Below are 224863 nucleotides of genomic sequence, written 5' to 3'. Positions count from 1 at the left end.
TTGGGCATCGGCAATGCGCATGGCTGTCTCCTTTATAGAAACGCTATATGTGCATTCTGTGCCCAAAAGGCGTGTTTGGCTATCTTCGGCGAAGGCGTCACGCCCGGCGACGCCGGGGCGCGGCCCGTCAGTGATCCGGCTGGCAGCCCGGCCTCAACCGCTGAGCCTGTCGCCCGCTAGCAGCGAAATCCAGTGCCGGGTGGACTGGTCATGCGAAGGCGCCTGCGGCTCGCCATGCAACTCGCGCAGGATGCCGCTGGCCATCTTCTTGCCGGCTTCGACGCCCCATTGGTCGAAAGGGTTGATGCCCCAGATCAGGCCCTGGACAAAGACCTTATGTTCGTAAAGCGCCAGCAGGGCGCCCAGAGCCTTGGGTGTCAGGCGAGGCAGCACGATCAGCGTTGACGGCCGGCCGCCTTGGTGATGGCGGTGCTGGGCGAGCCATTGCGCTTCGGTGTCCTGCATGCCCTGAGCCTTTAGCGCAGCCTCGTCCTCGTCGAGGGAAGTGCCGCGCAGCAGCGTCTGGCGTTGGGCCAGGCAGTTGGCGAGCAGCATCGCGTGCTCCTCGACCCACTGATGATCGGCTTCGCGGCACATGATGAAATCCACCGCCGCGCCATCCGTGCCTTGATGCAGCCATTGAAAAAACGTGTGTTGCCCGTCCGTGCCCGGCATGCCCCAGACGGAGGGGCCAGTGGGAACGCCGACGGGACGACCGGCGATATCCACGGACTTGCCGAGCGATTCCATGTCGAGCTGCTGTAGATAGGGCGCGAGGTATTGCAGGCGGGCGTCATAGGCGGCAATGCTCAGCGAGCCATAACCGAGCACACTGCGATTGGCCACGCCCGCCAGGGCGAGTTGCGCGGGGGCGTTATCGGCGATCTCGGCCCGTGCGAAGTGATCGTCCATGGCGGCGGCGCCTGCGCGTATGCCCTCGATCACGTCCAGTCCCACCGCAAGCGCGACGGGCAGTCCCACGGCCGACCACAACGAATAGCGGCCACCCACCCAGTCCCAGAACTGGAAAATCTGGCTCTCGGGAATTCCGAACGACAGGGCCGCGGCGGGCCGGGCCGTGATGGCGACGACCTGCTCGTAGGGCTTTTCGATACCGGCATCGGCCAGCCATTGGACCGCGCGACGCAGGTTCGCCAGCGTCTCTGCCGTGGTGAACGACTTCGAGGTCACGATGACCAGCGTTTCCCGCGGATCCATCCCAAGAACGGCGTCCTCAATGGCGTGTCCATCAATATTGGCGACGAACTTCAGCATCCGGCGCGTGCCATAGCCGCCGCAAGCATCGGTGGCCAGCCGGACTCCCCAATCGCTGCCGCCGATCCCGATATGGACGATGGACTTCCATTTGCCCTGCGCGTCGGCATCCTGAACAAATTCACGTACCCGCTGGTGTTCGCGGGCGACGGTCTCGACGGGGTCGTTCGCGCGCAGCATGGTGTGCCAGGCGGCGCGATCCTCGGTCATGTTGACGTGTTCGCCCGCCAGCAAGGCCTTGCGGGCGGCATCGAAACCGCGCGCTTTCAGCAAGGCGGCGCCCGCCTGACGGGCCGCATCGGAATCGACGTGCGCGCTGAGATCGATGGTCAGGTCGGCGGCGTGCAAGAGGCGCAGCGCGTCCGTGCAAAACGATGCTTCCAGGACAGCTTCGGAATATGCCTTCCATTCGGGAAGGTGCAGCAGGCTTGCGTGGTCGGCGGGTTTGAAAGGATGCATATTTTCGAGAATACGTCTTGATACTGGAATTTGACTTGCACTAGGCCGGAATTCCGGCCGACGGCCGTTCGCGGTCGTGCAGAGCCGGGAGTTTAGCTGCTTGCCGATGGGAGACGCAGACCCTTTTTATTTTGAAAGCTATTTTGCGAGTCTCGTTGCCATTTTTTTCGAAAGCGGTCGGATTTTACTTTCGGGGCTTGTCTGCGTCTGACGCTACAATCGCGCCTATCCCAAACAGGCGCGTCTTTCCATGCTGTACGTTCTCGTAGCGTTTCTGGTTTCGCTCATCTCGACCTTGCTGATCGTTCGCTACCGCTCCTGGCACGATGGCCTGACCGCCGATCACGATTTGGAGGGTGTGCAGAAATATCACTCGGCCCCCGTCCCCCGCATTGGTGGTCTGTCCCTTCTTATTGCCAGCGGCGTTACCTGCGCCTTGGTCGCGGTACGCGAGCCCGATGTCCTGCCCAGTATGGTGTTGCTGCTGGCCGCTGGCATGCCCGCCTTCCTGGGAGGATTTGCGGAGGATCTCACCAAACAGGTTAGGGTATTGGTCCGATTGGGTCTGGCGATTCTTTCCGGCGCGGCGGCTTATTATCTGCTGGATGCCGCCGTGACGCGTGTCGACATTATCGGAGTGGATTGGCTGCTGCAGTTCGGCGTGGTTTCACTGGTATTTACCTCGGTGGCCATCGGCGGCGCCGCAAACGCAATCAACATTATCGACGGGTATAACGGGCTCGCCGCCGTGGTTTCCGCCATGATATTGGCGGGATTTGCCTACGTGTCGTTTTATCTTGGCGACCGCTTTCTCCTGATCGTGGCGCTGAGCACGCTGGGTGCTGTTATCGGATTCCTGGTTTGGAATTATCCCCATGGTCATATATTCCTTGGCGATGGCGGCGCGTATTTCCTGGGCTTCATTATTGGTGAACTGTCCGTCTTGATGCTGGCAAGGCACCCCGAAGTTTCGGCCTGGTTTCCCCTGCTTCTTTGCATCTACCCGGTTTTTGAAACGCTCTTCTCGATTTACCGGAAGAAATGGCTGCGGGGCCGCTCTCCCGGCGCCCCGGACGGCGTACACCTGCACATGCTGATCTATAAGCGGCTGGTCCGGTGGGCCATCGGCTCGCGTGAAGTACGGCACCAGACGCAGCGTAATTCCATGACGTCGCCGTATCTGTGGTTGTTATCGTCCCTGGCGGTCATTCCGGCGGTGCTGTTCTGGCAGCAGCCCTGGTTGCTGATGCTGTTCACTGCGGTATTTTCCACCACCTATATCGTGCTTTATCGGCGCCTGGTTTTGTTTCGCATGCCGAAGTGGATGATCGTCAAGAAAAAGAAGCGGCGATAATCCATCCATGCTCCCGTCCCGCTGCTGCATAGCTGCAGCTAGGGGCGGATCGCGCAGCAAGGACCATTGTTGATGTACAGTTCGGGCTGCGTTGAACGGGGCACGCCAACATTGGCTGAAAGGCGGCTCCAAGCACGAATCCCTGCTCATGCCCACACGAATCCTCATCGTCCGCACGTCCTCCCTGGGCGATCTTGTCCACATGCTGCCCGCGATCACGGATATCGCACGGCATGTTCCGGACGCGCAGATCGACTGGGTTGTCGAGGAGGCATTTGCCGAGATCCCGTCGTGGCATCCTGCCGTCAACGAGATCATCAAAGTGGCGCATCGCCGCTGGCGCAAGTCCTGGTGGTCCGCGCAAGTGCGGGCCGAGCGGCGTGCGCTGCGTGAACGCCTGCGCTCCGTGCAGTACGACGTGGTCCTGGACATGCAGGCGCTGCTCAAATCGGCCTGGCTCGTACGTCAGACGCATGGCGTGAAGCATGGCCTGGACTGGCGCTCGGCGCGCGAGCCCCTGGCTTCGCTTTTCTACAACGTGCGCCACCGCGTGGAATTCTGGCAGCCGGCGGTCATCCGCCAGCGCAAGCTGGCGGGCCTGACTTTCGGCTACCAGCATGCCGGGCTGCCGGACTTTGGCCTGCAGGGTTTCGCCCGCCAGGCGACGCAGGCGCCTGAGCCCGTCCTGGAGGTGGGCAGCGCCGGCCTGAACACGACCGAGCTTCCGCGTTTGCACCATCTGGACACCGATCGCGGCTACGCGGTGATCATGCCGTCGGCCAGCCGCGACGACAAGTTGTGGCCCGAGGATGACTGGCGGGTGGTCTTCCGCCGCCTGCGCGAGGCGGGCTGCACGCTGAAGCTGCTGGCCGGAAACGACCAGGAGGCCGAGCGCGCCGGGCTGCTGGTGGCTGGCATGGACGGCGCCGAGGTCATGCCTCGGATGGACCTGACCTCGGTGGCACGGCTTTTAGCCGGTTCGCGCCTGATGGTCGGGCTGGACAGCGGGCTGACCCACCTCTCCGCGGCCCTGGGCCGCCCCACCATTGGTATTTACCGCGCGTCCACGCCGGTTCGTACGCCACTGGTGGGCTCCAATTACACCGCCAGCCTCGGCGACCGCGGCGCTTCGCCGTCACGCGAAGCCGTAATGGCCTCGGTCGAGCAGGCGCTGGCCGCGCAGTGACATGAACCGCGGCGTCTACACGCTCGCGCTACGGGCCCTGGCGCCGCTGATCTGGCTGTGGATGGGGCGCCGGGCCAAACGTGCGGGGGGGCGCTGGGAGATCTTTTCGCCCGAGCGCTTTGGCCGCCCGGCGTCACCTTCCTCTTTGCTGGCGAACCCGGTCTGGGTGCATGCCGTGAGCCTGGGCGAGACGCGCGCCGCGCTGCCGCTTTTGCAGGCGCTGCTGGCCAAGGGGCTACCGGTGCTGCTGACGCACATGACGGCGACCGGTCGCGCCGAAGGGCAACGCCTTTTCGCGGACGCCATCGAACGCGGTCAGCTACGCCAAGCCTGGCTTCCCTACGATTTTCCGGGCGCAACCCGCCGCTTCATGGCGGCCCACCGCCCGCGCTGCGGATTGTTGATAGAACGCGAAATCTGGCCCAATCTGCTGGCCGCCGCGCGCGGGGCGAAGGTGCCCATGGCGCTTGTAAGCGCGCGCTATTCCGCGTCGTCCCTGCGCCAGGCGCGCAGGATGGGCAGCGTGATGCGCCAGGCCCTGGCTGGGCTGGACCTTGTGCTAGCTCAGACCGCCGAGGACGCAGCCCGTCTGGCGCAGGCGGGTGCTCCGGCGGCTGTTGTGACGGGCAGTCTGAAGTTCGATCTGGTCCTGCCGCCGGCGCAGGTGGAAGCGGGAAGGGCGTGGCGCATGCAGTTGGGACGTCGGGTCGTTGCTGTCGCCAGTACGCGCGAGGGCGAGGACGATCCGTTCATCAACGCGATCAAGCGCCGCACCGCGATGCCCGGCGGGCCGCTGTTTCTGCTGATCCCGCGTCATCCGCAGCGTTTCGAGGAAGCCGCCCGGATGCTGCAGGGCGCGCAGCTCAGCTACGCCCGTCGTTCGGATGGCACGGTCCCCGGGCCGGAAACTTCCGTGCTGTTGGGCGATTCCCTGGGCGAAATGGCGTTCTACTATGCGGCGTCGGACGTGGCGATCGTGGCGGGCAGCTTCGCGCCATTGGGCGGGCAGAATCTGATCGAAGCTTGCGCAGCCGGTGTTCCGGTCATCGTCGGGCCTCACACCTTCAATTTCAAGCAGGCGGCAGAGGATGCCATCGAGGCGGGCGCTGTGCAGCGAGCCGCCGATGCCGCCCAGGCGGTGGACGCCGCGATGGCCCTGCTGGACGATGACGAGCGTCGGCGGCGGGCCAGTCAGGCCGCGCGTAAGTGGTTCGACCTGCACGCGGGCGCAACCGCCCGCACCGTGGCGGAGCTGGCGCCCTTGCTGAACCGGCCGGCTGTCGATCGCTAAGGCGCCTTGCGGGGGGCCAGCGTGACCGCGCCAGGGTTCAATTCCTGGCTGAAGCGCCGCCCATCCCGTCCTTCGTCTTCCGGGCGCGCGCCCAGCCAGCCCTGTCCCAGGGCATAAACCCCCAGGTTGGCCAGCAGGATCAGTATGAAGAGCACTCGCATGCCGGGCCTTTTGTCAGGGCGTGGTGTTGAGCGTGGCGCGCGCCACGGCGGCCAGGCCGTCCAGGACAGGATGCTTCAGGTACACCGGCACCGGCGAGGCGCCGAAGGCGCCGCCCGCGTCGGCCAGCAATCGTTCGATTTCCTGATGCACCTCTGGCCAGCCGCCGCCCGCCGCGTAGATCTGCGGCGTCTGGCCGTAGCGCTGGCGCCCCGCCAGCCATTGGCGCACGACGGCGCCGGCCTGGGCCGCGGCGATGCCGGAAGCGATGGCTTCATGCGTATCGGTGGGATAGGGCACGACCTGTCCATTCGCGATGGGCAAGTTTGCAGTGCCGTGGGCCAGCGAGGTGCGCATCATGGCCGGACCCGGCAGGATCAGGCCGCCAGCAAAAACGTTGTCCGGGCCTACGGTGTCGATGGTGGTCGCGGTGCCGAAGCTGGCCAGCACGAAGGGCGGGTGGGTGCCCGGCAGGCGCGAGAGCACGCCCAGCAGGGACGCCCAGCGGTCGGCGCCCAGCTGGGTGGGCGTGCGATAGCTGTTGACCAGGCCCAGCGTCGTGGCCTGCGACAGCGACCACGTCACGCCGCAACCGTGCTTTTGCAGGATGGCCTCGATAGCTTCGCCGCGCGCCGCGCCTGCCACGTTTACGCCCAGTGCGCGCAGCGGCGGCTGAGGCAACGCGGCCAGCCAGCTGTCCAGCGCATCGAGGTCCAGGCCGTCGAAGGCGATGGCCGCCGGCTCGCGCGGCATGTCCGGGTTGCTGGCGTCCAGCCAACCCACCTTGAGACGGCTGTTGCCGGAGTCGATGAGAATGATCATGCTTGGCGTCGAATCGAAATTTCACCGACCGAGATCGGTGTGGCGCCCTCGGGCGTTTGCACCAGCAGGCGGCCTTGCTCGTCCACGCCGCACGCCGTGCCGCTTAGAAGAATAGCGCCCTTGTCCAGCACGTTCACCCTGCGGCCGGCCAGCGCGTCCACCTGGTCGAAACGCTGCCTGAAGGCGTCAAAGCCCTCGCGCTCCAGCGTGCTTACCGCTACCTGCCAAGCCGTAGCGCTGGCGCAAATCAAGTCGGCGGCCGTGGCGGCGTGCGCGGTCCCGGCTTGAACCTGCGTCCAGTCGGCCACTTCGCGACCGAGGGCCTGCGACAGTTCCGCGGCGTCGGCCAGGTTCACGCCCATGCCGATCACGACGGTATAGCCGGTGTCTCGGCCGGGGTTGCGCGTGGTTTCCACCAAGATGCCCGCCAATTTGGCGTCGTGCCACTGGACGTCATTGGGCCACTTCATGCACAGTGCGCGCGCGTCGGCGCCTGCGACGGCGCGCAGGGCTTCGCAGGCGGCCACGCCAGCAAGCGGCGACAGGGCCGCCAGCTGCGTGGCGGGCAGGTGCACGTCGAACGCGCAGGAAAACATCAGCGTCGAGCCCGAGCGGTTCTGCCATGGGCGGCCAGCACGGCCGCGTCCGGACTCCTGCTGGTGGGTCCCCAGCAGCCACGGTTTGCCCGCACCAGCGCCCGATCGGGCGCGGGCGAGCAGGTCCGCATTGGTCGATCCGGTGTTGGCGGTCCAGGCAATGTCCTGGAAGGCGGGCAGGCGCGAACTCAGCGTCCGGGCAAGGATTTCCGGGGCAGGCAGGTCGATGGGGCAGACTTGGTCGGGCATGGCGGCGATTGTAGGGCACGCAGGCCGCGCTCGCGGCCGCTGGGGCCCTGCGTATATGATTGGCGATACATTTTTGCATCGGTACCCCGACGACATGCCGCATTCTGCTTTGCTTGCGACCGCCGCCGCGCCTTTCCGCCACGAAGGCGGGATCTGCCACGTGGGCGGGGACTGGAGCGTCCTGGCGCTGGCGGAGGCGGGCGAGGTCGAACGCCGGCGTTCGGCGCTGGCGCGGGCAGCCCAGGACGGCGCACGCTGGGACATGCATGCCATCAGCCGGCTCGACACGATCGGTGCGCTGCTGATCTGGCAGGCCTGGGGCGAAAGGCTGCCCGAACGCGTTCGCTGGGGGGCGGGGCAGCAGGATGTGTTCAATGCGCTGGCGATGAACAAGGGCGAAACCCCGGTCGCGCCGCCAAAAGCCGAAACCTGGGCGGGTGTGCGCGCGGTGGGCAGCGCGGTCCTGCGGGGCGCCGAAAACGGCAAGGCGCTCCTCGTCATGCTGGGCCAGCTGGTTCTGGATGTAGGCGTGATGCTGCGCCGGCCGCGTCTGGGCCCCTGGCGCGAAATCTCCGCGCAGGTGTACCGCACGGGCGCGCAGGCGCTGGGCATCACGGCCCTGGTGGGCTTCCTGATCGGCGTGGTGCTGTCTTATCTATCGGCGCAGCAACTCCAGATGTTCGGCGCGGACCGCTTCATCGTGCGCCTGTTGGGCGTGTCCATCGTGCGTGAACTGGGCCCGGTGCTGGCCGCCATCCTGGTCGCCGGCCGATCCGGTTCCGCCATCACGGCCCAGATCGGCGTCATGCGCGTGACGCAGGAACTGGACGCCATGCTGGTCATGGGCATCTCGCACGGACAGCGGCTGATCCTGCCGCGGGTGGTGGCGCTGGCGGTGACCATGCCGCTTCTGGTGCTTTGGACCAGCGCGATGGCGCTGCTGGGCGGCATGCTGGCCGCGCAGGCGCAGCTTGGCGTGTCCGCGCAGTGGTTCCTGCAATCGCTGCCCGACGCGATCACGCTGACCACCTACTGGATCGGCATGCTCAAGGGCGTCACGTTCGGCATCCTGATCGCGCTCATCGCCTGCCACTTCGGACTGCGCATCCAGCCCAACACCGAAAGCCTGGGCCGCGGCACCACCACGTCCGTCGTCACGTCCATCACGGGCGTGATTCTGCTGGATGCGGTCTATGCGGTCATTTTCAGCACGGTGGGCATCTGATGAACAGCGCTACTCAGCACCGGCTGTTCGCCGAAGAGGGCGTCACCGTCGAGCCCGTCATCACCGTACGGGGTCTGCGCACGGCCTTTGGCGACCACGTCGTGCACGACAACCTGGATCTGACCGTGTTTCCCGGCGAAATCCTGGTGCTGGTCGGCGGGTCGGGCACCGGAAAGACGGTGCTGCTGCGGCAGATCATCGGCCTGGACGTCCCGGCGGCGGGCACCGTAAAGGTGCTGGGTCACCCGTTGTTGGACCTGTCCGCGGGCGAACGACGCCGCCTGTCATACCGTTGGGGCATGCTGTTCCAGGCGGGGGCGCTTTTCTCGGCGCTTTCGGTGTTCGACAATGTGGCGTTGCCCCTGCGGGAACTGCGCACGGTTCCAGAGGACCTGGTGCGCGATGTCGTCATGTGCCGGCTGGCCATGGTGGGCCTGTCGTCGCGGGACGCTGACAAGCGTCCGTCGGACCTGTCAGGGGGCATGGTCAAGCGTGTGGCCTTGGCGCGCGCGCTGTCGCTGGACCCGGAATTGCTGTTCCTGGACGAGCCCACGGCCGGCCTGGACCCGCTGCGGTCCGACGAGTTCGTGGACCTGGTGCGCAGCCTGCACCGGCAGTTGGGCTTTACCGTCATCATGGTGACGCACGACCTGGACACGCTGCTGGCCCTGGCCACGCGTGTCGCCGTGCTGGCGGACAAGCGGGTGATCATTTGCGATACGGTGCCTGAAGTCCTGAAGGTGGATCACCCGTTCATACATACATTCTTCCTGGGCGAGCGCGGCTTGCGCGCGCTGGGAGACCTGGCACCGAAGGGAATGCATCATGGAAAACCGTAGTCATGCGCTGATGGCCGGTATCTTCACGCTGGTCTTGCTGGCCGCCGCGACGTTGACGGCCATCCTGATCGGTCGCGACCGGACCCAGCTCCAGCCCTATGAAATCATTTCGGCCACGGCCGTCACCGGCTTGAATCCGCAATCGGCGGTGCGCTACCAGGGCGTGCCCGTTGGCCGGGTGCAATCGCTGGCGCTCAATCCCAACAAGCCCGGCCAGGTGCGCATCCGAATCGGCGTGGCGCCCAATACGCCGATTACCGAATCGACCTGGGCCGAGCTGGGCGTGCAAGGCGTCACCGGGATGGCCAACGTCGACCTGCGCGACGACGGCACATCGCTCAAGCGCCTGACCTCCACGCCGGAAAGCCCCGCCGCCATTCCGCTGCGCCCGGGTTTCCTGGACCGTATCGAACAGCGCGGCGACAAGCTGATCTCCAACGTCGAAGTTGCCACCGAGCAATTGAAGCGCGTGCTGAGCGAACAGAACGTGCAGGCGCTCACGGCCAGCCTGCAGAACGCCACCGACATTTCGCAGTCCCTGAAAGAAGCCAGTCGCGACCTCGCGCCTGCCCTGGCCAAGCTCGGTCCGCTGATGGATTCCCTGAACAACACGTCGCGCCACGCTGACCGCGCCGCGCGCGAAATCGCCGATCTGGCGCAGCAGGCCCGCCAGTCGCTGGCGCGCCTGAATGCGCCGGACGGTCCGCTGGCCGTTGCTACGCGCAGCCTCAACGACATCGCCCTTGCCGCCGCGCGGCTGGATGGCGAAACCCTGCCGGCGTTCACCACGATGGCCAATGACGTCAGCACGGCCGCGCGCGGCGCCGCCGTTACCCTGCGCCGTGTGGACAGCACGCCGCAATCCTTCTTGTTCGGTCCCGCGCCCATCGCGCCCGGACCTGGCGAGCCCGGCTTTGCCGGGTTCCGGAGATAGACCCAATGAAGATGCGCAGCGCCATACTCGTTTTGACCCTGGCCCTGGCCGGCTGCGGCATCGGCCGCGTCGACGCGCCGCCCGCGTTGTTCGACCTGGGGCTGGACGCCAGGCCCGTGCCCGCGCTGCCCGCGCGCGGCCCCATTGCGCTGACGTTCCAGGCGGCGCCCGGCCTGACCGACACCGGCATGATCTGGCGCGTGGGCGACAGCGCGGCGCCCCGGTCTTATGCGACATATCGCTGGGCGGCATCGCCGGCGGATCTGGTGCGCCAGCGCCTGACCGACCGACTGTCGCGCCAGGGCGTGGTCCTGAACGATCGAATCAGCCTGCAGACGCCACAGTTGCAGGTGACGCTGGGGCAGTTCGAACAGGTCTTCTCCGAAGACGGCCAGTCCAGCCAGGGCCGCATCCTGCTGCAGGCGGTGCTGCTGGATGGACGGTCGGTAGTGGACCAGAAGCGCCTGCTGGTGCAGGTGCCCGCGCCCACGCAAGATGCCGAGGGCGGCGTCGCGGCGTTGCGCCAGGCTACCGACGAGGCTAGCGACCAGATGTCGCAGTGGCTGGCCGCCACCCTGAAGCCTCCCGTCGCGGCGGTGCGCGGAAAGTGAGCTTCGGCTCGCGCCCGCGCGTCGGCATTGCGGTCGGCCGGCGTTCCACGGCCCGGGCCGGGCGGTTAACATCGTTCCTTTTTCCGCACGCTGAGTCACGCCATGTCCGCACGCACTGAAACCCACGCTTTCGTCGGCGCCGCCGGCCGCATCGATTGCGCCATCGACTGGCCCGCCGGCACGCCGCGCGGCTGGGCGCTGGTGTTGCATCCGCACCCGCTGCAGGGCGGTGCGCGCGAAAACAAGGTGGTCACCACGCTGTCGCGCGCCTGCGTGCAGCATGGCCTGGTGGCGGTGCGTCCCAACTTCCGCGGCGTGGGTCAGTCGGAAGGCGCGTTCGACAAATCCGTCGGCGAAACCCAGGACATGCTTGCCGTCGTGGCGCAAATGCGCGAACTGCATCCCGAACTGGCGCAGGCGCCGTGGGTGCTGGCCGGCTTTTCGTTCGGTACGGCCGTTGCGGCGCAGACCTACGCCGCGCTTGCCGACCAGGGCGAAACGACCTTGCCCTCGGCCTTGATGCTGATGGGGCCGGCCGTGAACCGCTTCCAATCGCACGAAGTGCAGGTGCCCGACGATACGCTCCTGGTCCACGGCGAAGAGGACGAAGTCGTGCCGCTGTCCGAGGCCATGGACTGGGCGCGTCCGCGTTCGATCCCGGTCGTGGTGGTGCCGGGCGCCTCGCATTTCTTCCACGGCAAGCTCCTGGTGCTGCGCCAGCTGGTGCAGGCGCGCCTGAAGGTCGCGCTGGACTGAGCTTGCCTCACTGCAATCCGCAGGTTGCATCAGGTTGCATGTTTTAGGCGCGCGGGGAACCCCGCGTGGCCAGGACGGGTCTGATCGACTGCCTATAATTGTCAGCCACTTGCCCCGCGCCGGCGGGCGTCATTCCTGGACCCACGTTGCCGATGAAGAATTTGCCTTACTCCGCTCAATCTCCCGTTGTCTTTACCCGCCGCCTGTTGTCCGGCGCGGTGTTATCGGCGATGCTGGCGGCCTCCATGCCGACCTGGGCGCAGCAGGCGCCTGCCGCTCCCGCCGCTGCGCCGGCCGCGGCGGCCACGGCGCCGGCCCCCACGGGGGCGGTTCCTGTCGGCGACGTATCCGCCGTGCCGGCGCCCACGATCGCCGCCAAGGCCTGGATCGTCATCGACGTGAACAGCGGCCAGACGCTGGCCGCCTCCAACCCGGACATGAAGGTCGAGCCCGCCTCGCTGACCAAGATCATGACGGCTTACGTCGTGTTCAATGCGCTCGAGGAAAAGCGCCTGACGCTGGAACAGACGGTGCCGGTGTCCGAGCACGCCTGGCGCACCGGCGGTTCGCGCATGTTCATCGAACCGCGCAAGCCGGTCACGGTGGACGAACTGAACCAGGGCATGATCGTGCAGTCGGGCAACGACGCCTCCGTCGCGCTGGCCGAAGCCGTGGGCGGCAGCGAGTCGGCCTTCGCCGCCCTGATGAACCAGGAAGCCGAACGCCTTGGCCTGAAGAACTCGCACTTCATGAACGCCACGGGCCTGCCCGACCCTCAACACACGACCTCCACGCGCGACTTGGCCACCCTGTCCGCGCATCTGATCACCGATCACCCCGACTTCTTCCACTACTACAAACAGAAGAGCTACACCTACAACAAGATCACCCAGCCCAACCGCAACCGCCTGCTGTGGGCTGACCCTTCGGTTGACGGCATGAAGACCGGCCACACCGACTCGGCCGGCTACTGCCTGGTGTCGACCGCCGTGCGCGGCGACCGCCGCATCCTGGTGGTCGTGGTGGGCACGGACAGCGAAGCCACTCGCGCCGAAGAAAGCCTGAAACTCCTGAACTGGAGCTTCCAGAACTTCGACACCGTCAAGCTGTTCGACAAGAGCCAGCCCGGCATCGACGCCCGCGTCTGGGAAGGCACGGCCGAAAACGTCAAGCTGGGCCCGCCCAACCCGGTCTCGATCGCCGTGCCGCGCGGCAAGGCCGGCGACCTCAAGCCGGTCGCGCAACGCACCGATCCGCTGATCGCGCCGCTGGCCAAGGGCCAGCAGGTCGGCACGCTGCAGTTCACGCTGGACGGCAAGGTGCTGCGCACCGAGCCGCTGGTGGTGCAGGACGCCGTGGAGCGCGCCGGTTTCTTCGGCCGCATGGTCGACACCGTGAAGCGCTGGTTCCAGTAATTGGTGCGCCGCGGCTGTGGCCGCGGGTGTAAGCTAGCAGCGGGCGTTTCGTGCGCGAAACGCCCGTTTTGCATTCATCGGGGGCGAGTCGGGTGGCTCGTCCCTGTGTCTTTCCAATTTCAGGAGTGCCTCATGATTCCGGGCGTGCCGGGCGAAAGCCAGGTGTATCTCAACGGTGAATTCCTGCGCATGGACGAGGCCAAAGTCTCCGTCCTGGACCGCGGCTTCATTTTCGGCGACGGCATCTACGAAGTCGTCCCCGTGTATCAGGGCAATGCGTTTCGCATGGCCGAACACCTCGACCGCCTGGACCGCAGCCTGGCCGCCTTGCGGATAGCGCAGCCGTTCGACCGGGCCGGCTGGACCGACCTGATCCAGCAGCTGCTGGACCGCACCAACCTGGACACCTGCATCGTCTACCTGCAGGTGACCCGTGGCGTGGCCAAGCGCGATCATTCGTTCCCGTCCCCCGCCGTCACGCCCACGGTGTTCGGCATGATCTCGGCCTGGGCGCCGCCGTCGGCCGAGCATCGCTCGCAAGGCCTGGCCGCCATCAGCATTCCCGACGAACGTTGGCTGCACTGCGAAATCAAGTCCGTGTCCCTCTTGGGCAACGTGCTGGCCAAGCAGCAGGCGGTCGACGCCGGCGTCGACGAGGTCCTGCAGTTCCGCGACGGCTACCTGACCGAAGGCGCTTCCACCAACATCTGGGTGGTCTCGGGCGGCAAGCTGCTGGCTCCGCCCAAGAACAATCTGATCCTTGAAGGCATCCGTTATGGCCTGATGGGCGAGCTCGCGGCCGAAGCCGGCATTCCGTTCGAATCCCGGCGCATTTCGCAAGCCGAGGTCGAGCAGGCCGACGAACTGATGCTGTCGTCCGCCACCAAAGAGGTGCTGGCCATCGTGTCGCTGGACGGAAAACCCGTCGGCGAGGGCAAGCCCGGCCCCGTTTTTGAACGACTACGCGCGGGTTATGATGCCCGCATCGCCGCGCTGTAATCCAGGCGCCGGGCGGCTCTGGCGGCCGCCCGCCCAGCGCCCGCCGGCTCTTGCCGGCGCGCCGCTTGCCTCCATATAAGAACATTCAGGGGCAACTCTTTTTAGGCACATCATGCATATTCCGCCCGAAGATTCTTTGATCGAATATCCCAGCGACTTTCCCATCAAGGTCATGGGCAAGCATCACCCCGACTTCGCGCAGACGCTGACCGAAGTCGTCCTCCAGTTCGACCCCGGGTTCGACGCTGCCACGGTGGAAATGCGCCCCAGCAAGGGCGGCAACTACCTGGGACTGACCTTCACCGTGCGCGCAACCTCGCGCGAGCAGCTCGACGCCCTGTACCGGGCGCTGCATGGCCACCCGATGGTGTCCATCGTCCTGTAAAGGCAAGACCGCTGTGATCAAGTGGCTCGCGCGGCCGGCGGAGTACCTGCCGGTCTGGCAAGAAATGCAGGCCTACACCAGCCTGCGCGACGCCGATACGCCGGACGAAATCTGGCTGTGCGAGCACAGTCCCGTCTACACGCTGGGCCAGGCCGGCCTGCCCCAGCACGTGCTCAACCCCGGCAATATCCCCATCGTCCACTGCGATCGCGGCGGGCAAGTCACGTACCACGGCCCTGGCCAGGTGATGGCCTACGCCCTGTTCGACCTGCGCCGCGCCGGCATGTACGTGAAAGAGTACGTGGCGCTGCTGGAATCGGCCGTCATCGACACACTGGCCGAAATGGGCGTGGATGGCGCCTGTCGCAAGCCCGGCGCACCGGGCGTCTACGTGCCGGACCCGGCGGGCGGTGAGCTCGCCAAGATCGCCGCGCTGGGCATCAAGATCCGCAACGGAAGGGCATACCATGGCGTATCGCTGAACGTCGAGATGGATCTGGCGCCCTTCCTGGGCATCAATCCCTGTGGCTACGAAGGGCTGCGCACCGTCGACATGACGGCCTGTGGCGTGCGGCGCACGCCTACCGAAACGGGCGATGCGCTGGCGCACAACCTGGCGCAAGCCTGGGACCGCCGAAGGAATACGAATTGAAGACCTACACCGCGGCCGAGGTCGCTGCCACCACCCCCGAACAACTGGCGCGCTTGCGCGAGTCCGGCCCGCCCGAGGAATACGCCGCCTGGATTCGTACCGCGGCGGAACTGGGGCTGACCGAGGCGCAAACCATCTACGGCCAGATGCTGCTCGACGGCGTAGGGGTGGATCGCCAGCCGGAAGAGGGGTTGGCGTGGTTCAAGCGCGCCGCGCACGCGGATCACCTCATGGCCATCAACATGGTGGGCCGTTGCTACGAGAACGGATGGGGCGTGGCGCCTGACGATACGGTCGCGGCGTACTGGTTCCGGCGGGCCGCCGATGGCGGCCTGGACTGGGGCATGTACAACTACGCCCACATGCTGCGCAGCGGTCGGGGCGGCGTGACACAGAACCAGGCCGCCGCGCTGGCCCTGTACCAGCAGGCCGCGCAAGCCGGCCACGTAAAGTCCATCGGCGTCGTGGGTCGTTACTACGAAGCGGGCGACGTGGTCCCCCAAGACATCGCGCGCGCGTTCGACTGCTACCAGCGCTGCGCGGAAGGCGGCGACTTCCGGGGCATGTTCCACCTGGGCCGGTTGATGCTGCTGCAGGGCAAGAAAGAGGACGCCGTGCAGTGGCTGGTCCAAGTCCCTGAAACCGCCACGCCGGCTTTCCTGAAGGAAGCCAACGGCATGTTGCAGGACTGCGGCTTCCCGGCCCTTTACGAAGTGCAGCCCTGACGCCGAAGTGCAGCCCTGACGCACCTCAGGTGCTCAGGCGGGTCTCCAACACCGTTTCCATCACATCATGCTGGCCGGCGCCGCGTTCGCCGTCCAGCCGATCCAGCAGCATCTGGCCGGCACGCCGGCCCAGGTCGGCGGCATCCACGCCCAGCGTAGTCAGCCCCTGCACCCATTGGGCCGCGCTGCCATCGTCCGTGAACCCAAGCACCGCCAGATCCTGCGGCACCTGCAGGTCCCGGTTGTGCGCCTCCGACACGGCCGCGGCGGCCAGCAGGTCGGACGTGCAGAACACGGCATCGAAGATCGTATTGGTGGTCAGGAGGCGCAGGAAGGCCATGCGGCCGTCATTCATGTGCTGGACCTCGGGTTGCACGATGTCGGCAACCTGCTCCAGCCCCAGCGCCGCGACGCTGCTGATAAAACCCTCGCGCCGGGCACGTTCCCACGGATTGTCGGCGCTCACGCAGGCCACCCGCGCATAGCGCTTTTCGGCCAGGTGCCGGGCCGCCATGCGGCCGGCTTCGACATTGTCGATCGCCACCACGCTGTCCATCGCCTGCGCCGACGCGCTCCAGGTCTCGACAACCGGAATCTCCAGCGCGATCAGGGCGGCCCGCAGCGCGGGATCCTCCAGCGTGCCGATGACCAAAGCGGCGACGGGGCGCAGGGCCTCCAGCCGGGGCAGCGTCGCGGCGCTGTGCCAGGGGGCAGCCGCCAGATAGTAGCCAGCCGGGCCAAGCAGCTCGCCGCAGGCCTGGATAGCCTGGGCGGCGGGGCCGGCGTCCAAACGGGGAGCGATCAAGGCAATGGGGGCGGGCGAGGGCAGGGAAGACATGGCAAAGGCGGGAAATACGTCAGGCCAGACGATAACCCAGCCCGGCCGGTCGCCGGGCCCGCCCAGCGCTCACGAGTTGGATCGGGCCGCGAAGGGTAAAATGCCATTTTTCCAGCCGACCCGGCCGTTCCGCGCGCCGGTCATGAAGGTGTCCCATGTCTACGCTTGCCGAGTCTCCTGTGCCCTCGAACGAATCCGCCGCCGCGCCTGCGGACGCGGTCTACGATCCGACGCAAAAGCAGAAATCGCAGGCCAAGACGGCGCGCATCCCCATCAAGATCATTCCCGCCGAACGCCTCAAGAAGCCCGAGTGGATCCGCGTCAAGGCCGCCGCGCCCGGCTCGCGCTTCTACGACATCAAGCGCATCCTGCGCGAGCACAACCTGCACACCGTCTGCGAGGAAGCGTCCTGCCCGAACATCGGCGAATGCTTCGGCAAGGGCACGGCCACCTTCATGATCATGGGCGACAAGTGCACGCGCCGCTGCCCCTTCTGTGATGTGGGTCACGGCCGCCCTGACCCCCTGGACACCAAAGAACCCGAAAACCTCGCGCGCACCATCGCGGCGATGAAGCTGTCCTACGTCGTCATCACCTCGGTCGACCGCGACGACCTGCGCGACGGCGGCGCCGGCCACTTCGTGGACTGCATCACCCACATCCGCGAACTCTCGCCCACCACCCGCATCGAGGTGCTGGTGCCCGACTTCCGCGGCCGCCTGGACCGTGCATTGACCATCCTGAACGCCGGCCCCCCGGACGTCATGAACCACAACCTCGAAACCGTGCCGCGCCTGTACAAGCAGGCGCGCCCGGGTTCGGACTACATGCACTCGCTAAAGCTGCTGGCCGAATTCAAGAAGCTGCACCCCGAAGTGCCCACCAAATCCGGCCTGATGCTGGGCCTGGGCGAGACCGACGAAGAAATCCTGCAGGTGATGCGCGACATGCGCGAGCACAACGTCGACATGCTGACGATCGGCCAGTACCTGCAGCCGTCGGAGCATCATCTGCCGGTGCTGCGGTACGTGCATCCGGACACGTTCGCGATGTTTGAGCGCGAAGCGTATGCGATGGGGTTCTCGCATGCAGCGGTGGGGGCGATGGTGCGGTCTTCGTACCATGCGGATGAACAGGCGCATGCGGCGGGGGTGAATTAACCTGCCGGGCGTTCATTATCGTTGGTAGGGACTTCTGGCCGCTGGCCTGGCGTTTGGCCTTAATCTTAATCTTTTGCACCTCGGGCGAGTTCGGTCCGGGTGTGCTCTCGCTAGTACTTAGGCCATCATGTCGCGCCTCACGGTTGCAGCCGGCCACAGCGAATTTTTCCGCCGCCCCGGTTCAGCTGGGGGCGTCCCGCCGCGGTCTCGGTTCAGCGCCAGGCCACAAGACTCTTATACAGGTGGTGCGCTAGCCGCGCCGAATCATTACATTGAGGGCAACAGTCTGGATTGGCCTCGAAATTTCACGGCAATTCATACGGTCAGTTAAGCGTATGCGGGTTCGCCGTGATGGGCATCGCCGCCCGTTTCCGGTAGGGTAAAATTCTCGTCATTTTCGATTAAAAGAGCGCGCCAATCTGGGTAAGCGTTCAGTGGGGTTTTGAATGGCTTTTTTTCCGATTTTCTTGTCGATTGTTTTTGTTGTGCGCAACCAATCAAGACATATTGAAAAAATACTAACTGATGCCGCGTTTTGTGTCGCCCCGCTTGTCAGTGACTATGAAATCATCGTCGTCGATAACGCGTCCGACGACGATAGTGTTTCCGTTCTCAAAACACTCACCGGTGAACGTGGTCTTCCCAATCTGCAAATATATGCATTGACCAAAGAAGTCGACGCTGACACTGCGTCATGGGCTGGGTTGGAGAATGCATTGGGCGATTTCGTCGCTGTCATTGATCCCATGGCTGACAGCGTGGAATTTCTACCGGAAATGCTCGAAAAGGCCGTCAGTGGCGCAGATGTGGTTTTCGCAAACAATCGGCAAAAAGCTCCCCAGTCGGGGGCCTATCGATTGTCATACGCCGTGTTCAACGGGCTCTATAAGCATTTTAATGGCATTCACCTCGCCAAAGAGGCTCCCCAGTATCGCGTACTGAGTAAAAGAGTCGTCAACTTTATTCTTCAACATTCACAGCCTGCAATGACATATCGACATCTCCCCGCAACCGGGGGATTCGCGCGCGTCAACCTGAATTACAGCGCAGAACCGAAGCTCGCGCACATCAAGCGATTAGGTGAAAGCGTCGACCGAGGTATGCGGTTGATGGTGTCCAGCACCCGTGCGCCGATGCGCATCGTCACGTCATTGTCATTGTTTGGCGCTGTGGCCAACCTTGTTTACTCCGTCTACGTTGTCATCGTGGGAATGCTCAAGGCTGATGTCGCGCCTGGCTGGGTCAGCCTTTCCCTCCAGCAATCGGGAATGTTTTTCTTGATTTCACTTGTACTTCTTGTGCTTGGTGAATACATCCTGCATATGGTCAGCCTGTCGAACGAAGGGCCTCTCTATCATGTTGGGCAAGAGTTCACCAGCGCTCGCATGACTCGGCGTGAAAGACTGAATATTGAAGAAGTGGAAGCGGCGGTGTCGGAAAGCCTTTTGGACGAAGAATCCAAACGGATTGCAAAATGCCAGCCATAGGTAATCACCACGATGCGGTCGTTGTCGGAGGCGGATTCTACGGCGCTGCAATAGCTATCTACCTCGCCAAGCAACGGGGATTCAAGCGTATCGTGCTTGTGGAGCAGGAATCAGCGCTCCTGCAACGTGCTTCATACAATAATCAGGCGCGCGTCCACAATGGTTATCATTACCCCCGCAGCTTTACGACCGCATATCGAAGTCGCGTCAATTTGCCAAAATTCGTGCGTGACTGGCCGGAGGCGGTGACGCAAGATTTCACCAAGCTCTATGCCATTGCGCGCCGCAATTCCAAGGTCACCGCCAGACAGTTTGAGCGGTTTTGCCGCGAGATTGGCGCAAGAATTCAGCCGGCGGAGCCCTCGCTCCGTGCCCTGTTCGAGCCGAACTTGATCGAGGACGTGTTTCTGGTCAATGAATATGCATTTGATTCAACCAGGTTAGCCAATTGGGCAGCAAGGGAACTGCGGGACTGCAGAGTACACGTCCATCTTCAAACGCGTGTGACCGCGATTTCCAAAGGATCAATGCACCCACTGAAGGTGGCCTTAGCACACGCGGATGGATCTGAACAGCTACTCGACTGTCACTACGTTTTTAACTGCACCTACAGTGGTTTAAATCAGTTCGGGGGTGATTTCCCTGGCACCAGGACACGTCTCAAACAAGAAATTACCGAAATGGCGCTGGTGAAGGCCCCCGCCGCTCTCTCCGGCTTAGGCATCACAGTTATGGATGGCCCGTTCTTCTCGATGATGCCATTCCCTGCACGCGGTTTACACACGCTTTCGCATGTGCGTTATACCCCTCACATGCACTGGAGCGATGACCGCGAGGTCAATCCGTATCAGAAATTGGGTGAGTATGAACGCGCAACGCGGGTCGACCGTATGGTCCGGGATGTGGGCCGGTACTTACCGGCTGTGCTTAATGCCACGTATGTTGAGTCGTTGTTCGAGATAAAGACCGTATTGATGAAGAATGAGGGTGACGACGGCCGACCAATTCTTTTTGAGAAACACTCGGAACTGCCAGGCTGCTTTTCTGTGCTCGGCGGAAAAATTGACAACATTTACGACGTTCTTGAAAAATTGGATGCGGAAGATCTCGCGTTCACAACAGGAGCGCAGTCCGCTGCATCCGGAGCAATGAAATGAACAACGCATTAATTGGATATTCAGGCTTCGTAGGGTCTACGCTGCTCAAGCAGACGTCTTTTGAATCGCTTTATCGTTCTACAAACATCGGCGACATCGCGATGCAATCGTTCGATATCGTTGCATGCGCCGGCGCTCCTGCGCAGAAGTGGATTGCAAACCGTGAGCCGGAAAGTGATCTTAAAAAGATCGAGGGCCTCATGGCGCACCTCAAAACTGTGCATTGCAAGACCTTTGTGTTAATAAGTACTGTCGATGTATTTAAAGATCCGATGGCTGTGAACGAAGAATCCCCGGTGGATGAATCAGGGCTTCACGCATATGGACGGCATCGTCGGTTGCTCGAAAAATTTGTCGAGGCTCACTTTCCAAGCCATCTGATAGTGCGGCTACCAGGGCTTGTTGGCCCAGGGCTAAGAAAAAACGTTATCTACGACTTTCTAAATTCGAACAATCTGCACGCCATTGAGAGTCGCGGTGTGTTCCAGTTCTACCCTATGGTGAACCTATGGTACGACATTCAAACCGCGCTCCAGGCCGGTTTGAAGTTGGTTCATCTCACTGCTGAACCGATCAGCGTAGCCGACGTATCCAAGAAGGGATTCGGGACGGTGTTCGACCACGAGTTGCTCGGTGTGCCTCCGAGCTACGATATGCGAACCATACACGCCCAAACGTTTGGCGGGGCGGGTTTTTATCAGTATGGTGCTCGCGAAACTATCCAGGCCATCAGAGCATATGCGCAGTCCGAGCCTGTCACGATAAAGACCGATTCAGAGGTGAAATCTTGAGGCTTGCCATCTCGAACATTGCCTGGGATGCCGCCGAAGATGACGTGATCGCCGCGTTGCTTCAGCGCTACGGTGTTGATGCAATCGATGTCGCTCCGGGTAAATATTTCGCGGATCCATCCAAGGCATCCGACGAGGACATCGCTCGTGTGAAAACGTGGTGGGCTGATCGCGGCATCGAACTCACAGGCATGCAGGCATTGCTATTTGGCACCTCGGGCTTGAATGTATTTGGCACACCAGATTCGCAGGACGCAATGCTGCGTCACCTGGCAGCGGTATGCCGAATAGGAGCAGGTCTCGGATCTAAGCGAATTGTCTTTGGTTCCCCGAAGAATAGAGATCGTTCCGGCCTGAACGATCAAGAAACCATGGCCATCGCGGTTTCTTTTTTCAGACGCCTTGGGGATATCGCTCATTCCCATGGCGTTGTGATCTGTTTGGAGCCTAATCCGACATGCTATGGCGCCAACTTCATGACCTCGAGCCGTGAAACGTTAGAGGTTGTGCGCCAGGTCGGCCATAGATCCATTGGAATGCAACTGGACACAGGAGCGCTCGCCATTAACGGCGAGGATCCATGGATTGTTCTTGAACACTGTGCATCTCATGTGTGCCACGTCCATGCAAGCGAGCCAGACTTGTTGCCCCTGGGTGATGGGGGGGGGAATCATGCAAAGGCTGCTGCTGCAATGAAGAAATATCTACCCGACCACTTGGTGTCCATTGAGATGCTGGCCACCAAGAATGAAGCGCACGTTGCGTCGATTGAGCGAGCTTTACACGTGGCGATACGATACTACCGAAACGAGAGTGTTGAGGTTCACGAATGAAGTGGCTTGTTTTGATTCTTGGCATCGCATCGAACGCTTCGGCCAGCGTTCTGGTCAAGATAGCCATGACGCCGCCCCGTAAATTTCCGTCCTTCAGTGCACCCATGGCCGCATTGCAAAATTGGCCTTTTTGGCTGGGCCTCGGTCTTTACGGCGTGGCATTTCTGCTCTACGCGGCTGCATTGGCCCGCCTGCCCCTAAATGTGGCGCATCCCGTCCTCACAGCGGGAGCGATCGCCACAGTAGCCCTGTGTTCGGCAGCCATATTTCGAGAGCCGTTCCCATGGACGACTGCAGTCGGTATTGCACTGGTAATCGCCGGTGTTGCACTTATAACGGCCCGGGTGGGCTAAAGGCGGCGGAAGCAAGATGAACGCTAGTATTTCACCTGAGCTCCGAGCGGGCTGGCAGGTTCCAAGTTTTGAAACGCCGTTATGGTTAGGACGCAGGCACTCCTGGTGTGTCGTAATCCCCGTAATTAACGAGGGAGAGCGAATCAAGAGCCTGCTCTCCAGAATGGCTGCGCTCGCAATTGACGACATTGCAGACATCATTATCATCGACGGCGGCAGCACTGATGGCTCGTTGCAGATGGACTCTTTGCAAAAATACGGTGTGCGGGGGCTTTTGGTCAAAACCGGTCCAGGAAAGCTGAGCGCGCAGCTTCGCTGTGTATATTCCTTCGCGCTTGACCAGGGTTACGACGGCATCGTTAGCATCGACGGGAACGACAAAGACGATCCGGAAGCCATTCCTCGGTTCATTGACGCGCTCAAGCATGGAGTTGACTTCGTCCAAGCGTCGCGATTTATCTCGGGTGGCACAGCGGAAAATACGCCGAAATCACGGGACTTCGCCATCCGTTATATCCACGCGCCAATGCTGAGCCTTTCCTCTGGCTTCAGATGGACCGACACCACCCAGGGCTTCCGTGCCTACAGTCGGAGAATGCTGCTGGATCCTAGGGTCGCGCCGTTCCGCGACATCTTTAACTCCTACGAGCTGCTCGCGTATCTCTCACACTGCGCCCCAAAAGCAGGGTATCGTTGCCTGGAACTTCCGACCATTCGTCGTTATCCCAAGGGCGAGGTGCCGACAAAGATCACGAGCGTTAGAGGGAATATTGCTTTGCTCGTCACGTTGATACGAGCGTGTCTAAATATTTACTCTCCAAAAAAATAAAAATATATGAGCTACGTCAACGGCGCGCTTTCGTCTGATCAGAAAAAAAAACCGATTGGCCGAAAGGGTTTTATTTTTAACATAGTCCTTTTGGCCGGACTCTTCGGCATTTTTGCGCACCTGTTGATGAGCCAAGGGTTTCTCAGGCCGGGGTCCGGAGCTTCGCCGGCCTCTGACATCGAAATACAGGCCACAGGGGACAAAAACCAATTTTCCAAGGGCACCGAAGTTTGGCTTCATGGTGCGTTTGGAGTTAACGACGGAAAGAAGATACCGTGGGAGAGCGGTGCCATCGATTCTGCATGGGAAAAGCGCGACGATTTTTACGTGTCGTATCGGGCGCAGCCAAATGCCATCACTCTAAAATATGAAAAACCTGTTGTCCTGGAGCTTTTAGCTCACCCATTTGCCGGCATGGTTAGATTGAAATGGGAAGGAAACATGCGTGACGTGGATCTTCACTCCACTAGCACTCATATGCTGCGGATAGTGGTCGATCCAAGGCCAACATACATGGGCACTATCCAATACTTAGCCGTTTTGGCTGCCTTTGCTTCGATTGGCGCTTTTTTTGGGTTGGCAACATCCTTTCTCGGACGTAAGGTTTATAGATTTTTGTTCTTGCTGTTGTTGCTGATTGCGATTTATCTGAACCTTGCGATTTTCTACCCGGGAGTTTACTCTAACGATTCCGCTGACCAATTAAGGCAAGCCCTTGGACAAAATTACCGCGACTGGCATCCACCCCTTATGGCTTGGTTCTGGTCCGTCCTGATAAGTGTAACTGGACGCGCGGAATCCATGTGGCTCTTTCATTTATTACTGCTCGCAGCAGGGGCGATGTGCTGGGCAATTATTATGGAGCGCTCGAGAGTCGGCTGGCTGAGCTTCATGTTGCCGTTATTTTTGATCAGCCCAGTTGTGCTAAATTTTTCTAGCGTGGTTTGGAAAGATGTCGGATTTGCATTTGCTCTATTTTTGAGTAGTGGAATTGCGGGGCTTTGCGTGCTGGAGAGACGAGTCTCCCTCCTTCGCGCTGCTGTTGCTGGTAGTCTGCTGGTTTATGCTTTCGGTGTGAGATCAAACGGCATATTTGCCTTGATTCCGATAGCGGCCATTCTCATCTACATAATTTTGGAAGAACGATGGCCTCTGCGCTCTGCTCTTGCTAAGGGAGCTCGGACCGTGGCCCTTTGCGGCATCGCGACCGTCGCTTTGGTCGCGGGCGTCCACACATTTACCTATGATTACTTGAAGGCGACCAAAACGTTCCCCATCCAATATTTGGAGATTTACGACATCGCTGGCATTTCGACGATTTCTGGCAAGGATTATTTTCCGAAATATTTAAAGGATCGGCCGGAGCATGATTTTTCCCGGATATCCGAAAGTTATATCAAAGCGGTAGGGTGGGGTAATGCAAACAGCCTCGTATTTCGACGGACGGACGGCACGATCCTGATACCCTTGAGCCGCAATCCGGAATTTCAGGAGCAACTTCGGTCCAGTTGGTTAGAGGCGATCTTCAGTGAACCTGTTGCGTACATGAGCCATAGATTGGCGGTGATACAGTCGTTGATGAGTAACGGAAACTATTTTTATGAAATGCCCCAAAGTGAAATGCTTCGGCACACGATTCTGGGCGCAGATAATATAGGAAATACCACTTTGGGCGGAGGAACTTACAAGGTTCCCGGCGCGGAGGCAGCCACGGAGGTGTACACGAAACTCATCGACTGCGCTAAAGGAACTTATCTTTATGTGGGTTGGCTGTGGTTGGCGGTATTGTTTGTTCCCCTCGTCGTCGGATTGACAAGCGCACGCCGGACTCCTTTCGGGATACTGATCGTGATGATCTCCGCGTCGGGGCTTTTATACGTGTTGCCGTACCTGATCATTGCGCCAGCATCGGATTTTCGATATCTGTTTTGGTCAATCATTTCGGGAGGCGTATCAGCGATGCTTCTCGCTGGACTAGCACTTATCTCGATTCGCGGCGTGTCGTTGAGGCGTAAACCCCCGAATTTGCAGCTCCCGAGCGCCAAATTTTGAGCAGGGCGGCTTTCGGGATGGAAACGCGTAGGGGCTCATGATCCGTTTAAAGAACGGCCCCGACGGAACGTTGCTGTTTGGAATCGCATTTGGAACAGTTCTACGTGGCGCATTATGACAGCGCATATAGAAGAACGCCAAATGCGGAAGGCGTCGGTCCACCATGTTTACGCGTCAGCGCGCGATTCTGTCGTCTGCAGAGGTGAGGGATTGCGGCGCTAGTGCGTTGGGGCCGGGGCAAATCTAATTGGGCGGAACGTAGCAATGCATTCAGAGCGTAGGTGAGCCTACGCCATTCCTAATCATTGAATGAAGGCAGCCGCAAGTCATATGGCAAAAATGGCCTTTCTTCTGCGCAGAGCCGCTGTACTTTGCCCTCCGGGTAAGGCTTGCGCAGGCCTCCTGATTTGGGCCGTACTAATCCTATCGTTCGTGTGTTTTTGGCCCGGTATAGTCATGACCGACACAATGGCACGATGGGCCGGTGCGTACACAATAGTGGGCAAACTCGATATCAAGTGGGCTCTAGAGCTGTGGCTCGCGCCAACAATGACATGGTTCATGGTTCCATTCGCGGCGACTGAATTTGGTTCGCCATTCTTTCTCGGAACGCAAATCGCCTACCTCATGTTCGGGTGCGCAGCGTGGATAGGGTTTTCGTCGAGTGAGCGCCCCTGGTGGATCGCTATAGTTTTTATGATCCCTTTGGTGTTTGCATACTCAAGCTTCGTCGTCCCGGACGTATGGACTCTGGCGGCGATGCTGGTCTTGGTGGGGTGTTTTTTCGCTTTGGAGAGGTCTCTCGTCGGCCTTCCGGTAATTTGCTTCTTCTTCTCTTGCCTAGTCCTTTTTGGATTTCGACAAAATTCGCTAGTTCTTGTACCGATTGTGTGGTTTTTTGTCGCGAAACTTCGCGGACCCTCAAGGCGACTAAAAGCTGGACTGTTGGCGTTAACCGTGGCGGCGCTGTCAACGTTACACTTCGTGCCCGCTCTGCTGGGTTTTGAGGGACCTGACAGCTCTGCAGCGGCACCCGCGTGGGAGCTAGTGGGTGCGATTAAGGTAGCGCGAGAAGGCGGTGTGATCTTGGATCCCTCTATTGGTCTTCACGGCATCGCGGACACGGAGAAAGCGGTGAGTCAGCATTCTTTTGTTACCATAGATTCACTTCTATGGGGGGCAAAGGCGCCGATTCCTCCTGCCGTAATAATGAGGGAGTCCGCTGAAATCCAGCGTCGTTGGCTAAGCATGATCGTTAATCATCCTACTGTTTATGCTAAAACCAAGCTTAGAATTTATAAGTGCATGTTAGGACTATGCGAGGGCTACCTTCAGACTGCAATCGGATGCGAAGCCCCTTGGCCGCAACTTCAGGGGCGCCTGACAACCTGCCTTACAGACGGTGGAGGTGCACCTAAGCTGGAGATTCTCAACAGAATCCAAGCCTCGCTTCTTATACTTCTCCTGCCCGTACTTTGGGTTCCCGTATCTGTACTCGTGCTCACCCTATCCTGGAAAGAATACAGTCGCTACGATCGAATCTTGATTGTCTTGGCAACTGCATACCTAGGCAGCTTTTTTGTGCTTAACCAGGCGGCGTCCTTTAGATATCTATTTCCTTCTTATGTTGTGTTTACAGCGTATCAGATACGATTTTTCCTTTCCCTGGCTTCGATGCGTAAGATACTCAAGCGGCGGCAAGGTCTGACTGGATCGCGGGAGCGCGAGTAGTCGTCCCCAGGCGCCTAAGCGGCACCATAGGCGTATGCTGTCAGGACGTGGGGCTGTCGACTCTACACGCGTTATGCAGAAGGGTCGCTCGGACGACTTGCCAGAGTTGATTGAAAAATCGCTCGAACGACTGAGGCTCGCGAAGTGAAAGCGTCCCGCTTGAATTCCTACTATATTTTGTTGCCAAGGCTTATAACGCCTGAGGGTTGTCCTTTAACCAGCTGGAAAACCGTGCAATCCCATCGGTGAAGCTGACGAGCGGCGTCCATTCAAGCGAGCGACGAGCCGCCGAAATGTCTAGGACGTTTGAAGGAACGTCGAACGCCCGAGCTGCCAAGTACTTGCGCTCTGCCGTCCGGCCGGTCACGGCCTCAATTGAGTCCAGTAATTCATTTACCGTGACGCCAACTCCCGAGCCGATATTGAGGACTCTTTCTACGGGGCGTCCCGGTTCGATGCATCGGATTAGCGCGCGAGTGACATCGGATATATGGAGGTAATCACGAATCGACGACCCGTCACCCCAGATCTCGACGCTCTCTCCGCGGATGATCTTCCCCAGGAAGATTGCCACCACGCCTTGACTTCCGCGTGTCAGCTGCCTTTCTCCGTATGGATTCGCCAGACGTAGAACCTGATACTCCAAACCGTGCAGAGTTCGGAACATCTCCAGGTACTTTTCAACAGCTAGTTTGGTAATGCCATACGAGCAAATAGGATCAGTCGGATGGCTCTCCGGGATCGGCGTGTATCTGGGATTCCCATACACCGTGCCACCAGACGAGGTAAAGATAATTTTCTTTACGCCTTGACTGACCGCGCAGTCTAGCAGGCGAACGGTGCCTATCAGATTGCTCTCGATGTCATAACAAGGGTCACCATTTGATGACTTCGGCAGCGTCGTGGAAATCAGGTGGTAGCAAATATCGCAGCCCTTCAGCGCTGACCTTACGTCATCCAGATTCTCGAAGTTGCCATCGAAATACTCGAGACCCGGTCGAGGCTCGTGATGGCCGGTATGCAGACGCCCAAAACTACGAACGCGGTAGCCTGCGGCAAGCAGGCCGTCGACAAGATGTGAGCCCACAAAGCCGCGTCCGCCAAGCACGAGGCACCGGGGGGGCACCGTGTTCCCGATCATCGCTTCAACCATTTGTCCGCCCTTAGGGAAAGAACCAACCGTATGATCTTTGCCATAAACGGCCTGGATGCCAACGCCTTCAGTCGCATCAAGTCGCCGGCGCTGAACTCGGTCGCGACCGCCGTGCTTTCCGCTGCAGTAATGGCCCCATCTCCGATGTACCCGACGGTCGGGTAGGTCATTGTGGGATTGTTCCAGAGATAGCCCGGTCCATTGGCATTCATCAGCATGAAAAGTTCGTCCCCGAAGCGCTGATAAATTCCTGGATTCTTCTTGGCCATCTGCTCGTACATATAAAGGACAGTACTCCGCCGGAACTGCCGGGCCATGGAGTTGTGTCGAACTCGATAGTTTACGAGGGCGTCCGGAATTGATACGCCCTTGTACCCGAGGCTCGCCATTCGAAGCCAAGCTTCATAGTCCTCCATGCCAAACATCATGTCCTGATCATTGATGCCCGCCTCAAGGAAGTCACGTTTGCGCACGACCTGGAATGCGGCGAGCATGTTGGCCGCCAGAAAATAAGGAAACTCAGTGTCGAAATTGAGCCAGTGGCCTTGACTCTCGCCAAAGTAGTTGATCCATGAATAGACAAAGGAAACATTGTCAAACTTGTCTAAAATCTGCGCACACTGTGAATAATACGTGGGCATGACGCAATCATCCGCGTCCAGGAAAGCAATGTATTCGCCCGTGGCCGCCCGCGCACCCACATTGCGAGCATTCGCTAATCCCCCATTGGGTATGTCCAGAATGCGAATTTCTGGACTCGTCTGACGGATTTTAGCCAGCAGCTCTATAGAGTCAGGATCGGTACTTCCATCATTCACAATGACTACTTCAATATCATCGTAGTCGCTCGCCGCCACGCTAGCCAAGGTCTCCGGAAGGTAGGCTGCGAGATTATAAAACGGCACGACAACCGAAATTCGACGCGAAACATTAATCGAATCGCCTGTTACCGCAGCAACAGGTCGATCGACCTTGACGTCTTCGTGCGCAAATGGATACTTCGCGGGGTCGGATTCGGTCATCTCGATCGTCCGGGCGAGATGCTGGGTACGCTTCTGTATGAAGTTTGGTACCGAGCACAGATCTCGAATCCTCAGCCGGCCATTGCTCCCAATTTTCTCCAGCTCGGCTGGAGAGCACTGCAATGCTTGCAGAATGGTTTCCTGAAAGCTGTTGGACTGGTCCCAATCAAAGACCCACCCGCAAGACGATCCGGGCCCAACCATTTCGGCCTGCCCGCCGGACTTTGAAACTACGACGGGCATCCCAAGTTCCATGGCTTGCATGCAGACATACGGATAGTTTTCGTATATCGACGGCACTACTACGACACGTGCAGACGCAAACACTCCGGGCAGTTGGTCCGTGGGCACGGGCTCCGACAAAGTGAGTAAGCCTTGATCAATGAATGATGAGTACCTATTCTGAATAAAGGTCTTCATACTGATCTGCTTGGGCGACCAATGCGTGTCGCCGCCCACCATGCGCAAGCGGATTTTGTGGCCGGCATCCCAGAGCGTTTTAAATGCACTAAGAAGTTGGACTACGCCTTTGCGGTATTCAAGTCTACCCAAGTAGACGCAGTCGAACTCGGCAGTGTCGGTGGTGCCACTGCGCGTTTCCGTCGTCGTCTCAAAATGCGGATAAGGGATGACCTCGATGGGCCTTTTGGTATGCGGCTGTATCTTTCCCTTCAAGAACTCCGAAGGGCTAAGCACGGCATCGGCCGCCCTGAGGCAGAACTTTTCGCATTGTCCCAACCAGTAGTTGGGGAACAAATAAGAGGGTTCTTGGTTGACCTGAGCAAGTTCGAAGACAGGGGTATGAGAATAGATGACGATCTTGGTGGAAGCCAATTCAAGCGCGCCGGCCAGCTTTCGCTTAAGCAGGAAATACGCCATGGCGCCGTAATCCTGGACCTCGATCATGTCCGGGACTACTCCCGAAGACTTGATGCGGCTGATAATTTCGTCAGCTATGCAATAGGACATCAAGTGCCAGTAGCCGAGCGCGGCTTGCAGATTAGGAGTTGCCGCGACAGGGACGCGAACAAGTTCGAATCGGTCTTCGAGCGATTCTGTACTAACTCCCGCTTGGCCCGGATTTGCCCGCGTAAACACGGTAACCGAATGTCCGGACTGCGCCCAGGCCAAGCCGGCCTCGCGGCAGTAAGTGCTAATGCCGCCGCCGTACATGGGCGGAAATTCGGACGTTACGATCCAGACGTTGAGACTCTTCATTTATGATCAATCCGATTATTTTGAATGTTCGGTACGCGAGCGGCCAAAATCTCATAGGCGCTTGAGCTACTTCGTACGTCCGATGTTCCGGCGGTGATGCGACTTCGTCGCTTCACCGACATCAAACGTAGTGCGGGAGAAGGCCTGCAAGTAGTCTTGGCTGAGGCTCCAAATGCATATTCTTGCCCGGCGTCACGCGGCGAATGGAATGCAACTGCTTTCCTTCGCTACTCACATCCTTCCCATTCGCGATAACTTCCAGGCTCACCGCCTTTTCAACTGCTGCATGAGATTCGAGCGATTTTCCTCGAGATCGGCAATATATTGACGTAGCTCTTCCATCTGGATCTTCTGTTCATTACGACTTTGCTCAAGAGCAAGCACATATTTTCGAAGCTCGGTCAACTGCGCAGCCTGTGAGCTAATGGTTTGCGCCGACCCATAAGAATGAGGGTTGCCTGTAGGACCTGCGAGTAGCTGATTCTCGAACTTGAGCGCCAGGGAAGTCAGGCGCTCAATTTCGGAGAGGTAGTCGTTCACCGCATTTGAGAAAAAGGCCGCAGGTTCTTTGGCCAAGCGCGCGGAATACTTATCGGCCGCCAGTATTCGTCCACAGAATAACATCGCGGTCGAAGTTTCGCGTAAAACGAACGGTGCTGGTGTGAGGTTGGGTGCGGAAAAGTACTGCGCCATGGCGCTCTGGACATCCACGGCAGCTTGTCGCCAAGTTTGTCGGGCGGCCGTTAGGTCTCCGTCTGCCGCTTCCAACAACCCGAGCAAATATCCCGCCTGTGCAGGCTTTGTCAGCAATGTGACGCTGAAGCTCTCTACATTGGCGTCGAGCACCCATCGTAGCTGCTTCTTCGCTTCGTCTCGGTCTCCAAAGCTGAGCGAAAGCAGGCCTTGAACGTACGCAAGAGAGACTTTCCAACGAAGTACGCTCGGATTCGCGGAATCACCAGCGGCGATATAACGGCCGATCGCCTCGTTCATGTCGGCGTCAATGACCACCTCTCTATTGAGAGCGAGATATGCGAGTACGCAAAGGGCGGCCCCAGCATCGGGGCTGTCAGGCAACGATTCGTTCAGCGTTTGCCTGGCCCACTTTTCACGAAGTCGTCCGTTGGAAGTCCGAGACCCCATGGCCACCATGCTACGGACAAGCCATGGATTCTTGTAGTCGCGAGCAAAAGCCAATGCATTTCCGGTGGAGACGCACTCCTCCTCGGTGTAGCCTTTGTCGCTATACGGGACGTCGGCGCTGCCAATCGGAGACTTGGCAGCAACCGCCAAAAGCCATTCAGATTCAACGCCTTCGGTGCGATCTAATGGAATTTCTCGAAGCTGGCGGGGACGCCGCTCCCACTCACATTTTCCATTGGCAAGTTTCACCCTATCGGCTGTCTGGCCGAAGAGGTGTTCCACGTCAAAATACCCTTCCATTTGAGAGGTAAATTTCGGAATGTCGTAGACGTGAAAGTGATAGGGATTGGGATCCTCTCCGGTCTCGTCGCTCCAGTCATTGGGAACGCTCGAGATTATCCTGCCACCGGGGGTCAGGATTCGGTGGAACTCTTTCAGAACGTCGACCGGACGTTCGACATGTTCCAGCGTTTCAAAACAGACGACCACGTCGACACTATTGTCCGGAATGCTGTTCAGGCAGTCGGGTAGAAACCCTTCCGAAAAGGAAATGGACTGGTCTTGACCATAACAAGTGTTGGCGTAAGCGATAGCGGAGGCATTACCGTCGATGCCCCGAAACGACGACGCGGCTGTTAGACCCTTTAGAGTGTAGGTACCGTATCCGAGGCCGCATGCCGCATCGAGGACCACGTCGCCGGGCCTGACGTAATTGGCGGCGAAGTGATAGCGCCCGATATGGGCGTCCGATCGAGTTCCGGTATCTCGGAACATATCCATATGTAGGCTGCGTTCTTCGTCCAGCGATGAAAGCGGATATGCCGCCTCCGCTGCATCCGGCATGCGTTCCAGCAATATGCAGACAACAGAGCCGTCATTGTTCAGCCCTTCATAGTCGTTTACCAGGTAATAAGCCGGATGCTTGCGGAAACCGGCCTGGAAACATAGGCGCTCCCACCATGCGCGATCTTCAACCGTCAAGCGTTCCGGACCCTGTTCGGCATGCGTTGTTGCGACCTGGAGCCATACATAACGGTTCGCCACTCGGCGAATTTCTGCAAGGGCTTTCTCCATGTCACCGACTGGGAGGTACTCCAGACAATCGACGACGAGAACAGTACCGAACTCGCGGTCTTTAAATGGCAACTGAACTACCGAGCCGAATAGCGAACCATCACCGACATGCTCGTTGTCGATCGGCTTGTTCGCCGGTGACTCTGGCAGGCCAACAGCTTCCACGCCTTGCTTCAGCAATGCCGCCACGTGAGCCGAGCTTGCCCTGCCTAGGCTCAATACGTTTGACAATCCACATGTGCGAATAACGCGCTCAATTCCGCCGCGTACGGTGGGCTTGCCAATGGAAACTTCCGAGTGGGGTGACATTTTCTTTACCATGTTGCATTCATCCTCAGATCCGCCACGCCACCAAAGAAGTTTTCGTCGCGATTCATCAGAATCTGGAAGAAGGCGGCTTCATCGATCCAGTGCAGCATACGTTGTCCCATATAGTCGGGGGTTTCTTCAAACGTGACCGTTGCCTGAATCTCATACAGATTCATACCTAACGGCGAATCACACGATAGCTCTACTGAAAATGTCTCGCCGGCGGAAAACTTTTGCTCCCAAAATAGCGGCGTACTTGAGGCGGCGGTTCTTGATCTCATGTCTTGATTAAGTGTGCCCCAAGAGTAAATCTTGATGCCTTCCTTATTCCGGATTCTTACGCCGACATTCAGGTTGCTAATGGCGCTTAAAACCTCGCAGGATATCCGTATGCGAAGCGCGTCGCCCGGGAAAAATACGGTCGACTCCTCACCCTCGCCATTTAAAGTCTCCACCTTTACGATCTTGACTTCACCATCGCCAAAAGTGAGTTTGTCGGAGCGCATCGCAGGAGGCGGTGAGACGGCAGGTTGGGCTCCGGATTGAGCCGAACTTTCGCCCGGTTCGGCGGGCGTTGTGGCGGTTTGAGCCTTGGCCGCGAGTTGCTTTGTAGCGGCCGTAAAATAGGACGATTCCTCGTCGTGAAGCTGACGCCGGTATTCCAGAACCACGTCTGACGACTTGCCCCAAGTGACCGTTCGACCCTGCTTGAGGAGGAGGGCGCGGCTGGTAAGGGTCCGCACGCTTTCTTGATCATGAGACACGAAAAGCAAAGTCGTGCCATCGGCTACCAGCTTCTCGATACGCCGGAAACAACGCTTCTGGAAAAGCGCATCGCCGACCGCCAGCGCTTCGTCCACGACCAGGATATCGGGCTCAACTTGTACCTGGACAGCAAAGGCGAGGCGAATCAGCATGCCGCTTGAATAGGTCTTCACCGGCTGGTCGATAAAGTCGCCGATATCCGCAAACGAGGCGATGGCGTCGAATCGCTCGTCGATCTGATGGCTGTTTAATCCAAGAAGGGCACCGTTCATATAGACGTTTTCTCGCCCGGTAAACTCAGGATTGAAACCCGAGCCCAATTCGAGCAACGCGGCAATGCGACCGGTGGTTTGAACGCTACCCGTGGTGGGAGACAGCGTGCCGCAGATCATCTGCAGCAGCGTGGACTTGCCGGAACCGTTGCGACCCAGAATGCCGACGCTTTCTCCTTTCTTGACTTCAAAGGATACGTCCCGAAGCGCCCAAAACTCCTTGAAGTAGTGGCTAGATGGCTTTCCCACCGCGCGTTGCAGGTGAGGAATAAAAAACTGTTTGAGTCTATCCCGGGGCGAGGAATAAATTTGGTAGCACTTGCTAAGATTCTCTACCGTGATTGCAGTATCAGAGGACATCAGCAAATCCCTTCCGCATTTTTTGAAACCAAGCGAAGCCCACCCATGCGATCACAGCTGCTATCAGGGTGTACGCCCCATATAGCATCCAGTCGGGCGCCTGCCCCCAGATCAAGGCGTTCCGTACTGCTTCAACCACCGGAGTCATCGGGTTCATTACCATGAATTCCTGATACTGCGCCGGGAGGGCGGAGATCGGGTAAAAAATGGGCGACAAGAACATCAGCGCCATGGTCAGGATGCTGATTACCTGTCCAACGTCCCGGAGGAAAACGCCCAGCGATGCCAAAATCCAGGTTATTCCCAGCGTCAAGAGCAGCAACGGGAATACTATGATGGGCAGGAGCAGGGCGGTGGCCGGAGGGATGCCCAGGAAAATTAGATAGAACAGCAACCAGACGCTCATACTGATGAGAAAATGAAAAAGTGCGGCGCCAAGGGCGACTACGGGCAGTATTTCCAGCGGAAATATTACCTTTTTGACGTAGTTCGCATTTGCCAGGATCAGGCTCGGCGCCCTGTTGATCACTTCGGCGAAAAGGTTGAACACCATCAGGCCAGCAAACAGAATTATTGCAAACTGAGTTTTCGATTCACTTCCGCCGGGCCACCGCGACTTGAATACCACGCTGAACATGAACGTGTAGACAAGCAACATGAACACTGGATTGAAAAATGACCAAACGATTCCAAGAAAGGAACCTTTGTATCGGCCAAGGACGTCCCGTTTGACCAGTGCCTTGATCAAGCCGCGGTTGTGCCAGAAACTTTTGGCCAGCGAAACTGGGGAGCCGCTGTTACGTTGCATGTTTGCTCGCGAAATCGTTGTTTAATGCGTACCCCGCAGGGTTGAGATGTTGCCATCGCCAATGGTCGGCGCACATAGTCTCCAAATTCCGCTCCGCCCGCCATTGCAGAATTGACTCTGCGTACTTGGTACTGGCGTAGCAAGCGGCAACGTCACCAGGTCTACGAGGTAGAAATTCATGCGCAATAGTCTTGCCACTGGCCAGTTCGAATGCGCGCAACACTTCAAGCACGCTATATCCGCTACCGGTCCCGAGATTGAGTTCGATGCATTGCGGTGGCTGCACCTTTTCTATCGCTTTTACATGCCCGATTGCCAAATCGACGACGTGTATGTAGTCACGCACCCCTGTGCCGTCCGGAGTCGGATAATCGTTGCCCCAAATATTCAGTTTTTCACGGAGCCCGATCGCGACCTGCGCAATATATGGCATCAAATTATTTGGCGTATCTTTTGGGTCTTCGCCGATCAGCCCGCTTTCGTGGGCTCCGACAGGATTGAAATAGCGCAGAATGGTGATATTCCAATCCGGATAAGCTCGGAAGTGATCGCGAAGCATGTCTTCAGCGATCAGTTTGGTACGACCATACGGATTCGTTGCCGACAACGGATGCGCCTCGTCTATGGGCAACGATTGCGGCTCGCCATAGACCGTGGCGGACGAGCTGAAAACCAGCTTCTTCACGCCGATGGTCTGCATCGCATTCAACAATGTGAAAGTGCCCACTACATTGGTATGGTAATACGCCAACGGGTTAGCGACGGATTCGCCGACAGCTTTCAGTCCTGCAAAATGAATCACTGAATCGCATTGGCTGTTTTGCAAGGCGCGCGTCAGCGTCTCCGCGTTGCGGATGTCGCCTTCTATAAATTCGATATTCGCGTTCGCAATACGCTCTACTCGCTCGAGCCCCAAGCGGCTACTGTTCGAGAGGTTGTCGTAAACGAACACTTTATGGCCCGCCTGCAACAATTCCAGGCACGTATGAGTGCCGATGTAGCCTGCGCCGCCGGTCACGAAAATCGAACTCATTTAAATAATTCCGCAGATATGAATGGCTTCCCGTTTTCATCGGATTTCGACAATATCGGCGGAGCGCCAACCGGCCAGTGAATATTCAGCTTTTCGTCATTCCACGCGATACAGCGTTCATGCTGAGGGGCGTAATAGTCAGTGGTTTTATATAAAACTTCCGCTGTGTCAGACAGGACCAGAAATCCATGGGCGAAACCTTGAGGGATCCACAACTGCCTCTTGTTATCAGCAGACAGAATTTCTCCAACCCATTTTCCAAAAGTCGGCGAAGATCTGCGAATGTCCACCGCAACATCAAAAACTTCACCCGACAATACCCTCAGAAGTTTTCCCTGGGCATTTTCGATTTGATAGTGAAGTCCCCGCAAGACGTTCTTTCTGGATAATGATTGATTGTCCTGAACAAACTCTATTCTTTGGCCGATAATAGTTTCGAATTCACGATGATTGAAACTCTCAAAGAAATATCCCCGCGCGTCTTGGAAGAGCCTGGGTTCAATGACCTTAACTTCGGGAATTTCTAGAGAGAACGCTCTCATCAATATATCCTTTCAAGAAGGAGACGCTTGAGGTACTGGCCATAGCCAGTCTTCTGAAGAGGTGTCGCCAAATCGTCCAGTTTCTGAGCGGTAATCCATCCCTGTCGATAGGCGATTTCTTCGGGACACGCCACTTTCAAACCTTGGCGGTTCTCCAAGGTCGAGATGAACTGGCTCGCTTCCAACAAGGATTCGTGCGTCCCGGTATCCAGCCAGGCATATCCTCGCCCCATGATCTCCACAGATAGATCGCCTTGCTCGAGGTAGGCGCGATTTACGTCCGTAATTTCCAGTTCGCCGCGCGGTGAAGGCTTGATCTGCTTGGCGATGTCCACGACCTGTCGGTCGTAGAAATACAGCCCAGTTACAGCGTAATTGGATTTGGGTACCTTCGGTTTTTCCTCAATGGAAAGCACTTTACCGTCGGAGTCGAATTCCGCCACTCCGTATCGTTCGGGATCGTGGACATGATACGCAAACACGCTGGCGCCGGTGGTGCGCTTGTCGGCGTTGCTGAGCAGACTTGCGAAGTCGTGGCCATAATAGATATTGTCGCCAAGCACAAGTGCAGAAGGTGAATCGTTCAAGAACGATTCACCAATGATGAACGCCTGCGCCAGTCCATCCGGAGAGGGTTGGACCGCGTACTGCAAATTGAGTCCCCACTGTTCCCCGGAGCCCAAGAGTTGTTGGAAGCGGGGAATGTCTTGCGGTGTCGAGATGATCAGAATGTCCTGAATTCCGGTCAGCATCAAGGTGCTGAGGGGATAATAGATCATTGGTTTGTCGTAAACAGGCAGTAGCTGCTTGCTAATTGCCAGCGTAGCCGGATGCAGGCGGGTGCCCGAGCCTCCGGCCAGAATGATGCCCTTGCGGTTCATACGGAATACTCCATCGATGTGGTCAGTTGATCCACGGTGCGGTTCACATGGACAGTCCAATCAGGGAACTGTAGTAGCAAAGCATCGCTTAGCGCGGATGTGTCCAGACGCGAATTCTTGGGGCGGGGCGCGGGCAGGGGATAAGCGTCGGTGGGGATCGGCTGGATATGCCCGGGCGTTACCTTAATCGTCGCGCCGTTCGCCGCAGCACGGGCCACGATATGGCATGCAAAGCCATGCCACGAGGTTTGCCCCGCAGCGGTCAGATGATAGATGCCGCTGTTGCAGAGCCCTTGGCGATGTCCCGCGACGGCCAGCGCGGTGACGTCGGCGATCAGTTCTGCCGACGTAGGTGCACCATGTTGGTCGGCAACGACGTTCAATTCATCTCGTTCCTTGGCCAAGCGCAGTATCGTCTTCAGGAAGTTGCTTCCGTGCGCCGAGAACACCCAGCTCGTTCGAAGGATCAGGTATCGGCAGCCACTGTCGACTATAGCTTCTTCGCCTTTGCGTTTTGTACGCCCGTAGACGCTCAGCGGATTGGGGGTATCTGTTGGTTCATAGGGCGAATCTTTTGCGCCGTCAAAAACATAGTCCGTGGAGTAATGGACCAGTAAGGCGTCGCGTGCTCTTGCGTAGTCAGCCATCACTGACACGGACTCGGCGTTGATGGCATGCGCCGCGCGCGAATTGCCCTCCGCCTTATCGACAGCGGTGTAGGCAGCCGCGTTCACGATCACGTCTGGTGAATGCGCACGCAATACATCGAGCAAGGCAGCCGGCTTTTCAAGATCCGCCTCAGCGCGACCCAATGCGATCAAGTCGCCCTGCGCAAGCAGCGTGCGCTGCAATTCGATTCCGACCTGGCCTGTCTTGCCCAACAGAAGAATCTTCATAGGGATCCTAGATTCGGTTGAGAATCGCCGCGATCAGCAGTCCAAGATTGCCAAGCGGTGTCTGTCGATATATTCCGGAGCGCCAAATTCCAAACACGCGTGGGATCAGACTGCGTTGACGGGACGAGGTGAACCGTTTGAACGTGACCAGGTTATCGGGCGACAGGCTCGAAATGATCGGCCCCATCGCTACAACGTGTTGGTCGGTCCACAGCTTCAGGTGGCCTTGGAACAGCTTGCGAATTCGTTCAAGCCGTGCTCGCATGCCGGTGTTGGCGCCGATCAAATTCTGCGCGTGTTGCCGATAGAGTAACGACGGATTGGGGTCATAAAACACTTTTCCGCCGCAGCCGGCAACGACGATGTAAACCCACCAATCGTGAGCCGCCACCTTCACGTCTGGGCCAGCGGATTTCAACAGTTCGCGTGCCGCGTTGTTGAAAACCATAGTATTGCCTCCGGCTACGTTCTGCACCAAGGCGTTGCCAAAAGACGGAGGGCGCACGAAGAGCGGTGAGTAGCCGAGCTTTTCCTTCCCTTCATCCACCAGTTCCGTGCGCGTGCAATATAGCGCCGGGACATCCTGAGGTACGGTTTTCAGCCACTGAACGGCTCGTTCAAGCTTGTCGGGATGCCAAATGTCATCCTGATCGGACATTGCGTAGTAGTCAGCAGCAATTTCTTCTCGGCAGACAAGAGACATGAAATTGGCCGCAAACCCCTTGCGAGGTCCTGTCCTTACGAATAGGCGATCCGGCCCCCAGGCACGTTGATAGGATTCGAGGACTTCGTGGGTGTTGTCCTTGGAACCGTCGTCCGATACCCATACGGTCCATGCAGCGTGCGATTGCGTGCCGAACGAATCAAGCTGTTCTGGAAGATACTGGCCACCTTGATAGGTGCAGAGGAGGATAGCGACGTTGTGGCTCATCGTGCCATCCACGAAAGAACTCGATTGCAGAGAAACGCGGTTGCTCGCTGTATTGTGAGCGAGTACCGATGTTGAATTGGGGAAGCACTCATAATCACAGCGGCTGCACTCCCGACGGAGAGCAAGCCATTCGAACGTTCAGCCTTCGTACTGGGTGTTGACCCAGTCGCGATAGGCGCCGCTGGTGATATTGGCGACCCATTGTTGATTGTCCAGATACCACTGCACCGTTTTCCGAATACCCGACTCGAAGGTCTCAGCGGGCTTCCAGCCCAGCTCGCGTTCCAGGCGAGATGCGTCGATGGCGTAGCGCTGGTCGTGGCCAGGCCGGTCTTTGACGAAGGTTATCTGGTTCTTGTAGGGCTGCCCATCGGCTCGAGGGCTGAGCTCGTCGAGAAGCGTGCAAAGGGTGTGGACGACATCGAGGTTGGCCTTTTCGTTCCAGCCACCCACGTTATAGGTCTCACCCAGCTGGCCGTCAGCCAGGACTCGGCGGATGGCAGTGCAGTGATCCTTCACGTATAGCCAGTCGCGGATTTGCTGGCCGTCGCCGTAGATAGGCAAGGGCTTGCCTGCCAAGGCATTGTGGATTACCAGCGGAATCAGTTTTTCTGGAAAATGATAGGGGCCGTAGTTGTTCGAACAGTTGGTCGTCAGAACGGGCAGCCCATAAGTATGGTGGTAAGCCCGGACCAGATGGTCGCTGGCCGCCTTGCTGGCAGAGTAGGGACTATTGGGCTCGTAGCGGTTGGTCTCGCTAAACGCCGGATCATCTTTCTCCAGCGAACCGTACACTTCGTCGGTGGAGACGTGCAGGAAGCGGAAGCTGCTGCGTTCCTCGTCGGACAGTCCATTCCAATACGCGCGCACGGCTTCCAGCAGGTTGAACGTGCCGACGATGTTGGTCTGGATGAATTCGCCGGGACCGTGGATCGAGCGGTCGACGTGCGATTCGGCCGCGAAGTTCAACACGGCGCGCGGCTTGTGCTTGGCCAGCAGTTCGGCGACGAGCTTGGTGTCGCCGATGTCGCCCTGCACCAGTTGATGGTTGGGGTTGCCAGCGAGGGACACCAGGTTCTCGGGGTTACCCGCGTAGGTGAGCTTGTCCAGCGTGATGACCGGTTCGTCGGTAGTGCCGAACCAATCCAGAACGAAATTCGAACCGATGAAGCCGGCACCGCCGGTAACAATAATACTCATTATTGATTGGATCCTTGAGCAGCGAGCGCGGTGCGCAAACCCGCTCGTTAACCCTCAATTATGCCGCAACTGCGTCGGATCGAACGAATAAGTGAAACAGAGTGTCGGGTGCAATATTTTGAATACCTGCAGCCACGAGCCGCCGCGAGCTTGCATTTTCTCGCAGTAATTACGTGGTTTGACGGGAGTTCGGGCTGGTCCAGAAGGTGTCCCCAATTTCCAGGATCTTATTTAGGTGTCGCGCCAGCACGAACATCAAATCCGACAGACGGTTCAGGTACTGTCTGACGGGCGCATTCACGCTGTCCACAGTTGCGAGCGCCACCACCGCGCGCTCGGCGCGCCGGCATACGGTGCGCGCCATGTGCGCGAGCGCGGCCACCCGCGATCCGCCCGGCAGGATGAATTCCCGCAGCGGTGGAAGCGCCGCGTTGTAGTGCGCCAGGCGGGCGTCCAGATGCGCAACCTGATCCGCCGTTACCGCGACGTGGCCCGGTATGCATAGCTCGGCGCCCATGTCGAAGAGGTCGTGCTGGATAGTCAGCAGATCCTTCGCTACCCCTTCGGGCAGCGATTCGGTCAGCAGCAGGCCCACGACGCTGTTCAATTCATCCACGTCGCCCAGGGCGGCGACGCGCGGAGCATCCTTGGGCAGGCGCGATCCGTCCCCAAGACCGGTGGTGCCATCGTCTCCCGTGCGAGTGGCAATAACGGATAAGCGGTTGGCCATGGAAGTCCTGGTTCAGTGAAAAGAAGTAAGCGGGAGGCCTCCGGCTGCGAGAGGCGCGGGCGGGCAGGGGTTCGTTTCGCAATCAACCGTTAGAATTGTTGCGTTCTGGGGCCGAGACTGTTGCATTCGCGCAGTATCCTAGCACTGTAGGAGGCGGAGCCTGGTTTGGTTCCGGGTTCCGCTGCACATGGAGGTTACCCATATGGTTTTTAACCGCAAGTACACCGTGCCGTTGGCCGTCGCCGCTGCGGTGGCCGTCGTATCGCTTGCCGCGCCGCTGGCGTTTGCCCAGCAGGCCGACGCTACCGGGGAAGTGCGCCGGGTGGATCCCGCCGCGGGCAAGGTCACGATCAAGCACGACGCGATCAAGGCGTTGGACCTGCCGGCGATGTCGCTGGTCTACCAGGCGGATCCTGCGCTGCTGGCCAATATCAAGGCGGGGGACAAGGTGCGCTTCACCGCCTCCCGCCAGGACGGCAAGTATGTGGTGACCGCGATCACGAAGTAGCTTCGGAACTCAGAGGGGCGGTCCACGGCGCGTGCGTCAGCGCGTGCGGGTTGCCCGGCCGATGGGATTCTTCCGGCTCTTGAGAGAATAAAAACCCCCCGCCGCAATCACATGCGGCGGGGGTTTTTGCATCGGTCCCAGGCTGGGATCCGGGGCGCCGGGTTAAAGCACGTAGCGCGCCAGGTCCTGGCTGCTGGCGGCTTCTGCCAGTTGGGAATTGACGTAGGCGGCGTCGATTTTGACGTGCTTGTCCTGGCTGGAGGTGGCGTCGAAGGACAGTTCGTCCAACAGCTTTTCCATCACGGTGTACAAGCGGCGGGCGCCGATGTTTTCGGTGGTTTCGTTGACGTCGAAAGCCAGCTCGGCCAGGCGGCGCACGCCTTCGTCGGTGAATTCCAACTCGACGTCCTCGGTGGCCATCAGGGCCGTGTACTGCTTGGTCAGCGAGGCATCCGTGTCGGACAGGATGCGCACGAAGTCCTCGGCGGTGAGGGACTCGAGTTCGACGCGGATCGGGAAGCGGCCCTGCAGTTCCGGGATGAGGTCGGATGGGCGCGAGAGGTGGAAGGCGCCAGACGCGATGAACAGGATGTGGTCGGTGCGGACCATGCCGTATCGCGTGTTGACGGTGGTGCCTTCGACCAGCGGCAGCAGGTCGCGCTGCACGCCCTGGCGGGAGACGTCCGCGCCGCCGGATTCCTGGCGGGCGGCGATCTTGTCGATTTCGTCCAGGAAGACGATGCCGTTCTGTTCGACGTTGTTGATGGCGACGGTGCGCAGGTCTTCTTCGTTGACGCGCTTGGCGGCTTCTTCGTCGACGATCAGCTTGAAGGCTTCGCGGACCTTCATCTTCTTCGGCTTTTTCTTGTCGCGCGCCATGCCGGCGAACATGCCGCGCAATTGCTCGGCCATTTCTTCCATGCCGGGGGGCGTCATGACGTCCATCTGCGGCGCGGCCTGGGCGACTTCGATCTCGATTTCGAGATCGTCGATCAGGCCTTCGCGCAGGCGCTTCCTGAAGGTCTGGCGGGCGCTGTTGTCCTCGCCGCGCTGCGGCTCGCCCGAGGCGTTGCGGGCGGGCGGCACCAGGGCGTCCAGGATGCGGTCTTCGGCGGCGTCTTCGGCCTGGGTGCGAACGCGGCGCATTTCCAGTTCGCGGGTCTGCTTGATGGAGTATTCGGTGAGGTCGCGGATGATGGTGTCGACGTCGCGACCCACGTAGCCCACTTCGGTGAACTTGGTGGCTTCGATCTTGATGAACGGCGCGTTGGCCAGCTTGGCCAGGCGGCGCGCGATTTCGGTCTTGCCGACGCCGGTCGGGCCGATCATCAGGATGTTCTTGGGGTGGATTTCGTGGCGCAGGGGCTCGGCCACCTGCTGGCGGCGCCAGCGGTTGCGCAGGGCAACCGCGACCGCGCGCTTGGCGCGGTTCTGGCCGACGATGTACTTGTCGAGTTCGGAGACGATTTCTCCGGGCGTCATGTTGGATGCGGACATGAGGGCGGATCCTTGGAGCTAGGGCAGGCGGGGAGGGCGGCGCGGCGCAGTTGGCGCCGCGCGGCGGGCGTCAGTCGCCCAGCGTTTCGATGACGTGGTTCTGGTTGGTGTAGATGCAGAGGTCGCCGGCGATTTCCAGCGATTGCTTGACGATCGTTTCGGGGGGCAGATCGGTGTTGCGCAGCAGGGCCAGCGCGGCCGACTGCGCGTAGGCGCCGCCCGAACCGATGGCGGCGAGGCCGTGTTCGGGTTCCAGGACGTCGCCGTTGCCGGTCAGCACCAGCGTGTGCTCGGAGTCGGCCACGATGAGCATGGCTTCAAGGCGGCGCAGGACGCGGTCGGTTCGCCAATCGCGGGTCAGTTCGACCGCGGCGCGCATCAGGTTGCCCTGGTGCTTTTCGAGCTTGGCTTCGAAGCGTTCCTGCAGCGTGAATGCGTCGGCGGTGGCGCCAGCGAATCCAGCGAGGATCTTGTCGTGGTACAGGCGGCGGATTTTGCGGGCCGTGCCCTTGATGACGATGTTGCCCAGGGTGACCTGGCCATCGCCGCCGAGCGCGACGCGGTTGCCGCGGCGCACACACACGATGGTGGTGGCGTGAAATTGTTCCATGCGTTCCTTCCTTTGAGAGGATTAGCTGGGGGCGGTCGTGGGGATATCAAGGTCCGGCCTCGGATCCTGCAAGCGAGGAGCGCGGTCTGCGAAGGCAAGAAAAAAGGCCATGCTGGGGGCAGCATGGCCTTTCAGGGACGATTCGAATGCGGGACGGATCAGTCGCCGTAGAGCTTCTGGCGCATCTCGCGGCGTTCCTGCGCTTCGAGCGACAGGGTGGCCGTGGGGCGAGCCAGCAGACGAGGAATGCCGATGGGTTCACCGGTTTCCTCACACCAGCCGTATTCACCGCTGTCGATGCGAGCGATGGATTGCTGCACCTTCTTGAGCAGCTTGCGCTCGCGGTCGCGGGTGCGCAGTTCCAGGGCGTGCTCTTCCTCGATAGTGGCGCGGTCCGCGGGATCCGGCACGAATTGCGTTTCGCGCAGATGCTCGGTGGTTTCGCCAGCGTTGGCCAGGATGTCCTGTTCGAGTTGTTTGAGCCGTTCCTTGAAGAACGCCAGCTGGCGGTCATTCATATAGTCGGACTCGGGCATGGCCAGCAATTCCTTTTCGCTGGGCAGATCAATCGCCGTATCGCTCGTCGACTTGCTTGATTTTTTGGTTGCTGCCTTGGTAGCCATGTAAACACTCCACTATGAATCGATCCTGGCGCGGGCGTCCATTCCCGGTCCGTGTTACTTGTTGCCTACGCTATCCGTACCTCACAGTACTGCCTTCGTCGCATCGCGTCACGCAGGAATGGGGATTACCCCGCCAGGCACTGCTCCAAGCCCCGGGTGAAAATCTCCTGGGGCAGCTTGCGTCCGATGAACACCATCTTGGTGGACGGTTTTTCGGCCGCGGTCCACGGCTTGCCGGGTTCGGCGCCCATCATCATGTGCACACCCTGGAACAACATGCGGCGGTTGATGCCCTTCATGTACAGGATGCCCTTGTAGCGCATCAGGTCGGGGCCATAAACCTGCACGACGCCGCCCAGGAATTCCTCAAGGCGCGCGGGATCGAACGGCTTGTTGGAACGGAACACGAACGCACCGATTTCGTCGTCGTGCTTGGGGTGATGGTGATGGGCATGATTGCAGTGCGCGCCGCATTCGCCGTCGTGATCATGGTCGTGGTCGTGGCCATGGTCGTGGCCGTGATCATGATCGTGCCCGTGGGCATGGCTGTGCGCGGCGTCCGGATGCTCATCGGCCAGGAATTCCGGGTCGATGTCCAGAATGGAATTCAGGTTGAAGCCGCTGATGTCGATGATGGACTTGAGGTCGACGTCGCCGAAGTTGACGGCGGTGATCGGCGCGCGCGGGTTCATGTGAACCAGGCGGTGGCGCAGCGCTTCGTAGTCGACTTCGTTGACCAGGTCTTTCTTCGAGATCAGGATGCGGTCGGCGAAACCGACCTGCTTCTGGGCTTCGGGCTGTTCGTCGAGGGTGGACATGCCGTGCTTGGCATCGACCACCGTGACCACCGCGTCCAGGCGGTAGTACTCGGCGATGTCGTCGTCCATGAAGAACGTCTGGCACACGGGGCCGGGGTTGGCCATGCCGGTCGTTTCAAGGATGACGCGTTCGAAAGTCAGTTCGCCGGCCTCGCGCTTGGCGCGAAGTTCGGACAGGGTACGCATCAGGTCGCCACGCACCGTGCAGCAGACGCAGCCGTTGGACAGTTCGATGATTTCTTCGTCGCTGTCCTGCACGAGCAGGTCGTTGTCGATGCTTTCCGGTCCGAATTCGTTTTCGATGACCGCGACGCGGCGGCCGTGGAATTCGGTCAGGATACGTTTGAGCAGGGTGGTCTTGCCCGCACCGAGGAAGCCGGTGAGGATGGTGACGGGAACCATTTTGTCCAAACTGCGCGGGGTGTTCATGGCGAAGCTGCTAGCGTGAAGTCAAGGCGTGAAACACGAACCTGACCGGGTTTTCGGTCCCTGCCGGATGATGTATGCCACAGGCTGCAAAGGCCGCCGTTAGCGGCCGGACGCAGGATTACAGCACAGTCAGGGGCAGGGGGCAAACCCCGGGCCAACCCGGGGGGCCGTGGCCGCCAGATCGCGACCGTACGCCGTCAAGTATCGGGCGATACCACTATTTTGGGGCGGTTTGCCGGGTTTCAAGGGCGAAGACGTTTCCGACCGGTAACCGGAGGGATCGCCCCGGCCGGACTGAGGCATCCAAAGGATGAGAGATCGGTGGGATATCGGACGAGATACCGCCGCCGAGTCAGCCGTTCAGTGGTGATGGTGATGATGACCGGCGTCGGCGGGCTGCTTCTTCTGGCATTGGGGGCACAAGGCGCGGATTTCGGTTTCGTGCGTGGCGAGGGCGTAGCCCGTCTGCGCCACGCGTTCGGCCAGTTGCCGGCTCATGGCGGGATCGGAGACTTCGGCCACGGCGCCGCAGCCGGTACAGACCACCAGCAGGTCGTGAGGGGCGCCGCCGGCGTCATGGCAGGCGCTCCAGGCGTTTACGGCGTCCAGGCGGTGGATCAGCCCTTCGTCCATCAGGAAGTCGAGCGCGCGATACACCGTCGGAGGCGCGGCGCCCGGATGGACCGCGCGCATGGCGTCCAGCAGTTCATAGGCCTTCAGGCTGCGGCCGTGGCGCAGCAGCAGTTCCAGGACTTTGCGGCGGATTGGGGTCAGGCGGCGTCCGCGCTGCGCGCACAGCGTTTCGGCGACGCTGAGCTGAGCGCCTACGGTATCGCTGCGGGAAGGGCGGGACGGAGCGGTCATGGCGGGCTTTATCTGAATGGGGAACGCGCGCAACGCGCGCGCGAGATGCCTGGAAGGTAGCAGAAAACCCCTGGTGCGTGAATCGGCCCGGGAAGACGGGCGATTTAGTTATGATATAACATAATAAAACTGACCTTGTTGTGTTCTGCTGTCGTCTGCCATGTCTCATTTCACGCTTCTGCCCCCGCGGCCCGGCGCCGCCGCTCGGCGTAGCGCACCACCCCGATCCGCTTTTCTTGTGTCCGCGTGGCGCCGCATCGCCGTTGCGCTGTGGGCCGCTGCGGCGCTGTGGGCGTTGACCGGCTGGGCGCTGGACTGGTGGCCGCGATGACCGCCGCACCGGTTTGCGTCGAACTGGCGGATGCGTCGTTCGGATGGCGGGGGCGCGCCGCGCTGCGGTCGGTATCCGGCAGCTTCGCGGCAGGCGGCATGACGGCCGTGGTCGGACCCAACGGCGCGGGCAAGTCAACGCTCATCAAGGGCATCATGGGCGTGCTGCGTCCGATGACGGGTAGTGTGCGCATCGGCGGCGCCGGGCGGTCGGCGCTGGCGTGGCTGCCGCAGGCAGCGGAATTGGACCGGTCGTTTCCCACCACCGTGCTGGATCTGGTGGCCATGGGCGCGTGGCGCCGCGTTGGCGGCTGGCGTGGGTTCCGAAGCGACGAGCTGGACCGCTGCATGGACGCCCTGGACACGGTGGGGATGGCGGCTGCGGCCGACCGCGGCGTGGATACGCTGTCGGGCGGGCAGATGCAGCGCGCGCTGTTCGCACGCATGCTGGTGCAGGATGCGCCGGTGCTGTTGCTGGACGAGCCGTTCGCAGCTGTGGACAGCCATACCGCCGACGAACTGATGGCTTTGTTGTGCGGTCTGCATGGCCAGGGACGGACGGTGATCGCGGTGCTGCATGACCTGGACCTGGTGCGCGACCACTTTCCCGAATGCCTGCTGCTGTCTGGATCGGTGGTGGCCTGGGGCGATACCGCGACGACGTTAAGCGATACGCACCTGAAGGCGGCGCGGCAGTGGCATGCGAGGTCCTGGGCATGACGTTGGCGCAATGGGTGGTCTCGCCCTTTCTGGACTATGGATTCATGCGGCGTGCGCTGGCCGGCGCCTGCGCGCTGTCGCTGGGCGCCGCGCCGCTGGGCGTATTCCTGGTGCTGCGGCGCATGAGCCTGATGGGCGACGCCATGTCGCACGCCATCCTGCCCGGCGTGGCGGTGGGCTTCCTGATGGCAGGCCTGTCACTGGGCGCGATGATGCTGGGCGGCATTGCCACCGGCCTTGCCGTGGCGCTTCTGGCGGGGCTGGTCGCCCGGCTGACGCCGCTGCGCGAGGACGCCAGCTTCGCGGCTTTTTATCTGATCTCGCTGGGGCTGGGCGTGTTGCTGGTGTCGCTGCGCGGATCGAACATGGATCTGCTGCATGTGCTGTTCGGCACCGTGCTGGGCCTGGACGACGCGGCGCTGCTGCTTGTGACGGCCACGGCAAGCGTGACCTTGCTGGTGCTGGCCGCGATCTACCGCCTGCTTGTGGCCGAATGCCTGGATCCCGGATTCCTGCGCGCCAGCGGCGGGCTGGGCGGGGTGGTGCACATGGGTTTCCTGGTGCTGGTGGTGGTGAACCTGGTGGCGGGTTTTCAGGTTCTCGGCACGCTGATGGTGGTCGGGATCATGATGTTGCCCGCCGCCGCCGCGCGCTTCTGGGCGCGTAGCGCCGCCCGTCAGATTCCGCTGGCTGCGGCGCTGGGGGGGACCGCTTCCGTGTCCGGCCTGCTTCTTTCCTATCACTACGACGTTCCGGCCTCTCCCGCCATCATCCTGGCGGCCGGCGCCTGTTATCTGTTTTCCATCGTGTGCGGCCCGCAGGGCGGGCTGCTGCGGGCATCGCGCCGCGCGCGTTTCGCCTGATACTTCAAAGGAGATTCACCATGCGTTCGATTCTGCCGGCCCGCCGCCGCGCGCTGCTGGCCCTGGCCGGTGCGTGCCTGTCGGCTGCCTTGAGCGCCGCGCAGGCCGCCGAACCGCTGAAGGTGGTGGCCAGCTTTTCCATCCTGGGCGACATCGTGCGGGAAGTCGGCGGCGCCGACGTCAGCCTGGCCACGCTGGTCGGCCCCGATGGCGACGCGCACGCATATGAACCCACACCCGGCGATGCGAAAAAGCTGGGCGATGCGCGCGTGCTGTTCGTGAACGGCCTGGACTTCGAAACCTGGCTGCCCAAGCTGACCAAGGCTTCCGGATTCAGCGGACAGACCGTGACGGCGTCGAAGGGCGTCACGCCGCGCAAGTTCGCGGGGCATGGCGGTGATGATGATGACCACGACCACGACCACGACCACGACCACGACCACGACCACGCGAAGGGCGACGGCCATCAACATGACCACAAGCACGATCGCGACCATAAGGAAGACCACGCGCACGGCCATCACCATCACGGCGACGTCGATCCGCACGCCTGGCAGAATCTGGGCAATGGTGTGATCTACGCGCGCAACGTGGCCGAAGGCCTGGCCGCGGCGGATCCTGCGCACGCGCAGGCCTACCGGCAGCGCGCCGACGCGTATGTGGCGCGGCTGCAGGCGCTGGATGCCAGCGTGCGCAAGACGTTCGACGCCATTCCCGCCGCCCGCCGCAAGGTGGTCACCTCGCATGACGCGTTCGGCTACTTTGGCGACGCCTATGGCGTGACGTTCATTCCAGCGATGGGCGTATCGACCGACGCCGAACCTTCCGCGCGTGAAGTTGCCGGCATCATCGAACAGGTGCGGCGCGAGCAGGTACCCGCGGTGTTCGTCGAGAACATCAGCAGTCCAAAACTCGTCCAACAGATCGCGCGTGAGACCGGCGCCAAGGTGGGTGGTACGCTCTATTCCGATGCCCTGTCCAAGTCCGGACAGTCAGGCGCTACCTATCTGGAAATGTTTGAATGGAACGCACGTCAGCTTGCCGCGGCCTTGCAGCCCTGAGCGCCGCGACGGCTCTGCTGGCGGCGGGCGCCGCCAGCGCGCATCCGCACATGTGGATCGACGCCCGAGCGCAAATCGAGATCGACGCCCAGCAACGCATCACCGGCGTGCGGCAGGTATGGCGCTTTGACGAGATGTTCGGCGCGTACGCCACTCAGGGGTTGAAGAAAGGCAAGAACGGCGCGCTGCCCGCGGAGACGTTGAGCGGCATGGCGCAGGATTGGATGAAGGCGCTCGGCGAGCCGATCTCTCATTACTTCACCCGCGTCACCATCGGCGGCAAGTCGGCGGCGTTCGCCGCGCCGCGCGACGCCCGCGTCGACTGGAATCCCAAGACGACGCGCCTGACGCTTTCCTTCACCTTGCCGCTGGCCCAGCCCGCCGCACTGGGGGCGGACGGCGCGCAGGTCGACATCTTCGACCCCACCTATTTCGTGGCCTACGCTTTCGACGAAAAGGGCGCGGTGTCGCTGGGCGGCGAGCAAGCCTCGGCCTGCACGGCCGACTACCGCAAGCCGAAGGAACTGGATTGGAAAACCATGCAGCAACTGGCCGCGATCCCGGCCGACCCGGATGCATTGCCCGACGAGCTGTTCGCCATCACGAAGGGGCTGACGCATCGCATCGAGGTGCGATGCCCGTAGTCAGATTTGCCCAGGTGATTGCCGTCGTGCTTCTGGCGCTGGGCGGGATGTCCGCCGCTGCGGCGCAAGGCGCACATCCCTTCGGCGTGCCGGAAAGCGGCGGCGGCATGGGCGGCCCGGGCTGGTTGTCCAGTTTCTTCGGCAGCGTTTCCGTCTGGCAGTCGCACTTCTACCGGCAGTTGACGGGGGCGGTTCGCGCCTGGCAGCAGGACGGCGGGGCTGCGTGGGCACTGATTGGCCTGTCTTTCGCCTATGGCGTCTTTCACGCGTTGGGCCCCGGCCACGGCAAGGCGGTGATCTCATCGTACGTGCTGGCCAATCGCCAGACCGCGCGCAACGGTGCGCTGCTCGCGCTGGCGTCGTCGTTGATTCAGGCGCTGGTGGCCATTGTGCTGGTGGCCGTCCTTGCCATCGTGTTCAATGCAACCGCGGCGACCATGAACCAGGCGACGCGCTGGCTGGAGTTGGCGTCGTACGTCCTGGTGACGCTGCTGGGCGCCTGGCTGGTGTGGGTCAAGGCGATCCGGCCGTTGACGCGGCGGCTTGAGCGCCCGCGGATTGTTGCTGTCGAAGGCGCGCCAGCGATGAAAGGCGCGGCGGCTCTGCGGGCGATCGCCGTGCACGCGGCGCCGTCCGGCCATCATCATGCACACGACCACCAGCACGACCACCAGCACGACCACGCGCATGACGGCCTGGATTGCGGTTGCGGCCATACGCACGCGCCGGCGCCTGAGCAGGTCGCCGGCCCGCTGGACTGGCGACGCGCAGGGTCGGCAATTCTGGCCGTGGGCCTGCGCCCGTGCAGCGGCGCACTGATCGTGCTGGTGTTTGCGCTGTCGCAGGGCTTTTTCCTTGCGGGTGTGGCGTCGGCGCTGGCGATGGGCCTGGGCACGGGGCTGACCGTCGCCGCACTGGCATGCCTGGCCGTGGGGGCCGGGGGCGCGGCAACGCGTTTGGGCCGCCGCCTGTCGGGCGCGGGCGCAGCGCGCCTGCGCTATGCGGTGGAAGCGCTGGCGGCAGTTGCCGTGCTGTTGTTGGGCGTGATGCTGCTGGGCGGCATGGTGGCCGCGGGCGGCTGAGGCCTGTTCCAGGGCCGAGGGCCCCGCTAGCCGCCTAGGTCGATCAGGATTTTCGGCCGGCGCGCGGATGCGCTTGGTCGTAGGCCTTGGCCAGATGCTGGAAGTCCAACCGGGTGTAGATCTGCGTGGTTGAAATATTCGCGTGGCCGAGCATTTCCTGCACGGCGCGCAGGTCCTGCGCGGATTGGAGCACGTGGCTGGCGAAGCTGTGGCGCAGCACGTGAGGGTGCACGTGGGTGGGCACGCCGGCAGCCTGCGCGACGCGCGCCAATTGAAGCTGCACCACGCGCGGAGATATCCGGCGGCCGCGCGCTCCCAGGAACAGCGCGGCGGCGTCTTCAGGCGGCGGCGCAGGCAGCATCAACTGCGGGCGCGCCTCTATCCACTTGCGGAGGGCCGCCAGCGCCTGTTGGCCGACCGGCACCGAGCGGCGCTTGCCGCCTTTGCCCAGCACCACGACCTCGGCTTCGGCCAGATTCAGCCAGCCGCGCGATTCGTATTCCGCAGTGCGTTCATACCGCAGGTCCAGCCCGACCAGTTCGGACAACCGCAATCCGCTGGAATAGAGCAATTCGAACATGGCCTGGTCGCGCAGCGCGGCCGGTTCGGTGGCGACGCGAGCTGGCGCGCTGTCCAGCAAGGCCTGGGTCTGTTCCACGGACAAGGCCTTGGGCAGGCCGCGCGGCGCCTTGGGCGCTCGCACGCCCGCCACGGGGTTGCCGGCCAGTTCCGCCGCGGGCGCCCACCATTGGTAAAAGCCGCGCCAGGCCGCCAACGTGCGCGCCAGGCTGCGCGGGCCGCGTCCTTGCGCGTGCAGGCGCGCCACGAACTGCCGGATATGCCCGTTGCCGAGCTTGTCCAGCGGCAGGCGGGCCTTGTCGGCGAAGTCGCGCAGGAAGTGCAGTTCGCGCCGGTAGCCGGCCAGGGTATGGGGCGAATAGCGGCGGTTGGTTTCCAGATGGCGCAACCAGGCGCTCATCGGATCGGGCAGGGGGGCGGGGGGCGGAGCGGCGTCGTGCTCGGCGTTGGGCATGGCGTTGTCCTTGTCCGCCCCGGAAACCTAGGCCTTGGGGCTGGCAGGGTTCAGCCGATGCAGGGCGGCCGACGCCAACTGGCCGACGGACTCCAGGAACGTCGTGCCCATTTCAGGCGTGAAGCGTTCGGCATCGTCGGATCCCAGCACCAGCAGGCCCACGGCTGGGCCGTCGGCTTGCAGACGCAGGGGCACCAGCGCCAGCGATTTGGGCTTGGCGTCCAGCCAGGTCACGGCCTCGAAGGCCGTGTCCGTGCCGCAATACGGCGTCTTCAGGCTGTCGGTAAAGGTGCGCACGTCCGCCGACACGGGCTCGCCATAACCCTGCTCGGGCAGTTCGGACAGGTTCCACAGGCGCAGCGCCACGTGGTTCAGGTCGAATTGTTCGGCGAGTCCCAGGGCGATTTCACCCGGCACGAGCTGCGGATCGCATTCGGACAGCAGGCGGCAGCACCACTTGGCCACGTGCGAGCCGATGGTTTCGTTGGCGGTGGCGTTGCGCACGAGTTCGTTCAGACGCCATTCCAGTTCGCGGTTGCGCTCGCGCAGCGTGAGGATCTGGCGTTCGCCCAGCGAAATGGCGCGGGATCCGTGGGGGTGCGGCACCTGCAGCGTGGCGAAGACGTCGGCGTGTTCGTCGAAGAAGCCGGGATTGTCTTGCAGGAATCCTGCGATGTCCTGGGCGGTGAAAGCGGTATCGGTCATAGGGTTATCGGTTCAGCGCCATGGAGAAAACGAGCTTGTCGATGTCGACCTGTCCCGTGAAGACGGATTCGGCGGGGCCGGTCATGCGGAGTTGTTCGCCGTTCCAGGCGACGGTCAGCACGCCGCCGCGCGTTTGCACACGCACGGGCGATTCAAGCAGGCCGCGGCGGATGCCGGCCGCAACAGCAGCGCAGGCGCCGGTGCCGCAGGCCAGAGTTTCGCCGACGCCGCGTTCGAAGACGCGCAGCCGGATGTTGTGGCGGTCGACTACCTGCATGAAGCCGGCGTTCACGCGGCGCGCAAAGCGCGGATGGGTTTCGATCAACGGGCCCAGCACGGCGACGGGCGCGGTGTCGACGTTGTCGACTACCTGCACGGCATGGGGGTTAGAGATCGCGACGGCCGACACGGCGACCGTGTTGGGCAAGCCCGCGGGCGCATCCAGGATGAGGTCCCACAGCGTGTCCTGGCCCTGTGTGCGCGAGGCGAGGCCGGCCGTGTCGAAAGGCAGGGCGGCGGGGTCGAAGCGGGTGCTGCCCATTTCAACGGTGACCTGCTCGTCGTCGCCTTCGTCCAGCACCAGGATGCCGGTGGCGATCTCGGCGCGCAGCGGGTTGCGGTCGGACAGGCCTTGTTCGTGCACAAAGCGCACGAAGCATCGGGCGCCGTTGCCGCAGTGTTCGACTTCGCTGCCGTCGGAATTGAAAATGCGATAGCGGAAGTCGGCGTCGGGACGCGTGGCGCGTTCGACCAGGAGGATCTGGTCGGCGCCGATGCCGAAGTGCCGGTCGCCGAGGGCGCGGGCGCGCTCGGGCGTCATTTCGATGGTCTGGCGGACGCCGTCGAGCACAACGAAATCGTTGCCCGCGCCATGCATTTTGGTGAAGTTCCAGTTCATCACCGGATTATCGCCCATTATGGCGGCGCGGGCGGTGCGCGCCCGGCGTCAATAGAACTTGGCTTCGCCTTCGGGGCGCGTCTTGAAACGGCGATGGACCCAGTAGTACTGGCTCGGGCAGCGGCGCACCCAGCTTTCGATCTCAAGGTTCAGGCGGGCGGTCGCGGCTTCCAGGCTGTCCTCGCCGGGGAAGTTTTCAAGGGGCGGCAGCACGTCGACGTGATATTTGCCCGTGTCCGGATTCCAGAACCCGACGATGGGCAGCACGGCGGCGTTCCACTTCTGGGCGAGCTGGGCGGTGGCCAGGAGGGTGGCGGCGGGCACGCCAAAGAAGGGCACGAAGACCGAACCCTGCCGCCCGAAGTCCATGTCGGGCAGGTAATAGACGGGGCGAGGCGCGCGCAGATGCCGGATCAGGTCCCGCACGCCGTCCTTGCGGCTGACCAGGAACACTTCGTTGAAACGCGCGCGTCCCGCAGCCACGACCGCGTCGATGTGAGGGTCGCTTTGGGGCGTGTACATGGTGGCCGCGCTGGGGACCTCCATGGTCAAGCGGGTGGCGGCCGCGTCCAGCGCGATGAAGTGCGGGGCCAGCAGGATCACCGGGCGGCCTTCGGCCGTCAGCGCATTGATGCGGTCGGCGCCGGTCTGCGTGACCATGTCCTTGATGGCTTCGGGGGTGCCGTACCAGAGGACGCCGCGGTCGACGATGGACTGCGCCAATGCCCGGAAATGGTCCGCCACCCATTGTTCGCGGACGGATTCGGGCTGGTCGGGAAAGCACAGTTCAAGGTTGCGGCGCACGATGCGGGCGCGCGATTTGGCCAGACGCGGCGCGAGCCACCCCAGGCAGGCGCCGATGCGCTGGCGCGTCGACGGCTTGATGCGGCCGAACCATTTCAGCAGAGAGACCAGCGTGCGCGTTTTTCTATCGTTCATGGGTGTGGAGTCAGACCGGCGGCAGGATCGGCATTGGCCTTCACGGGGCCGGCTTGGCCGGTTCGGCGTCGGGCGCCGGCGAGGCGCCGCGCGGGGTCTTGTAGCGGTTGTAGCTCCAGAGGTACTGGTCGGGGCAGCGCCGGATCAGCGTTTCCATCGCGGCGTTGATCAGCGCGGCTTGCGCTTCCGGTTCGGCCGGCAGGGGCTCGGGGACCCGGACATAGTGAATGCGCCAGCCGCGGCCCTTCGGCAGGCGCTCGCCCGCGGTCAGGATGATGGGAACGTTGGTTTGCGTGGCCAGCTTGCCGGGCAGGGTCATGGTGTACGCCAGGCGTCCGAAGAACGGCACCCAGACGCCGTCGCCTACGCTGGGGGCCTGGTCGGGCAGCATGCCGACGGATTCGCCGCGGCGCAGGGCGCGCACGAATTCCCGCACGCCTTGCATGTTGGCGGGCACGGCATTGACCGCCGAGCTGTTGCGCGCTGTTTCCAATAGCGGAGCCAGGACGTCCTTGCGCGGGGGCCGGAACATGACCGTCATGGGCATCTGGCGCGCCAGGTAGCGGGCAGTGATCTCGAAGCAGCCCAGATGCGGGGTCAGGAACAGGATGCCGCGGTTTTCGGCGCGCGCGGCGGCGACGACGTCGTTGTCATCCGACACCACCTGCGCCAGGCTTTCGGCGTTGCGGAACCAGACCCGGGGATTCTCCAGAATCATCGCGCCGGTCTCGGCCGCGGCCCGCCGGGCGAAAGCCGCGCCGGGATAGCCGGCCTGCGTGGCGTTGGCCTGAAGGCGTCGCCGGTATTTACCCGGCCAGGCGTAAATGGCGAGCCCCGCAAGACGGCCGATGGCATGCGCGACGGGCAGCGGCAGGGCGGCAAAGAGTCGGAACAGGGGCAGCAGCATTCGTCAAAAGGATGAAATCGGGCAGGGTAGTACCGATGCTCGGGGTATATGCATACACCCCGGGCACAAGCATAAGAACGGCATTTTCGCTTAAAATGCCGTCAGTCGCCGAGTTAACCGACAACTTGCGGGGCGACGGCAGGACTGCGGCATGCTCCGCGGCCCTTGCCGAATCCGCTAAAGCGTCGCGCCCAGTTGGCATATGCACATGCAGACCGGGGTGCAACGCGCCTCGTGAACCTATGAGCCGGCACGACCGGACAACAAGGACGCATCTGTGGCCAACAACGATTTTCTCTTCACTTCCGAATCCGTCTCTGAAGGGCACCCCGACAAGGTAGCCGACCAGATCTCCGATTCGATCCTCGACGCCATTTTCACGCAGGATCCCAACGCGCGTGTCGCAGCCGAAACGCTGTGCAACACGGGCCTGGTCGTGCTGGCTGGCGAAATCACCACCACCGCCAACGTGGACTACATCCAGGTTGCGCGCGACACGATCCGCCGCATCGGCTACGACAACACCGAATACGGCATCGACTACAAGGGTTGCGCGGTGCTGGTCGCCTACGACAAGCAATCGCCCGACATCGCGCAGGGCGTCGACCGCAGCTCGGAAGACTACCTGAACCAGGGCGCCGGCGACCAAGGCCTGATGTTCGGCTACGCCTGCGACGAAACGCCTGACCTGATGCCCGCCCCGATCTGGTACGCGCACCGCCTGGTGCAGCGCCAGAGCGAACTGCGCAAGGACGGCCGCCTGGCATGGCTGCGTCCGGACGCCAAGTCGCAAGTGACGTTCCGCTACGTCGACGGTCGGCCCGCCGAAGTCGACACCGTGGTGCTGTCGACCCAGCATTCGCCTGAAGTCTCGCAAGAGACCATCCGCGAAGCGGTCATCGAAGACATCATCAAGCCCAGCTTCCCCGAAGGCCTGATCACGCCCCAGACGAAGTTCCTGGTCAACCCGACCGGCCGCTTCGTCATCGGCGGTCCGCAAGGCGATTGCGGCCTGACCGGCCGCAAGATCATCGTCGACACCTACGGCGGCGCATGCCCGCACGGCGGCGGCGCGTTCTCGGGCAAGGATCCGTCCAAGGTCGACCGTTCGGCCGCCTACGCCGCGCGCTACGTGGCCAAGAACATCGTGGCCGCCGGCCTGGCGCGCCAGTGCCAGGTGCAGGTCAGCTACGCCATCGGCGTGGCCGAACCGATCAACATCACCGTCTACACCGAAGGCACCGGCGTCATCCCCGACGACCAGATCGCCAAGCTGGTGCGCGAGCACTTCGACCTGCGTCCGAAGGGCATCGTGAACATGCTGGACCTGCTGCGCCCGATCTACACGAAGACCGCCGCCTACGGCCACTTCGGCCGTTCGGAACCGGAGTTCTCGTGGGAAGCCACGGACAAGGTCCAGGAACTGAAGAAGTCCGCCTGAAGCGATCCGAACCCGGATTGACGAAAAGCGCCCGATTGGGCGCTTTTCTTTTTTTGCCGGGTTCTTCTTCGTGGCGTCCGTTCGGCCGAGCCCTCGCCCGGCCGCAGCAATTCAAAGCCCCCAGGCCGACAGGTCCGGGTGCTGCATCACGGGCGACAGCACGGTTTCCAGCGCCGCCGCGCAGTCCAGCAGCGCAGCGTCGCCGCCCGCGGGCGCAAGCAGTTGCACCGCGCAGGGCATGCCGTCCGAGTCAAAGCCCGCTGGCAGCGCGATGGACGTTGCGCCCAGGAAGTTGGCCGGGCGCAGCAGCTTGCCCAATCCCGCGTGCCGCGTATCTTGCGCGTCCAGCGCCTGCGCGGCCTGGTCGCTGGCGGGCATGAGCAATGCATCGACGCCCTTCATGGCTTGCGCGAAGGTCGCCATGTCCGCCTGGCGACGCTGGAGCGCGGCCTCGTAGCTGGACTGCGAAATCCGGCCGCCGGCCACGATACGCGCGCGCACCACGTCCCACAGCGGCTGCGCGGCGTCATCGGCCAGCGCGCCGTAGTAGCGGAAGGCCTCATAAGCCAGCACAAGCGAGTTGTCATCCGCCATGCGGGCAAATGACAGCGACGCGGGCGGATGCCAGGCGGTGGGCGTATAGCCGGCTTGCTCAAGGCGTCCTTGCGCCGCGTGCCAGGCCTGCAAAGCGTCGTCCGTAAGAGAGGCCGGCCAGGCCTGCGGCGCCAGCATGGCGACGGCGCCTCGCCTGCGCAAGACGGGGCGGCGCAGGTTCGTCACGCAGTCGGGCGACAAGTCGAGAGTGGCTGCGTCGTCGACGTCAGGCCCCGCCAGCAACTGCGTCAACAAGCGCGCGTCCGCGACGTTGCGCGAAAGCGGGCCCAGCACGTCCAGTGTGTCCGACAGCGGCAGGCAGCCCGCGCGGCTGATGAGCCCGGACGAGGGCTTGTAGCCGACCACGCCGTTCAGCGCCGCGGGCGCGCGGACAGATCCGCCGGTGTCGCCGCCCAGCGCCAGCGGCGCCAGACCGGCCGCCACCGCCACGCCCGAGCCGCTGGAAGAGCCGCCGGGGGCGCGAGCCACCGTGGCGTCCCAGGGATTGCGCGCGGTGCCCTGCGTCGGGTTCTGTCCCGACAGGCCAAACGCGAATTCCGTCATGCGCGTCTTGCCCAGGATCACCATGCCTTGCGCCATCAGCCGATGCGCCACCGCCGCGGTCTGCGTGCTGACGACGTCCGCGCGCGCCTGTGAGCCGCCGGTGGCCACGGTGCCTTCCCAATGCACGCTGTCTTTCATGGCCACGGGCACGCCATGCAAGGGACCCATCGGGATGCCAGCGGCAAGCAGGCGGTCCGCGGCGTCGGCCTGCGCCAGCGCGCGTTCCGCCGTGACGACGCTATAGGCCGCCAGCGCCGGCGCGCGTTCGATGCGGTCCAGGAAATGCTGGGTGAGCTCGCGCGAGCTGATGCGGCGTTCTCGGATGGCCCGCGCAAGTTGCCGGGCGTCTTGGAAATGCAGATCGGTGTCTGAGGCTGGCATGGATATCGTCGAAATGAAAAAGCTTTCCGGTCCGCGCAGGGACCGGAAAGCGTGCGCGCAGGCGGCGGTTGTTTATTTCAGGACCTGGCCCTTGGTTTCGGGCATGCGGATGAAGGTGATCAGCGTGATCACGGCGCCCGCCAGCACGTAATAGAAGAACCAGCGCTCCATGCCCTTGCTTTGCAGCCAGGTCAGCAGGTAGGGCGTGGTGCCGCCCAGCAACGCCACGACCAGGTTGTACGGCGTGCCGATGCCGACGGCGCGCACGCTGGTGGGAAACTGCTCGGACATGATGGCCGGGGCGATCGCGGTGTACATGGCATACAGCACCAGACCGAACAGTTCCACCGCCAGGATCGAGCCGAAGGACGGACCCAGCGTCGTCATCAACGGATAGAAGAAGATCAGGTAGCCCGCGGCGAAGAAGATCAGTTGCGGCTTGCGACCGATGCGGTCGGACAGCATGCCGAACAGCGGCTGCACCAGCATGAACACGATCAGCGCGACGGTGTTGGCGGCGAAGGCGGTCTTGGGGTCGGCGCCGACCTGGCGGATGGCGTAGGTGGGCACGTAGGCCACGAAGATGTAGAACGCGAAGGTCGTCAGCACCGAGAAACCCACGATGCGCAGCACTTCGCGCGGGTGGTCGCGCAGCAGCGTGCGCAGCGGCTGCTTTTCGACGCCAGCCTTCTTGGCGTGCGAGAAGGCTTCGGTTTCCGGAATGGCGCGGCGGATCCACATGCCGGCCAGGCCGCCCAGCGCGCCCAGCAGGAACGGAACGCGCCAGCCCCACTCGGCCATCTCGGCCTTGCTGAGCACGGTGGTCAGAAGCCAGCCCACGGCGGATGCGGCCAGAATGCCGACGGCCGCGCTGAAGAAAACAAAGCTGGAATAGATGCCGCGCTTGTTGGCCGGCGCCATTTCGGCCAGGAAGGTCGTGGCCGAGGCATACTCTCCGCCCAGCGACAGGCCTTGCAGCAGGCGGGCCGCGGTCAACAGCAGCGGCGCGGCCAGGCCGATGGTGGCGTAGGTGGGGGTGACGGCGATGACGAGCGAACCGCCCGCCATCATCAGGATCGTCAGGCCCAGCGCGGCTTTGCGGCCATAGCGGTCGGAAAAGATGCCGAGCACCCAGCCGCCCACCGGACGCATGAAAAAGCCCACGGCGAAAATGCCGAAGGTGGCCAGCAATGCGGTGGTTTCGTTGCCGGGCGGGAAGAACTGGCTGGAGAAGAAAATGGCGAACGACGCATAGATGGTCCAATCGAACCATTCCACCGCATTGCCTACACTACCGGCCAGAATTGTGCGGCTGCGCGATACGGGCGCGGTGGCTGCCCCTTGCGCCGGGCGCAGGGTTGCTGATGTGCTGCTCATGACGTCCTCGGGAAAGATTTATTTTTGGTCAAAAAGACCGTTTAATTTTGTGTTTTCATCAATGCGCGAACGTTAGATTAATGAATATGGTCACGTCAAGTAAGGGTAACCCCCTAATTCCGGGATTGGACGACACGGACCTCGCCTGCCTGGTGGCGTTGCAGGCGCAGCCGCGAGCCTCCTGGCGGGAACTGGGGGCGGTGACCGGCATTGCCGAGCGGACGGTGGCGCGGCGCCTGCGGCGGCTGATGGACGCGGACGCGCTGCGCGTGATCGCCGAGCCCGACCCGCTGGCCACGGGCCGCGGCGTCGTGCTTCACGCCTGGGTCCGCTGCCGGTCGGGCCGCGTGCCCGACGTGGCGGATCGACTGGCGCGGCTGGACATCAGTCAGCTTGTGGTGACGCTTGCCGGGTCGGCCGACCTGATGGCCGAACTGACGCTGGCCGACGCCGCCGACATGCCGGACGTGGTGACGCGTGTGCTGCCGTCCATTGACGGCGTGGAGCACGTGGAAGCGCGCCTGGTCTTGCGCCCCTTCCGGCGCGCCGGCCAGTGGCGCATTCAGCCGCAGCCCGGTGGCGATACGGGCGCGCCGCTGCTTCAACCGCCGTCGCCGCTGACCGAGCCGGAACAGCGCGTGGTCAGCCACCTGATGCGCGACGGCCGCGCCAGCCTGGCCGAACTGGCAGAGCAGGCGGGCGTGAGCGAACCGACGGCGCAACGCTTGCTGCAAAACCTGATGGAGCGGCGCGCGTTGAGCTTTCGCGTGGAGGTCGAGCCCGCGCTGGTCGGCTTTCCGGTGGAGGCCGTCATCTCGGTGCAGGTGCGTCCGCAGGCCGTGGATGCGCTGGCCGCGCATCTGGCGCTGGATCCCAACACGCGGTGCCTGTTCGGCACCAGCGGCGCTTCGCAGCTCTTCTGGCACGTGTTGTGCCGCGACAGCCTGCATCTGTGGGACGTTGTCACGCGCCGGCTGGGCGAGCTCGACGGCGTGTTGAACAGCGAGGTCGGCGTGGTGATGCGCGCCCACAAGCGCTGCGGGATCGTGCGCGCGGGCGCGCGGCTGGGGCCGGAAGCCGCCTGAATCCTGGGCGGGGCCCGGCGTTGAACGGGCCCCCCGACGCGCGGGCTAGGCTCCCAGATACGCGCGCGCCAGGGCGCCGTCCTGCGCGATGTCGGCGGCGGCGCCGTGCGCCGCAACCCGGCCGGATTCCAGCACATACGCGCGATCGGCCAATGACAGCGCCAGCGCGGCCATCTGGTCCACCAGCAGGATGGTCATCGATTCGGAACGCAGCCTGTCGAGGGCTTCGAACAGCTCGTCGATGATCTTCGGCGCCAGGCCCAGCGAGGGTTCGTCCAGCAGCAGAATCACAGGCTTGGACATCAATCCACGCGCGATGGCCAGCATCTGCTGCTCGCCGCCCGACAGCAGGCCGGCGCGCTGGTGCAGGCGTTCACGCAGCCGCGGAAAGCGCGTCAGCATTTCCTCGACGCGCGCCTCGCGGTCCTTCGGATGCAGGAAGGCGCCAAGCCGGATGTTGTCCAGCACGCTGAGTCCGGGAAACACCTGCCGGCCTTCGGGCACCAGCACCAATCCGCGCGCCACGATGCGGTCGGCGGACAGGCCGTGCAATTCCTGTCCTTGCAGGTGCATGCCGCCCTGCGCGGGCCGGTGCAGTCCGGCCAGGGTCCGCATCAGCGTGGATTTGCCGGCGCCGTTCGCGCCCAGCAGCGCCACCATCTCGCCCTGCCGGACCTGCAGGTCGATGCCGTGCAGCACCGGATTGGCGCCATACCCCGTCGTCAGATTGCCCACGCCCAGCACCTCGGACGGCAAGGTTTCGCCCGCCGGTCGGACGCGCGCGGCCGGCGCGCGTCGGGCCGTCTTGTCGCCCAGATACGCCTGGCGCACCTCGGGCGACTGCTGGATCTGGGCGACGCTGCCCTGCGCCAGTTCGCGGCCGGCGTCGATCGCCACGATGTGATCGGACACGCCCATCACCAATGTCATGTCGTGTTCGACCAGCAGCACGCCCGCGCCCGCCTCGGCGATGCGCTTCAGCAGTCCGGCCAGCCGCGTCTTGTCTTCACGCGAGAGGCCGGCCGCGGGCTCGTCCATCAGCAGGATGTCGGCATCGGTGGCAAGCGCGCGCGCGATCTCCACCAGCCGCCTGTCGACGTGCGGCAAGTCCGCCGCGGGAACGTCCAGCGCGCCTTCGTAGCCGCAGAAGGCCAGCAGGGCGCGTGCGCGTTCGCGCACGTCGGCGGCAAGGTAGCGCCGCGACGCCAGCAGTCCGCCAAGACGGCCGCGCAGCATGCCCAGCGCGACGTTGTCTTCCACGCTCAGCGTGTCGAAGAGCTGCGACGTCTGATAGGTGCGGGCAATGCCGCTGCGAGCCGCCTTGTGGGCCGGCAGCCCCGCGAGCGCCTCGTCCCCCAGCGCGACGGCGCCGCTGGTCGGCTGGTAATAGCCGCTGAGCATGTTGATGACGGTGGACTTGCCCGCGCCATTGGGACCAATCAGGGCGGTGACCGCGCCGGGCTCCACGGTGAATGACACGGACTGCACGGCGCGCACGCCGCCGAAGGTCATGGTCAGCGCGTCTGCGCGCAGCGTCCGGCGCGGACGGCCGGAGGCGGGCATGGCACCGTGGCGCGGCGCCAGCGCGTGGCCGCGCGACCCGCGCCGCCAACGGGCCAAAAGGCCCGCCGCACCCTCGGGCGCGGCCCACAGCACCACCAGCAGAAAGGCGCCAAAGAACAGCAGGCGGTATTCCTCCATGCTGGATAGCATTTCCGGCAGCAGTCCCACCACGACCGCGCCCAGCAGCGGCCCGGCCAGCGAACCCGCGCCGCCGATCGTCACGGCAAGCACGAACAGTATCGATTGCATGAAGTTGAAGTTGTGCGGCGTGATCATGCCCGTCTGCGGCGCATAGAGGCCGCCCGCCAGGCCCACCACCGCGGCTGACACCATGAACGCGACCGCCTTGACCGCCAGCGGATTGATGCCGATCGATTCACTGGCGGTTTCGCTGTCCTTGACGGCGCGCATGGCGGCGCCCCAGGTGCCGCGCGACAGCAGCGCATAGCCGATCATCGCCGCGAACACGGCCACGATTGCCAGCATGGCGACGCCGCGATCGCCGGTGAGCGGGCCCAGCGCGGGCTGCGGAATCCCCATCAGGCCGTTCTGCCCGCCGGTGATCGAGCCGCCTTCGATCAGCGCGTGCTCCACGATGAATCCAAAGGCGATCGTGATCATCGCCAGGTACGGCCCCTTGACGCGCAGGGCCGGCACGGCCAGCAGCAGGCCGAAGGCGCCGCAGACCAGCGCGGCGGCCGGCCATGCCAGCCAGAAGCTCCAGCCGGCCTGGCCCGTCAGGATGGCGACCGTATACGCGCCGATGGCGTAAAAGCCAGCATGGCCGAACGACATCTGGCCCGTCAGGCCCAGCAGCACGTTCAGTCCGATTCCGGCCAGCGCCAGCAGGGCCACGTTGCCCAGCACGAACACGTAATAGCCGTTGACCGTTGCGGCCAACGCCAGGGCGGCCGCCGCCACCAGGGCGTATAGCGCCAGCGGCAGCCAGCGCGTTGCGAATTGCTTGTGCATCAGACTTTCCTCACATCGGCGCGCCCGAACAGCCCATTGGGCATCACGGCCAGCATGACGATCACCAGCGTGAAGCTGATGATCTGCGTGTAGCCGGATCCCAGCGCCACGGTGATCAGCGCTTCGACCACGCCGAACAGCAGGCCCGCGATCATCACGCCCCAGGCGCTCGTGATGCCGCCCAGGATGGCGACGACATAGGCCTTCAGCCCGAAGAGGGTGCCCATGTCGGCCTGCACGTTGAACAGCGGGGCGACCAGCGCGCCGGCCACGCCGGCGAACAGCGTGGACACCGCGAAGGCGGCCATGATGGCGCGTCGCACGGGGATGCCCATGAGGCGCGCCGCGTTCGGGTTCTGCACCACCGCCAGCAGCGCCACGCCCCAACGCGTGCGGCGCGACAGCGCGTGCAGCGCCGCCGCCAGCGCCAGGCCGACCACGGGGATCAGCAATTGCAGCGGATAGATGCCCAGGCCCAGCCCGCCGATTTCCAGCGGGGCCTGGGCCAGCGGAGACGGCAGGCTGCGCGGCTCTTTGCCGAACGTGAACATCACCACGTTGTCCAGCACGATGCCCAGCGCCACGGTGGACATGAGCCAGGCGTTGGAGCCGCGGCTGGCGAAGGGGCGCACCGCCAGCCGCTCCACCACCAGCCCGTAGAGCGCGCACAGAGCCAACGCAAGCGTCAGCGCGGCCATCAGCGGCCAGCCCAGCGTCTGGGCGAACGTGTAGGTCAGCACGGCGCCCAGCATCATGGAACTGCCCTGGGCGAAGTTCACCGTGCCGGACACGGCATAGGTCAGGTAAAAGCCCAGGGCCATCAGGCCGTACATGCTACCCAGGCCCAGGCCGCTGACAATGGCGGACATCAACAACATGCGCGTCTCCCGCGTGGTTCGGCCGGTTTACTGCGCGCCCTTGACGGGCAGGATCCGGTTGTCGATGAAGTGCGTCCACACGTAGTCGTCCTCGCGCAGCGCGTCGTGCGAGGCCGGCGTGAAGGGCTGCTCGTACGTCTTGATCAGGCCGTCGTACTTGCCGATCTTGTAGAAACCCTGGCGCACCGCGTCGCCGTCGGTCGATCCGGCCTGCGTGATGGCCAGCGCGGCCAGCTGCATGGCGTCGTAGGCATTGGCGACGCCGACGGCCGGCGTGATGTCCTGCGGGCCCTTGATGTCCGAATACTTGGTCTTGAGCGCCTGCATCACCTTGTCGCCCACCGGACCCTGGTTGCCGAAAAAGCTGTAGGTCTGCACGAAGTGGACGTTCTTGGCGTTGGGGCCGGCCAGTTCCGTGAATCGGCCGCCGGCAGGGCCCCAGTGCGACACGACCGGCACCTTCCAGCCCATGCGATCCAGCGATTTGACGACCTGAGCCGACGGTCCCACGTTGCCGACGAGGAACAGCGTGTCGGCGCCCGCGGCCTTCAGGCGGCTGAGCTGCGGCACGATGTCCAGATCGTTGGGCTGGAATTTCTCGACGCCGGCGGGCGTGATCTTGGCCGCCGTCAGCGCGGCGTTCAGGCCTTTTTCGTTCGATTCACCCCAGGGGTTGTTCACCAGGATCATGCCCGGCTTGGCGCTCTGGAAGGTCTTTTGCGCGTACTGCACCATCGCGCTGTCCACGATCTCGTCCATGGCGGAGACGCGGAACACGAAATTGGGATTGCCCTTGTTCTGCGTGATGGCGGTGCCGGCGGCCCATGGCCCCATGAAGGGCACCTTTTCCTGGTTCACGATGGGCACGATGGCCATAGACACGGGCGTGTCCAGGCCGCCGAACAGCACGGCCACCTTTTCCTTGTAGATCAGCTCGCGCGCGGCGGCCATGCCCTTGGCAGGGTTGCCTTCGTCGTCCCGGCGCACCAGCTCGATCTGGCGGCCGCCCAGCAGGCCGCCACGCGCGTTGATCTCGTCGATGGCGACGGTCATGCCGCGCGTCAGCGCTTCGCCAGCGCGAGCGGACTCGCCGGACAGCGCCGTGATCAGGCCGATCTTGATGGGATCCGCGGCCATCGCCGGTTGCAAGGCGAGGCCGGCGGCGAAGAGGGCCGCGGCGGTCGCGCGGAGCATGAAGGAACGGCGGGTCGGGGTCATCGGGCACTCCTCGGAAAAGTGGAATGAATCTTGCATGGGGTTGGGTGCTGCTCCGTTCCCTTATGCAAGATCCATGCCATCCGATCCGCGCAGTCCGCCGGGTCGCTCCATGGCGCCGCAGCTAGGGCGCGCGCCTGGGGGCGAGGGGGCGGTTCGCCGCGGTTTGTCCGCAGCAATTCCGAAATTTGTCGCCAAAAGATCCGACGTTTTGTTCACAATCATGCATCAGGATTTGCACCAAAATGAATCCATCCTCGTTTCAAAGCACTAATCCGGGGCGTGAGGCCGTGGCCGCCTGGACTCCGCAATCCCTGGCCTGCCACGGCCGCTTTCCGTACCGGCCGATCACCGGGCGCCCGGACTATTCCTGGCCCAACGGCGCGCGGCTGGCCGTGTACCTCGGCTTCAACATCGAGCACTTTGCGTTCGGGGAAGGCCTGGGCGCCGAACTGGGACCTGCGTCGCCGCACCCTGACGTGTTGAATTACGCCTGGCGCGAATACGGCAACCGCGTGGGTGCGTGGCGCTGCCTGGAACTGTTCGACGAGTTGCGCCTGCCGGCGGGCGTGCTGATCAACACGGCTCTTTATGAGCACTGCCCGGAACTGGTGGACGCGTGCCTGGCGCGCGGGGACGAACTGATCGGACATGGCTACAGCAATGCGCACCGGCAGGGCGGCCTGCCGGAAGACGAAGAGCGGGCCTTGCTTGCGCACTGCCGCGACCGCATCCTGCGGCACGCCGGCAGCGAACCGGCCGGCTGGTTGTCGCCCTGGATCTCGGAAAGCCACGCCACGCCGGACCTGTTGGCCGAAGCCGGCTACCACTACACGCTCAACTGGTGCCACGACGACCAGCCGATGCGCATGCGCACCCGGGCGGGCGATATCTGGGCGATTCCCTATCCGCAGGAGCTCAATGACATTCCGATGATCATGGGCCGCAAGATGGATGCGCGCGACTTTGCCGATATGATTCTTGACCAGTTCGAGGAAATGCGCGCGCAGGCGGTTCGCCAGCCGCTGGTCATGGGCATTGCGCTGCATCCGTACATCGTGGGCCAGCCCTATCGGCTGCGGCATCTGCGGCGCGCGCTTGCTCCCCTGGCCGCCGCGCGCGACCGCGGCGAGATCTGGTTCACCACGCCGGGCGAGATCTGCCGGCATGTGGACAGCCTGCCGCCGGGCGTGGTCGCCTAGGCCTGGTCAATCAAGCCCGCTCGACGACGCGCGTTCCAGGGCTTGAACGATAGCCAGCAATCCCGACACCTTCCGCCATTCCTGTTGAACCGAGTCCCGCATGTCCACCCGAAGCTCAGCCAAGCCCCGCAATTCAGGCATCGCCCCGCCCGGGGCTGCGAAGCCGTCCGCATCCGCCTCACGCTCCGCATCCCGCAAACTCGCCGCCGCTGACGGCATGGCCGACGCCGAATCCACCGCAGCCGGTGTTCCCGACGCCGACATGGAGCGGCGGATCTGCGAAGCGGTGTACGAAAGTGTGATGAGCCAGCGGCTGACGCCCGGCACCAAGCTGCCCGAGGCGGCGATCTGCGACCTCTTCGGCGTGTCGCGGTCGGTGGCGCGCAAGGCCTTGCAACGGCTGGCGCACGAGCACGTGGTGGACCTGCACCACAATCGCGGCGCGGTGGTGGCCGAGCCCACGCCCGAAGACACGCGCCAGATCTTCCAGGCGCGCCGCGCGCTGGAGGCGGCCCTGCTGCCGCTGGCCGCGGCTCGCGCCACCAAGGCGGACTACGCGTCGCTGCGCAAGCAGCTGCGCGACGAGCACGCGCTGCTGCATCGGGCCGGCCAGCCCGCGTGGGCGCGGCAGGCCAGCGCCTTCCATGTCCGGCTGGGCGAACTGTCCGGCAACACGATCCTGCACGGCTATCTGGCGGAACTGGTGTCGCGCTGTTCGCTCATCGTGGCCCTGTACGAGCCTCCGGGCAATGCGGCGTGCGAACACGGCGAACACGTGCTGATCGTGGACATGATGGAACGCGGCGAGGTCGCCGAGGCCGTGCGGATCAATGACAACCACCTCGCGGACCTGGAGCGGCGCATCAGCCTCGAACGTCCCCAGCCCGCGCAAACCCTTGCCCAGATGCTGGGATTGGCCTGACATGGAAATCGATTTCGACGCTATCACCGAATACCAGCGCTACAAGCTGATGGCCAGCCTGATCGTGCCGCGGCCCATCGCGCTGATCACCACGCTGTCCGAAACGGGAGTGGTCAACGCCGCCCCGTTCAGCATGTTCAACATGCTGGGCGAGGATCCGCCCATCGTGATGGTCAGCATCAACCGCCTGCATGACGGCGGGCTGAAGGACACCGCGGCCAACATCGCCCGCGGCAAGGAATTCGTGGTCCACCTGACCGACGAGGCCATGGCCGAGAAAATGCACCGCTGCGGCGACCGGCTGCCCTCGGACGTCAGCGAACTGGCGCACGCCGGCCTGGACGCCGCGCCCAGCCACTGCGTGGCGCCGCCGCGCATCGTAGAGGCGCCCGTGGCCTTCGAATGCACGTTGTTCGAGACCATGGAAACGGCCAGCCGCCAGATCTTCATCGGGCAGGTGCGCTGGCTGCACGCGCGCGACGGCCTGATCGACACGGAAACCTGGCGGGTGCGCCTGCAGGACTACTTTCCGGTGGGACGCTTCGGCGCAAGCTTCTATGTCAAGACGCGGGACCGCTACGCCATCGACGCCGACGCGGCGCCGACGGCCGGCGCGTCCGCCAGCACGGCCATCGACGAAATCTGACGCGTCACCAGACGGCGCTGTCCGACCCGGGCGCCCGCAGATGGCGGGCGAATTGCCGCGACAGGAAGTCGACGAAGGCGAGCGTCTTGGCCGGCAGGTTCAGGCGCTCGGGGTACAGCGCGTGGATGTCGGCAGGCGGGGTGCGCCAGTCGGCCATCACTTCGCGCAGCCGGCCCGCGCGCAGGTGCTCGGCCGTTTCCCATTCAGAGCGCATGACGATGCCGTGGCCGTCCAGTGCCCATTCCAGCGCGCTCTGCCCGTCGTTCGAACTGACCGGGCCGCGCACCTTCACCGTTTCCGCGCGCGCGCCCGATTCCAGCCGCCACGTGCCATAGGCCACGTCGTTTTCACGGACGACGATGCAGCGGTGGCGTTGCAGGTCGCCGGGCGCGCGTGGCTCGCCATAGGTATCCAGGTAGCGCGGCGATGCGCACAGCAGGCGTCGGTTGGATGCGATCTTGCGCGCCGTCAGCCGGGCGTCCGGCAGGTCGCCGAAGCGCACCGCCACGTCGAAGCCTTCCTCGATCAGGTTCAGCGGCCTGTCCGTCAGCCGCATCTGCACCTCGACGTCGGGATACTGCCGGCAGAAATCCGACACGGCCGGCACGATATGGGCGCGGCCGAAGCCGAACGTGGCGTTCAGGCGCAGCAGACCCTGCGGCTGGGCGCGCGCGCTGGACACTGAACGCTCCAGCGCTTCCAGGTCCGCCAGAATGCGGGCGCCTTCGGCCAGATACAACTCGCCTTCCTGGGTGACGCTGACCCGGCGGGTGGTGCGGTTAAGCAGGCGCACGCCCAGCCGTCGTTCCAGCCGGGCCAGCCGCGTGCTGACCGCCGGCGGCGTCAGGCCCAGTTCGCGAGCCGTGGCCGACAGGTTGCCGTGCTTGACCACCAGGGAGAAAAAGGCGAGATCCGAAAGGGCGTCCATGGCTATTTATAAATTCAATTTAACAAAGCTTTATAAATTCAACGAATTATAAGAAAGGAACCGGCCTATACACTGGTCTCACCGATACAGAGCCGTCAGACGCGGCCACACGAGGAGACCCAAAAAATGAAGACAGCCAGAAAGGCCGCGTTGTGCGCGGCCCTAGCCGCATCCTGTTTGGCCCATTCCGCCATCGCCGCCAATGCGTTTCCCGAGCGCGCGGTGACGCTGATCGTTCCCTTCGCGCCCGGCGGCAGCGTGGACATTGCCGCGCGCCTGATCTCCGACGCCTGGGCGCGGGAACTGGGCCAGAGCGTGGTCGTGGAAAACCGCGCCGGCGCGTCCGGCAACATCGGCATGGCGGCCGTGGCGCGGGCGGAGCCCAATGGCTACACGCTAGGCATCAACACGATGTCGCTGGCCATCAACCCGGCGCTCTTCAAGACCATGCCGTTCGACACCGCCAAGGACCTGCGGTCCGTGGGAACGGTGGGCACCTCCCAGCACGTGCTGACGGTGACCAATTCGCTGCCCGTCGCTTCGGTGAGCGAATTGCTGGCTTATGTGCGAGCGCGGCCCGCCAACGAACTGAGCTTCGGTTCGGCCGGCACGGGCAGCACCTTCCACATGGCGGCCGAGCTGTTCAAGTCCGTGTCCAAGACGCAGATCATGCACGTGCCCTACAAGGGCGGCGGGCCCGCCATGCTGGACACCATCAGCGGCCAGGTGCAGATGAGCTTTCCGGTGCTGTCCGCCGCAAAGCCGCAGGTGGATGGCAAGAAGCTGCGCGCGCTGGGCGTCACGGGCACGACACGTTCGCCATTGCTGCCCGACGTGCCCACCATCGCCGAGTCCGGCCTGCCGGGCTATGAGTTCAACACCTGGTTCGTCATCAGCGCGCCCGCCGGCACGCCGCAGAACGTCATCGACACGCTGAACGCGAAGCTGGGCGACGCGCTGCGGTCGCCAGCGCTGGTGCAGCGCATGCAGAAGGAAGGCTTCGATCCGCTGATCACCGCGCCGGCCAAGACGGACGCCATGGTGGCCGGTGAGATGACGCGCTGGGCCGGCATCGTCAAGGACGCGGGGATCGAAGCCAACTGACCGCCAGCGGCCCGGGCAATCGACGCAAGACATGCAAGACCCGCCCGCGCGCGTCGCGGGCGCATTCAACATCCAAGGAAGCACAGACATGCCCGGCATGACGCTATACGACAAACTGGTGGCCAGCCATGAGGTGGCCCGGATCGACGACGAGCACGTGCTGCTCTACGTCGACCTGCACATCATGAACGAATACACCAGCCCGCAAGCCTTCAGCGGCCTGGCCGCCCGGGGCCGCGACGTGTTGCGCCCGGGGCAGCAGATGGCGGTGGTGGACCACATCATTCCCACGCACCCCGTGCCGGCCAAGCTGCGGGTGATCGCCGACGACGCGTCGTCCCGCCAGGCACTGAACCTGAAGCGCAACTGCGACACGCAGCACATCGCGCTGTTCGACACCACCGATCCGCTGCAGGGCATCGAACACGTCATCGCGCCGGAGCACGGCATGATCCTGCCCGGCATGGTGGTGCTGTGCGGCGACAGCCACACCACGACGTATGGCGCGCTGGGCGCGCTGGGCTTCGGCATCGGGACGTCCGAGGTCGAACACATCCTGGCCACGCAAACCCTGGTGTACCGCGTGGCGCGCAACATGCGGATCCGTATCGACGGTGCGCTGCCCGCCCATGTGTCCGCCAAGGACCTGGTCATCTACGTCGTGCACCGCATCGGCGCGCAGGGCGCGCGCGGGCATGCCGTGGAATTCTGCGGCCAGGCCATCGACGCGCTGTCGGCCGAGGCGCGCATGACCCTGTGCAACATGACCGTCGAGGCCGGCGCCCGCGCCGCGCTGATCGCGCCGGATGCTGTCACGGACGCCTACGTCGTGGCGCATGCGCCGCAGCTGCGCGGCGACATGCTGGCGGACGCGCGGGCCTACTGGGCGACGCTGCGTACCGACGACGACGCGCGGTTCGACGTCGAACACGTATTCGACGCGGGACGGATCGCGCCCTTCGTGACGTGGGGCACCAGTCCGGACCAGGCGATGCCGATCGACGGGGCGGTGCCGGATCCGCGCGACGAGCCTGACGCGCTGGCCCGCCTGGCGCTGGAAAAGGCCATGGACTACATCGGCCTGGCCGCGGGAGCGCCGATCGCCGGCGTTCCGATCGACCGCGTGTTCATCGGCTCCTGTACCAACGGCCGCATCGAGGATCTGCGCGTGGTGGCGGACCTCGCGCGCGGCAGGAAGGTCGCCGCCGGGGTGCGGGCCATGGTGGTGCCCGGTTCCGGCGCGGTGCGCGCGCAGGCCGAGGCCGAAGGGCTCGCGGCGGCGCTCATCGAGGCGGGCTTCGAATGGCGTCAGCCCGGCTGTTCGATGTGCCTGGCCATGAACGACGACGTGCTGCGCCCCGGCGAGCGCTGCGCGTCCACCACCAACCGAAATTTCGAGGGCCGGCAGGGGCGGGCAGGGCGCACGCACCTGATGAGCCCCGCCATGGCCGCGGCCGCCGCGCTGGAAGGCCGCATCGTGGATGTGCGCGCATGGGGAGACGCCAAATGAATTCCGTGATCCAAGGCGTCGCCGCGCCGCTGCCGTATTCCAACCTGGACACCGACCAGATCATGCCCAAGCAGTTCTTGCGCATCATCGACAAGGCCGGGCTGGACAAGGGCCTGTTGTACGACCTGCGCTTTGATGAACAGGGCGCGCCCCGGCCGGACTGCGTGCTGAACCAGGAGGCCTACGCGGACACGTCGATCCTGGTGGCGGGCCCGAACTTCGGCTGTGGGTCCAGCCGCGAGCACGCCGTATGGGGCCTGCAGCAGTTCGGCATCCGCGCCGTGATCGCCTCCAGTTTCGGCGAGATCTTCTACTTCAACGCGCTGAACAATGGGCTGCTGCTGGTGACGCTGCCGCCCGCGGCAGTCGACGCGTTGCTCGCGCGGGTGTCCAATACGACGGACGCCAACGCCAACCGCGTCGGCATCGACGTGCTGGCGGGCGAGGTGCGCGCGGCGGACGGGTGGCAAGCGGGCTTCGATCTTCCCGATCGGCATCGCCGCATGTTTGCGCAGGGCCAGGACATGGTGGGCGCGACGCTGCAGCAGTTGCCTGAGGTCGAGCGCTTCGAATCCCGGCATTGGGCACGCTTTCCGTGGATGAAGGATGTGGCGCGCCAGGTGCGCGACCGGCTGGATACGGTCTAGTGCGCAGATGCGCCGACGACGACAGGAGACTTTTCGGATGACCGCTTTTTTTGATCTGCCCGTGCGCCGGATACAGGCCAATGGCGTGGAGATCGCGGCCCGCATCGACGGCTCGGGCCCGCCCTTGCTGCTGCTGCATGGGCATCCGCAGACCCACGCCATCTGGCACCGGGTCTGGCCCGAGTTGACGCGCCGGCGCACCTGCATAGCCGCCGACCTGCGCGGCTATGGCGACAGCACCAAGCCGGCGGCCAGCGCCGACCATTCTGCGCATTCGAAGCGGACGATGGCGGCGGACATGGTGGATCTGATGCGCGGGTTGGGCCATACGCGCTTCGAGGTGCTGGCGCACGACCGGGGCGCTCGCGTGGCGCACCGGCTGGCGCTGGACCATCCCGACGCCGTGACCCGCATGATCCTGCTGGACATCGCGCCCACCCTGGACATGTACGAAGGCACGACGCGCGCCTTCGCCCAGGCGTACTTCCACTGGTTCTGGCTGATCCAGCCGGCGCCTGTCCCTGAAACCATGATCGAGCATGACCCCGTTTTTTACCTGAGGTCGGTGATGGGTGGCCGGCCCGGCGGGCTGGCGCATTTCTCGTCCGAGGCCATGGCGGAATACGAGCACGCCGCGCGCCTGCCCGGCTGGGCGACGGGCATCTGCGAGGATTACCGTGCATCCGCCACCATCGACCTGGAACATGACAAAGCAAGCCGCCAGGCCGGCGAGCGGCTACGCATGCCGGTTCGCGCGCTGTGGGGCGAACGCGGGGCGGTGGGCCGGAATTTCGACGTGCTCGCGTTGTGGCGCGCCGTGGCGGACGACGTGACGGGCCGTGCCCTGCCGGGCGCCCATTACCTGGCGGAGGAAACCCCGGACGCCCTGTTGGCCGAGACGGCGGATTTCTTCGGATGGCGATAGCGGCGCGCTGCCCCGGGCCGCCGTTTCCGGCCTGTCAACCAAGCCTTCGCGGACGATAGGGCTATCCAAAAGGGGACGCACTCCGGGTGTTAACCTTCGGCCCATGAATCGTTACTTCGCCGATCTTTCCGAATTGCCCGACGCCGAGGACGCGCAACGCGCCTTCAAGGCCTCGGACTCGCCCTGCGTGGCGGTCTGCTCGACGCTGTTCGACGACATCTGCCGCGGCTGCGGCCGCACGGCCATGGAAGTCGCGAACTGGGTGTTCATGACGGAAGCGGAAAAGCGCGAAGTGTGGGTGCGCATCAAGGCCCAAGGGTATCCGCGGCGCAACAACTGAAGCCCGCCCCGCAAGCATTCCAGCGGGACCCGCACACCGTCTTGGTCGTGTCACATGGCGCAGGCTGAATAGCGCTATTGCCCACTTCCGGCTCCATCATGCGCATCGTCCTGGTTACGGATGCCTGGCATCCGCAAGTCAACGGCGTCGTCCGCACCTGGACGACCATGCAGCAGATCCTTGGCGAATGGGGCCACGAACTCATCGTGGTGAGTCCCCAGGGCAGCCGAACCATCCCCGCCCCATCCGAACCCGATTTGCGGCTATGCCTGCAACCCGGACGGCAGTTGCGGCGCATCCTGGGCGACACCGTCCCTGACGCGCTGCACATCGCCACGGAAGGTCCGCTGGGCCTGGCGGCACGCCGGATGGCGAAAAAGCGCGGCTGGCAATTCACCACGTCCTTCCACACGATGTTTCCCGACTACCTGCAGGCGCGCATGGGCATCCCCGCCGCCTTGCCGTGGCGCTACCTGCGCTGGTTCCACCGGCCTTCGCAGTGCGTGCTGGTGCCCACGCCCACGGTCCGCGACGTCCTGGTGCGGCGCGGACTGGGCAACCTGCAGGTCTGGTCGCGCGGGGTGGATCCGCGCAAGTTCCAGCCCGGGCCCAGCCAGGCCTTCCAGGACCTGCCCCGGCCAGTCTGGCTGAGCGTGGGCCGGGTGGCGCGCGAAAAGAACCTGGACGCCTTCCTGTCCCTGGATTTGCCCGGCACGAAGGTGGTCGTGGGCGCGGGCCCCGACGAGGCCCGCCTGAAGAAAAACTTTCCGGATACGGTTTTCCTTGGCATGCAGCAGGATGGCGCGCTGCCCGGCTTCTATGCAGCCGCCGACGTGTTCGTGTTTCCCAGCCTGACCGACACATTCGGGCTCGTCATGCTGGAGGCCATGGCCTGCGGCACGCCAGTGGCGGCGTTTCGCAGCGAAGCGCCGCTGGCCGTGGTGGAAGAGGGCGTGACGGGCTTCCTGGACGATGACCTTGGCCGCGCCTGCAGAAGGGCGCTGGCGCTGGACCGGGACGCCGTGCGAGCGCATGCGCTTACGCGCAGCTGGGATTCGGTGGCCGCCGACCTGCTGGATGCACTGGTCCCGCTGACACGGGGCGATTCTCGGGAAGCCGTCAACGGCTGGGCGCCCACACCTTGATATAGGGGGACGGCCCGGTTTCACTACCCCTGGGGCACGGCAACCTTGTACAATGCCCGGCAATCCTGAGGAGCGTTGCGACGACCCTGCGGTTCCCATCGTGCGAACCCCGGCTCGCCAGGCTCAGGAATCCTTGTTCAAGCGCCGCGCCCTGCGCGTCGCTACAGCAACGGCGCTCACCTTTGTCGCGTATGGCGGGAAAGGCGAGCACTCGACTGTCGTGGTGTATTCGCGTTGTCCGGCCATATCGTGCGCCGTTCGTAATTCACGTGGAGCCTACACACCATGAACGCTGTGACTGATAAATCCTTTTCCGACTACCTCGTCGCCGACATGTCGCTGGCCGGCTGGGGCCGCCGCGAACTCGCCATCGCCGAAACCGAAATGCCCGGCCTGATGGCCATCCGCGACGAATTCGCCGCCTCGCAGCCGCTCAAGGGCGCGCGCATCGCCGGCAGCCTGCACATGACCATCCAGACCGGCGTGCTGATCGAAACGCTGGTGGCCCTGGGCGCGGAAGTGCGCTGGGCCTCGTGCAACATCTTCTCCACGCAGGACCACGCCGCCGCCGCGATCGCCGCGTCCGGCACGCCGGTCTTCGCCGTCAAGGGCGAAACGCTGGAAGAGTACTGGCAGTACACCCACAAGATCTTCGAATGGCCCAACGGCCAGAACGCCAACATGATCCTCGACGACGGCGGCGACGCCACGTTGATGCTGCACCTGGGCACCAAGGCCGAAAAGGACATCTCGGTCCTGGCCAACCCGGGCAGCGACGAAGAGCGCATCCTGTTCGCCGCCATCAAGGAAACCCTGAAGCGCGATCCCAAGTGGTATTCCACCCGCCTGGCGCTGATCAAGGGCGTGACGGAAGAAACCACGACCGGCGTGCATCGCCTGTATCAGATGTCGCAAAAGGGCGAGCTGGCGTTCGCCGCCATCAACGTCAACGACTCGGTCACCAAGTCCAAGTTCGACAACCTGTACGGCTGCCGCGAATCGCTGGTTGACGGCATCAAGCGCGCCACCGACGTGATGGTCGCCGGCAAGATCGCCGTGGTGGCCGGCTACGGCGACGTGGGCAAGGGCTGCGCCCAGGCGCTGGTCGCGCTGCGCGCCCAGGTGTGGGTCACCGAAATCGACCCGATCTGCGCCCTGCAGGCCGCCATGGAAGGCTTCAAGGTCGTGACGATGGAAGAAGCCGCCGCGCATGGCGACATCTTCGTCACCGCCACGGGCAACTACCATGTGATCACGCGCGATCACATGAACGCCATGAAGGACCAGGCCATCGTCTGCAACATCGGCCACTTCGACAACGAAATCGACGTCGCCGCCCTGGCCGACTGCCAGTGGGAAGAGATCAAGCCGCAAGTCGACCACGTGATCTTCCCGGACGGCAAGCGCATCATCCTGCTGGCTCAGGGCCGCCTGGTTAACCTGGGTTGCGCCACCGGCCACCCCTCGTTCGTGATGTCGTCCTCGTTCGCCAACCAGACGATCGCCCAGATCGAACTGTTCACGCGCAACGACGCCTACAAGTCCGGCGAAGTCTACGTGCTGCCCAAGCACCTGGACGAGAAGGTCGCCCGCCTGCACCTGAAGAAGCTGGGCGTGAATCTCACGACCCTGCGCAAGGATCAGGCCGACTACATCAGCGTGCCGGTCGAAGGCCCCTACAAGCCGAATCACTACCGCTATTGATGGATGTAGCACAATAGGAAATCACCGCGCCATGTCGGCGCGGGTTTTCCGACCTGCGGGGCACGCCCGTCCTCGCGTCGCGTTGACGGGCCCGCGGAGCGTCAATACAGGAGTTCGAACATGGTGACACTGATACTCGTCTGGATCCTGAACGCAGTGGCCCTCTTGGCCGTTGCCTATCTGCTGCCCGGCATCACGGTGGCCAGTTTCGGTTCGGCGCTGATCGCCGCGCTGGTGCTGGGCCTGGTGAACATGCTGGTCAAGCCGGTTCTGGTGCTGCTGACGCTGCCCATCACGATCGTCACCCTCGGTCTCTTCCTGATTGTCATCAACGCCCTGTTGTTCTGGTTCGTGGGCTCCGTGCTCAAAGGATTCCAGGTCAACGGGTTCTGGTGGGCCGTGGGCGGTGCGATTCTTTACAGCATCATCTCCGGCCTCCTTACCAAACTGATCCCCTGAGCAGGGTTCAACGCCGACGCGCCATGCGCTGGCAGGGCCCCCCAAAGCGCTTTGCGCTATCCCTGATCTGCCCGTTCAAGGGCGCGTGCCAGCGGACCGGCGGAGCCGGATCCGCGGCACCCATAAAGGGTGGCGACTGTTTCACGCGACGCGCTAGCGCCATAGATAACTGACATGTCCGAATCGATCTCTCCCGCTTTCAGTCTGGAATTCTTTCCCCCGCGCGACCTGGCAGGCCAGGAGCGGCTGGTGCGCGCGGCCAAGCAGATGCTGGCCATCCAGCCGAAGTACGTCAGCGTGACGTTCGGCGCGGGCGGCTCCACGCGCGCTGGCACGGCGGATGCCGTGCGCACGCTGGCCAATCTGGGCTGCGACGCGGCGCCTCATCTGTCCTGCGTCGGCGCCTCGCGTCAGGACCTGCGCGACATCCTCCAGGCCTACAAGAACGAAGGCGTGCGGCGCGTGGTGGCCCTGCGCGGCGACATGCCCTCCGGCATGGGCGGCGACGCCGGCGAACTGCGCTACGCCAACGAGCTGGTGTCCTTCATCCGCGAGGAAACCGGCGACTGGTTCCACATTGAAGTGGCGGCCTACCCCGAAATGCATCCCCAGGCCACCAGCCCGTCGGCCGACCTGGATCATTTCGTGGCCAAGGTGAAGGCGGGCGCGGATGCCGCCATCACCCAATACTTCTTCAATGCCGACTCCTATTTCGACTTCGTCGACCGTGCGCGCGCCAAGGGCGTCGACGTGCCGATCGTGCCGGGCATCATGCCCATCACGAACCACACGCAGCTGTTGCGCTTCTCGGAAATGTGCGGCGCGGAAGTGCCGCGCTGGATCCGCCTGCGTCTGGCCGAATTCGGCGACGACAAAGCCTCCATCCGCGCCTTCGGCGTGGACGTGGTGGCGGAGCTGTGCCAGACCCTGCTGGACAACGGCGCGCCGGGCCTGCACTTCTATACCCTGAACCATTCCGAAGCGCCGCTGGCGATCTGGAAGGAATTGACGGCATAGGCACTGGGCGCTTCGCCCAGTGCGCAAACAGGAAGGCCGGCGATGTTCGCCGGCCTTTTTTGTTTGGGCCGCCGGCTGGCGGCGCCTGGGAAATCAATCCGCGTACACGCCCGCCTTTCGAATCACCCCGCCCCACTTGTCCACTTCAGACTTCAACCACGTCTGCAGACCCTCTGGCGTCTGCTTGGCTTCGGGCACGATCTCGGCGCCCAGTTCGGCCATCTTCTGCGTGAAGGCCGGATCCTTCAGCGCGGCGCGCAGCGCCGCATTGAATTTGTCGATCGCCTCGGGCGGCGTGCCCTTCGGCGCATAGACGCCGTGCCACACCTTCACCTCGAAGTCCTTCAGGCCGCCTTCCTTCAGCGTGGGCGCGTCGGGCAGTGTCTTGATGCGTTCCTGGGTCGTGACGCCGTACAGCTTGACGCGTTCGGCCTTGATCTGCGGGATGGTCTGCGTGGTCTGGTCGCACAGGACGTCCACCTGTCCGCCGAGCAGCGCCGTCATCGCGGGCGCGGTGCCGGCGTAGGGCACGGTGGTGAACTGCACGCCCAGCGACTCCTGAAGCAGCATGCCGCAAAGCTGTGACACGGCGCCCAAACCGGCGTTGGCGAGGTTGATCTTGTTGCCGTTTTCCTTGGCGTACTTGATGAAGTTGGCCATTCCGTCAGCCGGCAGATCCTTGCGGCCCAGCAGCGTCATCGGCACGTCGGCGACCTGTCCGACATAGGCGAAGTCCGTCAACGGATTGAACGACAGCTTGCGGTACAGCGCCGGCGCGGTCGCCATGCCGTTGTGGTGGATCAGGAAGGTGTAGCCATCGGGAGCCGCGCGCGCCACGTGTTGCGAGGCCAGCGTCCCGCCGGCGCCGGTGCGGTTTTCGATGACGACGCTCTGTCCCAGCGTCTTGGCCATGGAGGCGCCCAGGCTGCGGGCGACGACGTCGGTGGGGCCGCCGGCGGCAAATGGCACGACCAGCGAAATCGGGTGATTCGGGTAGGCTCCCTGCGCGCTGGCGTTGCCAAAGGCCAGGCAGGACAGGGCCAGCATGGGCCAGGCTGCGCGCTTGATCGCGCGCGCGTATCGGTGGGACATGTCTCGCTCCTTGTAGTCTCTTCGGCCCGCGATGCCGCGCATGGCGGGCAGGCATGGGCAGTGTGGCGTGAGAAGGGCGAGGTTGGGAATTCGCGGATTCGCAAGCCGGGCTTCGGCTTGCGGAAAGGAGGGTTTACGAGGACTTGCCCGCAGAAGCGCTAAAAAGCGTGCGTGTAGGGCCCCGGATGGGCGGCCTTTTTCCCAGCTGTTTGCCCGGGCCTTGCCCCGGGGCTTTTGTCCGGAACCGCGGCCGGTGCGAGCGCCGCCCGGGCGCTCATCCGAGTCTGCGCAAAGCCATCACGGCTCTGGAATGTTCTCCCGGAAGATCACCTGCAGCCGCGGCAGGTAGCTGGGTTCGGGCGCGCCTTTCACGGCCGCCACCAGCAGCTTGACGATCTCGCGTGCCTCGACGCGCGGGTTCTGGTCTATCACGGCGTCCATGGTGCGATCGAGCAGCAGGCGGCGCGTGGCTTCGGTCAGGTCGTGGCCCACGAAGACGATGCGATGGGCGGAGGCTGCCTTGCTTGAGCGAGCCTCAGCCGGCCGCGCTTCTTTCAGCGCCCGCGCAATGCCTTGATTGCCGGCGCCGATGTTGTAGATCGCGTGCGGCGGATCCTTGCGCAACAGATCCTGCGTGACGGCAAAGGCGCGGTCGCGGTCGTCGCCGATCTCCAGGATGTGTGCGATGCGCAGGTGCGGAAATTCTTCGCTCAGCAGTGAGCGAAAGCCCATCTCCCGCTCTTCGTGGCCGCGATAGGCCAGTGACCCCACGAATACCGCGACCTTCTGTTCGGCGTGCTGGGGCAGAAACCGGCCCAGCAACAGCGCGGCCAGGCGGCCCGCGGCGCGGTTGTCGATGCCCACGTAACCCAGGCGCGCCGAGATCGGAATGTCCGACACCAGGGTGCTCACATGCACGCCGCTGTCGCGCAGCGCCATGATGGCGTCGCGCACTTGTGGATGGTCCAGCCCCACCAGGCCGACGGCCTGCGTCTGGTCGCGGAGCTCGTAGAGTTTTTTCGCGAGTTTGTTGGCGTCGAATCCCTCGATCAGGTGCAGGCGGGCCTGCACATCGGGACGTGCGGCGGCTTCTTCGAGCAGGTGCCGGCCCAACGCGGTCATGAAGCTGTTGGTGCCGGCGGGCAAAACGAAATCGACCCGCACGTCCTGCTTGGCGACATCGGCGCCCGGGACGAAGTAGCCGAGGCGATTGGCGATCGCCAGCACGCGGTCGCGTGTCTTGCCGCGTACGCCGTCGCGGTCGTTCAGCACCCGGTCCACTGTGGCGGTGGACATGCCGGCTTCACGGGCAATGAGGGAGATGGTGGGGCGCATGCGGGACTAGACCTTCAAGACGCCATCAGTACGATGGCAACCGGGCCATCATAAGCCATCATTTGCAATCATTCAGGATCAAAAAGGTAACGCTCCTGCCCTATGAGGGCAAACCGCCTTTACCACTGATTGTTTTGATGTGATTATCGCGGCTCAATACATCAAACACCGCACGGCAGGATGCCAGGCAGTCGACAGTGCATACCGGGCCGGCAGGAGGAGCACATGTCGCACCCAACCCTGGTGCCCGACCCGCCCGTTCGGGAACGGCGCTTTCGCATCGGCTGTATTGGCGCCGGCATGATCATGGCCGAGTGCCACCTGGCGGCCTATCAGCAGGCCGGCTTCACGGTGGCGGCGATCGCGTCGCGCACCCGCAGCAAAGCGGCCGAGGTCGCCGAACGCTACGGCATCCCGCGTGTACATGACGATCCCCTGGCCCTGATCGCCGATCCGCAGATCGAAATCGTGGACATCGCGTATCCGCCCGACCTGCAGCCCGCGCTGATTCGCGCAGCACTGCGCTCCCCGCACGTGCGCGGCGTGCTGGCGCAGAAGCCACTCGCCCTGTCGCTGGATGAAGCCCGCGCCTTGCGCGACGAGGCACGGGCTGCCGGCAAGATCCTGTCGGTGAACCAGAACATGCGCTACGACCAATCGATGCGCACGCTCAAACAGCTGCTCGACCAGGGCGTGCTGGGCACGCCGGTGTTCGCGCAGATCGACATGCACGCGATCCCGCACTGGCAGGATTTCCTGCGCGGCTATGACCGGCTGACGCTCTCGAACATGAGCGTGCATCACCTCGATGCCCTGCGGTATCTGTTTGGCGAACCTACCGAGATCACCAGCATCACCCGCCCCGATCCGCGCACCGAGTTCGCGCATCAGGATGGGCTGGTGAGCACCACGTTGCGCTTTGGCAATGGCCTGCTCGCGCTGTCGCTGGAAGATGTGTGGTCGGGCCCGCGGGCCGAGGGATACCCCGATGACCAGCACATCCGCTGGCGCGTGGAAGGCACCGAAGGCGTCGCGCGCGGCACCATCGGCTGGCCCACCGGCGAGCCGTCGACCTTGAGCTACGCCTCGCGCGCGGCCGAAGGCCATACCGACGGGCGGTGGGTGACGCCAACGTGGGACACGATGTGGTTTCCGCATGCCTTCATCGGCGTGATGGAGCAGTTGCAGTACGCGCTGGCCAGCGGCACCGAGCCTGCGTTGAGCGTGACCGACAACGTACGCACGATGGCGCTGGTCGAGGCCGCGTATACGTCCATCGCCGAAGGCCGCACAGTACGGCTGCCGGCCGTTGAATAACCAGGCAAAAAAAGACGGAGACAACCATCATGATCCAGACCGGAATCTTCTCGGGTTACTTTCCCTATGAGCTGGAGCGCACCGCCAAGGTGATCCGCTCGCACGGCTTCAACACCGTGCAGCTGGACCTGCATTTCAAGGACATGGAACTCGGCCCGGGACAGCTGACCGCGCAGAAATGCTCGCAGATCCGCGACACCTTCCGCCACTACAACCTGCCGGTGTCCTGCATCTCGGCCTATACCAATATCGTTCATCCCGATCCCGCCGAGCGCCAACGCCGCAACGGCTATCTCAAAGAGATCCTCACCCACGCGCGCCAGCTGGGTTCGCCTTACGTGATCTCGGAAACCGGCACGTTCGCCACCGACAGCGACTGGGTGCATCACCCCAGGAACAAGACCGAGGAAGGCTGGGACCAGTGCCGCGCGGTGATCGCCGAGCTGTCACAGCATGCCTATGACCATGGCGCCGTGTTCCTGCTGGAAACCTACGTGAACAACGTGGTGGGATCGGTCGAGGAAACGCTGCGCATGTTCGCCGAGGTGGATCACCCGGGCCTGGGACTCTTGATGGATCCGACCAATTACTTTGAAGCGCACAACATCGACCAGATGGACCGCACGCTCAATCAGGTGTTCGATGCACTCTCCGACAAGATCTGCATCGCGCATGCCAAGGACGTGAAGCGTTCGGGCGATGACAAGTCGGAAAAGCACAGCGACATCGGTGACGAGGGCGCGGCCGAAAGCCATACCTTCCGTGGCGTGGGCGAGATCGAGTTGCCGGCGCCGGGCCTGGGCGCGCTCAATTACGACCTGTACTTGCAGCGCCTGGCGAAGAAGCACCCCAACATTCCCATCATCATCGAACACCTGACCGAGGACGACGTGCCGCGCGCCAAGGCGTTCCTGGACGAGCGGCTGCGCGCGAACGGTCTGTAGGCCGGCGCCGCAAGCAGTACCGGCGCACCGCGAAGTCATCATCGAACAGGGCCCGCGGCGCGCCTCTCGAACACGATTCTGAACACCGACACCGGTGGACGCGCGCTCGCGCATCCGCCAGGGAGAACTCATGCCTGACATTTACGGGACCTGGATGACGCGCCGCGACGTAGAGGCGCGCACCGGGCAGCTTGCGCAGTTTGCCGGCGTACGCCTGATGACGCTGGACGACGGGCTGGAGCGCGGTATCCGCATGCTGGAGTTTCGCAGCGGCACGGGCCTGCGTTTTACGGTGCTGTTGGACCGCGCGATGGACATCGCCGACTGCGAATACCGCGGCTTCGCCATGGGATGGCAATCGCCGTCGGGCTTTCGCCATCCTGGACTGCATGACTACGAGGGCGAGGGCGGACTGGGCTGGATGCGTTCGTTCTCGGGCCTCATGATCACCTGCGGGCTGGATCACATCCTGTTCATGTACGACGCGCCGGCCGACAACTACGTGTACGGCCCACGCAAGACGGCAAAGCAGTCCATCCATGGCCGCGTCGGCACCATTCCCGCGCGGCTGACCGGCTACGGCGAACGCTGGGACGGCGATCGCTGCGTGCTGTGGGCCGAAGGCGTGGTGAGCCAGGGCACCGTGTTCGGCGAGCATCTCGAGCTGCACCGCCGCATCGAGATCGAGGTGGGCACCAACGATATCAAGCTGTCGGATCGCGTCGTGAATCGCGGCTTTTACCGCACGCCGCACATGCTCTGCTATCACATCAACCTGGGCTATCCGGTGCTGGACGCCGATTCGCGCTATCTGGCGCCGATCCGCGATGTGGTGTGGGCCGCGCACGAGCAGGACTATCGCAAGCAGGGCGTGGGCTACCGCCGCATGCCGGCGCCGCAGATGGGCTTTCACGAGCAGGTGTGGCAGCACGAGATGGCGGCCGCAGCCGACGGCAGCGTGCCGGTGGCCCTGGTGAACGATGCGCTGGGCCTGGGCATGCAGGTCAGCACCTACAAGCATCAATTTCCCTGCCAGTACCAATGGCAGAATCTGCAGTCAGGCCAGTATGCGATGGGCATCGAGCCCTCCACCAACCATGTGCTGGGCCAGGGCGCGGCGCGCGAGCGCAACGAGCTCATCTGGCTCGAGCATGGCGACGAGCGCCGCTATGACACCACGTTCAGCGTGCTGGGCTCGGCCGCCGACATCGCGGCCTGCGAAGAGCGCATCCGCGCGATCGCGGTGCAGCCCGAGACCGACTATCCGCCGTTGTCGGGGCGCTTTGCGCCCATCGCGGGGCGCACATGAGCGCGCGCTTCTCATTGCAAGGCCGCCGCGTGCTGTACACGGGCGCGGCGGGCGGCTTCGGCGTGGACACCACGCTGGCGCTGCTGGAAGCGGGCGCGAGCGTGATCGCGCTCGACAACCACGCCGGGCATATCGATCGCCTGCGCAGCACCGTCCCGGCGCCGTTTGCCGGCCAGCTTCAGATTCTGCAGGCCGACCTTGCCGACGCCCGCGCGCTGCAATCGCACCTTGAGCGGCTGACAGCGGAGGGCACGATCGATGTGGTCATCAACAACGCGGCGATCTATCCCTCGCGCCCGTTCGAGGAATACAGCGATGCCGAGCTGGCGCGCGTCCACCGCGTGAATGTGGAGGCCGCCGTGCAGATCGTGCGCGCGGCGCTGCCTGGCATGCGCGAGCAGCAATGGGGCCGCGTGATCAACATCTCGTCGATCACGCTGTCGGGCGGTTGGGAAAACCTGCTGCCCTACGTGCAGTCCAAAGGCGCGATGGTGGGCGCCACGCGCGCCTTCGCTCGCGAGTTCGGCAAGTGGGGAATCACGGTCAACGCCATCTCGCCGGGCGCGTTTCCGACCGACGCCGAAAAGATCCATCCCGATCCCGAGGGCTACAACCGCATGGTGCTTGAACGCCAGTCGGTGAAGCGCCGCGGGCACGCCGGCGACATCGCCGCGGCCATCGTGTTCCTTGCCTCGGACGAGGCGGGTTTCATTTCCGGACAGACGCTGGCGGTGGACGGCGGCTGGGTCATGCATTGATGCGCATCGGCGCACGCAGAGGGTAGAAGCATGAGTATTCTTTCTGGCTACAAGGTTCTGGACTGCTCCATCGCCATGGCGGGGCCGTTCGCGGCGCAGCGCCTGGGCGACCTGGGCGCCGACGTGATCAAGATCGAGCCGCCCACCGGCGAATGGCAGCGGCACGCGCCAGCCGGCGGCATTACGGGCAACAAGATCAACGTGTCCTTTCTCTCGTTGAACCGCAACAAACGCTCGCTCGCGATCGATCTGAAGAGCGCCGGCGGCAAGGAGATCATCCAGAAGCTCGCGTCGCAGGCCGACGTGTTCATCCAGAACTATCAGCCGGGCGTCGCCGGCCGTCTGGGTGTGGACTACGAGACGCTGTCGGCCCTGAACCCGCGGCTCATCTATGTATCGATGTCGGGCTTCGGCGAAGACGGCCCCTATGCCACGCGCCCTGGGCAGGATCTGCTGTTGCAGGCGATGTCGGGCGCGATGCTGTCGTCGGGCCGGGCGGGCGAAGCGCCGCGCGCGGCGGGCCAGTATGTGGTCGACGCCGTCACCGCGTATTGCGCCTTTGAGGGCGTGCTGGCCGCGCTGCTGCACCGCGAGCGCACCGGCGAAGGCCAGAAGGTCGAGGTCAACATGCTGGATGCGATCACCACCATCCAGATGCAGGAGCTCTCCGTTTATACCGTGGGGCACAAGCCGCAGGTGCGCAGCGCCGAGCCGCATGCCCACGTGTACATCCGCGCGCCTTATGGCACCTTCGCGACGAGCGACGGCTACCTGGCGCTCGCCATGCCCGACATGAAAGTGCTGGCGCGCGTGACCGAGGAGCCGCGCCTGGCGGAGTACACCGAGCGCGACGGTTGGGAAAAGCGAGACGAGATCTACGCGCTCGTGCGCGACACGCTGGCAAAGGCTTCGACTGCCGACTGGTTCGCCAAGCTCGACGCCGCCGGCATCTGGTGCAGCCCCGTGTATGGCTACGCCGATCTGGTCGAAGATCCTCAGATCGCGCACAACGGCACCTTCGTCGAGTATGAGCATCCGACCGAGGGCCGGATCAAGACGCCGGGCTTTCCGATCCGCTTTTCCAAGACGCCGAGCCAGGTGGTGCGCGGCGCGCCGCTCACCGGTCAGCACACCGACGAAGTGCTGCGCGATTTTGGCTTCAGCGCCGACGAGATCGCCGCGCATGCGGCCTCGGGCGCGGTGCTGCGCGGGGTCTCGGAATGAGCGAACGTGCGCTGCCTTATCGCGGCCTGACATGGGATCACCCGCGCGGCTTCAATGCCCTGCACGCGGCGTCCGCCCACACGCCGCTGGTGCACTGGGACAAGCAATCGCTCGAGGGCTTCGAGTCGGCGCCCATTGCCGAACTCTGCGCCCGCTATGACCTGGTGGTGCTGGATCACCCCCATCTGGGCGAAGCCCTGGCGCACGATTGCCTGCAAGCGCTGGACACCGTGTTCGAGCCCGGCGAGCTGGCGCGGATCGCGCGTGACAGCATCGGGCTGTCGTACGACAGCTATCGCATGGCCGATCGCCAGTGGGCGCTGCCGCTGGACGCCGCCACGCAGGTGATGGCCACGCGCGCCGATCGGCTTGACGGCCCCGTGCCGTGCACCTGGCGCGAGGTGCTGACGCTGTCGCAACGCAGCGGCGGGGTCGCGCTCAGCTGGGGCGGTCCGCACCCATTCCTCTCGCTCCTGTCGATCGCGGCCGCCATCGCGCCCGATACCGACCTGCGCCCGCACGGCGCCTGGCACGACGAGGCGACGCTTGCCGACGCATGCGACGTGCTCAGCGAACTGGCGCGGCTTACGCCCGCGCATGCCCTGGCGTACAACCCCATCGCCCTGCTTGGCCACATGAGCTCGCGCGATGACATCGCGCTGTGCCCGCTGGTCTATGGCTACGTGAACTACGCCACTTCCGCGGTCGCCAAGCCGCTCACGTTCCGCGATGCACCCCAGGCCGATGCCGGTCGGCCCGGGTCGATCCTCGGCGGCACCGGCATCGCGATATCCCGGCGCTGCATGGTGGGACCGGAACTGCGCGCGCACCTGTTGTGGCTGCTGGCGGCGGATACCCAAAGCCGCTTCATCCCGCAGCACGAAGGACAGCCCAGCCATCGCGGCAGCTGGGCCGATGCCAACGTGAATGCGGCGAGCGGCAACTTCTATGCCAACACGGCCCGCACGCTGGAAGCCGCCTCGATCCGGCCGCGGCACGACGGCTACATCGCCTTTCAGACCACTGCCTCGCAGTTCCTGCGTGACGGCGTCGCCGCCCGCGCATCCTCCCACGCATTGGCGCGCGGCCTGACCCAGCGTTTCCAGGCCAGCCTGGCCGCCGCTCCCATGAACCCCGCAGCATAAGGATTTCGACGTGAGCGCACTCGTCAATCTCAGTATCGATGGCCATGTCGCCATCATTGAACTCAATCGTCCCGAGAAGCTGAACGCGATGACGCCCGAGATGGCCGACCTGCTGATCGCGGCGGTGCAAGAATGCAATACCGACTCGCAGGTGCGCGCGGTGATCCTGACCGGCGCGGGCCCCAAGGCCTTCTGCGCCGGCTCGGACATTACCGAGCTTGACCGCTACGCCACGCCCTGGGATTTTCGCAATCGGCTCGACTACTGCGACTGTGTACGCATGTTGAAAAAGCCCACGGTGGCGGCGATCAACGGGTATACCTTCGGCGGCGGCCTGGAGATGGCACTGGCCTGCGATATCCGCATCGCCTCCGACAACGCGCGACTGGGCGCGCCCGAGATCAAGCTGGGCTGGATCGGCGGCGGCGGCATGACGGCGCAGCTCGTCCACGCGATCGGCCCGAGCAACGCCGCACTGATGGTGATGACCGGCGATCCCATCCGCGCCGAGCAGGCGCTGGCCTGGGGCCTGGTGAGCGAGGTGGTGCCGCAGGCGCAGTTGCGCGATCGCGCGCAGGCGCTTGCCGCCACCATCGCCTCGCGCGCGCCGATCGCGGCCGAGACGGCGCGCGTCAATCTGCGCGCCGCGTTGTCGATGCCGCTGGAGAAGGCCGTGGAGTACGAGCGCGATCTGCAGGCGATCTGCTTTGCCACCGCCGACGCCAAGGAAGGCCGGAAGGCATTTGAAGAAAAGCGCGCGCCGAAGTTCGAGCGGCGCTGACGCGTGAGGCGCCGCCCCGCGCGGCGCCTGAACCGCCTCAGTTGGGCTGGTCCTTGCCCGGGTCTTCGGCCAGCACCTGGGGCGCCGCGTAGGGGACGTGGGCGGTGTTGACGGGTTCCATGCGCAGCGGCTGGTGCACCCGCGACGGCGGCACCAGCGAGCCTGGCGCGTAGGGATTGGTCCACAGCGGATCGGGGATTTCCGCGAAGACCTGGCGCAGGCGTTCGCCCCAGGTGCCGCGGATCATGCGGAAGTATTCGTTGTGTTCGTCGATGCTGGCAAAGTGCGTCACGCGCAGGGAATTGGCGTCGTACACCAGCAGGTCCAACGGCAGGCCCACCGAGATATTGGAGCGCAGCGTGGAATCCATGGAGATCAGCGCGCACTTGGCGGCCTCGTCCAGCGAGGTGTCAGGCTGCAGCACGCGGTCCAGGATGGGCTTGCCGTACTTGGCCTCGCCGATCTGGAAATACGGGCACTCCTGGCCGGCTTCGATGAAGTTGCCCGCCGAATACACCTGGAACAGGCGGCACTGCTCGCCGCCGATCTGGCCGCCGAAGATCATGCTGACGTTGAAATCCACGCCTTGCTCGTGCAGCGCATGCGCTTCGCTTCGGTAGACTTCGCGCACCGCCGCGCCGATCAGGCGCGTGGCCGCGAACATGTCGGGCGCGTTCCAGATGGTGTCGGCGCCTTCTTCGTGCTGACGGGTCAGCACGTTCAGCACGGCCTGGCTGACTGCCAGGTTGCCGGACGTCATCAGGACCATGACGCGCTCGCCCGGCAGTTCGAAAACGGTCATTTTGCGAAAGACGCTGATCTGGTCGACGCCCGCGTTGGTGCGGGAGTCGGAGAGAAACACCAGGCCGGCGTCGAGGCGGGCGGCTACGCAGTAGGTCATGATCGGAAAGAGGGAAAAACCACCACGCATTGTATTGCGGCGCGGCGGGGCGGATGTAACGGCTTACTGCTGCGCGCCCGCCTGCACCTGGACGCTGATTTCCATGGATTCCTCGCCGCCGCCGGTGCGCAGGCCGCGCACCGGTGAAGCCGAATCGTAGTCACGCCCGACCGCCAGCCGGCAATGGCATTCCGACGCGAACTGGCGGTTGGTGATGTCCACGCTGGTCCAGCCGACGTCGGGCAGCCAGACGTCGGCCCAGGCATGGCTGGCCGCGTGCTCGGCGGTGGTGTACAGGTAGCCGCTGACGTACCGGGCGGGCACGTAGAGGCCCCGCACGCAGGCGAGGAACAGGTGCGCATGGTCCTGGCACACGCCATGGCCCAGGGCCAGCACCTGGTTGGCGGCGGTGGTCACGTCCGTGGTGCCGGGTTCGTATGCAACGCGTTCATGGATCGCGGCGGCAAGGGTCAGGATGTCTTCCGAGGTCGTCAGGCCGTTCGGCAGCACCCCTCGCGCGAACGCCGCGATCGTGTCGTCCGCCTGCGTCAGCGGCGTCTGCACGCAATAGGCGTGCACCGGCAGGCGGCTGTCTTCGCCGCCAAGCACGCCCCGCGTCAGCGGCGCCACCACCACCTGTCCGCTGACGCGAAGCTCGATATCGGTGTGCGGCTGGTTCAGCGTCAGCGTGTGTGTGATGTTGCCGTAGGCGTCGACCTGCTTGTCCAGATTGCCGGGCGCGTCGATGTTCCACCGCAGCACGCGCTGGTGCTCGTCGTCGCGCGGGGTCAGGCGCAGCGTCTGGATGCTGTAATTGACGGGCGCGGTGTAGCGGTAGTGCGTGACGTGCGTGATGATCTGTTTCATGGATGCCTCCGTGTTATGCCGACAGCGGCACCAGGAAATCCTGGCTGATCCGGTTGCCCAGGTCGTTGATGCGCTCCAGGAAGCGGTCCAGGTACTGGTGCAGGCCGCTCTTCAGGATGTCCTCGACGCGGCCATACTGCAGTTCGGCGCACAGCATGCCGACGCGCCGTTCGGTCTCGGTCGACCGCCGGTTCGAGACGCGCGCCAGGTCGTCCGCCACCGCCCGCATCGAGGCCAGCAGCGAACGCGGCATGTCGCCGTGCAGGATCAGCAGCTCAGCCACCCGGTCGGGCGTAATGACGTCGCGATACACCTTGCGGTAGATCTCCAGCCCGGACACGGAACTGAGGAGCGCCGACCAGCGGTAGAACTCGCTTTGCACGGCGGCGGCGCCTGCGGATTCGGCGCTGCGTTCATGGAACTTCACGTCCAGCATGCGGGCCGTGTTGTCGGCCCGTTCCAGGTACATGCCGATGCGCAGGAAATACAGCGCCTCGTCCTCCAGCATGGTGCCGATGGTGACGCCGCGCGCCAGATGCGAACGGAACTTCACCCATTCGAAGAATTCGCCGGGGTTCCGATCCAGAAGGCCGGTGTGCAAGTGCTTGAGCAGCTCAAGCCATGTGGTGTTGTAGGTCTCCCAGACTTCCGTCGTGAGGCTGCCGCGCACGGCGCGGGCGTTTTCGCGGGCGGCGCGCATGCAGGTGTAGATCGACGACGGATTCTCGGGGTCGCGGACCATGTACTCCAGCACGTCGCGGGGCGAGATGGCGGCGTGCTTGCTCTGGTAAAGGCCCTGCAGCTCGGAGATGCGCAGCACCCCCAGCCACGAGCCCTCGCGTGTCCGGGCGTCTTGCGGCAGCAGCGACATCTGCAGGTTCACGTCCAGCATGCGCGCGGTGTTCTCGGCGCGCTCGGTGTAGCGGCACATCCAGAACAGGTTGTCGGCGGTTCGGCTCAGCATGGTCAGTCCTCCAGAACCCAGGTGTCCTTCGTGCCGCCGCCCTGGCTGCTGTTGACGACCAGCGAGCCCTCCGTCAGCGCCACCCGGCACAGGCCGCCGGGCACGGTGCGGATCTCCTTGCCGCACAGCACGTAGGGACGCAGGTCCACGTGGCGCGGCGCGACGCCGGACTCCACGTAGGTGGGAGTGGTGGAGAGCGCCAGCGTGGGCTGCGCAATGTAGTTGGAAGGGTTGGCGCGCACGCGATCCTTGAACGACTCGACCTGCGCGCGTGTAGCCGATGGCCCCACCAGCATGCCGTAGCCGCCGGCGCCGTGCACTTCCTTGACCACCAGGTCATGCATGTTGGCCAGCACATGGGACAGTTCGTCCGGCCTGCCGCAGCGCCACGTCGGCACGTTCGACAGGATCGGTTCTTCGCCCAGGTAGAAGCGGATCATGTCGGGCACGTACAGGTAGGTCGACTTGTCGTCCGCGATGCCCGTGCCAATTGCATTGGCAAGGGTGACGCGGCCGGCGCGGTACACCGACAGCAACCCGGGCACGCCCAGCGCCGAATCGGCGCGGAAGGCCAGCGGGTCGAGAAAGTCGTCGTCCAGCCGGCGGTAGATCACATCGACCTTGCGCGGCCCCTGCGTGGTGCGCATGTAGACCGTGTTCTGCTCGACGAACAGGTCCTGTCCTTCGACCAGTTCCACGCCCATCTGCTGGGCCAGGAAGGCGTGTTCGAAGTAAGCCGAGTTGTACATGCCGGGCGTCAGCACGACCACCGTCGGATCGTCTCCGCCATGCGGGGCGACTTCGCGCAGGTTGTCCAGCAGCAGGTCCGGGTAATGGGCGACAGGCTCGACCTTGATGCGGCTGAAGGCGTCGGGCATCAGTCGCATCGACATCTTGCGGTTCTCCAGCATGTACGACACGCCGGACGGCACGCGCAGATTGTCCTCGAGCACGTAGAACTCGCCCGCGCCCGCCCGCACGATATCCACGCCCGCGATATGGCAATAGATGTCCTCGGCTACTTCCACGTCCTGCATTTCAGGACGGTACTGCGCGTTCAGGAACACCTGTTCGGCCGGCACGATGCCGGCGCGCACGATGTCATGGCCGTGATAGATGTCGCGGATGAACAGGTTCAGTGCGCGCACGCGCTGTTTCAGACCGGCTTCCAGCCGCCTCCATTCGTCGGCGGGGATGATGCGCGGAATCAGGTCAAAGGGGATGAGTCGCTCGGTGCCGGCGGCATCGCCCGCGACCGAAAACGTGATGCCCACGCGACGAAAGCTCAGGTCCGCTTCCAGTCGTCGCACAGCCATGGCCTCGGCCGACTGCTCATCGTGCCAGCGCTCGAAAGCCTGGTAATGGGAGCGTGTGCGGTTCTCCCCATCGCGCATTTCGTCGTAGGCGGATGGGCGGGCGGGTCGGTCCTTCATGGCTCCTCCGATGCAGATGCTTGCGGCCGGCTTGCACGCGGCCGTTATCCGGCCCGTGGCGGGCCGGTCCAAGTCAACAAGCAACCCGCATGCCAGCTTGCTGGCGTGCGAGGCACCTCGAGGTCAATATGCGCTGAAGACGGGGGAATTGCCATCCCCACGGCGGCTTACCGCCAGGCGGGGGCTCGAGAATGGACCTTGCGAGCCCCGAGCCGTTACAGGACGCACCGCGTTGGTGCGCCGTGCTGGACAAATCTGGTGCGTCAGTTCATCCGGTACGTGTGCAGCGTCGTTCCGCCCGAACCGCCTTGCTCCAGCGGCGCCTGCGGCACCCAGCCATCCTGCGTGAGGACGGCGTCCAGGCGGAAATCGTGGGAAGCGGGGACGTACCCCGAATCCAGTTCGCCGCAGCTCCAGGCGATTCCAATGGCGACGAACGAGTGGCCCCGGTCGCGCAAAGCCGCGAGGGTGCGGTCGTAATAGCCGCCGCCGTAGCCCAGGCGGTCGCCTTGTTCGGTATAGCCCAGGGTAGGCACCAGGATCACGTCGGGAAGCAGCTCAGGCCCGGCCACGGGTTCCTGGATGCCGTAGGGACCGGCGCGCAATTCGGCGTCGGGCGTCCAGGGCAGGAAGGCTAGCGGCGTGTTGCGTTCGCGCACCACCGGCAGGGCAACCGTGATGCCCCCTTCGGTCCATTGCGTCAGCAGGGGACGCAGATCGGGTTCGTCGGCCATGGGCCAGAACGCCGCGACGGTTGTCGGGGCCGGATGGCCTGCCTGGACGGCCTGGTCACGGGCCACGTTCAGCCACGTGAACAGCCGGGCACGCATAAGCAGACCGCCGCGACTGCGCTGGTCTTCGGGCAATTCTGCCCGCAGATTCCGCAATCGCGTGCGGTGCTGGACTGCGGTATCCTCTGGAGTATTTTGCGTAGTCATGCGGTGGCTGTAACCGGGGGGTTGAAGATGAAGGCAGACATGCTGAAAAGAAACATGCGAATGCTCAGCATGCGGGTGTGTCGCCAGACACAACCCTTGCAACCCCGACGGTATCAGAAATCCTCGTCTCAAGCCGGCGCGGCCAGCATTGGCGCCGCGTCCGATGCGCGGGCCGGCCTGCGGCGCTGGTTGCCCCTGGTGGCGCTCTTTACCGCAGCCTGTGCGCCGGTGGATGCGCAGCAGCGCAACGCCGCCATCAATGTGCAGCCTCAGCCGGCCGTGCAAGCCACGCAACCGCTCATCTCCGTGCCTCCGGTGGTGTTGGCGGGCCTGCCGCCCACCGCTGAAACCCCCGCGCTGGCCGCGGTGGTCGCCGCTCGCGAGGCCATGAGCCGCAAGCAGTGGTCGGTGCTGGGCGCGCTCGTGCCGCAGGCCAAGGGCGATCCGCTCGGCATGTATCCCGAATATTGGCTGCTGCGTTACCAGCTCTGGACGCCACCTCCAACCGGCCGTCCCAACGCCGCGCTCCAACAGTTCATCAGCAGCAACGGCGACGCCTACCTGGCCGACCGCCTGCGCGGCGACTGGCTGCTGGCCGCCGCCCGCAGCGGCGACTTCGAAACCGTGCGCAAGCTGGCGCCCGTCAAGAACACCAACGCCCAGATCGAATGCGCCATCCTGGACGGCCGCCACATGACCGGCCAGCGCGCCACCCCCTCGCAGGCGATGGCCGTGTTCGCGCCCGGCACCGCGTGCTGGGCGCTGTACGACCAGCTGGTCGCGGACGGCATCCTGGGCTGGGAACAGCTTGAACCCCAGTTGCGCGACGCCATCGAAGCCAACAAGACCACCGACGCGCGCAAGTTCGTGCAGTACATGTTCGAACCGCGCGACGTGAAGACCTACGACGTCCTCATGAAGGACCCGATGAAGTGGCTCACGCGCCAGGACCGCCTGCCCGTCGGTCGCAACGAAAAAGAACTGGTCACCATCGCGCTGGCCCGCCTGGCGCGCTCGGACGTCAGCGTCGCCGACTCCTATCTGCGCCGCGAATGGGCCAAGTCCATGGCCAAGTCGAACCTGGCATGGGTGCGCGGCCAGTATGCGCTGGCCGCTGCGTTGAATCTCGATAGCCGGGCCAACGAGTGGTATCGCGAAGCCGGCCATATCCGCATGACCGACTACAACGCCGGCTGGAAGGTGCGCGCGGCGCTGCGGCAGCCCAAGATCGACTGGAAGTGGGTGATCGAATCCATCGATGAGATGCCCGCTTCGCAGCAGGCCGAAACTGCCTGGGTGTACTGGAAGGCCCGCGGCCAGGCTGCATTGGGCCACAAGGACCGCGCCCAGGCCGCCTACGCCAGCATCGCGGACCGCTTCGATTTCTACGGGCAGCTCGCCGCCGAGGAACTGGGACGCCGCATCAACGTGCCTCCGCGTCCGGCGCCCATCAGCGACAGCGAGATCGCCGAGGCACGCGCCAACCCCGGCCTGCAGCGCGCCGTGCTGCTGTTCCGCCTGGGCTGGCGCGCCGAAGCCGTGCCTGAATGGAACTTCACGCTGCGCGGCATGAGCGACCGCCAGCTGATGGCCGCGGCCGAGCTGGCGCGCGCCGAGAACATCTACGACCGCGTGGTCAATACGTCGGACCGCACCGAGAAGGAATTCGACTTCAGCCAGCGCTTCATCGCGCCGTTCGAAGGCCGCGTCACCGCCAAGGCCAACGCCATCGCGCTGGATCCGGCCTGGGTGTATGGCCTGATACGCCAGGAATCGCGTTTCATCATGGATGCGCGTTCCCATGTGGGCGCCTCGGGCCTGATGCAGCTGATGCCGGCCACGGCCAAATGGGTGGCTGGCAAGATCGGCATGAGCGATTTCACGCCCGCCAGCGTCAACGATTTCGATACCAACACCGAACTGGGCACCAATTACCTGAACATCGTGCTGCGCGACCTGAACGGCTCGCAGATGCTGGCCAGCGCCGGCTACAACGCCGGGCCGGGCCGTCCGCGTAATTGGCGCTCCACGTTCACGCACCCGGTGGAAGGCGCGATTTTCGCGGAAACCATCCCGTTCACGGAAACGCGCACGTACGTGAAGAATGTGATGTCCAACGCGACGTATTACGCGGCGATGTTCAGCGGCCAGCCCCAGTCGCTGAAAGAGCGCCTGGGCAGCGTCGTGCCGGCGGGCACGGAAACCGCCGCCGCGCCATGACGCGGGATCCGGCCACCGACGGCCTGCGCGCCTACATCGTCGGGGGAGCCGTGCGCGATGCGCTGCTGGGCCTGGCGCCGGGCGATCACGATTGGGTCGTCGTCGGCGCCACGCCGGAAGACATGACGCGCCGCGGCTTCATTCCCGTCGGCGGCGATTTTCCCGTCTTCCTGCATCCCCGCACGAAAGAGGAATACGCGCTGGCGCGCACCGAGCGCAAGTCGGGACGCGGCTACAAGGGCTTCACCTTCTACACGGGCGCGGACGTCACGCTTGAAGAAGACCTGCGCCGCCGGGACCTGACCGTCAACGCCATCGCCCAGAAAGAAGACGGCGAACTGGTGGATCCCCTGGGCGGTGCGGCCGACGTGCGCGCCCGGGTGTTTCGTCACGTGGGCGAGGCGTTCGAGGAGGATCCGGTGCGCATCCTGCGGCTGGGCCGCTTTGCCGCACGCTTTGGCGACTTCACCGTCGCGCCCGAGACCATGGACCTGTGCCGCCGCATGGTCCAGGCCGGCGAGGCGGACGCGCTGGTGGCGGAACGCGTCTGGAAGGAACTGTCGCGCGGCTTGATGGCCGCCCGGCCATCCCGCATGCTTAACGTCTTGCAGGATTCGGGCGCGCTGGCGCGCGTGATGCCGGAACTGCAAGGCGTGGATGTGGTGGGCGCCGATGTGGACCGCGCAGCCGAGCTTGGCCTGCCCCTGGCAAGCCGCTACGCGCTGATGTGCCGGCTGACGTCCGAGCGCGAGGCTCTGGGCCGCCGGATGCGCGTGCCCACCGAGTGCAATGACTACGCGCGCTTGCTGCCCGACATGCTGGCGGCCCTGGATGCCGCGCCGGATGCCGGCGATGCCGCCGATGCGCAGCTCGCCCTGATGGAGCGGGCGGACGCCTTGCGCAAGCCCGATCGCTTCTTCGATTTGCTGGACGCCGCCGCGGTGTTGCGGACGGTGGACAAGCCCGCCTGGCAATCCCGGGTGGAGGCGGTGCGCGGAGTGGACGCAGGCGCGATCGCCAAAGCCTGCGCCGGCGAGCCCGCGCGAATCAAGGAAAGCGTGCGCCAGGCGCGGCTGGAGCGGTTGCAGGCGGGCTGATTCCGCTGCCCGCCGGCCGCGCGGTGGCGGCCTGGCGCCTTACAGCTTGCCCAACCTGTCGCCGCGCGAAAATCCCGACAGCGGCGCGGTCATGCCCCGGCCGATCGCCAGCACCTTGAACAGTTCACCCATTTCGGCTTCGGACAACAGCTTCTGCACGGGGGCGACGGCCTGCGCATACGCCTGCGCATCCGAGGGATCCAGCCGGGCCAGCAGGTCCATCAATCCTGCATTCATCAGGAAGCGGGCCTGCGACGTGTAGCCCAGCACCTGCAGTCCGGCTTCCAGCGCGGCGTCGGCCATGGCGGTGAAGTCCACGTGTGCCGTGATGTCCTGCAGCCCCGGCGCGGTGAAGGGATCGCCATGCGCGTGATGGCGCAGGTGGCACATCAGCGTGCCGCCGGCGCGTTGCGGGTGGTAGTACTCGCTGCGCGGAAATCCGTAGTCCACCAGCAGCGCGGCGCCGCGGTCCAGCCAGCTGCCCATGGCGGCGATCCAGGCCTCGCCCTGCAGGTTGATTTCGGAAACATAGCCAGGCAGCGCCGGCATGCGAGCAGCGACGGCTGCGGCCAGTGCGGCGGGCGCCGGGCGGTCTTCCCATGTGAACGCGCCATTCGCGTCCAGGGCTACGCCACGCTCCAACACGTCACCGGCGGCGCTCCAGGCAAAGAGCGATACCGGCATCGCGTCCAGCACCTCGTTGGCCAGCACGCAGCCCGCAAACGCATTGGGCAGGGAGTCCAGCCATTGCACGCGGTCGCCGAACGGCGCCAGCCTTTCGGCCTGGCGGGCGCGCAAGTCTGCCGACACCTCCAGGATGAAATAGCGCGTGTCGTGCAACCCCAGGGCGTCCAACTCTTGCAAGACGCCTTCGGCCAGGGCGCCGGTGCCGGCCCCGAATTCCAGCACGGCCTGCGTCTGCGTCTGCCGCAGCACTTCGGCCGCCTGGCGCGCCAGCGTGCGCGCGAAGAGGGGGGTCAGCTGCGGCGCGGTCACGAAGTCGCCCTCGGGCGTCTTGCCGCCATCGTCCGCGTCGGCCAGCTTTACGTTGCCGGCGGCGTAATAGCCCAGGCCGGGCGCGTACAGGGCTTCGGCCATCCAGTGGTCGAAGGGCAGCCAGCCGCCGTTGGACGCTATTGCCGCGCGCAGGTGTGCGGCGGCGGCTTCGCTGTGCTCGAGTGAGGCGGGGGAAAGAGGGGGCAGGTTGGCGGGGGCGGGGCGTTGCATGGGCAGATGAGACATGGGCAATACGGCATTTTCCCAAAAAAAAACCCCGCGGCTCAACGCTGCGGGGCTTTTTGGATCAGGCGGGTGTATCAGCCGCGGCGATCGGACGACTTGGTGAAGCGCTTGGCGGGGCCGCCGGGACGCTTGTCGAACGAAGGCTTGGCACGGAAACCGCCTTCGGGGCGATCACCGCCGCGGAAGCCGCCTTCACGCTGGGGACGGTCGCCGTAGCTCGGACGATCGCCGAAGCTGGGGCGCGAGTCACGATCGCCACCGCGGAAACCACCTTCACGGGGCGCGCGTTCGCTGAACGGACGGGCATCGCGCTGCGGGCGGTCGCCGTAGCTGGGACGGTCGCCAAAGCTGGGACGCGAATCGCGGTCACCGCCGCGGAAGCCGCCTTCACGCTGGGGACGGTCGCCGTAGGGACGGTTGCCCTGGTAGCCGCCTTCGCGTTGGGGACGGTCACCGAAGCTGGGACGGTCGCCGAACGAACGCTGGGGGCGGTCGCCGAACGGACGGTCTTCAAACGGGCGGTTGCCTTGATAGCCGCCTTCGCGCGGCTTGAACTCGCCACGCGGGCCGCCGAAGGAACGACCTTCACGGGGGGCGCCGTCGCGGTTGCCCGCAAAGCCGCCGCCGCCATGACGCGAACCGCCGAAACCGCCGGGACGCTTGCCGAAAGGCTTGCCAAACGGCTTGCCGCCGCCGCCGCCGGTGGACGGACGCGGGGTGCGCTTGGGCTCCAGGCCGGCGATCACTTCAGGCGTGATCGACTGGCCGATGTAGTGCTCGATGCGGCGAACCTTGTGGCGCTCGGAGTGCGTGGCCAGCGTGAACGCCAGGCCGTTGCGGCCGGCACGGCCGGTGCGGCCGATGCGGTGCACGTAGTCTTCGGCCTGCATGGGCAGGTCGAAGTTCACGGCGTGGCTGATGCCTTGCACGTCGATGCCGCGGGCGGCCACGTCGGTGGCGACCAGGATGCGCAGCTGGCCGCGCTGAAGCTGCGACAGCGTGCGGGTGCGTTGGCGCTGGTTCATGTCGCCGTGCAGGGCAGCGGCGGCAAAGCCCTGGTCGGCCAGGCGGTCGGCCAGGTCGTCCGCGCCGCGCTTGGTCGACGTGAAGACGATGGCCTGGTCCAGCGAGGCGTCGCGCAGCACGTGATCCAGCAACTGCATCTTGTGGCTGGCGTCGTCCGCGTACAGCAGGCTTTGCGTGATGTTGGTGTGCTTTTCCTTCGAGCCGGCCATCTCGATGCGCTGCGGGTCGCGCATCATGCGCGCAGCCAGCTTTGCGATCGTGCCGTCCAGGGTGGCCGAGAACAGCAGGGTCTGGCGGTCTTCGGGCAGGCGGCCGACGATGGTCTCGATGTCTTCGATGAAGCCCATGTCCAGCATGCGGTCGGCTTCGTCCAGCACCAGCGTGTGCACGGTGTTCAGCTTGACGCGGCCGGATTGCAGGTGGTCGATCAGGCGGCCGGGGGTGGCGACCAGCACGTCCACGCGGCGCGACAGCGCCTTCAGCTGCGCGCCGTAGGGCATGCCGCCCACGACGGTGGCGGTGCGCAGGTCGGCCAGCTTGCGGCCGTAGGTGGCGGTGGCGTCGGTAACCTGCTGGGCCAGTTCGCGGGTCGGGGTCAGCACCAGCACTTGCACGCCGACGCCCTTGTTGGCGGGCATCTGGGCGATGCGGTGCAGGGCGGGCAGCATGAAGGCGGCGGTCTTGCCGCTGCCGGTCTGCGAGGAAACCATCAGGTCATGGCCAGCCAGCGCTTGCGGAATGGCGGCGGCCTGAACGGGGGTGGGGGTGGCGAAGCCAGCTTCTTGAACGGCCGACAAAAGAGCGGGCGCGAGACCCAGGGTATCGAAAGACATTACTTTCCCTTGCCGCAATCAATGCGACGCAGTGCTTGGTCGGGCCAGAGGATTAGGCGGCCGGATCCAGGCGACGGTTGATGGAGCATCGTGCCGACCGGATCAACCATGCGCGTGGCGCGTTCTCTTGTACTGAGTGGAACGCAGGGCGAAAGGAAAGGGGTCAGGAATCGATGATAGTTCGGCATGGGGCCGGGCGTTTGGATCCCCGGCGTTCTGCAAAAAATTCCGCTAAATCAAGGCGGTAAATGCCGAACTCGTTTTGTGCAGTGCGGCGATCATAACCCGAATTCGCCTTGCAAGGGAATTATTTTTTTGTCCAGCCCCCAATCAATAGGGTTTTTCCCTTGGTTCCGCAGCCAGTCGTTGGTGGCGCGGAAGTGGCCGCATCCCAGGAAGGGCACGGGCGGGCGGCGGGCCGACAGTGGCGAGGGGTGATTGGACATCAGCACGAGGTGGCCGCTGTCGGGCGGAAGCAACAGGCGCTTGGCCTGCGCGTACGCGCCCCACAGCATGAACACCTTGGGCGAGGGATCCCGCGCGACCAGCGTGATCAAGGCATCTGTCACTGTTTCCCAGCCGCGCTTGGCGTGCGACGCCGGCAGGCCGTCTTCAACGGTAAGGGCGGTGTTCAGCAGCAGCACGCCTTGCCGGGCCCAGGCACCCAGATCATTGCCGACAGTAAACTGGACATCCGGGTACTCGCGGGCAATCTCGTTGAAGATGTTGCGCAGGCTGGGCGGGCGCTTGCAGTCGTCGGGCACCGAGAACGCCAGCCCCTGGGCCTGGCCGGGGCCATGGTAGGGATCCTGCCCCAGGATGACGACCCGGACATCCGACGGCGCCAGGCCGTGCAACGCCCGGAAGGGGGCGGCGGGGTAGACCACGGCGCCCTGGGCCAGCCGCTGTTCCACATGCGTCGTGGCCGCAGCGAGCGCGGCGGCCACGGGATCGGCGGTGAAGGCGGCCTGCCAGGCGGCCGGGAGCTGCGCCGCTTGTGCGGCGAGGGTGTTGGGTGTCAGGCGATTGTCGAGAGGCATGGGCGCGATTTTGGCATATGCGCCGGTCCTGTCGGGGCGGTCAGACAGGCCAGCCCGCCTGCCGGTGCGCCGAGTCCCAGAACATCCATTCAAGCTGGGCGGCGCGCGTATACGCCTGGTGCATCGCGTCCAGCGTTTGCGCCGACGCCCCTTCGGCCACGCGATCGACTGAAGCGATCACGGCCCGCACCAGTTCGTGGAATTCGTCTCCGGCGTAAGTGTCGATCCATGCCGCATACGGATTGGGGCGGACGGCTCGGGCGTGGATGTCGCGGCCGATTTCGGCATAGATCCAGAAGCACGGCAGCAGGGCGGCCAGCACGACCGGGTAGGGCGAGGCCCATGCCGTGGCGATGAGGAAGCTGGTGTAGTGATGGCTGGCCGGGGTCAGCGGCGTGGCTTCGAACGTGGCGGCGTCGACGCCGAACTGCTTCATGAAACCCGCGTGCAGGCTGCGTTCGGCGACGACGGCGCCTTTGGCCGCTTCTGCGAACTGGGCCACGCCATCGGCGTCATCCGCCTTGGCGGCGGCGATGGCCAGCGCGCGCCCGAACGCCACCAGATAGTGCGCGTCCTGGATCATGTAGTGCTTGAACGCGCTTTCGTCGAGCTGGCCGCTGGCCAGTTCCTGGTTGAACGGCATATCGCGCGTTTTGGCGTAGAGCGCGGCGTTGCGCGTCCAGGCATCAGAGCTGAAAGACATGAAGATCCTATAAGACGAACCGCGGCCTCAGGCCGCGCGTTTGCGGTGGTGGCGGGCGTACTGCAGCAAAGCGTCGCGCAGCACGACAGCCTGGTTGTGTTCGGTATTGCGCGCGCCGTACAGCAGGGTCAGTGGCCGGTCGCCCGCGGCTTCAAGCAGGGCTGCCATGCGGGCTTGTTGCTCGGGCGTGGCAAGTTCCGTCAGGTACTTGGCGCGAAACGCGTCCCAGCGTTCTTCGACGTGGCTGAACCATTTGCATAATTCCGCGCTGGGAGCGATGTCGCGGGCCCATTCGTCCAACCCCAGGTCAGCGCGCTTCAGGCCGCGGGGCCACATGCGATCCACCAGGGCCAGATAGTGGCCCTCGGGGCCGGTGCCTTCATAGACGCGCTGCACGACGATGCTGGATGCTTTCATGCCGGCTCCCTGCGAAAACGGTGCGGCCAGTCTACTGCAAGCCGCGCGCCGGAAACGTCAGCGGTGGTCCGATTCTTGATCTGGCGCACCCGTGAAGCGCAGCATCAGGAACCCCACGACGGCGGATGCCAGCGAGCCCGTCAGCACGCCGATCTTGGTGGCGTCCACGGTGGCCGCATCCGTGAAAGCCAGCGCGCCGATGAAGAGACTCATGGTGAAGCCGATGCCGCACAGCAGCGCCACACCGTACAGCTGGATCCAGGTGGCGTGCCGGGGCAGGGTAGCGACGCCGGTCTTGATGGCAAGCCACGCGAAACCGAACACGCCCAGCTGCTTGCCCACGAAAAGTCCCAGCGCCACGCCCAGGGGCACGGGCTGGGCCAGGGTCGCCAGGCCCAGTCCCGCGAAGGACACGCCCGCGTTGGCAAAGCCGAATACCGGCACGATCAGCAGCGCCACCGGTTTGTGCAGCGCATGTTCCAGCGCGTGCAGCGGCGAATGCGCATGCGGCCCGCCCTGATGCTGCCGGCGCAGCGGAATCGTCAGGGCAAGCGCCACGCCAGCCAGCGTCGCGTGCACGCCCGACTTCAGGACGAAGTACCACAGCACCGCGCCCAGCAGCAGATAAGGCGTCAAGCGCGTGACGTCGGCGCGGTTCAGGCAGAAAAGGCAAACCAGCAAGGCGGCCGACATGCCCAGCGCGAACACATTCAAGTCCGACGTATAGAACAGCGCGATGATGACGATGGCCCCGAGATCGTCCAGGATGGCCAGCGCGGTGAGGAATATCTTCAGCGAAGTGGGCACGCGGCTGCCGAGCAACGCCAGGATGCCCAGCGCGAACGCGATGTCGGTGGCGGCCGGAATGGCCCAGCCCCGCAGCGTGTCGGGACTGCCCAGGTTAACCAGCAGATAGATGATCGCGGGCACGGCCATGCCGCCCAATGCGGCCACGCCCGGCAGCACGATGCGGCCCGCGCCGCGCAACTGGCCGTCCAGCACCTCGCGCTTGATCTCCAGGCCCACGAGCAGGAAGAAGATGGCCATCAAGCCGTCGTTGATCCAGTGCAGCACCGTTTCCTTGAGCAGGATCGGCCCGACCTGAAAGCCCACCTTCGTGCCCAGGATGTCGAAGTACGTGGCGGCTGCTCCGCTGTTGGCGACGACCAGCGCGGCCGCGGCGGCCAACATCAGGACATAGCCGCCCAATGCCTCGGACTGCAGGAAGGCCTGCAGGAACGAAGGGGGACGCGCCGGGCTCGGGGCGTTGGGGGTGCTGTGGATATCCTTCATTGACGGCGCCGGTGGTGATCGAAAGCCTGAATATTAGCTGAACGAATCAATGCAACCGTTTTCTTCGGCCAATTTCGTCTAATTTACCGAAAGTTGGCTCTATTTCAGGCTCAATGCCACAGCAGCGCGTTCATGGCCTCGACCAGTCGTGCGCGGTAGCGGGGCAGGAGTTCCCGCACGTCAGCCTGTCTTTCCTTCCATGCCTGGGGCTCGGCGCCTGGCGTCACACGCGGCGCCGCCCAGATCGGATCGGGGAAATGGCGGTCGCCCCGCCAGCGCGGGATCACGTGCCAATGCAGGTGGGGCACCATGTTGCCCAGAGAAGCCAGATTGATTTTGTCCGGGGACAGGATCGATTGCTGCGTCTCTTCGACCACGTACACCGCCCGCATCAGCAGGTCGCGCCCGTGGGTGGACAGGCTGGTCATCTCGGCAAGGTGGCCGTTCCAGACCACGCGGGTGAAGCCGGGATAGTCCGGGTCGTCGACTTCGATGATGCGCAGGTGCGGCCCGCGCCACAGCAGCGCGCCGCCATCTTCCTGGCACAACGGGCAATTGGGATCGCGCGCGCTCAAGCCATCACCTTGCGGTATTGGATGAAGCCGGAACGGTCGGCGATGCGGTCGTAGAGTTGCATGGCCGTGGCGTTGGTCTCGTGAGTCAGCCAGTACACCCGCGCACAGTTGGCGGCGGCGGCTTCGGCATACACATGTTCAATCAGCTTGCGGCCGGCGCCGGTGCCGCGGGCGTCCTGGTCGACGTACAGGTCTTGCAGATAGCAGTAGTCGCCTGCCGTCCAGGTGGACCGGTGAAATACCCAGTGCACCATGCCGATGGCGCGGCCGCTTTCGTAGGCCAGCGCGGCGTGCATGGGTTCGGCCGGGTCCAGGAAGCGCTCCCAGGTGTTGCGGGTTACCGCGTCGTCGATGTCGACGCGGTAGAAGTTCTGGTAGCCCTTCCATAGCGGCAGCCATGCGTCGAAGTCGGCAGCGACGATGGGACGGATTTCAGCGGTACTCATGGCGCGATGCCTCCAGGCGGGTTCAGCAGTGTTCTTCAATGGCTTCGACGATATGCCGCAGCACCTGCAAACGAGCGTACCGCTTGTCGTTGGCGGACACCAGATGCCACGGGGCGTGAGCGACGTCCGTGCGGGTCAGCAGTTCGTTGGTCGCGGCGGTGTATTCACGCCACTTCTCGCGGTTGCGCCAGTCGTCGGGGGTGATCTTGAAATTCTTGAAGGGCGATTTTTCGCGCTCGCGGAATCGTTCCAACTGTACCTCGGGGGTGATCGCCAGCCAGAATTTCAGCACCAGCGCTCCGCTGGCGGCCAGCTGCTCTTCGAAGTCGTTGATTTCGGCATAGGCTCTGCGCCACTTGGCGGGTGGAATCAGCTTTTCGACACGTTCGACCAGCACACGGCCGTACCAGGAGCGGTCGAAGATGGCGATGCGGCCGTGGCGTGGAATGCGGCGCCAGAACCGCCACAGGTAGGGTCTGGCCAGTTCTTCGGTGGTAGGCGCCGACACGGGCGTGATGTCGAACTGCCGGGCATCCAGCGCATGCGTGACGCGACGGATGGCGCCGCCTTTGCCCGCGGCGTCCTGGCCTTCGAACAGCAGGATCAGCGAATGACGCCGGAACTTGTCGGAACGAGCCGCGCGCGCCAGCCGGCCTTGCAGCAGGCCCAGTTCGGCCTCGTAGTCGGTCTTGTCGACCCGGGCTTCATAGTCCAGCTTGCCCAGGTGGTCGACGATGCGCGTCGAGCGCGAATGCGCGACGAATGCCGGCGGGATGCGGGGCATGCCGCGCCGGCGCAGGGCGGCCAGCACCGCTTGCGCCGTGCGCGCGTCGCGCATGTTTTCGTCGGCGCTTGGGATCACCACCCAGGGCGCATGGCCGCAGTCCGTGTGGTTCAAAACGACGTGCCCGCCGGAACGGATGCGGTCGAATCTCTTGTTGACCTTGAGATCCACCGGACTGACCTGCCAGGCGGTCTCTGGGCTGGCCAGGAGGCGCTGCGCGCGCTCGCGCTGGGCCTGGGCAGAAAGATGGAACCACAGTTTGATGATCTGCACGCCTTCCGCGGCCAGCATGGCTTCGAAGCGCATGATGGCGGCGGCGTGGGCCTCGATGGCGTCAGGGTTGGGCTTCTTTCGGGCCGCTTCGATGATCAGCGGCGCGTACCAGGAGCCGAAGACAATGCCGGTGCTTCCCTTGGGCGGCAGGTCCCGCCAGTAACGCCACAGCGGCGGGCGTTCCAGCTCTTCGCCTTCCCGCGGGCCATAGGCCAGCGTGCGGATGTGGCGCGGGTCCATCCATTCGTTGAGCAGGTTGACGGTGGCGCCCTTGCCCGCGCCGTCGATGCCTGCCACGACCACCAGCAGCGACTTGTCCGCCTGCCGAAGCCGTTCATATTGCGCTTTGAGCAAGGCGACCCGCAGCCGCTCTTCGAGTGCCTTGAATTCGTCTTTGGAAAGTGTGGGGTCGGCTTCGGCTTCGGCGAACATGAGGATGCGTGCGATCGGGGTCATCGATCGGGCGATCTTGCGGGATATGTCCCTGGCGCGCAAGTGCGGCGCGCCCCAGCGTCAAAGCGCGTCGACGGGAATCTTGAGGTAGCGCACCCCGTTGTCTTCCGCGGGCGGGAAGTGCCCCGCCCGGATGTTGACCTGGATGGCGGGCAGGATCAGCGTCGGCATGGACAGCGTGGCGTCCCGGCGCGTGCGCATGTCGACGAATTGCGTTTCGTCGACGCCGTCGCGGACGTGGATGTTGGCGCGGCGCTGTTCGGCAACGGTGGTCTGCCACGCGGTCTGGCGGCCTTCGGGCGGGTAGTCGTGGCACATGAACAGCCGGGTGCCGTCCGGCAGGCTGAGCAGGCGCCGTATCGAGCGATACAGAAGATGGGCGTCGCCGCCGGGGAAGTCGCAGCGCGCGGTGCCGACGTCCGGCATGAACAGGGTGTCTCCCACGAATGCCGCATCGCCGATCAGGTAGGCCATGTCGGCCGGCGTGTGGCCGGGCACGTGGATGGCGGTGGCGGTCAGCGCGCCAATCTGGAAGGTTTCGCCATCGGCGAACAGATGGCCGAATTGCGAACCGTCGAGCTGGAACTCCGGTTCCAGGTTCAGGATTTTCTTGAAGACGCCTTGCACCGCGCAGATGCTTTGTCCGATGGCAATCACGCCGCCCAACTGCCGCTGCAGATAGGGGGCGGCGGACAGGTGATCGGCATGGGCGTGGGTTTCCAGCAGCCAGGCGGTTTTGAGGTCGTGTTCACGCACATAGGCCGCCACGCGGTCGGCGCTGGCGGTGTTGCTGCGACCCGATTTGGGATCGTAGTCCAGCACCGAATCGATGATGGCGCAGGCCACGCCGGGCCGGTCCTCATGCACGACGTAGGTGATGGTGGCGGTGACGGGGTCGAAGAAGGCCTGGATGTGCGGGTTCATGGGTGCTCGCGTGACGGCCGTCGAGCGGCCGGATCAGGTCAATATATGAAAGTAAATAATATTTGCAGATAGTTTATTCGCAAATATAATGACGACGCCATCCCCCTAGTGAACGACACCCACCATGAACGCTCCGCTGACTGACTGCGAAGTCGCCGTCCTGCGCGAATCCGCCTCGCAGGCCTGCACGCTGCTCAAGGCCCTGGCCAACGAAGATCGCTTGCTGCTGCTGTGCCAGCTGGTCCAGAATGAACGCAACGTGGGCGAGCTGGAATCGTTGACCGGCATCCGCCAGCCGACCCTGTCGCAACAACTTGGCGTGCTGCGCGACGAAGGGTTGGTCGCCACACGGCGCGACGGCAAATACGTCTATTACCAGATGGCCAGCTTCGAGGTCAGCCAGGTGATGAAAACGCTATCGAGTTTGTACTGCGGAAGAGCCATGGAGTCACTCAAGTGAACGTGGACTGGGCAGCTTTCACCCCGGCTGCCGGCACGGTCGGCGGCTTGCTGATCGGCACGGGCGCGGTGTTGCTGATGCTCGGCGCAGGACGCATCGCGGGCATCAGCGGCATCCTGGGCGGCCTCTTCGCGCCCGAGCGCGGCGGCGGCTGGAGGGTTGCCTTTTTGCTGGGCATGTTCGCTGCGCCCTGGCTGTACCGGCTTTTTTCCGCGTTGCCGTCCATCACGGTCGACGCCAGCATGCCGCGGCTGATCATCGCGGGGCTGCTGGTCGGCCTTGGCACCCGCTACGCAGCGGGATGCACCAGCGGCCACGGCGTGTGCGGCCTGTCCCGCGGATCCCGCCGGTCGCTGGCCGCCACCGCCCTCTTCATGGCGGCAGGTTTTGCGACGGTCTACCTGCTGCGTCACGTCGCGGGAGGCTGACATGGCCGTTCTTTACGCATTTGCCGCCGGCCTGGTCTTCGGGATCGGCCTGATCGTGTCGGGGCTGGCCGATCCCGCGCGCGTGTTGGGCTTCCTGGATCTTGCCGGGCTTTGGAACCCGACGCTGGCGTTCGTGATGGGCGGCGCGGTCCTGGCTACCACCGCTGGCTACGCGTGGCTGCGCCGTCGTCGCCTCAGCCTGTCGGGCGAGCCCCTGCACTGGCCGCAGGCCACCCAGGTGGACCGGCGCCTTGCCGGCGGCAGCCTGCTGTTCGGCGTGGGTTGGGGGCTGGCCGGCTTCTGCCCGGGGCCGGCGCTGGTGGCGGCCGCGGCAGGCGTCGCAGAGGCCGCGGTCTTCGCGGCCGCCATGATCGCCGGCATGGCGATCTTCTCCGTGCTGGAGCGCCGCAAGCGTTCCTGATGCGGCGCGCATGACCGACGCGCTTGAATGGCGCGCCTGAACGCAGCGCCCCAGAACTCGACCCAAGCACGGCGCCACCAGGCGGCGCCGTAGGATCAAAGCTCGTGACTCGCTATTCGTAGGTCCGGATGTCGTCGATGACCTTGCCGTCGTTCGGCAGGCCGCCCGCGTCCACCCACTCGACATCCGCGCGCAGCTTGGTCAGGTCGCGCACCGAGTCGGCGATACGCTTGGCCAAGGCGTCGTCCGGCGATTGCGCTTCCACCTTCAACACCATCCGGTCCGAGCCCGTGCTGCCGCTGATCACCAGCCGCGCCTTCAGGATCTCCGGATGCCGGCGCGCCACGTCGGCCACTTGCGACGGATGCACGAACATGCCGCGCACCTTGGTGGTCTGGTCCGCGCGTCCCATCCAGCCTTTGATGCGCGTGTTGGTGCGGCCGCAGGGCGAGATGCCCGGCAATACCGCCGACAGGTCGCCCGTGCCGAAGCGCACCAGCGGGTAATCGGGATTCAGGGTGGTCACGACGACCTCGCCCACCTCGCCTTCCGGCAGGGGATCGCCTGTGCCGGGGCGTACGATCTCGACGATGATGTCTTCGCCCAGCACCAGTCCTTCGCGGGCCGGCGTTTCGAACGCGATCATGCCCAGATCGGCGCTGCCGTACGCCTGATAGCCCTCGATGCCGCGGGCCGCCAGCCAGTCGCGCAGGGACGGCGGAAAGGCCTCGCCGGACACCAGCGCGCGGCGCAGCGAATCCAGCTTCACGCCCAGCTCATCGGATTTCTCCAGGATGATCTTCAGGAAGCTCGGCGTGCCCGTATAGCCGCTGGGCGCGAGGTCCTGGATGGCGCGCACCTGTTGCTCGGTCTGCCCGGTGCCGCCGGGAAACACCGTGCATCCCACCGCATGGGCGGCGGTCTCCATCATGGAGCCGGCTGGCGTGAAGTGGTACGAAAAGCAGTTGTAGGCCAGTTCGCCGGCACGAAATCCCGCCGCGTACAAGGCGCGTGCAAACCGCCAGTAGTCCGAACGCGCGCTTTCCGGTTCGTAGATCGGACCGGGCGACGCGAAGACGCGCATGGCCTCGCCCCAGCCGATCGCGGAAAAGCCGCCGAAGGCCTTGGCAGGGCCTGCCGGCCGGGCGTCGTCGTCGCGGCTGTGCTGCTGGCGTTCCAGCAGTTCATGCTTGCGCAGCACGGGCAGCCGGGCCAGCGCCTCGCGCGAAGTGATCGTGGCGGGATCGATGCCGCGCAGTTGCTCGGCAATGGCCGGCGCCCGTGCGATGGCGCGGGCGATCGCGTCGGGCAAGGCTGCCATCAGGTCGCGCTCTCGCTGCTCGGGCGCGCGGGTTTCGAGTACATCGAAAAACTCGGACATGGGTCGCACCTTCTCGTGTGCCGGTTTGCGGTGCCGTTGCGGGCGGCATGCGGCAAGCGCTGGCTTGCACGCTTTCAGGAATCAGGCCAGCCAGCGCTTGCGGCGGCGATAGAACTTGTTGTCTCGGAAACTCTTGCGTTCGCCGCTGGATATGCCCAGGTAGAACTCCTTGACGTCCTCGTTTTGCGCCAGGTCGGAGGCGGCCCCGTCCATCATCACGCGCCCGTTTTCCAGGATGTAGCCATAGTCGGCGTACCGGAGCGCGATGTTGGTGTTCTGTTCGGCCAGGAGGAAGCTCACGCGCTCGCGCTGGTTCAGGTCGCGCACGATCTCGAAGATCTCTTCGACGATCTGCGGGGCCAGGCCCATGGACGGCTCGTCCAGCAGGATCATGTTGGGGTTGGCCATCAGCGCGCGGCCGATGGCGGTCATTTGCTGCTCGCCGCCCGAGGTGTATCCGGACTGGCTGGTCCGGCGCTGCTTCAGGCGCGGGAAATATTGGTAGACCTTGTCCAGCGCGGCCGTGGTGTCGCCGCGGCTCATGCTGCGGGTGTAGGCGCCGGTCAGCAGGTTTTCCTCGATGGTCAGGTGGGCAAAGCAATGCCGGCCTTCCATCACCTGCACGACGCCGCGCCTGACCAGTTCCGCCGGCGTCAGCTGTTCGATGCGCTGGCCGCGGTACTGGATGTGGCCCTTCGTGACGTCGCCGCGCTCGCCCTTCAGCAGATTCGAGATCGCGCGCAGCGTGGTGGTCTTGCCTGCGCCATTGGCGCCCAGCAAAGCCACGATCCGGCCTTCCGGCACCTGCAGGGACACGCCCTTGAGCACCAGGATCACGTGGTTGTAGATCACCTCGATGCCGTTCACATCGAGCAGCACCGGGGGAGCGTCGGCGGCGGCAATATTGGCGTCGTTCATAAACATTCCTGCAGCGTGGCGGCGGCTGGCCTGAAGCCGGCCGCCGGTTCATATCAACTTCCGTTGCACACCCGCGGCGTCTACGCCGCGGGTGCTCCAGGGGCATCACTCACACTTGCGGGGCGTAATGTTCTTTTCCTTGGCGTACTTGGCCGCCGATTCCTTGACCATGGGGTCGAGGACCGCCTTGTCGGCCTGGTACCAGTCGGAAACGACCTTGAACTTCGAACCGTCCCACTGCACGATGCGAGCCCAATCGTCACCCTTGTGATTGGCGCACGACGTCTTGACCGGACGCATGATCTGGCCAAAGCCCAGCTTGTCGAGCTTTTCCTGGGTCAGGTCCAGATTCTCGAAGCCCCAGCGCACTTGCTCCGGCGTCAGCGCCTTGCCCTTGCCGAACTTCTCCTGCGCGGCGCGGATGGCTTCCACCTGCAGCATCGAGATCATCATGCCGCGCGTGTGGGCGATGGTGCCCAGCGTGGTCTTGCCGGTCTTGTCCGCACCCTGGCCCTTGTCGTAGACGTACTTCTTCAGGTCGTCATAGACCTTGTCGGTGTCGGCGCCGCTGTTGTGGATGGTGATGGCGTTGTAGCCCTTGGCGACATCGCCAAGGTCCTTGACGTCGCCTTCGGAGCCGGCCCACCAGATGGCGTACATCTTGTCGCGCGGGTAGCCGCTGGCCTGGGCCTCGCGGATTGCGGTCGGGGTCATGATGCCCGCGCTCCACAGCAGCACGTAGTTCGGGCGAGCCTGGCGGATCTGCAGCCACGTGGACTTCTGCTCCACGCCGGGAGCCGTCACGGGGTACAGCACCAGTTCAAAGCCTTCCTTGGCCGCGCGCTTCTGCAGCAGCGGGATCGGCTCCTTGCCGTACGGCGAGTCGTGATAGACCAGGGCGATCTTCTTGCCCTTGAGCTTGTCCATGCCGCCTTCTTTCTTGGCGATGTCCTGGATCATCACGTCGGCCGCGGTCCAGTACGTGCCCAGCAGCGGGAAGTTCCACTCGAACACGCTGCCGTCCACCGACTGCGACAGGCCATAGCCCATCGTTTCGACGGGCACCTTGTCGACGATCGCCTTGTCGCTGACCGCGAACGTGATGCCGGTGGACTGCGTGTCGAAGCCCGACGCGCCCGTGCCCTTGCCCTTCAGGCGCTCATAGCACTCCACGCCGCGATCGGTCGCGTAGGCGGTTTCGCATTCTTCGTACGTGATCTTGACGCCATTGACGCCGCCATCGCGCTCGTTGACGAGCTTCAGGTAGTCCAGCTTGCCGTCGGCCCAGGGAATGCCCAGCGGCGCGAACGACCCGGTGCGATACACCAGCAACGGAACGAACTGCTCCTCGGCCGCCATTGCCGGCGTAACCACGGCGCCCGCGGCGCCGGCTGCGGCCATCAGGGCTGCCGCCAACTTCAGGTTAAGACGCTTCATCTCCATTTACCTCCTGCGTGGTGCTTGGGTCAGTAAACCCTGGGACACCGGGATTGGCCCGGTCTTGAGCCGGGTATTCGGGGCGGGGGTCCAGCGCGGTCGTGCCGCGATGGACCCGCGGAAATCAAAACGAAACACGATCAGTGGGGGAAAGGCCAGATCCTCAACTTTTCCTTGCCGATGCTCCACAACCGCGCCAGGCCGTGCGGTTCGGCGATCAGGAAGAACACGATCAGCGCGCCGAACACCATGTGCTCGATATGGGCCGCGGTGTCGACGGACAGCGGCAGGCCCAGCATGTGCGGAATGTTGGACAGCGCCACGGGCACCAGCACGATGAAGGCCGCGCCGAAGAAGCTGCCGATGATCGATCCCAGTCCGCCGATGATCACCATGAACAGCAGCTGGAAGGAGCGACCCAGATCGAACGCCAGCGGTTCCCACGAGCCCAGGTGGATGTAGCCCCACAATGCGCCGGCGACGCCGACGATGAACGAACTGACCGCGAAGGCCGTGAGCTTGGCGTACATGGGCCGGATGCCGATGACCGACGCCGCCACGTCCATGTCGCGGATCGCCATCCATTGGCGGCCGATCGCGCCGCGCACCAGGTTCTTGGCCAGCAGGCTGAAGATGACGACCAGGATCAGCACGAACAGGTACTTTTCCATGGCGCTTTGCACCGGCAGGCCGAAGGCCGTAAGCGGCGGCACGGACACGCTGCCCGATGACGAGTAGTTGGTGAAGAACTGGATGCGCAGGAACGCCCAGTCCACGAAGAACTGCGCGGCCAGCGTCGCCACCGCCAGGTACAGGCCGCGGATGCGCAGGCTGGGAATCCCGAAGATCACGCCGACGATCGTGGCAAAGCAACCGCCAAGCAGAATCTGCACGACCAGCGGCATGCCCGGAAAGCGCACGCCGAAGTTCCAGGCCGCGTAGGCGCCGACGGCCATGAAGGCGCCCGTGCCCAGCGAGATCTGGCCGCAGTATCCGACCAGGATGTTCAGGCCCACGGCGGCCAGCGCCAGGATCAGGAACGGGATCAGGATGGCGCGCAGCAGATAGTCGCTGGCCATGGCCGGCACGACGATGAACGCGACCGCGATCAGCAGCCAGATGAACACCCGATCCTGGCGGATGGGAAAGATCTGCTGGTCAGCGCGATAGCTGGTCTTGAATTGGCCGTTTTCGCGATAGAACATTTTTTATCCTTGGTGAGCCGCGGGCTTAGACGCGGTCGATGATCTTCTCGCCGAACAGCCCTTGCGGACGGAACAGCAGGAACACCAGCGCCAGCACGTAGGCGAACCAGATTTCGATGCCGCCTCCCACGAGCGACCCCAGGTAGACCTCGGACAGCTTTTCCCCCACGCCGATGATCAGTCCGCCCAGGATGGCGCCCGGCACCGAGGTCAGGCCGCCCAGGATCACGACCGGCAGCGCGCGCAGCGCCGCGGTGGACAGCGTGAATTGCACGCCGAACTTCGAGCCCCAGATGATCCCGGCCACCAGCGCAACCAGTCCCGCCACGCTCCACACGATCACCCAGATGCGGTTCAGCGGGATGCCGATGGACTGCGCGGCCTGGTGATCGTCGGCCACCGCGCGCAGGGCGCGGCCGGTGGACGTGTACTGGAAGAAGAGGGCCAGCGCCGCCACCAGCAGCGCCGCAATGACGGCGGCGGTCAGGTCTTCCAGGTTGATTAGCAGCCCGCCCTCGAAGACCGAGTCCAGGATCATCAGCGGATCCTTGGGCATGCCCACATTGATGGAATACACCGAGCTGCCGAACGTGATCTGTCCCAGGCCGTCCAGGAAATAGCTGATGCCCAGCGTGGCCATCAGCAGCGTCGTGGCTTCCTGGTTGACCAGGTGGCGCAGCACGAAGCGCTCGATCGCCACGGCAAGCAGGAACATCACGATCGCGCTGACGATGAACGCCAGCACGTTGGCCAGGATCATGTTGTCAAAGCCCAGCCAGCGCGGCAGCCATTCCGAAAAGCGCGCCATCGACAGCGCGGCCACCAGCACCATGGCGCCCTGCGCGAAGTTGAAGACGCCGGACGCCTTGAAGATCAGCACGAAGCCCAGGCCGATCAGGGCGTACAGCATGCCGCTCATCAGTCCGCCGAATAAGGTCTCTAGAAAAAATCCCATGTCTGCCCGCCTTAGTGCGACACGCCGAGGTAGGCGCGGATGACGTCTTCGTTGGCGCGGACTTCGTCCGGCTTGCCGTCGCCGATTTTCTTTCCATAGTCCAGCACCACCACGCGATCGGAGATGTCCATGACCACGCCCATGTCGTGCTCGATCAGCACGATGGTCGTGCCGAACTCATCGTTCACATCCAGGATGAAGCGGCTCATGTCCTGCTTTTCCTCGATGTTCATGCCCGCCATCGGCTCGTCCAGCAGCAGCAGGCGGGGTTCCATCGCCAGCGCGCGGCCCAGGTCGACGCGCTTTTGAAGGCCGTACGGCAGGCGCCCGACGGGCGTCTTGCGGAATGCCTGGATTTCCAGGAAGTCGATGATGTTCTCGACGAACTCGCGATGCTGGATCTCTTCGCGTTCGGCCGGCCCCAGGCGAAACGCCTGCGCCAGAAGGCCGCTCTTCATGCGCAGATTGCGGCCGGTCATGATGTTGTCCAGCACGCTCATGCCCTTGAACAGGGCCAGGTTCTGGAACGTGCGCGCGATGCCCATCTCGGCGGCGCGCCGCGGATTCATCCGGGAAAAGCGCTGGCCCCGGAATTCGATGCCGCCTTGCTGCGGCGTGTAGACGCCGTTGATGACGTTGAGCATCGAGCTCTTGCCCGCGCCGTTGGGGCCGATGATGGCGCGGATCTCGTGCTCGCGCACGTTGAAGGAAATATCGGTCAGCGCCTTGACGCCGCCGAAGGACAAGGAGATGTTCTGCATGTCCAGCATGACATCGCCGATACGCTGGTCGCGGTCGTTGTTGCTCATGGTCTCTACGCGGCTCGGGCGGTTATGGCGGGAAACGTCTTGACCGGGCGGATCTTCAGGTCCGCCGAAATCTTGCCGGTGCGCCCGTCTTCGAATTTCACTTCGGTCTCGATGAACTGCGACTGCTTGCCGCCAAAGAGCGCGTCGATCAGCACGCCGTATTTCTGCGCGATGAACGCGCGGCGCACCTTGCGCGTGCGGGTCAGTTCGTCGTCATCGGGGTCCAGTTCCTTGTGCAGGATCAGGAAGCGGCTGACTTGCGAGGCTGCCAGCTTCGGATCGGTGGCCAGATCCGCATTGACCTGTTCCACGCATTCCGCGATCAGCTGGTAGATTTCTTCCTTGGCCGCCAGGTCCGTGTAGCCGGCGTAGGCCAGGCCGCGGCGCTCGGCCCAGTTGCCCACGGCTTCCAGGTCGATGTTGATGAAGGCGCACACGTCCTCGCGGCCCGCACCGAAGGCCACGGCCTCCTTGATGTGCTGGAAGAACTTCAGCTTGTTCTCGATGTACTTGGGCGCGAACAGGCTGCCGTTGGCAAGCTTGCCCACGTCCTTGGCGCGGTCGATGATCTTCAACTGGCCGTCTGTGTCCAGATAGCCCGCGTCGCCCGTGTGGAACCAGCCGTCGACGCTGCGCGCTTCGGCCGTGGCGTCCGGATTGCGGTAGTACTCCTTGAACAGGCCCGGGCTCTTCACCAGGATCTCGCCGTTGTCCGCCACGCGGATCTCCACGCCTGGAACGGGCGGGCCGACGGTGTCGTCGCGCACCTGGCCGTCGGGCTGCACGCAGACGAAGACGGAGGTCTCGGTCGAGCCGTACAACTGCTTCAGGTTGATGCCGATGGAGCGATAGAAGACGAAGAGGTCGGGGCCGATGGCTTCGCCCGCCGTGTAGGCCACGCGCACGCGGCTCATGCCCAGCGCGTTGCGCAGCGGGCCATAGATCAGCACGTTGCCCAGCGCGTAGCGCGCGCGGTCCCAGGCGTTGACGGACTCGCCGTCCAGGATCTTCGCGCCAACGCGGCGCGCCAGCTTCATGCACGCGCCGAACAGCTTGCGCTTGAGATAGCCCGCGTCTTCCATGCGAATCATCACATGCGTCAGCAGGCCTTCCAGCACGCGCGGCGGCGCGAAGTAATACGTGGGGCCGATGTCGCGCATGTCGATCGACACGGTGTCGGGCGATTCCGGATGGTTCACCGTGAAGCCGGTGACCAGAAGCTGCGTGTACGAAAACATGTTCTGGCCGATCCACGCGGGCGGCAGGTACGCCAGCACGTCTTCCTGGTCGGTCAGCTTTTCCATGTCGGACACGGCGCGCGCACGATCGATCAGCGCATGGTGCGTCAGCACCACGCCCTTGGGCTTGCCCGTCGTGCCCGACGTGTAGAACATGGCGGCAGCGTCTTGCGGCTGAACGGCCGCGACGGCGCGCTGGAAAAAGTCCGGATGCTGGGCGGCATATTCGCGCCCCAGTTCTTCCAGCCGCTCATAAGACAGCAGCATGGCGTCGGAGTAATGGCGCAGGCCGCGAGGATCGTCGAATACGACATGCTTGAGGGCGGGGCATTGCTCGCGCACCTCGATCATCTTGTCGACCTGTTCCTGGTCTTCGACGACCGCGACGCTGACCTCGGCGTCCTGCAGCACGTAGACCATTTCCTGCGCCACCGCGTCCTGATAGAGCGGCACGGGAATGGCGCCCAACGACTGCGCGGCCATCATGGCCATATACAGGCGGGGACGGTTCTCGCCGATGACGGCGACGTGCATGCCGGGCTGGATGCCCAGCGACGCCAGTCCTTGCGCGACGTGACGGACATGTTCCGCCACCTCGGACCACGTAAGGGTTTGCCAGATCCCCAGATCTTTTTCTCGTATCGCGGGCCGCGACCCACGAACGTTGGCATGCGCGAGCAGCAGCGCCGGAAAGGTATCCGGCGCCGCCGGCATCTGTGCAGATGCGGGCGATGAATGTGCCACGTTGTCTCCTCCGGTTTGGGCGCATCGCGCCAGGAGGCCGCGAAATACGCGGCGATGGCGATGAGGTGCTTGACCAGTTGGTTTTAGATTTACGGCAGCAGTTAAGGTATAAGGTTGGGTTGCTACCAACTGTCACCATCGCGACATTCAAGGACCTTTTAGGGTATTCCCGATGCAGCTAGCCGACTCCCTGCAACTCGCCGCGGCCTGGTTTCGCGTGCTCAACGCCGAACAGCAAACGCGCGTCGAGCGGGACCTTTCCGTGCAGCAGGTCGTTGCCGGGTCGATCATAGAGCGCAAAGGCGAACTCGCACAGGCTTGGATCGGCGTGCTGGCGGGATTGGTCAAGGTATCGGTCGGCAACTCCGAAGGCAAGGTCGCCTCGCTGACAGGCGTGCCTGCGGGCGGATGGATTGGCGAAGGCTCGCTGCTCAAGCGCGAGGTGCGCAAGTACGACATCGTCGCGCTGCGAGATTCGGTGGTGGCGCGCCTTCCCGGCGCGACGTTCGACTGGTTGCTGGATACCAGTATTCCGTTCAACCGCTATCTTCTGCACCAATTGAACGAGCGCGTGGCGCAGTTCATCGGCAAGGCGGAGTACGACCGTCTGCTGGATCCCGACGCGCGCGTCGCCCGCTGTCTGGCCGAGCTCTTCAATCCTTTGCTGTATCCCGGGATGGGCATGCGCCTGGCCATTACGCAGGAAGAAGTCGGCTATCTGGCCCGGGTGTCCCGCCAGCGCGCCAACCAGGCGCTGCGCAAGCTGGAAGAGGCGGGATTGCTCAATGTCGAGTACGGCGCGGTCCGCGTGCTGGACCTGGACGGTCTGAAGCAATACGGTTCGGACCGGGACGTTGCGGAGGGCGAGCAGGCGGCATGAAAGGCCAGTGTCGTCACAGTAAAAAAAAATGTTGACGATAAATCGCGCGCTATTTAATATTGCACCATGAAATCCAGAACCAGGACCAAAAGCGCATTCAACCCGCTGCTGCTGGACAGCCAGCTGTGCTTTGCCTTGTATTCGACCTCTCTGGCGATGAACAAGGTCTATCGTAAGCTGCTGCGCGGGCTGGATCTGACCTATCCGCAGTACCTGGTGATGCTGGTGCTGTGGGAAGGCGACGAGATTACGGTGACGGATATCGGCGACCGCCTGTTCCTGGATTCGGCCACGCTGACGCCGCTGCTCAAGCGCCTTGAGGCCGCAGGCCTGGTGACGCGCACGCGGGCGGTGAACGACGAACGCCAGGTGATCGTGGGCCTGACCAAACAGGGCCGGGATCTTCGGGAAAAGGCTGAAGCGGTGCCTCACTCCATCGCCGCCGCCGCGCAATGCTCGCTGGACGAGGCGCAGGGCATGATGAAGACGCTGCATGCGCTGCGGGAGAAGTTGGTCGAAAGTCTTTGAATTGCCGGGCGATGCCTGTCATCATCCGGCCAAATAAGTAGCGCACGATATTCTTGTACGCAATGTAATAGGTAAGGCAAGTCAGTAGTTCATCGTTGACCGCCGACGCGGGAAAGGTCCCGCAAGGCAAGCAGTCCCACTTTCATCCAAAAAGGAAACGCACCATGTCTATCGAAAAAGTCCTCTACCGCGCCAACGCCACCGCAACCGGAGGCCGTGAAGGCCGTGGCATCAGCGACGACGGCAACCTGGACGTCAAGCTGACCACGCCGCGCGAACTGGGCGGCGCCGGCGCCGCCGGCACGAACCCGGAGCAACTGTTCGCAGTGGGCTACTCGGCCTGCTTCCTGGGCGCGATGAAGTTCGTCGCGAACCGCGACAAGATCAAGATCCCCGCGGACGTGTCGGTCAACGGCACCGTCGGCATCGGCGCGATCCCCACGGGCTTCGGCATCGAAGTCGAACTGAAGATCTCGCTGCCGGGCCTGGAGAGGGCGGAGGCCGAAAAGCTGGTAGCGGCGGCGCACATCGTATGTCCTTATTCGAATGCTACGCGCGGGAATATTGATGTGACGTTGACGATTGTTTGAGGGCGACGTTGCTGAGTTAGCAAGGTTGCTGAGGGTGAAGCTTCGTCGGTTTGCATTGCGCACGCACGCGGCTACTCTTCGTCGGCCGCCCGACGTCGCGGTCGCCGTGCTACTAGGGTCTTTGGCTTGTGGCGCTGCAAGACCTGTAGTCGGGGCAGGGAATTTGCGTTGTCGCTGACTAGCTGCCGCCCGCGCGGCCGGCCGGGGGCGGGCCCGGCAAGATATTCCTCTTTACCCCAGCGCAGGCAAAAACCTAAAGAACCCGGCTCGTCCCGGCGTTCGTAAAGCTGGAGCATAAAGAGCCTGTCGCAGCGGTCGGCTGGGTGCGCGGGGCGTGTAGATGCGCCCGAGGGAAACCGTAGGGAGCCGAAGGCGGACGAAGGCGCACCCACACCATACAAGGTTGACGACGGGGCAGTCCGGAGCGAAGGCTCCGGACTGCAATCGTAGCCCCGCGCACCTAGCCGACCGCTGCGACAGGCGGCTTAAGAACTCAACCTCGTCGATCGCAAGCTCACCTAGTGCGACCCACCCAGATAAGCCGCCACCACCGCCGGATCATGCTTCAACTTATCCGCACTCCCATGCACCGAGATCCGCCCGTTCTCGAGTACATACCCATAATCGGCCACGTTCAGCGCCGCCGCCGCGAACTGTTCGACCAGCAGCATCGTGACGCCTTCGTCCTTCAGCCGCGCAATGATCCGGAAGACCTCTTCCACCAGGATCGGCGCCAGTCCCATCGACGGCTCGTCCAGCAGCACCAGTTCCGGATTCAGCATCACCGCGCGGGCCATGGCCAGCATTTGCTGTTCGCCGCCGGATAGCGTGCCTGCGAGTTGATCGCGGCGTTCCTTCAGGCGCGGGAAAAGATCCATCGCCCGACCCAGGTCCGCCTGCACATCGCCTTTCGGCCGACTGCCCGTCAGGCGCGGGAACGCGCCCAGCAGCAGGTTGTCCGTCACCGACAGCGTCGGAAACACCCGCCGGCCTTCCGGGGAATGCGCCAACCCCAGACGCGCGATTCGGTGCGATTCCATCCCGTCGATGCGCTTGCCGCCCAGCGTGATCTCGCCCGCCGTCGGGCGGATCATCCCCGACAGTGCGCGCATCGTCGTGGTCTTGCCGGCGCCGTTGGAGCCGATCAGCGTCACCACCTTGGCTTTCGGCACCTCCATGCTGATGCCGTGCAGCACCTTCACCTTGCCGTAGCCTGCTTCCAGATTCTTGATCGATAGCATCTTGTTGTCCCCTTGGCGTCAGGCGGGCGCGCCGCCCAGATACGCCTCGATGACCTTGGCGTTGCTTTGCACTTCATTCGGCAGCCCCTCGGCGATCTTCTGGCCGAAGTCCAGCACCGACACGGTGTCGCAAACTCCCATCACCACGTCCATGTGGTGCTCGATGAGGATCAGCGTGATGCCGTGGTCGCGCACCTTGCGGATAATGGCCAGCAGCTCCACGATGTCGGGTGCGGTCAGGCCGGCTGCGGGCTCGTCCAGCAGCAGCAGTTGCGGATCCAGCGCCAGGGCGCGTGCGATCTCCAGCAGGCGCTGCTTGCCGTAGGGCAGGTTGCGCGCCTCTTCGCTGGCCAGGGATTCCAGGCCCACGAATTCCAGCAGCGCCATCGCCCGGGCGCGCGCGCCCTGTTCCTCGTCCTTCCATTTCGGCGTGCGCAGCGCGATGCCGGCAAGGCCCGTGGTGAAGGTGTGATGCAGGCCCACCAGCACGTTTTCCAGCGCGGTCATCTCGCCAAAGAGCTGCACGTTCTGGAACGTACGGGCGATGCCTGCTTCCGCGATGTCGGCCGGGGGCAAGCCCACCAGCGACTTGCCGGAGAACTCCACGGCGCCGGCGGTGGGCACGTAGATGCCCGTCAGCACGTTCATCATCGTGCTCTTGCCCGAGCCGTTGGGGCCGATCAGGCCGTGGATCGTGCCGCGCTTGACGGTCAGGTCCACCTGGTTCAGCGCCTTCAGGCCGCCGAACTGCATCAGCACGCTCTTCGCCGCCAGCAGCGTCTCGCCCTTGCCGGCGACCGCGTCGGGCACCGCTTCCTGTTCCTTCACCAGATCCTTCTTGACGCTCAGCGCGGCGCGACGGGTCGAGAAGAAGAGGTTGCGCACGAAGCCCACGATGCCGTCCGGCAGGTAGTAAACGACGAACAGGATCATGGCGCCGAAGATCGTCAGCCGCCAGTCCGTCACCGCGTCCAGCCAGTACGAGAAGACAGCCAGCACGATGGTGCCGACGACCGGCACCACGACCTTGCGCGGCTCGGTTCGCCCCTTGGAGATGGCCACGACGCTGCCCACGGTCACCAGGATGGCGACGCCGAGCGCGATCAGCCTGAAGGTGCCGATGTCGTCCAGCATCTTGGGCAGCAGCACGATGATGGAAGCGCCCAGCAGTGCGCCCGTGCGGCTCTTGCGCCCGCCCATGATGATGGCCAGCAGGAAAAGGATGGTCAGTTCGAAGTTGTAGGTATTGGGCGAGATGTACTGTTCCGAATACGAATACAGCGCACCCGCCAGGCCGGCGAAACCGGCGCTGATCACGAACGCGATCACTTTGTGCCGGTACACCGACACGCCCATGCAGTCCGAGGCGATCGGGCTGTCGCGCAGGGCTTCGAAAGAACGGCCCAGGTGCGACTTCAGGATGCGGTGCACCACGATCAGCGAGATCACCAGCAACGCGCCCACCAGCCAGAAGTACTCGGCCTTGCTCAGAATGTGCCCGGCGATGGAGGGCTTCGAGATCTTGATGCCAAGCGGACCTTCGGTCAGGAAGGTCATCTCGTTGATCAGGATCTGGATGATCGTGCCGAACGCCAGCGTCACCATGGCCAGGTAAGGCCCGGTCACGCGCAGCGCCGGCAGGGCCAGCACCGCGCCAAAGGCGGCGGCAATGACGATGGCGGCGGGCAGCGTCAGCCAGATCGGGAACTGCAGGTGGAAGACCAGCACGCCGGCGACGTACGAGCCAATGCCGAACAGGCCGGCGTGGCCCAGCGAAACCTGGCCGGTGTAGCCCACCACGATATCGAGCCCGAACAGCAGGATCGAATAGATCATGATGGTTTCGATCAGATGCAGGTAATACGTGTTGGTGACGCCAAGGGGCACGGCGGCCAGGCAGGCCACGGCCACGATGGAAAGCAGCAGGTGCAGGGGTTTCATCGCTTACACCTTCTTGATCGCGGTCTTGCCGAACAGGCCGGCGGGCTTGAAGGTCAGAACGAGCAGCAGCAATACCAATCCCGGCACGTCTTTGTACCCCGTCGAAAGATAGAAACCGGTGGTCGTTTCGGCGATCCCCAGGATCAGCCCGCCCACCACGACGCCCATCCCGCTGGACAGGCCGCCGATGATCGCCACGGCAAACGCCTTCAGGCCCAGCACGGCGCCCATCGTGGCGCCCGTCAGCGTCAGGGGCGCGACCAGCACGCCGGCGAAGGCGGCGGTCAGCGACGACAACGCGTAGGAAAAGGTGATGACCATGCCGGTGTTGATACCCATCAGGCCGGCGGCGTCGCGGTCATTGGACGTGGCGACGAAGGCCTTGCCGTAGATGGACTTGCGGTTGAAGATCTCCACCAGGATCATCATGCCCAGCGCGCCGAACACCACCAGCAGTTCCATGGGCAGTACGTTGGCGCCCAGCACCTGGATCGGGGCTTCGGGCAGCGGCGACGGAAAGCGCAGGTCGTCGCGGCCCCAGATGTTCTCGGCCACGTTCTTGAAGATGATGCCCAGCGCAATCGTGGCCATGATCCAGCCGAATTCCGACCGCGTCTTGATGGCCGGCCGCACGCCGACCCGCTCGACCAGCGCGCCTTGCGCAAAGCCGAAGATGCAGACGATGGGAATCATGACCCAATAGTTGACGCCCAGGCCGACGAGCGTGAGTCCGACGAGCGCGCCCAGCATCAGGGCTTCGCCCTGGCCGAAGTTCAAAGTGCCCGACGTGGCGAAAGTGAGCTGATATCCGAATGCAATGACCGCATAGATCATGCCTAGCGCGATACCGCTATAGATGAGCTGTAGAAGAATCATGGTGTGTGTCTTGAGGCGCGTTGTTCCGTCCCAACCCCCTTGGGCAGAACGCTGTTTTCAGGCGGCTGCATGCCCCGCGCCCCGGGTTGGGAGCGCGGGTGGCGGCGGCCGGGCAGCCGCCGCCGGACTGCGTGTCGGGATTTAGTTGGCCTTGACCACGCGGCCGCCCTTGACCTCGCCGATCACCACTTCCTTGATGGTGATGGCGTCGTGGTTGTCAGCCGAGAAGGGCTTGTTGTAGGTCATCACCACGCCTTCGACGGGCGCCTGCAGGTTTTCCAGCGCTTCGCGCACCTTCGGGCCGTCGGTGGAGTTGGCCTGCTTGATGGCCGCAGCCAGCAGGAAGATGGAGTCATAGCCCTGCGCAGCCGACACCGGGGAATCGATGCGGTTGTTCTTGGGCTTGAACTTGGCCAGGTAGGCGTCGATGAAGGCCTTGCGCTTGGGCGTGTCCGGGTCCTGGATGAAGGTTTGCGGCATGCGCGCGCCTTCTCCGTTGGTGCCGGAGTTGTCGATGTAGTTGGCCATCGACAGCGTCCAGCTGCCGATGATCGGCACCTTCCAGCCCAGCTTGGTCATGCCGTTGGCGATCTGGGCGAGCTCGGGGCCGATGCCGTAGGTCAGCACGGCTTCAGCGCCGGCGGCCTTGGCCTTGAGCAGCTGGGCCGTCATGTCGACGTCCTTGATGTTGAACTTCTCGACGGCCACGGGCTTGATGCCCTTGGAGTCCAGCGCCTTTTCCAGGTCTTCACGGCCAAGCTGGCCGTAGTTGGTGGAGTCGGCCAGGATCGCCACCTTCTTGAAGCCGCGGCGGGTGATCGCTTCTTCCACGATCATCGGGGCCTGGATGCTGTCATGCGCCGCGTTGCGGAACACGTAGTTGTCGGGATATTCCGGCTTCTTGAACTGGTGCGTGATCACGCTGCCCGTGGCCACGTTGTTGAAGACGGGAATCTTGGCGTCCTGGTAGAAACGCTGCGAAGCCAGCGCCACGCCGGTGTTGATGTAGCCGACGGTCGCCGTGACCTGTTCCTTGTTGATCAGTTCCTGCGCGATCTGCACGCCGCGCTCGTTCTTGGCTTCGTCATCGCGTTCGACGGCGACGAGCTGGCGGCCCAGGACGCCGCCATTCTTGTTGATTTCTTCGATGGCCAGACGCACGCCGTCGCGCATGCTGACGCCCATGGAAGACGAACCACCGGTGTACGGACCGGCCACGCCGATCTTGATGGGGTCGGCGGCGTAGGACGCGGCCGTTGCGGCAAAAGCGAGGGTTCCTGCAAGCAGCTTCAAACGAAAATCCATGGATGTCTCCGTTGTAATTGGTAGAACTGCGTGGAAAGCCGTGTGCCGGCGCCAGTCGGCGAAAGGATGTTGTTTGGCGCGCTCCTTTGTTGCGTGTCGTGACTGTCTGCTTAATCGCTTACGCGAATCTGACCCGGCGGGGTTTTTCCGCGTAAATACCTAGTGCAGATGCAGGGTTCCTGTCATTGCGCTGAATGCGAACAGGGTCGCGGCGATGGGATCGGCGCATGGCGCGCCGCAAGCGGGCAGTTGCGTGTGCCGCATCCTAGCCATCGCGGCGTGGCGGCGTGCGGAAATTCATTCCGCCTTTGTGTGGAAATTTATTCCTGGCTGCCCGCCGAGCCGCATGGCCATTGGGATGCGCGTTTGCACACATCCGCAAGCCATAGGGAAAACGCTTGGGCCGCGCCGCCCGGCGTGCGCGACATTTCGGTGCACAGGTAGTACTGCGACTCGCCGGGGATTTCGACGTCCAGCAAACGGACCAGCTTGCCTTCGTCAAGCCATTCGGCGGCAAGGGAGCGGCGCGTCAGCGCGATGCCCTGGCCGGCTCGTGCGGCCGCCAGCATCATGCCCAGGTCCACCAGCCAGACGCCGCGCGACGGCTCCGGCCAGTCCAGTCCCGCCGCCGCCAGCCAGGGACGCCAGGGTTCCATCGGGCAGCGCAGCAGGTCCGCGCGCTCGAGATCCGCGGGCCGCGCGAAGGGGCCGCGTGTCTTCTCGTAGTCGGGAGAGCAGACCGCGAACACGGGGTCATGCGTGAGCGGCTGCGCATGCAGGCCCGGATACTTGCCGCTGCCGAAGCGGATCCAGACATCGGCGTTGGGCGGCATGATGTCCAGGTACGGAATGGACAGCATGATCTCGAGTTCGACGTCAGGGTGCGCTGCCGTGAAGCCCGGTAGCGCCGGTATCAGGACCTGGCGGGCGAAGGTGGGGGTCGACACGACCCGCAGCGTCTCAAGCTTGGGCTCGCCACGCTTGTGCAGCGAGGCGTCCGACAGCAGGTCCAGCGCCGTGCGCACCTGCTCCAGGTATTCGCGTCCGGCGGCGCTCAGCGTGGCGCCGCGGCTGCTGCGGATGAAGAGCGTGACGTCGAGCTGCGTTTCCAGCGCCGCGATGCGCTTGCCGATGGCGCTTGCGGTGACGAAGAGTTCTTCGCTGGCTCGCTCGAAAGAGCCCAGCCGGGCAGCCGCCTCGAATGCCTGGATGGCGGCGAGCGGCGGCAGGCGCACGTCTTTGGAAGGGGAGGGTCCGCGCATAGACCGTCTGGCGGGCCGGCCATGCGCCCGACAAAAATTGGTGAGGCGCTGATTATAAAAGCGCGGGGAATGGCAGGCCTTGCCCGTACTGCCGCAGCACTTGGGAGATCTCCACGCGATAGCCATCCAGCCATTGCGACTGGGCCGCCTTGGCCTGCTGATGCGCCGGATCGCGGATCAGGGTTTCCAGCGCGGCCAGCGATTCCCAGTAATAAATGTTGGCGTACAGGCCCCGAGCGGGGTCTTCCCAGGATTCTTCGCCGAGGTAGCCCGGAATCGCCCGCGCCGCCTGCGCTATGCGCTGATCCAGCCGGTGGAATTCGTCGTCGAATTGCTTCTTGGCGAAGATGAAGGTCGAGGTGTAGATGGCTGGACTCCGATCGCGGCGCGCTACACGCCCTTGACCGCCAGGCTGATCGCCAGCCCGGCCATCACCACGGCAATGACGCCGTCCAGGATGCGCCAGGCGGACGCGTTGGCGAAGAACCGCGCGAACAGGCGCGATCCAATGCCCAACACGGCCAGCCACAGCAGGCTGGCGGTGAAGGCGCCTGCCGCGAACGCCATGCGCGCGTCGTCGAAGCCGTGCGCAAGCGAGCCGACCACCACCATGTCCAGCCAGAAGTGCGGATTGAGCAGCGAGAAGCCCAGTGCGCCCAGCATGGCGGCCCGACGCGACGGAACCACGTCGCGCGCGGCGGCAAGGCCGCCGGTGGCGGTCCAGGCGCGGCGCGCCGATTGCGCGGCGTACCAGGTCAGGAAGGCAACGCCGAACCACAGGACGGCGGTCGTCAGCCAGGGGAACCAGGAAGTCAGCGCCTGCAGACCGGTGACACTGGCGAAGATGAAGACGGCGTCAATCAGCGCGCAGATGGCGACCACGCTGAGCAGATGCGCGCGCATCAGCCCCTGGCGCAGGATGAACGCGCTTTGGGCGCCGACGACGGCGAACAGGCCCAGCCCGGTGGCCGTGCCGCTGGCCCAGGCGGTCAGGAAGAGGGGGGAAGACAAGGTGGCGAACATGATGCGTGTACCTGTGACTACAGCGCCTGTGGCGGCGCTTTGATAATGTGGCCGGCCGCGTAAAGCGGCCGGCAATGCATCATTTTCCCTTGCCATGTGTATGAAATACAGCTAATTTTCCTTCACTATATTAAGTATTGCTAAGGACATGAAAATCGATCACGGCAACCTCCGCGCCCTGGCCGCCGTGGTGCGCGAAGGCAGCTTCGAACGGGCCGCGTTGTCGCTGAGCGTCACGCCGTCGGCGGTGTCGCAGCGGATCAAGGCATTGGAAGATCGCATGGGACGGCTGCTGGTCCAGCGCACCGTGCCCGCCGCGGCCACGGCCGACGGCCAGGTTCTGGTCCAGCTTGCCGAGCAGACGGCATTGCTGGAGCACGACGCGCTGAACCGCCTGGGCGTCGCCGACGACGACGTGCCCCACGCCAGCATCCCCGTCGCCGTCAACCACGACAGCCTGGAAACCTGGTTCGTCGATGCCGCCCTGCAGTTTTCGGCGCGCACCCGCGCCACGCTGGACATGCTGTCCGAAGACCAGGACCACACGGCCGCGTTGCTGCGCAATGGTTCGGTCCTGGGCGCCGTGACCACGTTGGCCGATCCGGTGCAGGGTTGCCGCATCCACGCGCTGGGCAGCATGCGCTACGTGGCCACCTGCACGCCGGATTTCCACAAACGCTACTTCTCGGCGGGCGTGAATGCGCAGACGCTGGCGCAGGCGCCCGTGCTGGTGTTCAACCGCAAGGACGCCCTGCAGGCGCGCTTTGCACACAAGATCGCGGACCCGGCCCCGTGGGAGCCGCCGGTGTGGTGGGTGCCGTCCACGCGCGCCTTCGTCCAGGCCACGCTGGGTGGCTTGGGCTGGACCATGAACCCGCTGCCGCTCGTGCAAGAGCACCTTGATGCGGGTCAATTGGTTTTGCTGCGCGGGCGCGCATGGGAAGATGTGCCGCTTTACTGGCAGCATTGGCGGGTAAACTCCGAGGCGATGGAAGCCTTGACCGACTCGGTTCTGTCAGCCGCCCGCAGCCTGGTCAGGCGGCGTTAACGTCTCAGGAGGACACCCATGAACATCCGCAAGTTTGCCGCCATCGCAGCCCTGGGCCTGTGCGCCGCCGGTTCGGCCTGGGCCAAGGACTACAAGGTTGGCCAGATCGAGGTCGACGACCTCTGGGTCCGCGCCTCCGCGCCGGGCCAGGCCAATGGCGCGGGCTATATGGATATCGACAACGACGCCAAGGCGCCGGATCGGCTGCTGTCGGTGGTGTCGGACGCGGCCGAACGCGTGGAACTGCACACGGTGCAGACCGAGAACGGCGTGTCGAAAATGCGCCAGGTCGAAGGCGGCATCGCGTTGCCGGCCGACTCCGAAGTCAAGCTCAGCCCGGGCGGCTACCACGTCATGTTCATCAAGCTGAAGGCGCCCTTCAAGGACGGCGCCACCGTGCCGGCCACGCTGAAGTTCGAGAAGGCGGGTGATGTCGCGGTTGAATTCAAGGTCAAGCCGGCCTCGCATAACCCCGGCATGAGCCATGATCATGGGGCGATGAAGCACTGATCCTTTCGCCGCCGGGGCGCCGAGCTCCCCGGCGCTTGAGCTGGTCGTCGCACCCCGCCTTGGGCATCTCCCGCCCAGGCCACAAGCAAAAAGGCCGACTCGTGTGAGTCGGCCTTTTCATGGGCATCACAGGCATTCGGCGCGCCGCGCCGGGTGGCGCCCGATCAGTACAGGCCTTGCTGGCGCATCGCGTCCGCGACCTTGACGAAGCCGGCGATGTTCGCGCCGTCCAGGTAGTTCACGTACTCGCGCTCCGAGTGGCCATGGCGCACGCAGTTTTCGTGGATGTCGCGCATGATGGCATGCAGGCGGGTGTCCACTTCTTCGCGGGTCCACGACAGGCGAGCCGAGTTCTGGGCCATTTCCAGACCCGACACGGCCACGCCGCCGGCATTGCTGGCCTTGCCCGGCGCGTACAGCACGCGCGCGGCGATGAAGGCCTTGGCGGCGTCCAGCGTGGCGGGCATGTTGGCGCCTTCGGCCACGCAGAGCACGCCGTTCTTGATCAGCGTCTGCGCATCGGCCAGCTCCAGTTCGTTCTGGGTGGCGCAGGGCAGGGCGACGTCGACGGGCACGTGCCACGGGCGCTTGCCGGCTTCGTACTTCAAGCCGAATTGGCGGGCATACGTATCCAGGCGGCCGCGCAGGTCGTTCTTGATGTGCATCAGGGCGACCAGCTTCTCGTGGTTGAAGCCGGCCTCGTCGACGACCGTGCCGTTCGAATCGGATACGGTGATGACGCGGGCGCCCAGGGCCATGGCCTTTTCGATGGCGTATTGGGCGACGTTGCCGGAGCCCGACACGGACACGCGCAGGCCGTCGAACGACTTGCCCACGCGCTTGAGCATTTCTTCCGCGAAGTACACGGTGCCGTAGCCGGTGGCTTCGGGGCGGATCAGGCTGCCGCCGAAGGTCAGGCCCTTGCCGGTGAACACGCTGGCGGTCGAGTTCGACAGCTTTTTCATCATGCCGGCCATGAAGCCGACTTCGCGCGCGCCCACGCCGATGTCACCGGCAGGCACGTCGGTGTCCGGGCCCAGATGGCGGTACAGCTCGATCATCAAGGCCTGGCAGAAGCGCATCACTTCGGCGTCGGACTTGCCCTTCGGGTCGAAGTCCGAACCGCCCTTGCCGCCGCCCATGGGCAGCGTGGTCAGCGAGTTCTTCAGGGTCTGTTCGAAAGCCAGGAACTTCAGGATCGACAGGTTCACCGACGGATGGAAGCGCATGCCGCCCTTGAAGGGGCCGATGGCCGAGCTGTGCTGGATGCGGAACGCGCGGTTGACCTGGGCGCGGCCTTGGTCATCGGTCCAGCAGACGCGGAACTGAATGACGCGCTCGGGCTCGACCAGGCGCTCGAGCAAGGCGTGCTCGGCGTAGTGCGGATGCTTTTCGACGAAGGGCCACAGGCTCAGCATCACCTCCTGGACGGCTTGCATGAACTCGGGTTGCTGCGGGTCGCGCGCGGCGACGCCACGCAGAAAGTCGTCCAGACTCTGCACTTTCACCATGATCTCCTCGGGGGTGCTTCGAATAGGTGCGGAATGCGCCAATGTGGGGCGCGAATAATTTGTTCTGGTGCATGGCTGCACCTGGTTGGTGCGGAATTGTAGGGGCAAAATGTTGCCCTGCGCAAAGCCGCAAATGACCGCAGCGCCTTGATATAAAACGGATTTTTCCGGCCGATATATGGGGACGTATTGATTGGAAGATGACGCGTTGGTGGGGTCAAAAGCCGACGGAAAATGGGCCGATGCTTGAATTCCCTGGGGAAATCATTGTGTCCCCAATTTAATTGGCTATGCGCTCATGGACGAAGCGCGCACTTCGTCTCGCCAATAAGAGACCCCGGCAGGCCGGGAGGGGCGTTGATGCCGGGAATTGTTCTTTAATATGTCCCTTATTATTACTTGAGAAAAGTCACGCCCTCAGGGTCGTGTCGTAGTCGATCGTCAGCGGCGCGTGGTCGGAGAATCGCTCGTCCTTGTAGATGGCGACATTGCGGGCCTTGGCCGCAATGCCCGGAGTGGCGATCTGGTAGTCGATGCGCCACCCGACGTTCTTCGCCCAGGCCTGGCCGCGGTTGCTCCACCAGGTGTATTGATCGGGGCGCTCGTCGATGGTGCGGAACACATCCACGAAGCCGCGCTTGTCGAATACGTCCGTCAGCCAGGCGCGCTCCTCGGGCAGGAAGCCCGAGTTCTTCATGTTGCCCTTCCAGTTCTTCAGGTCGATTTCCTTGTGCGCGATATTCCAGTCGCCGCAGATGACGAATTCGCGGCCGGTCGTCTTGTGCTCATGCATCAGGGCGTCGATCCACGGGCCGAACCGGTCCAGGAACCGGTACTTGGCCTGCTGCCGCTCGTCGCCACTGGAGCCCGAGGGCAGGTAGGCGCTGATCACGGACAGGTCTTTCCAGTCGGCGCGGATGATGCGGCCTTCCGGGTCGAATTCCTCGCAGCCCAAGCCTGAGTTCACGCGCTCGGCGGCATCGCGCAGGTAGATGCCCACGCCGCTATAGCCCTTCTTGACGGCGTGGTGGAAGTGTCCGGTATAGCCGGGGGGATGGCGCAGCTCGTCGGTCAGGTCTTCGTGCGAGACCTTGATCTCCTGAAGGCACAGCACGTCGGCGGCGTGCTTCTCCATCCAAGGTTGCAGGCCCTTTTTGAAGGCGGACCGAATGCCATTGAGGTTGATCGACGTAATGCGCAGCAAAGCGAAACTCCTGTAATGCGGCCGCGGGCGGCGGACAATGCCAGGAATTTAACCGACTCGGGTGCGGTGGCCTGGGATGAGCCTGGGATGGATAGGGGCACGTGCCGAAGCCGGACGGAACTCGGAACCCCGTCGCGCCGGGATGCCCGGTGGCGACACTTGGAAAGCCCGGCGCCCGAAAAATCCTCCCGACAGCGGATAAAATGCGTGCTCTGCCACCTACCGGATCTATCTGCATGCCCGCCGCCCAGCCTTCCGCCACCGCCCTGGATTTCGTCCGCTTCGCCTTGAACGAAGGCGTGCTGCGCTTCGGCAGCTTCAAGGTCAAATCGGGACGGATCAGCCCCTATTTTTTCAATGCCGGACTGTTCAACAGCGGCCGCTCGGTTGGCAAGCTGGCCCAGTTCTACGCGCAGGCGTTGCTGGATTCCGGCGTAGCGTTCGACATGCTGTTCGGGCCGGCCTACAAGGGCATCCCGCTGTCGACCGCCACCGCCGTGGCGCTGGCCGGGCACCCGGACATGCAGGGCCGCGGAGACGTGCCTTTTGCGTACAACCGCAAGGAAGCCAAGGATCACGGCGAAGGCGGCACCCTGGTTGGCGCGCCCCTCAAGGGCAAGGTCGTCATCATCGACGACGTGATCACGGCGGGCACCTCGGTGCGCGAATCGGTGGAAATCATCCGCAACGCCGGCGCGGAGCCCGCCGCTGTGCTGATCGCCATGGACCGCATGGAACGCGCAGGTCCCGACGACGCGCTGTCCCCCCATTCCGCCGTGCAAGACGTGGCCAAGACCTACGGCATTCCGGTAGTGTCGATTGCGTCGCTGGCGGACATCATGGCGCTGCTGCAAAACGACGCGGCGTTTGCCGAGCACCGCGACGCGGTGCAGGCTTACCGGACGAAGTACGGGGTGAAGTAAGTCCGGGGCGGCCAGCGCTTGTTGGCCGGGCTCTGTATCGTGCGACAGGGGATTCAAGCCGGTTGACCGGTTTGTCCGCCCCAACCACGACGACGTCGCAGGCATGTGCGGCCTGCGCCAGTCGTTTGTCGAAAGTGGCCAGAGCGGCGTCGTGCCACAAGGCCAGTTCCAGGTATGACGCGTCGTACACCGTGAGCGCGTGCCTTCGCGCCAGAGATATGCTGCGTGGAAGCCAGGTCGCGGTGGGCCGTGATTCGCTGATCACGGGCGCCATATTCAATCGAGCCGAGAACGCAGCCAGCATGTCGGGCGTGGCCTGCTGCTGCCGTTCGATGCGCAACGCTCCCTGGGCCACTTCCAGCGCCCAGATCGGAGGAACGAGCGCGGGCTCGTCAGCCAGGTCTTCCAGTATCGCAAGCGCTTGAGCGCTGCAGGTCTGGCTGGGTAGTTGCAGCCAGCTCAAGGCGACCGACGCATCGAGTACGAGCTTCATTCGTGTGTCCCTTTGACGGCATGCCACCAGGTGGCTTCATCAACGTACGGAACGCCTTTGAATTGCTTGAGCTCTTCGAGTGCGCGGTGCGCCTCTTCGGTTAGCAGGGGATTGACGCGCCGGAGCTGGGCGTAGGCCATGCCATCCCGCGTGATGACGACGCGAGTACCGACGTGGGCGGCATCGATGAGTTCTTCCAGCCGTTCCGCGACCTGCTCTTGCGGAATGGATAAATAGGGGGTTGTCATGGCCAAGTCTCCGGCAAAATCGACCAGACCATTCTTGGCCAAACAAAAGGCCGCGGCAAGATGCCGCGGCCTTGAATTCAGTCTGATATTTCGCCGGTCCACCATGAAGACGGACCGGCCCGGATCAGCTGTCCAGCTTTTGTTTGAGGAGGTCGTTGACCTGCTGCGGGTTGGCCTTGCCACGTGCGGCCTTCATGATCTGGCCGACCAGCGAGTTGAACGCCTTCTGCTTGCCGGCGCGGTATTCCTCGACGATGGCCGGGTTGGCGGCCAGCACTTCGTCGATCATGGCGCCGATGGCGCCCGTGTCGCTGATCTGCTTCAGGCCGCGCGCTTCGATGATCGCGTCGGCGTCACCGCCGTTCTCGCCGGCCCACATCGCGCCGAATACTTCACGGGCGATCTTGTTCGAGATCGTGCCGTCGATGATGCGGTTGATCAGCGCAGCCAGGGCCGGCGCCTGCACCGGGGATTCGGCGATGGCCTTTTCTTCCTTGTTCAGGGTGGCGGCCACTTCGCCCATGATCCAGTTGGCGGCCAGTTTGGCCTGACCGGCCGGCAGCGCGTGCGCCACGGCCTCGAAGTAGGCGGCCAGGTCGCGGCTGACGGTCAGTTGGGCGGCGTCGTAGGCAGGCAGGCCAAACTCGGATTCGAAGCGGGCGCGCTGGGCGGCCGGCAGCTCGGGCATGGCGGCGCGAACCTTTTCCACCCAGTCGCTGGAAATCACCAGCGTGGGCAGGTCGGGATCGGGGAAGTAGCGGTAGTCGTGCGCGTCTTCCTTGCTGCGCATGCTGCGCGTTTCGTCGCGGTCGGCGTCGTACAGGCGGGTTTCCTGGACGACGGTGCCGCCGTCCTCGATCAGCTCGATCTGGCGACGCGCTTCATAGGTGATGGCGCGTTCCAGGAAGCGGAACGAGTTGACGTTCTTGATCTCGGTGCGCGTGCCGAATTCCTTCTGGCCCACCGGGCGGACCGACACGTTGGCGTCGCAGCGGAACGAGCCTTCCTGCATGTTGCCGTCGCAGATGCCCAGCCAGACGACCAGGCTGTGCAGCGCGCGGGCGTAGGCCACGGCCTCGGCGGCGGAGCGCATCTCGGGCTCGGTCACGATTTCCAACAGCGGGGTGCCGGCGCGGTTCAGGTCGATGCCGCTGGCAGGACTGCCGTTGGCCAGGCTGAAGTCGTCGTGCAGGGACTTGCCCGCGTCTTCTTCCAGGTGGGCGCGCGTCAGGTTGATGGTCTTTTCTTCTTCGCCGACGAAGAAGCTCAGCGAACCACCCACCACGACCGGCAGCTCGTACTGGCTGATCTGGTAGCCCTTGGGCAGGTCAGGGTAGAAGTAGTTCTTGCGCGCAAACACCGAGCGCGGCGCGATCTTGGCGCCCACGGCCAGGCCGAAGCGGATGGCGCGTTCGGCCGCGCCGCGGTTCATGACCGGCAGGCTGCCGGGCAGGGCCAGGTCGACCTCGTTGGCCTGCGTGTTGGGAGCCGCGCCGAATTGCGTGCTGCTGCCCGAAAAAATCTTGGAGTCGGTGGAAAGCTGCGTATGCGTTTCCAGGCCGATGACGATTTCCCAGTTCATGTTCTCAGCCTTGCTGGACAGGGGCACGCTGATGCCAGTCCGTCACTTGTTGGTAGCGGTCGGCGATGGCCAGCAGGCGGCCTTCGTCGAAGTAGTTGCCGATGATCTGCAGGCCGATGGGGCGATGACCGCCAGCGCCGCCGGGCCGCCCCAAGGCGCTGGCAGCCCCCTCGGGGGGCAGCGAGCCTTGCGAGCGTGGGGGCTGTCCATCCTGGCCGCCGAAGCCGCACGGGATCGACATGGCGGGCAGGCCGGCCAGGCTGACGCCCAGCGTATAGACGTCGGCCAGCCAGTCGGCCGTGGGATCGTCGCGGTTGTCGCCGATATTCTTGGCGACCGTGGGCGTGACCGGGCCCATGATGACGTCGCACTGGTCGGCGTAGGCGCGCTGGAAGTCCTGCGCGATCAGGCGGCGCAGGCGCTGGGCCTGCAGGTAGTAGGCGTCGTAGTAGCCGTGGGACAGCACGTAGGTGCCGATCAGGATGCGGCGTTTGACCTCGTCGCCGAAGCCCTCGGCGCGCGAGCGGCTGATCATTTCGTTCAGGTCGCCGTACTGCTTGGCGCGGTGGCCGTAGCGCACGCCGTCGTAGCGGGCCAGGTTGCTGGACGCTTCGGCGGGGGCGATGACGTAGTAGGCGGGGATGGCCAGTTCGGTACGGGGCAGGGACACCGGCACGCGCACGGCGCCCAACGCCTCGAATTGCGCCAGCGCGGCTTGCACCGCGGCGGCCACGTCAGGCGCCAGGCCGGCGCCGAAGTACTCTTCCGGCACGCCGATGCGCAGGCCCTTCAGAGGCTGGCTGCCGGCGGCGTCGAAACGGCTTTGGACGGCATCGAAGTCACGGCGCACGCGGCCGGGCCCGTTGACCGCGCCATCGCATTTTTCCAGGCTGGTGGCGTCGCGCGGGTCAAAGCCGCTGATGACGTCCAGCAGTTCGAGCAGATCGCGGCTGCTGGGCGCCAGCGGACCGGCCTGGTCCAGGCTGGAGCCGAAGGCCACCATGCCGAAGCGCGATACGGTGCCGTAGGTAGGCTTGATGCCGCTGACGCCGCAGAGGGCGGCGGGTTGGCGCACCGAACCGCCGGTGTCGGTGCCGGTGGCGGCGGCGACCAGGCGGGCGGCCACGGCGGCGGCGGAACCGCCCGACGAGCCGCCGGGCACGGCCGCGTGGTCCCAGGGGTTCTTCACGGCGCCGTAGGCGGAGTTCTCGTTGCCGGAACCCATGGCGAATTCGTCGCAGTTCAACTTGCCCAGCGAGACCGCGCCAGCGGCTTGCAGGCGTTCCACGACGGTGGCGTCGAACGGGCTGACGTAGCCCTCGAGCATCTTGCTGCCCGCGGTGGTGCGCCAACCGCGCGTGACGAAGGCGTCCTTGTGGGCGATCGGGATGCCGGCCAGCGGGCCCGCCGTGCCGTCAGCCAGCGCGGCGTCGGCGGCGCGCGCCTGCGCCAGGGACAATTCGGCGTCAATATGTAAGAAGGCGTTCAGGCCGCTGGCGGCTTCGACGGCGGCCAAAGCGCTTTGCGCCAGGTCCACGGCGCTGACTTCGCGCTGGGCGAGGGCCGCGCGCAGGGCGGCGATCCCCTCGAATTGGGTATGCAGTGCAGGTTTCGTCATGACTTATTCCAGGACCTTGGGAACCAGGAACAGGCCTTCCTGGGCGTCGGGCGCATTGGCCAGCAACTCCTGGCGGCGGGCTTCCGAACCGGCTTCGGTCACGGCGTCTTCGCGCAGGCGCAGCACGATGTCCTCGTGCGCGGACAGGGGGTGGGCCAGGGGTTCGACGCCCTGGGTGTCGACCGACTGGAGCCGTTCGATGAGGTGGAGGATGCCGTTGAGCTCGGCCTGCGCGACGGTGCGCTGGTCGGAGGTCAGTTCGATTCTGGCCAGCCGGGCAATGCGGGCCACATCTGTGTCATTGAGCGCCATGGGGGATTGCAAAATCGATAAGCGAAGGCCGAAGGGCGGGACAGGGCAGTATGCATACGCCGAACCCGTTACAAAGCTTGAATAGCCTGCATTTATGCGCTATTTCCGGGGAAATTATAAGTTATGATTCACGGTTTAATCGCCGTGATGACAGGCCGACCCGTGGTTTCACGGGCCAGACGCCCCGCGGCATGACCCCAATTCCCCCCAGAATTTAGCTGAGCTCCCATGTTCGGATTCCTGCGCAGTTATTTTTCCAGCGATATGGCGATCGACCTCGGTACCGCCAATACGCTGATCTACGTCCGCGGCAAGGGCATCGTTCTCGATGAACCCTCCGTGGTCGCAATCCGTCATGAAGGCGGCCCCCACGGCAAGAAGATCATTCAGGCCGTGGGGCACGAAGCCAAGCAGATGCTCGGCCGCGTCCCCGGCAATATTGAAGCCATCCGCCCCATGAAGGACGGCGTCATCGCCGACTTCACCGTCACCGAGCAGATGCTCAAGCAGTTCATCCGCATGGTGCACCCCCGCAACATGCTGGCGCCCAGCCCGCGCATCATCGTTTGCGTGCCCTGCGGCTCCACCCAGGTTGAACGGCGCGCCATCCGCGAATCCGCGCTTGGCGCCGGCGCTTCCCACGTTTTCCTGATCGAAGAACCCATGGCCGCCGCCATCGGCGCCGGCCTGGCCGTCTCCGACGCCAGCGGCTCCATGGTTGTGGACATCGGCGGCGGCACCACCGAAGTGGCGGTCATTTCGCTCGGCGGCATGGTCTACAAGGGTTCCGTGCGCGTCGGTGGCGACAAGTTCGACGAAGCCATCGTCAACTACATCCGCCGCAACTACGGCATGCTGATCGGCGAACCCACTGCCGAACTGATCAAGAAGGAAATCGGCTCGGCATTCCCGGGTTCCGAAGTCCGCGAAATCGAAGTCAAGGGCCGCAACCTGGCCGAAGGCGTGCCGCGCAGCTTCACGGTGTCCTCCAACGAGATCCTCGAATCGCTGACCGATCCGCTCAACCAGATCGTTTCCGCCGTCAAGATCGCGCTCGAGCAAACTCCGCCTGAACTGGGCGCCGACATCACCGACAAGGGCATTGCCCTGACCGGCGGCGGCGCGTTGCTGCGCGACCTGGACCGCCTGCTCCAGGAAGAAACCGGCCTGCCGGTCGTGGTGGCCGACGATCCCCTGACCTGCGTCGTGCGCGGTTGCGGCGAGGCGCTGGAACACCTTGAGAAACTGGGCGCCATCTTCATCAACGACTAATCCTGCCCGCCAGCCCGGAGCCCCGCTTTTTCATGGCTCCGGCCGCTGCGGGGGCCTCGGACGCGGGCGCCCGGGCTGAAATTCATGCAACGACAAGGGACTCCTCCCCTATTCAGGCGCGGCCCACCCGCGGAGGTGCGGCTGGTCGTCCTGGTCGTGCTTGCGCTGGCCCTGATCGTCATGGATTCGCAATGGCGCATGCTGGAACCCGCGCGCCGCGCGATTTCCGTGGCGCTGTATCCTTTCCAGCGCGCCGTCATGGCGCCGCGAGACCTCGTTCAGCAAGTCAATGAATGGGTCAACGCCGCCAATCTCATCCGTAGCGAGAACGAAGCCCTGCAACGCCAGCGCATCGAACTCGCCCAGGTGGCTTCCCATGCGGCCCAACTGGCCGCCGAAAACTCCCAGCTCCGTCGCCTATTGGGCGTGACCGACACCGTGGCGCAGTCCGCCGTGGTGGTCGAGGTCATGTACGAGCCCACCAACGCCTTCACGCAGCGCCTGGTATTCAACAAGGGCAGCAAGGCCGGACTCGCGCCCGGAATGCCCGTGATTGACGAAGGCGGCGTGGTCGGCCAGATCGTCCGCGTGACGCCCATGACCGCCGAGGCGGCGCTGGTCACCGACGAACAAGTCTCCATTCCTGTGCAGTTGCTGCGCAACGGACTTCGCCTGATCGCCTTTGGCGGCAATTCGCCCGGCAAGATGGAGGTCCGCTACCTGGCCGCCAATGCCGACATCAAGGAAGGCGATACTATTGTCACTAGCGGCGTCGGCGGCCTCTTTCCCGCTGGCCTGCCCGTGGCCAAGGTGACCTCGGTGGAACGCGACACCGCATCGGGTTTCGCGCGCGCCGTGTGCGAACCCCTGGCCCATCCCGAACGCTATCGCCACTTCCTGGTCCTGCAGGTGGATGTGGATCGCGCCGAGTCCAACCGTCAGGAGGTCGATTCCGGTGGATCGGACTAATCAACAAGCAGCCGGCCAGTCGCCGCGCCGCCTGGGCACGCCCAGCAACGTGCAGCCCGACAGGCTGTCGGGCCCCGCCCACGGCGTGTTCGTCTGGGGCACCGTGCTGCTCGCGTGGCTGGTGTCGCTGCTGCCGTGGCGCCTGTGGCAGGGCGCACCCGACATTCTGCTGCTGATCATCGCCTTCTGGTGCGTCCACGAGCCGCGCCGCGTCGGCCTGTTCACGGCGTTTTTCTTCGGCCTGGTGATGGACGTGCACGATGCGGGCCTCTTGGGCGAGCACGCCTTGTCCTACACGCTCGTCGCCTATGGCGCCGTGGTCCTGCACCGCCGCCTGCAGCGGTTCGACCTCTGGAGCCAGGCGATACACATGCTGCCTGTGTTCTTCATCGCGCGCTTCGTCACCCAGATCATCCATGCGTGGTTGGCCGGTAAGTGGCCGGGTTGGGACTGGGGCATCAGCGTGTTGCTGATGACCGCCCTTTGGCCGCTTGCGGGCTGGGTCCTGCATCTTCCGCAACGCGGCGTCGACGACGCCGAATCTTCCTCCGCCTGACGGCGGCGTTGCGTCATGTTCGAATTCAAGAAAACCGGCCAGCAGCAGAAGCAGCGCTTCCGCTTGCGCGCGTGGGTGGGCGGCGCCTTCGCGCTGGTCTGCTTCGGCGTCCTGGTGGGCCGGTTCTGGTATTTGCAGGTCGACCGCTACGAAGGCCTGTCCGAGCGCGCCGACCGCAACCGCATCGCCGTCGTGCCGATTCCGCCTCGCCGCGGCGAGATCCTGGACCGCAACGGCGAAGTTCTGGCCCGCAACTACCGCACCTACACGCTTGAGGTCGTGCCGGCCCAGGCGGGCAACATGAACGAACTGTTCGAACGCCTGACCGAGGTCGTGTACATCAGCCCGGCGGATCAGCGCCGCTTCAAGCGCCGCGCCGCGGAATCCAGCCGCTACGCCAGCCTGCAGTTGCGCAACAACCTGAACGAAACCGAGGCTGCATGGTTTGCCGCGCATGCGTTCCAATTCCCCGGCGTCGAACTGCGCGCGCGCTGGGTGCGCGAATACCCGCAAGGCGTGTCGGCCGCGCACGTGGTCGGCTACATCGGCCGCATCGCCGACAACGACATCGAAGAACTGGACCGCGCCGGCCAGTTGGGCAACTACCGCGGCACCGACGTCATCGGCAAGAAGGGCATCGAAAAAACCTGGGAAGAGCAGCTGCACGGCCGCACCGGCCTGGAAGAGGTCGAAGTCACGGCCGGCGGCCGGCCCATGCGCACGTTGCGCCGGATCGACCCGGTGCCCGGCTCCGACATCATGCTGTCCATCGACATGGGCCTGCAGAAAGTGGCCGAGGAAGCCTTCGAGGGCCAGCGCGGCGCTCTGGTCGCCATCGACCCGGACACGGGCGAGGTGCTGGCCTTCGTGTCGCAGCCGTCTTTCGACCCCAATCTGTTCGTGGACGGCATCGACGTCGACAACTGGCGGATGCTGAACGAATCGCCAGACCATCCGCTGATCAACCGTCCCCTGTACGGCACGTACCCCATCGGCTCGACGTACAAGCCCTTCGTGGGCCTGGCGGCGCTGGAATTGGGCAAGCGCCGCGCGACCGACCGCATCTCGGACCCCGGCTATTTCGAATTCGGCGGCCAGAAGTTCCGCAACGCCGGTGGCGCCGCCTACGGCATGACGGACATGCACAAGGCCATCGTCGTCTCGTCGGACACCTATTTCTACTCGCTCGGTCCCGAGATCGGCGTGAATGCGCTGCACGACTTCACCAAGCAGTTCGGTTTCGGCCAGATTACCGGGATCGACCTGGAGGGCGAGAAGCGCGGCGTGCTGCCGTCCACCGACTGGAAGCGATCGGCCTACAAGGACAAGGAGCGCCAGCGCTGGTACGCGGGCGAGACGATTTCCGTGGCGGTCGGGCAGGGCTACAACGCTTTCACGCTGCTGCAGTTGGCGCAGGGCACCTCCACCCTGGCCAACAACGGCCTGTACCGCCGTCCGCACCTGGTGCATGCGATCCGCGATTCGCGCTCGGGCGTGGCCAAGCCCACCGAGGCGCCGCCCGATTACCGCATTCCCCTGAAGCAGGCCAACGTGGACGTGATCAAGAACGCAATGGCCGATGTGGTCAAAGCCGGCACGGCGCGGCGCGCGTTCGCCAACACGCCGTACCAGGCCGCCGGCAAAACGGGCACGGCGCAGGTGTTCAGCCTGCGCGGCGGCCATTACCGCGCCAGCGCCATCGACGAACGCCTGCGCGACCACGCGCTCTTCATGGGCTTCGCCCCACTTGAACATCCGCGCATCGCGGTGGCGCTGATCGTTGAAAACGCCGGCTGGGGCGCCAGCGTGGCGGCTCCGGTCGCGCGCAAAGTGTTCGACTACTGGCTGGCCAAGGATCGCCAGGACAAGATCGTGCGGCCCGACCGCGCGGACGCCATGGCCACCGTTGAAGACATCACTACCGACGTGGTCCGCCAACAATGAAGCGACTTGGCCTGATCCTGCTGCGCGTGTTCACGGCATTCGACTGGCCGCTGCTCGCCATCCTGATGATGTTCGCCGCGCTGGGCCTGACGGTGATGCACTCGGCGGTCGGCGGCACCGATTGGCGCTTCGCGGAACAGTCGCGCAACTTCATCATCGCGTTCTTCGCGATGTGGACGATGGCGCTGATTCCGCCGAAGCTGCTGATGAAGCTGGCCCTGCCTTTCTATGTGGTGGGCGTGGTGCTGCTGCTGGGTGTGGAGTTCTTCGGCGAAACCAGCAAGGGCGCCACGCGGTGGCTGAATCTTGGCGTCACGCGCATCCAGCCGTCCGAAATGATGAAGATCGCGGTGCCCATGATGCTGGCCTGGTATTTCCAGCGCCACGAAGGCGCCGTCCGCATCCGCGACTTCCTGGCCGCGGCAGCGATGCTGGCCGCGCCCTTCGCCCTGATCGTCCTCCAGCCAGACCTGGGTACGGCGCTGCTGGTGTTCGGCGCGGGCTTCTTCGTCATTTATTTCGCCGGCCTGTCATTCAAGCTTCTGGTGCCCGTCATGCTGGCGGGCGTCATCGGCATCGGCACACTGGTCTACTACGAAGACCAGCTATGCGAACCGGACGTGAATTGGGTGGTGCTGCACGACTACCAGAAGCACCGCGTCTGCACGCTGCTCAATCCCAGCTCGGACCCTCTGGGCAAGGGCTTCCACACGATCCAGTCGATGATCGCGGTGGGCTCGGGCGGCGTGTACGGCAAGGGCTACATGAAGGGAACGCAGACTCACCTGGACTTCATCCCCGAACGCACCACCGACTTCATCTTCGCCGTGTACGCGGAGGAATTCGGCCTGTACGGCGGCATTGCGATCCTGGTGCTCTACGGCCTGATGATGGCCCGCGGCCTGACAATCGCGTCTCGCGCAGCCTCCCAATTCGGCCGCTTGCTGGCCGGGGCGCTGACGATGATGCTGTTCATCTACGTGTTCGTGAACGTAGGCATGGTGACGGGGATCCTGCCGGTCGTCGGCGTACCTTTGCCCTTCATGAGCTACGGGGGGACGGCGCTGTTTACGATGGGGATCGCGTTCGGGATCATGATGAGTATTAGCCGGCATCGGTCGGTGAAGACTTGACCGTTTCTTGATTGGTCTGCGGGCTTTTTGGTCTGCAGAGTTTGGAGTGGCATTAGGTTTGAGGCTGCTGGTCTGGGGAGCGGTCTTTTCGGCTTTGTAGGTCGCATTAGCTTTCGTTGGCGGCGTACGGTCCTCGTGGCGGCCTGATATTTGGAGGCCGTCTGGTCTTCGAAAGCAGCATCAGATCTTCGCACGTCGCTTGGACTTTGTCGGCGCCCCACCAATCGACAAGCTGAATCCGAAAGAGCCCGGCGTGGCGTGGGCCGGGCGTCTCAAGAACCAACCTCACACCAGCCTGGACCTCAAACTCCCCAAAAGCGAACAGGCGCCTCAATCCCTCAAGGCGCCCGTCAAAACTCCAAGCCGAAACCGCTTACGGCAGCGCCTCCGGCACGCCCAATTCGACGGCCAGCTTCGTCAACCCGTCCCAGATCCGGCTATCGAACTCCACCGAATCCGCATTGACCGCCCGATTCCGAGCCTCGTATTCCCCCGGATACTGCACCGACTCAACCCCCGGCTGCGGCTTGCAAGCATGCAGGTAGTCGATGAACGCGCCCACCTCCATCGACCGCCAATCGGTGTTGAAGTCCACCTGCGGATCCAGCAGCAGCGCGAACATGTTGTTCGTCGCCACGCCGATGCGCGGATGTTCGGGCTGGATCGTGCCGCCGCCGGACAGCACGCCGGCCAGCAGCTCGGCCACCAGGCCCAACGCATAACCCTTGTGTCCGCCGAACGGCAGCAGCGCTCCGGGAGGATTCGTGAACAGCACGCCGGGGTCGGTCGTCGGATTGCCGTCGGCGTCGATCAGCGATCCTGGCGGGGCCTGTTCGCCCTTGGCCGCCAGCACCCGCGCCTTGTTCACGGCGATGGAACTGGTGGCCATGTCCACGATGAACGGCGGGCGGCCGCCCGGCAGCGGGCCGGCGAAGCACAGCGGATTCGTGGTCAGGCACGCCTGCGCGCCGCCGAATGGCGCCACCGTCGGTGATCGGTTGATCACGTTCGTGAACGCCAGCAGGATCAGGCCCTTGGCCGCCACCATCTCGCCGAAATGGCCCATTCGGCCCAGGTGATGGCTGTGGCGCAGGGTCAGGATGCACTGGCCGTGCTCCTGCGTGCGCTCGATGGCCTTCTCGATGACAACCTTGCCCACGTACTGGCCAAGTCCGTGATGACCGTCGTAGGCCAGCATGGCGCCGCGGTCGTTGAGCAATTCAGGTCGGCCGTCCGGTTGCGCCAGGCCCTCGGACAGCACGCGGCGATAGTTGGTCAGGATGGACAGCCCGTGGCTGGTGTAGCCGACGCGGTCCGATTCCACTAGGTGCTCGGCCACGTCGCGAGCGATGTCCTCGGGCACGCCTTGCGCCATCAGCACGCGGCGGCCGTATTCGTTGGCTTGGGCGATCGTGATTTTCATGATGCGGCCCCCTTACAGCCAACCCAGCCAGCGCCAGTAGGTCATGCCCATCAGCAGCATCAGCAGATAGCCCACGATGGTAACGATGATCCCCACCTTCGCGAACTGCTTTGCATTGAAGGTTTCCGTGCCCAGGCACACCATGTTCTGCGGCGCGTTGATGGGCAGGATGAACCCGTAGCTGACCACGAAGCCCAGCAGCATGGTCATGCCAAGGCGGCTGAATTCGCCCGGCAGCGTCGCCAGCACCGAGATCAGGATCGGCAGCATCGCCGACGTCAGCGCGGTGGCGCTTGCAAAGCCCAGGTGGATGATGATGAGGAATGCGGCCAGGATTGCGAAGATGGCGAGCGGGCCCAGATGGTCCAGTCCGGTGTGCTGCACGACCTGGTTGCCCAGCCATTGGCCGGCCTGGGTCGTCAACAGGGCGGTGCCCAGGCTGATGCCCACGCCGAACACGATCACCGTGCCCCATGGAATGCGCGATTGCACGTCTTTCCATGTCATCACGCCAAAGCGCGGCAGCATCAGAAGAACCAGACCGAAATAGGTGGTCGACGTGGTGTCGAACTTGTGCAGCTTGCCTTCCGTGGACCAGAACAGCAGCAGCATGATCGACACGGCCATCAGGCGCTTTTGCGCGCCGGTCATGGGGCCCAGGTCAAGCAGCGACTTCTCGACCGCTTCCTTGCCGCCGGCGATGCTGTTGCTTTCGGGCGGCAGCAGCTTGAGCACGACGACGATCAGCACCGCCGACATGATCAGCGACCAGGGAGCGCCAGCGATCAGCCAGTCCGACCACGCCACGCGTTCGCCCAGCATCTTTTCCATGAAGCCGACCGTCAGCAGGTTTTGCGCCGCGGCGGTCTGGATGCCGACGTTCCAGATGCTGGTGGCCTGCGCCACGATGATCATGATGCCGGCGGCGATGTTCGACCGCTTGTCCACGCCGAAGGCCGCAATGACGCCCATCATGATGGGAACCACCGCCGCGCTGCGCGCCGTGGCGCTTGGCACCACCAGGCTCAGAACGATGGTCACTGCGATACATCCGATGAGGATGCGCCGCGTGCTGGTGCCCACCCTGGACAGCGTGACCAGCGCGATGCGCCGGTCCAGCCCGGTGAACGTCATGGCGGCTGCAATGAACAAGGCGCCGGTGACAAGCGCCAGCGCCGAGTTCGAGAAACCGGTCAGAGCCATGCTGATGGCGGCGGAGGTGCCGTACAGCACGTTGGGGTCTTTGATTGTCGGAGCCGTGCCCAGCAGGAAGGCCATCAGCGTCGTGATCATGATCGCGCTGGCTTCGTAGGACACGGCTTCGGTAATCCAGACCACCACCGCGAATGCCAGAATGGCCAGCATGCGATGCCCGGCGACGGGCAGATCCGCTGGCAAAGGCATGAGCAGCACGCCGATCATCACGAGGATGCCGGCGACCAGTCCGATGGGAATTTTGGCTTTCTTGGGGGCTTGCGAGGCGGGGACTGCGGTTTCCGCGGCCATATCCTTCTCCGGTTGAGGTCAAACTGACGAAACACCGCCCGCGAGCACGGGATGAATTAAATCGGTGTGTCGACGCTACAGGATGATCGTGACGGCATTGAGGAAAACCCGTATTGATGAAGGTCAAAAGGGTAGGAAATGGTGCTTGTGGAAAACTCGTCTTGGGCATTATGCTCGTCGCCCCGTTTGCGCGGCAAGGGTGCGACTGTTGCATTCGCGCAAACCAATCGGGACACGATGCGTCCATTCGCACCCGTTGGCGCTGCGCAATCGTGCGTGAAATGGTGCGCGAAATGGCGCTAATGCGGGCGGATCAGCCTAGCGCGAGACGCAGTTGCTCGTCCAGGTGCAAGGTGGGAGCCACGCGCCAGCCACTCTGGGCGTAGCGCAGCCAGCGGCCCAGCACCAGGTGCGTCAGCAGGCTGGCGTGGGCGGCGACATTGGCCTCCTGGGGCAGGCCGCCGTCAGTGATGGCGATGCGCAGCGATTGCTTCAGCGACGCCTCGATGCGGTCATTGATGTGGTTGATGCGCTCTTGCAGCCGGTTGTCTTCCGTGACCAGCGCGTCGCCGGTCAGCACCCGGGTCATCCCCTTGTTGCGCTCCGAGAAGGTCAGCAGCATCGCCACGGTCTTGTGCGCCTGCGACAGGCCGTAGGGTTCGGCGGCGGCGATCTGGTTCACCAGCGTGAAGATGCTGGTCTCGATGAACTCGATCAGCCCTTCGAACATCTGCGCCTTGCTCGCGAAATGGCGGTACAGCGCCGCCTCCGAGACCTCGAGGCGCGCGGCGAGGGCGGCCGTGGTGATGCGGGACGCATGCGGCTGCTCCAGCATTTCGGCCAGGGTCTGCAGAATCTGGGTCTTGCGCTCGCCGGGTTTGCTCGCCATGGAGGGGTCTGCTTTGCGCAGAATGACGGGTGAAGGGGGGAAGGCCCGCCGTCATCCCCTCAGGGGGCGTCGGCGTAACAATAAATCACTGACGCAGTTTACCCGTAAGTCCACGTAGGCTGGTCGATGCGAACGCCCGCTTCCGAAAGGCGTGCCCGGATGATAGACATGGACGGTGCGCAAGCCCGCCACGCGGGCGCCGCGCAGGTTCGCCAGCGTGTCTTCCACCAGCACGGCGCGGTGGGCGGGCACGCCTTCGCGGGCCAGCACGTAGCGCAGCAATGCCGCCGACGGCTTGGGCCGGTACTGGCCATGCAAGCGCATGTGTTCGATGGCCCACAGGCTGTCGAACTGTCGCAGGATGCCCAGGCGCGACAGCACTGCGCGCGCGTAGTGCAGGGGGGCATTGGTCAGCAGCACCTTGCGGCCGGGCAATTGGCGCAGCTTGTGGGCCAGCGCCTTTTCCGACCGCACGAGCGGGCCGACGTCGAAGTCATGGCTGCGGTGCAGAAAGTCGTGGGCGTTCACGCCGTGATGACGAACCATGCCGATCATCGTGGCGCCGTAGCGTTTCCAGTACTGCGACCGCACGAGGTTGGCGGCATCCACGTCCACGTTTAGCGCCTCGGCCACGGCCATGGTCATGCCGTGGTCGATCTTGGAGAAGATGGAGTGCGACGTGTCGTGGAGCGTATTGTCCAGATCGAACAGCCACAGGCGTTCGGGAACGCCCGTGGCGACGTTGCGCGAGCGGCGCATGCGCACCGCCGGCCGCAGCAATTGACGATGCACCTGCATCAGAAGCGCCGTCCCTTGTCCGGGACGGCGCCATGCGCCGCGGCGGTAGGCTTCATCAGTGCGAGCTGATCATCGTGCCGACGCCCTGGTCGGTCAGGATTTCCAGCAGCAGGCAATGCGGCACGCGGCCGTCCACGATGTGCACCGAATTCACGCCGTTCTTGGCGGCGTCCAGCGCCGACGAGATCTTGGGCAGCATGCCGCCGGAAATCGTGCCGTCGGCGAAGAGCTCGTCGATGGTCTGGGCGGACAGACTGCGCAGCAGCTTGCCGCCCTTGTCCAGCACGCCCGGGGTGTTGGTCAGCATCAGCAGCTTTTCGGCGCCCAGGACTTCGGCCATCTTGCCGGCGACCACGTCGGCGTTGATGTTGTACGCCGTGCCGTCTTCACCGTAGCCGATGGGCGAGATGACCGGAATGAACTGGTCGTCCTGCAGCGCCTTGACGACCGCCGGCTCGACCATGGTGATGTCGCCGACGAAGCCGATGTCGATGGGCTCGGACGGATTGTCCTTGTTGGCCATCAGTTTCTTCTGGGCCTGGATCAGTCCGCCGTCCTTTCCGGTCAGGCCCACGGCCTTGCCGCCGACCTCGTTGATCATCATCACGATGTCCTGCTGGACCTGGCCGCCCAGCACCCATTCCACGACTTCCATGGTTTCGGCGTCGGTGACGCGCATGCCCTGGATGAAGGTGCCTTGCTTGCCGATGCGGCGCAGGGCGTCGTCGATCTGCGGACCACCGCCGTGGACGACCACCGGATTCAGACCCACCAGCTTGAGCAGCACGACATCGTGCGCAAAGCTGCGCTGCAATCGTTCTTCCGTCATGGCGTTGCCGCCGTACTTCACCACGATGGTCTTGCCGTGAAATCGTCGGATATACGGCAGAGCCTCGGACAGCACAGCGGCTTTGACGGCGGGAGACGAAACGGCAGCAGGGTCGGGGGTGTCGGTCATGGCAGCTAAGTCGGCAAATAAATTCTGTAAAGTTGAAAGGACGGTAAAAAAATGCCTGCACAAGAACGCGGTTGGGACGCGCTAGCGCAAGCATACGACGGATTGTAGTCCCCACGAGTTTCTTATGCTTCAAACCCATGTCCATATGCCCGACAAATAACCGGCATTCAGGTAAATTGGGGGCGTTTTCAGCACGGCGCGCCCCGCAAAAGGGGGCCGACCCGAACCGGCGGGACATCGATCCCCGTTTTTTATCTATAAAAGAGGCAAGACATGCGTTTGAACTTTGTGCGTTCCGCCCTGGCGGCGTCGGTCCTTATGGTTGCGGCCAACGCGGCCCACGCTGAAAAAGTGGTGGTGGGCGCCACGCAGGTGCCGCACGCCGAGATCCTGGAAGTGGTCAAGCCCAAGCTGGCCAAGGAAGGCGTCGAGCTCGACATCAAGGTGTTCAGCGACTACGTGCAGCCCAACCTGCAACTTGCGGACAAGCAGCTGGACGCCAATTTCTTCCAGCACAAGCCGTATCTGGATTCCTTCAATAAAGACCGCAACGCCACGCTGGTTCCCGTGGCGCTGGTCCACGTCGAGCCGTTCGGCGGCTATTCCAAGAAGATCAAGAGCCTGTCGGACCTGAAAGACGGCGCCACGGTGGCCATTCCCAATGACCCGTCCAACGGCGGACGCGCGCTGGTGCTGCTGCAAAAGCAGGGCGTCATCAAGCTCAAGGATCCGTCCAACATCCTGGCTACCGCCGCGGACGTGGTTGAAAATCCGAAGAAGCTGAAATTCCGCGAACTGGAAGCCGCGATGCTGCCGCGCGCGCTGGACGACGTGGACCTGGCGCTGATCAACACCAACTACGCGTTGGAAGCCGGCCTGGTGCCCACCAAGGACGCGCTGTTCATCGAAGGCGCCGATTCGCCCTACGCCAATATCCTGGTGACGCGCAGCGACAACAAGGACGCTCCGGCTATCAAGAAGCTGGTTGATGCCCTGCACACGCCTGAAGTGAAGACCTTCATCCAGGAAAAGTACAAGGGCGCGGTGGTTCCGGCGTTCTGAACTTAGCCTGACTTGGTTACCCGATAAGCCGCTCGATCATCGAGCGGCTTATTTTTTGGCATGAACCGCCTCCGCCCAAGTTGCGCCGCCGCAAAACAAAACCGCCCCGAGGGGCGGCTTCTTGCGGGCAGGGCGTCCGATGGGCTCAGCCCGCCGCCAGCGCCTTTTCCACCGTGGCGTGGAATTCGGCCTTGTCGTATTCACCAAGATAGCGCTTGATGATGTGCCCCTGTTTGTCGATCAGGAAGGCCGTGGGCGTGAGGCGGATGTCGCCGAAGGCGCGCGCGATGTCGCCCTTGGTGTCCAGGGCGACCGGAAACGGCAGCTTGCGGGTCTCGGCGAAGTTCAGCACGAAGTTGGGCGGGTCGTAGTTCATGGCGACCGCGATGGCTTCGTACCCCTTGCCCGCATATTCGTTGTAGGCCGAGATGGTGTCCGGCATCTGCTTGACGCAGGTGACGCAGCTGGTTGCCCAGAACTTGACCAGCACGACCTTGCCGCGCAGGTCCTGCATGGAGAAGGTCTTGCCTTCCAGCGTGGTGAACGTGACGTCGGGGGCGGTCTGGGCGGGGCGCAGGGCGAACCAGGCGCCGATGCCGACCGCCACAAGGACTGCCAGGGCTACGATGGCTTTTTTCATTTGATGGGCATGGCCTCGACGCCGCTGCTGGTGCCGGACGCGTTGTTGTCGGTCGCTGCGCCGGCGCCGCTTTCGATGGGCGCCTTGGTTTCAGTGGTGGTGGACTTGGAACCGCTGCCCGACAGGCGGATGGCCTCTTCGCGGCTGATGATCTCGAAGAGCTTGACCACCTTCGCCACGCCGCCGACGTCCGCGGTGGCATTGGCCGCGTACTCGCTTTCGGCCTGAGTGACCTTGCCCATCAGGTAGACGACGCTGTGGTCGGTCGTCAGTGCGATGGTGCCGGACGGCACGTACTTGGTGTTGATCAGGGCGGTCTTGACCTTGGAGGTCAGCCAGGTGTCGTTGGAGCGCACGCCGAACGAGGCGATCGGTCCGACATTGAGCTGGTTGATGACCTGCTTGACGTTTTCGACGCTCTGGGCGATGGCAGTGGCCTGGTTCTTGGCTTCCTCGGTGGGGACGTCGCCCGTCAGCAGCAGATGGCCGCCGTAGGCCATGGCGTTGACCCGGGCCGTATCGCCCAGCTTCTGGGAGATCTGGCTTTGCGCCTTGAACGCCATGTTCTGGTCTTCGAGTTGGACGCCGGACGTGCGACGGTCAGTGACTACGACCGCCGTGGTGGCGGCGGCGCCGCCCACGATCAGGGGGGCGCAGGCCGACAACGAGAGCGCCGCGGTGGACAGCGCGGCGGCGAGCATCAGCGGGCGGACTGCGGGTCTGGCGTCAAGAATCATTCGGTGTCTCCGAGCAGAAGAGCGTCTATGCCGTCGCACAGCGCGTGCAACAGCAGAATATGGACTTCCTGGATGCGCATGGTGCGATCGCTGGGAACACATAGATGGACGTCCATGGGCGTAATGAGTTCCCCCATGACGCCGCCGCCCTTGCCGGTCAGGGCAAGCACGTGCATTTCGCGGGCGCTGGCGGCTTCCATGGCGCGGACCACATTGGGCGAATTGCCGCTGGTGGAAATGGCCACAAGCACGTCGCCCGCCTGTCCGAAGGCATTGACCTGCCGTTCGAAGATTTCGTCGAAGCCGTAGTCGTTGCCGACCGCGGTGAGAATCGAGGTGTCGGTGTTCAGCGCGATGCCCGCCAGGGGCAGGCGTTCGCGTTCGAAGCGGCCCACCAGTTCGGCGATGAAATGCTGGGCGTCGGCGGCCGAACCGCCATTGCCGCAAGCCAGAATCTTGCCGTTGTTCGCCAGGGCGCCGAACAGCACGTCCACCGCCACTGCCAGCGGCTCGGCCAGGACGTTCATGCTTTGTTCGCAGGCGGCCATGGCGTCGCGAAAGTGCGACGTCATACGAGAGGTCATATCCATGGCCGCGATTATCTCACGGGGCAGGGCAGCCCATCTGTCTGGTTGCAACGACGGCGGCCCGGCGTGTGACCGGCGGGATCAGGGCAGCCAGAATGCCCCGCGCAGCCACTGCGGCTGGCCGGAATCGAACACCACGGCGTCGAAGCGGACGGCTGGGTGCATCCCACCCCAGTGCCGCCGGGTCAATTCGGGCAGCCAGTAGGCGGCGGCCTTTGCAAGCCTGGCCTGCTTCTGACGGCCGATGGTGGCGGCGGCGTCGCCAAATCGGCTTTTGGCGCGCGCCCGGACCTCCACCAGGACGAGCGTCTCTCCGTCGCGCATGGCAAGGTCGATCTCGCCCGCGCGACACCACAGATTGCGCGCCAGCATTGTCAGGCCTTGCGCCTGCAGCAGGCGCAAGGCTGCGTCCTCGTGGTGGTCACCGCGGCGTTGCGTGGGTGAGCGCCGTGGCGGCGGGCGATCGGGGGCCACGCGCCGGCTGGCGCGCCGCCGTCGTTTCGCGGCGCGCTGTCGGGCGGCCAGGGCAAGTTCACAGGCCAGATGCAGGGTGTCGTCCGTCATGGGGTTCAGAAGGCTGCGGGCATAGGCGGCTACACTGACATGGTTTTCCGTGTCAGCAGGCTGCAATGAATCAAAACGTCTCTTCCCCGATTGCCGGCGATGCCTGGTCACGCGTCGCTGAACGCGTGGCGGGGCAGCATTGGCCAGCCTCGACGCTGTACGTCGTGGCCACGCCCATCGGCAACCTGGGCGACCTGGGACTGCGCGCCTGGCACGCCTTGCAGCAGGCGGACGTGATCGCCGCCGAAGACACGCGCGCCAGCCGCACGCTGCTGGACGCCTGGGGCGTTTCCACCCCGCTCATGGCCGCTCATCGCCACAACGAGGCGGCCGCGGCGCAAGCCATCTGCGATCGCCTGGCGCAAGGCCAGCGCGTGGCCCTGGTGTCTGACGCCGGCGCGCCGGCGGTCAGCGACCCGGGCGCACGTGTGGTCCGGGCGGTGCGCGCGGCGGGTTACGCGGTGGTCCCGGTGCCCGGGCCCAGCGCGGTGATCGCGGCCCTGATGGGCAGCGGCGTCACCACGGACGAGAACCCGGCGTACGCGTTCGCGGGCTTTGCGCCGCCCAAGGCGGTGGCGCGGCAGCGTTGGCTGCGTAAGTGGTGCGCCTTGGCCGCGCCCGTCGTGATGTTCGAATCGCCGCACCGGCTGGCGGCCACCTTCGCGGACCTGCTTGAAGTCTGCGGCCCCGACCGCCAATTGACCGTGGCGCGCGAACTCACCAAGCGCTTCGAGGAAATCGCCACTTTCACGATGGGCGAGTCGGCGGCCTGGCTGGCCGCGGACTCGCACCGCGAGCAGGGCGAATTCGTGCTGATCGTCCATGCGCAGGTTGAAGCGGAAGAGGACGACGACGCGGATCCGCGCAACGACGTCCTGCTGGACGCTTTGCTGGAATCGCTATCCGTGCGAGATGCCGCGCGCGTTGCGGCCAAGGTCACCGGCCAGCCCCGCGATGTGCTGTACAACCGGGCCCTGGCCCGAAAGAAAGCGGGGGAGTAAGCCATGACGTATTTGACCGTCGTCTCCAACAAACCCGCCGACCCGACCGAGCCCCTCGCTTATCGGGACATGTCCACCCCGCTGGGGGAGATGCGCCTGGTGGCCAGCCCGAAGGGCTTGCGCGGCGCCTGGTTCACCGACCAGGAACTGCTGCCGCCGGCGGACGGGTGGATGCTCACGGACAGCGATCCCATTCTGGAACAGGCCCGCCGCGAACTGGACGAATGGTTTGCGGGCAAGCGCCGCACGTTCGACGTGGCGCTGGACCCCGTGGGCACGACCTTCCAGCACCAGGTCTGGCACGCGCTGTGCGCGCTGGATTTCGGTGTGCTGACCAGTTATGGCGAACTTGCGCGTACGGTCAACCGGCCCAAGGGCGCCCAGGCGGTGGGCGGCGCCGTGGGCCGCAATCCCATCAGCATCATCATTCCGTGCCACCGCGTGATCGGCGCAGATACCTCGCTGACCGGGTTCGGCGGCGGTTTGCCGCGCAAGCAGGCACTGCTGGCCCACGAAGGCAACCGCTACCTGAGCCGCAGTCCGCGCGCCCGCCGCGTGTGCGACGGCCAGGCGGAACTGTCCTGGTAGCTTGCCCGTCGCTTTACTGCGAAGCGATGGAAGGCAGGATGCCGATGCGGTCCGACACGAGCGGCACCGCGTCCAACGCGCTTTGCCGATCCGGATAAGGTCCGATCCTGACGCGGTACAGGTTGTTGGTCTGCTCGACGGTGGCCGGCGGCGCGCCGGCGGCGCCCAGTTGCGCATTGATGCGGCTGACCAGCGACTGCGCATTGGCGGGCTGGCTGAATGCGCCCACTTGCAGATAGATGCTGCCCCCCGACAGCCCGGCAGCTGATCGCGCCGGGGCGGCGGCAGGCGCGGGCGCCAGGGGCGTTTCGGCCGCCAGCGCGACAGGTTCGGCCGACGCAGGCGGCAGGATTGGGGAAGATCCGGTCGCCGAAGACGGTTCAGGGGTGGGGGCGGCAGGCGCACCCTGCGAAGCCAGGCGGCGGATTTCTTCAGGCCGGATGGCTTCCACCACCACCTGGCCGCTGCCCGGGCCGATGATGCCCAGCTTGTAGGCCGCGACGTAGGACAGGTCCATGATGCGGTCGCTATGGAACGGCCCTCGGTCGTTCACCCGCACCACGATCGTCTTGCCGTTGACCATGCTGGTGACGCGCGCGTAGCTGGGGATCGGCAACGTGGTGTGGGCGGCCGTCATGGCGTACATGTCGTAGGATTCGCCGATGGACGTGGAGTTGCCGTGGAACTTCTTGCCGTACCACGATGCGATGCCTTGTTTCTTGTAGGGCTGCCCGCTGGTGTCCGGCACGTAGCGCTGGCCGAACACGACGTAAGGCCGGTTCGCGCCGCTGGCATAAGGTTCCAGCTTGGGCACGGCATCGGGAATCTGGTCCAGATTGGACGGCGGATTCGCGTCGGGCCCGTCATCCTTGTAGTAACCGCCTTTCTTGCGTCCGCCGCTGGTGGAACAGCCCGCCACGGCAATCGCCAGCAGCAGGACAAGGATCAGATGCAGGGAGCGGGAAAGCGTCATGCGGATTCGTCGGGCAGTTGGGTGCGGTGGCGCACCAGCAGGGGGTCGTGGTGGGCGAAGCGCAGCGCCAGCTGTTCCACCACATAGACAGAGCGGTGCTGGCCGCCGGTGCAGCCAATGGCAACGGTCAGGTAATTGCGGGTGTCCTGGGTGTACAACGGCAGCCAACGGTTCAGGAAGCCGGCGATGTCGTCGATCATCTGGCCCACTTGCTCGTATCCCGCCAGCCACGTCGCCACGGGTTCGTCGCGGCCAGTCAGCGGACGCAGGTTGCGGTCATAGTGCGGGTTGGGCAGGCAGCGAACGTCGAACACCAGATCGGCGTCGCCCGGGACGCCGCGCTTGTAGGCGAAGGATTCGAAGGTCAGCACCAGCGGGGCGCGGTCAGCCTTGATCAGGTCCCGGATCCAGGCGCGTAGCTGGCCCGGCGTCAGGTCTGACGTGTCGATGACGTGTTCCTGTTCGCGCAGTGGCGCCAGCAGTTCCCGTTCGAGCGCGATGCAGTCGGTCAGCGACGGCGTGGTGCCGCCGCGCTGCAGGCGGTCGGTCAGTGGGTGGCGGCGCCGCGATTCAGAGTACCGCTGCACCAGCGTGGCGGTGCTGGCGTCCAGGAACACCACGCGCAGGCTGGTGCCCATGGCGCGCAGCGCAGTAACCACGTCCGGGAGTTCGGCCAGTTCGCCGGGAGACCGCACGTCGATGGCGACGGCGACCCGTTCCATGCCGTCATCACGGGCGTTGGCGATGAACTCGGTCAGGAATCGGACCGGCAGGTTGTCGACGCAGGTGTAGCTGGCGTCCTCGAGCATGCGCAGCGCGACAGACTTGCCGGAACCAGAGATGCCGGTGACGAGGACGACTTTCAACATGGACATGATTGTGGCACGCTTTTCCAGGACGATGCCGGCGGGATAGCATCTGATATGGCCATAAACTCAGGATCTGCGCCTGTACCCCATCGCGCGGCCTGACGTAAGCTTGGCACCGGATACTTCGCAGATTCACTTTACGCGCCCCGCCGTCATGCGATTCGGGGGATAGGAATTCGACCTAGATGTTAGCCCTCATTTCCTTTCGTAGTGTTTCACTGCCGGCGTTTCGGGCATTCTGCAGAGGGTTTGCGGCCGCGTTTGTTGTCTTTATGACCACACCGGTCCTGGCTCAGGACTCGTCTCGACAGACGCTGCTGCCAGACACCATGGCGGCTCGCGTCGCGGCCTGTACGGCCTGTCATGGCGCGCAGGGCAGGGCGGGAGCCGACGGCTACTACCCGCGGCTTGCCGGCAAGCCGCAGGACTATCTCTATCACCAGTTGCTGAATTTCCGCGACGGACGGCGCCAGTACCGGCCGATGGCGCATCTGCTGTCCGGCCTGCCGGACGACTATCTGCGCGAAATGGCCGCGTATTTTTCGGGGCAGCACGTGGCCTATCCGCCGCCAGCGCGCGCCGACGTGTCCGCCGCCACGCTCGAAGCGGGCCGCAAGCTGGCCATGGACGGTGACGCCGCGCGCGGCCTGCCGGCCTGCGCGTCCTGTCATGGCGCCGCCTTGAGCGGCATGCTTCCCGCCATCCCGGGTCTGCTGGGTTTGCCGCGCGACTACATCGGCGCGCAGATCGGCGGATGGAAAAACGGCCTGCGCCACGCTGCCGCGCCTGACTGCATGGCCGACATCTCCAACAAGCTCACCCCCGCCGACATCGGCGCCCTGACGGCGTGGCTGTCGTCGCAACCCGTCGCCGAGCCCTATGCGCCAGATGCCGCGGATTCCGTCCGGCTGCCCGTGGAATGCGGCAGCCAGGCTCAACGCTGAGGAAAGACCCGGATGAAACTGATGAAAAAAGTCCTGGGATTTCTATTGCTGGCGGCGCTTGTCGTTTTGGGCAGTTTGTATTGGCTGGGCACACGAGAAGACTCCAGCACCGGTCCAGCCGGGGCTGCGGCGGACGGCGCGGGTTTGATCGAACGCGGACGTTACCTGGCGCTGGCAGGCAACTGCATGGCCTGCCACACCAGCCGGGGCGGCAAGGCATTGGCGGGCGGCACTCCCATTCCCACGCCGTTCGGCACGGTGTACGGACCGAACATCACGCCTGACACGGACACCGGCATCGGCGCCTGGACGGCCGACGATTTCTGGCAGGCGCTGCATAACGGCAAGTCCCGGGACGGCTCGCTGCTGTATCCGGCCTTTCCGTACACCGAATACACGCGCGTCACGCGCAGCGACTCCGACGCCTTGTTCGCCTATCTGCGCAGCGTCGCGCCCGTCCGGCAGCCCAACCGGCCGCCCGAGATGGACTTTCCGTACGACCAGCGGGCGCTGCTGGCGGCGTGGCGTGCGCTGTACTTCAAGCCGGGCGTGCAAGAACCGGATCCGGGCCAGTCGGTAGAGTGGAACCGTGGCCGATATCTGGTCGAAGGCCTGGGTCATTGCGCCGCGTGCCACACGCCGCGCAACTCCCTGGGCGCCACGCGCTCGTCGCAGGCATTGTCGGGCGGCGTGATCCCGATGCTGAACTGGTATGCGCCGCCGCTTACCAACGACATGCATGCAGGCATGGGCCGCTGGACGGCGCAGGATATCGCCACCCTGCTCAAGACCGGCATATCCGCGCATTCAACCGTCAGCGGTCCCATGGCCGAAGTGGTGCTGGGCAGCACGCAGCACCTGACCGACGACGATGCGCTCGCCATCGGCGTCTATATCAAATCCCTGCCCGCGACGCCGCCTGCGTCCGAAGCCCGGCCGGCCGGCGCGACGCCGGCGGCGCTGGAGCTTGGCGGCAAAATCTACAGCCAGCAATGCGCGCAATGCCATCAGCCTGATGGCAAGGGCAGCGGCTTGGCATGGCCCGCGCTGGCCGGCAATCCGACCGTGACCGCGCCGTCGCCCGTCAATGCGATTCGCATGGTGCTGGACGGCGGTTACGCGCCGGCCACTACCTCGAATCCTCGGCCTCACGGCATGCCGCCGTTCGGGCAGATTCTCAGCGACAACGACATCGCGATGCTGGTTTCCTATATCCGCAATAGCTGGGGCAATCAGGCGGGAGGGGTGACGGCGCTTGAGGTCAAGCGTGCGCGCGCCGCTTCGACGCTGAACTGACGCGCGCGGGCGCCCGAGGCCGCCGTTTCAGCCGGCGTGGCGTGCCCGCGAGCAGGCCTCGCGCGCCAGTTCGCCCAGCGTGCGAATGGCGGCTTCCACGCCGGCATCCCAGGGGTGGCCATAGTTCAGCCGCAGCGCGCTGCCAAACTGCCCGCTGGCAGAAAAAATCGGGCCCGGCGCCACGCTGATGCCACGCGACAGGGCCTGCCGATGCAGCGCCAGCGCGTCCACGGACACGGGTAGTTCGGCCCACAGGAAGAAGCCCTCTTGAGGACGTGTCACGCGCGTGCCCGCCGGGAACTCGCGCGCAATGGCATCGGCCATGCGTTCCTGCTGCGCCTGCAACGTCTGGCGCAGCCGACGCAGATGGCGGTCGTAGCCGCCCTGTTCAAGGTATTCGGCGATTGCGCCTTGCGCGGGCCCGGAAGCGGACAGCGTCGAAGACAGCTTCAGCCGTTGCACCCGCTGCGCATAACGCCCCGCGCTGGCCCAACCGATGCGATAGCCCGGCGCCAGGCACTTTGAAAACGACGAGCAATGCAGCACCAGCCCGCGTGCGTCATAAGCCTTCGCGGGCACGGGTCGCGCGGTTCCGAAGTAAAGCTCGCCATAGACGTCATCTTCGATCAGAGGGATGTCGTGTCGCGCAAGCAGCTCCACGAGCTGGCGTTTTTTCTCGTCGGGCATCAGGCTGCCCAGCGGGTTCTGGAATTGCGTCATCAGCCAGCAGGCGCGCGGCGCATGGCGGGCAATGGCGGATTCCATCGCGTGCAGATCGATGCCCGTGCGCGGATGGGTGGGCACTTCCAGCGCCTTCAGGCCCAGTCTTTCCAGGGCTTGCAACGCCCCATAGAACGTGGGCGCTTCGACGATCACCGTGTCGCCCGGCTGGGTGACCGCCTGCAGGCAAAGGTTCAGGGCCTCGAGCGCGCCGTTGGTGATGACGATGTCATTGGCGGACAGATTGATGCCGCCTATCAAATAGCGCAATGCGATCTGCCGCCGCAGACGAGGATTGCCGGGCGCCAGGTCATCCACCGTGTCGCGCGGGTCCTGGCGCTTGAGATGCGCCGCCATGGCCTGCGCCAGTCTGGGCAGTGGAAACAGCAGCGGAGAGGGGAAGGCCGACCCCAGCGGCGTGACATCACGGTTGCGCACCGAATCCAGGATGTCGAAGATGCGCTCGCTGATCGCGAGCTCGGTCGATTCGCCGTCCGGGCACGAGGCGCCGGGTTCGGGCGGCAGCGATTCCGCAGGGGCGTTGACGTAGTAGCCCGAACGCGGCTGGGCGCGCACAAGGCCTCGCGCCTCAAGCAGGTAATAGGCCTGGAATACCGTGGAAGGGCTGACGCCGCGTGCGGCGCACGCGTCGCGGACCGAGGGCAGCTTGTCGCCGGCACGCAAAACGCCTGTGGCGATCGACGTGGCGATCTCGTCGGCCAGGGTCTCGTACAGGCTCACGATGCCGCAGGGCGACGACGCGTGCTCATTTGCTGCTTTGGAGAATCGCCATCGCCTGGCGTTCCATGAATTCGCCCAGCGTGTCGATGCCGCGCAGTTTCAGGATGGTGTTGCGGACGGCGGCTTCGACCAGCACGGCCAGGTTGCGCCCCGCGGCAACCTGCAGCATCACCTTGCGCACGGGCAGCCCAAGCATGTCCTGCGTGATGTCCTGCAGCGGCAGGCGTTCGAACTTGTCCTGGGCGGTGGCGCGCACCAGGTGCACGATGAGTTTGAGGCGCATCTTCCGGCGCACCGAGGTTTCGCCGAAGATCGTGCGGATGTCCAGCAGCCCCAGGCCGCGCACCTCGAGCAGGTTCTGCAGCAGTTGCGGACAGTGGCCTTCGATCATGTTGGGCGCGGTGCGCGAGAATTCCACGGCGTCGTCGGCCACCAGGCCGTGCCCGCGTGAAATCAGCTCCAGCGCCAGTTCGCTCTTGCCCAGCCCGGATTCGCCAGTGATCAGCACGCCAAGTCCAAGCACGTCCAGGAAGACGCCATGCACCGTGGTGGTGGGCGCCAGCTTCTTGCCCAGGTAGATGCGCAGCAGGTCGATAAGCTGCGCGGCGGCCACCGGGGTGGACAGCAGAGGCACCTGGTGTTGGTCGCACTGGTCGATCAGGTCCTGCGGCGGCGTCAGGCCGTCGGCCAGCAAAATGGCCGGCACGCCACCGATCAGGAGCTCGTCCATGTGGTGCATGCGGCGACGCAGGTCGAAGCGCGTGTAATACGCCAGCTCTTCCTGGCCGAACACCTGGATGCGGGAGGGGTGGATCAGGTTCAAGTGGCCGACCAGGTCGGCGGCCGCCATGCCGTCGTCGGGAATAGCGCGGTCCGCGGCGCCCTGGCCCGATATCCAGTTAAAGGGGATTTTGTCGGCGTTGTCGTCGACGAGTTCCTGCACCGTGAGCATGGCAGCGATTCCGCGTGGGATCAGAGTTGGCCGGTCGTGAGCATCTTGTGGACGATGGCCGGATCGGGCTCGGTCGCCAGGGCCTCGCGCAGCGCCTTGTTGGACATGAGCTGCGCCAGTTCGGCCAGGATGTCCAGGTGCTGCTGCGTTGCTGTTTCAGGCACGAGCAGGCACAGCAACATCGACACGGGCTGCCCGTCGGGGGCGTCGAAAGCAATGGGCTGGGCCAGGCGGATAAAAGCCGCCAACGCCTGCTCAAGGCCTTTCACGCGGCCGTGCGGCACAGCCACGCCCTGCCCGAGCGCCGTGGAACCCAGGCGTTCACGGGCGAACAGGCTGTCGAACACAAGCGCACGCGCCAGCCCGTTGTTGTTTTCAAAAAGCAGGCCGGCCTGTTCGAACGCACGTTTCTTGCTCGTTGCGAGCATATCGAGCACGACGTTGCCGGCGGGAAGGATGCGCGACAAATGATTCATCAGGTCATTATATGGTTATATGACGCACTGCAACAATCAGACCCCCTGGACACGTCGAGCGACGGGCGCCAAGGAGACCGCGAGAGCGACAGCATAGACCGATAGCGCCACGTTGTGGGCATTCCGGTGCAAGCGAGGCCGCGCGCCAAGGGCAACTGGTCCGAAAACAGGGACGCTCGGACTTGCCGGCGACGGCCAGCACAAGACACACAGGTAGGGGGAGTTGGGTGAAGCGGGGGGGAGTTGCCGATGCCCCAGCTGGACGCAAGGTCTAGCGGGACACCGGGACTTAGGCAGGATCCGGGGATCGCTGAACTGCTTGTCGCTCAAGAAGAGCGGTCATGAAGCGCGGTTACTGCTGGGGTGGCGAGAGGCTCGCCGCTTGCCGCTTCACGGACTCTGCTGAGTGACTTCTTACCTTGTCCTTGTGCTTGATGACCTGACGGTCGACTTTGTCAGCAAGAAGGTCTATGGCTGCATAGAGGTTTTCATCGGTTGCTTCACAATGAATGTCCTTGCCGCTAAGACGCATGGTGATTTCGGCTCTATGCCGCAGGGGCTCTACTGAGAGCATGACCTGGGTATCGATGACGTGATCGAAATGCCGCAGCACTCGCGCCAGTTTGTTCATGACATATTCCCGGATGGCCGGGGTGACGTCGAGGTGACGACCGCAGATGCTCAGGTTCATAGTGTGCTCTCCTTCTAAAAGAGGAAAAAAGTTGCGCAAAAGGCGCGGTGGATTCGTTAGGCGTTCTCCTTCAATAAGCAGATTCGTTTAGTACTAGTGTATAGACTCAGGCCGATAAAACAAGCTGACCTACAGCAAGTACATGGCAATTTTATGGCTGAAGCCCTAGGGCTTACGGCCCCCATTCCGGCGAGGGTTACGGGGTCTTTCCACCTTGGTTACATCCGGAAGTGTTCGCCCAGATAGACGCGGCGCACCGCCGGGTCGCCCACGATTTCCTCGGGATGGCCGTCGGTCAGCACCTTGCCTTCGCTGATGATGTAGGCGCGGTCGCAGATGCCCAGCGTTTCCCGCACGTTGTGGTCGGTGATCAGTACACCGATGCCACGGCCTTTCAGGAAGCGCACGATGCGCTGGATCTCGATGACGGCGATGGGGTCGACGCCGGCGAAGGGCTCGTCCAGCAGGATGAAGCGGGGGCTCGTCGCCAGCGCCCGCGCGATTTCGACCCGGCGGCGTTCACCGCCGGACAGGGAAATTGCGGCGTTGCTTCGGATATGGCCGATCTGGAGTTCTTCAAGCAGGGACTCCATCTGCTCGTTGATCTTGGAGGTCGACAAGGCGCGGCCATCCGGCCCCACTTGAAGTTCCAGCACGGCCCGGATGTTCTGTTCCACCGTCAGGCGGCGGAACACCGAGGCATCCTGCGGCAGGTACGACAGCCCCATGCGCGCACGCTTGTGGATCGGCATCGCGGTGATGACGGAACCGTCGATCTCGATGCGGCCGGCGTCCGCGGGCACCAGGCCCACGATCATGTAGAAACTGGTGGTCTTGCCTGCGCCGTTGGGGCCCAGCAGGCCGACGACTTCGCCGCTGACGACGGACAGGGAAACGTCCTGCACGACGGTGCGGCCGTTATAGGTCTTGCGCAGTCCGGTTGCGCGCAGGCTGCCCTGCTTGACGCCCGAAGGGGCGGAGGTCACGGGGGTCGGCACTGAAGGTTGGTTCATCGTGGCTGCGAATGGTGTTGCATGGGAAGCGCTTCAGCGCCCTTTCTTGGCTGCCTGCTGTTTGCGGCATTCGGCGACGGCTGCGTCGGCCTTGGCGCGAGGTTCGGCCACCGAGCGCACCCGGCCGCCCGCGGCTGCGGAGTTGGGTCCGCCCTGGGCTTCGTAGGTGCCGGACTTCTCGTTGTAGCGTACCCGTTCGCCCCGAATGGTATCGAACGGTTTCCCACAGACGTAACGAACCACGACCGCTTGGCCAATCAAATCGAACGTGCTGTTGGTGCCGTCGTATTCGGCGCGCAAGCCCTTGCCTTCGATCAGTTCGAAGCTCTCGGGCCGTTCCTGCCGGATCGTGACGACCTTGCCCTTGTTGGCGGTGGCCGTCCCGAACTGGTTGCCCTTCGCGTCCTCGTTCATCTGCAGCGTGTCGGAGGTAAGCGTCATGAGGCCGCGCGTCATGTTCACGTTGCCCGTGAACACGCTTTGTTTCTTCACGTCGTCATAGTGCAGGGTGTCCGACAGAATCAGCGTGCTCGGCTCTTCCGCCGGTGGGGCTGCTTTCGAGGCCGGGTCCGCCGCATAGGCCGGTGCGAGCGCCGAGGCCGTCAACAGCACGGCGCCGATAAGGCGAGTCGTCGGGGCGAGGAGAGTCCGGAGGTCGGTCATGGTTTTTTCTGGTCAGTGTTATTGGCTGGAATTTCGGTGCGGCGCTGCTGTCTGCCTTCCGAGCCGGCGATTTCCACATCGGTCGATGCCGAAACCTTCAGTTGGCGCGTCTTGTTGTTGTAGTGCATGCCGGTGCCTGTCATGCGCGAACGTCCCTTCAGCACGACCGCGGGCAGGTCGGTGAACACGACGTCGTCATCGGGCAGGATGGTCAATTGCTGGCTGCGCACGTCCAGCATGTCGTTTTCGGCATCTGGCTGACGCAATACGTGCGCATCGCCTTCCATGACGATACGCTTGCCGCCCTCTTGCATGACGGCCGTCTTGGACACGGCCACCGTGATGGGATTGTCTTCGCGTTGCCCCACGGCGCGTGGCGACGTCACGTGATAAGAATCGTCGTCGGGGAAGTGCTCGGCGTACTCGCCTTCAAGGCGGTTGATGGGCTTGCCGTTGGGGTCGGTGCGCAGCATGACGAAGTTGCGCGACCAGGCGTCCATTTCATGCGTAACGCGGCGCGGCGGGTCCACCTGGATGGCCCGCTGCGCGTAATCGGCGGCCCACCACGAACTGGTGACGAGCACCAGCAGCAGGAACAGCGCAATCAAAGAGGGAAAACGTTCTTTCATCGGGTGCGCCGCAAGGGCGTATTCGTTGACAGGGCGATCATTGGATGGCCCCGGGGCCCAGCAGCCCCGGTGTGGCCAGGAACGCGCCCAGGCGCCCTTGGGAGGCCAGCAGAAGATCGCAGCATTCGCGCACGGCCCCGCTGCCGCCGGGCAGGGTGGAAATCCAGTGGGCGGCCTGGCTGACGTAGCCGGGAGCGTTGGGAACGCTGGCCGCAAAGCCCGCGCGCTGCAAGGCCGGCAGGTCGATGATGTCATCGCCCATGTAGCCGGTCTGGTTCAGTTGGACACCGGATCGCTGTGCAAGTTCGGTCAGGGCACTGCCTTTGTCGCGCACGCCCTGGATGACCTCGGCGATTCCGAGTTCCGCCGCGCGGCGCGCGACGATGGGGCCGGATCGGCCGGTGATGAGCGCGACCTTGAGCCCGCCCTCCATGAGCAGCCGCAGCCCGTGGCCGTCCAGCGCATGGAAGCGCTTCTGCAGTTCGCCGCTTTCACCGTAGTACAGGCTGCCGTCGGTCAGCACGCCATCCACGTCGAACACCATCAGGCGCACGGCCGCGGCGCGTTCGCGCACGGTGGAGGGGATACGGGCAAGCACCAGCGCTTCGGCCGGGTGATTCACGGATGCGGAAAGAGTCATAGTCATACCACTTTAGCGGCCATCAGATCATGCATGTGCAAGGCGCCGACCAGCGCGCCGTCATTGTCCATCACCAGCATGTGATTGAGCCGTTGTTCGTCCATCTGCCGGGCGGCCTCGACGGCAAGCGCGTCGGGGCTGATGCTGCGCGGGGACCGGGTCATGCCGGATTCAACGTTCAAGCTGCGGATGTCGCCGTGCCGAGCGATGAGGCGGCGCAGGTCGCCGTCGGTAAAGATGCCCAGGGGCCGGTGCTGCGCGTCGGTCACGACCGTCATGCCCATGCCCTTGGCCGACATGACTTCCAGTGCTTGCGACACCGGGGTGCCAGCCATGACGATCGGCAGGGCGTCGCCCTGGCGCATGACGTCGCGGACGTGGGTGAGCAGGCGGCGTCCAAGGGCGCCGCCCGGATGCGATCGGGCGAAATCCTGCGGCCCGAACCCGCGGGCTTCCAGGCAGGCCACGGCCAGGGCGTCGCCCAGGGCCAGGGCCGCGGTAGTGCTGGCGGTGGGGGCGAGGTTCAGCGGGCAGGCTTCCTGCGCCACACTGGCGTCCAGGTGGACGTCGGCCTGCCGGGCCAGCTCGGATTGCGGATTGCCGGTAATCGCCACCAGGCCTGCGCCCATGCGGCGGACGACGGGCAGGATGGTCAGCAGTTCCTGGCCCGAGCCGGAATAGGAAATGGCGATGAGCACGTCATCGCGGGTGATCATGCCCAGGTCGCCATGGACGGCTTCGGCGGCATGCACGAAAAAGGCGGGGGTGCCGGTGGAGGCCAGCGTAGCGGCGATCTTGCGAGCGATGTGTCCCGTTTTTCCGATGCCGCTGACGACCACGCGGCCACGGCACGCCAGCAGCAGGTCCACGACTCGCGTGAAGCTGTCATCCAGCCGGGCGGAGAGGTCTTGAAGGCCCTGGCTTTCTATTTGCAGCGTTCTGCGGGCGGATGCCAGCGCGGTGCCGGACGATGTGGTGGGATGGTCAGTCATGGGCGGATTTTAATATCAGTATGCTAGTTTGCCCCTGGCTGGGGGGTATGGCATGCTGGCGAGTCTTTCAATGGCTTTCAAACTTTTCTATTCAGGCCCGCTCCATGTCCAGCATTCCCAGCCCCGTCCTTGGCACGCCACTGTCTCCCCTGGCTACCCGCGTCATGCTGCTAGGGTCTGGCGAACTGGGCAAAGAGGTCATCATCGCCCTGCAACGGCTGGGCGTGGAGGTCATTGCGGTGGACAGGTACGCGGACGCCCCGGGCCATCAGGTTGCGCACCGGGCGCACGTGGTCTCGATGACGGATCCGCAGGCCCTGCGCAAAATCATCGAACAAGAGCAGCCGCACGTTATTGTCCCCGAAATCGAGGCCATTGCCACGAGCTTGCTGGTCGAACTCGAAGCCGCCGGGACGGCGCGGGTCACCCCCACCGCCCGCGCAGCCCAGCTCACCATGAACCGCGAAGGGATTCGCCGCCTGGCGGCTGAAACCCTGGGGCTGCCCACTTCACCCTACAGCTTTGTCGACACCGAAGAAGAGCTTCGCCAGGCCATCGATGGCGGCATCGGCTATCCGTGCGTCATCAAGCCGGTCATGTCTTCGTCGGGCAAAGGTCAATCCGTGATCAAGAGCGCCGACGATCTGGTCTCCGCCTGGCGCTACGCCCAGGAAGGCGGCCGGGTGGGGGGCGGTCGCGCCATTGTCGAAGGCTTCATCCGCTTTGACTACGAAATCACCCTGCTGACGGTGCGCGCCCGCGGCACCGACGGCCAGGTCGAGACCCGCTACTGCGAGCCCATCGGCCACAAGCAGGTGGACGGCGACTACGTGGAAAGCTGGCAGCCGCATCCCATGTCGCCGGCAGCGCTGCAGCGCGCCCGCGATATTGCGCTGGCGGTCACGTCCGAACTTGGCGGTCTGGGCATCTTCGGCGTCGAACTCTTCGTCGCCGGCGACCAGGTCTGGTTCTCCGAAGTCAGCCCGCGTCCGCACGATACCGGCATGGTCACCATGATTACCCAGACGCAGAACGAGTTCGAGCTGCACGCCCGGGCCCTGCTGGGGCTGCCTGTTGACACCAGTCTGAGCCAGCCCGGCGCCAGCAGCGTCATCTATGGCGGCGTCGACGCCGCCGCGGTGTCGTTCCACAACGTGGCCGAGGCCCTGGCCGAACCCGGCACTGATATCCGTCTCTTCGGCAAGCCCGAGTCCTTCGTCAAGCGCCGCATGGGCGTGGGTCTGGCCGTGGCCGAGGACGTAGCCGCCGCCCGCGCCAAGGCCAAGCGCGTGTCCTCCGCCGTGACCGTCAAAGCCGGCTGATTTCCGCGCCGAACCCCGCCGGATCGGGATAGAGCCCGCCGGCCCCCACATCATCCCGCTGAAAACGCCACCCGCCTGCAGGCCGGTGGCGTTTTCGTTACGTCCGTCCCGGGCGTAAAAGGCCGCCGCTCGGGTTGGTTCGCCGCTCGATAGTCGCCGGGCAGGGCGCGAAAAGCCCATCGGCGGTCGTCCCGCTAGTCCGCAATTGCCAATTTTTGTTGTATGGCTGTCACGTCCGGCCGCTATTTTGGCCTGCGTGTCGCCTGAATCGCGGTCGCTTGCGCGCTTGCCCCTGCTGCCTTTGTGGTTTGCGCTTTCTCATTGTTTGTTCGATAATTTCAGGAATTTCTGAAAGTGAAGTAACCGCCTGTATCGATACGGCGTGTGCTTCCTGGTCTTACCTGCTGGCTGAACACTATGGCGCTATCCCCCCAAAACGAACGTTTCGTCCTTCATTTCGGCGAAATGGGCAGCCGTTGGGGCGTGAACCGCACCGTCGGCCAGATCTACGCGCTGCTCTTCCTGGCCCCTCAGCCGCTCAACGCCGACGACATCGCCGAGGCATTGGGCTTTTCGCGCTCGAACGTCAGCCTGGGGCTGAAAGAGCTGCAGTCCTGGCGCCTTGTGAAGCTGATCCATCTTGTGGGCGACCGTCGCGACTATTTCGAGACGCCCAAGGACGTGTGGGAGATCTTCCGCATCCTGATGGAAGAGAAGCGCAAGCGCGAAGTCGATCCCACGCTGACGCTGCTGCGCGACACGCTGCTGGAGCCCCCGGCCGGCCCGGACGAGGCCTACGCCCAACAACGAATGACCGAAATGCTGGAGCTCATCGAACTATCCACCGGGTGGTTCGATGAGGTTCAACGCCTGCCGCCAGAAACCCTGCAAAGCCTGATGAAACTGGGCTCGAAAGTGCAGAAGGTGCTGGGTTTCGCCGGCAAATTGCGAGGCAAAGGCTGACCTGCCACGCCTCGATCTTTCAGGAAACCTCTATGAAGTTGTATGCAACGCCCCTAACATGGCGCGGTGGACGGCCTGGGAACCATGCCGGTTGTCGCGGCGCGTCAACGCCCTGGGAGCAGCCCCATGATTGATCTCGACGTTGTGAACCTGTCGCGGTTCCAGTTCGCCGCGACCGCGCTCTATCACTTTCTGTTTGTCCCGCTCACGCTTGGCCTGTCGTTCATGCTGGCCATCATGGAAAGCGTGTACGTCATGACCGGCCGCGCCATCTGGAAGCGGATGACGATGTTCTGGGGCACGCTGTTCGGCATCAACTTCGCCTTGGGCGTGGCCACCGGCGTGGTGATGGAGTTCCAGTTCGGCATGAACTGGTCTTACTACAGCCACTACGTGGGCGACATCTTCGGCGCGCCGCTCGCGCTGGAAGGGCTGATGGCTTTCTTCCTGGAAGCCACGTTTGTCGGCCTGTTCTTCTTCGGCTGGAATCGCATGTCCAAGGTCAGCCACCTGGTGGTGACCTGGCTCGTCGCGTTCGGCACGAACTTCTCTGCGTTGTGGATCCTCATCGCCAACGGCTGGATGCAGAATCCGGTTGGCGCGATCTTCAATCCCGACACGATGCGGATGGAGATGACCGACTTTGCGGCGGTCATCTTCAACCCCGTCGCCCAGGCCAAGTTCGTGCACACGGTCAGCGCCGGATACGTTGCGGGCGCGATGTTCGTCATGTCGATCAGCGCCTGGTACCTGCTGCGGGGCCGTCACATCGATCTGGCCAAGCGCTCCATGGCGGTGGCGGCAAGCTTCGGCCTGGCCGGCGCGCTGTCGGTTGTCGTGCTGGGTGACGAAAGCGGTTACCTCACCACCGAACACCAGAAGATGAAGATCGCGGCCATGGAGTCCATGTGGCATACCGAGCCCGCGCCTGCGTCCTTCAACCTGATCGCAATCCCGAACCAGGCGGAACGCCGGAACGACTTCGCCATCGAGATCCCCTACGTCATGGGCATCATTGGCACGCGCTCGCTCACGACGCCGCTGTTGGGTATCAACGATCTGGTCTTGCGCGCCGAGAACCGCATCCGCGACGGCATCGTGGCCTATGAGGCCCTGCAGAAGATCCGCGCCAATCCCAAGGACGTCGACGCGCGCATGGTGTTCGACAAGACCTGGCCCGACCTGGGCTACGCGTTGCTCGTCAAGCGCCATCAGCCCGACATGAGCAAGGTCACCGAGGCCGACATCAAGCAGGCCGCGCTGGACACCATCCCGACTGTCGCGCCGCTTTTCTGGGCGTTCCGCATCATGGTGGCGGTGGGCATGTACCTGATCGTGTTCTTCGGCGTGGCGTTCTGGCTGGCCTCGCGCGGCCGCCTGGACAGCCGTCCCGGCCTGCTCAAGGTGGCGGTGTGGAGCCTGCCGCTGCCCTGGATCGCCATCGAAAGCGGCTGGTTCGTGGCCGAGTACGGCCGCCAGCCGTGGGTGATTGAAGGGGTGCTGCCCACGTACTACGCAGCCTCCGGCCTGACCATGACAGATCTGGTCGTCAGCCTGTCGATCTTCCTGGTCCTGTACACGATCCTGTTGATCATCGGTGTGAAGGTCATGCTGCATGCCATCAAGGCCGGACCGAAGTCCGATGCGCCGGCCCCTGCCGACGCCGCCGCCGATCCTGTCCGCGCCGCCGTGCGCGCCTGAAGGGAGAGACGCAAATGGAAACTTTGATTCCTTTCGACTACGGCACTTTGCGCGTGGTGTGGTGGGTGCTGCTGGGCGCATTGCTCATCGGCTTTGCCGTCATGGACGGCTTCGACCTTGGCGTCGCCGCGCTGCTGCCGGTGGTGGCCAAGACCGACGCCGAGCGTCGCGTGGTGATCAATGTGGTGGGGCCGGTGTGGGAAGGCAACCAGGTCTGGCTCATCACCGCCGGCGGGGCCATTTTCGCCGCGTGGCCCCTGCTGTATGCGGCATCATTCTCCGGTTTCTACCTGGCGATGATGCTGGTCCTGATCGCGCTGATCCTGCGGCCTGTCGGCTTCAAGTACCGCAGCAAGATGGAAGGCACGCGCTGGCGCAACAGCTGGGACGGCGTGCTGTGCTTCTCGGGCGTGGTGGCGTCCCTGGTGTTTGGCGTGGCCATGGGCAACATCATCCTGGGTGTGCCGTTCACGTTTGATGCGGTGACGCTGCGGCCCATGTATGAAGGGCATTTCTTCCAGCTTTTCATGCCGTTTGCGCTGCTGGCTGGGGTGCTCAGCGTCGTGATGCTTGCCATGCATGGCGCGGTGTTGCTGGCGTGGCGCACGGAAGATCCCATTTCGTCGCGCGCCCGCAACTGGGGGCGGCTCTGCGCCTTGCTGACCGCGGCGCTTTTCGTCGCCGGCGGGTTCTGGGTCGCGGGTGGCGTCCCGGGCCACACCATCACCAGTGCGGTGGACATGGCGGCGCCGTCCGATCCCATGCTCAAGTCGGTGTCGGTGCAGACGGGCGCCTGGATGGCCAACTACGCCAAGTGGCCGTGGATGTGGATCGCACCGGCGCTCGGCGTGGCCGGCGCCGTGCTGGCGGCGCTGTTGCTGACCGTGCGAGCGAACATGCTGGCGTTCCTGTCGTCGTCGGCGTCCATCGCCGGCGTGATCCTGACTGTGGGCTTTTCGCTCTTCCCGTTCATCATGCCTTCGTCGACGAACCCGAAGGCGGGCCTCACGATCTGGGACGGGTCTTCCAGCCATATGACGTTGTGGATCATGGTGATCGCGGTTGCCATCTTCCTGCCGATCGTCACGCTCTACACCGGCTGGGTGTATCGCGTCATGCGCGGCAAGGTCACCCATGATTCGGTGGGCGACACGCCCAACTCGTACTGATAAAGGAGGCTCTCACCATGTGGTATTTCTCGTGGATCCTGGGCTTGGGCCTGGCGTGCGCATTCGCCATTCTCAATGCAATGTGGTTCGAGCTGCGCGAGGGTCATACGCATGATCCGCGCGCCAGCCGCGACGACGAGTGAGCGGCGGCGCAAGCAGCCTCGAGCACGATCCGTCGGCGTCCCTGCAGAAGCCGCCGCGCGAGCAGTCGCGGTGGCTGATGGGGCTGGCCAGGACAGCGCGTTTCCCGCTGATTCTGGCGGGCGCGGCGCCGCTGTTGGCCGGCGCCTTGCTGGTCGTTCAGGCCTGGCTGCTGGCCAGCGTGCTCGATTCGGCGATCGTCGGCCAGGCGCCGCGGCACGAGCTGCTGGGCGGCATCCTGGGCATTGCAACGCTGATGCTGGTACGTGCCTGCATCAGTTGGGCGGGCGAGCGGGCGGGGGCGGATGCGTCCGAGCGCATCAAGCGCCATGTGCGTCAGTCGTTGTTTCGCCGGCTTGTGCAAAAGGGCCCCTACTGGAGCCGAGGCAAAGCCTCGGGCGAACTGGCAAGCGCCGTGGTGGACCAGGTCGAGGCGCTGGACGGCTTCTTCGCCAAGTATCTGCCGGCAATGGCCGCGGCTGCGATGCTGCCGGTGGCCTTTTCGGTCGTGCTGCTGCCAGTGGACGTGATTGCCGGCCTGGTGCTGTTGATCACGGCGCCGCTGATTCCGCTGTTCATGGCGCTGGTGGGGTGGGGCGCGCAGGGCGCCAGTCGTCGCCACTTGCGCGCCTTCGCGCGCCTGTCCGGTTTTTTTGCGGACAGGTTGCGCGGCCTGTCCACGCTCAAGCTGTATGGCCGGGCGCAAGCCGAGGCCGAGTCGGTCGTGGCCGCCAGCGACGCGCTGCGCCAGCGCACGATGTCAGTGTTGCGCATCGCGTTCCTGTCTTCCGCGGTGCTTGAATTCTTTGCCGCCCTGGGCGTCGCGGGCGTCGCGGTTTACATCGGCCTGACGTACCTGGGGTTCCTGGACGTGCGCTGGACGCCGCTGACCTTGCAGGCCGGCTTGTTCTGCCTGCTGATGGCGCCGGAAGTCTATGCGCCGCTGCGCCAGTTCGCGGCGCATTATCACGACCGTGCCACGGCGCTTGCCGCCGTCACGCAGATCGCCGTGTTGTTCGACGGTTTGCCGGACGAAGCCGCCGAGCCTGCCGACAGAAAGGGCGGTGCGCCCGCGCGGACGGAGCGGGGCGCCGACCTCGCCATTTCCGGCCTGCGGGTGGACGCGCCTGGCCGAGGCCAGGCTGTGCTGTCGGACGCAGCGCTCGCGCTGGCGCCGGGCGAACACCTGGCGCTGATGGGGCCCAGCGGCATTGGAAAATCCACGCTCATCGAGGCCATCGCGCGATTGCGGCCGGCCAGCGGCGACGTTTGTATCGACGGCCTGCCCCTGGATCAATGGAATGAAGCCGCGCTGCGGCAGCGGGTTGCGCTGATCGGCCAGCGGCCCCAATTGCTGGCCGGCTCGATCGCCGACAACATCCGGCTTGGCCGGCCGGATGCCACGGACGCACAGGTGCAGGATGCCGCTCGCCGCGCCTGTGTCCTCGAATTTGCGCAGGTTCTGCCGCTGGGGCTGGATACACCGCTGGGCAGCCGGGGCCACGGCCTGTCAGGGGGGCAGGCCCAGCGTGTCGCGCTGGCCCGGCTATTTCTGCGCGACCCTGGCCTGATCCTGTTGGACGAACCCACGGCGCATCTGGACGACGCCACGCAGGCTCGGGTGCTCGACGAGATCCTGGCGTTCTCCGCCGGCCGCACCTTGTTGCTGGCGACGCACTCGCCCGCGGTGGCCGCCCGGTTTTCCAGGGTGGCGCGCGTGGCGCGTGGCAGGGTGGAAGACGCATGAAGAACTTGTTGTTGCTGCTGCCCTTGTATGCGCGGCGTAAAGGCGGGCTTTTGCTCGCATTGTTCTTCGCGCTTGCCACGGTGGCCGCTGGCGTGGGGTTGTTGGGCGTGTCAGGTTGGTTCCTGACGGGCGCCGCGCTGGCCGGGGCGGGCGGCGTTTTCAATCTTTTTGCGCCGTCCGCGCTGGTCCGCGGCCTATCCTTCCTGCGGATCGTTTCGCGTTATGCCGACCGGGTGGTTGGCCATTCGGCCACCCTGCGCCTGCTGGCCGACCTTCGTGCAATGGTGTTCGCCGCGTTGATCCGACTGACCCCGCGCCAGCTCGCCCGATATCGCAGCGGCGATCTCGTGGCGCGCATGACGGGCGATGTCGATGCGCTGGACACGGTCTTCCTCTTCGTCCTGGCGCCACTGGGCACGGCGATCCTGGCAGGCGCGGTGCTGACGGCCGTGCTGGGGCAGTGGGTGCCCGCCGCCGCCCTCGTGTTTGCGCTGGCGTTGCTGACCGCGTGCGTCGCGGTGCCCTTGTGGCTTTTGCGCGCGGCGCGCAAGCCGGGCGCGTCGGCCCAGGAAAGCGCGGCGGGCCTGCGCGCCGCCACGCTGGACGCAGTGGATGGCCATGCGGACATGGTCGCGCTGCACGCGCAGGACCAGACGCTGGCGCACTTCGAAAGCCTGTGCGAGGCCAGCGCGCGGGCGCGACACAGCCAGGCGCGGGTGGCGGTTCGGGGGCAATGGTTCCTGCAGGTGGCCGCCGGAATTGCTGTGCTGGCGCTGTTGTGGTTCGGGCTTGACGCGCACCAGGCGGGGCGCATCGAAGGTCCGATGCTTGCAGGCCTGTTGCTAGCGGTGATCGGCATTTTCGAAGTGGCCGGCCCGATCATGCGGGGCGCCTCGCGCATGGGGTCGGCGATGTCTGCCGCATCTCGCATCCGCGAGATCACACAATGCGAGCCCGACATGCGCGATCCGGCGACGCCGCGCGCGTTGCCTGCCAACGGCGCTCTCGAGCTGGATGGCGTGCGCTTTGAGTATCCCGCCCGCACGCCCGGTTCAAGCACGACTGTGCTGGAAGACCTCAGCCTGCGGATCGAACCCGGCGAACGGGTGGCGATCGTGGGCGCCAGCGGGGCGGGCAAATCCACCGTGCTGCATCTGCTCTTGCGGCTCGAGGATCCGCAGGCCGGTCACGTACGCTTTGGCGGCTGCGACGCCCGCGACTGCGCGCAGGCAGACTGGCATCGCCGGATCGCCTTGCTGTCGCAGGACTCGCCACTCTTCCTGGGCACGCTGCGCACCAATCTGCTGATCGGTGATCCCGACGCCGACGACGCCGCGCTGTGGCGCGCCCTGGACGCCGCGAGGCTGGGAGACTTCGTGCGCGGCCTGCCCGACGGACTGGATACCTGGGCGGGTGAAACCGGCTCGCAGCTGTCGGCGGGGCAGGCCCGGCGGCTTTGCCTGGCGCGTGCACTGCTGGCGCAGTCCGCCGTCATCGTGCTGGACGAGCCGACGGCAGGGCTGGACGCCGCCGCCGAGACGTCGTTCTTCGCGGATCTCGAGGACGCGGTGCGCGGGCGCACCGTCGTGCTGGCCACGCATGCGGCATTGCCTCCCGGCGCAGTACATCGTTGCGTGGTGTTGCGCGATGGAAAACTGCATGACTTGTCATCGCACGCGCCAATCCTGGCTTAAGCGCGGCGGCGCGGTTATAGTTCGCCTTGCTTCAATTCTTCAGGGCCGTTCCTCATGCAGACCGACAACGCCGAGTACATCCGGCGCACCATCCGCAGCGTTCCGGACTGGCCCCAACCCGGTGTCACCTTCCGCGACATCACGCCGGTGCTGCAGGATCCTCGTGCGTTCCGGGTCCTGATCGATCTCTTCGTTTACCGCTACATGCGTCAGCGCCTGGATCTGGTGGCGGGCGTGGATGCGCGCGGTTTTATCGTGGGCAGCGTGCTGGCCTACGAACTGAACCTTGGATTCGTGCCCGTGCGCAAGAAGGGCAAGCTGCCGTACCGCACCGTCGCCGAGGAATACTCGCTGGAATACGGCAACGCCGCAGTCGAAATGCATACGGATTCCGTGCGCACCGGCCAGCGCGTCCTGCTGGTGGACGACCTGATCGCCACCGGCGGCACGATGCTGGCGGCCATCAAGCTCCTGCAGCGGCTGGGCGCCAACGTGGTCGAGGCCGCCGCCATCATCGACTTGCCGGATCTGGGCGGCTCCGCCAAGGTTGCGGCCACCGGCACGCCGCTTTACACAGTCTGTCAGTACGGCGCCGGCTCGGCGCCTTGACGCGGCTATGCGTCCGACAGCCGAGGCTGGATGAAATCCAGGAAAGCCTTGGTCTTGGCGGGCAGCATGCGAGAGGGCAGCAGCGCGAAGAGCGGCAGGGGCGTCAGGCTCCATTCGGGCAGCACGCGCACCAGACCTGCCTGCTTGATGGCGCGCTCCATCGCATCGAACACCAGAAGCGGCGTGATGCCCAGGCCGTGCCCGGCCAGGCGTCCCAGCATGCCGACATTGTTGGCCGACAAGCGGCCCGACACCTGCACGCGTTCGACTTTGTCGCCCGAATGAAGCATCCAGAAGGATGACTCCTCGCGCATCGTTGGCCGCAGGCATTCGTGATGGGTGAGATCCGCGGGGATGCGCGGTTCGCCATGTCGCGCCAGGTATTCAGGCGACGCGTACAACTGGTGAGCCATCAGCACGATCTTGCGTGAAATCAGGCTGGAATCGGGTTGCTGGCCAAATCGCAGGATCAGGTCGAACGGATTGCTGATCGGGTCGATCGGACGCATGCTCAGATCGAAGTCGCATTCGATTTCGGGGTGTTGTTCGCGGAATTCGCGGATCACCGCCGGAAGAAACAGTTGCGCCAGGCTGGTGGGCAGGGAAATGCGCAGGCGCCCCTTCGGTTGCACCGCCATGTCCAGTAGCTGGTCGTGCGCGATGCGCGCTTCTTCCACAATGTGTCGGCAGCGCTCGAAATAGATGGCGCCCGCTTCGGTAAGGTCAATCTTGCGCGTGCTGCGATTGAGCAGGCGCATGCCGACGCTGCGCTCCAGTTCGCTCACGCGGCGCGAGAGCGTGGATGTCGGAATGTTCAGGGCCTCGGCGGCGTGGCTGAAGTTCTTGCGCTTGGCGACTTCGACGAAGAGCGCGATGTCGTTAAGCTGAATGTCCATGGGGCCCTCGAGACTCAAAATTCCATATCTGGCAGAGTCGTATGATAAATGGAATTATTGTCCCGCCAGCAGAAATGTCTATTTCTTCACGGTGCACAACACTTCCATTTACTGGAATGTCCCTTCTCGGTGGCCTAGCTTGCGGGAAACTGAATGCCCGCAAGGCTTGCCGCCATTGGGTCGGGCGCAGGACAAGGTCAAGACATGCGCATGCAATGCTGATACGACTTGCAATTGTCCCATTCTTGCAAATATGTTCACCAAAATAAGGGTTTTTACTAAGCTCCAATCGCCAGATACTTCGTCCCAGCAATCAAATTGTCATATCGCAGCCGTCAGCCTGGCGGACGACGATGTGCAAGTTTAGGATGGAGTCATCTCAATGAAAGCCCTAGCTACCGCACTCAGGTTTCCGCCACCCTGGTGGGTATGTCCGCCGCTCACGCCGATGGCAAGACGCGTGAGCAAGTCCAACAAGAACTGCAGGCCGCCAAGGCCGCGGGCACGGTCACGTTCGGTGAACTGGACTACCCGCCCGCCGTCGCGCAAAACACCAGCCTGTCGCGTGACCAAGTTCAACAGGAACTGCAAAGCGCCAAGGCTGCCGGCCAGGTCACTTCCGCCGAACTGGACTATCCGCCCAAGACCGTTGCGCAATCCGCCGGCAAGAGCCGCGATCAAGTCCGCCAGGAACTGGCCGACGCCAAGGCCCGCGGCGAATACACGTTTGGTGAACTGGATTACCCGCCGAAGGGCCGCTAATCGGCAGGACCGGATATCGGTCGCCCGGAAGGTCAAACAAAAACCCCTTGTGACGCCGAGGGGTTTTTTTCTGCTCGCAGGCTACGAGTGTCGCTTTTACGCCGCAGAAATTGTTCGGTCCACCTCACAACTCTTGTCGGCCTGATTGGGGCAAGCGCATGATCCGAACAGAGGCGCCGCCTCATTGCGAGCAATGATTCATATTGGTTATCAAGGCATTAGCGTCCATCCGTGCAGCATCTTCGATGTCAGCACGGCGTCATTATCCCAACCATGGAAAGTAGTTCCTCGAAATCCTGGTTACTGCGATGCGCTGCAAGCTGGACACTAGATTTAGTGCATGGCCGCGAATGGTTACACAGCGGCCGGTGGACACCCGACTGGTGTCCGCCATGTGCCTTTCATCTCGCCATTTTGGGGACTTATATGAAGAAGACGCTATTGGCCGTCGCGCTGGTGACCGGCTTTGCCGGCGCCGCGCAAGCCGCCGACTCCGTGACGCTCTACGGCTTGATCGACGCCGGTGTCGGGTACGAAAAAGTGAAGTTCAAGGGTGACTCGCAAAGCCGCTTCGGCGCTGTGCAAGGCGTGAGCAGCGGTTCGCGCTTCGGCCTGCGCGGCACGGAAGACCTGGGCGACGGCCTGCGCGCCGTGTTCACCCTGGAAGGTGGTTTTGGTCCCTTGAACGGCAAGTCGCTGCAAAGCAACCGCCTGTTCGGCCGCCAAGCCACCGTGGGCCTGGACAGCGATTCGTGGGGCCGTCTTGAATTCGGCCGCCAGACGAACCTGGCCTCCAAGTACTTTGGTTCGATCGATCCGTTCTCGATCAGCTACAACACCGCCAACATGGGTACCACGTTCGGCAGCGCAAACACGATGCGCCTGGACAACATGGTGCTGTACCAAACCCCGAGCCTGAGCGGCTTCAAGGCTGGCGTGGGCTATTCGTTCAGCGCGGACGACACGGTCAGCGACACGACGCAGACCGGGTTTGCCACGGGCAACAACAACCGCGTGCTGACCGTCGGTATGCAATACGTCAACGGTCCGCTGAATCTGGCCGCCTCGTATGACCGCTTCAACCCGTCCAACAACCGCGTCGGCGGCAAGGACGCCGCGCGCATCCAGGAATACATCGTCGGCGGTTCGTACGACTTTGAAGTCGTGAAGCTGGCTGCTGCTTTCGGCCAGACCCGCGACGGCTGGTTCGTCGGCCAGAACATGGGCACCACGCCCGAGGGCATGAACAACCTGGGTTCGTTCAAGCTGGCTGATGGCTTCCGCGCCAATTCGTACATGCTGGGCGCGACCGTGCCGCTGGGCCGTCACGCCGTGTTCGGTTCGTGGCAGCGCGCCACCGCCAGCAACGACAAGCTGACGGGCGACGACGCGACGTTCAACGTGTACAGCCTGGGCTACACGTACGACTTCACGAAGCGCACCAACCTGTACGCGTACGCCTCCTACGGCGACAACTACGCGTTCCAGCACGACGCCACCGACACCGCCGTCGCCATCGGCGTGCGCCACCGTTTCTAAGCAACGGAACGTCCGGCTGGACCTTGCTGAATGCGCGGCCCATCTCCGTGGGCCGCCGAGTGACAGCGAACCCCCCCCTATTTGGGTTCAGCCGGGCGTGACTTGAGCAAAGAAGGGAAGGGCCTCCGCAAGGAGGCCCTCTCGCATTCTGGCGCCCGCCCTACAGGAAGAGCTTGTACGCGGGGTTGTCGGTTTCGTTCCAGTGGGGATAGCCCAGTTCCGCCACGAAGTTGCGAAACTGTTTCTTGTCCGCGGGCGGCACCTGGATGCCGATCAGGATGCGTCCGTAGTCCGCGCCCTGATTGCGGTAATGGAACAGGCTGATATTCCAGTCGGGATTCATTGCATTCAGGAAACGCATCAGCGCGCCCGGACGCTCCGGGAATTCAAAGCGGTACAGCAATTCATTGCGCGCCAACGCCGACCGACCGCCCACCATGTGGCGCAGGTGCGTCTTGGCCATTTCGTCGTGCGTCAGGTCCAGCGTGTCGAATCCGTGACGGCGGAAGTTGGCGGCGATCTTGTCCGGCTCGTTGGCAGACGACACCTGGATGCCGACGAAGACGTGGGCGCGGTCCGCGTCCGAGATGCGATAGTTGAACTCGGTGACGCTGCGTTCGCCGACGAGCTCGCAGAAGCGGCGGAAGCTGCCGCGCTGTTCGGGCATCGTGACCGCGAAGACGGCCTCGCGCATTTCGCCGACTTCTGCCCGTTCGGACACGAAGCGCAAGCGATCGAAATTCATGTTGGCGCCACAGGCGATGGCCACCAGGGTCTTGCCCTTCAGGTGATGGTCGGCGGCATATTGCTTGGCGCCCGCCACGGCCATGGCGCCGGCCGGCTCCAGCACGCTGCGCGTGTCCTGGAACACGTCCTTGATGGCGGCGCAGATGGCGTCGGTATTGACCACCACATAGTCGTCCACGTACTTGCGCGCCAGCTTGAAGGTTTCCGCGCCCACCATCTTGACGGCCGTGCCGTCCGAAAACAGGCCCACGTCGTTCAACTGGACGCGCCGGCCCGCGCGCACGCTGCGCAGCATGGCGTCCGAATCCTCGGTCTGCACGCCGATGATCTTGATTTCCGGACGGAGCTGCTTGATGTACGCGGCCACGCCGGCAATGAGGCCGCCGCCGCCGATGGCGACGAAGATCGCGTCGATGGGGCCGGGGTGCTGGCGCAGGATTTCCATGCCCACCGTACCCTGGCCGGCGATCACGTCGGGATCGTCGAAGGGATGGACAAAGGTCAGCTTCTCTTTCTTTTCCAGGATCTGCGCGTGGGCGTAGGCGTCTGAAAAGCTCTCGCCGGCCAGCACGACCTCGCCGCCCAGCCGCCGGACTGCGTCGATCTTCACCTGCGGACTGGTGGTGGGCATGACGATGACCGCGCGGCAGCCCAGGCGGCTGGCGGCAAGCGCGACGCCCTGCGCGTGGTTGCCGGCAGATGCCGCGATGACGCCGCGATTGCGCGCCGCGGGGCTGAGATTGGCCATCTTGTTGTACGCGCCGCGCAGCTTGAAGCTGAACACCGCCTGGGTATCTTCACGCTTGAGCATGACCGTGTTCGATATCCGCTGGGACAGCAGGGGCGCCGTTTCAAGCGGAGACTCGACCGCGACGTCATAAACCTTGGAAGTCAGGATGCGTTTCAGATAATCAGTGGACATGGGCCGCGCGCAAGAGCAAGAGTGGGGACTGGCCAAGATTATTGCAGGGAAATGCGTGTCGCCTTCCCGCTGGCACGCGGCTACACTGCCCCGACCATGGAAGAAAGTCTCTTATCCGCAGTTCACTGGCTGCTGGGGGTGCTGGCGCTGCCCTCGGTGGGCTTGTCGGCCATCTTCACGGTTTCGCTCGTGTCGGCAACCTTGCTGCCATTGGGCTCCGAGCCCGCGGTGTTCGGGTATATCAAGCTTTCACCGGACATGTTCTGGCCCGCCATCCTGGTAGCGACGGCCGGCAACACGGTGGGCGGTGCGATCAGCTATGCCATGGGCCTGGGCGCGGAAAAGGCCGTCGAGCGCTGGAAGGAAAAACACCCGCATCCGCACCCCAACGCCTCCGAAGGCGGGCGTATGCATGGCCGCTGGCACAAACGCGCCCACGATTGGCTGCACCGGATGGGACCGCCGGCGCTGCTGCTGTCGTGGCTACCCGCAGTGGGCGACCCCTTGTGCGCGGTGGCGGGGTGGCTGCGCCTTCCATTCTGGCCCTGCGTCTTCTACATGACGATCGGCAAATTCATGCGCTATCTCTTCATGACCGCCGGACTGCTCTGGTTCTTTCCCGGGAAAATCTAGGGCCAGCACCGTAATAAATAAGGGACGCATAAGGCTGTCCGCAACACGCTTTTGGACGGCTTGGCAAGGATATTAGGGGTCAAGTCAGGACAATGGCATAAAATACTTTTTTAAGGGCCCCCTCTTGCCGCCATGAACGCCCCACTCGCCAGCCACATCTTGAACGGGGCGATGCCGCCCGCAACGCCCGCGCGCTTGCGCGAAATCCCCTACAACTACACCTCGTTCTCCGACCGCGAAATCGTGGGCCGGCTGCTCGGCGAAGACGCCTGGAGCCTGCTGAGCGATCTGCGCGGGGAACGCCGTACGGGCCGTTCCGCGCGGATGCTGTACGAAGTGCTGGGCGATATCTGGGTGGTTCGCCGCAATCCCTATCTGCAGGACGACCTGCTCGACAACCCCAAGCGCCGCAAGCAGCTCATTGAAGCCTTGCATCACCGCCTGGGCGAAATCGACAAGCGCCGCGAGCCCGGCGCGCCGGCCGAGGCGGGGCACGACCCCCATCGCGATGAAAAGGTCGTCGGCCTGCTGGCGCGGGCGCGCTCGGCCATCGCCGCCTTTGAAGGTGAATTCGACCAGACCGCCATGATGCGCAAACAGGCGCAGAAGGTGCTGGGCCGCATCACGGCGCGCGACAACATCAAGTTCGACGGCCTGTCGCGTGTTTCCCACGTGACCGACGCGACCGACTGGCGCGTGGAATACCCGTTCGTCGTGCTGACGCCCGATTCCGAGGACGAAATCGCCGCGCTGGTCACCGCCTGTATCGAACTGGGTCTGACCATCGTTCCGCGCGGCGGCGGCACCGGCTACACCGGCGGGGCCATTCCGCTGACCTGGAAGTCGGCGGTCATCAACACCGAAAAATTCGACAAGCTGGGCAAGGTCGAGTCCTGTATCCTGCCCGGCCTGACGGAACCCGTGGCGGTCATTCACGCCGGCGCCGGCGTGGTCACCAAGCGAGTGTCCGAAGCGGCTGAAGCGGCCGGATTCGTCTTCGCGGTGGACCCCACGTCCGCCGAGGCCTCCTGCGTGGGCGGCAACATCGCCATGAACGCGGGCGGCAAGAAGGCCGTGCTGTGGGGCACGGCGCTGGACAACCTGGCCTGGTGGCGCATGGTGGATCCGGACGGCAACTGGCTGGAAGTCACGCGCCTGGACCACAACATGGGCAAGATCCACGACGTCGAGGTGGCCCGCTTCGAACTCAAGTGGTTCGACGGCAAGGGCAAGCCGGGCGAACGCCTGCTCAAGACCGAAACACTGGAAATCCACGGCCGCGTCTTCCGCAAGGAAGGCCTGGGCAAGGACGTCACCGACAAATTCCTGGCCGGCCTTCCCGGCATCCAGAAGGAAGGCTGCGACGGCCTGATCACGTCGGCGCGCTGGGTGCTGCACCGCATGCCGCGCCACACGCGCACCGTCTGCATGGAGTTCTTCGGACAGGCGCGCGATGCGATCCCGTCGATCGTCGAGGTCAAGGGCTACCTGGACGGCGAGGGCAAGGAACGCGGCGCCATCCTGGCCGGCCTGGAGCACCTGGACGAACGCTACCTGCGCGCGGTGGGCTACGCCACCAAGAGCAAGCGCGGCGTGCTACCCAAGATGGTCCTGATCGGCGACATCGTCGGCGATGACGACGACGCGGTGGCTGCGGCCGCCAGCGAGGTCGTGCGCCTGGCCAATACACGGCACGGCGAAGGCTTCGTGGCCGTCAGCCCGGAAGCGCGCAAGAAGTTCTGGCTGGACCGTTCGCGCACCGCTGCGATTGCGCGCCACACCAACGCCTTCAAGATCAATGAAGACGTCGTGATCCCGCTGCCCCGCATGGGCGAATACACGGACCACATCGAACGCATCAACATCGAGCTGTCCACCAGCAACAAGCTGAAGCTGCTGGGCGAGCTGGATGCCTATCTCTGTACGCCGCTGCCGGTGGGCAAGGCCGACGATGCGGACATCGAAGTCACTCGCGCCGAAGTGCTGGCCGAACGCACGCGCCAGGCGCTGGAGCTGCTGGCCGCCACCCGCCAGCGCTGGCAGTGGCTGCTGGACAACCTGGATCTGCCGTTGGGCGAGGCGCTGCCCCAGCTTGAAGGGCTGGGCCTGGGCGACCTGCGCGACACCCTGACGAACCGCCTGGCCGCGCAACCGGCCGCGCGCGTGTTTGACGTGGTGCAGGATCGCACGATCCGCGTTTCCTGGAAGACCGAGGTCCTGGCGGGCTTGCAACGCGCCTTCTCGGGCGCGTCCTACAAGAAGATCGTCGATGAGCTGGTGGCCATCCATGGCCGCGTGCTCAAGAGCCGCGTGTTCGTCGCGCTGCACATGCACGCCGGCGACGGCAACGTGCACACCAACATCCCCGTCAACTCGGACGACTACGAAATGCTGCGCGAGGCCCATGCGGCCGTTGAACGCATCATGCAGATCGCCCGCGACCTGGACGGTGTGATTTCCGGCGAACACGGCATCGGCCTGACCAAGTACGAATTCCTGACCGAAGCCGAACTGGCGCCGTTCCAGGACTACAAGCGCCGCGTGGACCCCAACGGCCACTTCAACGCCGGCAAGCTCATGCCAGGCGCCGATCTCCGCCATGCCTGGACGCCCAGCTTCAACCTGATGGGCCACGAGTCGCTGATCATGCAGCAGAGCGACATCGGCGCCATCTCGGAGTCCATCAAGGACTGCCTGCGCTGCGGCAAGTGCAAGCCCGTGTGCGCCACCCACGTGCCGCGCGCGAACCTGCTGTATTCGCCGCGCAACAAGATCCTGGCGACGTCCCTGCTGGTGGAAGCCTTCCTGTACGAAGAACAGACCCGCCGCGGCGTCAGCCTGAAGCACTGGGAAGAGTTCGAGGACGTGGCCGACCACTGCACGGTCTGCCACAAGTGCTACAACCCCTGTCCGGTCGACATCGACTTTGGCGACGTGTCCATGAACATGCGCGCCGTGCTGCGCCGCATGGGCCGCAAGTCGTTCAATCCGGGCACGGCCAGCGCCATGTTCTTCCTGAACGCCAAGGACCCGGCCACCATCAACGCCACCCGCAAGGCCATGGTGGGCGTGGGCTACAAGGTGCAGCGCGCCGCCCACGACCTGTTCTCGGGGCTGGTGAAGAAGCAGACCGCCAAGCCGCCGGCCACGGTGGGCAAGCCGCCGCTGCGCGAGCAGGTCGTGCACTTCGTGAACAAGAAGATGCCCGGCGGGCTGCCCAAGCAGGCCGCCCGCAAGCTGCTGGACATCGAAGACGCGAACTACGTGCCGATCATCCGCGATCCCAAGGCCACCACGGCCGACACGGAAGCGGTGTTCTACTTCCCGGGTTGCGGTTCCGAACGATTGTTCTCGCAAGTAGGCCTGGCCACGCAGGCCATGCTCTGGCACGCGGGCGTGCAGACGGTGCTGCCTCCGGGTTATCTGTGCTGCGGCTATCCCCAGCGCGGCAACGGCATGACGGACAAGGCCGAGCAGATCATCACCGACAACCGCGTGCTGTTCCACCGCGTCGCCAACACGCTGAACTACCTGGACATCAAGACGGTGGTGGTCAGCTGCGGCACCTGCTACGACCAGCTCGCCGGCTATGAATTCGAAAAGATCTTCCCGGGCTGCCGCCTGATCGACATCCACGAATACCTGCTGGAAAAGGGCATCAAGCTGGAAGGGGCCAAGGGCGTGCGCTACATGTACCACGACCCCTGCCATACGCCCATGAAGCTGCAGGAGCCCATGAAGACGGTGCGCGCGCTGGTGGGCGATGACGCAGTCAAGAGCGACCGCTGCTGTGGCGAATCCGGCACGCTGGCGGTCACCCGGCCGGACATCTCCACGCAGATCCGTTTCCGCAAGCAGGAAGAACTGCTCAAGGGCGACGCCGCCGTGCGCAGTGATGGCTTCACCGGCGACGTGAAGGTCCTGACCTCGTGCCCGTCCTGCCTGCAAGGGCTGTCGCGCTATGAAGGCGACACCGGCATGGAAGCGGACTACATCGTGGTCGAGATGGCCCGCCATATCCTGGGCGAAGGCTGGATGGAAGACTACGTGCGCCGCGCCAATGCGGGCGGGATTGAACGGGTCCTGGTTTAGTCGACGACCCGCGCCATCAAGACCGCGGCCAGTGATGGCCGCGGTTTTTTTTGCGCGTTGCAAGGTCACGTTGCACGGCATTCGATACCCGGGCTTCAGGCTCACAGCGGTCTTCCCCGCCTCGTCGTTGAATGGGGGCGCGGACTGAGCGGTGCGATTACGCGACTCGCGCTCTGGCTCTTGAAACCCAAAAAACCGCTCCCATACTCGGGATGAAGCGATCAGACCTGCGGTCGTGGTTGTGGCGATTGCAAGGCGTCTGTATCGGTCCGTTTTTTCATTCGAGGAGACTCTGATGAGCAACTTTCCTTTCAGTGACAGCGGCTTTGCGTCCGCCTTCAACGCCATCCAGGAACACATGGACCGCGTGCTGCGCGGGACGGCTGCACCGGCTGCCTTGCGCGCGCAGCCGCAGACTTACTTTCCTCCCGTGAACGTCGGCGTTTCACCCGACTCCATCGAGGTCGTCGCGTTTGTCCCGGGCATGGACCCGGAGGGCCTGAACGTTTCTATCGAAAAGGGCCTGCTCACCATCGGCGGCGAACGCAAGGCGCAGGAGCTTCCGGAAGGCGGCCGTTACTACGCGCGTGAACGCGCGCAAGGACGCTACACGCGGGTGATCGAACTGCCCGCGGATGCAGACCCCGACAACGTACAGGCCCGCTACACGGACGGCTGCCTGGCCATCTCCGTCAAGCGCAAGGAATCGTCCAAGCCGCGCATCGTGACCGTGCAGTGATCCACCAACGCAACCGCATAGGAGTATCGATCATGAATGAACGCAAAGAATTGACCGTGCCCGCGGAAGCGGCCGTTTCCGACAAGCGCGACGCGCGCGGCGTGACCGTGCCGGCCGTGGATATTTTCGAGGACAAAGAGGGCATCACGGTGCTTGCCGACCTGCCCGGCGTGTCCAGGGAAAGGCTGCGCATCAACGTGGAAGCTGACGTGCTGCAGATCGAGGGCGAGGCCTCGGTCGAGACGCCCGGCGACCTGCGGCTGGTGCTGGGCGAAATGCGCGCGCCGCTGTTCCGCCGCGCCTTCCGGCTGGGACAGGAGTTCGACCGCGCGCAGATCAACGCCAGCCTGAAGCAAGGACTGCTTACGCTGCGCATTCCGCGCGTTCGCGAAGCGCAGCCTCGTCAGATCCCTGTCGTGGCGGGTTGATCCCCACGTGGCCAGGGCGCCTGGCGGCGCCCAAAAAAAAGCCGCGGTCAGTGAGACCGCGGCTTTTGCCGTCATAGACGCGGGCTGGAGCGCTTACTCCAGCTTGATGTTCGCCTTTTTGATCACGTCCGCCCAGGCGCTGCGCTCCTGGTCGGCGTAGGCCTTGAAGTCCTGGGCCGACATGGGCATGGGGATGACGCCCATGTCCAGCATCTTCTGCGACACGGCCGGCGACTTCAGCGTCGCGTCCAGATCGGTCGACAGCTTCTTCACGACCGTCTCGGGCAGACCGGCCGGTCCCACCAGCCCCTGCCAGGCATAGGCGGTGAAGTTGGCGACGCCCTGTTCGGCCATGGTCGGCGTGTCGGGAAGCACCGGCACGCGCTCCGGCGTGGCGGCGGCCAGCACGCGCAGCTTTCCGGCCTTGACGTTGGGCAGGCCCGAGCCAAGGTCGATGAACATCATGTCCACCTGACCGCCCAGGAGATCCTGGATGGCGGGCGCGGCGCCCTTGTAGGGCACGTGCAGCACGTTGGCGCCCGTGCGCTGCTTGAAGAGTTCCAGCGCCAGGTGATGCGGCGATCCCGCGCCGGCGGAGGCCGACGTCAACTTGCCCGGTTCTTTCTTGGCCGCCGCGATCACTTCCTCGACCGTCTTGTACGGCGAATTGACGTTCACGGCCAGCAGCAGCGGGAATTTGGCGATGCCGCCGATGTAGGTGAATTTGGCGGGGTCGTAGGACAGCTTGGCGTACAGCGACGAATTGAAGGCCAGGGTGCCCGAGTCGGCCGTGCCCACCAGGTAGCCGTTGGGTTCCGCCTGGGCAATGGCCGTGGCGCCGATGATGGTGCCGGCGCCCGGGCGGTTCTCGACCACGATGGTCTGGCCCAGCGCCTTTTCCAGGCTGCTTGCCACGGTGCGTGCAACGACGTCGGTGCCGCCGCCGGCGGGGTAGGGCACGATCCAGCGAACGGGCTGGGTGGGCCAGGATTGAGCGGAAGCCGCGGTGGCGGCCAGCGACAGGGCGGCAAGCGCCAGCAGGCGCTTAGCGTGCTTGTGCATGGAGTGTCTCCTCGTGCGGGGTATCGTGAGCGCGGCGCCTGCGTCGTTGATCGACGTCAATTTGCACCGCATTTTTTTTGCGTCGCTATTATGCCTTGCGCCCACGCAAAAAGGAGCCCGTCTGTTGGGCTCCGTCAAGCTGCCACACCAGGGGCTTTACTGCGGATCGGGGTAGGTTCGCGCGCCAAAAATCGCCGAGCCGATGCGCACTTCCGTCGATCCTTCCTCGATCGCCAGTTCGAAATCGCCGCTCATGCCCATTGATAGGCGGTCCAGCGAAATGCCGGGGATGTTCTCCTGCGCCAGGCGGTCGCGCAGTTCGCGCAGGGCGCGAAAGCAGGCCCGCACTTCGGCGGGTTCGGGGGAGTTGACGGCCAGCGTCATCAACCCTTGCACCCGCAGCGTCGGGAACTCCGTGGATATTCGTCGCAGAAAGGCAGGCACTTCGTCGGGCGCCATGCCGTACTTGCTGGGCTCGGATGAGGTCTTGACCTGCACCAGCACGTTCAGGGTCCGGCCCTCGTTTTGCAGCCGGCGATGGAGGGCTTCCGCCAGATCCAGGCGATCCAGCGATTGCACCTCGGCGGCATCCCGGGCGGCGTCCTTGGCCTTGTTGGTCTGCAAATGGCCGATCAGCACCCATTGCAGCCCTTCGCCGGCCAGCGCGGTGGCCTTCTGGCGGATTTCCTGTGTTTTGTTTTCCCCGAAACGGTTCAGGCCCAACGCCATGGCTTCGCGGATTGAGGCTTCACCAAAGGTCTTGCTGACAGGCAGCAGCGTCACGCTGCCATCGGGCCGGCCCGCGCGTTCGCAGGCCTGGGCGATGCGATGCTGGATCTGGGCAAGGCGCCCGGCCATGGTGTCTTCGGCGGTCATGCAGCTCTCTTGCAGGAACAGGATGTCCCATAGTGTAGGACGTGCCTTGAACCTTCCGCCACGCGGGGCGTTTCCGCCGTTGACCCTGTGTAATCGGCAGGCTTAGAATTTGCGGAGATTTGTTTATATTTCAAAGTTCTATGCCGTCCGGCGCCGCCTGTCAGGCGACACGGTTTCCTCTCTTCCCAGGCCCCTTTCGCCATGTCCAGTGCAGCGCCCGACTACGTCTTTGCCACGCCGTTCCTGAATCCCCCCGCATCCCCCATCCGATCGCTCATGCCCTACGCCATGCGTCCGGGCACCATTTCGCTGGCCGGCGGTTATCCCGCGCAGGAATTGTTCGACGTCGACGGCCTGTCGATCGCGTCGACGCAGGTCATGGCGCGCCTGGGCGCCTGCCTGCAGTATTCCAACATCGACGGCCAGGCCAGCCTGCGTCATGAACTGGCGCGCCTGTCCGCGGAGCGTGGCCTGCATTGCAACGCCGACACCGAACTCGTCGTGACAGGCGGGTCCCAGCAGGCGCTGGCGCTGCTGACGCGGGTCATGCTCCAGCCCGGCGATCACGCCATCATCGAATCGCCCGCCTTTCCGAATTCCGTCCAGGCGCTGCGCTATACGGGCGCAACGGTGCATACCGTGCCCTCGGGCCCCGATGGGATCGACGTCGACGCCCTGGATGAACTGGCGGCGCGCGTCAAACCCAAGATGGTCTGCGTGGTGGCCTCGTTCTCGAATCCCTGCGGCGCCACCATCTCGCGCCAGCGCCGGCTGCGACTGCTGGAACTGGCCGTCAAGCACCGCTTCCTGATCGTCGAGGACGATCCCTACAGCGAACTGCGCTTTGCCGGCGAGGCCGTGCCGCCCATCGCGGCCCTGGCCGAGGGCGAGGCCCGGCATTGGGCGGTATACCTGGCCAGCATGTCCAAGACCATGGCGCCGGCGCTGCGCATCGGCTGGCTGGTCGCGCCGCCGGAAATCCGCCGCCGCTGCGTCGCCGCCAAGGCGGCCGATGACATGGCGTCCTCGGCCTGGATCCAGGAAGTCGTGGCGCAATACCTGGCCAATGGCCGCTACGACGAACACGTGCCGCGCATCCGCGCCGCCTATGGCCTGCGTTGCGACGCCATGGCCACTGCACTTGCGCGCGAACTCGATGGCCGCATCACCTTCAGCAAGCCCGAGGGCGGCATGTTCTTCTGGGCGCGCCTGACCGGCGACGTGGACGCAACGCGCCTCCTGCCCTACGCTATCGAACACGAGGTCGTTTACGTGCCAGGAAAGGCGTTCTATGCCAATGCGGCGCAAGCGGACCTGTACGCCATGCGCATGTCGTTCGCCACCATGAACGAAAGCGAGATCGCGCAGGGCATGGTCCGCCTGGGCCGCGCGCTGGATGCGTGCCAGGCCAACGAGCCGGTTTCGATCTCGCTGGCGGCTTGACGGCGCGCAGCGTCTCGTTCGCCGCGCATTGCTATCCTTCCTGTGCATGGCCGCCGGCGCGCGCCGGCGGCATACCTAAATAAGCGCTCGTTATTTGGCGGGGGCGCTTCATGTCTATAAGCTTCTTGCCTCGGCGCGCCTTCGCGCCCGGTAGCAGAACAGGAATCCAGGTCATGAACATTGCAAAAGGGTTGGTGGGCGCGGCGCTCTTGATGGCGGCGGCGCAAGGTGCGCAGGCGGCGACGCTGGACGTCGTGAAGCAACGCGGCGCCGTGGCTTGCGGCACGACCACGGGCTTTGCGGGCTTTTCGGCGCCCGATGCGCAAGGCAAATGGCAGGGCCTGGACGTGGACCTCTGCCGCGCCATCGCCGCCGCAGTCTTCGGCGATGCAAACAAGATCAAAGTGGTGCCGCTCAACTCGCAGCAGCGCTTCACGGCGCTGCAATCCGGCGAAGTGGACGTGCTGACGCGCAACACCACCGTGACGCAGCAGCGCGACACCGCTTTGGGCATCATCCATGCCGGCATCAACTTCTATGATGGCCAGGGCTTCCTGGTACCGAAGTCGCTGGGCGTGAATAGCGCCAAGGAAATCAACGGCGCCACCATCTGCCTGCAGACCGGCACCTCCAACGAGAACACGCTGGCCGACTGGGCGCGCGCCAACAACGTGACCTACAAGCCCGTAGTGATCGAGACCTTCAACGAAGTGGTCAACGCCTTCGCATCCGGCCGTTGCGACGTCTTCTCCACCGACGCATCCGGCCTGGCCTCGATCCGCATCTCCAAGCTGCAGAACCCCGACGATTACGTCGTGCTGCCCGAGATTATCTCGAAGGAGCCGCTTGGCCCGTTCGTGCGCCAAGGCGACGACGCCTGGCTGAACATCGTGCGCTGGTCGCTGTCGGCCATGATCGAAGCCGAGGAATACGGCGTAACGTCCAAGAATGTCGACGAACAGGCCAAGAGCGCCAACCCCAACATCAAGCGCATCCTGGGCGTGACGCCCGGTGGCGGCGCCAACCTGGGGCTGGACGAAAAGTGGGCCTACAACATCGTCAAGCAGGTGGGCAACTACGGCGAAAGCTTCGAGCGCAACGTCGGTGAAGGCAGCCCGTTGAAGATCAAGCGCGGTTTGAATGCGCAGTGGACGCAGGGCGGTTTGATGTACGCGCTGCCGATCCGATAACACCAGGCATCGCGCGAGTCAGACACCGGTGTGTGTCTGACTCCGGCTGACGTATCGACCCGGCCCAGTGCCATGGCTAGAAAGGCCTGCGGGCCAATCAGACACGCCAGAAGTCAGCTGCCTGAAGATTTGTAGACCTGCGCAATCTTCACGAATGCGGCGCGCAGCTCGCGTGTGCCGCCCTGGAAGATCACCGGCTTGCCTCGGTGCGTGAAGATGACCAGTCGCTTCGAAAAGACCATGGGCACGAAGCGCGCGTAGCGCACGTCTTCCCATGCGACCTCGCGCCGCGTGAACCACGTTTGGCGAAGCCCGTGGTCGTCGATGGTGGTGATGGAAGTCTGCATGTGCCACGACACGAACAGCAGGCCCACGAAACACAGCACCACCACCACTGCCAGCAGGGTGTCAAAAGGCTGCGAGGGCGCGCGGATTGCGGTGGTCACCACCTGCACGCCGAGGATCGCCAGGATGACCCAGGTCAGGATGCGCACCCAGTCCGGCCATGCCTGGCCCGCCAGAGGCAGCGGGCCGATGGCGCGGAGCAGCGCCGCGAGATCCTCGGGCGCCGGAGTGGCAGTGGGAGTGGTCATGCGGCCCGTTTGGCGGCGATTGCATTGCCGGCGCGGCTAGAGCCCTTGCGGCTCAAGTGCGCAGACATCCATTGCCCGATGTCGACCACGGCGTCGAAATCCACGCCGGTGTCGATGTCCAGGCCGCGCAGCATGTACAGCACGTCTTCGGTCGCGACGTTGCCGGTGGCGCCCTTTGCGTAGGGGCAGCCGCCCAATCCGGCCACCGAGGTGTGGAAAATCGAGATGTCGGTCTCCAGCGCCGCGAGGATGTTGGCGAGCGCCTGGCCATAGGTGTCGTGGAAATGGCCCGACACGCGCGCCGGATCCACGACCCGCGTGACGGCGGCCATGACTTCGCGCACGCGCTTGGGCGTGCCCACGCCGATGGTGTCGGCCACGTCGATCTCGTCGACCTGCATCGCCAGATAGCGCTGCGCGACGTCCACCACGGACTCGATCGGAACTTCGCCCTGGTAGGGACAGCCCAGCGCGCAGCTGATGCTGCCGCGCACGCGAATGCCGGCTTCGCGCGCGGCCTGGACCACGGGTTCGAAGCGCGCGATCGATTCGGCGATGGAGCAATTGATGTTCTTTTGCGAAAAGGCTTCGCTGGCGGCGCCGAAGATCACGATTTCGTCAGCGCGCGCGGCCAGTGCGCCCTCAAAGCCCTTCATGTTGGGCGTCAGCACGGAATAGATCGTGCCGGGGCGGCGCTCGATGCGCGACATCACGTCGGCGCCGTCGGCCATTTGGGGCACCCATTTGGGCGACACGAATGAAGCGGCTTCCACATTGGGGAAGCCCGCTGCGGTCAGGCGGTTGACCAGTTCCACCTTGATGTCGGTGGGAACGAATTCCTTTTCATTCTGCAGACCGTCGCGAGGCGACACCTCGACGATCTTCACGCGGGAGGGCAATGCCATGTCTCTTCCTGTATCGGTATGGGGTGACCGGCGCTACAAGACTGCGGCGCTATCGAACATATTAGCGCCATCGCATGCGGGGCCGATGTGGTGCTAGTGCAAACGCTGGTAGCGGCCGTCGTCCAGCTGGGCGATGCGGCCCTGCAATTCCAGTTCGACGAGTTGCGCCTGCAGATCGGCGGTATCGATGCCGCAGCGCGCCTGGATGGCATCCAGATGCAGAGGGTCGAACCCCAATGCGTCGAGCACCGGATGAGCGGGCGGCGGGGAATCCGGTTTGGCTCGATTCCGCGGCGCCGGCGTCGGGCCGCCGCCCAGTTCGTCGGTGATGTCCTGCGCCGTTTCTACCAGCTTGGCGCCCTGTCGAATGAGGGCATGGCAGCCGCGCGACAGCGGCGAATGGATGGAGCCGGGAATGGCGAAGACTTCGCGCCCGCTTTCGCCTGCCAGCCGGGCGGTGATCAGCGAACCGCTCTGCTTGGCGGCTTCCACCACGAGCACGCCGCGCGTGAGTCCCGCGACGATGCGGTTGCGTTTGGGGAAGTGCTGGGGCAGGGCGCCCGTTCCCAACGGAAGCTCGGACACGAGGGCGCCGTGCGCCGCGATGCGGTGCGCCAGATCGCGATGGCGGGCGGGATAAATGCGGTCGATGCCGGTGCCCATGACCGCCACGGTTCCGGCGCCGCCGGGGCCCGCATCCAGCGCGCCCTCATGGGCGGCGGCGTCGATACCCAGCGCCAGGCCGCTGACCACGCGCCAGCCGTTGCCGGCAAGGTGGCGGGCAAAGGCGCGGGCGTTCTCCTGGCCGCCGGGGGTCGCGTTGCGCGCGCCCACGACGGCGAGCGACGGCCCTTGCAGGAAGGCGGGGTCGCCTGCCACGTAGAGCAGGATCGGCGGGTCGGCGATGGTCAGCAGGCTTTGCGGATAGGTGGGATCGGCCAGCGTCAGGATGTAACGGCCGGGCCCCGCTACCCACTCCAGCGCGCTTTCCACCTGGGCCGCCATGTCGGTCGGCATGGGGGCGGCCAACTGGCGAGCCAGCGCTTCGGGCACGTGCCGGCCCAACGCAGTGGCGCGTTGCGCATAGATCTGGTCGGGCAAGCCCAACGCACTGAGCAGCATGCAAGCGGTGGCGGAGCCGATGTTTGGCTCCAGGGATAGCCGCAGCCAGGCGGAGAGTTCGTCGGAGGATTGCGTAAGCGGCATGAAGCGGGCGCGTGAAGGGCGACAGAGGTCCAAGAGTGTCGCATGCGAGGCGCGCGCGGCGGCCACGAAGGTGGATGGATATGCGCGCGGCGGCCAGCGCGGCGGCTAATGCGGCGGCCAGCGCTGCGGCCAGCGCCTCGGCGAATTGCTGCCCAGGTGGGCGCGCGCCCGCGAAAGTCGGGCCACTCTCCCCGAACAAAAACGGTGCCGCAGCAATCCCGCCAATCCTCGAGTTAGCCGAAAACTATTAGAAATCAACACTCTAATGAATTAAACTCTTGGATAAGCATCACTACCGGCGATACCCCTTCAATGGCTTTACTTCCCATCCTTCGCTACCCGGATCCGCGCTTGCACAAAAAGGCCAAGCCGGTTGCCGAGGTCGACGACCGCATCCGTCAGCTAGTGCGCGACATGGCCGAAACCATGTACGACGCGCCCGGCGTTGGCCTGGCCGCCACGCAGGTTGACGTGCACGAGCGCGTCGTCGTGATCGACGTGTCCGAGGAAAGCAACCAGTTGCTGACCCTGATCAACCCCGAGATCACCTGGCGCAGCGACGACTACAAGATCTACGAAGAGGGCTGCCTGTCCGTGCCCGGCGTCTACGACGAAGTGGAACGCGCTTCGCGTATCCGCTGCAAAGCGTTGGACATCGACGGCAAGCCGTTCGAATTCGACGCCGACGGCCTGCTGGCCGTGTGCGTGCAGCACGAACTGGACCACCTGGAAGGCAAGGTGTTCGTGGAATACCTGTCCAACCTCAAGCAGAACCGCATCAAGACCAGGCTAAAGAAGGCCGAGCGCGAAGCGCTGCGCGCCTGAGAGAGAACCCGCTGCCCGCTGGCGCGGGTTCTTCAGAGGCTGCGCTGGCAGGTCTGCGGGGCCCGAACTTCGGCACCCCGGATCGGCAAGCACCTCTGGTTGCAGGAATAGCGTCCTCGCTTGGCCATCCGTTCAATCCTTTGCTGTTAACACCATGCGCATCGTCTTTGCCGGCACGCCGGAATTCGCCCGTATCGCGTTCGACGCCCTGCGGGCGGCGGGCCACGAGATCCCCTTGGTCATGACGCAGCCCGATCGGCCAGCGGGGCGAGGCCTGAAGCTCACCCCCAGTCCGGTCAAGCAGGCGGCGCTCGATGCGGGCATCCCTGTTGCGCAACCGCGCAGCCTGCGGCTGGACGGCCGCTATCCCGACGAAGCCGCCGACGCGCGCAAATTGCTCGAAAGCGTGGCGCCGGACGTGATGGTGGTGGCGGCCTATGGCCTGATCCTGCCCCAATGGGTGTTGGAACTGCCGCGACTGGGCTGCCTGAACATCCACGCCAGCCTGCTGCCGCGCTGGCGCGGCGCAGCCCCGATCCAGCGCGCCATCGAAGCCGGCGACACGCGCACCGGCGTCACCATCATGCAAATGGACGAGGGCCTGGATACGGGCGACATGCTGCTGGAACGCGTGGTGCCGATCACCGGGCAGACCAACGCCGCGCAACTGCACGACGCGCTGGCGCTGGCTGGCGGGGAGGCCATCGTCGAAGCGCTGACCGAACTGGAAAAGGGCGCGCTGACGCCTCGCAAGCAGCCGGAAGACGGCGTGACCTACGCCGCCAAGCTGGACAAGGCCGAAGCCGCGCTCGATTGCACCCAACCCGCTGCACTGCTGGCGCGTCGCGTGCGGGCGTTCAACCCCGTGCCGGGCGCCAGCATCCGCCTGCCGGGCTTGCCCGACGCCGTGAAAGTGTGGAGCGCGGAGGCGTTGGACGAAGCCGCGACCGCCGCGCCGGGCAGCGTGCTGCGGGCGGATGCCGAGGGTATCGATATCGCTACCGGCCAGGGCGTATTGCGGCTGCTGGAGTTGCAGAAGGCGGGTGGCAAGCGCCAGCCGGTGGACGTCTTTGTGCGTGGCTGGCAGCCGGCCTGACGCAGGTCAGGGCTGGCGGCGGGCCGCCAGCAGATCCACGTAGGCGCCCGAGAGCAACTGTTCGGCCGCGATTCCCAGCCCTGTCATCAGCGTGCGGGCTTCTTCCATGCCCGCCTGCGCGCTTTCTCCGTCGCGCAGCACCACTTCCAGCTCCACGAATTCGCCCAGGTCTTCCACGCGGTCCAGGTGGATTCGGGTGCGTCCCGCCAGGAACACGGTGCGGTGCTTCTTGACGCGCCCGGTCACGCCGTACGCCAGGGTCAACGCTTCTCGCAAGGAGTCTGGCGCGTCTGTGGGCGAGATGACGTAGAAGCTTTCCTTGGGACCGCTGTCGTCGGCGCGCTGGTAGAAGATCAGTTCGCCGGATCCGTCCGCGAAGGCGCGCAGCTTCAGGCGGCCATTGCTGCACGTGAAGAACGTATCGTCCTGATCGATGAAGGCCGGCTCCTGCCCCGACAGTGCGGCCGCCAGGTGTTCGAGGGCAGCCAGGCTGTCCACCCGTGCCTTGATTTCCACGTTGCGCGCCATGGTGGCCTCGTCAATACAGCGAGCCGGCCACGCGGGCGGGCAGGTCGCGATCGTAAGTGACACCGTCGAACGTGCCGGACGTCAGATCGGAAAGAATGCGGCCGACGCTGGGCAGTGCCGTGCGCGGGATCTGCGTTTCGGGATCCCAGAGCCGCGAGCGCAGCAGGGCTCGCGAGCACTGGAAGTAGACGGTATGCACGTCGATGACCAGTACGGAGCGCGGCAGCTTGCCGTCCATGTCGAAGCGCGCGAGCAGGGCAGGATCCACGCTGATGCGAGCGGCGCCGTTGACGCGCAGGGTCTCGCCTACGCCCGGCACCAGAAAGAGCAGCGCCACGCGCGGATCGGCGATGATGTTGAGCAGGCTGTCCATGCGGTTGTTGCCGCGGCGGTCCGGCAGCAGCAGCGTTTTTTCGTCTTCCACCACCACGAATCCCGCAGGGTCGCCGCGCGGCGAGGCGTCCAGTCCGTCCGGCCCCGACGTCGCCAGCAGCGCGAACGGCGACGCCTCGATGAATGCGCGGTAGTGCGGATGCACGTGGTCCACTTCCTTCTTCAGGGAAGCTTCCCCGGGCGTACCGTAGAGCGCCTGCAAGGCGCTGGCGTCGTTGATGATGTGGGCGGGATCGGTGTGCATGGGAGGCTGGGCTTTACGCCAGTTCGTTGGGAAGGTCGTCAACCGTCAGGAACAGCTCGTCCGGGCTGCGTCCGCGCAGGGCGTCAAGATGGTTATAGCCCCACGCGACCGAGCCGACGCGCACGCCGGCTTTGCGTGCTGCGTCGATATCGCGCGTTTCGTCGCCCACCAGCAGGAAGCGCTCTGGCGCCGTGCCATGCTGCTTGAGCAGACGGTCGATCTTGGCGGCCTTGCCGAACAGGTCGGTGCCGCATTCATAGTCATCGAACAGCGCGGCGGTGTCGGCGCCCAGCACCCGTTGCACGTTTTCGATGGAATTGGAACTGACCACCGCCAATCGCAGGCCGCTTGCCTTCAGGCGGGCCAGCGCTTGCGGTATGCCCTCGAAAAGCTGGACGCTGGGATCGATTTCCTGCATCAGCCCGCGCACGTGCGTCATGATCGCCGGCAGCTTCCACAGCGGGATATTCAGGAACTTCAGGATTTCGGAGGCGTCGCGGCTGCGCAGCTGTTCGCGTTCCGCCGCGTCGATCTTGCGAAAGCCGTACTTGTCGGCAACGGTGTTCAGGATGGAATTGAACCAGGGCATGGTGTCCGCCAAGGTTCCGTCGAAGTCAAAGGCTGCAATGTCGTATTTCAATTCTGGAATCCAATGCGGGCAGGCCGTCCAAGCCTGCGCACGGGGACTGGCCGGTTCGGCCCTAGACGCCGTGCGGGTGAAGGAGGTAGTGCACCACCGGCGCCAGGGCTTCCAGCGGCGGCGCCGTGGCGACCACGCGGGCGGCGCTGGTCCAGGGATAGTCCAGGGCCAGCAGCCACCCGAACACCGTGGCCGCGTCGCTGGCGGGCAGGGTCACCATGGTTTCAATGGTGATGGTGAGCCGCCTGGCGCGATAGGGGTCGGATTGGAACGCCCAGTCATACCGGCCACAGCCGATCCGCACGTTGCCGGTGGCCTTTTCCGTCATGCCGACGATCCAGTCGCACTGGTACTCGGGCAGGCGCGCGTTCGGTTCGGGACGCGACAGGTAGAACGTGTAGACGTTGTCGTAGGTCTGGCCGAACTTGCGCACCAACGTGTCCGAAATGGCGGCCAGGCCGTGCGATTCGGGAGGGAAGGCGATGGCTTGCGTGCGCAGCGCCATCTTGAGCACCGCATCCGGCGCGAAGGCGCGGGCCATGAAATGCGGGCGGTTTTCGTCCTTGGCGTGAAAATAGTCGCGCAATACGGACTCGGTGCAGGCGGGGAACAACGAATCGGTGGGCATTGCGGGGGCTTCCGTTCTGGTCTCGATAGAAGGGTTCAAGGCTGCCTGACCGGATCGAACCACTTCGAGACATTGGGCGGCTCGTAAATGGCGTAGCGATCCAGCAGCAAGGCGGGGTCTTGCTCCACCACCAGCATGTCGCGATGCTGGGGGCGAATAAATGCTTCTTCGACGGTATGGTCGATGAACTGCATCAACGCATCGTAGTACCCCGCGATATTCAGCAGCCCGCAGGGTTTCTGGTGCATGTTCAACTGCGCCCAGGTCCAGACCTCGAAGAACTCTTCCAGCGTGCCGGCGCCGCCGGGCAGGGCGACGAATCCGTCGGCCTTTTCCATCATCATGGCCTTGCGCTCGTGCATATTCTGCACCATGTGCAATTCGGTCAGGCCGAGGTGGGCCTGTTCCTTTTTAAGCAGCAATTCCGGGATCACGCCGATCACGCGGCCGCCGCCGGCGAGCACTTCGTTGGCCACCACTCCCATGATGCCGACCACCGATCCGCCGTATACCAGCCCCAGGTCGCGCTTGACGAGTTCGCGGGCCAGCACGCGGGCTTGCTCGATGTACTCGGGACGGGTGCCGGGGTTGGAACCGCAATACACGCAGATGTTCTTCAGAGTCATAAGACGGAGTGGGTGCGCCGGCAGCGTTACAGATTGCGTCACGCAGCCTTTCGGAAAGCCGATAGTTTACGCAAGGTTGCGCCAGACCCTTTTTGGGGGCGGCGCCGAGCGTTGGCGAAACGCGAGCAATGTTTGGACACAGCAAGTTCCGGCACGGTCGGTAGACTGGGTAGTGCGAAAACGACTGGAAGTCCAGCGTCGTGCTGCTTTCACTGACTTAGAGGAGCTAACGATATGGAACAAGCAACCCGCACCCCGCAGCAGGCCAACCGTCCCTTCGAGATGGATGTGCAAGCGATCCGCGCCAAGGCGCGCCAGGACATCGAGTCCGGCGCCATCACCGACACCTATCGCGCCGACCGGCAGACCGTACTGAAGCTCCTGAACGAAGCGCTCGCCACCGAAATCGTCTGTGTGCTGCGCTACAAGCGCCACTATTTCATGGCGCGCGGCCTGAACGCCGAGCCCGTGGCCGCCGAATTTGCCGAGCACGCCACGCAGGAACAGGATCACGCCGACAAGCTGGCCGAACGCATCGTGCAGCTGGGCGGAGAGCCCAACCTGTCGCCCAAGGGCCTGCTCGAACGCAGCCACTCCGAGTATGTAGAGTGCAAGTCGCTGGAAGAGATGATCAAGGAAAACCTGATCGCCGAGCGCATCGCCATCGACAGCTATCGTCAGATGATCGAATACATCGGCGAACAGGATTCCACGACGCGGCGCTTGCTGGAAGAGATCCTGGCGGTGGAAGAGGAACATGCCGACGACATGTCGGATTTCCTGGCCAAGACTTGATAGCTCGCTGAACTGAGGGCCCGTTGATGAGCAGGGCGTCAGGCGCCGGCAAGGCGCATGGCGCGCCTGCCGGTTTTTTTCGGGCGGCGCTTACAGCGCGTCGGCCCAGAGGTCGTATTCGTCCGAGTCCGTGACGCGCACGCGCACCATGTCACCGGCCTTCAACGGCTTGTCGGAACTGACGTAGACGCAGCCGTCGATCTCGGGGGCGTCGGCAGCACTGCGGCCCACGGCGCCGTCCTCGTCGACTTCGTCGATCAGCACGTCGATCTCGCGGCCCACTTTCAATGCCAGGCGCTCAGCCGAGATGGTTTGCTGCAGCGCCATGAAGCGCTCCCAGCGGTCCTGCTTGACGTCGTCCGGCACGGGATCGTCCAGCAGGTTGGCCGGAGCGCCTTCGACCGGCGAATACTGGAAACAGCCGACGCGGTCGAGCTGCGCTTCCTGCATCCAGTCGAGCAGGTACTGGAAGTCTTCCTCGGTTTCGCCGGGAAAGCCGACGATGAACGTCGAGCGGATCGTCAGATCCGGACAGATTTCGCGCCAGCGCTTGATGCGAGCCAGCGTCTTGTCTTCGAAGGCCGGGCGTTTCATGGCCTTCAGGATGCGCGGGCTGGCGTGCTGGAAGGGGATGTCCAGGTACGGCAGGATCTTGCCCTCGGCCATGAGCGGAATCACTTCGTCTACGTGCGGGTACGGATACACGTAGTGCAGGCGCGTCCAGACGCCCATTTCGGACAAGGCCAGACAGAGCTCGGTCATGCGGGTCTTGACCGGGCGGCCGTTCCAGAAGCCGCTGCGGTACTTCATGTCCACGCCATAGGCGCTGGTGTCCTGCGAAATCACCAGCAGTTCCTTCACGCCGGCCTTCACCAGGCGCTCGGCTTCGTTCAGCACGTCGCCCACGGGGCGGCTGACCAGGTCGCCGCGCATCGAGGGGATGATGCAGAAGCTGCAACGGTGATTGCAGCCTTCCGAGATCTTCAGGTAGGCGTAGTGGCGCGGCGTGAGCTTGACGCCTTGCGGCGGCACCAGGTCCACGTACGGGTTGTGATCCTTGTTGGGCGGCGCGGCGCTGTGCACGGCGCGCACCACCTCTTCATATTGCTGCGGGCCGGTCACCGACAGCACGCTGGGGTGGACGTCGCGAATCACCGATTCTTCGACGCCCATGCAGCCCGTCACGATGACCTTGCCGTTTTCGGCAATGGCCTCGCCGATGGCTTCCAGGGACTCGGCCTTGGCGCTGTCGATGAAGCCACAGGTGTTGACGACGACGACGTCCGCGTCGTTGTACTCGGGCGTGACTTCGTACCCTTCGGTGCGCAGCTGGGTCAGGATGCGTTCGGAGTCGACCAGGGCTTTGGGACAGCCCAGCGATACGAACCCCACGCGCGGGGCGCGCCCCGGGGTGGCGCCCTGAGCGGCGGCCGTGATGGCGTCGAGGGTGGAGCTGCTGCCGTCGGTGGCGGCACTGCCGGCGCCTTTGCCGGGCCGGGAATGTTCAAAAACTTCCAATCTAATTCACCGTAGTTTCGCGCACGGGCAATCGGCGTGCGGCGCAGTTATCGTCAAATGTTTCGGGACCGGCGGGAAGGTCCTGCATGGAAAGGTCGCGCAGCGTTTCCGGGTAAAGGATGGCCACACGCAACAGCGTCTGTGCGGCGCCGGACGGATTGCGTCGGCCTTGTTCCCAGTCCTGCAGGGTGCGCACGCTGACGCCCAACAATTCCGCGAAATCCGCCTGCGGCAGGCCCACGCGATTGCGCGCTTCGCTGATATGCGACGCCTGCCACCGGACAGGCCGGGCGGGCGGAACAGCCTTTTTCATAACTCAATCAAGGGGGTGGGCGGCGCGGCGACTCCCCGCCAACCGAATTCAGGCCGGCGGCCGCACAGTGGGGCAATAGCGGGGTAGCGCAGGATTATACGGCATTGCCGTAGGCGGGGATAGGGGCCTTGAACCCGGGGAGTCTCGCACCGCGTGTTCGCCTGATACCGTGCGTTTCCAGGGTAATTCGGACATCGCTGATCGACATGCCATTAGCTTTTTCGTCTTATTCGGCAAATCCATCTAGCGGCTGATTGAAAGAGCGTAGCCGTCAGTGCCGCTATTCCGTTGTCGAGGTTGAACATGCAAGCGGATACAACTGGAACGTCAGTGGCTACCCGTCCCTGGAGGGCTTTCAGAAAAAGGACCTGCCTGGATGGAGCCGTTCTCCAATGCCGGAAAGGTGGGTTCAGTCGTGTTTGATGACGGGGCCGGATTGAGCGGATAGGCCGCTTGTGCCCGCTCCGCGAGTCATTCAGGACGCACCGCGCCGATACAGCGCCAGCGTCCCCGCCAGTCCGATCAGCAGACCGCCGCAGGTGCGGTTCAGCCAGCGCAGCCCTGATCCTTGGAACGCGCGCACCATCTGTGCGCCCAGCGTGGCGTAGGCCAGCATCGTGGCCACGTTCATCAGCGCCATGACGCCGGCCAGGATGGCGTACTGGGCTGGCAGCGGCGCCGCGGGGTTGATGAATTGCGGCAGAAAGGCCGACATGAAAAGCAGGGCCTTGGGGTTGGTCAGCGCGACGACGAAGCTGCGCAGGCCCAGGGCCAGCCCGGCGGGGCGGCTGTCGCCAGGGCGTTCGGAAGGCGCCGTGAGCGCGGCGTCCGAACGCAGCAGTTTCCAGCCCAGCCACGCCAGATACGCGGCGCCCACCCATTTGACGACCTGGAAGGCGATTTCGGACGCCGCCAGCACGACGCCCAGGCCCAGCGCCACGGCTCCGATGAGGACCAGGTCCGCCAGCACCGCGCCGCCCATGCCCCAGCAGGCCGCGCGCACGCCGTGGCGTGAGCCGTTGCTCATGGCGAGCAGCACGGTGGGACCGGGCGTGATGATGGTCACGGCGGAGGCCAGGGCGAAAAGCAGAAGCGTGGCAAGGGTCATGGACGGGCTCCGGGACGGAAAGCCAGTGTGCCGCGCCCGCTGCCGTCCGTCCAGGTCCGGGCTACCATAGCGGTCTTACTCTTTGATTTCGCACCATGTCCACGCGTTCCGACTCCCCCAATCTAGCTCCTCCGCTTTCTTCCGTCCTTCTTGCCAGCGCGGGGGTGGTTGAGAACGTATTGGACGGCCGTTCGCTGACGGACGCCCTGGGCGATGTCGATGCTTCCCTGCGCCCGGCTACCCAGGCCGTGTCTTTCCATGCGATGCGCTATCTGGGATGGGCGGACGCCGTGGGCCGCGAAATGGTGCAGCGCTACCCCAGCGTCCTCTTCGAATCCCTGCTGCTGGTGTCGCTGACGCTGCTCAAGGAAGAGGGCGACGCGGCGGCGGCCCTGCCCGGCATGCCGGTCTACGCACCGCACACGGTCGTGGACCAGGCCGTGACCGGCGCTTCCGGCACGCGCAGCCTTGCGTCCTACAAGGGCATGCTGAACGCCTGCCTGCGGCGTTTCCTGCGGGAACGCCGGGCGCTCGATGCCGCGGTGGCCGGCAGCCCCGAGGCGGAATGGAATCATCCCGGCTGGTGGGTAAAGCAACTTGGCGTGGCCTATCCGCAGCAATGGCGCGAAATCCTGGCCGCTGCCAATCTGCCTGCTCCCCTTACCCTGCGCGTAAACCGCCGTCGCGCCAGCCGCGAACAGGTGCTGGCCGCGTTCCAGGCCGCCGGCCTTGCGGCCGAGCCCGTCGGCCAATCCGGACTGGTGCTTGCCACGCCCAAACCCGTCACGCAGCTGCCCGGTTTTGCCGAAGGGTGGTGGTCGGTGCAGGATGCGGGCGCGCAACTGGCGGCCGAACTGCTGGCGCCCACGGATGGCATGCGGGTCCTGGACGCCTGCTCGGCTCCCGGCGGCAAGACGGCGCATCTTCTTGAGTTGGCCGACATCGACCTGCTGGCCCTTGACGCCGACGCCGGCCGGCTCGCCCGGGTGGAGCAGAATCTTGAGCGCCTGGGCCTTGGCGGCGATCACGTGCGGCTGAAGGCCGCCGACGCCGCCGATCTGGACGCCTGGTGGGACGGCAAGCCCTTTGACATGGTGCTGGCGGACGTGCCGTGCACGGCGTCGGGCATCGTGCGCCGCCACCCCGACATCCGCTGGCTGCGTCGGGAAAACGACTTGCGCCGCACGGCCAGCCTGCAGACCCGGATCCTGGACGCGCTGTGGTCCACGGTCGCGCCGGGCGGGCGTCTGCTTTATGTGACCTGCTCGGTGTTTCCGATCGAAGGAACGCGCCAGGCCCTGGAATTCCTGCAGCGCCACCCTGATGCGAAGCGGCTGGATGCGCCGGGCCAACTGCTGCCAGTTGCTGTCGATGCAACACCCGCGGCGCAACACGACGGATTTTTCTACGCCTTGTTTGCCAAGCAGTCCTGAATCACCAAGAATAGGGGCATGACGTAGTTTGGTGCCGTATGTCCATTATTTCGCGCTTATTTCTTGGGTTGTTGCTGGTATCTGCCTTGCTTTCCACCGCGCCGGGTGGTCTGGCGCATGCGTCCGAGCCCGTCGTGACCCGGGTGGACCCGGTGGTGCGCGGCGGCAATCTCGAAATCGACGCGGACATAGAATTCGAACTGAACCAGCAGTTGCGGGATGCGGCGCAGCGCGGCGTCCCGTTGTACTTCACCGCAGACCTCACCATTACCCGGGAACGGTGGTACTGGTTCGACAAGACGGTCGTGGACACGTCCCGCACCTGGCGGGTGGTCTACAACGCGCTGACCCGCCAGTGGCGCGCGGGGGTGGGTGAACTGTCGTTCCCGGTCGCCTCGCTGGACGACGCCATGAGCGCCATCAGGCATATCCGCAGCTGGCGGGTGGCGGACGCTGGCGATCTCGACGCCGGGGTTGAGTACGGCGGACAGATTCGGCTGCGGTTGGACACGTCGCTGTTGCCCCGGCCTTTCCAGGTCAACGCGCTAAATAGCAGTTCGTGGGCGCAGGCGACCCCCTGGATGGACTTCTCGTTCACGTTGGACGAAAAGGAGAAAGACCCCTCATGAGGCGATTGCTTCGGCTGGCCCTGATGGTCGGCGCCGTGAGCGGCCTGGCGCTGCTGGGCCTGCTGGCCTGGTCCACCGGCAACGCCTCGCGCTTTGCTCGCTACTACGACACGCTGCTGGTCCTGAACGGCATCTTCGCGCTGGCGCTCTTCATCTGGGTGGTCGCACTGACCGTCCGGCTGGCCCGGCAGATCCGGCGCCGCCAGTTCGGGGCGCGGCTGACAGCCCGGTTTTCGCTGGCGTTCGCCCTCATCGGCGTGGTGCCGGGCGCGCTCATCTACACCGTGTCGGTGCAGTTCATGTCGCGTTCGATCGAATCCTGGTTCAACGTCCGCGTGGACACGGCGCTTGAAGCCGGCCTGAACCTGGGCCGCGCCGCGCTGGATTCGTTGCTGGCGGACCTGGACGTTCGCGCGCGCTCCATGGCCATGGAGCTGAACCGCAGCACCGACAGCGGCGTGACGCTGGCCCTGACGCGTCTGCGCGAGGCCAACGGCGTGCAGGAAGCCATGGTCTTTACCGGCAGCGGCCGCATGGTGGCGTTTTCCACCAGCCAGTACGGCCAGTTGCTGCCCGCCATGCCGCCGTCCACCGTCATGAACCAGCTGCGGCTGTCGCGCGGCTATTCGGCGGCCGAAGCCGATGACCCGGTCACCCCGGGCGCCGAAGGCGGCCTGCACCTGCGCGTCGTCATTCCCCTGAACGGCCCGGACCGCTACGACAACCTGCTCGGGCCGGTCTCCGAACCCCGCTGGCTGCAGCTTCTGCAGCCGGTTCCCGAACAGATTGCGCATAACGCCAATCTGGTGCAACAGGGCTTTCGCGACTACCAAGAGCTCGCGCTGTCGCGGCTGGGCCTGCGCAAGCTTTACGGCATTACGCTGACGCTGGCCCTGCTGCTGGCTGCGTTCGGCGCCATCGCGGTCGCGCTGTCCCTGTCCAAGCGGCTGGTGCGACCGCTGCTCAGCCTGGCGGGCGGCACCCAGGCGGTGGGCGTGGGCGATTACCGGCCCCTGCCCGAACCGCCGGAACGCGACGAGGTGGGCCAACTTACCCGCTCGTTCAACGCCATGACGCGCCAGCTCGACGAAGCGCGCCGCATGGTCGAAAGCAACCGTCAGCAGCTTGAGCGTTCCAACGTCTATCTGGAAAGCGTGCTGTCCAACCTGTCTTCCGGGGTGCTGGTGTTCGACGAGGCGTTCCGCGTCACGACCGTCAACCAGGGCGCTCAAACCATCCTGGGCGCAGATCTGCGTTCGGTCATCGGCCGCCCGCTCGAGACCGCCGACGGCATGCTGGAATTCGCCAACATCGTGCGTCAGGCGTTTTCCACCCATGCGGCGGTCGGCTCCGAGCGCCAGCACTGGCAGCAGCAGTTCGAGATTGCGCCGGCCCAGGCCGAAGGCGCCGCCGCGTCCCAGCCGCTCACGTTGCTGGCTCGCGGCACCCACCTGCGGGTGGACGGGCGCGGCAACGGCTACCTGGTGGTGTTCGACGACATCACCGAAGTGATTTCCGCCAACCGGACCGTGGCCTGGGGTGAGGTCGCGCGCCGGCTGGCCCACGAGATCAAGAATCCGCTGACGCCGATCCAGTTGTCCGCCGAGCGCCTTGCCATGAAGCTGGAAGGCAAGCTCCCGCCGACCGAAGCCCAGATCGTCGAGCGCTCCACCAACACCATCGTCAACCAGGTGGCGTCGCTGAAGCAGATGGTGGACGACTTCCGCGAGTACGCCCGCACGCCGCCAGCGGTCATGCAGCGCATCGACTTCAATGCGCTGGTGGCGGACGTTCTGTCTCTGTATGGCTGGGAGCCCGATGGCGCGTCTCCCCGCCTGACCGAAAAGGCCCTGAACCTGGACGTGAGCCTGGGCGCGGACCTGCCCGATATCGAGGGCGATCCGACCCAGCTGCGACAGGTGATCCACAACCTGCTGTCCAACGCCCGCGACGCCATCGCGGAAATGGGCGGACAGGGCCGGGTCAGCGTGACGACCCAGCTCATGCGCAGCGAACAGCCTGACCGCGTGGCGCACCAGGCGCTGCGCTTCACGGTGGCCGACACCGGCCCCGGCTTTCCTCCGCAGGTCATGCAGCGCGCGTTCGAACCCTACGTAACCACAAAGTCCCACGGGACTGGGTTAGGATTGGCGATCGTGCGCAAGATCGTGGAAGAGCATGGTGGGCGTATCGACCTTGCAAACCGCAAGGAAGGGGGCGCGCGGATTTCCATCTTGTTGACCCGGCTGGCTCCCGGGTCCGATACTATGGACGCGACCGCGCAAGAAAAGGATAATGCGGCTACGCAATAGGTGGATGCTTTATGGCCAGAATTCTGGTGGTTGACGACGAAGTCGGTATACGCGAGCTTTTGTCGGAAATCCTTTACGACGAAGGACACACGGTCGAACTGGCCGAAAACGCGGCGCAAGCGCGTGCTGCACGCCTTCGCATGCGTCCCGATCTGGTGTTGCTGGACATCTGGATGCCCGACACCGACGGTGTCAGCCTGCTCAAGGAATGGGGCTCGCAAGGCCTGCTCGACATGCCCGTCATCATGATGAGTGGCCACGCCACCATCGACACGGCGGTCGAGGCCACGCGCATCGGCGCGATGGACTTCCTGGAAAAACCCATCACCCTGCAACGCCTCCTCAAGACCGTGGCCGCGGGCCTGGCGCGTGGCCGCGCGCCGCATCCAGCGCCCGTCGCAGCCAACCCGGCCGCGGCAAGCCCGGTGGTGGCCCTGGAAGACGAACTGGATCCGCCCACCCTGGCCGCGGTGTCCACCAGCGAAGCCCCGGCGGCATCCAACGGCCAGCTCGGCAGCATCTCGCTGGACCAGCCGCTGCGCGAAGCGCGCGACGAATTCGAACGCATCTATTTTGAATATCACCTGGTCAGGGAAAGCCACAGCATGACGCGTGTGTCCGAACGGACCGGGCTGGAACGCACCCACCTCTACCGCAAGCTCAAGCAATTGGGCATCGAGTCCGCGCGCAAGCGCAGCACATGAAGATCCTCATCATGGGCGCTGGTCGCGTAGGCACCAGCGTGGCGGAAAACCTGGTGTCCGAACAGAACGACATCACGGTCATCGATTCCGACCCCGCCCAGTTGCATTACCTGCAAGAACATTTCGACCTGCGCGTCGTCCTCGGTGACGGCTCGCAGGTCTCGGTGCTTGAAAACGCCGGCGCCGCCGACACCGACCTGTTCATCGCCTGTGCGGCGTCCGACTCCGCCAACATGGTCGCGTGCAAGATCGCGCGGCAGCTCTTCAATATCCCCCGTCGCATTGCCCGTATCCGCTCGGCCGAGTTCCCGGAACATCCGGAACTCATGAGCGAGGACGGCTTCTGTATCGACGCGCTCATCAGCCCCGAGCGCAGCGTCACCACCTATCTGCACAGCCTCATCGAGTTTCCGGAGGCCCTTCAGGTCGTGGAGTTCGCCGAGGGCCGCGTCAGCGTCGTGACGGTTCGGGTCGGGCATGGCAGCCCCATGGCGCATGCTTCCATCGACACGCTGCGCGACGTATGGCCGGACGTGAAGGCGCGCGTGATCGACGTGCTGCGCGGCGGTCGGCCGCTGCGGGCCGGCAGCGGCACCGTCATCGCCCCGGGCGACGAAGTCGTGCTGGTGGTGGATTCCGACCACGCGCGCCGCGCCGTCCGCAAGCTGCGTGACGCCGAGCGGGCGGTGCGCCGCGTGATGATCGCGGGCGGCGGCAATATCGGCCTGCGCCTGGCGCGCCAGCTTGCCGAGGAAAAATACAGCGTGCGGATCGTCGAGCACGACCTGAAACGCTGCGAATACCTGGCGACCCAGCTCCCCGACAGCGTGCTGATCCTGCACGGCAGCGGCACCGACGAGGCGCTGCTGGAACGCGAGAACATCGAGGACATGGACACGTGGCTGGCCCTGACCAGCGACGACGAAGACAACATCATGTCGTCGCTGCTGGCCAAGCGCCTGGGCGCGCGCAAGGTGATCGCGCTGATCAACCGCCACGCGTATGGCGAACTCATGCAGGGCAGCCATATCGACATCGCCGTGTCGCCGTCGCAGGCCACCATGAGCGAACTCCTGCGCCACGTGCGCCGCGGGGACGTCGTCGCGGTGCACCGGTTGCGCCAGGGCGTGGCTGAAGCCCTGGAGGCCATCGCCCACGGCGACCGCTCCACGTCCAAGGTCGTCGGCCGCGCGGTCGGAAAGATCAGCCTGCCCAAGGGCGCCAGCATCGGCGCGCTGGTGCGGGGCGAAGAGATCATCCTGCCGGATGCCGACACCGTGATCGAAACCGACGACCACGTCATTGTTTTCGTGCCCTCGCGCCAGCAGATGCCGCGCGTTGAAAAGCTGTTTCAAGTTTCGGCGTCTTTCTTCTGATGCGCCACCTTCCTTTCCTTCGCAGGCCGCGCGCGGCCGGGTAAGCCTCCATGAAGCGCGTCCTGGCCACCCTCTACATCCTTGGCCTCACCATGGTGATGTTCGCCCTCACCATGCTGATTCCGCTGTTCATCGCCTATGTGGGGGCGGACGGCGCGCGGGACGCTTTCCGGGACGGGTTCCTGATCTCGGTCGGCATCGGCGGTGGCCTGGCCGCGCTGACCCGGCGCAATCGCAGTGAATTGCGGGCGCGCGACGGCTTCGTGCTGGTGTCGGCGGTCTGGGCAGGCCTGCCGCTGCTGGCCGCCATCCCGCTGCTGCTGTATTTCCACGGCGCCGGCCTGCCGCTGTCCTTCACCGGCGCCTATTTCGAGTCCATGTCCGGGCTGACCACCACCGGGGCTACAGTCCTTACCAATCTGGACACCTTGCCGCCGTCGATCAACCTGTGGCGCGCCACGCTGATCTGGATCGGCGGCATGGGTATCCTGGTGCTGGCCGTGGCGATTCTGCCCCTGCTGGGGGTGGGCGGCCACCAGGTCGTCCGGGCAGAAACGCCCGGCCCCATGAAAGACGAGCGCCTGACGCCCCGTATCGCCAGCACGGCCAAGGCCCTGTACGCGGTCTATTTCGTGTTCTCGATCCTCTGTTTCCTGGCCTACCGCCTTGCCGGACTGTCCTGGTTCGAGGCCTGGTGCCACATGGCCACCACCATGGGGCTGGGCGGGTTCTCCACCTGGGACGACGGCTTCGCGCATTTCGACTCGGTCGCGGTCGAAATGGTGGCCATGGTGTTCATGCTGATCGCCGGCATCAACTTCGCCACCCATTTCAACGCCTTCCGCCAGCGCAGCCCGCGCGCCTACTGGCGCTGCCCGGAGGCCATTCCCTACCTGGTCGTCGTGCTGGGCGTGGGGCTGGTCATTTCGGTGTTCCTGTTCATCAAGGACGTCTACACCGATCCCCTGGAAGCGCTGCGCTACGGGATGTTCAACACAATCTCGATGGCCACCACCACCGGCTACGCCAACACCGATTTCGCGCAGTGGCCGCTGTTTGCCCCCCTGACGATGCTGCTGCTGTCGGGGTTCGCCACGTCGGCCGGTTCCACGGGGGGCGGCATCAAGATGATTCGCGCCATCCTGCTGATCAAGCAGGCTCGCAATGAACTGGTGACGATGTTGCATCCCCATGCGGTCAGCCCTGTCCGGATCAACGGCCGGGCCGTCGAGACCCGGACGATGTCGTCCGTGCTGGCCTTCATGCTGTTCTATGGGCTTTCCATCGCCGTCTTCACCAGCCTGCTGCTGTTGTCCGGCCTGGACCCGATCACGGCGTTCTCGGCGGTCTTCGCCAGCGTGAACAACACGGGGCCCGGACTGGGGCCTGTGGGCCCGATGGGCACCTTCGCGGTGTTGTCCGATTTCCAGATCTGGGTGTGCACGTTCGCCATGCTGATCGGTCGTCTGGAGCTGCTGACGGTGCTGGTTTTGTTCACGCCGATCTTCTGGCGCAAGTAGGGCCGCTCGGCCCGCTATTTTCTTAGGGATAACCCTGATTAGGGTTATCCCGCTCCAGTCTCAAACCCCCTTGAAATCTGGCTTCGCGGGCGCCGTCGGCTGGCAGCCCGCGCCATCGCTATGTTGTAAGCGCTCGCTCACTTTCTCTCAGAGGGCAAAACCGGATGCTTCGCGATGTTGCACACAAATGTCACGATTTTCAATCGTTTTGCCACAAAGCTGCGGCTATCATGCGTTCACAAGCCGCCGTCTAGTGCCCCCCGGGAAGTTGCCGGGCTTCAAGGTCGAACGGCGCATACCCTCATCAAACATTCAAAGGAGTCCGAGATGGAACATATCCCGTTCATTTCGTCGGCCCCCAACACTCTGGGCATCGAACTTGAGTTGCAACTGATCGACCCCCGCAGTTTTGACCTTGCAGCAGCCTCTGACGAACTGTTGGCCCAGATGGCCAACCATCCCATCGCCGACCGCGTCAAACCGGAAATCACGCGGTCCATGATTGAACTGAACTCCTCGGTGCACGAGCATCCGATGGGCCTTCTGGCCGAAATGCGCGAAATGCGCGATGCGCTGGTCGAAGCGGCCGACGCCGTCGGCGTGTCGGTGGCGGGCGGTGGCGCTCATCCGTTCATGCGCTGGCAGGAACGGTCCATCTCCGACACCCCGCGCTTCCAGTACCTGGCCGAAATGTACGGTTACCTGGCGCGTCAATTCACTGTCTTCGGCCAGCATATACACCTGGGCGTGAAGAGCGGCGACGACTCCGTCAAGCTCCTGCGCCGCCTGTCGCCCTATGTGCCGCACTTTATCGCGCTGTCGGCCTCTTCGCCGTACTGCGAGGGCGTGGACACCCTGTTCTCGTGCTCGCGCCTGAACGCGGTCAACAGTTTCCCGCTGGCCGGCCATATGCCGCCGGAGGTCAAGGACTGGTACCAGTTCGAAGCGCACCTGTCGCAGTTGCGAGCCTTCGGCCTGGCCGAGAGCATCAAGGACTTGTATTGGGACATCCGTCCCAAGCCCGAATTCGGCACGGTCGAGATCCGGGTTTGTGACACGCCGCTGACGGTGGAGCGCGCCTGCCAAATCGCCGCGTTCGCGCAGGCGCTGGCCGTGCTGCTGATGCGCGAGGAAGACCCCGGTGACACCGCCTGGCTGTCCTACCGCAGCAACCATTTCCAGGCATGCCGTTTCGGCCTGCAAGGCAGCTACGTGACGCCTCGGGGCGAGCGCGTGCGCCTGATAGACCACCTGCGCGCGCTGTTCCAGCGCCTGATGCCGGTGGCCGAAGAGCTGGGCACGGGCGACATGGTTGCCGTCTTGCGCGACGACGCCATGCGCAGCGGCAACGATTCGCGCTGGCTGCGTAGCCAATACCATCGCCTGCGCGATCTGCCGCTGGTGGTGGAGGCCATGTCGAACGCCTGGCGCGGCGAGGCGGCGCCCGCCGTGGCGGCGGCTGAACCCACCGCGGTGCTGCGTCGCCGGATCCGTGCGACGTCAGAGCCCATGCAGGCCCTGTCGGCGTCCGAGCCCGGCGTCACCGTGCCCGAACGTTTGCACTGAGCCAGCGCCGCGCAATACCGCGTGTCAGGGGCTCGCGCGGTGCCGTCCGCCAATCGCGCTGACCGACAGGCGGGTTTCGCCCGCCACGGTCCGGTGCGCGGCGGCGCGCCAGGCGTGGCCATAGGCCACTTCTATGCTCAACGGGATCAGGCCGTCCGCGTTGCGCTGCGCCTCCAGAGCCGCGAGCAGGCGGTCACGCCATTCCCGGCCCACCAGTCCGCCACGACGGCCTTCGGCGGGATTGCCGCCCAGTGCGCGCACGTCTTCCAACAGCTTTTCCGGACTGCGGTAGGTCAGGGTCAAGATTTCCTGGTCCATCACCGGATCCGCAAAGCCGTTCTCCACCAGCAGGTCGCCGAAGTCGTGCATGTCGACGAAGGAGGGGGTCGCGGTGCGCAGGCTGGCGTCGGTCAGGGCCTGCCGCAGTTCGCGCAGCGTGGCGGGCCCCAGACAGGAGAACATCGCCAGGCCGCCCACTTTCAGGACGCGACGCCATTCGGCCAGGACGGCGTGCGGCTCGCGATGCCAGTGCATGGCCATGTTTGACCACACCAGCTCCAGCGATTCGGGCGCCAGCCCCGTGCTCGCCAGATCGGCGTTCACGAAGACCGGGGTCGTGGGGCCGCGACGGGCCAGTTTGCCGATCCAGGCCGAGATCCCACCGGGCGCGTGGCGCTTGCGGGCCTGCTCGAGCAGCGGCTCGCAGTTGTCCAGGCCGGTGTAACCGGCGTCGGGATAGCGCTCGCGCAGCAGCGGCAGGTTTTCGCCCGTGCCGCAGCCGGCGTCCAGCATGGCCTGCGGCTGCACGCGGATGTACTGCAGGCGGCCGAGCATGCGGCGCGCCACCTCTCCATATAGGAACTGGGCGTCGGCCAGGTCGCCGCGGCGGGCGAATTGGCGAGGCACGTCGGCGCTGACGATGGGCAGGGAGGGGAGCGTTGCGGGTTCTGGCAGGGACATTTCGGTCGCGCCCACGGGGTCGCCCGGGGCGGAGCATGGTTTCATGAGGGATGGCAGACATTATTGCGCATCCCGGCCGCGGCTTCCGATTGTCCCTACCCACCGTGGGGCGACGCCTTCTGTCGCGCATCGGCGGCGACTGCCCGCTTTGCGGCGGCCGCGTGGCGGGCGCCCGCCTGTGCCAAGGCTGCCAGGGCGACGTCATGGCCGCGCCACCGGGCGCGGCAGCGCGTTGCCCCCGCTGCGCCTTGCGTCCTGCAGGCGGCGGAGCGCACTGCGCCGCCTGCATGGCCCAGCCTTGGGCTTTTTGCCGCACCGTGGCCGCTTTCGACTACGCGCCGCCGGCGGACACCCTGATCCTCATGCTCAAGACACGGCTGCGCCTCAGCATGGCGCCGGTCTTGGCAAAGTTGATGGCGGAGGCTTGGAGGGCTGATGGGGCTGGGGCGGCTGCGCTGGCTATGGGCGGGTTGGAGTTCATGGTGTCGGGCGGCAGAGTGTCGACCGCCGTGACATCGACCGCTGAGGCATGGGCCAGCGGGGGGGCGACTGCCTCGGTATCGGCTGCTGCGGTATCGAAAGCAGCTACACCAGGAGCAGCTTCGCCAGGCGCTGCGGCAGCAGTCGCCGCGTCGCCTGTCCCGGCGGCGGCCGCCTGTGCGTCAGGCGCAGCCTCTTCGCCAGCCGTCGCCTCACTACCGCCCGGCGTCCTGCTGGTTCCCATCCCTGCCAGCCGGGCTTCTCTGCGGTTGCGCGGCCTGAACCCGGCGGCGGAGATCGCCCGCAGCCTGGCCGCGGAGCTTGGGCTGCCCCGGCCCGTCCACCTGCTGGTGCGGCGGCGGGAGGCGCCCCGCCAGGCCACACTGGGCCGGGGCGCGCGCCAGCGGGGCGCGGTTGGCTTGTTCGAATGTGTGCGGCCGGTATGCGGCCGTCACGTGGCAATCGTCGATGACGTCATGACCACCGGCAGTACGGCCAATGCCGCGGCAACGGCGTTGCTGGCCGCAGGCGCGGGCAGCGTCACGGTGCTGGTGGCCGCCCGTACGCCGTGAAGGGCTCCTGGCCCGTCGACCTGCCGGGAGACTCCGACAAATCGGCGACAATCACGGACGCGCGGCCGTACCCGGGCCGCGAGCCTTTTTCACCACGTCATCCGCCATGTTCCACGTCATCCTCGTCTGTCCGGAGATCCCTCCCAACACCGGCAACGCCATCCGGCTGTGCGCCAATACCGGGGCGCAGCTGCACCTGGTGCGTCCGTTGGGATTTGAACTGGATGACGCGCGCATGCGGCGGGCGGGGCTGGACTATCACGAGTGGCAGCCGGTGCGCGTGCATGACACGCTGCAAGAGGCGCTGGATGACACCGGGGCGGCCCCGTCCAGCATCTATGCGCTGACCACCCACGCCCAGCGCAGCGTGGCGGACATCAGCTTCAAGCCGGGTGACGTGTTCGTCTTCGGCCGAGAGTCGGCGGGTCTGTCGGACGAACACCAGGCGATGTTTCCGCCCCAGCAGCGCCTGCGCCTGCCCATGCGGGCCGGGCAGCGCAGCCTGAATCTGTCGAACGCCGTGGCGGTGACGGTGTTCGAGGCCTGGCGGCAGCAGGGCTATGAGGGCGGCGCATAGGCGCCGCCAGTCAGATCAAGCTCAGTCCAGCGAGAGCTTCAGCTTTTCGATCACCTGATCCCAACGCGCCTTCTCGTTCTTGATGCGGGCGGTCAGGGCTTCCGGGGTCGACGGCGCGGGTGTGAAGTACTGCAACGCGAGTTGCTTGCGGACGGCGTCGCTGTTGATGATGCGCGCCAGTTCGCTGTTGAGCCGTTCCACGACGGGCGTAGGCGTGCCTGCGGGAACCAGCACCGCGTTCCACGAGATGGCTTCGAAGTCCGGATAGCCCTGGGACGCCATGGTCGGCACGCCGGGCAGGGCTTCGCTGGGCTGCAGGCTGGTCACGGCCAGCAGCTTCACCTTGCCGTCGCGAGCCTGCGGCACGGCGATCGCGGGCACCATGAAGCCGGCTTGCACGTCGCCGCCGATGATGGCGGTGATGACCTGCGGGAAGCCGGAATACGGGATGTGGGCCAGGTCGACGCTGGCGCTTTCCTTGAACATTTCCATCGCCAGGTGCGCCGAACTGCCGGGGCCGACCGAACCGTAGTTCAGCGAGTTGCCGCGGCTTTTCACGAGCTTGACGAAATCCTGGACGTTGTCGACTTTCAGGCTGCCGGGCACTACCAGCACGTTGGGGCTGGTGCCGACCAGGGACACCGGGTCCAGGTCGTTCAGCGGGTCGTAGCCCAGCGTCTTTTTGTAGAGCGTGGGGGCGGTGACCAGCGGGCCGTTGATCGTGTAGAGCAGCGTGTAGCCGTCAGGCTTGGCCTGCGACACGATGCGCGTGCCGATGTTGCCGCCCGCGCCGGGTTTGTTGTCGATGACGATAGGCTGGCCCAGCGCCTGGGACAGCGGCTCGGAAATCGTGCGCGCCAGGATGTCGGGAGACGATCCGGGCGGGAAGGGCACAACCATGTGGATCGGGCGATCGGGCCAGTCCGCGTGGGCGGCGGCGGGCAGGATGGCGGCCAGGCTCAGGCACAGGCCGCGCAGCAGCGGGCCGACCCGGAACTTGCGGGTTTGCGTCATGAAGGAGGTCTCCTCGGGGTGGTGTCGTGTGTTGTTGTTGGTGATGGGCCGACTAGGCGGTGACGGGTGCGCCGCCGGGCGGATTGTCGGATCCGGAGCCTTCGTAGCGGGCGTCCCGCGCCAGCAGGGCGGAAACGGCCGTCATGGGCGCAACGCCTTCGAACAGCACGGCGCACACGGCCTCGGTGATCGGGAGTTCGACATTGATGCCACGGGCGCGTTCCAGCGCGGCTCGCGCGCAGCGCACGCCCTCCGCGGTGACGCCGCTGGCCAGGATATCGGCCAGCTTGCGGCCGGCGCCGATTTCCAGGCCCACACGGCGGTTCCGGGATAGTTCTCCGGTGGCGGTCAGGACCAGGTCGCCCAGGCCGGTCAGTCCGGCGAAGGTCTCGGCTTGCGCGCCCAGCGCCACGCCGAAGCGGGTCATCTCGGCAAGGCCGCGGGTGATCAGCGCCGCGCGGGCATTGGTGCCCAGCTCGAGCCCGTCGCAGATGCCGCAGGCCACGGCGATCACGTTTTTCAATGCGCCGCCCACCTCCACGCCGACGAGGTCGGTGCTGGCGTAGACGCGCAACGCGGCGCCGTGGAAGGCCGAGGTGGTGGTTTCACGCAGGGCGGCGTTGCTGCTGGCGACGGTCAGGGCCACGGGCAGGCCTTGCGCCACTTCGCGTGCGAATGACGGGCCCGACAAGGCGCCGCCGGTGGCGCCGGGCAGGGCCTCGCGCATGATTTCGTGGGGCAGCCTGGCCGTGTCGGCTTCAAAGCCCTTGCACGTCCAGACGATGGGAGTGTCCTGCAAGCCCAGTGCGGGCAGCCGCAGCGATAGCGCTTCGCAAATGGACGTCAGGCCCGCGACGGGCACGCCCAGCACGATCAGGCGGCGGACGCCGTCGCCTTGCAGCGAACGCAGCGTGGCGTCGAGGTCGGAGGAATACTGCAGCGTCTTGGGCAGGGAGATGCCCGGCAGATAGCGGGTGTTCTCGTGTGCGGCGGCCATGGCGGCCGCTTGCGCGTCTTCGCGCGCCCAAAGCTGGGTGGGATGGCGGCGGCTGGCGGCCGCCGCCAGGGCGGTGCCCCAGCTTCCCGCACCCAGGACGGCGACGCGCAGGCGCGGCTCGGCGGGTTGGTTCATGGGGCGCCGCGGCGTGCTTACTGGCGGGTGGCGCCGGGCGGCAGGATGATGCCCGAGTCGCTGCCATTGCTGTTGCCAGCGGCCTGCTGCTGTTGCAGTTCGGCGATGCGCTGCTCGTACAGGGCCTGGAAGTTGACTTCGGTCAGGTGCAGCGGCGGCATCGAGGTGCGGGTGATCGCATCGGCGATGTTGGCGCGCAGGTACGGGTACAGCATCGTCGGGCAGACAATGCCCAGCAGCGGGTCGAGCTGCTCTTCGGGGATGTTGGACGCTTCGAAGATGCCGGCCTGCGTGCCTTCCACCAGGTACACGACCTTGTCGTTGATGCGCGTGGTGACGGTGACGGTGACCGTCGTTTCGAACACGGTTTCAGCCAGGCGCTGGCCGCCCACGGTGATGCTCACTTCGACCTGGGGCGCTTCCTGCTCCAGGAAGACGTGGGGCGCGTTCGGCATTTCCAGCGAAAGGTCTTTCAGGTAGACGCGCTGGAGATTGAACGAGGGCGCGTCGTTGCCGCCTTCCTGCTGGGTATTTTGGTCTTGATCAGCCATGAGTGTTTCCGTTGGTGGGAGAGGCAAAAAGGGGCGATTAGCCGTTCAGCAGGGGGGTGAGTCCACCCGAGCGGTCCAGGGCCATCAGGTCGTCGCAACCGCCGACATGGGTATCGCCAATGAAGATCTGCGGGACAGTGCGCCGGCCGGTACGTTCGATCATGACATCGCGCTGGGCCGGTTCCCGGTCGATCTGGATGATTTCCAGGTCTGCGACGCCGCGTTGCTCAAGCAGCGACTTGGCGCGTGCGCAATAGGGACAATAGTCCTTGCTGTACATGACGACTTTATTCATAGGGCGCTCCTGTGGGTACAAGAATAGGTAGATGGGGGCGGGACGCCCCGGTTCAACCCTTCTGAGTTACCGGCAGGCTGGCGGCCGACCAGGCGCGCATCCCGCCTTCGAGCGGAACGACGTCGGCAAATCCCTGGGCCCGCAGCTTGGCGGCGGCGCGGGCCGAATCGCGGCCGTTGTCGCAAACCACCACGAGCGGCTTGTTCTTGGGCAGCGAGCCGGCCTTCTGCTCGATGTCAGCCGCCGGCACATTTCGTGCCTGAGCGATGTGCCCGGCCTGAAATTGTTCGGCCGGACGCACGTCGACCCAGACGGCGTTGCGCTGGTTGACCATCTGGATGGCCTCGGTCGTGCTGATGGCGGAGCCGGTGCGGCCCTTGCGCAGCGCGGGGATGATCAGCATCACGCCGGACACCACGGCAACGGCGACAATGAAAATGTTGTTTTTATCGAGCAAGAATTGCAAAAGGTCCACGGGGCTTCCTGTAGTACGTCGGCTGGCGCTACGCCGGCTGGCGCGTCGGCCAGGGGGCCGGCCATCCGGGTAGGGGCGAACCCTGATGCGCCGCGTCCAGGACATGGACGGCGGTGCGCCGGGGCAAAATCACGGGCAAAATCACTCAATTATAAAATGAGCGCATTCCTTAACCATCCTCTAACTTTAACCCGCGTCGCGGGCGGCCCCAACCATGCATAAACTCGTACTGATGCGCCACGGCGAAAGCCAGTGGAACCTTGAAAACCGCTTCACTGGCTGGACCGACGTCGACCTGACCGAAACCGGCCGTGAACAGGCCCGCAAGGCGGGCGAACTGCTCAAGAAAGAAGGCTTTACCTTCGATCTGGCCTATTCGTCGGTCCTCAAGCGCGCCATCCGCACCCTGTGGATCGCCCTGGACGCCATGGATGCGATGTACACCCCGGTCGGCGTGAACTGGCGCCTGAACGAACGCCACTACGGCGCCCTGCAGGGCCTGAACAAGTCCGAAACCGCCGCCAAGTACGGCGACGAACAGGTCCTGATCTGGCGCCGCGCCTACGCCATCGCCCCGGAGCCGCTGTCTCTGGACGATGAACGCCACCCGCGTTTCGACAGCCGCTATGCGCGTATCCCGGCCGACCAGCTGCCCGCCACCGAATGCCTGAAGGACACCGTCGCCCGCGTGCTGCCATTCTGGAACGAATCCATCGCCCCGGCCATCCGTTCCGGCCGCAAGGTGCTGATCGCCGCGCACGGCAACAGCCTGCGCGCCCTGATCAAGCACCTGGACAACGTGTCGGACGACGACATCGTCAACCTGAACATTCCCACCGGTCAGCCGCTGGTCTATGAACTGGATGATGACCTGCGCCCCATCCGCCACTATTATCTCGGGGATGCCGCCGAAATCGAGGCGGCCATGGCCGCCGTCGCGGCCCAGGGCAAGGCCAAGAAGGACTGATATCTCTATGCGTCGCACGGCGGGGTTGTTGTTGGCGGTCATGCTGGCCGGAGGGGTGCTGCCTGCCCGCGGCGCGCCCTCCGACCTCGCCGGACGCCAGTCCGACGCCGAAAAGCAGCAGGCCGCGCTGCGCGACCGCATCGAGTCCCTTCAAAAGGACATCGACGACCGCGAGGCGGCCCGCAAGGAAGCCGCCGACGCCCTGAAGCAGTCGGAATCGTCCATTTCCCGCATCAACCTGCGCCTGAAGGAACTGGCTGAAGCCAACCGCCAGGCGCAGGCCGACCTGACTTCCCTGGAAAAGCAGATCACCGCGCAAGAGGCCGTGCTGGCCAAACGCCGCGTCGAACTGGCCGACCAGCTTCGCACCCAGTACACGAGCGGGCTGTCGCCCTGGACGGCCCTGCTGTCCGGCGACGATCCCCAGGTGCTGGGCCGCAACCTCGGCTATCTGGATTACGTGTCCCGTGCCCGGGCCGAGGCCGTGAAGGCGCTGCGTGCCGACATCGACCGGCTGGCTGCGCTGCAGGCGCGCGCGGACGCCCGACGCGCCGAGATCGAAAAAGGGGTCGCCGAGACCTCCGAACAGAAAACCGCGTTGGTGGCGCAACAGAAAGAACGCGCCACCTTGCTGGCGCAGCTTGAGGGCCAGATCGCCGCCCAGCGCGCCGAAGCCAACAAGCTGGGACGCGACGACCAGCGCCTGTCCCGGCTCATCACCGATCTGGACGCGGCCATCGCCAAGCAGATCGAGGAGGCCCGCAAGGCTGAAGAAGCGCGCAAGCGGGCCGAGGAAGTCCGTCGGGCCGAAGAGGCGCGGCGCGCCGCGGAAGAAGCGCGGCGTGCGGCCGAAGAGGCCAAGAAGCGCGCCGACGCGGAACGGCGCGCGCAAGACGCCCGCCGCAAGGCCGACGCCGACCGCAAGGCCGCCGAGGACGGCGCCCGCCGCGACCGCGACGCTCGCGAGGCCACGCAGGCGCGCGAACAGGTCGAGGCCGCAGCCCGGCAGAATCGGGGCCCGGTGGCCGTGGCGGACCCGGATGCCGCCGGATTGCGTCCCGCCGACCAGCGCCAGACCCGTGTCACGGATCCGGTTGAACCGTCCCCTCAAACAAAACCCGCGGAACCGCCCAAAAAGGCGGAACCGATCGAGGAACCCGCCACTCCAACGCGCAGTGCATCGACCCAGCAAACCGCGCGGGCGACCCCGCCGGTGGGCGGCGGCAATGGCTTGCGGCACGGGCTTGCCATGCCGGTCCGCGGCCAGGTGCAGGGCAGATTCGGCGTCGACCGCCCGGACGGCGGCGTATGGCGGGGCGTTGTGCTGCGGGCGGCCGAGGGCACGCCCGTCAAGGTAGTGGCCCCGGGCACGGTGGTCTACGCCGATTGGTTGCGAGGCTTCGGCAATCTAATCATTGTGGATCATGGGCAGCAGTACCTGACCGTCTATGCTTACAACCAAAGCCTGCTCAAACGGGTGGGTGATCCGGTGGCTGGCGGCGATACTATTGCTACGGTGGGGGCAACCGGCGGCCAAGTGGAATCCGGCCTATACTTTGAAATTCGCCATCGTGGCGCCCCTGTGGACCCAGCCCAATGGCTGGCGCAGTAAGTAGGCGCAGTAAGTAGGCGCAGTAAGTAGATTGACGCTGTCGGCGATGCGCCGCCGGCAAACATATGTCGTTGGTATGAACCGTTGGTAAATTACCAAACCCATCGGCGAAAACACAATTCGGGAAGTGTGCATGGGCACTCGTAAGTTTCGCGGTTTCGGTCTGATTGCCATCGGTGCGGTGGCGGGTGTGTTGCTTAGCGTTGGCGTGACCGCGGTCGCCCAGCGCGGCAGTCCGCTGCCCCTGGACGAGCTCAGGCAACTGAGCAACGTGTTTGCCGCCATCAAGAACAACTACGTCGAGGCCGTCGACGACAAGACCCTGATCGACAACGCCATCTCCGGCATGGTGTCGAACCTGGATCCCCATTCCGCCTACCTGGATGCCGATGCGTTCCGCGAGATGCAGACCGCGACGCAAGGCGAGTTCGGCGGCCTGGGCATCGAGGTCGGCGCGGAAGACGGCTTCGTGAAGGTGATTTCGCCCATCGAGGACACGCCCGCCGCGCGCGCCGGCGTGATGGCTGGCGACCTCATCATCAAGATCGACGACACGCCCACCAAGGGCATGACGCTCAACGACGCCGTCAAGCTCATGCGCGGCGCGCCCAAGTCGCCCATCACCCTGACCATCATGCGCGCCGATCGTCCGCAGCCGATCGTGCTCAAGATCGTGCGCGACATCATCAAGGTGCGCAGCGTGCGCAGCAAGATGCTGGACAACGGCATCGCCTACGTGCGTGTCGCTCAGTTCCAGGAAAAGACCGGCGCCGACCTGGCCAAGCAACTGAAGGACCTGGGCGCCAAAGAGCCGCCCAAGGGCCTGGTGCTGGACCTGCGCAATGACCCGGGTGGCCTGCTGACCAGCGCCATCGGCGTGTCCGGCGCGTTCCTGCCGCCCGATTCGCTGGTCGTGTCCACCGATGGCCGCACGCCGGACGCCCGCCATAAGTACATGGCCACCCCGTCGGAATATGCCCGCGGCGAAAGCAACTACCTGTCCGGCCTGCCAGCCTGGACCAAGACCGTGCCGATGGTCGTGCTGGTCAACGTGGGTTCCGCCTCGGCGTCCGAAATCGTGGCCGGCGCCCTGCAGGACCACAAGCGCGCCAAGGTGCTGGGCAACCGCACGTTCGGCAAGGGTTCCGTGCAGGTGATCCTGCCGCTGTCCGAAACGACCGCGGTCAAGCTCACCACGTCGCGGTACTTCACGCCCAGCGGCCGTTCCATCCAGGCCACCGGCATCGAACCCGACTACGTCGTTGCCGATACGGCCGATGGCGATCTGTTCCGCCTGCCGCGCGAAGCCGACCTCCAACGCCACCTGTCGAACCAGCAGACTGCCAACGAGGTGAAGTCCAGCGCCGACCAGGAAAACGTCGATCTTCCTGCCAAGGTGTTCGAATTTGGCGGCAAGGATGACTTCCAGCTCCAGCAGGCCCTGAACCTTCTGGCGGGCAAGCCCGTCCAGAAGGGCTCTGCCCGCGCGCAGGCCAAGGCGGATGCCAAGGCCGGCGGCGGAACCCCGCAGCGCATGAAGATCACGCCCGCCGGAGTCGAGCCCAGCAAGGACAAATGAACGACGAGCAACTGCTGCGCTACGCCCGCCACATCCTGCTGGATGAACTTGGAATAGAAGGGCAGGAAAAACTGCTGGCGGCGCGTGTGCTCATCGTGGGGGCGGGCGGATTGGGTTCCCCCGCCGCGCTTTACCTGGCCACCGCCGGCGTGGGCGACATCACGCTAGCCGACGACGACGTCGTCGAACTCAGCAACCTCCAGCGCCAGATCCTGCACACCACCGCCAGCGTCGGCCGGCCCAAGGCCGAGTCCGGGCGTGACATGCTGGGCGCGTTCAATCCGCAGACCCGCGTCCATGCCCGCGTCGAGCGCCTGAAAGACCAGGCCCTGTCCGACGCCGTCGCGCAGGCCGACCTGGTCCTGGACTGCACCGACAACTTCACCACGCGGCATGCCATCAACCGGGCGTGTGTCCAGCATCGCAAGCCGCTGGTTTCCGGAGCGGCGATCCGCTTTGACGGCCAAGTCAGCGTCTACGACCTGCGCGACGACAACGCCCCTTGCTATCACTGCCTGTTTCCCGAGGCTGATGACGTCGAGGAAGCCAACTGCGCCACGATGGGCGTATTCGCGCCGGTGGTCGGCATCATCGGCAGCATGCAGGCCGCCGAGGCCCTGAAGCTGCTGTCCGGCGTGGGCGAAAGCCTGTCCGGGCGCCTGCTGTGGCTGGACGTTCGCACCATGCAATGGCGCAGCGTCAACGTCCAGCGCGACCCCGAATGCGCGGTTTGCGGCCATCGCGGTCGTGACTGAATACCGCCCGTATTGCACCCAGGGACAATACTAAAGGTTTCAAATACCTGCTATAACGCCAGCCAGCCTACTGATTTCGGCAGATGGCCATGGATATGACGGCGTGGAAACAGGATTGAAGTTCAGCTTGCCCAAGTGGCGGCTGACGCGTTGGTTGACGCATTCCGGGCATGACACGCCGGCGGATATTCGCGCGGCGCTCATCGCCAGTCTGTTCGGCACCCTTCCCATTTTTGCTGGCGGGGTCATCAATACCCTGATGATCTCGGGCGTCGTCACATGGCGACGCCCTGAACCCCTGTACGTCTCCTGGCTGATCCTGGAGATCGTGCTGGCGCTTGTGCGCGTCACTTTGCTGCGCTCGGCCCTGCGAGCGGCTCCCAAGGGCGGCAACACTCACACCGACATCTATATCCTGCTGGCGCTGCTGTGGGCGTTCAGCGTGGGGTATGGCGTCTTCATTACCTTCGTCAACGGGGACTGGCTTGCCGCCACGCTGGCCGGCGTGTCCTGCGGCGCCATGGCCGGGGGCATCTGCTTTCGCAATTACGGCGCGCCCAGGCTGGTGGGAGCCATGATCTTCCTGAGCCTTGGGCCGATGTGTCTGGGCGCGCTGTTCACCGGCGAATGGGTAATGGCCATCGTCTTCATCCAGATCCCGTTCTACCTGATCAGCATGAGCATCGCCTCACACCGGCTCAATCGCATCCTGGTGTCCACCATGCTTGCCGAGCGGGACAGCGATCGCCGCGCGAGCGAAGACGCGCTGACGGGGCTGGCCAACCGCGCCGGCCTGCAGGCCGCATTGGAACGCGTGTGCTCCAGCGCGCGCGGGCACGATAGCGCGGCGGCGCTGTTGTACATGGACATGGACGATTTCAAGCGCATCAACGACACCCACGGCCACGCGGGCGGTGACCAGGTGCTCAAGACCATCGCCGACCGCATGCGCGCCATGTTGCGCGTGGATGATGTCGCCGCCCGGATCGGAGGCGACGAATTCATCGTGCTGGTGACGGGCATCGACGCCACCGCTGCTCTCAGGCTGGGCGAGCATCTGCTGCGCGATGTGACGCAACCCATCACGCTCACCGACGGATCGTCCGTCAGTGTGGGGTTGTCCATTGGTATCTCGATCCTGTCGGGGGCCAACCGGACGCCCCAGGGCGCGCTGGATTCCGCGGACGCCGCGCTTTATCGGGCCAAGGCCCAGGGCGGCCGCCGTTGCGTGGTGGACATGGACGGCGCCGTCGTCGAAAACGAAGGCGTGGCGAACGCATCCGTCGCGGCCTGAAGACAAGGCGCCGGCGGACCGCAACCGTTCCGGCCGGCAGGCTCGTCAATCAAGGGACACTTCACAAAAAAGTTATCAGATAACCTGATGAATCTGCCTATAATCCGTTCATGTTGACCAAGAGCCTCACCCTTACCGAGCAGGTCGCCCGCCAGCTCGCGAGCGAGATCGCCGATGGCGTGCATCCCGTGGGCGCCAAGCTGCCTTCCGGCCGTGTCCTGGCCGAGCAGTATGGCGTCAGCGCCGCCGTCATCCGCGAAGCCACCGAACGCCTGCGTGCTCAGGGCTTGATCCAGAGCCGCCAGGGCTCCGGCAGCACCGTGGTGTCGCGCACGGGCGTGCAGGGCTTCCAAGTTTCGACCGGCATTGCCGTGAACCGCGAGAAGCTGGCCAGCGTCTACGAACTGCGGATGGAACTCGAGGGCGGCGCGGCCGCCTTGGCCGCCGTCCGCAGCGATGCGTCGGACCTGGACGCCATGGAACGGGCGCTCGCGTCCCTTGAGGCGCACCTGGAGCATCCCGAGCAGGGCGTCGAACACGACATCTCGTTCCATGTCGCCATCGCCGCCGCCACCCACAACAGCTATTACCAGGACTTGCTGCAGTACCTGAACCTGCAATTGCGCCTGGCCGTCAGCACCGCCCGGTCCAACAGCCGGCTGCAAGCCGGCCTGCCCGCCGCGGTGCACCAGGAACACGTGGCCGTGTTCGAGGCCATCCGCGCGCGCGACCCGGAACGCGCGCGGCAAGCCGCCGTCCGCCACCTGCAACAGGCCGCAAACCGCCTGCAACTCGATCTTCACTTTCCCGCCGCAAAGCAAATCTCATGAGCGCATCCGACTTTTCTCAACGGCTGGTCCAGGCCCTGGGCCCCGATACCGTCTTCACCGCCCCTGCGGATATCGCCCCTTGGCTGTCTGACTGGCGCGGCTTGTACAACGGCCAGGCCCAGGCCGTGGTGCGCCCGCGCACGACCGCCGAGGTCGCCACCTGCCTGGCGCTTTGCCAGGAAGCCGGCGTGCCGGTAGTGCCGCGCGGCGGCAACACCGGACTGTGCGGCGGCGCAACGCCGGACGGTGGCGCCAATAACGTGGTGCTCAGCCTGGACCGCATGAACGCCGTGCGCTCCATCGATACCGTCGCCAACACCATGGTCGCCGAGGCCGGCGCCATCCTGGGCAACCTGCGCCGCGCCGCGCAGGACGCCGGCCGCCTGCTGCCGCTCAGCCTGGCCGCCGAAGACTCCAGCCAGATCGGCGGCAACGTGGCCACCAACGCCGGCGGCGTGAACGTCGTGCGCTATGGCATGGCGCGCGAGCTGGTGCTGGGCCTGGAAGCCGTGCTGCCCACGGGCGAAGTCTTCAATGGCCTGCGCACACTGCGCAAGGACAACACGGGCTACGACCTCAAGCAGTTGCTCATCGGGTCCGAAGGCACACTGGGCATCATCACCGCAGTGGCCCTGCGCCTGTTCCCGCGCACCGATGTGCGTTCGGTGGTGCTGGCGGCCGTCGAGTCGCCTGCGCAGGCGCTCCAGCTTTTCGAGATTCTGTTCGAGCAGTGCGGCGCCCGTTTGCAGGCGTTCGAATTCTTCACCGGCGATTGCCTGGACCTGGTGCTGACGCACGCCGAAGGCGTTCAGGAGCCCTTCGATCAACGTTACCCGGCCTACGTGCTGGTCGAGCTGGCCGATACGGCGGACGAGGGCGCACTGAATGCGCTGCTTGAAAACGTGATCGGCACCGCGCTGGAGCGCGGCCTGTGCCTGGACGCGGCCGTGTCGGCGTCGCTGGCCCAGTTGCAGACGCTGTGGAAACTGCGCGAGGAAATTTCCGAGGCCCAGCGCGCCGACGGCCCGCATCTGAAGCACGACGTGTCGCTGCCGATCGAGCACATTCCCGACTTCATGGTTTCCGCCGAAGCCCGCGTGCGCGCCCTCTACCCGGACATCCGCCCCTTCATCTTCGGCCACTTCGGCGACGGCAACCTGCACTACAACCTGTCGCGTCCGGCGGGTGCGGACCGCGGTTGGGTAGCGGAACATGGCGCGGCGATCACGGACGCGGTGCTCGATGAGGTCAACCGCTACGGGGGGAGTATTTCGGCGGAGCATGGGATTGGGCAGTTGAAGCGGGATCACTTTCTGCACAGCAAGGATCCGGTTGAGTTGCGGTTGATGCGGGAGATCAAGAAGGTGATGGATCCGGCGGGGATCATGAATCCGGGGAAGTTGCTTTAAGGGCGATGGATCGTCGTTGGTCTCGAGTGTGGTTGCGAGGTGCATCTTGTCTAGGCAGGGTGCAGCTTGTCTTCGTGGTTCCAACTTCTTTTCATAGGCCTCGACTTCTCTCCGTAGGCCTCAACTTCTCTCCGTAGGTCGCCCGACGCCGCGGTCGCCGACTAGCTGCCGCGCGGGCGGCGGCTAGTCGGCATATGGATGGCTGGTCGTCGTTACTGCGTCGCTTCGCGCATGCGGCGATGTGTTTGCTAATGGCGCCTTCGAAGGGGGGGGGGCGGTGATGGGCGGCGCGACGACGACCTGCCACAACTTGCCGACCCATACGCGCCGCCCATCGGCACTGGGGTTGAAATGACGATTAGCGACGGCGCGGGGCCTATCCGTGATTTTGTGTGCGAGGCATATCATGAGGAATAAAGATCATGGA

215 protein-coding genes, 1 pseudogene and 1 riboswitch (1 of these 217 cut by a window edge) are annotated in these 224863 nt (G+C 64.5%); of the genes and pseudogenes, 103 read left to right on the top strand and 113 right to left on the bottom strand.

Annotated features, from left to right (window positions below; genetic code table 11):
* Both RT614_RS19200 and pgi read right to left on the bottom strand, forming a co-directional pair.
* Nucleotides 1–21, bottom strand: partial view of a carbon monoxide dehydrogenase subunit G gene (locus RT614_RS19200; RefSeq protein ID WP_313623721.1) — the beginning only. Its footprint begins 549 nt before the window's first position; only the first 21 of its 570 coding nucleotides appear in the window; it begins with the start codon at nt 19–21; the stop codon falls past the left edge of the window.
* 132 nt (nt 22–153) lie between these two features.
* Nucleotides 154–1734 (bottom strand): glucose-6-phosphate isomerase, encoded by a 1581-nt coding sequence (gene pgi / locus RT614_RS19195; RefSeq protein WP_313623720.1) that lies wholly within the window; start codon nt 1732–1734, stop codon nt 154–156.
* A 250-nt stretch (nt 1735–1984) separates the two neighbouring features.
* Here pgi and RT614_RS19190 point away from each other — a divergent pair, with 250 nt between their 5' ends.
* The 3 genes from RT614_RS19190 (at nt 1985) to RT614_RS19180 (ending at nt 5565) form a co-directional block, all read left to right on the top strand.
* Nucleotides 1985–3088: a glycosyltransferase gene (locus tag RT614_RS19190; protein ID WP_313623719.1), complete on the top strand. Its 1104-nt coding sequence runs from the start codon at nt 1985–1987 to the stop codon at nt 3086–3088.
* A 148-nt stretch (nt 3089–3236) separates the two neighbouring features.
* Complete coding sequence (gene waaC / locus RT614_RS19185; RefSeq protein WP_313623718.1) at nt 3237–4274, top strand: lipopolysaccharide heptosyltransferase I; 1038 nt, start codon at nt 3237–3239, stop codon at nt 4272–4274.
* Between the two features lies 1 nt (nt 4275).
* Entirely contained in the window at nt 4276–5565 is a 1290-nt protein-coding gene (locus RT614_RS19180) for a 3-deoxy-D-manno-octulosonic acid transferase (protein ID WP_313623717.1), read from the top strand.
* On the opposite strand, the gene RT614_RS19175 is transcribed toward RT614_RS19180, so the two are convergent.
* From RT614_RS19175 to RT614_RS19165, 3 genes are read right to left on the bottom strand one after another with little or no spacing between them, the layout of a single operon-like run.
* A complete protein-coding gene (locus RT614_RS19175) occupies nt 5562–5726 on the bottom strand; it encodes a hypothetical protein (RefSeq protein ID WP_313623716.1) in 165 nt (54 codons plus the stop codon). The two genes, RT614_RS19180 and RT614_RS19175, sit on opposite strands and share 4 nt — an antisense overlap.
* Before the next feature lie 13 nt (nt 5727–5739).
* On the bottom strand, nt 5740–6546 hold the full coding sequence (locus RT614_RS19170) for a type III pantothenate kinase (protein ID WP_313623715.1): 807 nt from the start codon (nt 6544–6546) through the stop codon (nt 5740–5742).
* Nucleotides 6543–7391 carry a biotin--[acetyl-CoA-carboxylase] ligase gene (locus RT614_RS19165; RefSeq protein ID WP_313623714.1) on the bottom strand — a complete coding sequence of 283 codons (849 nt, stop codon included), beginning with the start codon at nt 7389–7391 and terminating at the stop codon, nt 6543–6545. The genes RT614_RS19170 and RT614_RS19165 overlap by 4 nt, the downstream gene beginning before the upstream one ends.
* Nucleotides 7392–7485: 94 nt before the next feature.
* Here RT614_RS19165 and RT614_RS19160 point away from each other — a divergent pair, with 94 nt between their 5' ends.
* The 10 genes from RT614_RS19160 to RT614_RS19115 all read left to right on the top strand — a co-directional run bounded on the left by RT614_RS19160 (nt 7486) and on the right by RT614_RS19115 (nt 15932).
* Nucleotides 7486–8616, top strand: a complete 1131-nt coding sequence (locus RT614_RS19160; protein WP_313623713.1) for an ABC transporter permease — start codon at nt 7486–7488, stop codon at nt 8614–8616.
* The gene (locus RT614_RS19155) at nt 8616–9455 is read left to right on the top strand and encodes an ATP-binding cassette domain-containing protein (RefSeq protein WP_313623712.1); all 840 of its coding nucleotides are present in this window, start codon (nt 8616–8618) and stop codon (nt 9453–9455) included. The genes RT614_RS19160 and RT614_RS19155 overlap by 1 nt, the downstream gene beginning before the upstream one ends.
* A complete protein-coding gene (locus tag RT614_RS19150; RefSeq protein ID WP_313623711.1) occupies nt 9442–10389 on the top strand; it encodes an MlaD family protein in 948 nt (315 codons plus the stop codon). Before RT614_RS19155 ends, RT614_RS19150 begins: the two co-directional genes overlap by 14 nt.
* Before the next feature lie 5 nt (nt 10390–10394).
* Complete coding sequence (locus RT614_RS19145) at nt 10395–11000, top strand: ABC-type transport auxiliary lipoprotein family protein (RefSeq protein WP_313623710.1); 606 nt, start codon at nt 10395–10397, stop codon at nt 10998–11000.
* Between the two features lie 102 nt (nt 11001–11102).
* The gene (locus tag RT614_RS19140; protein WP_313623709.1) at nt 11103–11756 is read left to right on the top strand and encodes a CocE/NonD family hydrolase; all 654 of its coding nucleotides are present in this window, start codon (nt 11103–11105) and stop codon (nt 11754–11756) included.
* A 152-nt stretch (nt 11757–11908) separates the two neighbouring features.
* Entirely contained in the window at nt 11909–13171 is a 1263-nt protein-coding gene (locus tag RT614_RS19135; protein ID WP_313623708.1) for a D-alanyl-D-alanine carboxypeptidase family protein, read from the top strand.
* Nucleotides 13172–13303: 132 nt separating this feature from the next.
* Complete coding sequence (locus RT614_RS19130; protein ID WP_313623707.1) at nt 13304–14170, top strand: D-amino acid aminotransferase; 867 nt, start codon at nt 13304–13306, stop codon at nt 14168–14170.
* A 112-nt stretch (nt 14171–14282) separates the two neighbouring features.
* Nucleotides 14283–14555, top strand: a complete 273-nt coding sequence (locus RT614_RS19125; protein ID WP_313623706.1) for a YbeD family protein — start codon at nt 14283–14285, stop codon at nt 14553–14555.
* A 13-nt stretch (nt 14556–14568) separates the two neighbouring features.
* On the top strand, nt 14569–15207 hold the full coding sequence (gene lipB, locus RT614_RS19120; protein WP_313623705.1) for a lipoyl(octanoyl) transferase LipB: 639 nt from the start codon (nt 14569–14571) through the stop codon (nt 15205–15207).
* Nucleotides 15204–15932 (top strand): tetratricopeptide repeat protein, encoded by a 729-nt coding sequence (locus tag RT614_RS19115; RefSeq protein WP_313623704.1) that lies wholly within the window; start codon nt 15204–15206, stop codon nt 15930–15932. The genes lipB and RT614_RS19115 overlap by 4 nt, the downstream gene beginning before the upstream one ends.
* 25 nt (nt 15933–15957) lie before the next feature.
* Here RT614_RS19115 and RT614_RS19110 read toward each other — a convergent pair whose 3' ends face one another.
* Nucleotides 15958–16770 carry a substrate-binding domain-containing protein gene (locus RT614_RS19110; protein WP_313623703.1) on the bottom strand — a complete coding sequence of 271 codons (813 nt, stop codon included), beginning with the start codon at nt 16768–16770 and terminating at the stop codon, nt 15958–15960.
* A gap of 155 nt (nt 16771–16925) precedes the next feature.
* On the opposite strand from RT614_RS19110, the gene lipA reads away from it, so the two are divergent.
* From lipA to RT614_RS19070, 8 genes are all read left to right on the top strand, one after another.
* Nucleotides 16926–17930 carry a lipoyl synthase gene (lipA, locus tag RT614_RS19105; protein WP_313623702.1) on the top strand — a complete coding sequence of 335 codons (1005 nt, stop codon included), beginning with the start codon at nt 16926–16928 and terminating at the stop codon, nt 17928–17930.
* Nucleotides 17931–18376: 446 nt separating this feature from the next.
* Complete coding sequence (locus tag RT614_RS19100) at nt 18377–19417, top strand: glycosyltransferase (protein WP_313623701.1); 1041 nt, start codon at nt 18377–18379, stop codon at nt 19415–19417.
* Nucleotides 19405–20574: an FAD-dependent oxidoreductase gene (locus RT614_RS19095; RefSeq protein WP_313623700.1), complete on the top strand. Its 1170-nt coding sequence runs from the start codon at nt 19405–19407 to the stop codon at nt 20572–20574. The genes RT614_RS19100 and RT614_RS19095 overlap by 13 nt, the downstream gene beginning before the upstream one ends.
* Nucleotides 20571–21365, top strand: coding sequence for a pyridine nucleotide transhydrogenase (locus RT614_RS19090; RefSeq protein ID WP_313623699.1), 795 nt, complete (start codon nt 20571–20573; stop codon nt 21363–21365). The genes RT614_RS19095 and RT614_RS19090 overlap by 4 nt, the downstream gene beginning before the upstream one ends.
* The gene (locus RT614_RS19085) at nt 21362–22198 is read left to right on the top strand and encodes a sugar phosphate isomerase/epimerase family protein (RefSeq protein ID WP_313623698.1); all 837 of its coding nucleotides are present in this window, start codon (nt 21362–21364) and stop codon (nt 22196–22198) included. The genes RT614_RS19090 and RT614_RS19085 overlap by 4 nt, the downstream gene beginning before the upstream one ends.
* Nucleotides 22195–22551 (top strand): multidrug transporter, encoded by a 357-nt coding sequence (locus RT614_RS19080; protein WP_313623697.1) that lies wholly within the window; start codon nt 22195–22197, stop codon nt 22549–22551. The genes RT614_RS19085 and RT614_RS19080 overlap by 4 nt, the downstream gene beginning before the upstream one ends.
* A gap of 16 nt (nt 22552–22567) precedes the next feature.
* On the top strand, nt 22568–23380 hold the full coding sequence (locus RT614_RS19075; protein WP_313623696.1) for a glycosyltransferase family 2 protein: 813 nt from the start codon (nt 22568–22570) through the stop codon (nt 23378–23380).
* 6 nt (nt 23381–23386) lie between these two features.
* Nucleotides 23387–25432, top strand: coding sequence for a hypothetical protein (locus RT614_RS19070; protein ID WP_313623695.1), 2046 nt, complete (start codon nt 23387–23389; stop codon nt 25430–25432).
* A 1921-nt stretch (nt 25433–27353) separates the two neighbouring features.
* On the opposite strand, the gene RT614_RS19065 is transcribed toward RT614_RS19070, so the two are convergent.
* The 12 genes from RT614_RS19065 to RT614_RS19010 all read right to left on the bottom strand — a co-directional run bounded on the left by RT614_RS19065 (nt 27354) and on the right by RT614_RS19010 (nt 41500).
* Entirely contained in the window at nt 27354–28316 is a 963-nt protein-coding gene (locus tag RT614_RS19065) for an NAD-dependent epimerase/dehydratase family protein (RefSeq protein ID WP_313623694.1), read from the bottom strand.
* On the bottom strand, nt 28301–30556 hold the full coding sequence (locus RT614_RS19060; protein ID WP_313623693.1) for a glycosyltransferase: 2256 nt from the start codon (nt 30554–30556) through the stop codon (nt 28301–28303). Before RT614_RS19060 ends, RT614_RS19065 begins: the two co-directional genes overlap by 16 nt.
* A 264-nt stretch (nt 30557–30820) precedes the next feature.
* Nucleotides 30821–33094: a methyltransferase domain-containing protein gene (locus RT614_RS19055; RefSeq protein ID WP_313623692.1), complete on the bottom strand. Its 2274-nt coding sequence runs from the start codon at nt 33092–33094 to the stop codon at nt 30821–30823.
* On the bottom strand, nt 33088–34479 hold the full coding sequence (locus RT614_RS19050) for an ABC transporter ATP-binding protein (protein ID WP_313623691.1): 1392 nt from the start codon (nt 34477–34479) through the stop codon (nt 33088–33090). The genes RT614_RS19055 and RT614_RS19050 overlap by 7 nt, the downstream gene beginning before the upstream one ends.
* Nucleotides 34469–35287, bottom strand: coding sequence for an ABC transporter permease (locus RT614_RS19045; protein WP_076407884.1), 819 nt, complete (start codon nt 35285–35287; stop codon nt 34469–34471). Before RT614_RS19045 ends, RT614_RS19050 begins: the two co-directional genes overlap by 11 nt.
* Nucleotides 35277–36320 carry a UDP-glucose 4-epimerase GalE gene (gene galE / locus RT614_RS19040; RefSeq protein ID WP_313623690.1) on the bottom strand — a complete coding sequence of 348 codons (1044 nt, stop codon included), beginning with the start codon at nt 36318–36320 and terminating at the stop codon, nt 35277–35279. The genes RT614_RS19045 and galE overlap by 11 nt, the downstream gene beginning before the upstream one ends.
* Nucleotides 36317–36862, bottom strand: coding sequence for a dTDP-4-dehydrorhamnose 3,5-epimerase (rfbC, locus tag RT614_RS19035; RefSeq protein WP_313623689.1), 546 nt, complete (start codon nt 36860–36862; stop codon nt 36317–36319). Before rfbC ends, galE begins: the two co-directional genes overlap by 4 nt.
* A complete protein-coding gene (rfbA, locus tag RT614_RS19030; protein WP_313623688.1) occupies nt 36862–37743 on the bottom strand; it encodes a glucose-1-phosphate thymidylyltransferase RfbA in 882 nt (293 codons plus the stop codon). Before rfbA ends, rfbC begins: the two co-directional genes overlap by 1 nt.
* Nucleotides 37740–38639, bottom strand: a complete 900-nt coding sequence (gene rfbD / locus RT614_RS19025) for a dTDP-4-dehydrorhamnose reductase (RefSeq protein ID WP_313623687.1) — start codon at nt 38637–38639, stop codon at nt 37740–37742. Before rfbD ends, rfbA begins: the two co-directional genes overlap by 4 nt.
* A gap of 7 nt (nt 38640–38646) precedes the next feature.
* Nucleotides 38647–39570 carry a glycosyltransferase family 2 protein gene (locus RT614_RS19020; RefSeq protein WP_313623686.1) on the bottom strand — a complete coding sequence of 308 codons (924 nt, stop codon included), beginning with the start codon at nt 39568–39570 and terminating at the stop codon, nt 38647–38649.
* 138 nt (nt 39571–39708) lie between these two features.
* The gene (rfbB, locus tag RT614_RS19015) at nt 39709–40770 is read right to left on the bottom strand and encodes a dTDP-glucose 4,6-dehydratase (protein WP_313623685.1); all 1062 of its coding nucleotides are present in this window, start codon (nt 40768–40770) and stop codon (nt 39709–39711) included.
* 169 nt (nt 40771–40939) lie between these two features.
* Nucleotides 40940–41500 (bottom strand): cob(I)yrinic acid a,c-diamide adenosyltransferase, encoded by a 561-nt coding sequence (locus RT614_RS19010; RefSeq protein WP_313623684.1) that lies wholly within the window; start codon nt 41498–41500, stop codon nt 40940–40942.
* A 202-nt stretch (nt 41501–41702) separates the two neighbouring features.
* On the opposite strand from RT614_RS19010, the gene RT614_RS19005 reads away from it, so the two are divergent.
* A complete protein-coding gene (locus tag RT614_RS19005; RefSeq protein ID WP_313623683.1) occupies nt 41703–42008 on the top strand; it encodes a copper-binding protein in 306 nt (101 codons plus the stop codon).
* Between the two features lie 162 nt (nt 42009–42170).
* Here the strand turns inward: RT614_RS19005 and hslU are convergent, their stop codons facing one another.
* The 5 genes from hslU to RT614_RS18980 form a co-directional block, all read right to left on the bottom strand.
* Nucleotides 42171–43505: an ATP-dependent protease ATPase subunit HslU gene (hslU, locus tag RT614_RS19000; RefSeq protein ID WP_313623682.1), complete on the bottom strand. Its 1335-nt coding sequence runs from the start codon at nt 43503–43505 to the stop codon at nt 42171–42173.
* A gap of 70 nt (nt 43506–43575) precedes the next feature.
* Nucleotides 43576–44115 carry an ATP-dependent protease subunit HslV gene (hslV, locus tag RT614_RS18995; protein ID WP_313623681.1) on the bottom strand — a complete coding sequence of 180 codons (540 nt, stop codon included), beginning with the start codon at nt 44113–44115 and terminating at the stop codon, nt 43576–43578.
* A gap of 158 nt (nt 44116–44273) precedes the next feature.
* Entirely contained in the window at nt 44274–44738 is a 465-nt protein-coding gene (gene dksA / locus RT614_RS18990; RefSeq protein WP_056327244.1) for an RNA polymerase-binding protein DksA, read from the bottom strand.
* A gap of 125 nt (nt 44739–44863) precedes the next feature.
* The gene (locus RT614_RS18985; RefSeq protein ID WP_313623680.1) at nt 44864–45985 is read right to left on the bottom strand and encodes a GTP-binding protein; all 1122 of its coding nucleotides are present in this window, start codon (nt 45983–45985) and stop codon (nt 44864–44866) included.
* A gap of 360 nt (nt 45986–46345) precedes the next feature.
* A complete protein-coding gene (locus RT614_RS18980) occupies nt 46346–46849 on the bottom strand; it encodes a Fur family transcriptional regulator (protein ID WP_313623679.1) in 504 nt (167 codons plus the stop codon).
* Between the two features lie 327 nt (nt 46850–47176).
* Here RT614_RS18980 and RT614_RS18975 point away from each other — a divergent pair, with 327 nt between their 5' ends.
* Genes RT614_RS18975 through RT614_RS18955 form a run of 5 tightly spaced genes read left to right on the top strand, consistent with a single transcriptional unit; the run spans nt 47177 to nt 51549 of the window.
* Nucleotides 47177–47899, top strand: coding sequence for a metal ABC transporter ATP-binding protein (locus RT614_RS18975; RefSeq protein WP_313623678.1), 723 nt, complete (start codon nt 47177–47179; stop codon nt 47897–47899).
* Entirely contained in the window at nt 47896–48762 is an 867-nt protein-coding gene (locus tag RT614_RS18970) for a metal ABC transporter permease (RefSeq protein ID WP_313623790.1), read from the top strand. The genes RT614_RS18975 and RT614_RS18970 overlap by 4 nt, the downstream gene beginning before the upstream one ends.
* 20 nt (nt 48763–48782) lie before the next feature.
* A complete protein-coding gene (locus tag RT614_RS18965; protein WP_313623677.1) occupies nt 48783–49823 on the top strand; it encodes a metal ABC transporter substrate-binding protein in 1041 nt (346 codons plus the stop codon).
* On the top strand, nt 49784–50467 hold the full coding sequence (locus RT614_RS18960) for a DUF1007 family protein (RefSeq protein WP_313623676.1): 684 nt from the start codon (nt 49784–49786) through the stop codon (nt 50465–50467). The genes RT614_RS18965 and RT614_RS18960 overlap by 40 nt, the downstream gene beginning before the upstream one ends.
* Complete coding sequence (locus tag RT614_RS18955; protein ID WP_313623675.1) at nt 50458–51549, top strand: nickel/cobalt transporter; 1092 nt, start codon at nt 50458–50460, stop codon at nt 51547–51549. Before RT614_RS18960 ends, RT614_RS18955 begins: the two co-directional genes overlap by 10 nt.
* Before the next feature lie 43 nt (nt 51550–51592).
* Here RT614_RS18955 and xerC read toward each other — a convergent pair whose 3' ends face one another.
* Genes xerC through RT614_RS18930 form a run of 5 tightly spaced genes read right to left on the bottom strand, consistent with a single transcriptional unit; the run spans nt 51593 to nt 56031 of the window.
* Nucleotides 51593–52582: a tyrosine recombinase XerC gene (gene xerC / locus RT614_RS18950; RefSeq protein ID WP_313623674.1), complete on the bottom strand. Its 990-nt coding sequence runs from the start codon at nt 52580–52582 to the stop codon at nt 51593–51595.
* A gap of 27 nt (nt 52583–52609) precedes the next feature.
* Entirely contained in the window at nt 52610–53287 is a 678-nt protein-coding gene (locus tag RT614_RS18945; RefSeq protein ID WP_313623673.1) for a DUF484 family protein, read from the bottom strand.
* 4 nt (nt 53288–53291) lie between these two features.
* Complete coding sequence (gene dapF / locus RT614_RS18940) at nt 53292–54203, bottom strand: diaminopimelate epimerase (protein WP_313623672.1); 912 nt, start codon at nt 54201–54203, stop codon at nt 53292–53294.
* A gap of 30 nt (nt 54204–54233) precedes the next feature.
* Nucleotides 54234–55124 carry a lysophospholipid acyltransferase family protein gene (locus RT614_RS18935; protein ID WP_313623671.1) on the bottom strand — a complete coding sequence of 297 codons (891 nt, stop codon included), beginning with the start codon at nt 55122–55124 and terminating at the stop codon, nt 54234–54236.
* Between the two features lie 40 nt (nt 55125–55164).
* On the bottom strand, nt 55165–56031 hold the full coding sequence (locus RT614_RS18930) for a lysophospholipid acyltransferase family protein (RefSeq protein ID WP_313623670.1): 867 nt from the start codon (nt 56029–56031) through the stop codon (nt 55165–55167).
* A 277-nt stretch (nt 56032–56308) separates the two neighbouring features.
* On the opposite strand from RT614_RS18930, the gene metK reads away from it, so the two are divergent.
* Nucleotides 56309–57472, top strand: coding sequence for a methionine adenosyltransferase (metK, locus tag RT614_RS18925; protein ID WP_313623669.1), 1164 nt, complete (start codon nt 56309–56311; stop codon nt 57470–57472).
* Nucleotides 57473–57583: 111 nt separating this feature from the next.
* Here the strand turns inward: metK and RT614_RS18920 are convergent, their stop codons facing one another.
* Nucleotides 57584–59011: an amidase gene (locus RT614_RS18920; RefSeq protein ID WP_313623668.1), complete on the bottom strand. Its 1428-nt coding sequence runs from the start codon at nt 59009–59011 to the stop codon at nt 57584–57586.
* A gap of 72 nt (nt 59012–59083) precedes the next feature.
* The gene (locus RT614_RS18915) at nt 59084–60388 is read right to left on the bottom strand and encodes an MFS transporter (protein WP_313623667.1); all 1305 of its coding nucleotides are present in this window, start codon (nt 60386–60388) and stop codon (nt 59084–59086) included.
* Nucleotides 60389–60468: 80 nt separating this feature from the next.
* Between RT614_RS18915 and RT614_RS18910 the strand changes: the two genes are divergently transcribed.
* Nucleotides 60469–61473 carry an Lrp/AsnC family transcriptional regulator gene (locus tag RT614_RS18910; protein ID WP_313623666.1) on the top strand — a complete coding sequence of 335 codons (1005 nt, stop codon included), beginning with the start codon at nt 60469–60471 and terminating at the stop codon, nt 61471–61473.
* Nucleotides 61474–61518: 45 nt separating this feature from the next.
* Here RT614_RS18910 and RT614_RS18905 read toward each other — a convergent pair whose 3' ends face one another.
* From RT614_RS18905 to RT614_RS18895, 3 genes are read right to left on the bottom strand one after another with little or no spacing between them, the layout of a single operon-like run.
* Nucleotides 61519–64008, bottom strand: coding sequence for a branched-chain amino acid ABC transporter ATP-binding protein/permease (locus tag RT614_RS18905; RefSeq protein WP_313623665.1), 2490 nt, complete (start codon nt 64006–64008; stop codon nt 61519–61521).
* Nucleotides 64008–64886, bottom strand: a complete 879-nt coding sequence (locus RT614_RS18900; RefSeq protein ID WP_313623664.1) for a branched-chain amino acid ABC transporter permease — start codon at nt 64884–64886, stop codon at nt 64008–64010. Before RT614_RS18900 ends, RT614_RS18905 begins: the two co-directional genes overlap by 1 nt.
* 27 nt (nt 64887–64913) lie before the next feature.
* Nucleotides 64914–66104 (bottom strand): ABC transporter substrate-binding protein, encoded by a 1191-nt coding sequence (locus tag RT614_RS18895; protein ID WP_313623663.1) that lies wholly within the window; start codon nt 66102–66104, stop codon nt 64914–64916.
* A 242-nt stretch (nt 66105–66346) separates the two neighbouring features.
* Between RT614_RS18895 and RT614_RS18890 the strand changes: the two genes are divergently transcribed.
* From RT614_RS18890 to RT614_RS18880, 3 genes are all read left to right on the top strand, one after another.
* The gene (locus RT614_RS18890; RefSeq protein ID WP_313623662.1) at nt 66347–67303 is read left to right on the top strand and encodes a polysaccharide deacetylase family protein; all 957 of its coding nucleotides are present in this window, start codon (nt 66347–66349) and stop codon (nt 67301–67303) included.
* Nucleotides 67304–67403: 100 nt separating this feature from the next.
* Complete coding sequence (locus RT614_RS18885) at nt 67404–68225, top strand: GntR family transcriptional regulator (protein ID WP_409558492.1); 822 nt, start codon at nt 67404–67406, stop codon at nt 68223–68225.
* Nucleotide 68226: 1 nt separating this feature from the next.
* Complete coding sequence (locus RT614_RS18880) at nt 68227–68871, top strand: flavin reductase family protein (RefSeq protein WP_313623661.1); 645 nt, start codon at nt 68227–68229, stop codon at nt 68869–68871.
* Between the two features lie 4 nt (nt 68872–68875).
* Here the strand turns inward: RT614_RS18880 and RT614_RS18875 are convergent, their stop codons facing one another.
* Nucleotides 68876–69799 carry a LysR family transcriptional regulator gene (locus RT614_RS18875; protein ID WP_313623660.1) on the bottom strand — a complete coding sequence of 308 codons (924 nt, stop codon included), beginning with the start codon at nt 69797–69799 and terminating at the stop codon, nt 68876–68878.
* Between the two features lie 126 nt (nt 69800–69925).
* Here RT614_RS18875 and RT614_RS18870 point away from each other — a divergent pair, with 126 nt between their 5' ends.
* The 9 genes from RT614_RS18870 (at nt 69926) to metF (ending at nt 78650) form a co-directional block, all read left to right on the top strand.
* A complete protein-coding gene (locus tag RT614_RS18870; RefSeq protein WP_313623659.1) occupies nt 69926–70903 on the top strand; it encodes a tripartite tricarboxylate transporter substrate binding protein in 978 nt (325 codons plus the stop codon).
* 88 nt (nt 70904–70991) lie between these two features.
* Nucleotides 70992–72413: a 3-isopropylmalate dehydratase large subunit gene (gene leuC, locus RT614_RS18865; RefSeq protein ID WP_313623788.1), complete on the top strand. Its 1422-nt coding sequence runs from the start codon at nt 70992–70994 to the stop codon at nt 72411–72413.
* A complete protein-coding gene (gene leuD / locus RT614_RS18860; protein ID WP_313623658.1) occupies nt 72410–73060 on the top strand; it encodes a 3-isopropylmalate dehydratase small subunit in 651 nt (216 codons plus the stop codon). The genes leuC and leuD overlap by 4 nt, the downstream gene beginning before the upstream one ends.
* Before the next feature lie 37 nt (nt 73061–73097).
* Nucleotides 73098–73985, top strand: a complete 888-nt coding sequence (locus tag RT614_RS18855) for an alpha/beta hydrolase (protein ID WP_313623657.1) — start codon at nt 73098–73100, stop codon at nt 73983–73985.
* A 103-nt stretch (nt 73986–74088) separates the two neighbouring features.
* Nucleotides 74089–74325, top strand: coding sequence for a DUF1289 domain-containing protein (locus RT614_RS18850; RefSeq protein ID WP_313623656.1), 237 nt, complete (start codon nt 74089–74091; stop codon nt 74323–74325).
* A gap of 98 nt (nt 74326–74423) precedes the next feature.
* The gene (locus tag RT614_RS18845; protein ID WP_313623655.1) at nt 74424–75470 is read left to right on the top strand and encodes a glycosyltransferase family 1 protein; all 1047 of its coding nucleotides are present in this window, start codon (nt 74424–74426) and stop codon (nt 75468–75470) included.
* Between the two features lie 61 nt (nt 75471–75531).
* Nucleotides 75532–75655, top strand: a riboswitch (S-adenosyl-L-homocysteine riboswitch).
* 100 nt (nt 75656–75755) lie between these two features.
* A complete protein-coding gene (ahcY, locus tag RT614_RS18840) occupies nt 75756–77174 on the top strand; it encodes an adenosylhomocysteinase (RefSeq protein WP_313623654.1) in 1419 nt (472 codons plus the stop codon).
* 123 nt (nt 77175–77297) lie between these two features.
* Nucleotides 77298–77633 (top strand): phage holin family protein, encoded by a 336-nt coding sequence (locus RT614_RS18835; RefSeq protein WP_056327402.1) that lies wholly within the window; start codon nt 77298–77300, stop codon nt 77631–77633.
* Nucleotides 77634–77807: 174 nt separating this feature from the next.
* The gene (metF, locus tag RT614_RS18830) at nt 77808–78650 is read left to right on the top strand and encodes a methylenetetrahydrofolate reductase [NAD(P)H] (protein WP_313623653.1); all 843 of its coding nucleotides are present in this window, start codon (nt 77808–77810) and stop codon (nt 78648–78650) included.
* Between the two features lie 93 nt (nt 78651–78743).
* On the opposite strand, the gene RT614_RS18825 is transcribed toward metF, so the two are convergent.
* Nucleotides 78744–79742 (bottom strand): tripartite tricarboxylate transporter substrate-binding protein, encoded by a 999-nt coding sequence (locus RT614_RS18825; RefSeq protein ID WP_313623652.1) that lies wholly within the window; start codon nt 79740–79742, stop codon nt 78744–78746.
* A 297-nt stretch (nt 79743–80039) separates the two neighbouring features.
* Entirely contained in the window at nt 80040–81077 is a 1038-nt protein-coding gene (locus tag RT614_RS18820; RefSeq protein ID WP_313623650.1) for a LacI family DNA-binding transcriptional regulator, read from the bottom strand.
* A 225-nt stretch (nt 81078–81302) separates the two neighbouring features.
* Here RT614_RS18820 and RT614_RS18815 point away from each other — a divergent pair, with 225 nt between their 5' ends.
* From RT614_RS18815 to RT614_RS18785, 7 genes are all read left to right on the top strand, one after another.
* Nucleotides 81303–82394 carry a Gfo/Idh/MocA family oxidoreductase gene (locus RT614_RS18815; protein WP_313623649.1) on the top strand — a complete coding sequence of 364 codons (1092 nt, stop codon included), beginning with the start codon at nt 81303–81305 and terminating at the stop codon, nt 82392–82394.
* 29 nt (nt 82395–82423) lie between these two features.
* On the top strand, nt 82424–83338 hold the full coding sequence (locus RT614_RS18810) for a sugar phosphate isomerase/epimerase (RefSeq protein ID WP_313623648.1): 915 nt from the start codon (nt 82424–82426) through the stop codon (nt 83336–83338).
* A 130-nt stretch (nt 83339–83468) separates the two neighbouring features.
* Complete coding sequence (locus RT614_RS18805) at nt 83469–84647, top strand: aldose 1-epimerase family protein (RefSeq protein WP_313623647.1); 1179 nt, start codon at nt 83469–83471, stop codon at nt 84645–84647.
* Nucleotides 84644–85405, top strand: a complete 762-nt coding sequence (locus RT614_RS18800) for an SDR family oxidoreductase (protein ID WP_313623646.1) — start codon at nt 84644–84646, stop codon at nt 85403–85405. Before RT614_RS18805 ends, RT614_RS18800 begins: the two co-directional genes overlap by 4 nt.
* A gap of 30 nt (nt 85406–85435) precedes the next feature.
* Nucleotides 85436–86629 (top strand): CoA transferase, encoded by a 1194-nt coding sequence (locus tag RT614_RS18795; RefSeq protein ID WP_313623645.1) that lies wholly within the window; start codon nt 85436–85438, stop codon nt 86627–86629.
* Nucleotides 86626–87774, top strand: a complete 1149-nt coding sequence (locus RT614_RS18790; protein ID WP_313623644.1) for a hypothetical protein — start codon at nt 86626–86628, stop codon at nt 87772–87774. The genes RT614_RS18795 and RT614_RS18790 overlap by 4 nt, the downstream gene beginning before the upstream one ends.
* 10 nt (nt 87775–87784) lie before the next feature.
* Nucleotides 87785–88555: an enoyl-CoA hydratase/isomerase family protein gene (locus RT614_RS18785; protein ID WP_313623643.1), complete on the top strand. Its 771-nt coding sequence runs from the start codon at nt 87785–87787 to the stop codon at nt 88553–88555.
* 37 nt (nt 88556–88592) lie between these two features.
* Here the strand turns inward: RT614_RS18785 and RT614_RS18780 are convergent, their stop codons facing one another.
* From RT614_RS18780 to RT614_RS18760, 5 genes are all read right to left on the bottom strand, one after another.
* Nucleotides 88593–89456, bottom strand: coding sequence for a proteasome-type protease (locus RT614_RS18780; RefSeq protein WP_313623642.1), 864 nt, complete (start codon nt 89454–89456; stop codon nt 88593–88595).
* A gap of 63 nt (nt 89457–89519) precedes the next feature.
* Nucleotides 89520–90323, bottom strand: a complete 804-nt coding sequence (locus RT614_RS18775) for a transglutaminase family protein (RefSeq protein ID WP_313623641.1) — start codon at nt 90321–90323, stop codon at nt 89520–89522.
* A 13-nt stretch (nt 90324–90336) separates the two neighbouring features.
* Nucleotides 90337–91287 carry an alpha-E domain-containing protein gene (locus tag RT614_RS18770; protein WP_313623640.1) on the bottom strand — a complete coding sequence of 317 codons (951 nt, stop codon included), beginning with the start codon at nt 91285–91287 and terminating at the stop codon, nt 90337–90339.
* A 2-nt stretch (nt 91288–91289) separates the two neighbouring features.
* Entirely contained in the window at nt 91290–92720 is a 1431-nt protein-coding gene (locus tag RT614_RS18765) for a circularly permuted type 2 ATP-grasp protein (RefSeq protein ID WP_313623639.1), read from the bottom strand.
* 263 nt (nt 92721–92983) lie between these two features.
* A complete protein-coding gene (locus RT614_RS18760; protein WP_313623638.1) occupies nt 92984–93658 on the bottom strand; it encodes a 5-formyltetrahydrofolate cyclo-ligase in 675 nt (224 codons plus the stop codon).
* Nucleotides 93659–93727: 69 nt separating this feature from the next.
* Here RT614_RS18760 and RT614_RS18755 point away from each other — a divergent pair, with 69 nt between their 5' ends.
* Nucleotides 93728–95878, top strand: coding sequence for a transglycosylase SLT domain-containing protein (locus RT614_RS18755; RefSeq protein ID WP_409558495.1), 2151 nt, complete (start codon nt 93728–93730; stop codon nt 95876–95878).
* Nucleotides 95875–96975 carry a CCA tRNA nucleotidyltransferase gene (locus tag RT614_RS18750; protein WP_313623637.1) on the top strand — a complete coding sequence of 367 codons (1101 nt, stop codon included), beginning with the start codon at nt 95875–95877 and terminating at the stop codon, nt 96973–96975. Before RT614_RS18755 ends, RT614_RS18750 begins: the two co-directional genes overlap by 4 nt.
* 39 nt (nt 96976–97014) lie before the next feature.
* Here RT614_RS18750 and RT614_RS18745 read toward each other — a convergent pair whose 3' ends face one another.
* The 10 genes from RT614_RS18745 to RT614_RS18700 form a co-directional block, all read right to left on the bottom strand.
* The gene (locus RT614_RS18745) at nt 97015–98202 is read right to left on the bottom strand and encodes an SAM-dependent methyltransferase (RefSeq protein ID WP_313623786.1); all 1188 of its coding nucleotides are present in this window, start codon (nt 98200–98202) and stop codon (nt 97015–97017) included.
* 89 nt (nt 98203–98291) lie between these two features.
* Complete coding sequence (locus RT614_RS18740) at nt 98292–100076, bottom strand: DEAD/DEAH box helicase (protein ID WP_313623636.1); 1785 nt, start codon at nt 100074–100076, stop codon at nt 98292–98294.
* A 278-nt stretch (nt 100077–100354) separates the two neighbouring features.
* Nucleotides 100355–101116 carry a uracil-DNA glycosylase gene (locus RT614_RS18735; protein WP_313623635.1) on the bottom strand — a complete coding sequence of 254 codons (762 nt, stop codon included), beginning with the start codon at nt 101114–101116 and terminating at the stop codon, nt 100355–100357.
* 40 nt (nt 101117–101156) lie between these two features.
* Nucleotides 101157–101819, bottom strand: coding sequence for a thiaminase II (tenA, locus tag RT614_RS18730; protein ID WP_313623634.1), 663 nt, complete (start codon nt 101817–101819; stop codon nt 101157–101159).
* 27 nt (nt 101820–101846) lie between these two features.
* A complete protein-coding gene (locus RT614_RS18725; RefSeq protein WP_313623633.1) occupies nt 101847–102236 on the bottom strand; it encodes a DUF488 domain-containing protein in 390 nt (129 codons plus the stop codon).
* 57 nt (nt 102237–102293) lie between these two features.
* A complete protein-coding gene (gene nhaA / locus RT614_RS18720; protein ID WP_313623632.1) occupies nt 102294–103529 on the bottom strand; it encodes a Na+/H+ antiporter NhaA in 1236 nt (411 codons plus the stop codon).
* A 110-nt stretch (nt 103530–103639) separates the two neighbouring features.
* Nucleotides 103640–104104 (bottom strand): HIT family protein, encoded by a 465-nt coding sequence (locus RT614_RS18715; RefSeq protein WP_313623631.1) that lies wholly within the window; start codon nt 104102–104104, stop codon nt 103640–103642.
* Entirely contained in the window at nt 104101–104550 is a 450-nt protein-coding gene (locus RT614_RS18710; RefSeq protein ID WP_313623630.1) for a GNAT family N-acetyltransferase, read from the bottom strand. The genes RT614_RS18715 and RT614_RS18710 overlap by 4 nt, the downstream gene beginning before the upstream one ends.
* A 22-nt stretch (nt 104551–104572) precedes the next feature.
* The gene (gene pap, locus RT614_RS18705) at nt 104573–106039 is read right to left on the bottom strand and encodes a polyphosphate:AMP phosphotransferase (protein WP_313623785.1); all 1467 of its coding nucleotides are present in this window, start codon (nt 106037–106039) and stop codon (nt 104573–104575) included.
* A gap of 81 nt (nt 106040–106120) precedes the next feature.
* A complete protein-coding gene (locus RT614_RS18700) occupies nt 106121–106984 on the bottom strand; it encodes an MBL fold metallo-hydrolase (protein ID WP_313623629.1) in 864 nt (287 codons plus the stop codon).
* Nucleotides 106985–107108: 124 nt separating this feature from the next.
* On the opposite strand from RT614_RS18700, the gene RT614_RS18695 reads away from it, so the two are divergent.
* The 3 genes from RT614_RS18695 to RT614_RS18685 are packed head-to-tail and all read left to right on the top strand — an operon-like array spanning nt 107109 to nt 108293.
* Nucleotides 107109–107444 carry a metalloregulator ArsR/SmtB family transcription factor gene (locus RT614_RS18695; protein ID WP_313623628.1) on the top strand — a complete coding sequence of 112 codons (336 nt, stop codon included), beginning with the start codon at nt 107109–107111 and terminating at the stop codon, nt 107442–107444.
* Nucleotides 107441–107872: a YeeE/YedE family protein gene (locus RT614_RS18690; protein WP_313623627.1), complete on the top strand. Its 432-nt coding sequence runs from the start codon at nt 107441–107443 to the stop codon at nt 107870–107872. The genes RT614_RS18695 and RT614_RS18690 overlap by 4 nt, the downstream gene beginning before the upstream one ends.
* A 1-nt stretch (nt 107873) precedes the next feature.
* Complete coding sequence (locus tag RT614_RS18685; protein ID WP_313623626.1) at nt 107874–108293, top strand: YeeE/YedE family protein; 420 nt, start codon at nt 107874–107876, stop codon at nt 108291–108293.
* A gap of 112 nt (nt 108294–108405) precedes the next feature.
* Here RT614_RS18685 and RT614_RS18680 read toward each other — a convergent pair whose 3' ends face one another.
* The 7 genes from RT614_RS18680 to RT614_RS18650 all read right to left on the bottom strand — a co-directional run bounded on the left by RT614_RS18680 (nt 108406) and on the right by RT614_RS18650 (nt 116980).
* Nucleotides 108406–109674 (bottom strand): AMP-binding protein, encoded by a 1269-nt coding sequence (locus tag RT614_RS18680; RefSeq protein ID WP_313623625.1) that lies wholly within the window; start codon nt 109672–109674, stop codon nt 108406–108408.
* An 81-nt stretch (nt 109675–109755) separates the two neighbouring features.
* Nucleotides 109756–110592, bottom strand: a complete 837-nt coding sequence (locus RT614_RS18675) for an ABC transporter ATP-binding protein (RefSeq protein WP_313623624.1) — start codon at nt 110590–110592, stop codon at nt 109756–109758.
* A 105-nt stretch (nt 110593–110697) separates the two neighbouring features.
* On the bottom strand, nt 110698–112035 hold the full coding sequence (locus tag RT614_RS18670) for an ABC transporter substrate-binding protein (protein ID WP_313623623.1): 1338 nt from the start codon (nt 112033–112035) through the stop codon (nt 110698–110700).
* Between the two features lie 134 nt (nt 112036–112169).
* Entirely contained in the window at nt 112170–113234 is a 1065-nt protein-coding gene (locus RT614_RS18665) for a branched-chain amino acid ABC transporter permease (protein WP_313623622.1), read from the bottom strand.
* A gap of 25 nt (nt 113235–113259) precedes the next feature.
* Nucleotides 113260–114189, bottom strand: a complete 930-nt coding sequence (locus RT614_RS18660) for a branched-chain amino acid ABC transporter permease (protein ID WP_313623621.1) — start codon at nt 114187–114189, stop codon at nt 113260–113262.
* 11 nt (nt 114190–114200) lie between these two features.
* A complete protein-coding gene (locus RT614_RS18655; protein ID WP_313623620.1) occupies nt 114201–114998 on the bottom strand; it encodes an ABC transporter ATP-binding protein in 798 nt (265 codons plus the stop codon).
* Nucleotides 114999–115003: 5 nt separating this feature from the next.
* Complete coding sequence (locus RT614_RS18650) at nt 115004–116980, bottom strand: AMP-dependent synthetase/ligase (protein WP_313623619.1); 1977 nt, start codon at nt 116978–116980, stop codon at nt 115004–115006.
* Between the two features lie 172 nt (nt 116981–117152).
* Here RT614_RS18650 and RT614_RS18645 point away from each other — a divergent pair, with 172 nt between their 5' ends.
* The 3 genes from RT614_RS18645 (at nt 117153) to RT614_RS18635 (ending at nt 118978) form a co-directional block, all read left to right on the top strand.
* Nucleotides 117153–117860, top strand: a complete 708-nt coding sequence (locus RT614_RS18645; RefSeq protein ID WP_313623618.1) for a Crp/Fnr family transcriptional regulator — start codon at nt 117153–117155, stop codon at nt 117858–117860.
* Nucleotides 117861–117926: 66 nt separating this feature from the next.
* Entirely contained in the window at nt 117927–118388 is a 462-nt protein-coding gene (locus RT614_RS18640; protein WP_313623617.1) for a MarR family transcriptional regulator, read from the top strand.
* A 164-nt stretch (nt 118389–118552) separates the two neighbouring features.
* Complete coding sequence (locus RT614_RS18635) at nt 118553–118978, top strand: organic hydroperoxide resistance protein (protein ID WP_313623616.1); 426 nt, start codon at nt 118553–118555, stop codon at nt 118976–118978.
* A gap of 518 nt (nt 118979–119496) precedes the next feature.
* On the opposite strand, the gene RT614_RS18630 is transcribed toward RT614_RS18635, so the two are convergent.
* From RT614_RS18630 to RT614_RS18600, 7 genes are all read right to left on the bottom strand, one after another.
* Entirely contained in the window at nt 119497–120219 is a 723-nt protein-coding gene (locus tag RT614_RS18630) for an ABC transporter ATP-binding protein (protein ID WP_313623615.1), read from the bottom strand.
* 18 nt (nt 120220–120237) lie between these two features.
* A complete protein-coding gene (locus RT614_RS18625) occupies nt 120238–122160 on the bottom strand; it encodes a branched-chain amino acid ABC transporter ATP-binding protein/permease (RefSeq protein ID WP_313623614.1) in 1923 nt (640 codons plus the stop codon).
* A 3-nt stretch (nt 122161–122163) separates the two neighbouring features.
* Nucleotides 122164–123036 carry a branched-chain amino acid ABC transporter permease gene (locus tag RT614_RS18620; RefSeq protein ID WP_006216335.1) on the bottom strand — a complete coding sequence of 291 codons (873 nt, stop codon included), beginning with the start codon at nt 123034–123036 and terminating at the stop codon, nt 122164–122166.
* Between the two features lie 141 nt (nt 123037–123177).
* Nucleotides 123178–124341, bottom strand: coding sequence for an ABC transporter substrate-binding protein (locus RT614_RS18615; protein WP_313623612.1), 1164 nt, complete (start codon nt 124339–124341; stop codon nt 123178–123180).
* A 320-nt stretch (nt 124342–124661) separates the two neighbouring features.
* Nucleotides 124662–125603 (bottom strand): LysR substrate-binding domain-containing protein, encoded by a 942-nt coding sequence (locus RT614_RS18610; protein WP_313623611.1) that lies wholly within the window; start codon nt 125601–125603, stop codon nt 124662–124664.
* Nucleotides 125604–125655: 52 nt separating this feature from the next.
* Entirely contained in the window at nt 125656–125970 is a 315-nt protein-coding gene (locus tag RT614_RS18605; RefSeq protein WP_313623784.1) for an antibiotic biosynthesis monooxygenase, read from the bottom strand.
* A gap of 23 nt (nt 125971–125993) precedes the next feature.
* Entirely contained in the window at nt 125994–126626 is a 633-nt protein-coding gene (locus RT614_RS18600; RefSeq protein WP_313623610.1) for a LysE/ArgO family amino acid transporter, read from the bottom strand.
* 148 nt (nt 126627–126774) lie between these two features.
* Between RT614_RS18600 and RT614_RS18595 the strand changes: the two genes are divergently transcribed.
* Nucleotides 126775–127674, top strand: coding sequence for a LysR family transcriptional regulator ArgP (locus RT614_RS18595; RefSeq protein WP_313623609.1), 900 nt, complete (start codon nt 126775–126777; stop codon nt 127672–127674).
* A gap of 18 nt (nt 127675–127692) precedes the next feature.
* A complete protein-coding gene (locus RT614_RS18590; protein ID WP_313623608.1) occupies nt 127693–128184 on the top strand; it encodes a copper chaperone PCu(A)C in 492 nt (163 codons plus the stop codon).
* 164 nt (nt 128185–128348) lie between these two features.
* Here the strand turns inward: RT614_RS18590 and gdhA are convergent, their stop codons facing one another.
* Together gdhA and RT614_RS18580 are read right to left on the bottom strand one after the other, a co-directional pair.
* Nucleotides 128349–129695 carry an NADP-specific glutamate dehydrogenase gene (gene gdhA / locus RT614_RS18585; protein WP_313623607.1) on the bottom strand — a complete coding sequence of 449 codons (1347 nt, stop codon included), beginning with the start codon at nt 129693–129695 and terminating at the stop codon, nt 128349–128351.
* Between the two features lie 409 nt (nt 129696–130104).
* Entirely contained in the window at nt 130105–130899 is a 795-nt protein-coding gene (locus RT614_RS18580) for an exodeoxyribonuclease III (RefSeq protein ID WP_313623606.1), read from the bottom strand.
* Between the two features lie 236 nt (nt 130900–131135).
* Here RT614_RS18580 and pyrE point away from each other — a divergent pair, with 236 nt between their 5' ends.
* On the top strand, nt 131136–131822 hold the full coding sequence (gene pyrE / locus RT614_RS18575) for an orotate phosphoribosyltransferase (RefSeq protein WP_313623605.1): 687 nt from the start codon (nt 131136–131138) through the stop codon (nt 131820–131822).
* On the opposite strand, the gene RT614_RS18570 is transcribed toward pyrE, so the two are convergent.
* The 5 genes from RT614_RS18570 to gatC form a co-directional block, all read right to left on the bottom strand.
* Nucleotides 131737–132315 carry a type II toxin-antitoxin system VapC family toxin gene (locus tag RT614_RS18570; protein ID WP_313623604.1) on the bottom strand — a complete coding sequence of 193 codons (579 nt, stop codon included), beginning with the start codon at nt 132313–132315 and terminating at the stop codon, nt 131737–131739. The genes pyrE and RT614_RS18570 overlap by 86 nt on opposite strands.
* Nucleotides 132312–132563: an SGNH/GDSL hydrolase family protein gene (locus tag RT614_RS18565; RefSeq protein ID WP_313623603.1), complete on the bottom strand. Its 252-nt coding sequence runs from the start codon at nt 132561–132563 to the stop codon at nt 132312–132314. The genes RT614_RS18570 and RT614_RS18565 overlap by 4 nt, the downstream gene beginning before the upstream one ends.
* 124 nt (nt 132564–132687) lie before the next feature.
* Nucleotides 132688–134145: an Asp-tRNA(Asn)/Glu-tRNA(Gln) amidotransferase subunit GatB gene (gatB, locus tag RT614_RS18560; protein ID WP_313623602.1), complete on the bottom strand. Its 1458-nt coding sequence runs from the start codon at nt 134143–134145 to the stop codon at nt 132688–132690.
* Between the two features lie 4 nt (nt 134146–134149).
* Nucleotides 134150–135763, bottom strand: a complete 1614-nt coding sequence (gatA, locus tag RT614_RS18555; protein WP_313623601.1) for an Asp-tRNA(Asn)/Glu-tRNA(Gln) amidotransferase subunit GatA — start codon at nt 135761–135763, stop codon at nt 134150–134152.
* A gap of 3 nt (nt 135764–135766) precedes the next feature.
* Nucleotides 135767–136075: an Asp-tRNA(Asn)/Glu-tRNA(Gln) amidotransferase subunit GatC gene (gene gatC, locus RT614_RS18550; protein ID WP_313623600.1), complete on the bottom strand. Its 309-nt coding sequence runs from the start codon at nt 136073–136075 to the stop codon at nt 135767–135769.
* Between the two features lie 228 nt (nt 136076–136303).
* Here gatC and RT614_RS18545 point away from each other — a divergent pair, with 228 nt between their 5' ends.
* The 5 genes from RT614_RS18545 (at nt 136304) to rodA (ending at nt 141949) form a co-directional block, all read left to right on the top strand.
* Nucleotides 136304–137347, top strand: a complete 1044-nt coding sequence (locus RT614_RS18545; RefSeq protein ID WP_006216320.1) for a rod shape-determining protein — start codon at nt 136304–136306, stop codon at nt 137345–137347.
* Nucleotides 137348–137431: 84 nt separating this feature from the next.
* Entirely contained in the window at nt 137432–138316 is an 885-nt protein-coding gene (gene mreC / locus RT614_RS18540) for a rod shape-determining protein MreC (RefSeq protein WP_313623599.1), read from the top strand.
* Between the two features lie 49 nt (nt 138317–138365).
* Complete coding sequence (gene mreD, locus RT614_RS18535; protein WP_409558494.1) at nt 138366–138872, top strand: rod shape-determining protein MreD; 507 nt, start codon at nt 138366–138368, stop codon at nt 138870–138872.
* Nucleotides 138873–138887: 15 nt separating this feature from the next.
* Nucleotides 138888–140816 carry a penicillin-binding protein 2 gene (mrdA, locus tag RT614_RS18530; RefSeq protein ID WP_313623597.1) on the top strand — a complete coding sequence of 643 codons (1929 nt, stop codon included), beginning with the start codon at nt 138888–138890 and terminating at the stop codon, nt 140814–140816.
* Nucleotides 140813–141949 (top strand): rod shape-determining protein RodA, encoded by a 1137-nt coding sequence (rodA, locus tag RT614_RS18525; protein WP_313623596.1) that lies wholly within the window; start codon nt 140813–140815, stop codon nt 141947–141949. Before mrdA ends, rodA begins: the two co-directional genes overlap by 4 nt.
* A 373-nt stretch (nt 141950–142322) precedes the next feature.
* On the opposite strand, the gene RT614_RS18520 is transcribed toward rodA, so the two are convergent.
* The 5 genes from RT614_RS18520 to argB form a co-directional block, all read right to left on the bottom strand.
* The gene (locus RT614_RS18520; protein WP_313623595.1) at nt 142323–143372 is read right to left on the bottom strand and encodes an Ldh family oxidoreductase; all 1050 of its coding nucleotides are present in this window, start codon (nt 143370–143372) and stop codon (nt 142323–142325) included.
* Between the two features lie 12 nt (nt 143373–143384).
* On the bottom strand, nt 143385–144878 hold the full coding sequence (locus RT614_RS18515; protein ID WP_313623594.1) for a DASS family sodium-coupled anion symporter: 1494 nt from the start codon (nt 144876–144878) through the stop codon (nt 143385–143387).
* Nucleotides 144879–145191: 313 nt separating this feature from the next.
* Nucleotides 145192–145767, bottom strand: coding sequence for a nucleoid occlusion factor SlmA (slmA, locus tag RT614_RS18510; protein WP_313623593.1), 576 nt, complete (start codon nt 145765–145767; stop codon nt 145192–145194).
* A 51-nt stretch (nt 145768–145818) separates the two neighbouring features.
* The gene (locus RT614_RS18505; protein WP_313623592.1) at nt 145819–146565 is read right to left on the bottom strand and encodes a pyrimidine 5'-nucleotidase; all 747 of its coding nucleotides are present in this window, start codon (nt 146563–146565) and stop codon (nt 145819–145821) included.
* 55 nt (nt 146566–146620) lie between these two features.
* Complete coding sequence (gene argB / locus RT614_RS18500) at nt 146621–147523, bottom strand: acetylglutamate kinase (protein ID WP_013396740.1); 903 nt, start codon at nt 147521–147523, stop codon at nt 146621–146623.
* 273 nt (nt 147524–147796) lie between these two features.
* Here argB and RT614_RS18495 point away from each other — a divergent pair, with 273 nt between their 5' ends.
* Nucleotides 147797–148585 (top strand): MetQ/NlpA family ABC transporter substrate-binding protein, encoded by a 789-nt coding sequence (locus RT614_RS18495; protein ID WP_313623591.1) that lies wholly within the window; start codon nt 147797–147799, stop codon nt 148583–148585.
* A gap of 145 nt (nt 148586–148730) precedes the next feature.
* Here the strand turns inward: RT614_RS18495 and RT614_RS18490 are convergent, their stop codons facing one another.
* The 4 genes from RT614_RS18490 to RT614_RS18475 all read right to left on the bottom strand — a co-directional run bounded on the left by RT614_RS18490 (nt 148731) and on the right by RT614_RS18475 (nt 151113).
* Nucleotides 148731–149225 carry a TlpA disulfide reductase family protein gene (locus tag RT614_RS18490; protein ID WP_313623590.1) on the bottom strand — a complete coding sequence of 165 codons (495 nt, stop codon included), beginning with the start codon at nt 149223–149225 and terminating at the stop codon, nt 148731–148733.
* Nucleotides 149222–149962, bottom strand: coding sequence for a BON domain-containing protein (locus RT614_RS18485; protein WP_313623589.1), 741 nt, complete (start codon nt 149960–149962; stop codon nt 149222–149224). Before RT614_RS18485 ends, RT614_RS18490 begins: the two co-directional genes overlap by 4 nt.
* Nucleotides 149959–150552 carry a phosphoheptose isomerase gene (locus tag RT614_RS18480; RefSeq protein WP_054457773.1) on the bottom strand — a complete coding sequence of 198 codons (594 nt, stop codon included), beginning with the start codon at nt 150550–150552 and terminating at the stop codon, nt 149959–149961. The genes RT614_RS18485 and RT614_RS18480 overlap by 4 nt, the downstream gene beginning before the upstream one ends.
* Nucleotides 150553–150630: 78 nt before the next feature.
* The gene (locus tag RT614_RS18475; RefSeq protein WP_313623588.1) at nt 150631–151113 is read right to left on the bottom strand and encodes a YraN family protein; all 483 of its coding nucleotides are present in this window, start codon (nt 151111–151113) and stop codon (nt 150631–150633) included.
* A 65-nt stretch (nt 151114–151178) separates the two neighbouring features.
* On the opposite strand from RT614_RS18475, the gene rsmI reads away from it, so the two are divergent.
* Together rsmI and RT614_RS18465 are read left to right on the top strand one after the other, a co-directional pair.
* Nucleotides 151179–152114, top strand: a complete 936-nt coding sequence (gene rsmI / locus RT614_RS18470; RefSeq protein WP_313623587.1) for a 16S rRNA (cytidine(1402)-2'-O)-methyltransferase — start codon at nt 151179–151181, stop codon at nt 152112–152114.
* A gap of 3 nt (nt 152115–152117) precedes the next feature.
* Entirely contained in the window at nt 152118–152702 is a 585-nt protein-coding gene (locus RT614_RS18465) for a methylated-DNA--[protein]-cysteine S-methyltransferase (protein WP_313623586.1), read from the top strand.
* Between the two features lie 13 nt (nt 152703–152715).
* On the opposite strand, the gene RT614_RS18460 is transcribed toward RT614_RS18465, so the two are convergent.
* On the bottom strand, nt 152716–153675 hold the full coding sequence (locus RT614_RS18460) for a septal ring lytic transglycosylase RlpA family protein (RefSeq protein WP_313623585.1): 960 nt from the start codon (nt 153673–153675) through the stop codon (nt 152716–152718).
* Nucleotides 153672–154544 (bottom strand): RNase adapter RapZ, encoded by an 873-nt coding sequence (gene rapZ / locus RT614_RS18455; RefSeq protein WP_313623783.1) that lies wholly within the window; start codon nt 154542–154544, stop codon nt 153672–153674. Before rapZ ends, RT614_RS18460 begins: the two co-directional genes overlap by 4 nt.
* Nucleotides 154545–154729: 185 nt before the next feature.
* Between rapZ and RT614_RS18450 the strand changes: the two genes are divergently transcribed.
* Nucleotides 154730–155488 (top strand): c-type cytochrome, encoded by a 759-nt coding sequence (locus RT614_RS18450; RefSeq protein ID WP_313623584.1) that lies wholly within the window; start codon nt 154730–154732, stop codon nt 155486–155488.
* Nucleotides 155489–155500: 12 nt separating this feature from the next.
* A complete protein-coding gene (locus RT614_RS18445) occupies nt 155501–156784 on the top strand; it encodes a cytochrome c (protein WP_313623583.1) in 1284 nt (427 codons plus the stop codon).
* A gap of 27 nt (nt 156785–156811) precedes the next feature.
* Here the strand turns inward: RT614_RS18445 and RT614_RS18440 are convergent, their stop codons facing one another.
* The 9 genes from RT614_RS18440 to RT614_RS18400 all read right to left on the bottom strand — a co-directional run bounded on the left by RT614_RS18440 (nt 156812) and on the right by RT614_RS18400 (nt 164301).
* On the bottom strand, nt 156812–158245 hold the full coding sequence (locus tag RT614_RS18440; protein WP_313623582.1) for a PLP-dependent aminotransferase family protein: 1434 nt from the start codon (nt 158243–158245) through the stop codon (nt 156812–156814).
* Between the two features lie 25 nt (nt 158246–158270).
* Nucleotides 158271–159197: an HPr(Ser) kinase/phosphatase gene (gene hprK, locus RT614_RS18435; RefSeq protein WP_008166849.1), complete on the bottom strand. Its 927-nt coding sequence runs from the start codon at nt 159195–159197 to the stop codon at nt 158271–158273.
* 20 nt (nt 159198–159217) lie between these two features.
* On the bottom strand, nt 159218–159673 hold the full coding sequence (locus RT614_RS18430) for a PTS sugar transporter subunit IIA (RefSeq protein ID WP_313623581.1): 456 nt from the start codon (nt 159671–159673) through the stop codon (nt 159218–159220).
* 352 nt (nt 159674–160025) lie between these two features.
* Nucleotides 160026–160364 carry a ribosome hibernation-promoting factor, HPF/YfiA family gene (hpf, locus tag RT614_RS18425; RefSeq protein ID WP_006216296.1) on the bottom strand — a complete coding sequence of 113 codons (339 nt, stop codon included), beginning with the start codon at nt 160362–160364 and terminating at the stop codon, nt 160026–160028.
* A 218-nt stretch (nt 160365–160582) separates the two neighbouring features.
* Nucleotides 160583–161377 (bottom strand): LPS export ABC transporter ATP-binding protein, encoded by a 795-nt coding sequence (lptB, locus tag RT614_RS18420; protein ID WP_313623580.1) that lies wholly within the window; start codon nt 161375–161377, stop codon nt 160583–160585.
* Between the two features lie 33 nt (nt 161378–161410).
* Nucleotides 161411–162040 carry a lipopolysaccharide transport periplasmic protein LptA gene (lptA, locus tag RT614_RS18415; RefSeq protein ID WP_313623579.1) on the bottom strand — a complete coding sequence of 210 codons (630 nt, stop codon included), beginning with the start codon at nt 162038–162040 and terminating at the stop codon, nt 161411–161413.
* A complete protein-coding gene (gene lptC, locus RT614_RS18410) occupies nt 162037–162669 on the bottom strand; it encodes an LPS export ABC transporter periplasmic protein LptC (protein WP_313623578.1) in 633 nt (210 codons plus the stop codon). The genes lptA and lptC overlap by 4 nt, the downstream gene beginning before the upstream one ends.
* Before the next feature lie 37 nt (nt 162670–162706).
* On the bottom strand, nt 162707–163315 hold the full coding sequence (locus RT614_RS18405) for an HAD hydrolase family protein (RefSeq protein ID WP_313623576.1): 609 nt from the start codon (nt 163313–163315) through the stop codon (nt 162707–162709).
* Nucleotides 163312–164301, bottom strand: coding sequence for a KpsF/GutQ family sugar-phosphate isomerase (locus RT614_RS18400; protein ID WP_313623575.1), 990 nt, complete (start codon nt 164299–164301; stop codon nt 163312–163314). Before RT614_RS18400 ends, RT614_RS18405 begins: the two co-directional genes overlap by 4 nt.
* A 104-nt stretch (nt 164302–164405) precedes the next feature.
* Here RT614_RS18400 and purT point away from each other — a divergent pair, with 104 nt between their 5' ends.
* The 8 genes from purT to RT614_RS18360 all read left to right on the top strand — a co-directional run bounded on the left by purT (nt 164406) and on the right by RT614_RS18360 (nt 173647).
* Nucleotides 164406–165623 carry a formate-dependent phosphoribosylglycinamide formyltransferase gene (gene purT, locus RT614_RS18395; RefSeq protein ID WP_313623574.1) on the top strand — a complete coding sequence of 406 codons (1218 nt, stop codon included), beginning with the start codon at nt 164406–164408 and terminating at the stop codon, nt 165621–165623.
* Between the two features lie 417 nt (nt 165624–166040).
* On the top strand, nt 166041–166586 hold the full coding sequence (locus RT614_RS18390) for a GbsR/MarR family transcriptional regulator (protein WP_313623573.1): 546 nt from the start codon (nt 166041–166043) through the stop codon (nt 166584–166586).
* Between the two features lie 126 nt (nt 166587–166712).
* Entirely contained in the window at nt 166713–168287 is a 1575-nt protein-coding gene (locus tag RT614_RS18385) for a cytochrome ubiquinol oxidase subunit I (RefSeq protein ID WP_313623572.1), read from the top strand.
* 14 nt (nt 168288–168301) lie between these two features.
* Nucleotides 168302–169456 (top strand): cytochrome d ubiquinol oxidase subunit II, encoded by a 1155-nt coding sequence (gene cydB, locus RT614_RS18380; protein WP_313623571.1) that lies wholly within the window; start codon nt 168302–168304, stop codon nt 169454–169456.
* A 17-nt stretch (nt 169457–169473) separates the two neighbouring features.
* A complete protein-coding gene (gene cydX / locus RT614_RS18375; RefSeq protein WP_043546919.1) occupies nt 169474–169599 on the top strand; it encodes a cytochrome bd-I oxidase subunit CydX in 126 nt (41 codons plus the stop codon).
* Complete coding sequence (gene cydD, locus RT614_RS18370; protein WP_409558491.1) at nt 169596–171344, top strand: thiol reductant ABC exporter subunit CydD; 1749 nt, start codon at nt 169596–169598, stop codon at nt 171342–171344. Before cydX ends, cydD begins: the two co-directional genes overlap by 4 nt.
* A complete protein-coding gene (gene cydC, locus RT614_RS18365) occupies nt 171341–173038 on the top strand; it encodes a thiol reductant ABC exporter subunit CydC (RefSeq protein ID WP_313623570.1) in 1698 nt (565 codons plus the stop codon). The genes cydD and cydC overlap by 4 nt, the downstream gene beginning before the upstream one ends.
* A 54-nt stretch (nt 173039–173092) precedes the next feature.
* The gene (locus tag RT614_RS18360; RefSeq protein WP_313623569.1) at nt 173093–173647 is read left to right on the top strand and encodes an adenine phosphoribosyltransferase; all 555 of its coding nucleotides are present in this window, start codon (nt 173093–173095) and stop codon (nt 173645–173647) included.
* Between the two features lie 5 nt (nt 173648–173652).
* Here RT614_RS18360 and RT614_RS18355 read toward each other — a convergent pair whose 3' ends face one another.
* Nucleotides 173653–174543: a LysR family transcriptional regulator gene (locus RT614_RS18355; RefSeq protein ID WP_313623568.1), complete on the bottom strand. Its 891-nt coding sequence runs from the start codon at nt 174541–174543 to the stop codon at nt 173653–173655.
* Between the two features lie 382 nt (nt 174544–174925).
* Here RT614_RS18355 and RT614_RS18350 point away from each other — a divergent pair.
* Nucleotides 174926–175305: pseudogene (locus RT614_RS18350) on the top strand (DUF4148 domain-containing protein).
* 426 nt (nt 175306–175731) lie between these two features.
* Nucleotides 175732–176844 carry a porin gene (locus tag RT614_RS18345; RefSeq protein WP_313623567.1) on the top strand — a complete coding sequence of 371 codons (1113 nt, stop codon included), beginning with the start codon at nt 175732–175734 and terminating at the stop codon, nt 176842–176844.
* Nucleotides 176845–177004: 160 nt separating this feature from the next.
* On the opposite strand, the gene ilvA is transcribed toward RT614_RS18345, so the two are convergent.
* Nucleotides 177005–178549, bottom strand: a complete 1545-nt coding sequence (gene ilvA / locus RT614_RS18340; protein ID WP_313623566.1) for a threonine ammonia-lyase, biosynthetic — start codon at nt 178547–178549, stop codon at nt 177005–177007.
* 60 nt (nt 178550–178609) lie between these two features.
* On the opposite strand from ilvA, the gene RT614_RS18335 reads away from it, so the two are divergent.
* From RT614_RS18335 to RT614_RS18320, 4 genes are all read left to right on the top strand, one after another.
* Complete coding sequence (locus tag RT614_RS18335) at nt 178610–179146, top strand: YqaA family protein (protein WP_313623565.1); 537 nt, start codon at nt 178610–178612, stop codon at nt 179144–179146.
* A gap of 132 nt (nt 179147–179278) precedes the next feature.
* Complete coding sequence (locus tag RT614_RS18330) at nt 179279–183238, top strand: FAD/FMN-binding oxidoreductase (protein WP_313623564.1); 3960 nt, start codon at nt 179279–179281, stop codon at nt 183236–183238.
* A gap of 295 nt (nt 183239–183533) precedes the next feature.
* Nucleotides 183534–183977 carry an Hsp20/alpha crystallin family protein gene (locus RT614_RS18325; protein ID WP_313623563.1) on the top strand — a complete coding sequence of 148 codons (444 nt, stop codon included), beginning with the start codon at nt 183534–183536 and terminating at the stop codon, nt 183975–183977.
* 32 nt (nt 183978–184009) lie between these two features.
* Entirely contained in the window at nt 184010–184405 is a 396-nt protein-coding gene (locus RT614_RS18320) for an Hsp20/alpha crystallin family protein (RefSeq protein WP_313623562.1), read from the top strand.
* A 93-nt stretch (nt 184406–184498) separates the two neighbouring features.
* Here the strand turns inward: RT614_RS18320 and RT614_RS18315 are convergent, their stop codons facing one another.
* Both RT614_RS18315 and RT614_RS18310 read right to left on the bottom strand, forming a co-directional pair.
* The gene (locus tag RT614_RS18315) at nt 184499–185467 is read right to left on the bottom strand and encodes a tripartite tricarboxylate transporter substrate binding protein (RefSeq protein WP_313623561.1); all 969 of its coding nucleotides are present in this window, start codon (nt 185465–185467) and stop codon (nt 184499–184501) included.
* 156 nt (nt 185468–185623) lie between these two features.
* Nucleotides 185624–186343: a YggS family pyridoxal phosphate-dependent enzyme gene (locus RT614_RS18310; protein WP_313623560.1), complete on the bottom strand. Its 720-nt coding sequence runs from the start codon at nt 186341–186343 to the stop codon at nt 185624–185626.
* A 201-nt stretch (nt 186344–186544) separates the two neighbouring features.
* On the opposite strand from RT614_RS18310, the gene RT614_RS18305 reads away from it, so the two are divergent.
* On the top strand, nt 186545–187786 hold the full coding sequence (locus tag RT614_RS18305; protein WP_313623559.1) for a PLP-dependent aminotransferase family protein: 1242 nt from the start codon (nt 186545–186547) through the stop codon (nt 187784–187786).
* A gap of 173 nt (nt 187787–187959) precedes the next feature.
* A complete protein-coding gene (locus RT614_RS18300; protein ID WP_313623558.1) occupies nt 187960–188976 on the top strand; it encodes an amino acid ABC transporter substrate-binding protein in 1017 nt (338 codons plus the stop codon).
* Between the two features lie 113 nt (nt 188977–189089).
* On the opposite strand, the gene RT614_RS18295 is transcribed toward RT614_RS18300, so the two are convergent.
* The 3 genes from RT614_RS18295 to dprA form a co-directional block, all read right to left on the bottom strand.
* Nucleotides 189090–189569, bottom strand: a complete 480-nt coding sequence (locus RT614_RS18295; RefSeq protein WP_313623557.1) for a hypothetical protein — start codon at nt 189567–189569, stop codon at nt 189090–189092.
* Nucleotides 189566–190474 (bottom strand): hydroxymethylglutaryl-CoA lyase, encoded by a 909-nt coding sequence (locus tag RT614_RS18290; protein ID WP_313623556.1) that lies wholly within the window; start codon nt 190472–190474, stop codon nt 189566–189568. Before RT614_RS18290 ends, RT614_RS18295 begins: the two co-directional genes overlap by 4 nt.
* A gap of 93 nt (nt 190475–190567) precedes the next feature.
* Nucleotides 190568–191680: a DNA-processing protein DprA gene (gene dprA, locus RT614_RS18285; protein WP_313623555.1), complete on the bottom strand. Its 1113-nt coding sequence runs from the start codon at nt 191678–191680 to the stop codon at nt 190568–190570.
* A 312-nt stretch (nt 191681–191992) separates the two neighbouring features.
* Between dprA and def the strand changes: the two genes are divergently transcribed.
* Nucleotides 191993–192505, top strand: a complete 513-nt coding sequence (def, locus tag RT614_RS18280; protein ID WP_313623554.1) for a peptide deformylase — start codon at nt 191993–191995, stop codon at nt 192503–192505.
* A 154-nt stretch (nt 192506–192659) separates the two neighbouring features.
* Entirely contained in the window at nt 192660–193601 is a 942-nt protein-coding gene (gene fmt / locus RT614_RS18275) for a methionyl-tRNA formyltransferase (RefSeq protein ID WP_313623553.1), read from the top strand.
* Nucleotides 193602–193607: 6 nt separating this feature from the next.
* Here the strand turns inward: fmt and RT614_RS18270 are convergent, their stop codons facing one another.
* The 5 genes from RT614_RS18270 to RT614_RS18250 form a co-directional block, all read right to left on the bottom strand.
* Nucleotides 193608–194129 (bottom strand): class IV adenylate cyclase, encoded by a 522-nt coding sequence (locus RT614_RS18270; RefSeq protein ID WP_313623552.1) that lies wholly within the window; start codon nt 194127–194129, stop codon nt 193608–193610.
* A 10-nt stretch (nt 194130–194139) separates the two neighbouring features.
* A complete protein-coding gene (locus RT614_RS18265; RefSeq protein WP_313623551.1) occupies nt 194140–194766 on the bottom strand; it encodes a pyridoxamine 5'-phosphate oxidase family protein in 627 nt (208 codons plus the stop codon).
* Nucleotides 194767–194779: 13 nt separating this feature from the next.
* Nucleotides 194780–195406: an HAD hydrolase-like protein gene (locus RT614_RS18260; RefSeq protein ID WP_313623550.1), complete on the bottom strand. Its 627-nt coding sequence runs from the start codon at nt 195404–195406 to the stop codon at nt 194780–194782.
* Between the two features lie 61 nt (nt 195407–195467).
* The gene (locus RT614_RS18255) at nt 195468–196034 is read right to left on the bottom strand and encodes a hypothetical protein (RefSeq protein WP_313623549.1); all 567 of its coding nucleotides are present in this window, start codon (nt 196032–196034) and stop codon (nt 195468–195470) included.
* A gap of 35 nt (nt 196035–196069) precedes the next feature.
* Nucleotides 196070–196660, bottom strand: a complete 591-nt coding sequence (locus RT614_RS18250; RefSeq protein ID WP_313623548.1) for a TIGR00730 family Rossman fold protein — start codon at nt 196658–196660, stop codon at nt 196070–196072.
* A 234-nt stretch (nt 196661–196894) separates the two neighbouring features.
* Here RT614_RS18250 and RT614_RS18245 point away from each other — a divergent pair, with 234 nt between their 5' ends.
* A complete protein-coding gene (locus RT614_RS18245; protein ID WP_313623547.1) occupies nt 196895–197455 on the top strand; it encodes a bacterioferritin in 561 nt (186 codons plus the stop codon).
* A gap of 90 nt (nt 197456–197545) precedes the next feature.
* Here the strand turns inward: RT614_RS18245 and rimO are convergent, their stop codons facing one another.
* The 3 genes from rimO to RT614_RS18230 form a co-directional block, all read right to left on the bottom strand.
* On the bottom strand, nt 197546–198892 hold the full coding sequence (gene rimO / locus RT614_RS18240) for a 30S ribosomal protein S12 methylthiotransferase RimO (RefSeq protein ID WP_313623781.1): 1347 nt from the start codon (nt 198890–198892) through the stop codon (nt 197546–197548).
* A gap of 82 nt (nt 198893–198974) precedes the next feature.
* Nucleotides 198975–199286 carry a helix-turn-helix domain-containing protein gene (locus RT614_RS18235; protein WP_313623546.1) on the bottom strand — a complete coding sequence of 104 codons (312 nt, stop codon included), beginning with the start codon at nt 199284–199286 and terminating at the stop codon, nt 198975–198977.
* Between the two features lie 475 nt (nt 199287–199761).
* Nucleotides 199762–200394, bottom strand: coding sequence for a LysE family translocator (locus tag RT614_RS18230; RefSeq protein WP_313623545.1), 633 nt, complete (start codon nt 200392–200394; stop codon nt 199762–199764).
* A 95-nt stretch (nt 200395–200489) separates the two neighbouring features.
* On the opposite strand from RT614_RS18230, the gene rsmB reads away from it, so the two are divergent.
* The 7 genes from rsmB (at nt 200490) to RT614_RS18195 (ending at nt 209934) form a co-directional block, all read left to right on the top strand.
* Entirely contained in the window at nt 200490–201827 is a 1338-nt protein-coding gene (gene rsmB, locus RT614_RS18225) for a 16S rRNA (cytosine(967)-C(5))-methyltransferase RsmB (RefSeq protein WP_313623543.1), read from the top strand.
* Between the two features lie 38 nt (nt 201828–201865).
* Nucleotides 201866–202456, top strand: a complete 591-nt coding sequence (locus RT614_RS18220) for a DUF4390 domain-containing protein (protein WP_313623542.1) — start codon at nt 201866–201868, stop codon at nt 202454–202456.
* Nucleotides 202453–204768 (top strand): ATP-binding protein, encoded by a 2316-nt coding sequence (locus RT614_RS18215; RefSeq protein WP_313623541.1) that lies wholly within the window; start codon nt 202453–202455, stop codon nt 204766–204768. Before RT614_RS18220 ends, RT614_RS18215 begins: the two co-directional genes overlap by 4 nt.
* Nucleotides 204769–204779: 11 nt before the next feature.
* Entirely contained in the window at nt 204780–205472 is a 693-nt protein-coding gene (locus tag RT614_RS18210; RefSeq protein WP_313623540.1) for a response regulator, read from the top strand.
* A complete protein-coding gene (gene trkA / locus RT614_RS18205) occupies nt 205469–206848 on the top strand; it encodes a Trk system potassium transporter TrkA (protein WP_313623539.1) in 1380 nt (459 codons plus the stop codon). The genes RT614_RS18210 and trkA overlap by 4 nt, the downstream gene beginning before the upstream one ends.
* Before the next feature lie 50 nt (nt 206849–206898).
* Nucleotides 206899–208368, top strand: a complete 1470-nt coding sequence (locus RT614_RS18200) for a potassium transporter TrkG (RefSeq protein ID WP_313623538.1) — start codon at nt 206899–206901, stop codon at nt 208366–208368.
* A gap of 327 nt (nt 208369–208695) precedes the next feature.
* On the top strand, nt 208696–209934 hold the full coding sequence (locus tag RT614_RS18195) for a YbdK family carboxylate-amine ligase (RefSeq protein WP_313623537.1): 1239 nt from the start codon (nt 208696–208698) through the stop codon (nt 209932–209934).
* Nucleotides 209935–209958: 24 nt separating this feature from the next.
* Here the strand turns inward: RT614_RS18195 and RT614_RS18190 are convergent, their stop codons facing one another.
* Nucleotides 209959–210894: a methyltransferase domain-containing protein gene (locus RT614_RS18190; protein WP_313623779.1), complete on the bottom strand. Its 936-nt coding sequence runs from the start codon at nt 210892–210894 to the stop codon at nt 209959–209961.
* Between the two features lie 1158 nt (nt 210895–212052).
* Between RT614_RS18190 and RT614_RS18180 the strand changes: the two genes are divergently transcribed.
* Nucleotides 212053–212523: a tRNA (cytidine(34)-2'-O)-methyltransferase gene (locus tag RT614_RS18180; protein ID WP_313623536.1), complete on the top strand. Its 471-nt coding sequence runs from the start codon at nt 212053–212055 to the stop codon at nt 212521–212523.
* Between the two features lie 21 nt (nt 212524–212544).
* Here the strand turns inward: RT614_RS18180 and RT614_RS18175 are convergent, their stop codons facing one another.
* From RT614_RS18175 to RT614_RS18155, 5 genes are read right to left on the bottom strand one after another with little or no spacing between them, the layout of a single operon-like run.
* Nucleotides 212545–213537, bottom strand: a complete 993-nt coding sequence (locus RT614_RS18175) for a tripartite tricarboxylate transporter substrate binding protein (protein ID WP_313623535.1) — start codon at nt 213535–213537, stop codon at nt 212545–212547.
* A gap of 52 nt (nt 213538–213589) precedes the next feature.
* Nucleotides 213590–214669 (bottom strand): NAD(P)H-dependent glycerol-3-phosphate dehydrogenase, encoded by a 1080-nt coding sequence (locus RT614_RS18170; protein WP_313623534.1) that lies wholly within the window; start codon nt 214667–214669, stop codon nt 213590–213592.
* A 17-nt stretch (nt 214670–214686) separates the two neighbouring features.
* Complete coding sequence (gene secB / locus RT614_RS18165; RefSeq protein WP_313623533.1) at nt 214687–215220, bottom strand: protein-export chaperone SecB; 534 nt, start codon at nt 215218–215220, stop codon at nt 214687–214689.
* A gap of 37 nt (nt 215221–215257) precedes the next feature.
* Entirely contained in the window at nt 215258–215515 is a 258-nt protein-coding gene (grxC, locus tag RT614_RS18160; protein ID WP_313623532.1) for a glutaredoxin 3, read from the bottom strand.
* A 52-nt stretch (nt 215516–215567) separates the two neighbouring features.
* Nucleotides 215568–215990, bottom strand: coding sequence for a rhodanese-like domain-containing protein (locus RT614_RS18155; RefSeq protein ID WP_313623531.1), 423 nt, complete (start codon nt 215988–215990; stop codon nt 215568–215570).
* A gap of 214 nt (nt 215991–216204) precedes the next feature.
* Here RT614_RS18155 and gpmA point away from each other — a divergent pair, with 214 nt between their 5' ends.
* The 7 genes from gpmA (at nt 216205) to RT614_RS18120 (ending at nt 224436) form a co-directional block, all read left to right on the top strand.
* Entirely contained in the window at nt 216205–216957 is a 753-nt protein-coding gene (gene gpmA, locus RT614_RS18150; RefSeq protein WP_313623530.1) for a 2,3-diphosphoglycerate-dependent phosphoglycerate mutase, read from the top strand.
* Nucleotides 216958–216964: 7 nt separating this feature from the next.
* Nucleotides 216965–218569 (top strand): peptidoglycan DD-metalloendopeptidase family protein, encoded by a 1605-nt coding sequence (locus RT614_RS18145; protein ID WP_313623529.1) that lies wholly within the window; start codon nt 216965–216967, stop codon nt 218567–218569.
* A 133-nt stretch (nt 218570–218702) separates the two neighbouring features.
* The gene (locus RT614_RS18140; protein WP_313623528.1) at nt 218703–220148 is read left to right on the top strand and encodes a S41 family peptidase; all 1446 of its coding nucleotides are present in this window, start codon (nt 218703–218705) and stop codon (nt 220146–220148) included.
* Nucleotides 220145–220903: a molybdopterin-synthase adenylyltransferase MoeB gene (locus RT614_RS18135; protein ID WP_313623527.1), complete on the top strand. Its 759-nt coding sequence runs from the start codon at nt 220145–220147 to the stop codon at nt 220901–220903. Before RT614_RS18140 ends, RT614_RS18135 begins: the two co-directional genes overlap by 4 nt.
* 115 nt (nt 220904–221018) lie before the next feature.
* Complete coding sequence (locus RT614_RS18130; protein ID WP_313623526.1) at nt 221019–222197, top strand: GGDEF domain-containing protein; 1179 nt, start codon at nt 221019–221021, stop codon at nt 222195–222197.
* 110 nt (nt 222198–222307) lie between these two features.
* On the top strand, nt 222308–223027 hold the full coding sequence (locus RT614_RS18125; protein ID WP_313623525.1) for a FadR/GntR family transcriptional regulator: 720 nt from the start codon (nt 222308–222310) through the stop codon (nt 223025–223027).
* Complete coding sequence (locus tag RT614_RS18120) at nt 223024–224436, top strand: FAD-binding oxidoreductase (RefSeq protein WP_313623524.1); 1413 nt, start codon at nt 223024–223026, stop codon at nt 224434–224436. Before RT614_RS18125 ends, RT614_RS18120 begins: the two co-directional genes overlap by 4 nt.
* Nucleotides 224437–224863: the final 427 nt, after the last annotated feature.

Origin of the sequence: Achromobacter sp. (assembly GCF_032102605.1) — a bacterium.
In the GTDB taxonomy this organism is placed as follows: Bacteria; Pseudomonadota; Gammaproteobacteria; order Burkholderiales; family Burkholderiaceae_B; genus Achromobacter.
This window is presented reverse-complemented; position numbering and strand designations above follow the sequence as displayed.

What these genes read in the sequence shown, in the direction of transcription:
- RT614_RS18250 (WP_313623548.1), bottom strand. Translation starts at nt 196,660, where the DNA reads ATGACTCTGAAGAACATCTGCGTGTATTGCGGTTCCAACCCCGGCACC.
- RT614_RS19100 (WP_313623701.1), top strand. Translation starts at nt 18,377, where the DNA reads ATGGCTTTTTTTCCGATTTTCTTGTCGATTGTTTTTGTTGTGCGCAAC.
- RT614_RS18770 (WP_313623640.1), bottom strand. Translation starts at nt 91,287, where the DNA reads ATGCTGAGCCGAACCGCCGACAACCTGTTCTGGATGTGCCGCTACACC.
- RT614_RS18920 (WP_313623668.1), bottom strand. Translation starts at nt 59,011, where the DNA reads ATGCCAGCCTCAGACACCGATCTGCATTTCCAAGACGCCCGGCAACTT.
- RT614_RS18120 (WP_313623524.1), top strand. Translation starts at nt 223,024, where the DNA reads ATGAGCGCATCCGACTTTTCTCAACGGCTGGTCCAGGCCCTGGGCCCC.
- RT614_RS19110 (WP_313623703.1), bottom strand. Translation starts at nt 16,770, where the DNA reads ATGTCTTCCCTGCCCTCGCCCGCCCCCATTGCCTTGATCGCTCCCCGT.
- RT614_RS18475 (WP_313623588.1), bottom strand. Translation starts at nt 151,113, where the DNA reads ATGACGGACGACACCCTGCATCTGGCCTGTGAACTTGCCCTGGCCGCC.
- RT614_RS18265 (WP_313623551.1), bottom strand. Translation starts at nt 194,766, where the DNA reads ATGCACACCGATCCCGCCCACATCATCAACGACGCCAGCGCCTTGCAG.
- RT614_RS18965 (WP_313623677.1), top strand. Translation starts at nt 48,783, where the DNA reads ATGCGTTCGATTCTGCCGGCCCGCCGCCGCGCGCTGCTGGCCCTGGCC.
- RT614_RS18740 (WP_313623636.1), bottom strand. Translation starts at nt 100,076, where the DNA reads ATGTCTTTCGATACCCTGGGTCTCGCGCCCGCTCTTTTGTCGGCCGTT.
- RT614_RS18980 (WP_313623679.1), bottom strand. Translation starts at nt 46,849, where the DNA reads ATGACCGCTCCGTCCCGCCCTTCCCGCAGCGATACCGTAGGCGCTCAG.
- RT614_RS19060 (WP_313623693.1), bottom strand. Translation starts at nt 30,556, where the DNA reads ATGAAGAGTCTCAACGTCTGGATCGTAACGTCCGAATTTCCGCCCATG.
- RT614_RS18680 (WP_313623625.1), bottom strand. Translation starts at nt 109,674, where the DNA reads ATGTCCGAGTTTTTCGATGTACTCGAAACCCGCGCGCCCGAGCAGCGA.
- RT614_RS19130 (WP_313623707.1), top strand. Translation starts at nt 13,304, where the DNA reads ATGATTCCGGGCGTGCCGGGCGAAAGCCAGGTGTATCTCAACGGTGAA.
- RT614_RS18935 (WP_313623671.1), bottom strand. Translation starts at nt 55,124, where the DNA reads ATGAACGATAGAAAAACGCGCACGCTGGTCTCTCTGCTGAAATGGTTC.
- RT614_RS18870 (WP_313623659.1), top strand. Translation starts at nt 69,926, where the DNA reads ATGAAGACAGCCAGAAAGGCCGCGTTGTGCGCGGCCCTAGCCGCATCC.
- pyrE (WP_313623605.1), top strand. Translation starts at nt 131,136, where the DNA reads ATGCCCGCCGCCCAGCCTTCCGCCACCGCCCTGGATTTCGTCCGCTTC.
- RT614_RS18700 (WP_313623629.1), bottom strand. Translation starts at nt 106,984, where the DNA reads ATGAACCCGCACATCCAGGCCTTCTTCGACCCCGTCACCGCCACCATC.
- leuD (WP_313623658.1), top strand. Translation starts at nt 72,410, where the DNA reads ATGAATTCCGTGATCCAAGGCGTCGCCGCGCCGCTGCCGTATTCCAAC.
- RT614_RS18805 (WP_313623647.1), top strand. Translation starts at nt 83,469, where the DNA reads ATGCCTGACATTTACGGGACCTGGATGACGCGCCGCGACGTAGAGGCG.
- RT614_RS18960 (WP_313623676.1), top strand. Translation starts at nt 49,784, where the DNA reads ATGGAACGCACGTCAGCTTGCCGCGGCCTTGCAGCCCTGAGCGCCGCG.
- hslU (WP_313623682.1), bottom strand. Translation starts at nt 43,505, where the DNA reads ATGTCCGCATCCAACATGACGCCCGGAGAAATCGTCTCCGAACTCGAC.
- RT614_RS19065 (WP_313623694.1), bottom strand. Translation starts at nt 28,316, where the DNA reads ATGGTTGAAGCGATGATCGGGAACACGGTGCCCCCCCGGTGCCTCGTG.
- RT614_RS18710 (WP_313623630.1), bottom strand. Translation starts at nt 104,550, where the DNA reads ATGAGTACCGCTGAAATCCGTCCCATCGTCGCTGCCGACTTCGACGCA.
- RT614_RS18230 (WP_313623545.1), bottom strand. Translation starts at nt 200,394, where the DNA reads ATGACCCTTGCCACGCTTCTGCTTTTCGCCCTGGCCTCCGCCGTGACC.
- RT614_RS18400 (WP_313623575.1), bottom strand. Translation starts at nt 164,301, where the DNA reads ATGACTGACCATCCCACCACATCGTCCGGCACCGCGCTGGCATCCGCC.
- RT614_RS18750 (WP_313623637.1), top strand. Translation starts at nt 95,875, where the DNA reads ATGACGCGGGATCCGGCCACCGACGGCCTGCGCGCCTACATCGTCGGG.
- RT614_RS18305 (WP_313623559.1), top strand. Translation starts at nt 186,545, where the DNA reads ATGTCCAGTGCAGCGCCCGACTACGTCTTTGCCACGCCGTTCCTGAAT.
- RT614_RS18200 (WP_313623538.1), top strand. Translation starts at nt 206,899, where the DNA reads ATGAAGCGCGTCCTGGCCACCCTCTACATCCTTGGCCTCACCATGGTG.
- rfbD (WP_313623687.1), bottom strand. Translation starts at nt 38,639, where the DNA reads ATGAAGATTCTTCTGTTGGGCAAGACAGGCCAGGTCGGAATCGAATTG.
- hpf (WP_006216296.1), bottom strand. Translation starts at nt 160,364, where the DNA reads ATGAACCTGAGCATCTGCGGTCGTCACCTCGACGTCACCCCGGCCATC.
- RT614_RS18675 (WP_313623624.1), bottom strand. Translation starts at nt 110,592, where the DNA reads ATGAACGACGCCAATATTGCCGCCGCCGACGCTCCCCCGGTGCTGCTC.
- RT614_RS18515 (WP_313623594.1), bottom strand. Translation starts at nt 144,878, where the DNA reads ATGGCCGCGGAAACCGCAGTCCCCGCCTCGCAAGCCCCCAAGAAAGCC.
- gpmA (WP_313623530.1), top strand. Translation starts at nt 216,205, where the DNA reads ATGCATAAACTCGTACTGATGCGCCACGGCGAAAGCCAGTGGAACCTT.
- RT614_RS18760 (WP_313623638.1), bottom strand. Translation starts at nt 93,658, where the DNA reads ATGACTACGCAAAATACTCCAGAGGATACCGCAGTCCAGCACCGCACG.
- mrdA (WP_313623597.1), top strand. Translation starts at nt 138,888, where the DNA reads ATGTTCGAATTCAAGAAAACCGGCCAGCAGCAGAAGCAGCGCTTCCGC.
- RT614_RS18875 (WP_313623660.1), bottom strand. Translation starts at nt 69,799, where the DNA reads ATGGACGCCCTTTCGGATCTCGCCTTTTTCTCCCTGGTGGTCAAGCAC.
- RT614_RS19020 (WP_313623686.1), bottom strand. Translation starts at nt 39,570, where the DNA reads ATGAGCCACAACGTCGCTATCCTCCTCTGCACCTATCAAGGTGGCCAG.
- RT614_RS19155 (WP_313623712.1), top strand. Translation starts at nt 8,616, where the DNA reads ATGAACAGCGCTACTCAGCACCGGCTGTTCGCCGAAGAGGGCGTCACC.
- rfbB (WP_313623685.1), bottom strand. Translation starts at nt 40,770, where the DNA reads ATGAGTATTATTGTTACCGGCGGTGCCGGCTTCATCGGTTCGAATTTC.
- RT614_RS18820 (WP_313623650.1), bottom strand. Translation starts at nt 81,077, where the DNA reads ATGCGCCCCACCATCTCCCTCATTGCCCGTGAAGCCGGCATGTCCACC.
- pgi (WP_313623720.1), bottom strand. Translation starts at nt 1,734, where the DNA reads ATGCATCCTTTCAAACCCGCCGACCACGCAAGCCTGCTGCACCTTCCC.
- secB (WP_313623533.1), bottom strand. Translation starts at nt 215,220, where the DNA reads ATGGCTGATCAAGACCAAAATACCCAGCAGGAAGGCGGCAACGACGCG.
- RT614_RS18215 (WP_313623541.1), top strand. Translation starts at nt 202,453, where the DNA reads ATGAGGCGATTGCTTCGGCTGGCCCTGATGGTCGGCGCCGTGAGCGGC.
- lptA (WP_313623579.1), bottom strand. Translation starts at nt 162,040, where the DNA reads ATGACCGACCTCCGGACTCTCCTCGCCCCGACGACTCGCCTTATCGGC.
- RT614_RS19090 (WP_313623699.1), top strand. Translation starts at nt 20,571, where the DNA reads ATGAACAACGCATTAATTGGATATTCAGGCTTCGTAGGGTCTACGCTG.
- metF (WP_313623653.1), top strand. Translation starts at nt 77,808, where the DNA reads ATGTCCGAATCGATCTCTCCCGCTTTCAGTCTGGAATTCTTTCCCCCG.
- RT614_RS18125 (WP_313623525.1), top strand. Translation starts at nt 222,308, where the DNA reads ATGTTGACCAAGAGCCTCACCCTTACCGAGCAGGTCGCCCGCCAGCTC.
- RT614_RS18145 (WP_313623529.1), top strand. Translation starts at nt 216,965, where the DNA reads ATGCGTCGCACGGCGGGGTTGTTGTTGGCGGTCATGCTGGCCGGAGGG.
- RT614_RS19095 (WP_313623700.1), top strand. Translation starts at nt 19,405, where the DNA reads ATGCCAGCCATAGGTAATCACCACGATGCGGTCGTTGTCGGAGGCGGA.
- RT614_RS18815 (WP_313623649.1), top strand. Translation starts at nt 81,303, where the DNA reads ATGTCGCACCCAACCCTGGTGCCCGACCCGCCCGTTCGGGAACGGCGC.
- RT614_RS18975 (WP_313623678.1), top strand. Translation starts at nt 47,177, where the DNA reads ATGACCGCCGCACCGGTTTGCGTCGAACTGGCGGATGCGTCGTTCGGA.
- RT614_RS18480 (WP_054457773.1), bottom strand. Translation starts at nt 150,552, where the DNA reads ATGGATATGACCTCTCGTATGACGTCGCACTTTCGCGACGCCATGGCC.
- hslV (WP_313623681.1), bottom strand. Translation starts at nt 44,115, where the DNA reads ATGGAACAATTTCACGCCACCACCATCGTGTGTGTGCGCCGCGGCAAC.
- rfbA (WP_313623688.1), bottom strand. Translation starts at nt 37,743, where the DNA reads ATGAACCGCAAGGGCATCATTCTGGCCGGAGGCTCGGGCACCCGCCTG.
- RT614_RS19150 (WP_313623711.1), top strand. Translation starts at nt 9,442, where the DNA reads ATGGAAAACCGTAGTCATGCGCTGATGGCCGGTATCTTCACGCTGGTC.
- RT614_RS18620 (WP_006216335.1), bottom strand. Translation starts at nt 123,036, where the DNA reads ATGATTCTTCTACAGCTCATCTATAGCGGTATCGCGCTAGGCATGATC.
- trkA (WP_313623539.1), top strand. Translation starts at nt 205,469, where the DNA reads ATGAAGATCCTCATCATGGGCGCTGGTCGCGTAGGCACCAGCGTGGCG.
- rapZ (WP_313623783.1), bottom strand. Translation starts at nt 154,544, where the DNA reads ATGTTGAAAGTCGTCCTCGTCACCGGCATCTCTGGTTCCGGCAAGTCT.
- xerC (WP_313623674.1), bottom strand. Translation starts at nt 52,582, where the DNA reads ATGCCCAACGCCGAGCACGACGCCGCTCCGCCCCCCGCCCCCCTGCCC.
- RT614_RS18180 (WP_313623536.1), top strand. Translation starts at nt 212,053, where the DNA reads ATGTTCCACGTCATCCTCGTCTGTCCGGAGATCCCTCCCAACACCGGC.
- gatC (WP_313623600.1), bottom strand. Translation starts at nt 136,075, where the DNA reads ATGGCGCTCAATGACACAGATGTGGCCCGCATTGCCCGGCTGGCCAGA.
- rfbC (WP_313623689.1), bottom strand. Translation starts at nt 36,862, where the DNA reads ATGAGAGCGTTCTCTCTAGAAATTCCCGAAGTTAAGGTCATTGAACCC.
- RT614_RS18270 (WP_313623552.1), bottom strand. Translation starts at nt 194,129, where the DNA reads ATGGCGCGCAACGTGGAAATCAAGGCACGGGTGGACAGCCTGGCTGCC.
- purT (WP_313623574.1), top strand. Translation starts at nt 164,406, where the DNA reads ATGTCCAGCATTCCCAGCCCCGTCCTTGGCACGCCACTGTCTCCCCTG.
- RT614_RS18765 (WP_313623639.1), bottom strand. Translation starts at nt 92,720, where the DNA reads ATGAAGGACCGACCCGCCCGCCCATCCGCCTACGACGAAATGCGCGAT.
- RT614_RS18255 (WP_313623549.1), bottom strand. Translation starts at nt 196,034, where the DNA reads ATGCCCACCGATTCGTTGTTCCCCGCCTGCACCGAGTCCGTATTGCGC.
- RT614_RS18450 (WP_313623584.1), top strand. Translation starts at nt 154,730, where the DNA reads ATGTTAGCCCTCATTTCCTTTCGTAGTGTTTCACTGCCGGCGTTTCGG.
- RT614_RS18345 (WP_313623567.1), top strand. Translation starts at nt 175,732, where the DNA reads ATGAAGAAGACGCTATTGGCCGTCGCGCTGGTGACCGGCTTTGCCGGC.
- RT614_RS18465 (WP_313623586.1), top strand. Translation starts at nt 152,118, where the DNA reads ATGACGTATTTGACCGTCGTCTCCAACAAACCCGCCGACCCGACCGAG.
- RT614_RS19010 (WP_313623684.1), bottom strand. Translation starts at nt 41,500, where the DNA reads ATGGCCAACCGCTTATCCGTTATTGCCACTCGCACGGGAGACGATGGC.
- dprA (WP_313623555.1), bottom strand. Translation starts at nt 191,680, where the DNA reads ATGCCGCTTACGCAATCCTCCGACGAACTCTCCGCCTGGCTGCGGCTA.
- pap (WP_313623785.1), bottom strand. Translation starts at nt 106,039, where the DNA reads ATGTTCGCCGAAGCCGAAGCCGACCCCACACTTTCCAAAGACGAATTC.
- RT614_RS19145 (WP_313623710.1), top strand. Translation starts at nt 10,395, where the DNA reads ATGAAGATGCGCAGCGCCATACTCGTTTTGACCCTGGCCCTGGCCGGC.
- rodA (WP_313623596.1), top strand. Translation starts at nt 140,813, where the DNA reads ATGAAGCGACTTGGCCTGATCCTGCTGCGCGTGTTCACGGCATTCGAC.
- RT614_RS18545 (WP_006216320.1), top strand. Translation starts at nt 136,304, where the DNA reads ATGTTCGGATTCCTGCGCAGTTATTTTTCCAGCGATATGGCGATCGAC.
- RT614_RS18190 (WP_313623779.1), bottom strand. Translation starts at nt 210,894, where the DNA reads ATGTCCCTGCCAGAACCCGCAACGCTCCCCTCCCTGCCCATCGTCAGC.
- RT614_RS19125 (WP_313623706.1), top strand. Translation starts at nt 14,283, where the DNA reads ATGCATATTCCGCCCGAAGATTCTTTGATCGAATATCCCAGCGACTTT.
- RT614_RS18645 (WP_313623618.1), top strand. Translation starts at nt 117,153, where the DNA reads ATGCAGCTAGCCGACTCCCTGCAACTCGCCGCGGCCTGGTTTCGCGTG.
- RT614_RS18235 (WP_313623546.1), bottom strand. Translation starts at nt 199,286, where the DNA reads ATGAAAAAGGCTGTTCCGCCCGCCCGGCCTGTCCGGTGGCAGGCGTCG.
- RT614_RS18335 (WP_313623565.1), top strand. Translation starts at nt 178,610, where the DNA reads ATGGAAGAAAGTCTCTTATCCGCAGTTCACTGGCTGCTGGGGGTGCTG.
- RT614_RS18970 (WP_313623790.1), top strand. Translation starts at nt 47,896, where the DNA reads ATGACGTTGGCGCAATGGGTGGTCTCGCCCTTTCTGGACTATGGATTC.
- RT614_RS18745 (WP_313623786.1), bottom strand. Translation starts at nt 98,202, where the DNA reads ATGCAACGCCCCGCCCCCGCCAACCTGCCCCCTCTTTCCCCCGCCTCA.
- RT614_RS19005 (WP_313623683.1), top strand. Translation starts at nt 41,703, where the DNA reads ATGGTTTTTAACCGCAAGTACACCGTGCCGTTGGCCGTCGCCGCTGCG.
- ahcY (WP_313623654.1), top strand. Translation starts at nt 75,756, where the DNA reads ATGAACGCTGTGACTGATAAATCCTTTTCCGACTACCTCGTCGCCGAC.
- RT614_RS18640 (WP_313623617.1), top strand. Translation starts at nt 117,927, where the DNA reads ATGAAATCCAGAACCAGGACCAAAAGCGCATTCAACCCGCTGCTGCTG.
- cydB (WP_313623571.1), top strand. Translation starts at nt 168,302, where the DNA reads ATGGAAACTTTGATTCCTTTCGACTACGGCACTTTGCGCGTGGTGTGG.
- RT614_RS18290 (WP_313623556.1), bottom strand. Translation starts at nt 190,474, where the DNA reads ATGGCATTGCCCTCCCGCGTGAAGATCGTCGAGGTGTCGCCTCGCGAC.
- RT614_RS18630 (WP_313623615.1), bottom strand. Translation starts at nt 120,219, where the DNA reads ATGCTATCGATCAAGAATCTGGAAGCAGGCTACGGCAAGGTGAAGGTG.
- RT614_RS18790 (WP_313623644.1), top strand. Translation starts at nt 86,626, where the DNA reads ATGAGCGAACGTGCGCTGCCTTATCGCGGCCTGACATGGGATCACCCG.
- leuC (WP_313623788.1), top strand. Translation starts at nt 70,992, where the DNA reads ATGCCCGGCATGACGCTATACGACAAACTGGTGGCCAGCCATGAGGTG.
- RT614_RS18195 (WP_313623537.1), top strand. Translation starts at nt 208,696, where the DNA reads ATGGAACATATCCCGTTCATTTCGTCGGCCCCCAACACTCTGGGCATC.
- dapF (WP_313623672.1), bottom strand. Translation starts at nt 54,203, where the DNA reads ATGGGCGATAATCCGGTGATGAACTGGAACTTCACCAAAATGCATGGC.
- RT614_RS18385 (WP_313623572.1), top strand. Translation starts at nt 166,713, where the DNA reads ATGATTGATCTCGACGTTGTGAACCTGTCGCGGTTCCAGTTCGCCGCG.
- RT614_RS18930 (WP_313623670.1), bottom strand. Translation starts at nt 56,031, where the DNA reads ATGCTGCTGCCCCTGTTCCGACTCTTTGCCGCCCTGCCGCTGCCCGTC.
- RT614_RS18775 (WP_313623641.1), bottom strand. Translation starts at nt 90,323, where the DNA reads ATGAAACAGATCATCACGCACGTCACGCACTACCGCTACACCGCGCCC.
- RT614_RS18900 (WP_313623664.1), bottom strand. Translation starts at nt 64,886, where the DNA reads ATGTTGTTGATGTCCGCCATTGTCAGCGGCCTGGGCCTGGGTAGCATG.
- RT614_RS18565 (WP_313623603.1), bottom strand. Translation starts at nt 132,563, where the DNA reads ATGACAACCCCCTATTTATCCATTCCGCAAGAGCAGGTCGCGGAACGG.
- hprK (WP_008166849.1), bottom strand. Translation starts at nt 159,197, where the DNA reads ATGCTCACGGTGCAGGAACTCGTCGACGACAACGCCGACAAAATCCCC.
- RT614_RS19140 (WP_313623709.1), top strand. Translation starts at nt 11,103, where the DNA reads ATGTCCGCACGCACTGAAACCCACGCTTTCGTCGGCGCCGCCGGCCGC.
- RT614_RS18725 (WP_313623633.1), bottom strand. Translation starts at nt 102,236, where the DNA reads ATGAAAGCATCCAGCATCGTCGTGCAGCGCGTCTATGAAGGCACCGGC.
- RT614_RS18850 (WP_313623656.1), top strand. Translation starts at nt 74,089, where the DNA reads ATGAATCGTTACTTCGCCGATCTTTCCGAATTGCCCGACGCCGAGGAC.
- RT614_RS18615 (WP_313623612.1), bottom strand. Translation starts at nt 124,341, where the DNA reads ATGGATTTTCGTTTGAAGCTGCTTGCAGGAACCCTCGCTTTTGCCGCA.
- grxC (WP_313623532.1), bottom strand. Translation starts at nt 215,515, where the DNA reads ATGAATAAAGTCGTCATGTACAGCAAGGACTATTGTCCCTATTGCGCA.
- fmt (WP_313623553.1), top strand. Translation starts at nt 192,660, where the DNA reads ATGCGCATCGTCTTTGCCGGCACGCCGGAATTCGCCCGTATCGCGTTC.
- nhaA (WP_313623632.1), bottom strand. Translation starts at nt 103,529, where the DNA reads ATGAAGGATATCCACAGCACCCCCAACGCCCCGAGCCCGGCGCGTCCC.
- RT614_RS18390 (WP_313623573.1), top strand. Translation starts at nt 166,041, where the DNA reads ATGGCGCTATCCCCCCAAAACGAACGTTTCGTCCTTCATTTCGGCGAA.
- RT614_RS18330 (WP_313623564.1), top strand. Translation starts at nt 179,279, where the DNA reads ATGAACGCCCCACTCGCCAGCCACATCTTGAACGGGGCGATGCCGCCC.
- RT614_RS18855 (WP_313623657.1), top strand. Translation starts at nt 73,098, where the DNA reads ATGACCGCTTTTTTTGATCTGCCCGTGCGCCGGATACAGGCCAATGGC.
- RT614_RS18295 (WP_313623557.1), bottom strand. Translation starts at nt 189,569, where the DNA reads ATGACCACTCCCACTGCCACTCCGGCGCCCGAGGATCTCGCGGCGCTG.
- rsmI (WP_313623587.1), top strand. Translation starts at nt 151,179, where the DNA reads ATGAATCAAAACGTCTCTTCCCCGATTGCCGGCGATGCCTGGTCACGC.
- RT614_RS18430 (WP_313623581.1), bottom strand. Translation starts at nt 159,673, where the DNA reads ATGAATCATTTGTCGCGCATCCTTCCCGCCGGCAACGTCGTGCTCGAT.
- RT614_RS18810 (WP_313623648.1), top strand. Translation starts at nt 82,424, where the DNA reads ATGATCCAGACCGGAATCTTCTCGGGTTACTTTCCCTATGAGCTGGAG.
- RT614_RS19075 (WP_313623696.1), top strand. Translation starts at nt 22,568, where the DNA reads ATGAACGCTAGTATTTCACCTGAGCTCCGAGCGGGCTGGCAGGTTCCA.
- RT614_RS18595 (WP_313623609.1), top strand. Translation starts at nt 126,775, where the DNA reads ATGAAAATCGATCACGGCAACCTCCGCGCCCTGGCCGCCGTGGTGCGC.
- RT614_RS18210 (WP_313623540.1), top strand. Translation starts at nt 204,780, where the DNA reads ATGGCCAGAATTCTGGTGGTTGACGACGAAGTCGGTATACGCGAGCTT.
- RT614_RS19175 (WP_313623716.1), bottom strand. Translation starts at nt 5,726, where the DNA reads ATGCGAGTGCTCTTCATACTGATCCTGCTGGCCAACCTGGGGGTTTAT.
- RT614_RS18600 (WP_313623610.1), bottom strand. Translation starts at nt 126,626, where the DNA reads ATGTTCGCCACCTTGTCTTCCCCCCTCTTCCTGACCGCCTGGGCCAGC.
- RT614_RS18315 (WP_313623561.1), bottom strand. Translation starts at nt 185,467, where the DNA reads ATGCACAAGCACGCTAAGCGCCTGCTGGCGCTTGCCGCCCTGTCGCTG.
- RT614_RS18175 (WP_313623535.1), bottom strand. Translation starts at nt 213,537, where the DNA reads ATGACGCAAACCCGCAAGTTCCGGGTCGGCCCGCTGCTGCGCGGCCTG.
- RT614_RS18140 (WP_313623528.1), top strand. Translation starts at nt 218,703, where the DNA reads ATGGGCACTCGTAAGTTTCGCGGTTTCGGTCTGATTGCCATCGGTGCG.
- RT614_RS19190 (WP_313623719.1), top strand. Translation starts at nt 1,985, where the DNA reads ATGCTGTACGTTCTCGTAGCGTTTCTGGTTTCGCTCATCTCGACCTTG.
- lptB (WP_313623580.1), bottom strand. Translation starts at nt 161,377, where the DNA reads ATGAACCAACCTTCAGTGCCGACCCCCGTGACCTCCGCCCCTTCGGGC.
- RT614_RS18685 (WP_313623626.1), top strand. Translation starts at nt 107,874, where the DNA reads ATGGCCGTTCTTTACGCATTTGCCGCCGGCCTGGTCTTCGGGATCGGC.
- RT614_RS18590 (WP_313623608.1), top strand. Translation starts at nt 127,693, where the DNA reads ATGAACATCCGCAAGTTTGCCGCCATCGCAGCCCTGGGCCTGTGCGCC.
- RT614_RS18825 (WP_313623652.1), bottom strand. Translation starts at nt 79,742, where the DNA reads ATGTCCCACCGATACGCGCGCGCGATCAAGCGCGCAGCCTGGCCCATG.
- RT614_RS19050 (WP_313623691.1), bottom strand. Translation starts at nt 34,479, where the DNA reads ATGTCCTCTGATACTGCAATCACGGTAGAGAATCTTAGCAAGTGCTAC.
- RT614_RS19070 (WP_313623695.1), top strand. Translation starts at nt 23,387, where the DNA reads ATGAGCTACGTCAACGGCGCGCTTTCGTCTGATCAGAAAAAAAAACCG.
- RT614_RS18610 (WP_313623611.1), bottom strand. Translation starts at nt 125,603, where the DNA reads ATGCGCGGACCCTCCCCTTCCAAAGACGTGCGCCTGCCGCCGCTCGCC.
- RT614_RS18220 (WP_313623542.1), top strand. Translation starts at nt 201,866, where the DNA reads ATGTCCATTATTTCGCGCTTATTTCTTGGGTTGTTGCTGGTATCTGCC.
- rsmB (WP_313623543.1), top strand. Translation starts at nt 200,490, where the DNA reads ATGTCCACGCGTTCCGACTCCCCCAATCTAGCTCCTCCGCTTTCTTCC.
- lptC (WP_313623578.1), bottom strand. Translation starts at nt 162,669, where the DNA reads ATGAAAGAACGTTTTCCCTCTTTGATTGCGCTGTTCCTGCTGCTGGTG.
- gdhA (WP_313623607.1), bottom strand. Translation starts at nt 129,695, where the DNA reads ATGGTGAAAGTGCAGAGTCTGGACGACTTTCTGCGTGGCGTCGCCGCG.
- RT614_RS19080 (WP_313623697.1), top strand. Translation starts at nt 22,195, where the DNA reads ATGAAGTGGCTTGTTTTGATTCTTGGCATCGCATCGAACGCTTCGGCC.
- RT614_RS18310 (WP_313623560.1), bottom strand. Translation starts at nt 186,343, where the DNA reads ATGACCGCCGAAGACACCATGGCCGGGCGCCTTGCCCAGATCCAGCAT.
- RT614_RS18135 (WP_313623527.1), top strand. Translation starts at nt 220,145, where the DNA reads ATGAACGACGAGCAACTGCTGCGCTACGCCCGCCACATCCTGCTGGAT.
- RT614_RS19055 (WP_313623692.1), bottom strand. Translation starts at nt 33,094, where the DNA reads ATGGTAAAGAAAATGTCACCCCACTCGGAAGTTTCCATTGGCAAGCCC.
- RT614_RS18890 (WP_313623662.1), top strand. Translation starts at nt 66,347, where the DNA reads ATGAATCCATCCTCGTTTCAAAGCACTAATCCGGGGCGTGAGGCCGTG.
- RT614_RS18300 (WP_313623558.1), top strand. Translation starts at nt 187,960, where the DNA reads ATGAACATTGCAAAAGGGTTGGTGGGCGCGGCGCTCTTGATGGCGGCG.
- RT614_RS18905 (WP_313623665.1), bottom strand. Translation starts at nt 64,008, where the DNA reads ATGCACAAGCAATTCGCAACGCGCTGGCTGCCGCTGGCGCTATACGCC.
- RT614_RS18170 (WP_313623534.1), bottom strand. Translation starts at nt 214,669, where the DNA reads ATGAACCAACCCGCCGAGCCGCGCCTGCGCGTCGCCGTCCTGGGTGCG.
- RT614_RS18360 (WP_313623569.1), top strand. Translation starts at nt 173,093, where the DNA reads ATGCAGACCGACAACGCCGAGTACATCCGGCGCACCATCCGCAGCGTT.
- RT614_RS18520 (WP_313623595.1), bottom strand. Translation starts at nt 143,372, where the DNA reads ATGAAAATCACGATCGCCCAAGCCAACGAATACGGCCGCCGCGTGCTG.
- RT614_RS18695 (WP_313623628.1), top strand. Translation starts at nt 107,109, where the DNA reads ATGAACGCTCCGCTGACTGACTGCGAAGTCGCCGTCCTGCGCGAATCC.
- lipA (WP_313623702.1), top strand. Translation starts at nt 16,926, where the DNA reads ATGTCTACGCTTGCCGAGTCTCCTGTGCCCTCGAACGAATCCGCCGCC.
- RT614_RS19045 (WP_076407884.1), bottom strand. Translation starts at nt 35,287, where the DNA reads ATGCAACGTAACAGCGGCTCCCCAGTTTCGCTGGCCAAAAGTTTCTGG.
- waaC (WP_313623718.1), top strand. Translation starts at nt 3,237, where the DNA reads ATGCCCACACGAATCCTCATCGTCCGCACGTCCTCCCTGGGCGATCTT.
- RT614_RS19170 (WP_313623715.1), bottom strand. Translation starts at nt 6,546, where the DNA reads ATGATCATTCTCATCGACTCCGGCAACAGCCGTCTCAAGGTGGGTTGG.
- RT614_RS18755 (WP_409558495.1), top strand. Translation starts at nt 93,728, where the DNA reads ATGCGGGTGTGTCGCCAGACACAACCCTTGCAACCCCGACGGTATCAG.
- RT614_RS18320 (WP_313623562.1), top strand. Translation starts at nt 184,010, where the DNA reads ATGAATGAACGCAAAGAATTGACCGTGCCCGCGGAAGCGGCCGTTTCC.
- RT614_RS19180 (WP_313623717.1), top strand. Translation starts at nt 4,276, where the DNA reads ATGAACCGCGGCGTCTACACGCTCGCGCTACGGGCCCTGGCGCCGCTG.
- RT614_RS18505 (WP_313623592.1), bottom strand. Translation starts at nt 146,565, where the DNA reads ATGCAGGTGCATCGTCAATTGCTGCGGCCGGCGGTGCGCATGCGCCGC.
- RT614_RS18735 (WP_313623635.1), bottom strand. Translation starts at nt 101,116, where the DNA reads ATGCCTCTCGACAATCGCCTGACACCCAACACCCTCGCCGCACAAGCG.
- RT614_RS19135 (WP_313623708.1), top strand. Translation starts at nt 11,909, where the DNA reads ATGAAGAATTTGCCTTACTCCGCTCAATCTCCCGTTGTCTTTACCCGC.
- RT614_RS18895 (WP_313623663.1), bottom strand. Translation starts at nt 66,104, where the DNA reads ATGACCCCGACCCGCCGTTCCTTCATGCTCCGCGCGACCGCCGCGGCC.
- RT614_RS18780 (WP_313623642.1), bottom strand. Translation starts at nt 89,456, where the DNA reads ATGACCTACTGCGTAGCCGCCCGCCTCGACGCCGGCCTGGTGTTTCTC.
- RT614_RS18495 (WP_313623591.1), top strand. Translation starts at nt 147,797, where the DNA reads ATGCGTTTGAACTTTGTGCGTTCCGCCCTGGCGGCGTCGGTCCTTATG.
- mreC (WP_313623599.1), top strand. Translation starts at nt 137,432, where the DNA reads ATGCAACGACAAGGGACTCCTCCCCTATTCAGGCGCGGCCCACCCGCG.
- slmA (WP_313623593.1), bottom strand. Translation starts at nt 145,767, where the DNA reads ATGGCGAGCAAACCCGGCGAGCGCAAGACCCAGATTCTGCAGACCCTG.
- RT614_RS19165 (WP_313623714.1), bottom strand. Translation starts at nt 7,391, where the DNA reads ATGCCCGACCAAGTCTGCCCCATCGACCTGCCTGCCCCGGAAATCCTT.
- RT614_RS19160 (WP_313623713.1), top strand. Translation starts at nt 7,486, where the DNA reads ATGCCGCATTCTGCTTTGCTTGCGACCGCCGCCGCGCCTTTCCGCCAC.
- RT614_RS18245 (WP_313623547.1), top strand. Translation starts at nt 196,895, where the DNA reads ATGGAACAAGCAACCCGCACCCCGCAGCAGGCCAACCGTCCCTTCGAG.
- RT614_RS18880 (WP_313623661.1), top strand. Translation starts at nt 68,227, where the DNA reads ATGGAAATCGATTTCGACGCTATCACCGAATACCAGCGCTACAAGCTG.
- argB (WP_013396740.1), bottom strand. Translation starts at nt 147,523, where the DNA reads ATGACCGACACCCCCGACCCTGCTGCCGTTTCGTCTCCCGCCGTCAAA.
- RT614_RS18635 (WP_313623616.1), top strand. Translation starts at nt 118,553, where the DNA reads ATGTCTATCGAAAAAGTCCTCTACCGCGCCAACGCCACCGCAACCGGA.
- RT614_RS18445 (WP_313623583.1), top strand. Translation starts at nt 155,501, where the DNA reads ATGAAACTGATGAAAAAAGTCCTGGGATTTCTATTGCTGGCGGCGCTT.
- RT614_RS18325 (WP_313623563.1), top strand. Translation starts at nt 183,534, where the DNA reads ATGAGCAACTTTCCTTTCAGTGACAGCGGCTTTGCGTCCGCCTTCAAC.
- cydX (WP_043546919.1), top strand. Translation starts at nt 169,474, where the DNA reads ATGTGGTATTTCTCGTGGATCCTGGGCTTGGGCCTGGCGTGCGCATTC.
- RT614_RS18800 (WP_313623646.1), top strand. Translation starts at nt 84,644, where the DNA reads ATGAGCGCGCGCTTCTCATTGCAAGGCCGCCGCGTGCTGTACACGGGC.
- RT614_RS18945 (WP_313623673.1), bottom strand. Translation starts at nt 53,287, where the DNA reads ATGACCGATACCGCTTTCACCGCCCAGGACATCGCAGGATTCCTGCAA.
- dksA (WP_056327244.1), bottom strand. Translation starts at nt 44,738, where the DNA reads ATGGCTACCAAGGCAGCAACCAAAAAATCAAGCAAGTCGACGAGCGAT.
- RT614_RS18795 (WP_313623645.1), top strand. Translation starts at nt 85,436, where the DNA reads ATGAGTATTCTTTCTGGCTACAAGGTTCTGGACTGCTCCATCGCCATG.
- RT614_RS18885 (WP_409558492.1), top strand. Translation starts at nt 67,404, where the DNA reads ATGTCCACCCGAAGCTCAGCCAAGCCCCGCAATTCAGGCATCGCCCCG.
- RT614_RS18915 (WP_313623667.1), bottom strand. Translation starts at nt 60,388, where the DNA reads ATGAGCAGCACATCAGCAACCCTGCGCCCGGCGCAAGGGGCAGCCACC.
- cydC (WP_313623570.1), top strand. Translation starts at nt 171,341, where the DNA reads ATGAAGAACTTGTTGTTGCTGCTGCCCTTGTATGCGCGGCGTAAAGGC.
- RT614_RS18985 (WP_313623680.1), bottom strand. Translation starts at nt 45,985, where the DNA reads ATGAACACCCCGCGCAGTTTGGACAAAATGGTTCCCGTCACCATCCTC.
- RT614_RS18490 (WP_313623590.1), bottom strand. Translation starts at nt 149,225, where the DNA reads ATGAAAAAAGCCATCGTAGCCCTGGCAGTCCTTGTGGCGGTCGGCATC.
- gatB (WP_313623602.1), bottom strand. Translation starts at nt 134,145, where the DNA reads ATGAACTGGGAAATCGTCATCGGCCTGGAAACGCATACGCAGCTTTCC.
- RT614_RS18405 (WP_313623576.1), bottom strand. Translation starts at nt 163,315, where the DNA reads ATGACTATGACTCTTTCCGCATCCGTGAATCACCCGGCCGAAGCGCTG.
- gatA (WP_313623601.1), bottom strand. Translation starts at nt 135,763, where the DNA reads ATGACGAAACCTGCACTGCATACCCAATTCGAGGGGATCGCCGCCCTG.
- RT614_RS18355 (WP_313623568.1), bottom strand. Translation starts at nt 174,543, where the DNA reads ATGGACATTCAGCTTAACGACATCGCGCTCTTCGTCGAAGTCGCCAAG.
- RT614_RS18845 (WP_313623655.1), top strand. Translation starts at nt 74,424, where the DNA reads ATGCGCATCGTCCTGGTTACGGATGCCTGGCATCCGCAAGTCAACGGC.
- RT614_RS18660 (WP_313623621.1), bottom strand. Translation starts at nt 114,189, where the DNA reads ATGGGATTTTTTCTAGAGACCTTATTCGGCGGACTGATGAGCGGCATG.
- RT614_RS18570 (WP_313623604.1), bottom strand. Translation starts at nt 132,315, where the DNA reads ATGAAGCTCGTACTCGATGCGTCGGTCGCCTTGAGCTGGCTGCAACTA.
- RT614_RS18460 (WP_313623585.1), bottom strand. Translation starts at nt 153,675, where the DNA reads ATGACGCTTTCCCGCTCCCTGCATCTGATCCTTGTCCTGCTGCTGGCG.
- RT614_RS18655 (WP_313623620.1), bottom strand. Translation starts at nt 114,998, where the DNA reads ATGAGCAACAACGACCGCGACCAGCGTATCGGCGATGTCATGCTGGAC.
- RT614_RS18625 (WP_313623614.1), bottom strand. Translation starts at nt 122,160, where the DNA reads ATGAAACCCCTGCACCTGCTGCTTTCCATCGTGGCCGTGGCCTGCCTG.
- RT614_RS18485 (WP_313623589.1), bottom strand. Translation starts at nt 149,962, where the DNA reads ATGATTCTTGACGCCAGACCCGCAGTCCGCCCGCTGATGCTCGCCGCC.
- RT614_RS18670 (WP_313623623.1), bottom strand. Translation starts at nt 112,035, where the DNA reads ATGGAGATGAAGCGTCTTAACCTGAAGTTGGCGGCAGCCCTGATGGCC.
- RT614_RS18955 (WP_313623675.1), top strand. Translation starts at nt 50,458, where the DNA reads ATGCCCGTAGTCAGATTTGCCCAGGTGATTGCCGTCGTGCTTCTGGCG.
- RT614_RS18665 (WP_313623622.1), bottom strand. Translation starts at nt 113,234, where the DNA reads ATGTTCTATCGCGAAAACGGCCAATTCAAGACCAGCTATCGCGCTGAC.
- galE (WP_313623690.1), bottom strand. Translation starts at nt 36,320, where the DNA reads ATGAGTTCGATTTTCGTGACCGGCGGCGCAGGCTACATCGGCACTCAT.
- RT614_RS18910 (WP_313623666.1), top strand. Translation starts at nt 60,469, where the DNA reads ATGAATATGGTCACGTCAAGTAAGGGTAACCCCCTAATTCCGGGATTG.
- def (WP_313623554.1), top strand. Translation starts at nt 191,993, where the DNA reads ATGGCTTTACTTCCCATCCTTCGCTACCCGGATCCGCGCTTGCACAAA.
- tenA (WP_313623634.1), bottom strand. Translation starts at nt 101,819, where the DNA reads ATGTCTTTCAGCTCTGATGCCTGGACGCGCAACGCCGCGCTCTACGCC.